The organism is Heyndrickxia coagulans 36D1 (assembly GCF_000169195.2).
Taxonomy (GTDB): domain Bacteria; phylum Bacillota; class Bacilli; order Bacillales; family Bacillaceae_C; genus Weizmannia; species Weizmannia faecalis.
This window is the reverse complement of record NC_016023.1, coordinates 1211102-1441787: the sequence shown is the minus strand read 5'-3', so window position 1 is coordinate 1441787 and position 230686 is coordinate 1211102. Positions and strand designations below refer to the sequence as shown.

Genomic DNA, 230686 nt, shown 5'->3' with positions numbered 1-230686 from the left:
GAAACGCCCGCAAGCCCTCCGGAAAACCCTTCTGCCATATAACTGCCGCCAAGAAAAATAATCCCGATAATCCCGCAAACCTCGGCAGAAAATTTGATCCCGACTTGCGGAAGCCCGTAAAAAAGGAAAAATAACTGGATCAATAAAGGCGTATTGCGGGACAGTTCCACATAAGCCGTTACAAGTTTCCGTAAAACCGGCACCTTAAAATACTGGATAAAACTGCATATCAAGCCAAGAACACCTGCCCCGATAATGCCGAAAAAGGAAAGCCGCAAAGTGAGCCAGAATCCTTTTTCAAACATGGGCAGGCTGTTTTGCACAACGGTCCAGTCCATCTCACCCCTCCTCGTATAATAAGTTTAAATCCAAAGTGGATGTCAATTTCCAGTTCATTCTGCTGCTCATTGACAAGTGAATATAAGATTTTGTATTCCGGGCTCGCCCGGAATACAAGTTCGGACTTGGACGCTTCGCGATGTTCCCGGATAATGGTCTTAGGATCGTTTGGGTCAATGCTTCCCCTCCTTGTAGCCTGACTACTCGAAAAGTCTGCATCCCCAGGTTCTTGCTTGAACGTCTAACCCGTAGGCCGTTCCTCCGGATCTCCGTGCTGGAAATGAGCAGTTCCAGGCAGCCCACGGCCCGGATGAGTTCTCATACGCGAGGCTGACAGATCGGCAAGCCATCTGGGGATATCCCGAAGCGTCCGATTCCATCGATCCCAATACAGAGAGGAGGAAATCATATGCCCTTATTTGTCGGTATTGACGTGAGCTCCAAAAACCTCGATGCCTGCCTGATGGATGGAATGGGGGAAACGTTGGCCACCCAAACGGTGACAAACAATCTTCCCGGTGCCTCTGAGTTAAGAGACGCCATCCTCCAACATGCGGAGGCGGATGACACCATCCAGATCGCCATGGAGGCCACATCTGTGTATAGTTGGCACCCGGCAATGTTTTTCCATGAAGATCCCGAGCTGAAACAGCGTCGTACAAAGGTGTTTACCCTGAATCCGAAGCTGGTGAGAAATTTCAAAAAGGCTTATGCCGAGATGGACAAGACCGATCCCAAAGATGCCTGGGTAATTGCGGACCGCTTGCGTTTCGGGAGATTGCCGAAATCCGTGATTCAGTCAGAACAATACCTTGCCCTTCAACGGTTAACACGGATGCGCTATCACCTGATTCAAAGTTTAACCCGGGAACAACAGGTATTTTTGAATCATCTGTTTTTCAAATTCAGTGCCTTTAACCTTGAAGTGGATACACCGGTCTTCGGCCATGCCATAACGGAATTTTTGCTTGAGGCCTATAGCCTCGATGAAATTGCCCAAATGCCTCTAGAGGACTTAGCGATGTATCTCCAGACCAAAGGCCATGGCCGCTTTAGCGATCCCGAGGATTTGGCCGCATCCATCCAAAAAGCTGCCCGGTCCTCTTACCGGCTTTCTAAATGTGTGGAGGATTCGATTGACTTGGTCCTGGGCAGTTCTATTGAGATCATCCGGCATCTTAAACGCCAAATCAAGGATTTGGATAAGGCGATTGCCCGCGTTCTTGATGGAATCCCGAATACCCTCCAGACCATTCCGGGAATAGGCCCGGTGAGCTGTGCTGGGATTCTCGCTGAAATCGGCGACATTGAGCGCTTTGACGACCAAGCCGCGATCGCAAAATTTGCTGGATTGTTCTGGCCCCGCCACCAATCGGGTGATTTTGAGGCTGATGACAAAATGCTTGCGCGTACAGGCAATCGTTATCTCCGGTATTACCTGGTTGAGGCTGCCAATCTGGTCCGGCGACACGAACCTGAGTACCGCGCCTTTTACCAAAAGAAATATCGTGAGGTGCATAAGCACTCACACAAACGCGCCCTCGTCTTAACGGCAAGAAAACTGGTGCGCCTGATCGATGCGCTGCTCCGCAACGATCAAATTTATGCGCCGAAAAAGAAGGTGACGCGATGAGGTAACCAGGTAACCATCATCGATAGCCTGAACTTGAAAACTTCCAGATTATTCCAATTATCTGGAGGCTTAGTTCAGTATTGCCATTTTTACGACATAGAGCCAACAAAATTTCCAATTCACTTGTTTTTAACCCTTGACATCACACCGTAGGACTTTTTTGAAAAATTCTCTTCAATCCAGGCGGGCTTGCACCAGCCGCCCGATATGTATACGTTGCTGTCCCGATTCAGGACCCAGTGCATTTCAAAGGCCGGACGACAAAAAGCCGTTTCCTAAGAAAACGACTGCCCTTTTTCAGGTATTGCTGCGGTTTTCTTATCTTGATAGACGATCATGAACTGTAGCTATATAAAATGAACTTAAGTTTTTCGCGGCAAAATCCATGACGATCAGAATAGACATGGCATGAAAAAGGAATAGAGTTCAACTTATATATTAGGATGCCGGTTTCCAAAGAGAGCCCTTCTGCCGCCCGGGATAAGAAATATTCAGCATTTTAGCAACATCTTTATTTTACTGAACGCCGGGGCAAAAATCAATATATTCCTATCGACTTGATAGGGTTTTCTTTGGATGGCACCCAAAAAAGAAAACAGCATGCCGAAATTGTCCCTTCGCTTGCACCTGTGCTGTTTTCCGGCTGCCTGCAACAGGAGTGCTGATTGAGCCTGCGTTACAGCCAAAAAAAAGGCCTTCAATCCGCTTTAGGATCAAAGACCTTTCATTTTAGCGCTCAAGCGTGTTACCGGTAGGCCGGTTCTTTTTCCGTCAGGCCGAGCGTCTCTGCCGTTTCAGCGTGAATTTGATGCAGCAGTTCCGGATTTTCCGCGAGCCGCACGCCATAAGATGGGATCATTTCTTTTATTTTTGGTGCCCATGCATTTTTCCGGTCCGGGAAGCATTTTTCAATGACTTCGAGCATAACATGGACAGCAGTAGAAGCACCTGGCGAAGCGCCGAGCAATGCTGCGACTGAACCGTCAGCAGCCGTTACCACCTCCGTGCCGAACTGAAGCGTGCCTTTTCCGCCTGCTTCCGTATCTTTAATCACTTGGACCCGCTGCCCGGCTACGACAACATCCCAGTCTTCCAATCTCGCATCCGGAATGAATTCCTGCAGCGTCTCCAGCCGTTTTTCGTCTGACAAGAGAAGCTGCCCGATCAAGTATTTCACAAGCGGCACATTTTTTGCTCCGGACGCAAGCATGGTCACGACATTATTTGGCTTCACAGAACCAATCAGGTCTAAATTTGACCCTGTTTTTAAAAACTTCGGCGAGAAGCCGGCAAACGGGCCGAACAGCAAACATTTTTTATGGTCAATATATCTTGTGTCCAAATGCGGCACAGACATCGGCGGCGCACCGACTTTCGCTTTCCCGTACACTTTTGCATGGTGGCGGTTGATGACTTCAGGATTGTTGCACACCATAAATAACCCGCTTACCGGAAACCCTCCAATATGTTTGGACTCCGGAATACCGGTTTTTTGAAGCAACGGCAGGCTTCCACCACCGGCCCCGATAAAAATGAATTTCGCCGTATGGTATTCGATTCTGTTGTGCTCAATATCATGCACTTTCACTTCCCAGTTTCCTTCCGGGGTGCGTTGAATATCTTGAACAGCATGCTTGTAGTTTATTTCGACATCTTGGCGTTCCAAATGGTCAAACAGTATGCGGGTCAAGGCGCCGAAGTTCACGTCCGTCCCTGCATCGCTTTTCGTTGCTGCAATCGGTTCGTTAGACGTCCGGCCTTCCATCACAAGCGGAATCCATTCCTTTAATTGTTCAGGGTCGTCGGAAAACGTCATTCCTTCAAAAAGCGGATGGGCTGACAGCGCTTTAAATCGTTTTTTAAGAAAAGCAACGTTCGCCTCCCCTTCTACGAGGCTCATATGCGGGATCGGCCGGATAAAGTCCTGTGGATTGTGGATCAGCCCCTTGCTAACCAGGTAGGACCAGAACTGCCTTGAAAGCTGGAATTGTTCATTTACATTTACAGCTTTTGTAATGTCTATTGAGCCGTCCGGTTTTTCAGGCGTATAATTCAGCTCACATAATGCCGAATGCCCGGTCCCCGCATTGTTCCATTCATTCGAACTTTCTTCCGCTGGTTTTGCCAGCTTCTCATATACGGTGATTTCCCAATCCGGGGTCAGTTCTTTCAGCAAGGTGCCCAGCGTTGCGCTCATAATGCCGGCACCAATTAAGATGACGTCTGTCTTTCCCTGTCTGATGCTCATGATTACCTTCTCCTTATCCCTATATTTGCTAATATTATTCCGGACACACTGCCTCTTTTTCAGAACAAGGCAGTCCCCGGGAAAACGTTTTACAAGTCTTAATATCATAATATCATATTTTATGATAATTCTTTAGAATAATGATACACAATTTGACAATGGAAATATCAGGAAAGCTTTTTATTTGCTGAATGATTCATTCTTCATTTTGCTTAAAAATATAATATAATGAATCTTGTAAATAGAAATTTTACTGGTATATTTCTTGCATTTGCCAAAGGGGGATGCCAGGAGATATTTTTCACGGATTGAAGACGGAATTTTCATTTTACAAAGGGGGAAGACAAATTGGCACAAACAACCGGACGCACATCCAGACATGTGACTGCTAACATCTTTAAAGGATCACTTGGCAATCTGATCGAATGGTATGATTGGTATGTTTATTCTGCGTTTGCGGTTTATTTTTCATCAGAGTTTTTTCCGGAGGGGAACCAAACTGTCCAGTTATTGAATACAGCCGGGATTTTTGCCATTGGTTTTCTGATGCGGCCGCTCGGGAGCCTGATCATGGGCCGGTATGCAGACCGGTACGGCCGCCGGGCTGCACTGACCCTTTCCGTTGCCATTATGGCGCTCGGTTCGCTTGTCATTGCCTGTACACCGGGATACAGCAGGATTGGTGTGCTGTCACCGGTTATTTTGGTCCTGGCCCGGCTTGTGCAGGGGATCTCGCTGGGCGGGGAATACGGCACTTCTGCTACCTATTTGTCCGAAATGGCAAGCAGCGGCCGCCGCGGCTTCTATTCCAGTTTCCAATATGTCACGCTTGTATCGGGGCAGTTGATCGCACTTGGTGTCCAAATTGTGCTCCAACTCGCATTAAATGAAAGCGAAATGACCTCGTGGGGATGGCGGATCCCGTTTGTGATCGGCGCGATTGGCGCATTGGTGGTCTTGTGGCTGCGCCGTACGATGGACGAGTCCGAACAATTCGAGGAGATGGGATCGGAAACGCGGAAAAATGCCGGAACGCTGAAGGTCCTATTGAATTATCCGAAAGCGGTGCTGACCGTTGTCGGCCTTACACTTGGCGGCACTGTCGCATTCTACACATTCACCACCTATCTGCAAAAATTTATGGTGAACACGTCCGGAATTGATAAAGAAACCGTCAGCTGGATCAACTTTATTGCCCTTTTCATCTTTGTTGTTTTCCAGCCGCTTGCCGGAAAGCTGTCCGACCGGATCGGGCGCAGGCCGCTGTTAATCGGCTTCGGCATTCTCGGGACCCTTTTGACCGTACCGATATTTTTATGGTTGAGAGAAACGCAGAACCCGGTTTTTGCTTTTCTTCTCATGATGGCAGGGCTGATCATTGTAACCGGCTATACTTCCATCAATGCCATTGTGAAAGCTGAGCTGTTCCCGACTGAAATCCGCGCGCTTGGTGTCGGGTTTCCCTATTCATTAACTGTCGCAATCTTTGGCGGAACAGCCGAATTTATCGCGCTTTGGCTGAAAAATGCCGGCGTGGAATCCGCCTTTTTCTACTACGTTGCCGGCTGTATTGCCATCAGCCTGCTCACCTACTTATTCATGGCCGAATCCTCGAAGCATTCCCGGATCGAAGCAGAACTTCAATCCCGCCCGGATTCGAAAAACAAAATTATCACCTGAAAATGCCAAACAGCTACAGCGTGGCAGGCTGCAGCTGTTTTTGTGCAAAAAAATCACTGCCAAGTAAAAACCCCGGTTCCTTTCTCCCCGATCCTCACGGTTAAACCGCTCGTCTTGGCCCTCGCTTCTAAATCATGATATGACAATTGTCATGCCAAAATGGTGACATTCCTTACTTAAAATCACTCCATGCTCCTTATACAATAATCGTATATACAAGGAGGCGCGGGTAATGAATGAGGTTTTATGTCTGGAAAATGTCACAAAAATGTTTAAACAGAAACCAGCGGTCAAAGATGTCAGTTTTTCAATTCACAAGGGGGAAGTAACAGCCATTCTTGGCCCGAATGGCGCGGGAAAGACGACCACCCTTTCCATGATTTTAGGGTTACTAAAACCGACAGCCGGCAAGATTAAACTTTTCAACAATGAGCCGGGCACATTGCAGGCCCGCCAAAGAACCGGCGTCATGCTGCAGGAAGTGAGCATAATGCCGGGGCTGACCATAAATGAACTTCTTATGCTGGTCAGAAGTTACTATCCTAGTCCATTGCCGCTAAAGGACCTGGTCCGTTTAACGGGGCTGACGGAAAAAGATTTAAAAACACGGACGGAAAAATTATCCGGCGGCCAGAAAAGACGCTTGAACTTTGCACTGGCACTTGCCGGAAACCCCGAGTTCATGATCTTTGACGAACCAACCGTTGGAATGGATATCACCGCGAGACAACATTTTTGGGAAACGATTAACCTCATGGCAAACCAGGGAAAGACGATCGTGTTCTCCACCCATTATTTACAGGAAGCAGATGACAATGCCCGCCGGATCCTGCTCTTTAAGGACGGCGGAATCATTGCCGGCGGGACGCCCGAACAAATCAAAACAAACATTTCAAAGAAAACCGTTTCTTTTTGCACGAATTCTGAACAATCACTGAAATTGCTTGATCATCATCCTGAAGTCGGGCAAATCTTTCGGAAAAATAACCGGGTGTACATCTGCTCGGATAATACAGACAGCGTACTGGAACTGCTTTTTCGGGAAAAAATCGGAGCGTACAATATTCAAATTGACAATGGAAATCTGGAAGATGCATTCAGCCGGATAACAAAAGAAAATCAGGAGGCCGATTAAAATGAAAGCTTTTCAACTGCAATGCAAAATGGAGATAAAACGCGTGCTGCGGAACCGTTATTTTGTTTTTTGGTCGCTGGCCATGCCCATTGTCTTTTATTACATTTTTACCAAAGTGGTGGACACCCATGCTCCGGATCCCGCCGCATGGAAAGCCCATTACTTAATGTCCATGACCGCCTTTAGTGTGATGGGCTCCTCTATCATGACCCTTGGAATCCGCATCGTCCAGGAGCGTGCACAAGGATGGGCGGCATTTATGCGCCTCACACCCCTTCCTGATTCTATTTATTTATCAGCCCGGATGGCCGGACAGAGCGTAATTCATGTTTTTTCCATATGTATGATTTTCTTTGCAGGGGCCATTCTGAACAGGGTCTCATTGGCTCCGGCAGAATGGGCTATGAGCGGTGGATGGATATTGCTTGGATCGCTTCCATTTCTCTCGATTGGAACCTTAATCGGCTGTATGAAAAAAGTTGAAACAGCAGCCGCAATCAGCAATGTCCTCTATATGTTGCTAGCCGTTTGCGGCGGGATGTGGATGCCGATTGAAGTGATGCCAAAAACGATGCAAAATATCGCCCATTGGCTGCCATCCTATCATTTTGGAAGCGGCGCATGGGAAATTGTTCAAGGCGGGATGCCGGGCTGGAAAAATATTTTGGTTTTGCTCACTTATTTTGTTGTGTTCATGCTACTATCAAAATATATTCAAAGAAAACAAGAAACGGTGTGACCAAAATGAAAATGCCCCGCCTGTTTCCAAGCCGTTTGGGCTTCTTTCCCTATGTCTTTTTGATTTATATGCTGTTCCCTGCTTTTTCGTTATTAAAAGAAACCGGAATGAAGCAGCTTGTGGGCTATGGAATGCTTATGCTATTCTTTATGACGTATCGCCAGCTTTATTTTACAATCGGGAAAAAAGCTTTCACCTGTTGGCTGGCTTTGCAGCTGTCCATCATTTTCATTTATTGTATGTTTTACGGTTTAAGTTACATTTTCTTAGGCTTTTTCCCAGCGAACTTTACCGGTTATTATCGTGAAACAACAAAATTTTACCGGGGACTGACAGGTCTTGCTTTGGTGCTTTTGGTGCCGTTCCTCTATCATATATGGAATGCGCCATCCTTGCCCCGGGCAGGAGAATTGTTATTTTTCATCCCCTTTCTTATCGTCATGCTTATCTCGCCTTTCGGGTTACGCTCCATTGAACAGAGGAGAGAGCTTGAACGGAAGCTTGACCAGGCAAATCAGCGTATCGCTGAGCTTATCAAGCGCGAGGAACGCGTGCGGATTTCCCGCGATCTCCATGACAAACTGGGCCATACCCTCTCTCTGCTCACTTTAAAAAGCCAGTTGGTGCAACGTCTCATTTCCATTGACGCTGACCGTGCGCAGCAGGAGGCAAAAGAAATAGAATTAACTTCAAGAGCAGTCCTCAAGCAGGTCAGGGAACTTGTTTCCGATCTGCGGACGATTACCATTGCAGAGGAACTCATTCAAGTTCAACAGATTTTAAGAGCGGCAAACATTACTTACCAATACCATACCGGCGTTGAATTTTCAAAAATTCCCCCGTTAACGCAAAATATTGTAAGTTTGTGTATTCGTGAAGCTGTGACGAATGTCGTGAAACACAGCAGGGCAACGCATTGTATCATTTCCATTTCACAGTCTGCTGAACATGTCAAAATCGTCATTCAAGATAACGGGAAGGGAATAGATGAAAATAAACCAATGGGGAATGGTTTGCGGGGGATGGAAGAAAGATTGCAGTTAATCAACGGAGAGCTCAACTTTTACAACCAAAACGGCATGATTTTGGAATTGTCCATTCCGATTATTAAGAAAGAAGAACAGAAGGAGGCTGTTTTATGATTCGCATCTTTATTGCCGAAGATCAGAGAATGCTTTTAAGTGCATTAGGCTCCTTGCTCGGCATGGAAGAAGATATGGAGGTGATCGGCCAGGCAGTGAATGGCAGGGAGGCGCTCGAGGCCATTCTCAAGCTGAAGCCTGATGTTTGCTTAATGGACATTGAAATGCCGGTATTAAGTGGATTAGATGTTGCAGGAGAGCTGGCAAAGAAAAATGCCTTAACGAAAGTCATCATTTTGACAACCTTTGCCCGCCCCGGTTATTTTGAAAGGGCGGTAAAAAGCGGGGTACATGGCTACCTGCTGAAAGATGGCGAGATTCGTGAACTGGCAGATGCCATTCGCAAATGTGTGGCCGGCAAGCGGGTATTCAGCCCGGAACTTATGTTTGATGCCATCCGGGAAGAAAATCCGCTCACCGAAAGAGAACAGCAAATTTTGCGCCTGGCAGCTTTAGGAAAAACGACAAAAGCGATTACCGAAGAACTTTATTTATCCTCCGGCACGGTCCGCAACTACATCTCTGACATCATCCACAAACTGGGGGCAAACAACCGGACGGAAGCAGCAAGCATCGCCGAAGAAAAAGGATGGATCTAGCCTTTCATGAGACAAAAAAGGCCGCGTTGCTTTCATTCAGCCATTCAACCCGTTGTCCATCCTTTAAATAGACCGGCTGTGGGATGAAGTGCCAAGTGGCCCTCATGTCCCGCCCTTTCATTTCAAAAACCTTGTTTACTGATGACACGGTTTTCCGTGAGGTATCTAAATGAGGTTTTTTATTTTTTGCACAGGACTTCCATTCAGTCTGCCAAATGGGATCAACACACCCTTAAAGTTTTAAAAAAAGCTCTTTATCGAAAATTTATTGACAAAGGATGGTATTCAGTATTACTATATAGTTGTAGTTAGTAATACTGAATACCAGACATCCGAAAAACATGCACTACAACGTACTTTAAACAAATAAACGGAAAATAGAAAGGGAGGTGCAATATTGGAAAATATCACAGAAATGCTGAAAGGCGTGCTTGAGGGTTGTGTTCTTGAAATCATCAGCCGTGGTGAAACCTACGGCTACGAAATTACGCAACGGCTGCGAAAACTGGGCTTTACCGATGTGGTTGAAGGCACAGTTTATACGATTACCATGCGGCTTGAGAAAAAAAGTCTGGTGAACGTCGAGAAAAAGCCCTCCACAATGGGTCCGCCGCGAAAATTTTACACACTCAACGAAACAGGCCAAGAGCAGCTTGAAATTTTTTGGAGAAAATGGGAATTCATCTCAGGTAAAATGAATGAACTAAAAAAATTTAATCAAAAGGAGAAGCCATCTAATGAGTATTTTGGATAAAACTTTTGGCGATTTTAACGAAAAGAAAGCATGGCGTGAAATGGAAAAACGCGCAAAAGCCTTGCCTGAAGACTACTACAACGCCTATAAAGCAATGCAAAAGTATCTTTGGAATACAGGCAGCGTGATGGATTGGCAAGAAACCAAATTTGTCTTTACCCACATCATTGAACTGCTTGAAGAAGCCGCAGCAAATGGCAAGCGCGTTAAAGAAGTGACTGGCAGCAACGTAGCAGCTTTCTGTGACGAGCTCGCCATTGATGCAAAATCATGGGTTGATAAGCAGCGCCAAAAACTCAACGATGCGATTAAATAATAGCACTTTGCTGAAGGAGGGAGACTTCAATGAACTTTTTCGAAAAAATCACCGGGAGCGATATGACAAAAGCAATAAAAAGTTTTGAAGCAAGGGCAAAAGTCTTGCCAGCAGAATATCAAACAGCGTGGAACGAAATAAAAAACAATCTCTGGGTTTACGGAGATTTCACCGGCCGTAATCTCATGCCGATTCTGGAAAGCGCGCTTGAACTGCTTGAAGTTGCATCAGCAGACGGCCAAAGCATCACTTTCCAGGCTGGGGTTTTCCACACATAAATCAAAAGGAGCAGATGCTTTTCTTCCAAAGGTAAGATGAACAAAGCCAAAAAGGTGCAAGTTCCTATTTGATATTTGCACCTTTTTGGCTTTTTCTTTTCCGGAGAAAACCTCATCTACTTATGATACGGTTCACCGTAACGATTTAAAGGCAATGATTTATAATAAAACAGCATGCAGTCAATCTTTTCTAAATGAATGTATGCTGTTTTATTTTATATTCAGACTGATAATTCTCTTGTAAAAAGAATTAAGTTACACAAATTTATCTAAGAATTTATTCACAATGTCAATAGTCTCAGAAATTTCTTGATTGTCGTTTGGATAATCTAAATCATTGAAGATCTCATTTTCAAAATCTATATCTCTAGCCTTTTGTATTAATTCATCTAATGAATAATTAAATTCTCGTTTCCTAAATTCACGATATAAAAAGTAAGAAACTTTAGTTTTCCATAAACTATTCTTCACTTCGGTAATATCTGACTTCGATTTTAGATTGGATTCGAGTGTAGATACCAATAATATATAATAGTGAAGTGGAATAAAAGAACGAATAAAAGGTATTACTCCGAAAGTGTCTGCCATGTCAAATAGTGCTAACGCTTGCCTGAGATTTCCATATACCGCCATAAAGAAAAGGTCTCCATTAGAAAGCATCTTTTTATCAAGATAATCATTTTCTTCTTTAAACTTTTCTATTCGATTTTCCCAGGACTCCGATGGATTGTCGCCTTCAAATAGGAGAATGAATGCAGAATTATGTTTATCAAAATGCTGCACTAAATCGTCGGTCGTTACTACTTTACTTCTGTATTCTTCAATATTTGAGATATTAGTAAACAAATTACAAAATAAATATTCTGCTATTTCATTGAGTTCTTTAGCATGTCGATTTACTATTACTGATGAGTATCTCAATGGTAAAATAAATAAATGATTTCCCATTTCTTCTAATATTCGAATGTTATCCTTAATTGTGTCAGAAATTATTGATTTCATTTTTTTCAAATATATTTTGTCCGAAATACCATTTACAGTATTTAGATAGCTTGGGATGGGATCATCAAAAACATGATATTCTCCAAGAAGGAAGAAGCTGTCCTGACCCCTATCATCAACATCAAATATAGTTGCAGCACTAAAACAATACGTATCCCTTGCTTTAAAAAGATAATCAAATACTAATCTCACGATATTCCTATTTTCATACCAAAATACATTAACTGAATCTATCATAGACAGAGAAATATCTTCCGTTGGAACCTTTCCTATTTCCTTTAGTAAAGAAAGGTATTTATTTTGAACAATATTTAGCTCTTCAAATAATGTGTTACTCATTTTGATCTCCCTCCTGGAGTATCTCCGGAAGACCAAATTGTTCCTCCAACAACTTTAAATGTCTATTCATTATCATTATACAATCGTGGGCAACGCTAGGGAGCTTTTGGAGATTATCTATGTCAGGTATACCATGATATTGATGGCCAGGGGCATTACATTTAAGAATAGAACTTTCTCTTATCGCCCCCCATAGTCCATGTTCATATATAGAATCATAATCATAGTAAAATTTCCATAGGTCTTCCTCATTAACATCCTTAAACTTTTTTCTAATATTCCCTTTGCCAAAATAGCTAGTATCAATATCAATAAATTCTTCATTTTTAAACTCTGAAACTAATAATTTTATATATTCAAAAGGGACATGGCTTCCTTCAACTTTTGGTCCTTCATCAGCATAGCGTCCATATATCATTTTATATTGACCAATACCGTAATCCTGATACTCACCCCATATATCATCATGATTTGGTTCCTCTAATAACAAATATTTTGTCATCATATAGTTTTCAATGATGGATCTCATTATTGTACGACCAGATATAGTATTTTCTAAATCATGATCAACTAGCTCAATTAGTCTTTTATAAGAATATGTGGCAATTCCTAAGAGAACTAGCATTCTATTATCTAGTGGTCTAGTTTCTGTAAATAATTTAGTATAATAATTCAAAACTTCGTATACATGCTGTTTATACTTTTTAAGATTAATCGGTTTATTTTCTTTACTTTCAGTATCCACGTAAAATGCCTCACAATCAGTTAATAAACTTAACCTCTTCCAAAAATCTCTAACAAATTCAATATTCACGGACTCTTCTTCGCCTACCCCTGTACTTACCATCATTTCAGTTGCACGAATGTTCGGTCTGTATATTGCCATTTCAGGATCATCATGTGAAATATAGGCATAACGAGAAATCATCTCAGGAAAAATACTATCAGTTGAAACATGGAATTTACCCGATAACATAAATTTATAGAGAATTAAAAACCGTACATCAGTAGTTAAATTACTATGTTGGTCGGAGAGATCTTCAAGAATCTCATTCAGTATTCCAATACGGTTTTTAATAGGAATATTATATCCCTTTACTGCCTTTGAAAATTCAGCAGACTGATCAGGGAAAATTAAGGATAGGGGTCTGAGTGGTTCTAAGACTTGTAGCTTATTCATGAACTCATAAATAGCCTTTTGTTTCTCATCAGGAAGTTTAAATATTAGTGATAATTTTGGAAAATCAACTTTTTCACTTTCAGCTAATTCATGAATATAATTTAATATTCTAATGCATTTATCTAACTGTTTATTCCTATCTCCATCATTTACTATTAAACCTAACCATACATACTCTGGCATTCTTCCATAGTACCAGGATTCCTCTTTAAGTAAGTCTTGAAAATGCTGATTAAATGGGGCAATTAACTTCCCTTTTTCAAATTTATGTTGGGATAATTTACTTCGTTCTAGCAAGGGTACCTTCCTCCGTTTCTATTACTTCTTAAAATAGCTCACAATTACTATTCCATCGTTTAGTTCGTGGAAAGACGCTCATTATTTATCACTACTCAATTTTTAGTAAATCTGTTCTATCTCTAAATTTTCGTCTGTCAAACCAAGCTCTTCTTGCTCTTTCTTAGTAAACAGAGACTCCTTGCCTTCCGTAAACTCTCGCAAAACTGCCTCAACTTTTATTACATCATCCCAGATTACGAAAGTAAAATAGTAATTTAAAATAAAAAAGTGCCCCATCCTTTGGTATAATTGATTTTGAAAAAAAACAATAACCAAGAAAGGGGGCACCTTTAAGGTGAATTATATCATTCCTGTCTCAAGAATTAAATATGAATTTAATTTAAAGAATAGTACAAAATTTAGTGGCATCCTCCCATTTCTGCAATTTCTGGAACGGATGAAAACCCAGCAGACTTTCCGGGGGTTTGATTGCTTAAAGAAAGACAATGCCAAATTTCCTCTAAGTAAAATATTTGTATATCTGATTGCGGGCTGGATGGCAGATTGCTCCCGTATGTTTCATTTTCAATCACTCCAGAATGACCCTTTGATTCGTGCTTTCTTAGGAGGAAAATGCCCGCATTATACGCTTTTAAGCAAGGATCTATTAAGGTTGGAGAAAATCGAGGATGCTGCCATAGAATTCAAAGAACGGGTGATGGACATCATCGAACCATGGCTGGATTCCGATCTCATTCTTGACTTTGATTCAAGTGTCGAAACGGTTTATGGAAACCAGGAGGGAGCGAAAATCGGGGTGAACCCCCATAAGCCGGGCAGAAAAAGCTACCACCCCCTTCTCGTTTTTGAAGGAAAATCCCATCTTTGCTTAAACGGTGTGCTAAGACCGGGAAACGTCCATTCAGCTGACAACGGAATTGAATTTGCCGAGGAAACCTATCGATTGCTTTCCGCTCAGTACCTTATCCGGTACGCCCGTTTTGACAAGGGATTTGGCGGAGAAAATTTTTACAGTTATTGGGAGCAGCAGAAGATTAACTACGCCGGCAAACTGAAATGGACATCAAGATTGAAAAAGTATGTTGAAAACGACAATTCTCCGTGGATCCGGTATGTTGATGATGAGCTGATTGTTATAGAGGGAAAAACAGTCTACTACCAAGCAACTTCCTGGGAAAAGCCAAGAAGAGTTGCGGTCATCCGAAAAGCTGACAAGTATGAGGAAGACCAGCTTCAATTGTTTGATTTTCTCTGGGATTATGAAGCCATTGTGACAACGATGGACTGGGAACCTATGGATATTTGGAGATTTTACAATCAGAGAGCCTGTCTGGAAAACTATATCAAAGAGTCTAAATATGGTTTTTCGATGGACAAGATTCCAACAGATTCTTTCGGGGCAAATCATATGGATCTTCTGATTAAATTACTGGCGTACAATTTATTCGAGATCTTTAAAAAGGACCATTGCCCGGCTGCGTTCAAGTCCTATACCATCAGGCGGTTTCGAAGAGAGTTTATTTATTCGGCCGGCGTGCTGACGTCTCACAGCCGGAGGGTCTCATTGAACATTTGTGAGACATATGCCCACAAATGGGCATTCCGGAAAATGATTCAAAGTGTGCGCATGATTGATTGAGAGACAGGAACTGAATACTGGAAATTAAAAAGCCCGCAAAGGTGGGGAGGGGGAAAGTATACCTTCAACCACCTGAAATTATAGATTTGGATTCCATATTTTACATTTACTTCCACGTGTGTGGATTTTAGCTATCAAATCGCTGCACTTTCGTAATTTGGGTTCATTTATTATATGCGCACAAAAATAAAGAGTCAACAATTTTATTGCGCAATGATTTAAAATTATTAATTTTATAATGCGCAATAAAATAGCCCCTCCTAAAAAAGAGAGGACTGTTATTTTGTTATAAATTTGAGAAAACCTCATCTACTTATGATACGGTTCCCCCCGGATAATCCGGAAGGCGCGGTAAATTTGTTCGACTAAAATGAGCCGCATGAGCTGGTGGGGGAAGGTCATTTTCGAAAAAGAGAGGCTTTCATTGCCGCGCTTGAGAACGGCTTGGCTTAAGCCGAGGCTGCCGCCGATTACAAAGGCAATTTTGCTTTTGCCGTATGTCGCCAGACGGTCGAGGGAACCGGCCAGTTCTTCTGACGATTTCATTTTCCCGTCTATCGCCAGGTTGATCACATAGGTGTCCGGGCTGATTTTTGCAAGGATCCGCCCGCCTTCCTTCTGCTTTACCAACTCCATTTCCGCTGGACTCAGCATTTCGGGCGCTTTTTCATCCGCTACTTCGATGATTTCAACTTTTGCGTAAGCGGAAAGCCGTTTTAAATATTCCTGAATGCCCTGCTTCAAATACTTTTCTTTCAATTTTCCCACTGTAACGATAGAGATATTCACAACTTACACCCACCTTACCCACAAGCTATTGACAAGAGTTATCCACATATCCACAGAAACTATCCACATTTTGTGTAGGAATAACCGTTCCATACAAGATATATTTCACCATTTTTCGCTATTCACAGCCTGTTTATAACCTTCTTTTCGAGCAATTTCCACAAATATCCGCCCGTACAAAAATTTTTTTCAACAAAATGTTCATTTCCGCTGCGGTCCGCAGCACGCTTTGCCCTGTTGATAACTGAATGCCGCAAAAAAAGGAAGGAAAAGCTTTCCGCCTTTCCTCCGCAGTTTGTTAATTGCTTCCCGAAGCGGTCCCGAGCGTTAATGTGAATGTTTTCGGCTGGCCGTTCCGGTATACCGACACTTTCACCTTATCACCGGGCTGTTTATGCTCATACAGGAATTTCCTTAATTCCACGGTGTTGTCTATCTTTTGATCGTCCAGTTTGTAAATGACGTCAAATTCTTTCAAACCGGCTTTACTTGCAGGGGACCCGTTTTCAACAGAGCCGATCACAACGCCGGTCGTCACATTGGCGGGCAATTTTAACGTTTCCTTCTGTTGGTAAGCCGAGATATCCGAGACGTTTACAATCCCGACACCCAATGCCGGCCGGGTAATTTTCCCTTTTGTCTCCAACTGATGGATGACCGGTTTTGCAGAATTAATTGGAATCGAAAATCCAATGCCTTCAACCGACTCATTTGAAATCTTCATGGAGTTAATCCCGACAACCTGGCCGGAAATATTGACTAAAGCACCACCGCTGTTGCCGGGGTTGATCGCAGCATCGGTTTGAATGACTTCTTCCTGCCAGTCTTCCGTTCCATCTTCATCGATATCCACCGGAACAGTCCGGTTCAACCCGGAAACAATCCCTTCTGTGACAGATCCGGCAAATTCTTCACCAAGCGGGTTGCCAATCGCAATGACAGTTTCTCCAAGTTTTAATGCATCCGAATCACCGAATTGGGCAACGGTTGTCACATTGCTGCCGTCTATTTGAAGAACGGCCAGATCCGTATATTTATCGCCGCCGACAAGTTTGGCAGAAAGCTTTTTCCCGTTCGATAAGGTCACTTCCAGCGCATTTGCCCCTTCAATCACATGGTAATTGGTGACGACATAAGCTTTATCACCGGCTTTTTTGTAAATAATCCCGGAACCGGATCCGGCTTCCTGAGAAGAAGAGGAAGAAGATTTTGAGTCCTGCCCAAACATATCATCAGACCAAATACTTTGTTTTTGAATGTTTGAGACGCCGACAACCGCTTTCTCCGTCTTTTCCACTGCTTTTGTAATATCGGTTGTCACCTTTAACGAGACGGTTTTCGTTGTTTTTGCCGTTGACGTGCTGGTATTTGCCACAGAATTTGAATCTACCGCAGAAGAGTCTGAGTTCGTTTTTCCAAAAATATTTGGAAAAAGAAGGGCTACCACAAGCGCCCCCACAATCACGCCAATCAGCCCGGAAAGAAAATAACCAAATTTTCCGCCGCTCCGCCTGTTTTCTTTTCCACGCCGTTGGCCGTCCTGATCATCATAATATCCCATTGCGCACCACCCTTTCTGTACTGATGAGGAAAATTGAAGTTTGGTGAAGGAGCTCTTTTTTGCCCGTTCTGATTCCATTATAATGGCTGATAATTAAAAATTACTAAAAATCAAGCGCCAAAATAAAAAGAAATATGGCCCGCCTGCCGATTAAACGCTGCGCCGGTTGTTGGCGGCGGGCCCCACAGCGACAGATTCTGCCACCGGATTGCTCTGGTTAAACAGCTGTTAAGGCCGTTGGAATTTTCGGGTCCGTATCATATAATGAAAAAGTTTCACCGACAGCCAGGCCCTGTTCCTGGAGCGTTTGGGAAACCGCCAGCCGTGCGAGGTCTTTCATATTGTTATCTTTGCTTAAATGGGCAAGGTATATTCGTTTTGTCCGGTCCCCGATCACTTCGCCCATCGCAAGTGCAGCATCTTCATTCGACACATGCCCGACATCGCTCAAAATGCGCTGTTTGACACTCCATGGATACCTTCCCATCCGGAGCATTTCCACATCGTGGTTGCTTTCAAAAACAAAAATATCCGCGTTGGAAATCGTTCCTTTCATCCGGTCGCTGACATAACCCGTATCCGTAATGATGACCAATTTTTTGCCGCCTTCATGAAAAATATAAAACATCGGCTGGGCGGCATCGTGGGAAACGCCGAACGACTCAATCTCAAGGCTTCCGAACGATTGGACAGATTCCATCCCGAATGAAAACTTCAAATCTGTTGGAATCTCTCCAATCATGCCTTCCATCGCCGACCATGTTTTGTCATTTGCATAAACCGGGAGCTGGTATTTCCGCGCCAGCACTCCGATTCCTTTAATATGGTCACTGTGTTCATGCGTAACAAGGATTCCGCTTAAATCGGCAATATTGCGGCCGATCTGCCCAAAAAGTTGTTCCATTTGCCTGCCGCTTAAACCTGCATCCACTAAAAAAGCATGCTGCTCCGTCTCCACATAGATCGCATTTCCCGTGCTTCCGCTCGCAAGTACACTAAATTGCATCCCCATCGTATCCTCTCCAAAATTATTGTGCATTTTCCATTTCGTTGACCTGGCCTTCAAATGCATTGATAAATAATTGCTCTGTTTCATTCCCGTGTTTTACCGTAAAATGCCATGTCGGCACAAGCACCTGGAGTTCGGGCACCCTCGTATAGTAACCGAGTTCCGCCTTCGTCACTTTGCTGTTCGGTTTCAGCGTTCCTTTCTTATATAAGGCCTCCACCGCCTTTACCGCCGACAGCGTCTCTTCTTCTTCCCGGTAGATTTTAATATTGGTCAAATACGTCTGGTCATAGGAAATGATTTCATTCCGGTCATTTAAATACACGGTCAGTTTCGCGTTCTTATTATTAAAAATCATTTTTCCGTTATATGTCTCATAAAAGACGGCCTGATTCAAGTCTTTATCATAGTTCCACAGTTTATAGCGGCTGCCGTAGAGCATATTTTCCTGAATAACCGCCTCCAGCTGGTCCGTTTTGATTTTTGTTCCCAATTTCACCGGCTTATCAAAAGCGGAACTGAGTTGATACCCGTTCACGATTTCCGCCTGCTGGTTTTTCAATTTTTTCAAGTCTTTTGCGGTAAATACTTTTTCTTCCGCGCTGATATACGGCCGTTTTGCCTTTCCTTTCGGCAGGTTCACGAACGTAATGTTTGCAGCCTTTAAACTTTGTTCCGCTGTCGGGCTGCCAATGACTTCATACTGATTTTTGACATGTTTGAAATACAACTGGCAGGAAAGGTAAATATCAAGCACCAAGAAAACAAGAATAAAGATTGTTTTTGTTTTACTCCAGTCCATCTTCATCCCCCCCTGCCATTTTCCAAATTCCGTCTTCGCAATAATACCAGGCCGGCTGCAGCGAAAGGATATCGTCACTGTCTTTTTGTAAACGGTACCCGACTGCAATATCTCTCACCTTGTTCATTTGAACGGAAGAGTTTGTCTGCAAGCCGGCGATTACATCCTGAGCCGGCGGGAGTTTAACAGCAGCCGGTTTTAACGGCAGGTTGAGCGACAGGTTGAAATACGGGCGGACATACTTGTAAATTTCCGATTTGCCTAAGTATTCCCGGATCTCCGCCATGCCGTCATCGTTAAAAACAGGATAGCCGTCTTTAAAAAGCCGGAACGTGACTTCATTTTCCCGCTCATTGATTTCGAAATACTGGTACTGGTCCGTCCAGCCGCTGTGCTGGTTAATAAAATCAATGGCCCGCGTCAGCAGATGGTTCGGATCGGAGCTGTACCCGATGTCTTCCCCTGGATTCACGAAGGTTAAGACTTTATTGGATTCATCTGTCCGCAACAGGCTGATACCATTTGTATATTCCCCCGCCACTTTCTTTACAAAGTTTGGATCGGCAAACAGCGCTTTTTTAAATTTATCAATTTCAATATCGGTTGTCGCATATTTGTACTGGTTCACCACCGGATTTCCGGCAGGCAGGTAGATTCTTCTCGGGCCGGAAAGGGCAAAGGCAGTATACGGCTTGTACAAAGATTTGTTGTCGTTCAGTTTTGAGATGAACACCTGAATGGATTTTTGATCTGTGCTTGCCTCATATACTTTATTGGACGCCGTTGAAATAAAGTAAACATGGTTTAAGTTTTTGGTTCCCTTGTTTAATTCGATAACAATATGGTCAAAATCGGCATCCGGCACTTTTTTATTGGCAAAGTTCAGGACCGATTGATAGACACTGAACGGGACAGGGGCCGGAAAGTCCAATTCAATTCTGTTTTTTCCGTACATTAAATTATACAGGTCTTTTTTTTGCAACAGGCGGGAGCTGCTCATATCAAATGTCCATGTTCGAAGCAGATTCATCACCCGTGAAATTTCCCCGTCATGAACCGTGCCGGTTGTCCCGTCATTCTCATGGTAAAGTATTTTGTCAGGGAGGATGATGCCGGGCACCTTTTTTTCCTTCGCAATCGCGATATTGTCCAGATCTTTTAAGTTGAGCAAGTCATAATTCGGCTGGTTGTTCCAAATCAGCCACGTTAACAACAAGCTCAGAAGCACGAGCAACGTCAATATGATGGTTTTTGCTTTTTCAAGACTCATAGCCACTCATCCTCTTGTGCCGGTTCGTAGGGAAGGGTAAAGTAAATGGTCGTTCCTTTTCCTTCTTTACTGCTTGCCCAAATGCTTCCGCCGTGCATTTCCACCATTTCTTTTGCAATTGCAAGGCCGAGCCCTGTTCCGCCGAGTTTGCGGCTGCGCGCTTTATCAACACGGTAAAAGCGCTCGAAAATTTTCTTTACGTTTTCTTTCGGGATGCCTACACCCTGGTCAGAAATGCTGACTTCAATTTTTTCGTTCAGTTCCCTCAGCTTAAACGTAATCTGGCCACCTTCAGGGGAGTACTTCAACGCATTGGATATAATGTTGTACAACACCTGGGTCATTTTATCTTCATCGATTTCCACAAAAATTTCCGTATTCGGCAGCTTACGTTTGAACGTGACATTTTGCTGCTTTGCCATTTCAAACCGGTCAATGACATGGTGGAAAAACTCCACAAAATTGACCCACTCTTTATTTAAATGTTCGTCTTTGCTGTCCATTTTTGAAAGCTTCAGCAAATCATTCACCAGCCGGATCATTCGTTCCGTTTCATTTTGCGTCACGCCTAAAAACTGCGGTGCAATTTTCTCATCTTTCCATGCCCCGTCTGTTAAAGCTTCCAAATAGCTTCTCATCGTGGTCAGCGGCGTTCTCAATTCATGGGACACATTGGCCACAAATTCGCGGCGTTCCATATCAATTTTCTCCTGCTCGGTGACATCATGCAAAACCGTAATCAGGCCGCTGACAAAACCGGCTTCATTTTGAATCACCGAAAAATTCGCCCGTAAAATATACGGTTCTTCCTCCGTACTGAAGTCAAGGATAACGGAATCCTGCTCTGTCAATAAATCATCAAACTTATGTTCATTCTCAATTTTTAAAACCGATATAAGCGGCTGGGAAAGCACTGTTTCACGTGAAACATCCAGCATCTCGGCAGCCGGCTCGTTAATTAAAATAATCCTTCCTCTCCGGTCGGTCGCAATTACACCGTCTGTCATATGGGTCAGGATGGAGTCGAGTTTTCTTCTCTCGCCTTCCGTGCTGGCCTGCGCCTCCTGCAGCTTTTTTGTCATATGGTTAAACGAATAAGCGAGCTGTCCGATCTCATCATTCCCGATCACTTTGACTTTCCGGGCAAAATTGCCGCGTGCCATCGCCATCGCCTGCTTGCGGATCTCACTGAGCGGCTTTGAAATCGTGCGTGCGGTAATGATGCCAAGCAGGGCTGTAACCAGTACGGCAATAACCGTCCCCGTCATAAAAATCTGGTTAATCGCCTGCACCTGGCGGTAAACCGTTTCAATTTTGGAGACAAGGTAAATGATTCCGATCAGCTCACCATTTGCTTTAATCGGGGAAGCCAGCACCCACATTCGGTCGCCAGTCTGCTTGTCCAAATAAATCTGGTCTTCCGGCTGGCCGGTTACACGGACGCTTTTGACAATATCTTCGGTTGTTTTTTGGCCGACAATGCTCTGGTCATTGGAAGAAGTACCCAAAATAACGCCGCTGTGCGCGTCGATCAGCCGGATTTCAGATACATCCGTGCTTTTAAAATCGCCCAGTACTTTCCTCACTTTTAACGTAATATCCGCCGCCTGGTTCTGCTTTTTCGTCAACAGGTCTTCAATACTGTATTCAAGCACATTGACCTGGTCGTATATCGATTTTTTAAAATTCGTCTCGAGCTGGTTTTCCAGCTTATTGATAAAATACACCCCAATAATCTCCATCGCGACGACGATCAGCAGAATATAAATCAGGACAAACTTAAAGTGAATAGACTGGAAGAATTTCACCTTATTCATTTGGCTACTCCTGTTCAGGGTTGCGCAAATAATAACCGACACCGCGCCTTGTCACAATCCACTCGGGGTGGCTCGGGTTATCTTCCACTTTTTCGCGGAGCCGTCTGACCGTTACGTCCACTGTCCGGACATCGCCGTAATAGTCATAACCCCACACGGTTTCAAGCAAGTGCTCACGCGTCATCACTTGCCCGATATGCTTCGCCAGATAGTGGAGCAGCTCAAATTCGCGGTGCGTCAGTTCAATTGTCTCGCCGCGTTTTGAGACGACATAAGCATCCGGATGAATGACAAGTGAACCGATCGCAATTTCATTGGATTCCTCTTCCTCACCCGGAGCCGCGGGCGTCTGCTGGTGCCGCCGCAAATTCGCTTTGACACGGGCAATCAGTTCACGGGTGCTGAAAGGTTTTGTGACATAATCATCGGCACCGAGCTCAAGGCCGAGCACTTTATCAATTTCCGAATCTTTTGCCGTTACCATAATGATCGGCATATTGTATTTTTTCCGCACTTCGCGGCAAACTTCCATGCCATCCCGCTTCGGCAGCATAATATCAAGGACAATTAAATCCGGCTGCACCTCTTCCACCTTTTCCAATGCTTCCTCACCGTCATAAGCGCAATACACCGTATAGCCCTCTTTTGTTAAATTAAACTGCAAAATATCGGCAATCGGTTTTTCATCATCCACGACCAAAATTTTTTTATCCATCGTCCATACTCCTTCATTTAAAATGCGCCATTTTCATTGATTGACATCTATCTACAATTTTCTATCATCTTTAGTCTTTATGTTCCTAAAAAATCTCATTTTCCCCGAATCATGGCGAACAGCAATGCCCCTGGAAATCCAGAAGCATTGCTGCTCTGTATCAAAGGATTCACAGGCAGCTTCCAGCAGCCATACTATTACAATTTTAACTTACTTGCATAAAAATTGTCCAATTCTACTGAAACCATGCCCCCTGGTAATATCTATCAAGAGTGCCGGGGGATACGGCTTGCATCCTGTTTTCCATTCTGGCGGGTTAGAAGAGCCATATAATAAAAAAGCACTCGATGGGCTACATAGCTTGAACAGGCACGAAATCGGGGGTTAGGTGAACCATATAATAAAAAAGCACTACGAGAGTCTAAGTCATCGCAGTGCTTTTTAGTAAATGGCCCGGGACGGAATCGAACCGCCGACACAAGGATTTTCAGTCCTTTGCTCTACCGACTGAGCTACCGGGCCCGAACCGAAAACAAATATGTATAATTAAAAATGGCGGTCCCGACGGGAATCGAACCCGCGATCTCCTGCGTGACAGGCAGGCGTGATAACCGCTACACCACGGGACCATTGTGCATTTTGTAACAACAGAAGTAATGTTATCATATCTATCATCCATTTTGCAACACATTTCTACAAATTTTTTAAGTGAATGGCAATTGAAATTTCAGCAAATGTTCATTTTCAAGCATGGCCGCCGTAAAAGATGGAAAATCATGACCCACTTTAAAACAATATAAAAACGGCGAGAAACCCCTTTTATGGGATCTCGCCGTTTTTTCCGTTCTAGTGGACATTCTGGGATGAAAATCGCTTTTAGCAACCTCACCCGATGATGCTTTTTCATCGGTTTTCTTTTCGACGTGGTTCCACTACCGTTTTTCCGGCAGCCCAAATCCGATTCGTCCGGGTTTTCCGTCACACCCGCCAGACACTTTGCACCACAATCGTCTGCAGGCGGTCCGGACCGACGGAAAACATGGAAAGGGGAACCCCGGTCAGTTGGGAAATGCGCTCTAGGTAATGGCGGGCATTGTCCGGGAGCTCATCAAGGGAACGGCAGCCGGTAATATCTTCCGTCCAGCCCGGCAGTTCTTCGTAAACCGGTTCGCATTCAGCCAGCACTTTTAAGCTGGCCGGGAACGCTTCAAGCACTTTCCCTTTATAGCGGTAGGCGACACAAATTTTCAACGTTTCAATGCCGGTCAGTACATCGAGCAGGTTTACGGACAAGTCTGTCAGGCCGCTCACCCGGCGCGCATGGCGGACGACAACACTGTCAAACCAGCCGACACGGCGCGCTCTTCCTGTCGTTGTGCCGTATTCATGTCCGGTTTCGCGGATCCGGTCGCCGGTTTCATCCAAAAGCTCTGTCGGGAACGGGCCATCGCCAACACGTGTCGTATAAGCCTTGGCAATGCCGACAACATGGTTGATTTTCGACGGGCCGACACCGGAACCGATTGTGACGCCGCCGGCAATCGGGTTGGATGATGTGACAAACGGATAAGTTCCCTGGTCAATATCGAGCATGACCCCTTGCGCCCCTTCAAAAAGGACGCGTTTGCCCGCATCAAGCGCGTCGTTTAAAACAACCGACGTATCGCAGACATATTGTTTAAAGCGCTGGCCGTATTCGTAATAAGGCTCCAAAATTTCTTCCAGCGTAAAGCCTTCCGTTTCGTATATTTTTTCAAACAGACGGTTTTTTTCCTCAAGATTGCGCGTCAGTTTTTCTTTGAATTCTTCGTAATCAAGCAGATCAGCAATCCGGATACCGGTCCTTGCTGCTTTATCCATATACGCCGGGCCGATCCCTTTTTTCGTCGTGCCGATTTTATTGCTGCCTTTCCGTTCCTCTTCTGCACCGTCCAGTTTAATATGGTAAGGCAGAATGACGTGCGCACGGTTGGAGATGCGCAAGTTTTCCGTTGAAATACCCCGTCCGTTCAGATAATCCAGTTCCTCGACGAGCGCCTTTGGATCGACGACGACACCGTTTCCGATAACACAAATTTTGTCTTTATAAAAAATCCCCGACGGAATCAAATGTAGTTTATACGTTTCCCCATTAAAACGGATGGTATGGCCCGCGTTATTCCCGCCCTGATAGCGGGACACCACTTCCGCATTTTCAGAGAGGAAGTCGGTAATTTTTCCCTTTCCTTCGTCCCCCCATTGTGTACCTACCACGACAACTGACGACATTGAGTGCACCTCCGCATATTTTACAAATCATGATTTCCATCCATCATTTTACCAGCTTAAACCGCCAACAGTCAATGTAAATCCGAACATTTATATATTTTTTCAGCGTTTTTATTCGTAAAACGCACAAAAAAAGCCTTTCCCCGAAAAGGAAAAGCTTCATATCGATACTTGCTATGCCGGAACAGGCGCATCGTCAAACCGCCGTTCCAGGTTCACAAATTTATTGTACTCTTTTATAAAAGCGAGCTGGACGGTGCCGACCGGGCCGTTCCGCTGCTTCGCAATAATGATTTCAATGATGTTTTTATTCTCCGTGTCCTGTTCATAATAGTCTTCCCTGTACAGAAAAGCCACGATATCAGCATCTTGTTCAATGCTTCCCGATTCACGAATATCGCTCATCATCGGGCGCTTATCCTGCCGTTGTTCGACGCCCCGGGAAAGCTGGGAAAGGGCAATGACCGGCACTTCAAGTTCACGCGCCAGCGCCTTCAGCGATCTTGAAATCTCAGAAACTTCCTGCTGCCGGTTTTCCCGGGAACGGGCGCTTCCTTGGATCAGCTGCAAATAGTCGATGACCACCATGCCAAGCCCGTGCTCTTGTTTCAGGCGCCGGCATTTCGAGCGGATTTCCGTTACCCTTACTCCAGGGGTATCATCAATATAAATGCCGGAATTAGAGAGGCTTCCCATTGCCATCGTCAGTTTCCGCCAGTCTTCGTCTGTCAGCGCCCCGGTCCGGAGCCGCTGGGCATCGATATTGCCTTCCGCGCACAGCATCCGCATGACAAGTTGTTCAGCGCCCATTTCAAGGCTAAAGATCGCCACATTTTCCTCTGTCTTCGTGCCGACGTTTTGCGCGATATTGAGGGCAAATGCCGTTTTCCCGACAGACGGGCGCGCCGCCACAATAATCAAATCATTGCGCTGGAAACCGGCTGTCATCCGGTCAAGCTCGTAAAACCCTGTCGGTATCCCGGTGACGTCGCCTTTCCGGTTATGGAGCATTTCGATGTTATCATATGTGCTGACAAGGACATCTTTGATATGTTTAAAATCGCCGGCATTTTTGCGCTGGGCCACTTCCATAATGCTGCGTTCGGCTTCATCAAGCAGTTCATCGACATCGTCTTCCCGCGTATAGCCTTCCTGGGCAATATGGGTGGCAGTCCGAATCAGGCGCCTGAGCAAAGCTTTCTCAGCTACAATTCCGGCATAGTAAGCGATATTGGCCGCTGTCGGAACGCTTGCGGCCAGTTCGCTCAAATAAGAGAGGCCGCCTGCATCTTCAAGCTGCCGGGTGGCTGATAATTCTTCCGCCACTGTTACAAGATCGACTGCCTTGCCGGCATCATTCAGCTTCGCAAACACCTGGAAAATTTTTTGATGGGCATTCCGGTAAAAATCCTCTGCCGTCAAAATTTCCGAAGCTGTTATAAATGCAGAAGGCTCCAAAAAAATGGCACCAAGCACTGCCTGTTCCGCCTCAATATTTTGGGGGGGAATGCGGTCTTGCAATTCATTCATTTTGAATCCTCCATTTTATCCTAAATCATCCAGTTCCGGCACCAAACATAAGCATGCCGGGGAGAATGGCAGTTTAACCGGTAACCCGTTTGCCGTAAGAGAACCGCACACTTATTCCAAATAGAAAAAATGTGATCACGATAAAATGGATCACATTTTTCTGCACGTACTATTATTTTAACACGCGGAAAACAAAAAGAAAGCTGGTAAAATACGTTTCTATTCGGAAACGTGGACATTGAGCACTGCCGTTACGTTATGATGTAATCTGACCGGCACTTTCGTGTAACCCAAAGTGCGGATCGCATCCGGCAGCTCTATTTTTCTTTTATCCACCTGAATCTGGAAGCTTTTTTTCAGTTGTTCAGAGATTTGTTTGCTTGTAACCGAGCCGAACAGTCGCCCGTCCTGGCCCGATTTGGCTTTGATTTCAACCGTTATGTTCTCAAGTTTCTCTTTTAATTTTTTGGCTTCTTCCAGTTCTTCCTGCGCCAGTTTTTCTTCTTTCCGTTTTTGGGCTTCCATGCTTTTCAGATTGGCAGGCGTCGCTTCTATTGCCGCCCCGTTTTTGAACAAATAATTGTGGGCATAACCATCCGCCACATTTTTAATGTCTCCTTTTTTTCCTTTGCCTTTTACGTCTTTCAGGAATATGACCTTCATGATTGCTGACTCCCTTCCATATACTCTTCTATCACTTGAATGAGCTTTTCTTCTGCCTCATCAACCGTTATATTTTTCATCTGGGTGGCTGCATTGGAAAGGTGCCCGCCGCCATCCAGCGTTTCCATAATGATTTGCACATTGACGCTTCCAAGCGACCTTGCGCTGATCCCCACTTCATTCTCGCTGCGCCGTCCGATGACAAAAGAAGCATCGACGCCGTTCATCATTAAAATCGTATCGGCAGCCTGCGCCATTAAAACAGGGGAATAAATGGTATCATTTTTCCCTTTTGCCACCGCGATGCCGTTTAGCGGAAATTTAACGGTTTCCACAAGCTTGGCGCGCTGGATATACGAACGCAAATCTTCTTTTAAAAATTTTTGTACAAGCACCGTATCGGCGCCCTGGGCACGAAGATAGGATGCTGCATCAAACGTCCGTGAGCCTGTCCGCAATGTAAAACTTTTTGTATCCACTATTATACCAGCAAGCAGGGCAGTTGCTTCAAGCATATTGATTTTGCCGTTTTTCGGTTGGTATTCCATCAATTCGGTTACAAGTTCGGATGTCGAAGAGGCGTACGGTTCCATATAGACAAGCAGCGGGTTTTTAATAAAGTCTTCCCCGCGGCGGTGATGGTCAATGACAACGACATTTTCAATCCGCCTGACGATTCGTTCATCGATGACAAGGGAAGGCTTGTGCGTATCAACGACAACAAGCAATGTGTCATCCGTCGCCATTTCAAGCGCCTCATCCGGTGTAATGAAGCGGGCATACAAATCCGGATACTGTTTTATTTCCCCAAGCAGCCGCTTGACACTTGTGTCCGTTTCACTCGGATTTAAAATAATATAGCCGTCTTTTTGGTTGATTTCCGCCACTTTCCGGATGCCGACAGCCGCTCCGATGGCATCCATATCCGGAAATTTGTGGCCCATGATCATCACTTTGTCTCTTTCCATCATGAGTTCCCGCAGCGCATGGGAAATCACGCGGGCCCGGACCCTTGTCCGCTTTTCAACCGGATTTGTTTTGCCACCGTAAAATTTCACTTTTCCGTTCGCCTGCCGGATGGCAACCTGGTCACCACCGCGCCCGAGGGCAATGTCGAGACTCGATTGGGCAAGCTCCCCAAGTTCGGGGAGGGACGGGACACCTGCGCCAACCCCGATGCTCAAAGTCAGCGCCACGTTTTGCTTCGCTGTGGCCTCCCTGACTTCATCAAGAATCGAGAATTTATTGTCTTCCAATTCATGCAAAATCCGTTCATTAAATACCGCAATAAATTTATCAGACGAAATTCGTTTAAAAAACAGGCCGAACTCCATTGTCCATTTGTTTAAAATCGAGGTCACGAGACTGTTCAGGCTGCTGACAGACTGGTCGTCCATGCCTTGTGTCACTTCATCATAGTTGTCCAAATAAATAATGGCGATCACGGTCCGTTCATCTTCATACAACTGCTCGACTTCGGCCTGTTCCGTAATGTCGAAAAAATAAAGCAGCCGCTCTTCCAGTTTCAGGACAACCCTGTACTTCCTTTCATTCAGACTAATCGTCTCGGAATGCATTTCCTGCTTAATCAGCGGTACGAGCACTTCCGCTACATCATAAAGGGAACGCCCGACAAGTGTATCTTCATTAAAGCAGGAGGCCATAAACGGATTTGTCCATTCAATGATGTAATCTTCATTGTACAGCATGATCCCGATCGGCATTTCCATCAGCGCTTCTTCACCGACGCGTTTGACCCGGTAGGAAAGATTGGAGATATAGCGTTCGATTTCTTCGCTCGACCGTTGTTCCACGTAAAATGCGCAGTAGGATAACGCCCCGAGCACAACAATGCCGGCTGCCGTTATCCACCAGTGGTAAAAGAAAATAATACCGAGCAGGATGAGAGACACTGCAATTAAGCCGTATAACGGATAGCGCATGAACCGTTTATTGTAGTAAGAAGGCATACCTTCAGCTCCTATATTGAGAAACTAAGAAAGGGTCACTTTTGAATCATCCGCCTGAAATCAAATCCTAAATCCATTATACCGAATATCATAACAAGATAAAGCAGCGGGCTGAATATGATTGATAAAATGACGGCGAAAGCCAGTAACCCTTTTGGCCATTTTTTCTCGTGGCTGACAAAGCTTATAAAAGCGTACCCCTGCAGCAAAATGAGAATTTGGAAAATCAGCATCAGATTCAGAACCGCTTTTGCAAAGAAGCTGCCCGTGTCCCCGCGCATCAGCAGGTTGGCTGCCATTGCCAGAATGAAATACCATAAGATATTCCCCGGCAGCCGCATTTCACGGAAAGGTGGAAAGGACGGAACCGGGACACCGAAACGTTTGGCGATTGGAAAGTTCACAGAAATGAGCACAAAAACGGCAATAAAGGCAGACAGCAATAACAGGCTCGGCAAATAGACAGAATACATCTGGCTTGCGGCATCGGCCATTTGCGCAAACCGGTCCTCATAGGCCTGTGGTTCCCCAAGGCTGTTGACAAGAGATTTCGACTGTTCGATTGACTGCTGCATGATTTTTAAGTTTTCCGCGATGATATTCAAGTGGAAAAACTTCAGGGTGGCAAACAGCCCGATGATCGTGATGGCTAAAAAGGTCAGGCTGGTTGCTATGTATATAAATAATTTAGATTTTTTTCGCTGAATAGCGTATCCCATAACAAATCCAATACAAACGAAAAAAACGGCCATCGGGATTGCCATGACTGTTCCCATAATGGCAGACACAAGCAAACAAACCAGACAGAAGACAAGAATTGAACGCAAAGAATATTTGGCACAAAACAGGATAAAAGGCAGCGGAAGAAAAACCAAAACAATTATCCGGATCACCGGGACATGCAATGCAACAAGCAGCATGACGCCGAAAACCGCTGCAAGCATCGCCCCTTCTGTCAGCATTCTTGTTTTTTTCACACGCATGCTCCCTTCAAAAAACCATCATTTCCCCTCATTTTACCATAACCATTCCATGAAGCAAAAAGATAATAAAATGAAAAAAGACAACCTGAAAACAGGGTGTCTTTTTTCATTCATATATTGAAAGAAAAATCCAGTTGCTTTTTCCGCTGCTTATTTGTCTTCTGCAACATAAGGAAGCAACGCCATTTGACGTGCGCGTTTGATTGCAGTTGTCAATTTACGTTGGTATTTTGCACTTGTACCCGTTACACGACGAGGAAGAATTTTTCCTCTTTCAGAAATGAACTTTTTCAGCAAGTCCACATCTTTATAGTCGATATGGGTAATATGGTTCGCTGTAAAGTAGCATACTTTCCGGCGTTTCCGTCCGCCTCTGCGTCCACCTGCCATTTTTTCACCCTCCTTTATATCACAACTTTACGGGTTTGCCCGCATTAAAACGGAAGATCATCATCAGAGATGTCAATCGGTTGTCCATCATTAGAGAATGGATCTTCATCAGGCTTTGAATCATTACGCTGATACTGATTTTGATTCTGATTGTACCCCGGGAAAGCACTCCCTTGGTTGTTCCCGTAATTCTGGCTGCTGCCGCGTTCCTGATTCGCACTTCTCGGTTCAAGAAACTGGACGCTGTCTGCCACGACCTCTGTGACATACACGCGCCGGCCGTCCTGAGCTTCGTAGTTGCGTGTCTGAATCCGGCCGTCTACGCCTGCCAGACTTCCTTTTTTTAAGTAGTTGGCCACATTTTCAGCCTGCTTTCTCCAAACAACACAATTGATGAAATCCGCTTCCCTTTCCCCCTGCTGGTTTGTAAACGTACGGTTTACAGCCAGGGTAAAAGTAGCAACCGCTACTCCGCTCGGCGTATAGCGCAAATCGGGATCTTTTGTCAGCCTGCCTACGAGAACAACACGGTTCAACATCAGAATCAACCCCTCTCATGATTCAAAATCCGTTTCACGTGAAACGTTTTATCGTTAAAAATTATTCTTCTTCTCTTACAACAATGTGGCGGATAATATCACCGTTAATCTTCGCCAGACGGTCAAATTCCTGGACTGCAACCGGTTCAGCATTCACGTTGATGATATGGTAGTAACCATCACGGAAGTCCTGAATCTCGTATGCAAGACGGCGTTTTCCCCACTCTTTCGATTCGATGATTTCCGCACCCTGGTTGTTGAGGACATTGTCAAAACGCTCAACAAGCGCTTTTTTTGCCTCATCCTCAATATTTGGGCGGATAATGTACATAATTTCGTACTTTCTCATCTGTTTGTCACCTCCTTATGGACTATGCGGCCCTTTTATTCAAAAGGGCAAGGAGCAATGGTTCATGCATTCATTACTCACAAGTCGTAAGTATACCATATCCCGCAGGCAAAATCAATTGTCTTAAGACTCCATCCCGCTTTTTGCTATCGCTGACATCCCTATTTTATCAAACATACGTTCCTTTCGCAAGGGCTTTTTTATAAAACGGACTTAAGTTTTTACATCAAAAGCAATAACACCCTTTTCAAATTTATGCTTCTATTTTCCGGATGACATTCGCCATTTCGATCGCGCTCACTGCCGCATCCCAGCCTTTATTGCCTGCTTTCGTCCCGGCTCGCTCAATCGCCTGTTCAATCGTGTCGGTTGTCAGAATCCCGAAAATGACAGGTGTTTCTGTAGAAAGGCTTGCATGGGCGACTCCTTTTGCCGCTTCTGCACTTACATATTCAAAATGCGGGGTCGCGCCGCGGATCACCGCGCCAAGTGCCAATACGGCATCATATTTGTCCGTTTCTGCCATTTTTTTTGCCGCCAGCGGGATTTCAAACGCGCCCGGTACCCAGGCAAGATCAATTGCTTCTTCTTTAACGCCATGCCTTAATAATGCATCCTTTGCCCCGCTTACAAGCCTTGTTGTAATGAATTCATTAAAGCGGGCAGCAACCATGCCGATTTTTAAGCCGGTTCCAACCAGATTGCCTTCAAATATTTGTCCCATTTTGATCTCCTCCTATATATGCAGCAAATGCCCCATTTTTTCCGCTTTCGTACGCAAATATCCTTCATTTTCACGGACAGGCGCGATTTCAACCGGCACTCTTTCCGCAATTCGGATACCGTAACGCGTTAATGCCTCCACTTTATCAGGATTGTTTGTTAAAAGCCGGACTTGTGTTGCCCCGAGATCTTTTAAAATTTGCGCAGCGATGCAGTAGTCGCGCATATCTGCCGGAAATCCAAGCCGGCGGTTGGCCTCCACTGTATCCAATCCTTTTTCCTGCAGCCGGTAAGCTTTCAATTTATTCAGAAGCCCGATCCCCCGGCCTTCCTGACGCATATAAACGAGGACACCGCGCCCTTCTTTTTCAATCCGCGCAAGGCTCCGGGCAAGCTGCGGGCCGCAGTCGCAACGGAGGGAACCGAAACAATCACCGGTCAGGCATTCGGAATGGATCCTTGCCAGCACCGGCTCTTCACTGCTTACTTCCCCTTTTATAAGGGCAACATGTTCTCCCCCTGACAGCAAATCTTTGTAACCGGCAGCCCGGAACGTGCCGTAACGCGTCGGCAGCGTGATTTCCGCTTCTTTTTGAATCAGTTTCTCATGTTTTTTTCTGTACTCGATTAACGATTGGATCGTCACCAGTTTTATGCCGGAATTTTTGGCGATTTCCTCCAGCTGGGGAAGGCGGGCCATCGTGCCGTCTTCATTCATGATTTCGCATATTACGCCTGCCGGATTTGCGCCTGCCAGTTTTGCCAGGTCAACGGCTGCTTCCGTATGGCCAGACCGTTCCAGGACGCCGCCTGCTTTGGCCACTAACGGGAAAATATGCCCCGGCCGGTGAAAGTCTTCGGCTTTTACCGCGTCTTCTGCCAGGTGCCGGACCGTTTTGGCACGTTCAAATGCGCTGATGCCGGTCCGGGTGGCAGCATGGTCAATGCTCACGGTGAAGGCCGTTTCATGGCTGTCGGTATTTTGCCGTGCCATCGGGTAAAGATCGAGCTGCTGTGCTTTTTCCGCCGTAATCGGTGCACAGATGAGCCCGCGTCCTGCTTTGGCCATCAAATTGATCATTTCCGGTGTCGCTTTTTCCGCAAGGCCGATAAAATCACCTTCGTTTTCCCTATTTTCATCATCGACGGCAATCACGACTTTTCCGGCCTTTAAGTCTTCTACTGCTTCTTCAATGGTATGAAACAAGTTTTTCACCCCTTTGTTTACATAAAACCTTGGTCTTTTAAGAGCGCCATCATGCCGCTCTCTTTTTCCGCCCGTTCTCCGTTCCTGAACAGCCCTGCCATATACTTGGCCAAAATATCGCATTCAATATTCACGGCATCGCCAATCTTTTTTTCCGGCAATATCGTATGCTGCTGCGTATGCGGCACCAATGAAACGGTTAATTGCCCGTCCGCAGCCCCGAACACGGTCAGGGAGGTGCCGTCGAGTGCAACCGAGCCTTTTGGGATCAGAAAGGCGGACAGGGAGGAGGGAACAGAAATCGTGATATAAACGGCATTTTCCATCCTTTGTTTCAAACAGACCGTGCCCGTGCCATCAACATGCCCTGTGACAAAATGCCCGCCGAACCGCCCGCCTGCAGCCATTGCCCGTTCAAGGTTGACCTTGCTGCCGATGTTCAGCCCGGCCAATGCCGTGCTGAAAAATGTTTCAGGCATGACATCAGCCGTAAATGCATTTGGCGTATAGGATGTGACGGTTAAGCAAACACCGTTCACTGCAATGCTGTCGCCAAGCCGTACATCTTGAAGAACCGTCCTGGCCTGTACGGCAAGCTTAAGGGAGCGGGGGCCTCTTTCCACACGTTTCAATATGCCGATTTCTTCAATAATCCCTGTAAACATGCGCCGGCACCTCCTTTTGGACGGCAGCCGTGATTTTTAAATCAGGCCCGATCTGTTCCACTTTTTCAAACCGGAGCGGCAAAGCATCGGCCACCTTGCCAAACCCGTGTCCACCGAAAGGGGACGGCGCGTTTTTCCCGCCGATCACTTTCGGGGCAATGTAAAAAATATACTGCTGCACTGCGCCTTCTTTTAAAAATGAGCCGTTTACTGCCGCGCCGCCTTCGACGAGTAAAGTCATGATGCCTTTTTCCCCGAGCGCTGCTAACACGTCACGGATCAAGAGGCGGGCATGCGGCATGCGGACCACTTCGACATCAAGCTGCTTCAGACATTGTTCTTTTTCTTTTGGTGCATCGCTTCCGCAAAAAATAATGGTTGGCGCATCGCCGCTTAGCACTTTCGCTTCCGGCGGGATGCGCAAATGGGTGTCTAATACAATGCGAATAGGATTTTTCCTGGAATGGGGCAAACGTGTGGTGAGAAGGGGGTTATCATGGAGAACGGTTTGTATGCCGACAAGTATTGCATCATGCCTGCTTCTTAACCGGCGGGCATCACGCCTTGCTTCTTCACTTGTGATCCATTTGCTGTCACGGGTTTCAGATGCAATTTTTCCGTCTGCCGTCATGGCGGTTTTGACAGTGACAAACGGTGTTTTCGTTTGAATAAAGTGGAAAAAAGGGCGGTACAACTTTTCCGCTTGTTCCTTCAATATCCCGGTTTCCACTTTTACTCCGGCTTGCCTGAGCTTTTCTATTCCTTTGCCTGCGACAAGCGGATTGGGGTCCAATGCAGCGATATATACTGTTTTGATGCCTTTTTCAATTAAAAAATCTGCGCACGGCGGCGTCTTTCCGTAATGGGCACACGGCTCGAGCGTCACAAAAACTTCAGCACCCTCTGCAAGCGGCCCGGCCTGTTCCACCGCAAGCCTTTCCGCATGTTTTTCTCCCGCCTTTAAGTGGGCCGCCATCCCGGCGATCGTGCCGTTTTTCACGACGACACTTCCAACCGGGGGATTCGGGGAAGTCTGCCCGGCCACACTTTCGGCCAAATGGAGTGCAAGCTGCATATAATCTTCTTTTTGCAATCCTTTCATGCCTCCTGTATGCAATTTCCGCCAACATATACCCGTGAAAACAAAAAACCCGCACGAAGATGTGCGGGGCAAAACGGCATCATGAAATACACGTTCCAATGAAACGTTTGATCCTTCTCCCATCCAGACTGTCACTGTCGGCTTTGGAATTTCACCAAATCCACCGCATTCCGGAGAATACGGGTCACGGGCTTTGAGTTTCCTCATCACCGCCGGTCGGGAATTGCACCCTGCCCCGAAGGAAAATATTCGACTGATACCTATTTTAACGGATGATTTGAATTTTTTCAATACAATTTGAATATTCGTCCAAAAGTCCTGTTATACATTAAACCTGAAATGCATGACATCGCCGTCCTGGACAACGTAGTCTTTTCCTTCCAGGCGCACTTTTCCGGCTTCTCTTGCTGCTGCCACGCTGCCATATTTGATTAAATCTTCATACGACACCGTTTCAGCCCGGATAAACCCTTTTTCAAAATCGGAGTGAATAATGCCTGCGCATTGCGGGGCTTTCATGCCTTTTTTGAATGTCCACGCGCGGACTTCCGGTTCCCCAGCCGTAAAATAAGTCGCAAGGCCAAGCAGGCTGTAAGCAGCTTTAATCAGCTGGTCAAGTCCGGATTCCTGGATGCCGAGTTCGGTTAAAAACATCTTTTTCTCATCGTCATCCAGTTCGGCAATTTCTTCTTCAATGCGGGCACAGATGACAATCACTTCCGCGCCTTCCTGTTTGGCATATTCACGCACCTTCCCGACATACGGGTTTGCAGACGGATCCTGAATGTCATCTTCCCCGACATTGGCCACATACAAAACCGGCTTGCTTGTTAAAAGCTGGAACCCTTTGACGATTTTTTGCTGGTCTTCGGTCAGTTCCACCGCCCGTGCCGGTTTTTCCGCTTCAAAAGCCGCCTTTAATTTGGTCAGCACTTCATATTCGGCAACGGCTTCTTTATCCTTCTGTTTTGCGATTTTCTCTACACGCCCGATCCGCTTGTCCACCGTTTCAAGATCGGCCAGGATCAATTCAAGATTGATCGTTTCGATATCATCAATCGGATCGACTTTCCCGGAAACATGTGTAATGTTCTCGTCCTCAAAACAACGAACGACATGGCAGATTGCGTCCACCTGGCGGATATGGGAAAGAAACTTATTCCCGAGCCCTTCCCCTTTGCTTGCGCCTTTGACGATCCCGGCAATATCCGTAAATTCAAAAGTGGTCGGGACCGTTTTTTTCGGATGGTACAGTTCTGTTAATTTTTCCAGCCGTTCGTCCGGCACTTCCACCATGCCGACATTCGGGTCAATTGTACAAAACGGATAGTTCGCAGATTCGGCCCCGGCTTTTGTAATCGCATTAAATAAAGTCGATTTTCCGACATTCGGCAAACCGACAATTCCGGCTGTTAACGCCATTTTATGTCCACTCCTTCAAACATTCTCGTATCTTTCAAGTTTTTCCCGGCTGTATCAAAAACCCCCGGGGTGCCACCGGATGCGCCCGGTTAACATGTTTCGTTTGCCGGCCTTATTTTAACCGCACCCCGGCTCCCAAAAAAAGACACCCATAAAAGGGCTATGCTTCTTCGTGCTTAACGAGGATTTTTTTCAGTTTGCGGGCAAATTCCCTGCGTGGCAGCAGCACGCTATGTCCACATCCTTCACATTTAATGCGGATATCCGCCCCCATCCGGATAATTTTCCAGCGGTTTGTGCCGCACGGATGCTGCTTTTTCATTTCCACAATATCATACAACCCGAAATTTTTATCTTCCATGTTCATCCCCCTTTAGAAATTGGCCGGCCAATGCCTCTTCTTTCTCAGTACGGGAATAAGTCACCATTTTCGGATAAGGTGCATGGATGCGATTTTCGTCCAATGCTTTTTTAATTTCTTTTTTCAGCACTCTCGCAATATACCAGTGTGCCATCGGGAGGGTTTCCGCTACCACCCTGAGTGTAACATCCGTGGTGCCGAGCTGCTGGACGCCCAACAGTTCAGGCTCTGTCACGACCTCTTCGTGCTGTCCGGCAAATGACACCAGTATTTCCTGAATGGCCGCTTCCGCTTTATCGATATCCTCTTCGTACGGAATACGGACATCCACAACGGCAACGCTGTTATGAATGGACAAATTGGTGACTTCGGAAATATTGCCGTTCGGAATGATGTATAATTCGCCGGTCCAGTTTTTGATTTTTGTTGTCCTGAGCCCGATTTCTTCCACAACGCCTTCGTATTTCCCGACCTGCACCGTATCACCGACCGAAAACTGGTCTTCAAAGATAATAAAGAATCCGGAAATAACGTCTTTTACAAGGCTTTGCGCCCCGAACCCGACAGCCAGCCCGACAATTCCGGCACCGGCCAGAAGCCCCTGGACATTGATGCCGAGAATGGACAAAATCGTGACAATGGCAACAAACCAGACGAGATAGGTCAGTGTGTTCACCATCAGCCGCAACAACGTGGCCTCGCGCCGCTCTGAAAACCGGAGAGGGGCTTTGGCACGGACTGCAAAAATTTTGCCAATCGCCTTTTTGCCGAATTTAATGACAAGCGATGCGACAAGCATCACCACAATGATCTTCAGCACTGTCTCCCCGATTTCGATCCATGTATCTTCATTTAACCACTTGGATGTGAGGTGTTTGAGATATGTCTCAAAATGGCCCATATTCCACCAACCTTCATTTCTTTTAACGTTATTGTAACAAAAAAACCGCGCTTGCTCGACAACCGGCTCCGCTTTTCAAAAATTACCTTTTTGATTGGCGGCTGAATCAAGTGTAAAACTGCCGGTTGCGGGTATCAAAAAAGAGATATGTTAAATGTATAGATTTTTTTGATTTTCCGTATACTGGTACTATTACAAAGAGGGAGTGGCTGATATGAATCTGAGAAAAGGACAATTGGAATTCAGCGGCAATCGTATCAAGGTATTTCATGATGATGTTCTGGCAAAAGAAATTATATCCAATCATATTTTATCAGCACTTCCGAAAAGTACAAACAGGGAATTGGTGGTGGTCTGCATCGGCACCGACCGTTCCACCGGGGACTCGCTCGGGCCTTTAACGGGCACTTTTCTGGAAGAAACAGGCCTGGCCTGCTTCAATGTATACGGAACGCTCGATAAGCCGGTTCATGCTTTAAACCTGGAAGAAAATATGGAAAGGATTTATCAAAAGCACCACGACCCCTTCGTCATTGCCGTCGATGCCTGCCTTGGAAAAATGAAGAGCGTCGGCATGATCCAAATCGGCGACGGTCCGGTGAAACCGGGGGCGGGTGTAAAGAAAGATTTGCCTCCTGTCGGCGACATCCACATTACAGGAATTGTGAACATCAGCGGTTTTATGGAGTTTACCGTCCTTCAGAATACCCGTTTAAATCTTGTTCTGAAAATGGCAAAACTGATCGCTGCAGGCATCAGCCGCGCCAATCTGCATCTTCAATATCAAAACGCCATAATTTCCATGAACAGCGGACAGGCGAAGGAGAAAATGATTTAAGTGATCCGGAAACAGCAGCATTTTTGAAACCGTTTATCCGAAATCCCCGGTGAACGCAAACTTCTAAACAAAAATAGCCAAAGAACGGAATCAGATGAATGAATAAGCCGGCAACCTGTATGGCCCGGGATCCGGCAAAAAGGATCCGCAACTTCAGTAAGTTTCTGCCGGTTCACATTCATACTTCAACCGATAAACAGGTGTTACTTCATTCCTGTAAAATTCAGCCGAAAACCGTATGATAAGCATGTAACAGGCCGACCAGTACGGCAACCACCACGATGCCCGGCAATAAATTCGCCACCCTGATTTTGGCAAGCCCCGCAATATTTAAACCGATAGCAAAAATCATAATTCCGCCGGTTGCCGTCATTTCGGTAATAAACGAATGCAGCACCGGTGCTGGGACAAGCCGGTTAATTTGCGTGGCAAATAACGCAATGGCACCTTCATAAAGGATCACCGGAACAACCGAAAAAACCACCCCAAAACCGAGGGTTGAAGACAAGATCAGTGCTGTGAAACCGTCCAGAACAGATTTCGTGTACAGCACCGTATGGTCGCCCCTGATTCCGCTATCCAATGCTCCGAGAATGGCCATCGCGCCAATCACAAAAACGAGCGTTGCCGTGACAAAGGCTTCGGCCGTACTGCCCTGGCTGCTGTTTCCAAACTTTTTTTCCAGCCAGGCACCAAGCCCGTTCAAATGAGCTTCAAGCTGCAGCATTTCGCCGATGACTGCGCCAATCACAAGGCTTAATATTACAATAATATACTGTTCACTTTTCAGTCCCATTCCGAGCCCCAGCACCATCACCGCAAGCCCGATCGCCTGCATTACGGTGCCTTTCATTTGCTCCGGAATATGGTTTAACAGCCTTCCGATAAACGAACCGGCTACAATGCTCAGCCCGTTTACAATTGTCCCCAGCAATACCATCTTTTTCACCCGTTTTTGTCTTTATCTTTGTAATTCTTACGTTTCCTGTTGAAAACCGGCATCCAGCAATTGCAATATCCGTTCTAAATCTTCATTGGACATAAATTCAATTTCAATTTTCCCTTTTTTCTTTGTCCGCTTAATATGAACGGTTGTCCCAAACTTTTCGCGCAGAACCGTTTCGTGTTCCTGGATAAAAATATCTTTTTCCTGTTTGTCTTTCTTCGTTTCACGTGAAACATTCCGGTTCAGCTGCTGGACAAGCTTTTCCAGCTGGCGGACACTTAATCCTTCGGCAATAGCCTTTTCAGCGATTTCTTCCATTTTTTCTTTCTTTTCCAGGCCAAGCAGCGTACGGCCGTGCCCCATCGAAAGTTTGCCTTTAGACATGGCTTCCTGGATGCTGACCGGCAAAGACAAAATACGGAGGTGATTGGCAATATAGGGCCGGCTTTTTCCGAGCCGTTTTGCCAGCTCCTCCTGTGTAACATTTAATTTTTCAAGCAAAAACTGGTACGCATTGGCTTCTTCAATCGGCGTTAAATCTTCCCGCTGCAGGTTCTCGAGCACAGCAAATTCCATCATCTGCCGGTCGTTTAAATCGCGGACGACAACCGGCACCGTCGTAAGTTTTGCTTCTTTTGCGGCTCTGTATCTCCGTTCCCCGACAATGATTTCGTATCCTTTAATGCTCTTGCGCACAATAAGCGGCTGCAAGATGCCATGCTGGAGAATGGATTCTTTTAATTCATTAAGCGCTTCGGGTTCAAAATTCTTCCGCGGCTGATAAGGATTCGGGCGCAATTCTTTAATATTGACTTCCTGCACGGCATCTTCTTTGTCAACGTCCATATTGGCAAACAACGCGTTAATGCCTTTTCCAAGCCCTTTAGCCATTTGCCGCCACTTCCTTTGCTAAGTCTAAATACACTTCCGCACCGCGCGATTTCGGGTCGTAAAGAATAATCGGCTGTCCGTGGCTCGGTGCTTCGCTTAACCGGATATTGCGGGGGATAATGGTACGGTACACTTTGTCCCTGAAATATTTTTTCACTTCTTCAATGACTTGGAGTCCTAAGTTGGTACGGGCATCTAGCATCGTCAGCAGCACGCCGTCAATCATCAGATTGTGATTCAAATGCTTTTGGACAAGCCTGACCGTGCTGAGCAGCTGGCTTAACCCTTCCAAAGCGTAATATTCGCACTGGACGGGGATAATGACGGCATCCGACGCGGTTAGCGCATTTAACGTCAATAGGCCGAGAGAAGGAGGGCAGTCAATGATAATATAATCATAATCGTCTTTAATGGCGCTGATCGCCCGCTTTAACCTGACTTCCCTTGAAATGGTCGGAACCAGTTCAATCTCCGCTCCCGCCAGTTGAATCGTTGCCGGCACGGAATAAAGCCCGTCCACGGCCGTTGCCCTGATCACATCTTTTATATTCGCATCTTCCACTAACACATCATAAATACACTGCTGAACTTCGCCTTTATCAATTCCGGCTCCGCTTGTTGCATTTCCCTGGGGGTCGGTATCGACAAGCAAAACCTTCTTCCCGATGTATGCTAAGCAGGCACCCAAGTTGACAGAAGTGGTTGTTTTTCCTACGCCTCCTTTTTGATTGGCGATAGAAATCACTTTTCCCACGGTTGCCACCTACCTTTTTTGTCACGCTAGTCACGGCCCGTCTGCATTTGCAGAAACGGCAAACACGTAACTTTATTGTATCAAAGTTTGCAAGATTCGTTTACTGTAAACCGAAAAAAGGTTGTTTCAAGTTTTTTCGGCAGTTGGAAATCAGGAGGCGCGGCTTCCATGCCAAAGCTTGCGCCCATGCTAAAAAAGAACGCAGGACCACCGCCGAAACCAGGAAAAAGGGCTTTGTAAAGCTAAGGCAGGCAGCACAAACCTGGCGGGCGTAAGCCGGTTTTATTTTATCGGAATAGGATAGGAAATGACCTGCACCTGAAAAAAAGAAACCTGTCATCCAAGTTTCTTTTATTAGGATTTCGCCTTTTTCGGGATCCGGATCGTAATTTGATAGTAGTCCTCGAAATCTTCTTCTTTTGAATCGAGATTGATCCCGGAATCGGTCACCATCGAAACAGACTGGCGGATCGTATTGACAGCAATGCGCATATCTTTGCTGAACGCCTGTCTGCGCGGCTTTGCTTTTTTTTCCGGCTTATTCATCATACGGGTAACATACTCTTCCGTTTGTTTCACATTTAAATTTTTTGCGAGTATTTCATTGAGGACGCGAACCTGTTTTTCTGCCTCTTTTAAAGGAATCAATGCCCGTGCATGGCGTTCCGTGATCTGTTTTTGCAAAAGGGCTTCCTGCACTTCCGGGGGCAATTTCAAAAGGCGCAGTTTATTTGCAACCGTTGATTGCCCTTTGCCAAGGCGCTGTGCCAGTGCTTCCTGGGTCAAATGGTGAAGCTCCAAAAGTTTTCCGTAAGCCATCGCTTCTTCAATCGGCGTCAGTTCTTCGCGTTGCAGGTTCTCAATTAAAGCAATCGAGGCTGTTTCTGTATCGCTCATATTTTTTATGATGGCAGGCACAGTTTCCCAGCCCAGTTTCCGGACAGCCCGGAATCTTCTTTCCCCCGCAATGATTTCATACTGGCCTGCTTCGTATTCGCGGACAACGATTGGCTGGATGATGCCATGGGTGTGGATCGTTCTTGCAAGTTCATCTATTTTCTCTTCATTAAAAATGGTCCGTGGCTGAAACCGGTTCGGAATAATACAGGAGACGGAGATATTTTTAATCTCTTCATTTTCATTCTCTGCTTCCAGTTCTTCTTCTCCGATTTCTTCCTCCACTCCGAAAAAACGAGAGAAAGGATGCTTCATTCACTGTACACCACCTTATAAATTCTCCCTAACTACTTATTCTCTATTATAAGACAAGTTCCTGCCAAACTCCCGGCGATTTTTCGAACAATCTCTCTCATTTTAGCGCATCATCCCGATTTCCGGCACGGTAAAACGCCCGCCTTATTCAAGCGGGAGTTTTGCCGGGGTTCCCGGCTTGCGGGGGTATTTTTTCGGCGTTTTCTTTACCTTTTTGACGACAATGAGGTTTCTTTCACTTTCTTCAACCGGCAAGGTAAAGTGGTATACGTTCTCCGTTTTTCCGCCGAGGAGACGGATCGCTTTTTCCGCTTTTTCGAGCTCTTCTTTGGCATGCTGGGCTTTCATCGCGATAAATCTACCACCGGGTTTCACAAGCGGCAGGCACAGTTCGGAGAGGACGGACATTCTGGCAACCGCCCTTGCCATGACCACATCATATTGTTCGCGGTGTTCCGGTTTTTTGGCAAAAGTTTCAGCCCTGTCGTGAAAAAGAGAAACTTCTTTTAAGCCGAGCGCTTCTGTTAAATGGCCGAGAAACGTAATCCGTTTTTGCAATGAATCGACAATCGAAAGCCTTAGTTCCGGAAAACAGATTTTTAACGGGATGCCCGGAAAGCCTGCGCCGGCGCCGACATCGCAAACGTGCAGCGGGCCGTTAAAATCGGTAAAAAAGGCGGCTGTCAGCGAATCATAAAAATGTTTGAGATACACTTCCCCTTTTTCCGTAATCGCCGTTAAATTCATTTTGTTGTTCCAGTCAACAAGCCATTTATAATACGTTTCAAACTGCTGTTTTTGTTCCTCGCTTAAGGGAATGCCTTTTTCAGCCAATAATGGAATGAATTGTCCGCTGTCCATTTTTCCATCCTTTCGGTTGATATGTAAAAAAAGGGAGAAGCCGGAAAAACCCGGGCTTCATGCCTTATCCAGGGATTTTTGCAATTTTCCCCTGTTCAATGTAGACAAGTAAAATTGAAATATCAGCCGGATTTACGCCGGAAATGCGTGATGCCTGGGCAATCGAGATCGGGCGCACTTTGTTTAATTTTTGGCGCGCTTCCGTTGCCAGCCCGTGGATCGCATCATAATCAATATCAGACGGGATTTTTTTGTCTTCCAGCTTTTTCATCCGCTCAACTTGCTGCAATGATTTTGCGATATAGCCTTCATATTTGATCTGGATTTCCACCTGTTCTTCCACTTCAGGCGAAAGTTCCATTTCAGGCGGCACAAGCGCTTTGATATGTTCATACCGCATTTCCGGCCGTTTCAGGAGATCAGCGGCGTGGATGCCGTCTTTCAGTTCGCTTCCTCCTGCTTCCCGGATCAGTGTCTGTGTTTTTTCATCCGGTTTCAGAATGACGGATTTCAAACGCTTGATTTCCGCTTCAATCGCCTGTTTTTTCGCCGTAAATTTCCGGTAACGTTCTTCGGAAATCAAGCCAATTTGATAGCCGATTTCAGTCAGCCTTAGATCCGCATTGTCATGGCGCAACAGCAGGCGATATTCAGCACGGGAGGTTAAAAGGCGGTACGGTTCGCGTGTTCCTTTTGTGACCAGGTCATCAATTAAAACACCGATATAAGCATCGGAACGGCCAAGGACAAGTTCTTCTTTCCCCATTGCTCTTTGCGCTGCGTTGATGCCTGCAATAATCCCCTGCCCGGCTGCTTCTTCGTAACCGGACGTCCCGTTGATTTGGCCGGCTGTATAAAGGTTCTTCACTTTTTTCGTTTCGAGTGTCGGCCACAACTGCGTCGGCGTGATCGCATCATATTCAATTGCATAACCGGGGCGCATCATTTTTGCATGCTCCAGCCCTTCAATGGAGGCCAAAATTTCTCTTTGCACTTCTTCCGGCATGCTTGTTGAAAGCCCTTGTACATACACTTCTTCCGTGTGGCGGCCTTCCGGTTCCAGGAAGAGTTGGTGGCGGGGCTTGTCATGGAAGCGGACGACTTTGTCTTCAATCGATGGGCAATAACGCGGCCCCGTGCCTTTAATCATGCCGGAAAACATCGGCGCGCGGCCGAGATTGGCGTCAATAATGGCATGGGTACGCTCATTGGTGTAAGTCAGCCAGCAAGGAAGCTGGTCCGTAATCATCTTCGTCGTTTCATAACTGAAAGCCCGCGGTTCCAGATCGCCCGGCTGGATTTCCGTTTTGCTGTAATCGATCGTTTTGCCGTTTACGCGCGGTGGCGTCCCGGTTTTAAAGCGGACGAGGTCAAAGCCGAGTTCTTCCAGTTTTTCAGCGAGGGCAATGGAAGGCTGCTGGTTATTCGGGCCGCTCGAATATTTCAGTTCCCCGATAATAATTTCGCCGCGCAGGAACGTGCCGGTCGTCAGCACAACCGTTTTGGCTGTATATTTTGCGCCGGTTTTTGTAACAACGCCTTTGCAGACACCGTCTTCAAGGACCAGTTCTTCGACCATCCCTTGCAAAAGCGTCAAATTTTCCTGGTTTTCGATGGTTTTTTTCATTTCACGCTGGTATTCGACTTTATCCGCCTGAGCCCTGAGCGCCTGAACGGCCGGCCCTTTTCCGGTATTGAGCATCCGCATTTGAATATAGGTTTTATCGATATTCCTGCCCATTTCACCACCGAGTGCATCGATTTCGCGGACGACGATCCCTTTTGCCGGACCGCCGATCGACGGGTTGCACGGCATGTAGGCAATCATATCAAGGTTAATCGTGATCATTAACGTTTTGGCACCGATTCTTGCGGCGGCCAGGCCTGCTTCACAACCGGCATGCCCGGCGCCGACTACAATGACATCATAGTCTCCTGCATCGTATTGCCGCATGCTTATCACTCCTTTATTTTATAAAATCAACGGGCAAACGCCCTCCGCTTTTCTTTGTCTAGCTGCGGCTCCTAGCGGCGTACGGATTTTTACGTCTTCTCCTTTCGATAAGCGGGCATCGATTCGCCTACCGGCTCATCGTGTTTCCTTTATCTCGGTCGAAGACTACAAAATCCGTACGCCGCTATACAGTCGCCTCCGCTTTTCTATTTCCCGAGGCAGAATTGGGAGAAGAGTTGGTTCAGTAAGCTTTCCTGGACGGTGTCGCCGATGATTTCGCCGAGCAGGTCCCATGTCCGGGTCAGGTCGATTTGGATGATATCAATCGGGGTGTTGGATTGAATGCCGTTTTGCACATCTTGAATGGCTTCCAATGCCTGGTTCAAAAGCGCAATATGGCGGCTGTTTGATACATATGTCAGGTCGCCTGTTTCCATCTGCCCTTCAAAATACATCGCAGCAATCGCATCTTCCAATTTTTCCATGCCTTCCTCTGTTACAAGCGACGTGGTAAGGATTTTCGCGCCTTGTGCAAGTTCGCGGACGCTTTCCATCTCCACTTGATGCGGCAGGTCCCACTTATTTAAGATGACAATCACATCCATGCCTTCCACCGCTTCAAACAATGCCTCATCTTCCGGGCTGAGCGGCTCGGATGAGTTGATAACAAGCAAAATCAAATCCGCTTCCTTGAGCGCTTTCCGCGAACGTTCCACACCAATTCGTTCCACGATATCTTCTGTTTCGCGGATGCCTGCGGTGTCAATCAGGCGCAGCGGCACACCGCGGACATTGACGTATTCTTCGATCACATCGCGTGTCGTGCCGGGAATATCGGTGACAATTGCCTTATTTTCCTGGACAAGGCTGTTTAACAATGATGATTTTCCAACATTCGGGCGGCCGATAATAGCCGTTGACAACCCTTCCCGCAAAATTTTTCCCTGATGCGCTGTCCGCAACAGTTTTTCAATTTCATTTTTGATGTACTGTGCTTTTTCTTTCAGCATGCGGTGCGTCATCTCTTCAACATCGTCGTATTCCGGATAATCAATATTGACTTCGATATGCGCGACGACTTCCAGTATTTCCTGGCGCAGCTTTTTGACCAGTTTCGACAATCTGCCTTCCATCTGGCCGATCGCCACGTTCATCGCTTTATCCGTTTTGGCGCGGATTAAATCCATGACTGCTTCCGCCTGTGAGAGATCAATGCGTCCGTTCAAAAACGCCCGTTTTGTAAATTCGCCCGGCTCGGCAAGGCGCGCACCATTTTTTAAAACGAGCTGCAATACCCGGTTTACAGCGACAAGCCCGCCATGGCAGTTGATTTCCACGACATCTTCGCGCGTGAACGTTTTCGGCGCTTTCATCACGCTCACCATCGCTTCCTCAACGGTTTCTCCAGTGTCCGGGTCGACAATTTTCCCATAATGGATCGTGTGCGAAGGGACATCCACCAGTTTTTTTCCGCCGACACCTGCAAATAATCGATTCGCAATCGCAATCGCATTTTCGCCGCTTAGCCGGACAATCGAAATCGCTCCCTCTCCCATCGGCGTCGAGATCGCCGCAATTGTATCCATTTCCATTTTTTCACCCCGCTTCCTTTTTTGGTCATTTATATAAAAGATTGGCATTCTGTTTTCTTTTTTTCACCTAACGTAATAGAATACCAAATTTTTTCGCGAATACAAGCGATATGTTCTTTTCCACAATCCACAAAAAGCCGATAATTCCATTTTAACTTATCCACATGTGAATAACAACGGCAGAAAAAGCTGATTGCTCCAGGTTGTGGATATGCTGGTTTTTTTCAACCGGCAAAAAAGCTTTCCGTCCAGAGGGTGCGGCTAAAAAAAAGCCTCCCCCGGTTTCCCGGAAGGAGGCCGTTCAACGCTTTGCCAAATCAATGACAACATAACGTTTTGGTTCATTTCCTTCTGAATAGGTGATGACCTGTTTATGATGAGCGAGCGCACTGTGGATGATTTTTCTTTCATAGGATGGCATTGGCTCGAGCTTTACCGGCCGTCCGGTGCGCAAAACCTGGGCAGAAAGCCTTTCCGCAAGCCGGGTTAGCGCCTCTTCCCGCCTTTTCCGGTAATCGCCGATATTGAGCATCACTCTTTCATAATGCGGATAATACCGGTTCGCTGCCAGCTGCGTGAGAAACTGCAAAGCGTTTAATGTTTGTCCCCTTTTTCCGATCAGCAGTGGAAGATTTTCGCCTGTCACGTTAATATGCAATGTCCGGTCATGTTCTTCGAATTGAAGGCCGGGGGAAACCCCCATTTTTTCGATAATATTGCGCAAATATGAGAGCACTTGCTCAACCGGCGTCTCTTTCAGCCGGACATGGACCACTGCCGGTTTCGCGCCGAGCAGACCGAATATGCCTTTTTTGCCTTCATCAAGAATCTCAATCTCCACATTTTCTTTTTCCGTTTCAAGCTCGCGAAGGGCCTGGTTGACAGCATCTTCTACATTTTTCCCTGTTGAAGTCGTTTCCTTCATTTTTTCGTCCCCCTGGCTTTCGCGTTTTGGACAGGCATACTTGCAGTAGGACTTTTAATGAAATACGACTGGACAATCATGAAGATGTTCCCGACAATCCAGTACAGCGGCAGCGCGGACGGGAGCCCCACGCCGATTACAATAATCATAATGGGCATAAACCAAAGCATCATGTTCATTTGCATTTTCATTTGCGGATTTGCATCATAATTTCCCCCGGACATCATCACTTTTTGCTGGAGAAAGGTGGTGATTCCGGCAATCACAGCAAGCACATAATCCACGGATCCGAGATCAAACCAAAGAAAAGCGGATTCGCGGATAGCCGGCGTCCGGTTGATGGCATGGTAAAATCCGATTAAAATCGGCATTTGAATTAAAATCGGCAGGCATCCTGCGGCAGGATTGATATGGTACTCCTGATACAATTTCATCATTTCCTGCTGGAGTTTTTGCCGTGTTACCGCATCTTTTGAGGCATATTTTTCCTGCAGTTTTTTGATTTCAGGCTGGAGTGCCTGCATGGCTTTCGCACTTTTTAACTGGGTGATATTCAGCGGCAAAATGGCAAGGCGGATGATAATCGTAATCAAAATAATGGATAGCCCATAGCTGCCCCCCAGAAATTGGGCTGCCTTTATAATCAGCCAGGATAAGGGATATACAATATACTGGTTCCAGATTCCTTTGCTTTCCGGTGTGATATCCTGATTAAATTCCGTACAGCCGGCCATCACGGCGGCAAGGGCAAGTACCATTCCTGCCAGAAAAAACTTTTTTCCCAATCGTTTGTCCTCCCCTGTGTGAGATTTCAGCAAAAAACGCTTACTTTTTTAGATGATCCAAAGCAGCCGGATGCTGCCACACGCCCTGGCACTTCTTTCTTTTATTCTAACTTTTTTTAAGGACATGGGCTATTTTCAGGACATGGATTAAGCTCTTCTTGACTTCATGGTAATTCATCTCGGCCGCCGGTTTTCTGGCGATAATAATATAATCATATCCGGGCGGGATGTCTTCTTTCAACTCTAAAAACACTTGCCGGATATATCTTTTGATTTGATTTCTTTTGACGGCATTCCCCAGCTTCTTGCTGACGGAAAGCCCGATTCTGAAATGTTTTCGGTTTTCCTTTTCCAGCACGTATACAACAAACTGGCGGTTTGCGAACGACTTCCCGTGCTTGAAAACCTCCTGAAATTCTGTATTTTTTTTTATCCGATAAGATTTTCTCATATATACTCCTTCTGACCTGCCAACAGTGATGCAGTGAAAAAGCGGTGACCCCGAAACCGCCTTTTTTGTTAAAAAAAACCACTGAGACTTTTCAGTGGTTATGCGGATAATACTTTTCTTCCTTTGCGGCGCCGTCTTGCCAATACTTTGCGGCCGTTTTTTGTACTCATGCGCGCACGGAAGCCGTGGACTTTGCTTCTTTTTCTTTTATTAGGCTGATAAGTTCTTTTCATGTATGACACCTCCTCGAGGGAATTCGTTCGAATGATAAACGACAGTCTATATCATTATAATGACGAACTTTCCTGCTTGTCAAGGCTCTTCAAAACTTCTCACGTACCAGACTTTCATTTTCCCGCAGAAATAACGAGCCGTTTTTCCGGTTCCGCTTCCTTGCTTTTCCGGTCAAAACGGCTCGGGTTTCCGAAAAGAACGGGACATGATGATCACCCTTTGTCATCAGCCGCCATTTTTCCACATATCCGGTATGTGGATAATTTTTCGGTGAATTTTTAACTGTCCACAACAATTATTGACAAGTTTCACACAAATTCAGAGTGTGTGGATAATGTTTTTTCACACCTTTTGCGAATTGTGGATAATTTACAAAGATCATTGCAACACCTAAGATTATCTGTTATGATTATTGTGTTTTAACCCTGAATAACCGGTTGTGCATAACTTGTTCATCCACAGTTTGTGGATAACTTGTGGACAGTTTATCCAGACCAATGGAGTAAAGTTGTCCACAATTGGTGGATGCTGTCGAAAAACCGTATTTATTCCTTATTATATATTTTTCCACTATACAAACATATGCATGTTTATAAATGGCCGTAACCTTCGCCGAAACATTGTTACACAGACAGAGAGAATGGTTATTTTTCGTTTGATAAAAAGGAGGGATTGGCGTTGGAAAATATCGCTGATCTTTGGGAAAAAGCATTGTCCGTGATTGAAAAAAAGATCAGTAAACCCAGCTTTGACACCTGGCTGAAATCGACGAAGGCATACTCGCTCAAAAACGATACGTTTGTCATTTCCGTGCCGAATGAATTTGCCAGGGATTGGCTGGAGGGCCATTATATTCCGCTCATCACAACGGTCTTGTACGACATAACCGGAGAAGAGCTTGAAATTAAATTCGTTATTCCGCAACAGCAGGACAGTGATGAACCGGAACTGTTCCCGTCCCCGAAAAAATCAGCGGAAAAATTGAATGATACCCGCGACTATCAGAGTATGTTGATTCCAAAGTATACATTCGATACCTTTGTCATTGGTTCCGGTAACCGTTTTGCACACGCTGCTTCCCTTGCCGTTGCCGAAGCGCCGGCAAAAGCCTATAACCCGTTGTTCATATACGGCGGGGTGGGCCTTGGAAAAACGCATTTAATGCATGCGATCGGCCACTATGTACTAGAGCATAATCCAAAAGCCAAAGTGGTGTATTTGTCTTCTGAAAAATTCACGAATGAATTCATCAATTCCATCCGGGACAATAAAGGAGGCGAATTCCGGAACAAATACCGGAATGTGGATATCCTTCTGATAGATGATATTCAGTTTCTCGCCGGAAAAGAATCCACGCAGGAAGAATTTTTCCATACATTTAATGCGCTGCATGAGGAGAGCAAGCAAATCGTCATTTCAAGCGACCGGCCCCCGAAAGAAATCCCGACGCTTGAAGAAAGGCTGCGTTCGCGGTTTGAGTGGGGATTAATCACAGACATCACACCGCCTGACCTTGAGACGCGCATCGCCATTTTGCGAAAAAAGGCGAAAGCGGACGGTTTGGATATTCCGAACGAAGTGATGCTTTACATCGCGAATCAAATTGACACGAACATCCGTGAACTGGAAGGCGCATTGATCCGTGTTGTCGCCTATTCTTCGCTGATCAATAAGGATATCAATGCCGACCTTGCCGCAGAAGCACTGAAAGATATCATCCCAAGCGCCAAGCCAAAAACGATTACGATCGAGGACATTCAAAAAGTTGTCGGGGAAGAATACCATGTGAAAATGGAAGATTTTAAAGCGAAAAAGCGCACGAAATCCGTTGCATTTCCGCGCCAGATTGCCATGTATTTATCAAGGGAACTGACGGATTTTTCGCTGCCGAAAATCGGGGAGGAGTTCGGCGGGAGAGATCATACAACCGTGATCCATGCCCATGAGAAAATTGCCAATTTGATTCAAACGGATGCGCAATTTCAAAAGAAAATTGAAGAACTGCAAAATTTGCTGAAAAATGGGTAGCCCACGGTTCAAAAAGCGGGCTAGAGCATATTGTGCATAACAACGGATAATGTATGAACAGTCTGTCCACATGTGGATAGACTGTATTTCATTGCACCGGCAACGTTATCCACATGTTCACAACCCCTATTACTAGTACTACTGTTTTTTAAAAAAAGATTAAGTATAAGTATATGCGTCACACGATGGAGGAATAACCATGAAATTTTCTATTTTGCGGAACCGCCTAATCGAAAGTGTCCAAGATGTGTCAAAAGCCATTACGTCCAGAACCACGATTCCGATTTTAACCGGCATTAAAATTACCGCTTCAGAAGAAGGGATCACGTTTACAGGCAGTGATTCCGATATTTCAATTGAGTCATTTGTGCCAAAAGAAGAAGACGGGGATGAAATTGCTGTCATTCAGCAAACAGGCGGCATTGTGCTGCAAGCAAAAATTTTTGGGGAACTGGTCAAAAAGCTGCCAATGGATATTGTGGAGATAGAAGTGGCCAATCAATTCCAGACCATCATCCGTTCAGGCAAATCCAACTTTAATTTAAACGGGCTTGATGCGGAAGAGTACCCGCATTTGCCGCAAATTACGGAAGACAAAGTGATCCGAATTCCGGCAGATATTTTAAAAAATCTGATCCGGCAAACGGTATTTGCCGTTTCCACCGCGGAAACCCGCCCGATCTTGACAGGTGTAAACTGGAGCATTAAAGGCAGCAGGTTGAACTGTATTGCAACAGACAGCCACCGCCTGGCGCAAAGGACAGCGGAAATCGAAATGGCCGCAGATGCCGAGTATAATATTGTAATTCCGGGGAAAAGTTTAAATGAGTTGAATAAAATTTTGCCGGATTCGAATGAACCGGTGGGAATTGTCATAACGGATAATCAGGTTTTATTTAAAGCAAAGCATTTATTGTTTTTCTCTCGTCTGCTGGAAGGAAATTACCCGGATACATCACGGCTGATCCCGACAGATGGAAAAACGGAAATCGTTGTGAATACAAAAGAGTTTCTGCAAGCCATTGACAGGGCATCGTTACTCGCAAAAGAGGGGCAAAACGCAAATGTCGTGAAACTTTCATCCGTTACGGATATCCCGGGCACGATTGAAATCACATCCAATTCGCCGGAAATCGGGAAAGTGACGGACAGGGTAAACTGTAAATCCATTGAAGGGGAAGAATTAAAAATCTCGTTTAGTTCCAAATATATGATGGACGCGTTAAGAGCGCTCGAGGGAACGGAAATCACCATCCGTTTTACCGGTGCGATGAGGCCATTTATCATCCGGCCGGTAAATGATGATACGACATTGCAGCTGATTTTGCCGGTAAGGACGTATTGATGAAAAATGCCTGTTGAAAAACAGGCTTTTTTCATCTCCGTTGCATGCGGAAAACAGCGGGCGGCAACGGGAATGCCTTGTTATGCTTTGTGTTTCTGCCTGATTTTTAGTAAAATAATATGTTAGTGAGTACATGAAAAGAGTGAAGAAATGGCAAAAAATGTAAAAATCTCAACAGATACCATTACGCTTGGCCAATTTTTAAAATTTGCGGATATCATTCAAAGCGGCGGAATGGCAAAATGGTTTTTAACCGAACATGAAGTGCTCGTCAATGGAGAACCGGAGCAAAGAAGAGGGCGGAAACTGAAAGAGGCGGACCGGGTTGAAATTGGCGGAATCGGTATGTTTCAAATTATCCGCGGTTGACCGGCGCTTTTTCCGCATAAAGGATGTTGGCATATGTACCTGCAGGAACTGGAACTTCACAATTACCGCAACTATGAAACATTAACCATTCCGTTTGAAAACAAAGTCAATGTGATCCTCGGGGAAAACGCCCAGGGAAAAACCAACCTGATGGAAGCCATTTATGTTTTGGCACTGGCGAAATCCCACCGGACGTCAAATGATAAAGAACTCATCCGCTGGGACGCAGAATATGCTAAAATAAAAGGGAGACTTCACAAAACGCATGGTTCTGTTCCCCTTGAACTGACCATCTCCAAAAAAGGCAAAAAAGCAAAGTACAATCATATTGAGCAAAAAAAATTAAGCCGGTATATCGGCAATATGAATGTGGTCATGTTTGCGCCCGAAGACTTGAATCTCGTAAAGGGGAGCCCGCAGGTCAGGCGCCGCTTTATCGATATGGAGATCGGGCAAATTTCGCCGGTTTATCTGTATGATATGAGCCGGTTCCAAAAAATATTGCAGCAGCGGAACCACTATTTGAAGCAGCTGCAGATGAAAAAACAGACAGACCGGACGATGCTCGATATTTTAACCGAACAGCTGATTGAACAAGCCGCTAAAATTGTCATGCGGCGGTTTGAATTTGTGCGGATGCTCGAAGAATGGGCCCGCCCGATCCACCATTCGATTTCCCGCGGTCTTGAACAACTTGAGATCCAATATAAACCCTCTGTGAATGTATCAGAAGAGCTCGATTGGTCAAAAATGATAAAATCATACGAAAATAAATTTGCCGAAATAAGGGAGCGGGAAATTGACAGGGGCGTGACGATGGCCGGCCCGCATCGCGATGATTTGGCTTTTGTCGTGAACGGCAGAGATGTCCATACATTCGGATCGCAGGGGCAGCAGCGGACAGCCGCATTATCTGTTAAGTTGGCTGAAATTGAACTGATTTATTCGGAAATCCGGGAATATCCGATCCTGCTACTGGATGACGTACTGTCGGAGCTGGATGACTACCGCCAGTCCCATCTGCTGAATGCGATTCAGGGAAGGGTGCAGACATTTGTGACAACGACAAGCGTGGATGGGGTTGATCATCAAACGTTACGGGAGGCATCCATGTATACAGTGAAGGCAGGACAAATTGTCAGGTGAGGTGTGCCTATGTATCTCCATCTCGCAGAAGATGTCATGATTCGAAGTGATGACATTATCGCTATTATGGACGAGAGATCGCTCAATAGCTCCGGGATCAACAAAGCTTATTTGCAGGCTTTCAAAAAAGCCACAGTCAATTTGGCAAAGGGCAGCTTTAAATCGGCCGTGATTACCCAAAATGCGGTCTATTTATCGCCTTTTTCCCCCGGCATTCTGTTCAAACGGGCAATCGGCCTTTCTCCGGCCGGGTTTATAACCGAACATTTTACCGGAAAACCGGTTTAACATACGAAAAAAAGCTGTTTTGTGATTCAACCGGTGGTGGCTTGTAACTTTAGTTATGAGTTGAACCGGCTTCATGCAAGGCGTGTTTTTTGGTACGTCTGTTTCCGGCTAACCGCAAAAAGTGGCGGGTGCAATCTGCCGGGATAACCGGAGTGTGCTCCAGTATCCGCAGGAATCCCGCAGGTTCAATTTAAGAGAGTGCAGGTGGTATAATTGGAACAAGAACAATTACAGAAGCAGTCTTATGGTGCCGAGCAAATCCAGGTTCTTGAAGGGCTGGAAGCGGTGCGCAAACGTCCGGGGATGTATATTGGCTCGACAAGTGCGAGAGGCCTTCACCATCTTGTCTGGGAAATTGTGGACAACAGCATTGACGAGGCACTGGCCGGTTTTTGCGATGAAATCAATGTTTTTATTGAAAAAGACAACAGCATTACCGTGAAGGACAACGGACGCGGCATCCCGGTCGGCATCCAGGAAAAAGTGGGCAGGCCTGCCGTTGAAGTCATCATGACCATTTTGCACGCCGGCGGGAAATTTGGCGGTGGCGGATATAAGGTGTCCGGCGGTCTGCACGGGGTTGGTGCGTCTGTTGTGAATGCCCTGTCTACAGAGCTCGATGTCTATGTCCACCGCGACGGGCATATTTACTACCAAAAATACCGCCGCGGCAAACCTGCCTTTGACTTAAAAATCATTGGCGAAACGGATCGTACCGGCACAACGACTCACTTCAAGCCGGATCCGGAAATTTTTACGGAAACGACCGAGTTCGACTTTGATATTCTTACAACCCGGCTCCGTGAACTTGCCTTTTTAAATAAAGGGATCAAAATCACCATTGAGGACAAACGCGAAAAAAATCCGCGCAAACAAGAATACCATTACGAAGGCGGGATCAAATCGTACGTGGAGCATTTGAACCGCTCGAAAGAAGTGCTCCATAAGGAACCGATTTATGTAGAAGGCGAAAAAGACGGCATAACCGTTGAAGTATCCCTTCAATACAATGACGGGTTTGCCAGCAATATCTATTCTTTTGCCAATAATATTCACACCTACGAAGGCGGCACACATGAGTCCGGTTTTAAAACGGCTTTAACGCGCGTCATCAATGATTATGCCCGGAAAAACAATCTGATCAAAGAAAATGAAGCCAATTTAACGGGCGAAGATGTCCGGGAAGGCCTCACTGCGATTGTTTCCATCAAACACCCGGATCCGCAGTTTGAAGGACAAACGAAAACGAAGCTTGGAAATACAGAAGCAAGAACGATTACAGATGCGGTATTTTCCGAGACGTTTGAGAAGTTTATGATGGAAAATCCTCAAGTGGCGCGGAAAATTGTCGAAAAAGGGCTGATGGCTGCCCGGGCAAGGATGGCTGCGAAAAAAGCGCGCGAACTGACACGGAGAAAAAGCGCGCTCGAATCGACAAGCCTACCGGGCAAACTTGCAGACTGCACATCACGCGACCCGGCTGAGAGCGAGCTCTACATTGTCGAAGGAGACTCGGCCGGCGGTTCTGCCAAGCAGGGAAGGGACCGGATGTTTCAGGCGATCCTGCCTTTAAGAGGGAAAATTTTAAACGTAGAGAAAGCGCGTTTGGATAAAATTTTGTCAAATGCGGAAATCCGGACCATTATTACCGCGCTTGGCACAGGTGTCGGAGAAGATTTTGACATCTCGAAGGCGCGTTATCATAAAGTCGTGATTATGACGGATGCGGATGTCGACGGTGCCCATATCCGCACGTTATTATTAACGTTTTTCTACCGCTATATGCGTCCATTAATCGATGCAGGCTATATCTATATCGCCCAGCCGCCGCTTTATAAAGTGCAGCAGGGAAAAAGGGTCGAATATGTATACAGCGACCGCGGTCTTGAGGAATTGCTTAATACGCTACCCGCCCAGCCGAAGCCCGCTATCCAGCGTTATAAAGGTCTCGGCGAAATGAACCCGGAACAGCTTTGGGAGACGACGATGGAACCTGCCAACCGGACGATGCTGCAAGTGAGCCTTGACGATGCGATTGAAGCGGACGGCACATTTGAAATGCTGATGGGCGATAAAGTGGAACCGCGGCGGAATTTTATCGAAGAAAATGCCATTTACGTGAAAAACCTGGACATTTAAAGAAAAGGAGGTTGCATAAATGGCTGACACACCGGAATCAAATATTGTGGAAGTAAACTTAACCCAGGAGATGCGCACATCCTTTCTTGACTATGCGATGAGCGTCATCGTTTCCCGGGCCATTCCGGATGTACGGGACGGATTAAAGCCTGTGCATAGGAGAATTTTATATGCGATGCACGATCTCGGGATGACTCCTGATAAAGCGTATAAAAAATCGGCGCGTATCGTCGGGGAAGTCATCGGGAAATATCACCCGCACGGCGATTCGGCCGTGTATGAAACAATGGTGCGGATGGCGCAGGATTTCAGCTACCGCTATATGCTGGTTGACGGGCACGGCAACTTCGGGTCTGTTGACGGCGACCCGGCTGCTGCCATGCGTTACACGGAAGCGCGCATGTCAAAAATTTCCCTTGAACTGCTGCGCGATATTAACAAAGATACGATTGATTTTCAGGACAACTACGATGGTTCGGAAAAAGAGCCGGCTGTCCTGCCTTCCCGTTTTCCGAATCTGTTGGTGAACGGTTCTTCCGGGATTGCGGTCGGCATGGCAACGAACATTCCACCGCATCAACTCGGTGAAGTCATCGACGGAATTCTTGCTTTAAGCAAAGACCCGGATATCACGATCCAGGAATTGATGGAATATATCCCAGGGCCGGATTTCCCTACGGCCGGTTTAATTGTCGGAAGAAGCGGCATCCGCCGTGCTTATGAAACGGGAAGAGGCTCTATCACACTTCGCGCAAGGGTGGAAATTGAACAAAGATCAAACGGCAAAGAATCCATCATTGTGACCGAACTGCCTTACCAGGTCAACAAAGCCAAATTGATCGAACGGATTGCAGAACTTGTGCATGAAAAGCGGATCGACGGCATTACCGATCTGCGTGACGAGTCCGACCGCAACGGCATGCGGATGGTGATTGAAGTCCGCCGTGATGCAAATGCGAATGTGATTTTGAACAATTTGTACAAGCATACCGCCATGCAGACGACATTCGGTATCAACCTGCTGGCGCTTGTTGCAGGCCAGCCAAAAGTGCTGAATTTAAAACAGGCGCTTAAGTTTTACCTTGACCATCAGGAAGAAGTGATCCGCCGCAGAACGGCTTTTGAACTGAAAAAAGCGGAAGCGCGTGCCCATATTTTGGAGGGCCTGCGCATTGCACTTGACCATATTGATGCGATTATCCAGCTGATCCGTTCCTCGCAAACAACGGATATTGCCCGTACCGGTTTAATGGAGCAATTTTCCCTGTCCGAAAAGCAGGCACAGGCAATTCTCGATATGCGGCTGCAACGTTTGACCGGGCTGGAACGCGAAAAAATTGAAGAAGAATACCGGGGCTTGATCCAACTGATTGCAGAACTGAAAGCCGTTTTGGCAGATGAAGAAAAAGTGCTTGAAATCATCCGTGAAGAGCTGCTCGAAATTAAAGAACGGTTTAATGATGAACGGCGCACGGAAATAATTGCAGCAAGCGTTGACCAGATTGAGGATGAGGATTTGATCCCGCAGGAAAGCATCGCCATCACTTTGACCCATAACGGCTATATCAAACGCCTGCCGATTTCGACATACCGGAGCCAAAAACGCGGCGGCCGCGGTGTACAGGGCATGGGCACGAATGAGGACGATTTCGTTGAACATCTTTTAACGACATCAACCCATGATACGATCCTTTTCTTCACGAATAAAGGAAAGGTCTATAAGAAGAAAGGATACGAAATTCCGGAATACGGCAGAACGGCAAAGGGCATTCCGATTGTCAACCTGCTTGAAATTGACAAGGATGAATGGATCAATACGATGATCCGTGTGGAAGATTTCGTAGAAGACTGGTTTTTATTTTTTACCACAAAAAAAGGCATTTCAAAACGCACCCCTGTAACTGAATTTGCCAACATCCGGACGAACGGCCTGATTGCTATTCATCTGAAAGAAGAAGATGAGCTGATTTCCGTGAAACTGACGGACGGCCATAAAGACATTATTATCGGTACGAAAAACGGCATGCTGATCAGATTTCCGGAAACGGATGTGCGTTCAATGGGGCGGTCGGCAACAGGGGTAAAAGGCATTACTTTAAGCGGTGATGATGAAGTAGTCGGCATGGAAATTCTGGAAGAAAACGATGATGTGCTTATTGTGACCAAAAACGGCTATGGAAAACGGACAAAAGGAAGCGAGTACCGTATCCAGAGCCGGGGCGGAAAAGGTTTGAAAACCTGCAATATCACGAGCAAAAACGGGCCACTTGTTGCTGTGAAGACGGTAACGGGAGAAGAAGACATCATGCTCATTACAGCAGGCGGCGTGCTGATCCGGATGGCTGTCGGGGATATTTCGGTGCTCGGCAGAAATACAATGGGTGTCAAACTGATCCGTCTTGGTGACGAAGAATATGTTGCGACAGTCGCAAAAGTGGAAAAAGATGAAGAAGAAAATCATGTGGATCCGGTGGAAGAAACCGGGGAGGAATAAGAAATCTCAGGAAGCATTGCACACAATGCTTCTTTTTTTTGATAAAATATGGGCAGCACAGTTGCTTGTTGACGGAGGGAGAAAAACTTGAAGATAAAAGTAGTCGATCTCGTCCCCGGCTATTGTTTGGCTGAGGATGTTATGGGGAAAACGGCTCACCCCATTATGCCAAAAGGAACCCTTTTAACGCAGAAAATGATTCATATTTTGAAAGCATTCGGGATAGAAGAAGTGGATGTGGGCCGTTCCAATAGCCGTAAAGAGACGAAAGAGAGCACGAGGGAAGAAAGTCAGGAAACGGCAACAGTGCCAGAAGCATTCCGGGAGCAGTACACGGCTGCGGTTGGCAGTTACAAGAAAATGTTTCAAAGCTGGCAGTCCGGTTCCAAAGTCAGTGTAGGGGAAGTGAGGGATTTTTTTATTCCGCTTTTTGAATTGATCGAACAGGATCCCGGGAAAATCCGCATTATTCATCAATATGCAACAAAAGAGGAATACATCTATCATCATGCCGTCTCGGTCGGACTGTTAAGCGGCGCAATCGCCCAAAAACTGCAACTCGGGAAGGGAACTTGCTATCAGGCTGCATTGGCGGGCTGCCTCGCAGATGCCGGCATGGCAAAAATCCCTGCGCCTTTGCTGAGAAAATCAGCCTCCTTAACAGAAGAAGAATACGAAGAAATCAGGAACCATCCTGTATACGGGCTAAAAATGGTCCAGCACTCGCCCCTTTTGAAATCCGAAACGAAACTCGCAATTTTACAGCATCATGAACGTCTTGACAAAAGCGGCTATCCATTTGGTGAAAAACCGGACAGAATTCCGATCCTGTCAAGAATTGTGGCCGTTGCGGATGTATACCATGCCATCGTATGCGACCATATTTATAAAAAGAAGAAAATCCCGTTTCAGGCCATTGAAGAGCTGCTGGAGGATCACTTCGGAGAGTTCGATATTGCTGTGATCCATGCATTAATTAGCCTTGTTGCCCATTTAACGATTGGATCAAAGGTCTTTTTATCCAACAATGAAGAAGCAGAAGTGCTTTACATGAAACCGTCCGCTCCCATTAAACCGCTTGTGAAAATTTTTAGCAGCAATGAAATGGTGGATTTGGAAAGCCGGCCTGATTTGTTTATTACAGAATTAATCCGGTGAGGTTTGAAAAGCAGAAACCGGCCAAAATAGAAGCTTTATTATATTTTGTTTGGATAACCCTTAGACACCGATGCCGTATTTATTGTCGTACCAGCGGAAGCCTTCAGGAGAGATAAATTTATTACTTTATGTATTGCCAGAAACAATATCTATCCGGAGCATAATTGATTTTACGTAAAAACCTTAAGTTCAATTTATTTAGATTTTGTGCATTGTATAGGATTTTGTTGCGCGAACCGAAAAAAGTACTTGCAATTTACTGCATAACGAGTATAATAGAAATTGTGCTTTTTATGGTTGCTTGTTGATTTGCTTTTTTTGTTGACACAAGCTGCCGGATATGTTATGATATAAAAGTCGTCACAAGATGTGATTGTTCCTTGAAAACTGGACAAAACGAAACGTCAAATTCTTTTTGAGCTTTTATCAAACATCTTTACTGAGAGTTTGATCCTGGCTCAGGACGAACGCTGGCGGCGTGCCTAATACATGCAAGTCGTGCGGACCTTTTAAAAGCTTGCTTTTAAAAGGTTAGCGGCGGACGGGTGAGTAACACGTGGGCAACCTGCCTGTAAGATCGGGATAACGCCGGGAAACCGGGGCTAATACCGGATAGTTTTTTCCTCCGCATGGAGGAAAAAGGAAAGACGGCTTTTGCTGTCACTTACAGATGGGCCCGCGGCGCATTAGCTAGTTGGTGGGGTAACGGCTCACCAAGGCAACGATGCGTAGCCGACCTGAGAGGGTGATCGGCCACATTGGGACTGAGACACGGCCCAAACTCCTACGGGAGGCAGCAGTAGGGAATCTTCCGCAATGGACGAAAGTCTGACGGAGCAACGCCGCGTGAGTGAAGAAGGCCTTCGGGTCGTAAAACTCTGTTGCCGGGGAAGAACAAGTGCCGTTCGAACAGGGCGGTGCCTTGACGGTACCCGGCCAGAAAGCCACGGCTAACTACGTGCCAGCAGCCGCGGTAATACGTAGGTGGCAAGCGTTGTCCGGAATTATTGGGCGTAAAGCGCGCGCAGGCGGTTTCTTAAGTCTGATGTGAAATCTTGCGGCTCAACCGCAAGCGGTCATTGGAAACTGGGAGGCTTGAGTGCAGAAGAGGAGAGTGGAATTCCACGTGTAGCGGTGAAATGCGTAGAGATGTGGAGGAACACCAGTGGCGAAGGCGGCTCTCTGGTCTGTAACTGACGCTGAGGCGCGAAAGCGTGGGGAGCAAACAGGATTAGATACCCTGGTAGTCCACGCCGTAAACGATGAGTGCTAAGTGTTAGAGGGTTTCCGCCCTTTAGTGCTGCAGCTAACGCATTAAGCACTCCGCCTGGGGAGTACGGCCGCAAGGCTGAAACTCAAAGGAATTGACGGGGGCCCGCACAAGCGGTGGAGCATGTGGTTTAATTCGAAGCAACGCGAAGAACCTTACCAGGTCTTGACATCCTCTGACCTCCCTGGAGACAGGGCCTTCCCCTTCGGGGGACAGAGTGACAGGTGGTGCATGGTTGTCGTCAGCTCGTGTCGTGAGATGTTGGGTTAAGTCCCGCAACGAGCGCAACCCTTGACCTTAGTTGCCAGCATTGAGTTGGGCACTCTAAGGTGACTGCCGGTGACAAACCGGAGGAAGGTGGGGATGACGTCAAATCATCATGCCCCTTATGACCTGGGCTACACACGTGCTACAATGGATGGTACAAAGGGCTGCGAGACCGCGAGGTTAAGCCAATCCCAGAAAACCATTCCCAGTTCGGATTGCAGGCTGCAACCCGCCTGCATGAAGCCGGAATCGCTAGTAATCGCGGATCAGCATGCCGCGGTGAATACGTTCCCGGGCCTTGTACACACCGCCCGTCACACCACGAGAGTTTGTAACACCCGAAGTCGGTGAGGTAACCTTTACGGAGCCAGCCGCCGAAGGTGGGACAGATGATTGGGGTGAAGTCGTAACAAGGTAGCCGTATCGGAAGGTGCGGCTGGATCACCTCCTTTCTAAGGAAATTAAGGAAAACTTCGTTTTCCAAAATTAAGTTTGATGTTTCCGTTTTGTTCAGTTTTGAAGGTTCAATCCTTCCTTATATTTCCTTTCATTAAGGGCCTGTAGCTCAGCTGGTTAGAGCGCACGCCTGATAAGCGTGAGGTCGATGGTTCAAGTCCATTCAGGCCCACCATTCCTTAATGATCGGGGCCTTAGCTCAGCTGGGAGAGCGCCTGCTTTGCACGCAGGAGGTCAGCGGTTCGATCCCGCTAGGCTCCACCTTTATAAATGTGTTCTTTGAAAACCGGATAGGAGAAACAAACCAAGTAAACCGAGAATCGCTTATTTTTGGATTTAAACCTTTTTATGGTTAAGTTAGAAAGGGCGCACGGTGAATGCCTTGGCACTAGGAGCCGATGAAGGACGGTACAAACACCGATATGCTCCGGGGAGCTGTACGTAAGCTTTGATCCGGAGATTTCCGAATGGGGAAACCCCCTGTCTTTAATCGGACAGGATTCCTGCCTGAATCCATAGGGCAGGAAGGGCACACCCGGGGAACTGAAACATCTCAGTACCCGGAGGAAGAGAAAGCAATTGCGATTTCCCAAGTAGCGGCGAGCGAACAGGAAACAGCCCAAACCGGAAGGCTTGCCTTCCGGGGTTGTAGGACACTCATATGGGAGTTACAAAAGAACAGGTTAAGTGAAGCGGCCTGGAAAGGCCTGCCGGAGAAGGTAAAAGCCCTGTAACTGACACTTCGTTCTCTCCCGAGTGGATCCTGAGTACGGCGGGACACGAGGAATCCCGCCGGAATCCGGGAGGACCATCTCCCAAGGCTAAATACTCCCTAGTGACCGATAGTGAACCAGTACCGTGAGGGAAAGGTGAAAAGCACCCCGGGAGGGGAGTGAAAGAGATCCTGAAACCGTGTGCCTACAAGTAGTCAGAGCCCGTTAACGGGTGATGGCGTGCCTTTTGTAGAATGAACCGGCGAGTTACGGTCTCATGCAAGGTTAAGCTGAAGAAGCGGAGCCGCAGCGAAAGCGAGTCTGAACAGGGCGAAAGAGTATGAGGCCGCAGACCCGAAACCAGGTGATCTACCCATGTCCAGGGTGAAGGCAAGGTAACACTTGCTGGAGGCCCGAACCCACGCACGTTGAAAAGTGCGGGGATGAGGTGTGGGTAGCGGAGAAATTCCAATCGAACTTGGAGATAGCTGGTTCTCTCCGAAATAGCTTTAGGGCTAGCCTCAAGCGAAGAGTTTTGGAGGTAGAGCACTGTTTGGACGAGGGGCCCTCATCGGGTTACCGAATTCAGACAAACTCCGAATGCCAAAAACTTATGCTTGGGAGTCAGACTGTGAGTGATAAGATCCATGGTCGAAAGGGAAACAGCCCGGACCGCCAGCTAAGGTCCCAAAGTATACGTTAAGTGGAAAAGGATGTGGCGTTGCTTAGACAACCAGGATGTTGGCTTAGAAGCAGCCATCATTTAAAGAGTGCGTAATAGCTCACTGGTCGAGTGACGCTGCGCCGAAAATGTACCGGGGCTAAACGTATCACCGAAGCTGCGGATGGACACCGTTTGGTGTCCGTGGTAGGAGAGCGTTCTAAGGGCGTTGAAGCCGGACCGGAAGGACCGGTGGAGCGCTTAGAAGTGAGAATGCCGGTATGAGTAGCGAAAGAAGGGTGAGAATCCCTTCCACCGAATGCCTGAGGTTTCCTGAGGAAGGCTCGTCCGCTCAGGGTTAGTCGGGGCCTAAGCCGAGGCCGAAAGGCGTAGGCGATGGACAACAGGTTGATATTCCTGTACCGCCTCTTCACCGTTTGAACGATGGGGGGACGCAGGAGGATAGGGCAAGCGCGACACTGGTTGATCGCGTCCAAGCAGTTAGGCCGGTGCGGAGGCAAATCCTTCGCGCCAAGGCGGAGCTGTGATGGCGAGGGAAATTTTAGTACCGAAGTTCCTGATTCCACACTGCCAAGAAAAGCCTCTAGTGAGGTGAAAGGCGCCCGTACCGCAAACCGACACAGGTAGGCGAGGAGAGAATCCTAAGGTGAGCGAGAGAACTCTCGTTAAGGAACTCGGCAAAATGACCCCGTAACTTCGGGAGAAGGGGTGCTTTTTGGGGTGTATGCCCCGGGAAGCCGCAGTGAATAGGCCCAGGCGACTGTTTAGCAAAAACACAGGTCTCTGCGAAGCCGCAAGGCGAAGTATAGGGGCTGACACCTGCCCGGTGCTGGAAGGTTAAGGAGAGGGGTTAGCCGTAAGGCGAAGCTCTGAACTGAAGCCCCAGTAAACGGCGGCCGTAACTATAACGGTCCTAAGGTAGCGAAATTCCTTGTCAGGTAAGTTCTGACCCGCACGAAAGGTGTAACGATCTGGGCACTGTCTCAACGAGAGACTCGGTGAAATTATAGTACCTGTGAAGATGCAGGTTACCCGCGACAGGACGGAAAGACCCCATGGAGCTTTACTGCAGCCTGATATTGAATTTTGGTACAGCTTGTACAGGATAGGTAGGAGCCTTGGAAACCGGAGCGCCAGCTTCGGCGGAGGCATCGGTGGGATACTACCCTGGCTGTATTGAAATTCTAACCCGCACCCCTTACCGGGGTGGGAGACAGTGTCAGGCAGGCAGTTTGACTGGGGCGGTCGCCTCCTAAAAGGTAACGGAGGCGCCCAAAGGTTCCCTCAGAATGGTTGGAAATCATTCGCAGAGTGTAAAGGCATAAGGGAGCTTGACTGCGAGACTTACAAGTCGAGCAGGGACGAAAGTCGGGCTTAGTGATCCGGTGGTTCCGCATGGAAGGGCCATCGCTCAACGGATAAAAGCTACCCTGGGGATAACAGGCTGATCTCCCCCAAGAGTCCACATCGACGGGGAGGTTTGGCACCTCGATGTCGGCTCATCGCATCCTGGGGCTGTAGTCGGTCCCAAGGGTTGGGCTGTTCGCCCATTAAAGCGGTACGCGAGCTGGGTTCAGAACGTCGTGAGACAGTTCGGTCCCTATCCGTCGCGGGCGCAGGAAATTTGAGAGGAGCTGTCCTTAGTACGAGAGGACCGGGATGGACGCACCGCTGGTGTACCAGTTGTCTTGCCAAAGGCATCGCTGGGTAGCTATGTGCGGAAGGGATAAGTGCTGAAAGCATCTAAGCATGAAGCCCCCCTCAAGATGAGATTTCCCACAGTTTATACTGGTAAGATCCCTGAAAGATGATCAGGTTGATAGGTCCGGGGTGGAAGCGCGGCGACGCGTGGAGCTGACGGATACTAATCGATCGAGGACTTAACCAAATAGAAAAGCGAAGGGCGCCTTGAAAAAGGTGCACTGGAGCTAGACAATTCTCAAAGTTAGAAACGCGTTCTCCGTTTACAGTTTTTTCTCCCATCCGGTTTTCAGGGAACACATCCCAAAAATTATACAGGTCCGGTGATGATGGCGGAAAGGTCACACCCGTTCCCATCCCGAACACGGAAGTTAAGCTTTCCAGCGCCGATGGTAGTTGGGGGTTTCCCCCTGCGAGAGTAGGACGTTGCCGGGCCAAAAGAGAACCGCAGACAAATGGTCTGTGGTTTTTTTATTTCTTTTACCATCCTCGCTTCAATCGTATGAAGGACGTAGCCCAACGATAAGGGAAGATAAATGCCGAGTATATGTAAAATTTTACTCGGAGGGGCAGATAAGTGAAAAAATGGGAAGACACTCTATTATCTAAATGTACACCTTGAAATGAACATCTAGAGAGAGGTTTCCCATGGATATGATATTACGTACAGGAACGGGAATTTTTAGAGTAACGAAAGGAATTAAGAAAACATCTCAAAAAGTGCAAAAAGTAAATTGAACATAGAGCCCGTCTACGTTAAGGAAGCGTCGAAAAACGAAGGCCTTTCTTTACATAGAGCCCCTCTATGTTAAGGAAGCAAACAAAAACGAAGGTCTTCCTTCACATAGAGTGTGTCTACGTTAAGAAAGCGCGGAAAAACGAAGGTCTTTCTTTACCTAGAGCGCGTCTACGTTAAGGAAGCAAACAAAAACGAAGATCTTCCTTCACTTAGAGCGCATCTACGTTAAGGAAGCGCGGAAAAAAGGCGGTCTTTCTTTACCTAGAGCGCGTCTACGTTAAGGAAGCAAGCAAAAACAAAGGTCTTCCTTAACATAGGGCGCATCTACATTAAGGAAGCGCGGAAAAAAGGCGGTCTTTCTTTACCTAGAGCGCGTCTACGTTAAGGAAGCAAGCAAAAACAAAGGTCTTCCTTAACATAGGGCGCGTCTACGTTAAGGAAGCAAACAAAAACGAAGGTCTTCCTTCACTTAGAGCCCGTCTATGTTAAGGAAGCAAGCAAAAACAAAGGTCTTCCTTAACATAGGGCGCGTCTACGTTAAGGAAGCGCGGAAAATTGAGGGCCCTCCTTCACATAGAGCGCGTCTATGTTAAGAAAGCAAGCAAAAAAGACGGCCTTCCTTCACATAAAGCCCGTCTACGTCAAGGAAGCAAACAAAAACGAGTCTCTTCCTTCACATAAAGCCCGTCTTCGTTAAGGTTTGCTGAACGAATCCGATTCTGAGTTTGTACCCAATTTGTCAGCAAGCTCTTTCTTATCGCGTTCTTTTGAGACATACACACACCTGAAAAACCGGCATACGATACCATACATCATTTCGCTTTCTCGTTGCAACATTTGAAAAAATCTCTTTGATTGTGAATAGTCCGCGGAAATGATGGCAATTATAATGAGCAGGGGGTGGAGCAGATGGATCGGAGTGCCCTGAGACATGAACCGGAAATGTGCATTGTTTGTGAGAAATTGAAACATAACGGCATCCATCTTTATACATCATTTATCTGCAGTGACTGCGAAAAGGAAATGGTCCGTACCGATACGGGAGATCCGCGTTATTCCTATTTTGTCCGACAGTTGAAAGCAGTTCAAAGCCCAAAATGTATACATGACCAAGCATATTAAAACAGGCTTGGTTATTTTTTTGTTCTGCCCGTGTAAATGCTACTCTATGAAAAGATACTCAGACAATCGGAAAAACTTCAATCACCCATTTCCTGCCCGCTTTTACCCGTTTATAGTAAAATAGAATAAGTAAACTCGGGGCCGGTTTTTACAGGCGGCTCCGTATGATAAGGGGTACGGAGATGGATCAAAATCGAATGCCATTATTTGAAGCGCTATGCCGCTATCAACATAAAAATCCCGTTTCGTTCCACGTGCCGGGGCATAAAAACGGCTTGTTGATTGAGCCGTTGTTAAAAGAAAGCGCGTCTTTTTTACAATATGATGCAACAGAATTGTCCGGGCTGGATGATTTGCACCATGCTGAAGGAGCCATTCAAGAAGCACAGGATTTGCTGGCTGCTTATTACGGCAGTGAAAAGAGCTATTTTCTCGTAAACGGAAGCACCGTTGGCAACCTCGCCATGATCCTTTCTGTATGCCGGCCGGGGGATCGTGTGCTTGTGGACCGGAACTGCCATCAATCGGTTTTGCATGCCCTCAGGCTTGCCAGGGCAAATCCGGTTTTTGTTTTTCCTGAAATCGATAAGGAACGCCAAATGCCGGCAGGATTTTCAGAAAGATTATTTGTACAGGCGTTCAGGAAATACCGGGACGTGAAAGCGTGTATTTTGACTTATCCGACTTATTATGGCATCACCTACGATTTGCGGGCTGTGGCTGACATCGCACATCAAAACGGCGCTTATGTGTTGGTGGATGAAGCCCATGGTGCGCATTTTCAGATTGGCTCCCCGTTTCCGGAGACGGCGCTTCACCAGGGGGCAGATGCCGCTGTCCAGTCTGCCCATAAGATGCTGCCGGCTATGACAATGGGGTCTTTTTTACATATCCGTGCGCCGCATTTTCCGTTTGAAAGACTTGGATTCTATTTATCGGCACTGCAATCGAGCAGCCCGTCGTATCCCATTATGATGTCGCTCGATTACGCAAGGTGGTATGCCGCCAATTTCAGCCGTGAAGATATCTGCTATACCCTGACACAAAGGGAGCAATTTTCCGCGCGGCTCAGCAAGATGTTAAAATGGGAGAAAAAGGAGGGGCAGGATCCGCTGAAATTGCTGGCGACATTTCCCGGCCTCTCTGGGTTCAAACTTCAGTCCGTGCTTGAAGGTGCCGGTGTGTACACAGAAATGGCGGATTTACAACGGGTTGTCTTTGTGCTGCCGCTTTTAAAAAACGGTATGCCTTTTCCGTATGAGGATGCTGCCGGGCGGATCGAAGCAGCACTGTCCGGAGTATCTCCACAAGCCGAGAATGAATCCCTGCTGAAACGGGTGGAGCAAAAACAGGCGTCCGGATATAGCCGGATGGAAACAGCAGGCTTGGACGTCCTGCATGGGTTAACGGAACTCCACCTTGCTTATGATGAAATGGAAGAAAAAGAGGTAGAATGGGTATCATTTGCAGAAGCGAAGGGGCGGATTGCGGCAAAAATGGTTACGCCGTATCCGCCCGGTGTGCCGCTTCTTGTGCCGGGTGAACAGGTTAGAGACGCCCATATTTACCAAATCCAACAACTGCGCGCTTGCGGGGCAAGGTTTCACGCGGATGCTCCGTTTTTTGAAAACAGGCTGGCAGTTTATAAATAGAGAGGGAGAGAACATGAAAGGAATTTTTATTACAGCAGAAGGACCGGAGGGTGCGGGGAAAACGACCATTACCGGGATGATTGCCGCACACTTAAAGGAAAACGGCTATCCCGTTGTGTTGACGCGGGAACCCGGGGGCATTAAAATTGCCGAGCAGATTCGGCACATCATTTTGAACCCGGAAAATACGGAAATGGATGCGCGGACGGAAGCTTTGCTGTATGCGGCAAGCCGTCGCCAGCATCTTGCAGAGAAGGTCTTGCCGGCACTAGAACAGGGGCGCATTGTCCTGTGTGACCGGTTTATTGACAGTTCGCTCGCGTACCAGGGCTATGCGCGAGGAATCGGGATAGAGGAAGTATACCGGATCAATCAGTTTGCAACGGGCGGGCTGCTGCCGGATTTGACGCTCTATTTTGATGTAGAAGCAGAGACAGGCCTCAGCCGGATTGCCAAAAATCACAACCGTGAAGTAAACCGCCTTGATCTGGAAGCCATCGACTTCCATAGAAAGGTAAGAGAAGGGTTCCAAATATTGTTAAAACGGTTTCCGGAGAGAATACATGCCATTGATGCCAATAAAGAGGTAGAATATATATATCATACCGCTTTGCAAAAAGTGCTGGACGCCATTTTCCGACATTACGGGAAAAATTTCCCCGGATAAAAGGAAATTCACATACAGGAGCAGAATTTCATATATAACGGTAAATGGAAGATGATATAATGAGGGATAAATATACGGTTGAAAATTCAGGAGGGGAAAAAATGAAACTGATCGTCGCAGTCGTACAGGACCAGGACAGCAACCGGTTGATGAAAGCCATGGTTGATCATAATTTTCGTGTGACAAAACTTGCATCAACAGGCGGGTTTTTAAAATCAGGCAATACGACTTTTCTGATTGGGACGGAAGAAATTCGTGTCAATAAAGCGCTGCAGGTCATTAAGGAAAATTGCAAATCGAGGGAACAGTTTATTACCCCGGTTTCACCGATGGGCGGAAATGCCGACAGCTACATCCCGTATCCGGTCGAAATCGAAGTGGGGGGCGCGACAGTATTTGTCCTGCCAGTAGATGAATTTCACCAGTTTTAACGGGGGAATAAGGGATTGAAAATACAACAGGATTTGCGTATTGGTTTGGACAAAACGGCCCGCGAAGCAAAAAGCATGGTAACGGGCACAACAAATTTTGCCGAAATGATGGACACAAGCAGGGAAAAGCTGCAAATGAATGAATTTCACCAGCTATTGTCGCAAATTGACGAAGCCGGCAGCCGACTTGCCCGTTCGCGCAATCTTAAAGATTTGTCCAAATTCAAGTCGCTTGTAAAACAATTTGTGAAGCAAACTGTCGAATACGGGATGAAAAATAAACAGTCACAAAGCTTCGACCGGTTCGGGGAAAGCCGCAAATTGAATATAGTGGAAACCATAGACAAAAAACTGGCGGATCTTACCGACGCCTGTCTCAGAAAAGAGCAGCCCGCTCTCGATATACTGGGGAAAATCGGCGAGGTAAAAGGTTTGCTGATTAATTTATATACTTAAGAGAGTGGAAGAAGCCATGACATGGGAAGCATTTGAAAGTATTCAGCCTGTTGCAGCAACTTTGCTGAAACACAGCATCAGGCGCAGCCGGATGGCGCATGCTTATTTATTTGAAGGCGGACGCGGCACAGGGAAAAAAGAAGCTGCACAGCTACTGGCGAAAACATTATTTTGCCTGCAGCCTGTGGATGATTTTTTCCCATGCGAAAGCTGTTCGAATTGCTTAAGAATCAGCCACGGCACCCATCCTGACGTTCATCTGGTTGAACCGGACGGCCTTTCGATCAAGAAGGAGCAGATTAAAGCGTTGCAGCAGGAGTTTTCCAAACGGGCAGTGGAGTCGAAACGGAAACTGTATATGATTGTAGACGCTGAAAAAATGTCAACAGGCGCCGCCAACAGCCTGCTGAAGTTTCTGGAAGAGCCGAATCCTGGTACGACGGCTGTGCTGATGACAACCCAGCTGCACCGGATCCTGCCGACCATTTTATCCCGCTGCCAGGTTGTTTCATTCAAGCCGGTCCCACCCGCCATACTGAAAAAACAGCTGATTGAAAACGGGGTCAGCCCCGATTTGGCCCCGCTTCTTTCCCATATGACAAGCCACTTGGAAGAAGCGCTTGATTTAAGCAAAGATGAGTGGTTTGCACAAGCCCGAAAAATCGTGTTAAAATTGTATACAACCCTTTCAAAATCACCTTCCCACGCAATGGTTTTTTTGCAGGAAGCGTGGTTTGGGCATTTTAAAGAAAAAAATCAACTGGATCTCGGGTTGGATCTGTTGATATGGATTTATAAAGATCTTCTTTCCATCCATCTGGGAAAACAGGAAGATGTCGTTTATCCCGATCAGCTAAACCGTCTTTCTGCAGATATTCTTTCCTGCTCCCCGCGTTCTCTGGCTGAAAAACTGGCAGCCATTCTTGATGCAAAAAAGAAATTGGGTGCCAATGTCAATCAACAGCTGCTCATGGAACAGCTTGTTTTAAATTTGCAGGGGGGAACGGCCTTTGTTTAACGTAGTAGGAATCCGGTTTAAAAAAGCCGGCAAAGTATATTATTTCGACCCAGGCGATTTTCCCGTTAAAAAAAATGATGCCGTCATCGTCGAAACTGCGCGCGGCATTGAGTATGGCTTTGTTGTGACAAATCCCAAAGTTGTCGGGGAACATGATGTCGTGTTGCCGCTGAAAAAAATCATCCGGATTGCCGACCAGAAAGATCATATGACAGTGGATGAAAATAAAGCGGCAGCAAAAGAAGCATATGGGATTTGCATGAAAAAAATTGCGGAACACCAGCTTGAGATGAAGCTGGTGGATGTGGAGTATACATTTGACCGGAATAAGATTATTTTTTATTTTACCGCTGACGGGCGTGTCGATTTCCGGGAGCTCGTAAAAGATTTGGCGTCCATTTTCCGGACAAGGATCGAACTCCGCCAAATCGGGGTGCGGGATGAAGCCAAAATGCTTGGCGGCATCGGTCCTTGCGGCAGGATGCTGTGCTGTTCCACGTTTTTGGGTGATTTTGAGCCGGTATCGATCAAAATGGCAAAAGACCAGAATTTGTCATTAAATCCGGCGAAAATTTCTGGGCTTTGCGGACGTCTCATGTGCTGCCTGAAATATGAGAATGATGAATATGAAGCGGTAAAAGAAGCGTTTCCGGATGTCGGGGAAATGGTGAAAACGCCTTACGGAACCGGAAAAGTGACCGGCCTGAACATTTTGGAACGCGTTTTGCAAATTGAATTACAAAGCCAGGGGCGTACGATTGAGTATACGATGGAAGAATTTTTAAGTGCGGATGTTGTGTCAATTCAATCCACGGATTAATGAGGTGGAGAACTGATGGATAGGAAAGAATTATTTGAGGCGATACAGCAAATGGAAGTGCAGATCGGGGCGCTCCAGGAAAAGTTGGGGGAACTGAAACGGGATTTAACGGAAGTCATTGAAGAAAACAGCATTTTGAAAATCCAGAATGACTATTTCAGGCGCCAGTTGCAGCCCGAATCCGGCGGGGAAGGCACAGATTCGCATGAGGAACCGGCCGAGATTGTCCGGAAAATCAAGGAAAAGGGCGTGCCGCAGACGCTTCTTGATATCGGCGAAGGGTACGACAATCTGGCCCGCCTTTATCAGGAAGGCTTCCATATTTGCAATGTCCATTTCGGCAGCCCACGCAACGGGGAAGATTGCCTGTTCTGCCTTTCCTTTTTGAACAAGAAGTAACGAACGGTCCAAGATGAAAAGCCTTCCTTTTACCGGGAAGGCTGTTTTATGCAGCCGTTGTTTTTGGAGGCTACAGGGTATGGTGACATTATCAGGAGACGAACGATTGGATTATTTGCTTGCGGAAAATTTAAGGATTGTGCAAAGCCCGTCCGTGTTTGCTTTTTCATTGGATGCGGTGCTTCTGGCAAAGTTTGCATGGCTGCCGATCCAAAAAGGGAAAGTGCTTGATTTGTGCACGGGGAACGGGGTAATCCCGCTTTTATTAAGCAACCGTACGAAAGCGGAGATTACCGGGGTCGAAATTCAGGAACGCCTCTCGGATATGGCAAAAAGAAGCGTCGCTTATAACGGGCTTGAGGACAGGATCCGGATCATTCACGGCGATTTGAAGGAGATGCCGGATGTGCTCGGCTGCAGCAAATTTGACGTGGTAACGTGCAATCCGCCTTATTTTCCTTCGCAGACGAAGAATATTCAAAATGAAAATGAGCATTTTGCGATTGCCCGCCATGAAATTTTTTGTACATTGGAAGATGTCGTAAAAGTCAGCAGCAGGATGCTCAAGCAGGGCGGCAAAGCGGCGTTTGTGCACCGCCCGGGACGTCTGGTCGACTTGATTACGTTGATGAAAAAACACCGTCTCGAACCAAAACGGCTCCGGTTTGTTTATCCGAAAGCAGGCAAAGAAGCGAATACGATTCTGGTGGAAGGCATAAAAGACGGAAAACCGGATTTAAAGATTTTCCCACCGTTGTTCGTGTACGGGCAGGATGGCGAATATACGGAAGAAGTGAAAGAATTGCTGTATGGAAACAAAAACTAAATCATATTTTTACGTGCTTCTATGCTGTGACGGCAGTTTTTACGGCGGGTATACCGTTGATTTAAAACGGCGCTTCCGCGAACACAGCGAGGGCCGGGGCGCCAAGTATACGCGAACGCGGACACCGGTCAAGCTTTTGTATTTTCAGGAATATGCGACAAAAAGCGAGGCCATGAAAGCGGAATATGCTTTTAAAAAGCTTTCACGCCGGGAAAAAGAGCGATTTTTGGAGAAGGCAGGTGTCGACCTTGCACAGGCAGCAAAGTTTCCAGGATGAAAAAAATAAAGGGATTCTCTATTTGGTCCCGACCCCGATTGGCAATCTGGAAGATATGACATTCCGGGCGGTGCGCATTTTAAAAGAAGCCGATTTGATTGCTGCTGAAGATACGCGAAACAGCAAAAAGTTGTGCAGCTACTTCGATATTCACACGCCGCTTGTAAGTCATCACGAACATAATAAAGAAGCGAGCACACGCGATTTAATCATGAGGCTCACGCGCGGCGAAAAGATTGCCCTTGTAAGCGACGCAGGCATGCCGTGCATTTCGGATCCGGGTTATGAGCTTGCCACTGCCTGCATTCGCGAAGGGATCCCTGTTGTGCCGCTTCCAGGCGCAAACGCGGCGCTTACGGCGTTAATTGCTTCTGGGATTGCACCGCAGCCGTTTACGTTTTACGGTTTTCTGCCACGGGAAAAGCAGGAAAAGCGGGCGGCACTGGAACGGCTCGCAAAAATTCCGTCCACTTTCATTTTGTATGAAGCACCGCACCGGCTGAAACATACGCTGCAAATGATGGCGGAAGTGCTGGGTGAGCGACAAATTTCCATCAGCCGTGAGCTGACGAAAAAATTTGAGGAATTTTTGCGGGGGACGATTCAAGAAGCGGTGGAATGGGTCGAAAACAATGAAGTGCGCGGCGAGTTCTGCCTGGTTGTGGAAGGTAGCCCTGAAACAGGGGAAGAAGACGACGATTTCTGGTGGACGGCGCTATCCGTTAAGGAGCATGTGGAAGCCTATATGCAGCAAAAACAGCTGCCGGCAAAAGAAGCGATCAAGCTTGCGGCAAAAGACCGGAAACTGCCAAAAAGGGAAGTCTACCAAATCTATCACGAACTGTGAGTCAAAAACCTAAGGAGGATATTTGGCAACAAAGATCTGTCCAAGGCTTAAAAAAAAACCCCGCGTTTCAGCGGGGTTCCGGTTCCGGCTCAGGTTTGGATGCGAATGGATCTGCTTCGTCTTTTGCCTGTTCATTTTCAGCCGGTTGATCTTCCAAATGAAAATTTTCTTTAATTTCTTTCATCAGCAATTCTGCGCCTTCACGGCTTAAAACAATTTTTCCGCCTGCCAGCCGGAGATTGTCATCCGAGACTTCCCCGGTAACGAGACAGGTCATATTGGGCTTGTACTTTTTCAAAATGATCTTGTCATCATCGACATAAATCTCCAATGCATCTTTTTCAGCAATGCCAAGATTTCTCCGCAATTCAATTGGAATGACAACACGGCCGAGCTCGTCGACTTTCCGTACAATGCCTGTTGATTTCATTAACGCTTTCCTCCCTTAAAGTAAATGTGAACCTGTACAAAACCCTGATACCAAACCCGGTTGCGCAAATGCTGACCTTCTATATCTATCGAAAACTGGCGAATACCCCTGAATCTTCAAAAACTATACAACCTATCTAATTGTATTATAGAAGATAAATTGGAATAAAAAAACAAATTTGTTTAAAATATTTTTCGACAAGGATAAAAGTCACGGCCCTTGCACCGGTTAAACCGGCGGTATGCCGTCTATAATGAATAATGCGCTGTACCGGGCGCCATGAAGATGCAAGGCATCCTGTTGATGCGGTATACTGAACATATAGACCTTTTTTTCAAAAATCCACGTTTTTGCTTATTTTCACGAAAAGTTTTATACTTATTGTTTAGAAGTTCTAAGCAGCGCGCGAAATGTGCAAAAGAAATGTCTAATGTTATCGAAAGGTGGAGGCTGGTTTGGAAGAGAAACGGAAAACTTTTTATATCACAACGCCGATCTATTATCCGAGCGGAAATTTACATATCGGCCATGCCTATACAACCGTTGCAGGCGATGCGATGGCCCGTTATAAAAGGCTGCGCGGGTTTGACGTCATGTTCCTGACCGGCACGGATGAGCACGGCCAGAAAATCCAGCGCAAAGCAAAGGAAAAAGGCGTGACACCGCAGCAATATGTCGATGAAATTGTCGCCGGCATCCAGGATCTATGGAAAAAACTCGAAATATCCAATGATGATTTTATCCGCACGACCCAGGACCGCCACAAAAAGGCAGTGGAAAAGATTTTCAAGAAGCTGCTTGACCAGGGCGATATTTATTTGGGAGAGTATGAGGGCTGGTACTGTACGCCTTGTGAATCCTTCTTCACGGAACGCCAGCTTGTGGACGGCAAATGCCCGGACTGCGGCAGGCCAGTAGAAAAAGTAAAAGAGGAATCGTACTTTTTCAAAATGGGGAAATATGTCGACCGGCTTTTGCAATACTATGAGGAAAATCCGGATTTCATTCAGCCGGAAAGCAGGAAAAATGAAATGATCAATAACTTCATCAAACCGGGGCTTGAGGATCTTGCTGTATCGCGGACAACGTTTGACTGGGGGATAAAAGTGCCCGGGGATCCGAAACATGTCATCTATGTCTGGATTGATGCCCTGACTAACTATATTACAGCACTCGGTTACGGTAGCGATGACGATTCGAACTACCGGAAATACTGGCCGGCTGACGTCCATCTTGTTGGCAAGGAAATCGTTCGTTTCCATACGATTTACTGGCCGATTATGCTGATGGCGCTTGGCCTTCCGCTGCCGAAAAAAGTATTTGCACACGGCTGGCTCCTTATGAAAGACGGAAAAATGTCGAAATCAAAAGGGAATGTCATTGACCCGGTTACTTTGATTGATCGCTACGGGCTCGACGCACTCCGCTATTACTTGCTGCGTGAAGTGCCGTTTGGGGCGGATGGCATTTTTACGCCGGAAGGGTTTGTGGAACGGATCAATTTTGACCTCGCCAATGATCTGGGCAATCTGCTGAACCGTACGATTGCGATGATGAACCAGTATTTTGACGGTGTCATTCCAACGTTTGCCGGTTCGCACAATCCGTATTCCATCCAGCTTGTGACCGCATATAAAGAGGCTGTGAAAAAATACGAAGATGCGATGGAAAACATGCAGTTCTCGGTTGCACTCGCTTCTTTATGGGAATTTGTCAGCCGTACAAACAAATATATTGATGAAACAACTCCGTGGACATTGGCAAAAGATGAAACCAAACGGGCGGATCTTGCCGAAGTGATGGTCCATTTGGCGGAGTCGCTGCGCCATATCGCCATCCTTTTACAGCCGTTTTTGACATCAACGCCAAAGAAAATTTTTGACCAGCTGAACATTACGGATGAGAGCTTGCATACATGGGAAAGCCTGTCCTTATTCGGCAGCATTCCAGAAGGCACAAAAGTTGTGAAAAAAGGAAAGCCGATTTTCCCGCGTCTCGATATCGAAAAAGAAATTCAGTTTATCAAATCGCAAATGCAAGGTGCGGCTCCGAAAAAAGAAGAAACGAAAGAAGAAAAAGCGAAAGCGGAAGACACAAAAGCCGGGATCACGATCGATGATTTCGCAAAAGTGGAATTACGTGTCGCAAAAGTAACCGCTTGTGAGCCGGTAAAAAAAGCCGACAAACTGTTGAAACTGCAGCTTGACCTTGGAGATGAACAGCGCCAGGTTGTTTCCGGCATTGCGGAATATTACAAACCGGAAGAACTGGTCGGGCGCAGAGTCATTGTCGTGGCCAATCTGAAACCTGTCAAATTGCGCGGTGAATGGTCACAAGGCATGATTCTCGCAGGCGAAAAAGACGGCATATTGTCATTGGCAACCATTGATGAAAGCCTGCCGCTCGGCGCGATTGTCAAATAAAGGGACCAGATGAGATGAAAAACATAGAGATGTTTCACGTGGAACAAATTTCGACGGATCTCTCTATGTTTTTCTTTTACTTTTCAGGAAAAATAGATGTTTTTCCCGATCATATGTGAAAACAAACGTGAAGAATTTGAGGTGAAAAAGATGTTATTTGATACCCATGTGCATATCAATGATGAAGCGTTCAAAGACGATTTAGAAGCCACCATCGCGCGAGCACGGGAAGCCGGTGTGGAAAAGATGACGGTCGTCGGGTTTGACAGGCCGACCATCCAAAAAGCGATGGCGCTGATTGACCAATACCCGTTTCTGTATGCAGCGATCGGCTGGCACCCGGTTGATGCGATTGACATGAAAGATGAAGACCTGGACTGGATTGAATCTCTTGCCCATCATCCGAAAGTGGTGGCGATCGGCGAAATCGGGCTGGATTACCATTGGGATAAATCGCCGAAAGCGGTGCAGCAGGAAGTGTTCAGGCGGCAAATCCGGCTCGCCAAAAAGCTTGATTTGCCCATTATTATCCATAACCGGGAAGCGACAGAAGACTGTGTGCAAATTTTAAAAGAGGAAAATGCACAGGAAGCAGGCGGCATTATGCACTGTTTCAGCGGCAGCCCGGAAACGGCGAAAGAATGCATCAAAATGAATTTCTACATTTCACTTGGCGGCCCGGTGACGTTTAAAAATGCAAAAAAACCGAAAGAAGTAGTTGCCGAGGTCCCGCTTGAAAAGCTTTTGGTTGAGACGGACTGCCCTTATCTTGCCCCGCATCCGTACCGCGGGAAACGCAATGAGCCGGCATATGTGAAACTGGTCGCTGAGCAGATTGCGGAAATTAAAGGCATTCCTTTTGAAAAAGTTGCCGAACAGACGATGTTAAATGCAGAAAAATTGTTTAGAATAAAAGATCATGCATAGAAAGCGAGTTTTATCCGCATGGCAAAATTAAAAGAGGTTATTGTCGTGGAAGGCAAAGACGACACAGCGGCCATTAAGCGGGCGCTCGATGCCGACACGATTGAAACAAACGGGTCGGCCATTTCGGAAAGTACGATTGAAAAAATCCGCCTTGCCCAGGAAAAAAGGGGCGCCATCATTTTCACCGATCCTGATTTTCCCGGCGAAAAAATCCGCAAAACGATCGCGGAAAAAGTGCCCGGCTGCAAACACGCATTTTTGGCCAAACAGGAGGCACGGGCGCCCGAGGACCGGGGAATCGGGGTTGAACATGCCCACCCTGCGGCGATCCGGCAAGCGCTACGGGAGGCGCATCAAATGGAGGAAGCCGTGCCGGAAGTCATCACAAGGGATGATTTAATGGCTGCCGGTCTGATTGCCGGCCCGCTGGCGAAACAAAGAAGGGCAAGAATCGGGGAACTTTTAAAAATCGGATACACGAACGGCAAGCAGCTCCATAAGCGGCTGATGGTGTTCCAAATCGATAAAGAAACGTTCCGGGATGCTCTGATGAAAGTGTTACAGGAGGAATCAACTTGCAAAAAGACATTGCCACCCCCATCCGGACAAAAGCGATTTTAAACCGGTACGGATTTTCGTTTAAAAAAAGCCTGGGCCAAAATTTTTTAATTGACCCGAACATTCTGCGGAATATTACGGATACGGCGGATTTAACGGAAGAGTCCGGCGTTGTTGAAATCGGTCCCGGCATTGGTGCGCTCACGGAACATCTCGCCCGCCGCAGCAAAAAAGTCGTGGCCTTTGAAATCGACAAAAGGCTTGCCCCGATCCTGAAAGATACGCTGGCGCCGTACCCGAATGTAAACGTGATCTATGAAGACGTGTTAAAGGCCGATGTTGGAAAAGTGCTGGAAACGGAATTTGCCGGCATAAACGATATCATGGTTGTCGCCAATCTGCCGTATTACGTGACGACCCCGATCATATTAAAATTTGTCACCGGCCTGTATCCGATCCGCGGCATGGTCGTGATGCTGCAAAAAGAAGTGGCCGACCGGATTTCGGCGGTTCCCGGCACGAAAAACTACGGCACGCTTTCCATTGCCATCCAGTATTATATGACGGCGGAAGTGGCGATGATTGTGCCGAAAACGGTTTTTATGCCGCAGCCGAATGTGGATTCCGCCGTGGTAAAGCTTGTGAAAAGGGACAAACCGAAAGTCGAGGTTAAAGATGAAGCGTTCTTTTTTCAGGTGGCAAAAGCTTCCTTTGCCCAGCGGCGGAAAACCTTGATCAATAATTTGACTGCTGGCCTTCCCGGCGGAAAAGACAAGAAAGAGACACTCCTTTCCGTACTCGAGCAGCTTAAAATTGAACCGTCAAGAAGGGGGGAAACGCTCAGCCTCGAGGAATTTGCCGCATTAAGCAATGCCTTGTTTCCCATTTTTCACACATCATCCTAAATGTCGCATCAGCCGGGGGAGCGCTTCCCCCGGCTTTTTCACCATTTCCGAAGGCAGTGCATATATAGTGTTATGCAGGCGAGAGATGGATACAAATGGAGTTGACGGCAATGGAAGCAAGGCTCAACGCAATTGTTGGAAGGAAGTCTTACAATTGTGATATTTTATTCCGGGTCATTGATATACAGGAGCAGAACGGGCGGAAAGTGGCTGTTTTGTACGGGGAGGACGTCCGGCTGATCGCGGATGCCCCGTTTGAAGACCTAGTCACCCTTGGCCCTGCGGAAAGATCGAAAATTACGCAGGCGTTTCGTTCTTTGGAAGAACAGTCATTTGAACTGTTTAAACAGGACATCGAACTGATGAAGGAAAAACGCGAGTACGAGGCCACCCACGGCTATAAAGAGGAACTGAGTTATTTCCAGCTACCGGGAAGAGTTTTGCATTTGGACGGCGATCCTCATTATTTAAAAAAATGCATGAACTTGTATGAAAAAATCGGCGTGACAGTTTACGGCGTCCATTGTTACGAAAAAGAAATGCCGGTTCGCATCCATGCGCTGCTTGACCAATACCGGCCGAATATTCTGGTGATTACCGGCCATGATGCCTATTCCAAATCAAAGGGGAAAAAAGCAGATTTAAATGCATACCGCCATTCAAAATCTTTTGTCAGAACCGTGATGGAAGCAAGGAAAAAGGTGCCGAATTTGGATCAGCTCGTCATTTTTGCAGGCGCATGCCAGTCCCATTTTGAATCGCTCATCCAGGCCGGCGCCAATTTTGCCAGTTCTCCGCTCCGGGTGAATATTCATGCGCTTGATCCGGTCTATATTGTGGCCAAGATCTGTTATACCTCGTTTATGGAACAAGTGAATGTTTGGGATGTGCTCCGCAATACACTGACAGGGCAAAAAGGACTGGGAGGCGTGGAAACAAAGGGCGTGCTGCGGACCGGGATGCCGTATAAGCCAATGGATGAGGACTGACGGGGTCCCATCCCGGTTCCTTAAAAATGGGCCGGGCTGCAGAATTTTACATAATTCGATTGCATTTGGCATATCCTATTGATAAGAATATGGGCCTGGATCAGTGGTACATTTCCCCAAGGCAGCCCCATACACTGAACATGCAAACCTTCACCTTGGAAAAACGGCAGGGAAGCAATGAAAAATGGTTGACAGACCGGCTTGATCACTGATAAAATATATGTTTTATTTGACCGGAAGCGCAAGCTGTGTTATAATTGAGACTAGTGAGGTGGAGCGAAATGCCAAAAACGTTAACAGACATTAAAAGATCCTTGGATTCAAACTTGGGAAAAAGATTAATGTTAAGAGCCAATGGTGGCAGGAGAAAGACGATTGAACGTTCCGGTGTTTTGGCAGAAACTTACCCAGCGGTTTTTGTCATCGAATTAGACCAGGAGGAAAATGCTTTTGAACGTGTTTCCTACAGCTATGCAGATGTCCTGACAGAAACAGTACAGCTTGTTTTTATGGATAAACAACAAGAGGTTTGATGAGCGGCAGCAGACATATGTTTGCTGTTTTCTATTTTATAGGCGGTAGCGGGAATGATCCTGCTGCTGCTTTTTTCATATTCTAACCTTGTTTCGTACATACTACAAAGAGGCGCATGCAGGGATATAACAACCAAATGAAAGGGAAGGCGGGGATTTTTTTGCCTTTCCCGTCAAAGGGGGAAATTTATCTAATGGGCCGAAGAAGAGGGATTATGTCTGAACGTTTTAAAGAAGAACTGGCGAAAGACCTCGGCTTTTATGATGTCGTCCAAGAAGAAGGTTGGGGCGGCATCAAAGCCCGGGATGCCGGGAATATGGTAAAGCGTGCCATTGAACTGGCTGAAGAGCACCTTGCTTCGGAAAAACAATCGGGCAACTCCTGACAATCTTTGCGACTACTGCATGGCGCCGGGCCGGGGAATTTCCCCGGCTTTTTGCATATTCGAATGTTCGTCCTTTGAACAAGTTGGCGGCTTTACCACAATTTCCACAGCTTTTGCATATTTTGGATGATGCATGAGGCAATATTTCGATTTTTATTGTTCTACGAAATTTGCGTTTTGATGTAAATATTTGCTGGGCGTTATGTTAGAATAAGAAAAATGAAGCAGGAAATACGGCTGGATTGGATGTTGGAAGTAGGTGAAGGATTTGAAGTTGTTGGTCAAGGCACCGGCAAAAATTAATTTATCGCTCGATGTGCTTGGCAAACGGGAGGATGGCTATCATGAGGTGGAAATGGTCATGACAACCATTGACCTTGCAGATCATATCGAGCTCTCGGAGCGGCACGATCAGGAGATTAAAATTGTGTCGCAAAACCGGTTTGTGCCGGATGATGAGAGAAATTTGGCGTACCAGGCTGCAAGGCTTCTGAAAACGCGGTGCGGCGTCAGGCAGGGGGTCGAGATTGCGATTGACAAAGTCATTCCAGTGGCTGCCGGGCTGGCGGGGGGCAGCAGTGATGCGGCAGCTACTCTCCGCGGCCTGAATACGCTCTGGAATCTCGGCCTTTCCTTAGATGAACTTGCAACACTCGGCGCCGAAATCGGGTCGGATGTCTCGTTTTGCGTATACGGCGGCACTGCGCTCGCAAAAGGAAGGGGAGAAAATATTACAAAGCTGCCAGCACCGCCAAACTGCTGGGTCATTTTGGCGAAACCGTCCATCGGCGTGTCGACAGCAGAAATTTACCGCCAACTGGACTTAAATGAAGTGGTGCATCCAGATATTCCCGGCATGATCGCTGCCCTCTATACCCGTGATTATGCCGGCATATGCAAGCATGCGGGAAATGTGCTGGAAAGTGTCACATTAAAGGCGTACCCGCAAGTGGCGCAAATCAAAAAACAGATGCAGCGTTTCGGAGCGGATCTCGTTTTAATGAGCGGAAGCGGCCCGACAGTATTCGGGCTTGTGCGGCACGATTCGCGGCTGCAGCGGATTTATAACGGCCTCCGGGGATTTTGCGGCCAGGTATTTGCTGTCAGAATGATTGGAGAACGCGAACAATTTTAAATATAAAATAGTGATTGTACGGATTTTTGTTTTCAAAAAGAAAAAAATGCGGTATATTAATGTTATTGAATCCGTGTTTCCGGAGCCGCCGTGCGATTTGGTACGAAGAAGAGCGGGACCGGCATTTTTGACAGACCGGATTGTGACGGGGGTTTTTGACGTGAAATTTCGGCGAAGTGAACGTCTTGTAGATATGACACATTATTTGTTGGAAAAACCAAGGATTCTCGTTTCCCTCAGTTTTTTTGCCGATCGTTATCAGTCTGCAAAATCTTCCATCAGTGAAGATTTGACGATTATCAAAGAAACATTCGAGAAAAGGGGCATTGGGACTTTGCAGACGGTTCCCGGCGCGGCGGGTGGCGTTAAATTTATTTCGCGCACAGACAGGGCGGAAGCAAAAGAGGCCATCAGCGAACTTTGCACGCTGATGGAGAATCCGGACCGGCTTTTGCCGGGCGGTTATTTGTATATGACAGACCTGATCGGCAGCCCGCAGGTCGTCAGCAAAGTCGGGAAGCTTTTGGCAACCGCATTTGCGGACAGGGAGATTGACACGATTATGACGGTCGCGACAAAAGGAATCCCGATTGCAATGGCAACAGCGGCTTATTTAAATGTTCCGGTTGTGATTGTCCGCAATGACAGCAAGGTGACGGAAGGACCGACTGTCAGCATTAACTATGTTTCCGGATCGCAGAAACGGATCCAGACGATGGTCCTCTCGAAAAGGAGCCTGCGGGAAGGCGCAAACGTTTTAATTGTCGATGATTTTATGAAAGCAGGCGGAACGATTAACGGCATGATCAACTTGCTGAAAGAATTCGATGCTTCCGTTTCGGGCATCGGCGTTTTGGTTGAATCGGAAGACACGAAAGAACGGCTTGTCGATGATTATGTGTCGCTTGTGAAATTAAGGGATGTCGATGTCCGCAGTCAGCAGATCAAAGTAGTGGAAGGGAATTATTTTTCAAAAGTCAGCTTGTTCGGAGGGGATTAAAGGAATGAAAACCATCTCAACAAATCAGGCGCCTGCGGCAATCGGGCCGTATGCACAGGGCGTTGTAGCAGGAAATTTATTTTTCAGTTCGGGGCAGATTCCGCTAAGACCGGACGGCACGCTTGTGGAAGGCAGCATTGAAGCGCAGGCCCGCCAGGTAATGGAAAATTTAAAAGCGGTGCTTGAGGCAGCCGGGGCCTCTTTTGATACGGTTGTCAAAACGACAGTTTTTATTCAAAACATGGACGATTTTGCCAAAATAAACGATGTCTATGGCTCCTATTTTACGGACCATAAACCGGCGCGTTCCTGCGTTGAAGTGGCAAGGCTTCCGAAAAATGCCGGCGTCGAAATTGAAGTGATTGCGCTTATTCCGTGATCTTTATGCGCTTCCATTTTTTCACCTTATGAAAAATTTTAGAATTTTTTCCTGAAAAAGAAGGAAATTTTAAAAGGGTGTTGAATAATAAAGATGATCCTAAATCTTTTGAGGTGGTGAAAGAATGGAAGTGACGGATGTAAGGCTGCGCCGTGTCCATACGGAGGGCAGGATGAGGGCGATTGCGTCAATTACCATGGACAACGAATTTGTCATTCACGATATCCGGGTGATTGATGGCAACAATGGCTTGTTTGTTGCAATGCCGAGCAAAAGGACGCCGGATGGCGAATTCAGAGACATTGCCCATCCCATTAATTCGGGTACGCGCAGTAAGATTCATGATGCAGTCTTGTCGGAATATCACCGTTTAGGGGAATTGGACCAAGTGGAATTTGAAGAAGCTGGCGCGTCCTGATAGATTTTTGCAACAAGAGCCTACTTCAACAGTAAGGCTCTTCTTTTTTGCCCTCGTTGACCTATTTGGCAGCCTTGCACGGATAGGATTTTCACATAACCGATTAAATATTTTCATATGTATGTTAATATGGTAGAAGGAGAGGCAGCCAAATGATAAATGAGCCTGTACGGGTTATTGTTCTGGTTGTGATGGACGGGTGCTTGATAACATTACAATCAGACTCTAAGCGTACACTGGACGGAGCCAGTCTGCAACAAGCCCCTCCCCGCAGCCTAAAGATCAAGCGCAACAAAAGGATAGATGAATCAGCTCGTACAACTTCGGGTTTAACAATGAATGGTTGGTATTTATTGCTACGGAGGGGTAGTTTTGAAAACGGTTAAATTTACGATCAGCTTCTTTCTGCTGTTTACAGGCATGATGATTATTAGTGAAAGTCACGTCTTTTATCTGAATGATTTTTACACCCCATTTGATCATACGACCCTGTATTTGCAGCCGAACACAACAGAGAAAGAAATGATACACGATATCATCGATTCCGCCAACCGTAATCATGTTGAAGTGTTTACTTACGCCAGTTCCCCTCGTACTACTTTTCTTACTGAATTTGATATTTACGGAACAACCGGCGTCCAGCCATACATAAAACGTCATCTCAACATATCTGAAAAAAAATACAAAAGCCTATTTCTTGAAGATATGGTGTTCCATTTTCACCATCTGAAAAATATCAACGGAATTGATCGTTTCAATCCATTTTATCTCATTGGAAGCAAAAAAAATATTAAGCAGTTTAAAATCGATTTAATTGATAAATATGCCGGCAACTTTCCCCAAGAGGGTTTTAAAAGCAACGAATTAAGGAATGAAGCCCTGCTTATATGGTTGCTCGTGATCAGTGTAATATTATTGCTAACTTTTTATGACTGCATGTTACAGAAAAAAGAAAATATCATCCGGTTTACTTTGGGAGAAAAAATAAGCAGTATGGTTTGGAAAAATATCGTGATAGATACATGTTTCTATATATTATTATTTCTGTTAGTTTACTTTGTTCTCTCCAAACTTACATGTGTTTTCTTTATGTTTCGCCTTTCCCTGCTCATGTTTATGATTTTACTTATATTGAATGCCCTAATTTATTTAAATTTATATTTTTTCAATTTAAAGGAAGCTTTTTCTAACGCCAGGGGGTCCGTAAAATTATTATCCATGAATTATGTCTTAAAATTAGCAACTACGGTCATGACAATCATTATCATTTCCAGCAATATTGCTGTGGTGTATGACGCTTATCAATATTACAAACAAAAACCATTTTTTGAGCGTCATCGTGACTATTATTACACCCAACTGGATTATAAAATTACTGATAACAATAGTTCTTCCGATAATACGCTGGAAAAAAGTGCGAGTGTACAATATAAGTTCTACAAACAATTTTATGATAAATTCAACGCAATTTTATTGGCAGATATTTCAAACTTTTTACATTACCCGGGAATTTTAGCCAACAGCAATGCTTTTCACTATTTATCAAGTCAAATTACAGAATTAAGAGACAAACCATTGAAAAAAGAAATTTATTTTATTGTCCCTGCAAAACGAACCTATCAATGGAAGAAGCTTTGGCGTTAGTCGGATTAAAAAATAAAATAAATCAAAAAGTCTTTACTTTATCTGGAGGAGAACAACAAAGGGTAGCTCTGGCACGATTAATGTTAAAAAAATGCGATATCATCCTTGCCGATGAGCCGACTGGTTCTCTTGATAAGAAAAATGCAGAAGCTGTATTAAACATTTTAAAGCAACTGAATAGACAGGGTAAAACCATTATACTTGTGACGCACGATGAAACATTAAAAAAACAAGGCAACAGGGTGGTGAATTTATGAAAAGGAAATTTCGATTAAAATATATTTTTATCATCGTCATTACATTGTTTGTATTATGGAATTTATGCTGGTTCACGATCACGACCATCCAATATCATAAATATGTTAAAGCCGTACCGAAAAATAAATGGGGGACGCACGCGATGCGGAAAGGCAACTATACGTACAGCGTGAAAAAGCCAAATTATTTAAGCTTCACTGGGAACCTGGCTGTTTCCCGTGAGGACCAAAAAGATAAAATGGAAGATTTGATCATTTGGCCAACCATGACAGGCGGTTATAAATACGGGGTTCGGTTGCAAGAAAATGGAGAAGCCTATGAAATTTATGTGAATGAAAAACTGGAACCTGTAGATAAAAGTGACGCGATAGCCAAGAAAGTCATTATGGAAAATAAGGAAGACTTGAAAACGTTATTTTCGAATGCAAACAAAGTATGGGATTTAAATGAATAGAAAGGGCTAACAATTCCCCCCGTCCTTGCTCCAACATTCCCAATAATTGTAATTTGCTGCCTTTCCTTGAAATATGCCCTTATTTACGATATATTTTTTTATGGATAATAAGGTTTATTGGGGGATCATAAATGACAAACAGATTCGCTGTAATCTTGGCTGCCGGCCAGGGTACTCGCATGAAGTCGAAATTGTACAAAGTGCTGCATCCTGTTTGCGGGAAACCCATGGTTGAACATGTTGCAGACCAAGTTTTACAGCTTGAAACGGATAAGATTGTGACGGTTATCGGGCATGGTGCAGAACAGGTCCGCTCCTGCCTGGAAGGAAAAACCGCTTTTGTCCTGCAAGAAGAACAGCTGGGCACAGGGCATGCCGTCCTGCAGGCAGAACCGGTTCTCGGCAACAAGGACGGGACTACCTTGGTGGTTTGCGGGGATACGCCGCTCCTTCAGGCGGAAACCTTAAAGGCTCTGTTTGAGGAACACGAACGGAAACAGGCAAAAGTGACCATTTTAACAGCAACGGCCCCCGACCCTGCCGGATACGGACGGATCATCCGCAATGCGGCAGGCTTCGTGGAAAAAATTGTCGAACATAAAGACGCGAGCCCCGAAGAACAGCAGGTAAAGGAAATCAATACAGGCGTTTACTGCTTTGACAATCGGGCGCTTTTTGAAGCATTGAAACATGTTTCAAACGACAATGCTCAAGGCGAATATTATCTTCCTGATGTCGTAGGCATTTTAAAATCGCAAGGGGAAACAGTTGTGGCTTACAAGACAGAAAGTATCGAAGAAACGTTAGGTGTCAATGATCGGGTGCAACTTTCGGAAGCGGAAAGGATCATGAGAAAGCGCATCAACGAACGCCATATGCGAAACGGCGTGACCATCCTCGACCCTCGGCAAACTTACATTGAAGCGGATGTTGAAATCGGGCAGGATACGGTGATCTACCCGGGGACAAAGCTGTCCGGCAAAACGGTCATCGGGGAAGACTGCAAAATCGGCCCGAATTCCGACATTACAGATTGCGTGATCGGAAACGGAACAGAAGTCAGGCAGTCTGTTGCGGAAAATAGTGAAATTGGCGCTTCTGTCCATGTCGGCCCGTACGCCCATATCCGGCCGGACTCCTCGATTTCCGATGAAGCGAAGATCGGCAATTTTGTGGAAGTGAAGAAATCAACCGTCGGCAAGGGCAGCAAAGCATCCCATTTGACGTACATCGGCGATGCGGAAGTCGGGGCAGGTGTCAATATCGGCTGCGGCACGATCACAGTGAATTATGACGGGAAACATAAATTTAAAACGGTTATTGAAGACGGCGCGTTTGTCGGGTGCAACTCCAATCTGATTGCGCCGGTTACGGTCGGGGAAAATGCTTATATTGCAGCAGGCTCGACCATTACAGACGATGTACCGGGCGAAGCATTGTCGATTGCGCGCGCACGCCAGGTGAACAAGGAAAATTATGTCCAGAAGTTAAAACATAAACAACAATAATTGGAGGTCCATCATGTCTAACCAGTATTTAGATCCGAATTTAAAGATTTTCACCCTGAACTCCAACCCGAAACTTGCCAGGGAAATTGCCAACGTTGTCGGAGTTGAACTTGGAAAATGTTCCGTTTCACAATTCAGCGATGGGGAAATCCAGATCAATATTGAAGAAAGCATCCGCGGTTGCGATGTTTATGTGATACAGTCGACAAGCGATCCTGTCAATGAACATATGATGGAACTTCTAATTATGGTTGATGCTTTAAAACGGGCGTCGGCGCGGACCATTAATCTTGTGATCCCTTACTACGGATATGCACGGCAGGACAGAAAAGCGCGTGCACGTGAACCGATTACCGCAAAACTGGTGGCGAACCTTCTCGAAACAGCGGGTGCAACAAGGGTCATTACCCTCGATCTGCACGCCCCGCAAATCCAAGGGTTTTTTGACATTCCGATTGACCACCTGATGGGCGTTCCAATTATTGCAAAGTATTTTGAAGATAAAGGATTTCAGGCGGAAGATATCGTGGTCGTCTCCCCTGACCATGGCGGTGTCACCCGTGCGCGCAAACTGGCTGAACGTTTAAAAACGCCGATCGCCATTATCGACAAACGCCGCCCGCGCCCGAATGTGGCCGAAGTGATGAATATTGTTGGAAATGTGGACGGGAAAATTTGCATCATTATTGATGATATTATTGACACGGCAGGCACGATTACGCTTGCGGCAAAAGCGTTGATTGAAAGCGGCGCAAAAGAAGTGTACGCCAGCTGCACACATCCGGTTTTATCCGGGCCGGCAATTGAACGGATTAACAATTCCCCGATTAAAGAACTGGTGGCGACCAATTCCATTAACATTCCGGAAGAAAGAAAAAGTGAAAAACTGGTTGAATTGTCTGTAGCTCCGCTTTTGGGTGAAGCGATTATCCGTGTGCATGAAGACCAGTCCGTAAGCCCGCTGTTCGATATTTGACAGCATTCCAGCGAAAATTATTTCAGAAAGCAGTCCAAGTATTCACAAGAAGAGCACGCAATCTGCAAATCGGGAAAAGCCTGCGTTATATCGGTAATTTTAAGCTATTTTTTCAAAACAGGTTTATAATGGATAATGACAGGGTAAAGATATATTTGATGTTTGCTTAAACATTAGGAGGTCAACATTTATGGCAGAGGTACTTGAAGCAAAAAAAAGAGAGGATAAACACCATTCTTCCAGCCGCCGGTTAAGAAGAAACGGCTACATACCGGGCGTTGTTTACGGCTACCAGACGGAAAATACACCGGTTTATGTCAATGACACTGAGTTTGAAAAATTATTGCGTGAAAACGGAAGAAATGCGGTGCTTTCCTTGAATGTGAACGGGACACAGCGGAATGTGATGGTCCATGAAGTACAAACCGATCCTTTGAAAAATAAAATCATTCATGTCGATTTTCTTGCCGTAAATATGTCGGAAGATGTCGATGCTACTGTGCGCGTCGTCCTTACGGAAGAAAGTGCCGGCGTAAAAGACGGTGGCGTGCTGCAGCAGGCACTGCATGAATTGTCGATTACGGCAAAACCGGATGAAATTCCTGATGCCATTACGGTGGATGTTTCCAATTTGCAAGTGAATGAAAACATTACGGTTGCGGACATCCGCGGAAAGTATGGATTTACCATCAATCATGAAGATACGGAAACGATTTGCTCCGTTCTGCCGCCTCGTCAGGAAGAAGAAATCAGCACTGGCGAACAGCAGGAGTCAGGGACGCCTGAAAATCTTGAAGGACGGGAAACAAGCGAAGCATAACATCCGGGTTTATGAAAAAAGGCGTATGAGGATACGCCTTTTTTTGCCGTTATGCCAAATCCTTTGCTAAGAAAGCAATGCACCCGACCTATTATGCATGAATTTTTAAAAAAAGTTTGCCATTCCTTTAGCACAGCGCAAGCTTGCCGGGGGAAATGATTGGGGCACAAAAATGCGCCACTTGTTCCGTTCCTTTATTTTCAAGGGCATGGAAGATCATGTCTTGCATTGTTCCCGTCATTCCGGGAAAAACTTGTCATATGCCCGTAGTCCGGCCTGCTTGCACTTTTATCTGTCTTCGTGGATAATTAAAATAGGGTTTTTACGTATAGAGAAACCGGCACGAAGAAAACGGGCGCGCTTGTTTTTTGCCCGAAACGGATTGCCTGTTTGCTAAAAAGGCATCACGGTATACATGATGCCTGGTCTTGCTGTCCCTTAAAAACGCTACAGGTGGTTTTCCTCAGCAGCTTATTTCATTTCAGCAAGGAATGAATCAATCGGGGTGTGAATATGAAATGTATTGTCGGGCTTGGAAATCCGGGAGCCCAATATGAACATACAAGGCATAATATCGGTTTTGAAGTGGTCAATCTGCTTGCAGAACGGCTGCAGGCCCCTTTTAAACAGTCGAAATTCAAGGGGCTGTGTGCAGAAACAACTGTAAACAGCGGGAAAGTGCTGCTTTTAAAACCGATGACATATATGAATTTATCCGGTGAGTCGGTCAAAGCAGTCATGGATTATTACCGCCTTGGCACCGGAGATTTACTCGTCGTCTACGATGACCTTGATCTTCCGCCCGGCAAAATCCGCCTGCGGCAAAAAGGAAGCGCCGGCGGCCATAACGGAATCAAATCCATCATCCACCATCTTGGAACACAGGAATTTAACCGGATTCGCATCGGTATCGGGCGGCCGGACAGAGATGCCTATATGCCGGATTATGTGCTCGGCCGTTTTTCAAAAGAGGACCGGGAGAAAATGCAGCTGGCGGTTGAAAAAGGCGCCGATGCTTGCGAAGCCTGGTTGGAAAAGCCGTTCCCGGTCGTGATGAACCTTTATAATTGAGTCGTATCGATGCGGAATATGGGGAATCTGCGCGAAATTCCGCGGCCATTTCTTCCGTTTTTATAAAAAAACGAATAACCCCTTCCCGTTGCGCCCATACTATATAAGGACGATATGAAAAAGGGGGCCGGAAGATGGCCGTTCATTACTATTGCCGGCACTGCGGCACAAAAATTGGCACCATCACGGACATCGAAGCAGACCGGATGGGACTTTTCTTTTTGACGGATGAGGAGCGGCAGGAAATGGTACTTCCTCAAGAAGACGGGAGCGTCCGCATCCAGTCAATTTGCGAAGAATGCCAGGATTCATTTGAACGCGAACCCGCATTTCATCAATACGGCTATTTAATCCAATAATCCGCTTTGGAAGGAGTCCAAAGCATTTTTCTGTTTTGCTGCAGGAACATTTATGCTTTCTGCAGCCCCTTCCTGTTTAAATTTTACAAAACAGTGTGAATAGTAGAGAAAGGGAAATCGGATCAAGAGAGGAGTTGGCCCTTTTTGGACGGAATACAAAAAATGATCCTTGAACACAAGGAAGCAGAATCGGTCATAAGCGGTACAACGGCCGGCCTGAAAGAGCAGCTTGTTTCCGGGTTGTCCGGTTCCGCCCGTAGCGCTTTTATTGCTTCGGTCTATCAAAAAACGGAACAGCCGGCCATTGTGTTAACTTATAATCTATTACAGGCGCAAAAGTTGTATGATGATCTCCTGCAATTTGTGGATGAAAGCGCCTTATTTCTGTATCCCGCAAATGAACTGATTGCGGCCGAACTGGGTGTGGCAAGCCCCGAGCTGATGGCCCAGCGGATAGAGGTGCTGAATGCGTTGCTATCGGGGAAAAATTGCCTGATCGTTGTCCCGATGGCCGGATTGCGGAAAATTTTGCCGCCGAAAACGGTTTGGGAAAAGTACCAGCTGCACGTCGAAACAGGAAAAGAAATTGAGCTTGATCACGTATTGGAAATGCTTGTGGAAATGGGTTACACCCGGTCGGATATGGTCGATTCACCGGGAGATTTTAGTGTGCGCGGCGGGATTCTTGATATATACCCGCTGACAGAAGAAGACCCCGTCCGGATCGAATTATTTGATACGGAAGTAGACTCCATCCGGACGTTTTCCGCTGACGACCAGCGTTCCCGGGATAAACTTTCTGCTGTCTCCATCGGACCGGCGACGGAATATCCGGCAGACCGTCTTTCGCTTATGAAAGCGGCTGAAACGGTAAAAGAAGGGCTCAGCAAAACACTTGCAAAAATTAAAGATGATCAGGTAAAACAACTGCTTGCCCAAAATATTAGTTTTGACATTGAAAAGCTGAAAAACGGGGAAAAACCCGATCAAATCTTTAAATACTTATCGATTCTATATGACCAGCCTGCCAGTCTCTTAGACTATGTGGAAACAGCCGGCATTTTATTTTTGGATGAGTTCGGCCGGATTCAGGAAATGCAGGAGCGCCTCGATAAAGAAGAAGCTGAGTGGTATACGGCGATGGTGGAAGAAGGCAAAATGATTTATGATTTGGCCGTTTCCCACGCCTTAGATACACTGCTGTCGGGAAAAAAATGGAAGAAAATCTATTTGTCACTGTTTTTGCGTCATATCCAAAATACAAATCCGCAAAACATTGTGAATATCGCTTGCAAGCCGATGCAGTCGTTCCACGGGCAGATGCATGTGCTGAAAGCGGAAATCGAACGTTGGAAGAAAGGCCGTTTTACGGTAGTTTTCCTTGGTGCGGACAAAAACCGGGCTGAAAAAATCCAAAGTGTGCTGGAAGATTATGAGATTGAAGCTGCTTACGTGGCGGAAGATCTTATCCCGGGGCATATCCAGGTGGCGGAAGGGAACCTGAACACCGGTTTTGAGCTGCCAATGTGCAAGCTTGCCGTTATTACGGAAGAAGAACTTTTTAATAAAAAGGCGAAGAAAAAAACGCGCCGGCAAAAGTTGTCCAATGCTGAGCGGATTAAAAACTATTCCGAGCTGAATGTTGGGGACTATGTGGTTCATGTCAACCACGGGATCGGGAAATATTTAGGGATTGTGACGCTTGAAATCAACGGCGTCCATAAAGACTATCTCCATATTAAGTACCAGGGTTCGGATAAGCTGTATGTGCCGGTTGACCAGATCGACCTTGTCCAAAAATACGTCGGTTCGGAAGGAAAAGAGCCGAAACTTTATAAGCTGGGCGGCAGCGAATGGAAACGGGTCAAACGGAAAGTCCAGTCATCCATCCAGGATATCGCGGACGACCTTGTCAAATTGTATGCGGAGAGGGAAGCATCAAAAGGGTTTGCCTTTTCTCCGGATGGGGATATGCAGCGTGAATTCGAGGCGGCTTTTCCATATAAAGAAACGGAAGACCAGCTCCGGTCGATCCAGGAAATCAAGCGGGACATGGAAAAAGAGAAGCCGATGGACCGTCTGTTGTGCGGGGATGTCGGCTACGGCAAGACAGAAGTGGCGATCCGCGCCGCTTTTAAAGCAATGATGGACGGCAAGCAAGTGGCCATGCTTGTACCGACCACCATCCTTGCCCAGCAGCATTTTGAAACGGTCACGGAAAGGTTCCATGGCTATCCGATAAAAGTCGGGCTGTTGAGCCGTTTCCGGACGCGTAAAGAGCAGAATGAAACAATAAAAGGCTTGCGCAACGGGACAATTGATATGGTGATCGGGACGCACCGGCTGCTTTCAAAAGATATCCAGTTCCATGATCTGGGCCTTTTGATCATTGACGAGGAGCAGCGGTTCGGTGTCAGCCATAAGGAAAAAATCAAGAAATTAAAGACGAATGTCGATGTGCTGACCTTGACCGCAACACCAATCCCAAGGACGCTGCATATGTCCATGGTCGGCGTACGCGATTTATCTGTAATTGAAACGCCGCCTGAGAACCGTTTCCCGGTACAAACTTACGTGCTGGAGTATAATGACCAGATGGTGCGGGAAGCGATCGAACGTGAACTGGCACGGGACGGGCAGGTTTACTTTTTGTATAACCGGATTGAAGATATTGAGCGGAAGGCGGAAGAAATTGCACGGCTTGTTCCCGATGCGCGCGTGGCGTATGCCCACGGCCGGATGACAGAATCTCAGCTCGAATCGGTCATTTTTGGTTTTCTTGAAGGCGAATACGATGTGCTTGTGACGACGACAATTATTGAGACGGGCGTGGACATCCCGAATGTCAACACCTTGATCGTCAATGATGCGGACCGGATGGGACTGTCGCAGTTATACCAGCTGCGCGGGCGTGTCGGGCGGTCCAACCGGGTGGCATATGCTTATTTTACGTACAGAAAAGACAAAGTGCTGGCGGAAGCGTCGGAAAAAAGGCTGCAGGCGATTAAAGAATTCACGGAACTCGGATCCGGCTTTAAAATTGCGATGCGCGATTTGTCCATCCGCGGCGCCGGCAACTTGCTGGGCGCACAACAGCACGGGTTCATCGATTCAGTCGGTTTCGATTTGTATTCGCAAATGTTGAAGGAAGCGATCGAAGCGCGGAAAGGGGCAGACGGCGAAGAGGAAAAACTGCCGCCATTTGAAGTCGAACTCGAAATTGATGCGTATATTCCGGATGCCTATATAAAAGACGGATACCAGAAAATTGAAATGTATAAACGTTTCAGGGGCATCGAGACGCTTGAAGATATCGAAGAATTAAAAGTAGAGATGATTGACCGTTTCGGCGATTATCCGCAGCAGGTAAGCGACCTGTTTACGATTGCGGAAATGAAAGTATACGCCAAAGAAGCAATGCTTTCATCGATTAAACAAAACAAACAACTGATCACGATTTTAATGTCCGAAAAAGGCTCGAAACAGGTAAACGGCCCGAAAGTCGTGGACATTGTGAGACAATACGGGCGTTCAGCCGGATTCGGCATGGAAGGCAATCAGCTGAAAATTACGCTGGATATTAAAAAAAGCAAGGGCCATGAGTGGCTTTACACCTGCACGGAAATGATCCGGGAACTGCGGGGCGCCTTTCTAAGGGCCGAAACGACGAGCGCTTCCCGGTAAGATGCAAGCAAAAAACTAAAGGGCTGGCGGTTTTTTGGTAAAGGCCCGTTTGTAAAAGCACGGAACAATGGTTTCTTTTGTTCCGTGCTTTTTACGGTTCTTTAGGTTTGCCAGGGAAAATTTTTGGGAAAAAGATAGAGAAGAATTGGAAATCAATCCAATCGATAGCAATTGTACAAAAAACGTTCATGATGTATAGAACTTGCCAGATGAAAGATACTAATGTCAACGCAGGTAAAGGATTCAAGAGCCATCTGAGGATGGAAAAAAATCATCTGATGAAAGTGAGGGCAACTTTAAATGAAAGCAACTGGTATTGTTCGTCGTATTGATGATTTAGGCAGAGTTGTCATCCCGAAAGAGATACGAAGGACGCTTCGTATCCGTGAAGGGGACCCGCTTGAAATTTTTGTGGACCGCGACGGGGAAGTCATTTTGAAAAAATATTCGCCGATCAGTGAATTAAGTGATTTTGCCAAGGAGTATGCCGAAGCGCTGTATGACAGTTTAACGAGCCCTGTCCTGATCTGTGACCGGGATGCCGTGATTGCAGTCAGCGGCGGTTCAAAAAAAGAATATTTAAATAAAAGAAACGGTGAAGTGATCGAAAAAGTCATGGAGGACAGAATGCCGGTTTTATCAAAAGAAAAAGGAAAAACGGCGCTGGTGGACGGTGTGGAGGAGGAACTGGCTTCTTATACGATTGCTCCAATTGTCGCAAGCGGCGATCCGATCGGTGCTGTCGCCATTTTTTCTAAAGACCGCACGCTCGGGGAAGTGGAACAGAAATCGGCGGAAACGGCTGCCGGATTCCTGGCCCGCCAGATGGAACAATAAGGCTTTTCTCCCGTTTTTTCCACGACTCTTTTGTCATCATTTATTTTCACGTACGCCAAAAAAACGCAGGCAAAGGGTCTGCGTTTTTTGATCTGTTTTTTTGCAGGTTGTCTGTAAGGCGCGTCTTGTATCCCTTTTTATGGTATAATACATTCGATTTTATTCTACGTACGGTGTGGCGGCCGTGTGAAAGGCAGAAAAGACGTGCAGCAGGATCATGAGTCAAAAAAGCTTTTTCAAGGCATTCTGATTTTAACCTTGTCATCCGTCATTACAAAAATCCTCAGTGCAGTTTACCGCGTGCCGTTCCAAAATATTGTCGGCGATGTCGGTTTTTATATTTATCAGCAAGTATATCCGATTTACGGGATTGTGATGGCACTCTCCTCTTCCGGTTTTCCGGTTGCCGTTTCCAAAATGGTGGCGGAACGGGAAGCAGCGGGCGAAAACAGCCACCGCACATTTTTAAACGCGGTGTTCCTCATCCTCGGTTTATTCGGTGCCGGATTGTTTCTTGCCGTTTTTTTCACTGCAGGGAAGCTGGCGGCATGGATGGGGGATCCCCGTCTTTCTCCGCTTATCCGGACGGTTTCCTGTTCCTTTTTGCTGATGCCGTTGATTTCCGCGATCAGGGGTGTTTATCAGGGACAGGGAAGGATGGTGCCGACTGCGCTCAGCCAGGTACTCGAACAGACGGTCCGGGTTGCGGCCATTCTTCTTCTTTCCTTTTGGCTGGTCCGCGGCGGTTTTTCGCTTTATGCAGCCGGACAAGGGGCCGTGTTCGGTTCCGTGCTGGGAGGTGCGGTGTCTGCGGCAGTGCTTGTATTTTATCTGGTAAAGGGCGGCAGACAGGAAAAGGCAGCCCAGCTCCTTGAATGGAACGACGTAAAGCAGGCGGCCCGCTCCCTGTTTTGCAGCGGGATTGCGGTCTGTATCAGCGGCCTTGTCCTCGTTTTGTTCCAATTTGTCGATTCCCTCCATCTTTACGCGTTGTTAAAAGACGCCGGCTGGGGGGCGGAAGCGGCAAAAAAACTGAAAGGCATCTACGACCGCGGACAGCCGTTTTTGCAGCTTGGAACAGTGGCAGCGTCCTCCTTTGCCCTGAACCTTGTCCCGGTAATTGCACTTGAATATAAGAAGGGCAGGCGAAAAAGCCTTGAAAAACAGGTACAGGCTGCTTTAAAAATCAGCACGGCGATCGGCGCGGGCGCTGCAGTTGGACTGATTGGGATCATGCCGTTTGCCAATACGATGTTGTTTGAAAGCAGCGCGGGAACAGCTGTGCTGTCTGTTTTTTCGGTTTCCATCTTATTCAGCACCTGGATTTTAACCTTTTCAGGCATCCTGCAGGGAATGGGCAAGGTGTACACCCCTGCAGTTGCCATTACAGCAGGCGTCTTGTTGAAATATGGGTTAAACGAGGTGTGGGTTCCCCGTTTCGGGACCATGGGCGCTTCCGCTGCCACCGTCGCCGCTTTAGGGTTTATTTCGCTTATATTGATGATAAAATTGGGTAAAGCATATGTTAAAATGCTGCCGGCTCTATTTTTCGGCAAGCTCGCTCTCTCCCTTTTTGCCATGTCCGCTTGTTTGCAGCTTTGGCTCCGCCTGTTTGCCTACGGGCTTTCGGGCAGGGCAGCAAGCGTCCCGGCTGCTTTGGGGGGGACGGCGATCGGTGCGGCTGTTTTTCTATTTTGTGCCGCCCGGCTGCGTTTGCTGACGGATGAAGAATGGGGGCTTGTGCCTTTTGGAACAAAATTAGCCGGCCTGAAAGGAAAGAATTGGATTGGAAAACAAAAAACATAGCATCACTGTTGCCGGTCTCGGGGCCGGGGATATGGGCCAGCTTCCGCTCGGTGTATACAGACAGCTGAAAGCAAACCGGAAAATTTTTCTGCGGACAAAAGAACATCCGACCGTGTCGGAACTTGAACGGGAAGGGATGAAGTATACGGCTTTTGATGACGTATACGAGCGCCACGATCAATTTGAAGCGGTATACGAAGAAATTGTGGAGATCCTTTTCCGGGAAGCGGAACAGGAGGATATTCTTTATGCCGTACCTGGCCATCCGTTTGTGGCGGAACGGACAGTCCAGCTTCTGCTCGAACAAAGCGCGGCTAAACAGATGGAAATCAAAATCGCAGGCGGGCATAGTTTTATCGATGCGTTGTTCGCTTCTGTCAGGGTGGATCCGATTGAGGGCTTCCAGCTCATGAACGGCACTGCTTTAAAATCGCACGACATCCGGACGAACCAGCATTTGGTAGTCGGGCAGGTGTATGATACGTTGACGGCTTCTGAAGTCAAGCTGGCCCTCATGGAAAAATATCCGGATGAACACCAGGTGGCCATCGTCCGCGCTGCCGGCAGTACGGATGAAGCTGTTAAATGGCTGAAGCTGTATGAACTGGACCGCGGATTTGAGCTCGATAATTTAACGAGCGTCTACGTTCCGCCGCTTAAAGAGCAGGATTTGCGGGATTTCGCCGAGCTGCGGCAAATCATTGCGGCTTTGCGTGCGCCGGATGGTTGTCCATGGAATCGGGCACAAACCCATCTTTCGCTGAAAAAATATTTGGTTGAAGAGTGCGGGGAAGTACTTTCAGCGATTGATAATGAAGATGAGGACAACCTCGTTGAAGAGCTTGGCGATGTGCTGCTCCAGGTTTTGCTGCATGCGCAAATTGGTGAAGAGGAAGGCATGTTTACGATAGAAGATGTGATAGAAGGGCTTGCTTCAAAAATGATCCGGCGCCATCCGCATGTGTTCGGCAATGTGAAAGCTGAAAGCGCTGAAGAAGTCGCGCAAAACTGGGAGCGGATAAAAGCTGCCGAAAAACAGGAAAAACGGGAGTGAGGGATGGATATGGAAAACACGACAATGCGTCTCGATAAATTTTTAAAAGTCTCACGGCTGATCAAACGGCGTACGCTTGCAAAAGAAGTTGCCGACCAGGGCAGAATCGAAATCAACGGCGTCCAGGCAAAAGCCAGTTCAAACGTGAAGACAGGGGATGAACTGACCATCCGTTTCGGCCAGAAAGTGGTCAAGGTGAAAGTGGAGAATTTAAGGGAGTCGACAAAAAAAGAAGACGCCGCTGGCATGTACACGATGATCAGTGAAACGCGGGTCAATGAATAAAAATGTTTCAGGGTGTCCGAAGCCATGAACCGGCTATGGACGCCTTTTTTATTTTTTTGGCAGAATGCGCGCCCTGGGGATGTGCGGGAGAGGATCACACCCGAAAAGTTCTAGAATGGAAGCTTTACGGGAAGGCGTTTCCGGAGGTCCGTGCGAATTCGTATGGCCGTGCTTTAGTTTCGTGTGCTGTTCCCTTTTGGTCTTTTTTTGTCCGGACGGGCATAGTATAGTACAAAGTTTGGACAAGGAAAGTGGGGATCAGGATGAGTGACTTTTATAATACACCGCAAGCAAGCAAACCGGTTCTCCAGGAACACGATGTGATAATGCGCGGCCGCAAGCTGCTGGATATTACCGGCGTGAAGCAGGTGGAAAGCTTTGACAATGAGGAGTTTTTGCTGGAAACGGTGATGGGCTTTCTCGCCATTCGCGGGCAGAATTTGCAAATGAAAAACTTGGATGTTGACAAAGGGGTCGTCTCGATAAAAGGAAAAGTGTTTGATCTTGTTTATTTGGATGACCATCACGGGGAGAAAGCTAAGGGACTCTTTAGCAAGCTGTTTAGATGAGCCTGAGCGTGCAATTTTATACGATGCTTGCCATGATCGCGATGGGAAGCTTTTTCGGCGGCACCCTTGATACGTATAACCGTTTCTTGCAAAGACGGAAAAGAAAGCGCTGGGTTGTCTTTGTCCATGATGTTCTTTTTTGGCTGTGCCAGAGCCTGCTGCTGTTTTATGTCCTGTTCCTGGTAAACGCTGGGGAAGTCCGGTTTTATATTTTTATCGCCCTCCTGTGCGGGTTTGCCGCTTACCAGGCATTATTCAAAAACGGGTACTTGAAGCTGTTGGAATGGTGCATCCAGGCAGCACGCCGCATCGGCCGGTTTACAGCCGGCATGTTCCGGCTTCTTGTTTTCCGCCCGGCCAAAGGATTTGTCCTTCTTTTGTTTGCCCTTTTTCTCGGCGCAGGGCGATTGCTTTATACGATTGTAAAAATGATGGCAAAAATGGTAATATGGATATTAAAGACCGGGCTTAAACCGTTTTCCGTACTGGGTGTTTTTTTATGGCGCATCAATCCGCTGCGCGCCTCTTTTGAACGTTTTTTTAAGAAAACGGCAGGATTATGGAAAACAATCCAGAATAAGTTTATCAAACTGAAAAACCGGATTGGCAGGTTTTTTAAAAGATAAGCCCGGTGGCTATACTTTCCGCTCTGCCTAGGGCTTTTTAGGAGGGAGTATGTTGGGACGCAATATTGCTTCAATGGACAATGCTTATATAAAACAGCAATCGGTCAAAGAAAAAGTACTGGTGAGAAGGCGTAAGCTGCTTTTCCGGCGATTGGCGCTTTTCGGTGTTATGGCAGTGCTTGTTTCCGCACTGCTCGTCTCCACCCTGGTCTCACGGAACGCACAGCTCGCGGCAAAAAAAGAACAAAAAGCAAAGCTAGTGCATCAAGTAAGGGACATTGACAAGCAGCAGGCGATGCTCAGAAGCGAGATTAAGAAACTGAAAGATGATGACTATATTGCAAAACTCGCCCGTAGCGAATATTTCCTTTCCAAAAAAGGGGAGATCATTTTTAATTTGCCTGATTCCAAAAAGAATACTCAAGAAGAAGACGTGTCTTATTGACACTCTTTTTTCATGTTCGTTATAATATGTTAAAGGTTGATTTTTTATCTTTTAAGGAGGAAAAATTTTTTTATGTCAATTGAAGCAGGCAGCAAGTTACAAGGTAAAGTAACAGGCATCACGCATTTCGGGGCTTTCGTCGAATTGCCGGACGGCTCAACCGGGCTGGTTCATATCAGTGAAGTTGCTGATAACTATGTAAAAGACATTCATGACCATTTAAAAGTCGGCGATATCGTTGAAGTAAAGGTGCTGAATGTCGAAAAAGACGGGAAAATCGGTTTGTCGATCCGCAAGGCGAAAGACCAGGCGCAGCAATCCCAATCCCAGTCCCATTCCCATCGGCCGCAAAGGCATGGCCGGGGAAATAACCGCGGAAAAGAAGATTTTGAATCCAAAATGGCGCGCTTTTTGAAAGACAGTGAAGATCGCCTGTCTTCGCTCAAACGAAATACAGAATCAAAACGCGGCGGCCGCGGCGCGAGAAGAGGCTAACTTGCTGTCTAGTTGACTCATATATCCGTATCATTTGCTTTAAATTGGAGGGCGGAACCGGTTCAAACAGAAATGTTTGTCGGATCCGCTTTTTCTTTTTGCTGTTTCGGACAAAAATCGCCGAATCACACGAAAAAAACCGGCCTTGAACGGGCCGGTTTTTTTTCAAAACAGATATAGCGGCGGAGGGGATCGAACCCCCGACCTCACGGGTATGAACCGTACGCTCTAGCCAGCTGAGCTACGCCGCCATGGCTTAAATGAAAAAGCACATTTTCTATAATAACGGCACCGCACCCATTTGTCAACTGCTCTTTTTGAAAAAAATTGTAAAATGCATCGCATATTTGTGGAAAAAGTCGAACTTTTCTTTTGGACTGCATTGGAATTTTGACAAACTTTTAAAACTTGTCCTTTTATAATTGCTTGTATCAAAGTGATGAGGGGGAGTTTATGATGAATTTGGGGAAAGTTGAGCGCGGGATGATGGAACAGGGGGGCCATGTGGATCTTGAGGAAACAAAAAAAGAGTTTGCAAAAGGATGGAAGCAGCTCCGGGGAAAATTTGAATCCCTGTTTATCCAAAAAGGGATCAGTCTTTTGATCATTGGCTTTTTATTGGGAAGGGCCCTTATCTTGTCGCACTTTACGCCGTTTGCATTGCCGTTTTTTGCAGCTGTCTATGTGATGAAGCGGGATAAGGCGCCCATCACGCTGCTCGGGCTCACTGCGGGCGGATTAACATTATCTGTTGCGAACGGGATGTACACGCTCGCATCGACCATCCTCTTTATTCTTGTATTCAGGTTGTTCGGCAAATACCATAAAGAGGAAACCCGGGTGCTGCCCTTTTACATCTTTGCTGTCTCGCTTGTTTCAAAATGCGCTTACCTTTATCTTCAGCAGCAGTTCCAGCTCTCTTTTTATGACGGCCTGATGGCGGGTGTGGAATCGTGCTTAACCTTTATCCTTACCATGATATTTATGCAAAGCATTCCAATCTTATCACAAACAAGACGAAAAAAAACATTAAAAACGGAGGAAGTCGTCAGTCTCATCATTGTGCTCGCGTCCGTTTTGACCGGGACAATCGGCTGGACGGTGAACGGGTTGTCCGTTGAGCATATTTTTTCGCGCTATCTTGTCCTCCTGTTTGCGTTTGTCGGCGGCGCGACGGTCGGTTCCACTGTCGGGGTTGTGACCGGTCTCATTTTCAGCCTTGCCAACGTGTCCAGCTTTTATCAAATGAGCCTGCTTGCGTTCGCAGGGCTCCTGTGCGGATTGTTAAAGGAAGGGAAGCGCGGGGGGGCGGCTGCCGGGATGCTTGTTGCGACCCTGCTGATTACGATGTACGGCGAGTCCGGGGCGTCTTTAAGCGCCGCGCTGTATGAAACATGCGTGAGCATTGCCCTTTTCTTTTTAACGCCGTCCCCGTTTACGGCAAAAATGGCGCGGCATATCCCGGGGACAGCCGAATATATGAAGGAGCAGCAGCAGTATTTAAGGAAAGTGCGCGATGTGACGGTTCACCGCGTGGAGCAGTTCTCGTCCGTTTTCCAGGCGCTTTCCAAAAGCTTTTCGCAGTATGACCATACGAAAGAAGAGGAGGACCGTGAGCGGGATCTGGATTATTTTTTCAGCAATGTCACGGAACGGACATGCCAGACCTGCTTCAAAAAAGAGCAGTGCTGGGCGAAAAACTTTGATAAGACGTATGATTTGATGAAAATGACGATGGAGGACCTGAGTGAAAGGGACGGCGCGGTTTCGAGGCGTGCTCATCGCGAATTGGAGAAACATTGTGTCAGGGCCCAAAAAGTGGAAGATGCGATCAACCAGGAATTGACATTTTACCAGGCCAATCAAAAATTCAAAAAAATGATCAAAGAAAGCCGGAAAATTGTCGCAGAACAGCTGCAGGGCGTTTCGGAAGTCATGGGAGATTTTGCAAAGGAAATTCAGCGGGAGCGCGAGAACCACCAGCGGCAGGAAGAAATGATCCTCGAGTCATTACAGGATTTCGGGCTCGATATTGACCAGGTCGAAATTTACAGCCTAGAGTCGGGCAATATTGACATTGATATCACCTTGCCGCAGTACAGTGGCTACGGCGAATGCGAAAAGATCATCGCGCCGATGCTTTCCGATATATTAGGAGAAACGATTGTTGTCCAGAAAGAAGAGTTCAGTTCGCAGTCGGGCGGGCTTGGCTATGTGACATTCCGTTCGGCCAGGGCATTTGTCGTCGACACCGGTGTGGCGCATGCCGCAAAAGGAGGCGGTTTTATATCCGGTGACAGTTATTCGATGATCGAGCTTGGCTCAAGAAAGTACGCCATTGCTATCAGCGACGGCATGGGAAACGGCGAGCGTGCCCATCATGAAAGCAATGAGACGCTCAGGCTCTTGCGGCAGATTTTAGAATCGGGCATAGAAGAAAAGATTGCCATCAAATCGGTGAACTCCATTCTGGCGCTAAGGACGCAGGAAGAAGTGTTTTCCACGCTTGATCTGGCGATGATCGACCTGCAGGATGCAAGCAGCAAATTTTTAAAAATTGGATCAACGCCGAGCTTTATTAAACGCGGCGATAAAGTGATCAAAATTGAATCTGGGAACTTGCCGATGGGCATGATCCAGGAATTTGATGTGGATGTCGTTTCCCGGCAGCTGAAAGCCGGTGATATTTTAATCATGATGAGTGACGGGATTTTGGAAGGCCCGCGTTACATTGAAAACCCGGAATTATGGATCAAGCGGAAAATCCGGGAGCTGGAAACGGAAAATCCCCAGGAAATTGCCGACCTGCTCATAGAAGAAGTGATCCGCTCGCGATCCGGTTTAATTGAAGATGATATGACGGTCGTCGTTGCAAAAATCAAACACAACACGCCGAAATGGGCGGCCATCCCCGTTAGCAAAGGGAAAAAAATGATCTCTTAAATGTCCGTGCCATATAGAAGAAGCGGAAGGCAACGGTATATATTTTCTCCCGATTGTCGATGATGGTAAAAACGAAGAAATGCCGTCAATGACAAGGAGGAGAAAAAATGAATGCAGGCACTTTAAAACAGATTTTGCTGATTACGGACGGATGTTCAAACCAGGGGGGTGATCCGGCTGCAGCTGCGGCATTGGCAAGAGAAGCAGGCATCACCATTAATGTAATTGGCGTCATGGAACGGGATATCATTGATGAAAAAGGGGCAGCGGAAATTCAAAATATCGCCATGTCGGGGGGTGGCGTCAGCCAGATCGTCTATACGAAACAATTATCGCAAACCGTGCAAATGGTCACTCGGAAAGCGATGACCCAGACGATTCAGGGAATCGTGAACAAGGAATTAAAACATATTTTGGGAAGTAACGGATCCATTGAAGCACTGCCGCCTGAAAAACGCGGCGATGTGTTGGAGGTGGTAGATGAACTGGGGGAAACAGTGGATTTGGACATTCTCGTGCTCGTCGATACAAGCGCAAGTATGAAACCGAAGCTCGAGACTGTAAAAGAAGCTTTGCTTGATTTGTCTTTAAGCCTGAATGCGCGAATGGGGAATAACCAATTTTCAGTTTTTATATTTCCTGGGAAAAGGAAAGAAACGGAGAAACTGCTTGACTGGACACCGAAACTGGAATCGCTCGTGGCCATATTTCCGAAACTGCAGACAGGCGGGATTACGCCGACAGGGCCGGCCATTCATGAGGCGATCCGCCATTTTGACCGGAAAAGGAAGCTGAGGGGATATCATACGCATGATGACGGACAATACTTTGAAGAATCCATTTAATGATCCGCCGGGTACGGTTGTGACGGGGAAATGGCATAAAAACCGGTACAGATTGCTAAAGCGCCTCGGGGCCGGTGCAAATGGCGCTGTTTATCTGGCGGAATCGGCGGCCGGTCCGGTTGCATTAAAAGTCGGTGTGAGCACTGCCCAGGTGGCATCCGAGTCCAGCGTACTAAAAACCATATCCAAGGCCCGGGGGCAGTCCCTCGGGCCTTCCTTTTTGGAAGCGGATGACTGGGAGCGCGGGCGGGAGATCATTCCTTTTTATGTCATGGAATATATAGACGGCCCGGATCTGCTTTCCTTTGTCACCGGGAAAGGTTTTTCCTGGGCGGCAGTGCTTGTGATCCAGCTTCTTTCCGATTTACAACATTTGCATGAACAGGGCTGGATTTTCGGAGATTTGAAGCCCGAAAACTTGCTGGTTGGAACCCCTGGAAACAGGATCCGCTGCATTGATCCGGGCGGGATGACAAAGATCGGACGTTCAGTAAAAGAATTTACGGAGTTTTTCGACAGAGGTTACTGGGGGTTGGGATCGCGGAAAGCCGAGCCTTCCTATGATTTGTTTTCCGTTGCAATGGTAATGATCAATCTTGCCTATCCGAACCGGTTTTTAAAAAAACAGGCAAATGGTTTCCCACAACTGATGGCGGCGGTCAGGCAACATGCCGGGCTGTGCAAATTTGAGGCGGTGCTGCGGAAAGCGCTGGGGGGAGGATATCGGACAGCTTTTGAGATGAGGCAGGACATGCTTATGCTGCTGACTTCGCATAGAGAAAAGAAGAAAGCCAAAACAACGCACAGGCCGGAAAAATCAAAACTCGGACAGTCGCGGGCAAAAAGACGGAGGTTTAGAAAATTTAAAAAGTTCATGGCTGCCATGATGATCATCTTGATGATCTCTGTGTTATACTGGTATTATACTTACGGACAAATCAGCATCCCTTTTTAAATATCCACAAATTTATGCCGGAAAAATGCGGCGGCCTCCTAATCCGGGATTACAGCATGGCCGAAAATAAGTGCGCAGCGACAACGAGCGCAGCACTGGCAAGGATGGCAAGTCTATGCTTTTTTCAGGACGGGCGCCTTTTTATAAAGAAAGCATAAATTTCCGGCCGTTTGCCTTATGATGAAAATGCTATATAAAATGAACAAAATATTGCCGCTCTGTTGCCTGCCGCAAAAAGTAGTTCTCGTAGAAATCGATGGTCGGGCTTGATGGAAAAACTGAAGTTCCTTTTTATAGCGCAAATTTTACGCAAACGTCCATGCAAGCAAAAGGATGGAAATGAATATTCAGGATAAATACACCGGCACAAATTCTTTAAAGCAGAATATGTTTAGAAATTTGGAAATGCCCATGTTACAATGGAAATAACAAAACGGTACCGAAAAGGACAGGTTTTATGCTCGCATTTGAGGACAATGTATTCCATTTTATCAGGAAACACAGGCTGATTGAGGCGGGAGACCATTTGCTCGTAGCGGTTTCCGGCGGGCCGGATTCACTTGCGCTCCTCCACTTTCTCACTTCGCGAAGGGAGCGCTTCCGTGTAAAGATAACAGCCGCTCATGTTAACCATATGCTAAGGGGGGAAGCGTCCTGTAAAGACCTTTTGTTTGTCAAAAGCTTTTGCGAATCTCACCGTATCGGTTGTGAAGCGGCAGAAATCCCGGTGCTGGAAAAAGCGAAGGAAGAAGGCCTTGGCATTGAAGAAGCAGCGAGAAAATACCGGTATGCTTTTCTCGCTGAAGCAATGGAGAAAACCGGCGCCAATAAAGTTGTATTAGGCCACCACGGCGATGACCAGATGGAAACGGTACTGATGCGGCTTACAAGGGGCGCAGGCGGAAAGGGAAGGGCAGGCATTCCGTTTCGCCGGCCGTTTGCAAAGGGAGAAATCATCCGTCCGCTATTGGGCACGGCCAAAAAAGAAATCATAGATTACTGCGCCCATTATCATCTCGAACCACGCACCGATGAAAGCAACGCATCCCCCGACTTTGCAAGAAACCGGTTTCGTGCGTCCGTCCTGCCTTTTCTAAAGAAAGAAAACCCGCGGGCCCATTTGCATTTTCAAAGATTCAGCGAAGAGCTTTTGGAAGATGAAATCTATCTTTACGGGCTGGCGCAGGAAAAATTAAAGCAGATGGCGGAAACAGGGTCCGGAACTTGCACGCTCGATCTCCGGAAGTTCAAAGGGATGCCTATGCCTTTACAAAGGCGGGCGATTCATCTAATATTAAAATATCTTTACAATGAAGACATAAAAGACGTCACAGCGATACATACAGATGCCGTTTTAAAACTGGCTTCAGGCTCCAATCCGTCCGGGAGCGCCGATCTCCCCGGCGGCTTAAAGGCTGTAAGGGACTACGGGCGCATGGCCTTTTCTTTTGGGCGCCGCCCCGCCCGTTCTGCATATCAATATGTCTTGGATGAAGGGATGAAGATTGATCTGCCGAACGGGTATACGATAAAGCTTGTAAAAAGCAAAATTTCATATTCATCCCTGCCAAAGAATATGCTATTATTACACATAAACGACACTTCTCTCCCCCTTATTGTCCGTACAAGGAAACCGGGGGACAGAATTGAAGCAAAAGGACTAAATGGTTCAAAAAAGGTAAAAGATATATTTATTGATGAGAAAATTTCAAAGCCGGAGCGGGATTTGTGGCCGGTTGTAACCGATTCAAAAGGGAACATCCTGTGGCTTCCGAATCTGAAAAAAGCAAAGTTTGAATCCGGGCTTATTTTACCTGATGAAACCTACTATGTCGTGCACTATTGTAAGCAAACAACTTCTAGGGGGCAATCGCAAGATGAATCAGGATATTGAAAAAATCCTCATTACAGAAGAGGAAGTCCAGCGAAAAGTAAAGGAATTGGGGGAGCAGCTGACGAAAGAGTATGATGGCAGATTTCCGCTTGCGATCGGGGTATTAAAAGGCGCCATGATGTTTATGGCCGATCTTGTCAAGCATATGGATACATATTTGGAAATGGATTTTATGGACGTATCGAGCTACGGGAATTCTACTGTTTCATCCGGAGAAGTCAAAATCTTAAAAGACTTGGATACCTCGGTGGAAGGGCGCGATGTCCTGATTATCGAAGACATTATTGACAGCGGGATGACGCTCAGTTACCTGGTTGAATTGTTCCGCTACCGGAAAGCAAAATCCATTAAAATCGTCACATTGCTCGACAAACCATCGGGTCGGAAAGCGGACATCCAGGCTGACTATGTCGGATTCATTGTCCCGGATGAATTCGTTGTCGGATACGGCCTTGACTATGCGGAAAAATACCGCAACCTTCCGTATATCGGCATCCTGAAGCCAGCTGTTTATACCCATGAGGGGGAGTAAGAATTCCGAAAAAAGAGGACTATCATTGTGAAATTCAGGCTATATGTATGGAAAAGCAAACGGTCTGTGAAAAAAAGATGAAAAACGGGTGCAAAATATTGTTAAATTAAAAACCACTATAGTACTATTGAATATAGTTTTTTAAGACCGTGGGAGGAGGTAAGGAATGAATCGGATCTTCAGAAATACAATTTTCTACGTATTATTATTTGTCGTCCTGATCGGGATCGTAAGTTTTTTTAACCGCAGCAGCGAAACGACGGAAACGATATCCTATGATCAATTTGTTTCTTATTTGGATAATGGCAGTGTAAAGAGTATAACAACGCAGCCTTCAAGGGGCGTTTATGAGATCCGGGGCCTGCTGAAAGACGGCAATAAACAGTTTATTACGTATGTTATGGATGACCAGGCCATGCTGAACCGGATCGATAAAGCGGCGCACGATCAAAAAGTGAAAGTCGATGTCCTCCAGGCAAAAGAAACGAATGGATGGGTTTCTTTCCTGACATCCATTATTCCGTTTGTGATTATTTTCATTCTGTTCTTCTTCCTGATGAACCAGGCACAGGGCGGGGGCGGCCGTGTCATGAATTTCGGGAAGAGCAAAGCAAGGCTTTACAATGACGACAAAAAGAAAGTCCGTTTCCGTGACGTTGCCGGCGCGGATGAAGAGAAACAGGAACTTGTCGAAGTCGTCGAATTCTTAAAAGATCCACGCAAGTTTTCCGAACTGGGTGCCCGTATCCCGAAAGGCGTACTGCTTGTCGGGCCTCCGGGAACCGGTAAAACATTGCTGGCAAGGGCAGTTGCAGGTGAAGCAGGCGTTCCTTTCTTCTCCATCAGCGGTTCTGATTTTGTCGAAATGTTTGTCGGTGTCGGTGCAAGCCGGGTTCGTGATTTATTTGAAAACGCGAAAAAGAACGCGCCTTGTATTATCTTTATTGATGAAATTGACGCAGTCGGGCGCCAGCGTGGTGCAGGGCTCGGCGGCGGCCATGATGAACGTGAACAGACGTTGAACCAGCTGCTCGTTGAAATGGACGGATTTAGCGCCAATGAAGGAATCATTATTATTGCGGCAACAAACCGCCCGGATATTCTTGATCCTGCGCTTCTGCGGCCGGGACGCTTTGACCGTCAGATTACGGTTGACCGACCGGATGTCCACGGGCGTGAAGCTGTGCTGCGTGTCCATGCGCGCAATAAGCCGCTTGACCCGTCCGTCGATTTAAAAGCGATTGCCCAACGGACACCAGGTTTTTCCGGAGCCGATCTGGAAAACCTGCTTAATGAAGCAGCGTTGATTGCGGCAAGGGCTTCCAAGAAAAAAATTGACATGCAGGATATTGATGAAGCGACAGACCGCGTCATTGCCGGACCGGCGAAAAAGAGCCGGGTCATTTCGGAAAAAGAACGCAATATTGTGGCCTTCCATGAATCCGGGCATACCGTTATCGGGCTTGTGCTCGATGAAGCGGAAATTGTCCAGAAAGTGACCATTGTGCCGCGCGGACAGGCCGGCGGGTACGCGATGATGGTACCGAAAGAAGACCGTTATTTCATGACAAAACCAGAATTGCTCGATAAGATTACGGGGCTTCTCGGCGGCCGTGTATCCGAAGAAATTACGTTCGGTGAAGTGTCAACGGGCGCATCCAACGACTTTGAACGCGCAACCGGCATTGCGAGAAGGATGGTAACTGAATTTGGGATGAGCGATAAGCTTGGCCCTCTCCAGTTCGGGTCTTCGCAAGGCCAGGTATTTTTGGGCAGAGATATTAACAATGACCAAAATTATTCCGATAAAATTGCCTACGAAATTGATACAGAGATTCAAAATATCATTAAAACCTGTTATGAACGGGCACGGCAGATCTTGCTTGAACACCGCGATAAGCTGGAACTGATCGCAAAAACGCTGCTTGAAGTGGAAACATTGGATGCAAAACAAATCAAGCATCTGTTTGAACATGGCACGTTGCCTGAACAGCCTGCGAAATCCCAGGATCCGGCTGAAATCGGTGGAACCGAGCCGCGCGTGAACCTGCAGTCGAAGCAGGGCGGCATCAAAGAAGTGGATCCGGGTGCCGGAAATAATTCGGATACCGGGATGCCAGATGAAAAACGGCCGGGGAAACTGGGACCATCAAGACCGGCAGATGATGATCAACTTTGATAGGTTGCAAATCATTTAAAAAAGCACCGTCTGAAAAAAAGGCGGTGCTTTTTTATGGCTAGGGAACCAAATGAAAGCATTCTCTAAATCACGGAGATTATGGTATGATGGTTGCATAAAAACTAACAGAAAAACAAAGTGGTGAGCATAATGTTATTGGTGATCGATGTGGGGAATACAAACATTGTATTAGGTGTATACGATAAAGATGAACTAAAATATCATTGGCGCATTCAAACCGTCCGGGATAAAACGGAAGATGAATACGGCATGTCTATGAAAGCCTTGTTCCGCCATGTCGGCATTCACTTTAACGATATTACTGGCATTATTATTTCTTCTGTGGTGCCTCCAATTATGTACGCACTGGAGCGGATGTGCAGCAAATATTTCCACGTTTCGCCGCTTATCGTCGGCCCAGGGGTGAAAACAGGGCTCGACATCAAATACGATAATCCGCGTGAGGTGGGGGCGGACCGGATTGTCAATGCGGTCGCCGGCATCCACGAATACGGCAGTCCGTTAATTATTGTCGACTTCGGGACAGCGACTACTTATTGTTATATTAACGAGGAAAAGCAGTATATGGGGGGGGCGATTGCGCCGGGCATCAGCATCTCAGCGGAAGCCCTGTACTCGAGAGCAGCCAAACTGCCCCGGATAGAAATCGCGAGCCCGGATGATATTATTGGCCGGAACACCGTTAGTGCCATGCAGGCAGGCATTGTTTTCGGCTATGTCGGACAGGTTGAAGGTATCGTGTCCCGGATGAAAGCAAAAAGTAAAAAAGACCCGGTCGTCATTGCAACAGGCGGGCATGCACCCCTCATTGCAAAAGAATCAAAAAGCATTGATATCGTCGACCAATTTTTGACTTTAAAAGGGTTGCACTTGATTTATAACCGAAACTTACAGCATTAAAGGAGGATTTTTCTTTTGGCGGATTATTTAATTAAAGCATTAGCGTATGACGGGCAGGTCCGGGCATACGCTGCGGAAACAACGGAAACCGTTTGAGAAGCCCAACGGAGGCACTACACTTGGCCGACAGCTTCCGCCGCGCTGGGCAGAACGTTGACAGCGGGGGCGATGATGGGGGCCATGCTGAAGGGGGATGAAAAAATTACGATCAAAGTGGAAGGCGGCGGACCGATCGGTGTCATTCTGGTAGACGCGAATGCACACGGGGAAGTCCGGGGCTATGTTACCAATCCGCAAACCCATTTTGATTTAAACAAAAAAGGAAAGCTGGATGTCCGGCGTGCAGTCGGGACAGATGGGACGCTTACCGTTGTAAAAGATCTCGGGCTTCGTGAGAATTTTTCAGGCCAGGTTCCGCTTGTATCCGGCGAGCTCGGCGAAGATTTTACGTATTATTTTGCCGCTTCCGAACAAGTGCCATCTGCAGTCGGTGTCGGTGTGCTGGTTAATCCCGACAACACGATTCTGGCTTCCGGCGGGTTTATCATCCAGTTGATGCCGGGAACAGACGAGAAAGTCATCTCGGAAATTGAAAATAAAATTTCTGATACCGCCCCGATTTCCGACCTTATCCGCCAGGGGCTTTCGCCGGAAGAAATATTGGCAAATCTGCTCGGCGAAGAAAATGTGCAGATATTGGAGAAAATGGCAGTACGGTTTGAATGCACCTGCTCCAAAGAAAAATTTGCTTCTGCTATGATCGGCCTCGGCAAACAGGAGCTCCGGGACATGATCGAGGAAGACGGGCAAGCTGAAGCCGTCTGCCATTTCTGTCGTGAAAAATACCATTTTAGCCGTGAAGATCTGGAACAAATGCTGGAAGAAGCAAAGGGGTAAGGCGAAAGCCGTGAGGGCAGGATGATTTTCGGCAAAACGGCCTTCCTTTTCAGATGAATGCGGGCCCCTTGAGCGCGAATGGGCAACTTTTAACCAAGTTGTCTAATCGGGGCTGGCCTGTTTGATTGACGGAAGCTTGCCCCCGTCCCGTTGCAATAGCCGTCGCTTGATCAAGAAGCCCAGCGTCAGTGGCTAAAAAAGCGATATTGCCGGCATTGTTTCTTAGGCACTTTGTCATAGAATAGCAAGGCATTTTGGTTGACAATTGCGTAAAAAGATGTTAATTTTTAGATATTAAACCAATAAAAATACTCGGAATATGGGGTGGATGATTTTGGCAAAGTATGTGAACTCTGTTGCTGAATTGGTCGGCAACACACCGGTTGTAAAAGTAAACCGTCTGACAAATGAAAATGATGCAGAAGTGTATTTGAAGCTGGAATATTTCAATCCGGCCAGCAGTGTAAAAGACCGGATTGCCCTCGCGATGATTGAAGACGCTGAACAAAAAGGACGCTTAAAACCGGGCGACACCATTGTTGAACCGACAAGCGGCAACACGGGAATCGGGCTTGCCATGATTGCGGCTGCAAAAGGATACAAAGCTGTCATTGTCATGCCGGAAACAATGAGTATGGAACGTCGCAGCCTACTGCGTGCATACGGGGCAAAGCTTGTTTTAACCCCGGGCTCTGAAGGCATTAAAGGCGCAGTAAATAAAGCGGAACAACTCGTGAAAGAAAACGGCTATTTTATGCCACAGCAATTCAAAAACCCGGCCAACCCGGAAATCCACCGTTTGACAACCGGTAAAGAAATCATTGAACAAATGGGAGATCAGCTCGATGCTTTTGTTGCCGGCGTCGGCACCGGCGGAACGATTACAGGGGCTGGCCAGGCGCTGCGCGAAGCTTATCCAGGTATCAAAATTTATGCTGTTGAACCGGATGACTCCCCGCTGTTGTCTGAAGGCAAACCGGGCCCGCACAAAATTCAAGGTATCGGCACCAACTTTGTCCCTGAAACACTTGATAAAGAAATTTACGATGAAATTATCCGTGTCACAACGGATCAGGCTTTCAAAGCGGCAAAAGATACAGCGGCAAAAGAAGGCATTCTCGGCGGGATTTCTTCCGGTGCTGCCGTTTACGCTGCCCTTGAAGTGGCGAAAAAACTCGGCAAAGGCAAAAAAGTGCTTGCCATCATTCCGGATACCGGCGAACGCTATTTGAGCACCCCGCTTTACCAGTTTGAAGATTAAAAACGATAAAACCCGCGGAGAAACGCCCCGCGGGTTTTTCTTTTCACAGCCTATCTATGCTGGTTTGAAACGCCAGCCTCTAGTTGGCATCCGGCAGCTTTTTTAGTAGGGCGCCCGGGGTGATCCCGGATCTGCTCCAGCGACCCACATCTTTGTATTCCGTATTAATCGATGGCCGCGGATGTGATAGACTATAATTATTGAACTGAAAAAGGGGAGAACAGCAGTTGAAGTGTGGTTCGTTTACGTTCGATTTTACCCGTAAAACCTATGTAATGGGCATATTAAATGTAACGCCCGATTCTTTTTCGGACGGAGGGAATTTTTTTCAGCCTGAGAAAGCGGTGGAACATGCGTATCAGATGGTAGAGGACGGTGCCGATCTGCTCGATATTGGCGGAGAGTCGACAAGGCCGGGGCATCAGCCGGTGTCAGCAGAGGAAGAACTGGAGAGAATCTTGCCGGTCATTCACGCGGTGGCAGGAAAAATCCAGGCGCCGCTTTCTGTCGATACGTATAAAGCGAGAACTGCGGAAGAAGCAATAAAAGCAGGCGCACATATCATCAATGATGTATGGGGGGCAAAACGGGATCCGGAAATCGCCGATGTTGCCGCACAGTACAACGTTCCGATTATTTTAATGCATAACCGCGAAAAGCCGCAGTATGAACATTTTATGCGGGACTGTCTGAACGACCTGTATGAAAGCATCACGATTGCAAAAAAAGCAGGCGTCGAGGACCGGCAAATCATCCTCGATCCGGGTATCGGGTTTGCGAAAGGTTTTCAGGAAGACATGGAAATGATGCGAAACCTCGACAAACTTGTTGGACTCGGCTATCCCGTTCTGCTTGCTGCCTCAAGGAAGCGCATGATCGGAAGCGTGCTCGGGCTGCCGACGGGCGAAAGAATGGAAGGCACTGGGGCGGTATGCTGCTTTGGCATCATGAAAGGCTGCCATATGGTCCGTGTCCACGATGTAAAACCTGTAAGCAGAATGGTGAAAATGATGGACGCCCTCGTCGGAAAAGGGGAACAGGATGGACAAAATTTATATTCATGATATGGAATTTTACGGTTACCACGGCGTATTGCCCGAGGAAAATAAACTGGGCCAGCGCTTCCGTGTATCCATCGTGCTTGGTTTGGACTTAAAGCAGGCGGGCGAAACCGACCGGCTGGAAGAAACCGTCAGTTATGCGGATGTCTATGCATGCGTGAAAAAAATTGTTGAAGGGCAGCCTTTCAAGCTCCTTGAAGCTGTCGCAGAAAAACTGGCTGCTTCCATTCTCGCTTTATACGAAAAAGTTGCGGAAGTCACAGTCAAAGTAACCAAACCGGACCCGCCCATTCCCGGCCATTACAAGTCCGTTGCGGTCGAAATTACAAGGAGAAGAAAGAATGGATAATCTCGCTTATTTGGCACTCGGATCCAATATTGAACCGCGATTTGATTATCTTCAGCACGCCATCCGGTTACTTAGAAACAACCCGGACATAAAGGTTTGCAAAGTTTCATCCATTTATGAAACCAATCCTGTCGGTTACACCGAGCAGGGACAGTTTTTAAATATGGCTGTTCAAATTGAAACGCGGTTATCCCCTTTTGACCTGCTCGCTGCCTGCCTTGAGATTGAAAAAAAGTTACGGAGAAAAAGGGAAATTCATTGGGGACCGCGGACAATAGACCTTGACATTTTGTTGTATAATCAGGAAAATATGAAAACAGAGAATCTTACCATTCCGCACCCGCGCATGCATGAACGGGCATTTGTTTTGGTTCCCCTCGCGGAATTGGACAATGCACTTTGCGACCCTGTAACCAAAACCCCGTATGCGGAACTGCTGAAAAAGTGCACAGACAAAGATGGTGTCCGGCTGTGGAAACAGATCACAGGGGATACTGCTTTCTTGCCATAAAGGGTACCCCCGGGCATTTTAAACAACCCGGCGGCGGCTTTATACTGAAATACGGATTGGTGTATAACCGGTACGGAAACAACGACAGGCCATGTAACGGAGTACTGCCGGAGGAATCCCGGCAGTACTTGCTTGTATACATACAAAGAAAAAACCTGGTGAAAGGATGTCTGAACGCGAAAGATTGTGTACAATAATAGAGGTATACGTCTATAATGGCTAATGTTGGGCGGCAGAACCTTTCATACTTGAAGAGGGCGGAAAATAAGGAAAGGCGTCTTTCCTTTTCTATCATATTGGCCGGCATTTTTAACGATTGGAGGAAAAAAGATGAGTGGCGAAAATATAAATGAACAGTATCTGGTCCGGAAAGAAAAAATGGAGGCGCTCCGCGAAAAAGGGGTGGACCCGTTCGGCAAGCGTTTTGAACGGACAACCGACACGGAAGAATTAAAACAAAAATACGGCGAATGCACGGAAGAACAACTGGAAGAAAAAGAGATTCCAGTTGCCATTGCCGGGCGGATCATGACAAAACGGCGGAAAGGAAGGGCCGGGTTTGCCCATATCCAGGACTTGAAAGGGCAAATCCAGTTTTATATTCGCCAGGACGCAGTCGGCGAAGAACAGTACGAGTTATTCAAAAGCACGGACCTTGGCGACATTGTCGGGCTTAAAGGCACGGTTTTCCGGACAAAAGTGGGCGAATTGTCCGTCAAAGTCAAAGAATTTATTCTGTTAACAAAAGCGCTGCGCCCGTTGCCGGATAAATTCCACGGCCTGCGGGACATCGAGCAGCGGTACCGTCAGCGTTATCTCGACCTGATTATGAGTGAAGAAAGTAAAAACACGTTCATTACAAGAAGCCGCATTATCCAGTCCATCCGCAATTATTTGGACAAGAACGGCTATTTGGAAGTCGAAACGCCGATGATGCATGCCATTGCAGGTGGGGCGGCTGCACGGCCGTTTATCACCCATCACAATGCGCTCGATATCGACCTTTATATGCGGATTGCGATTGAACTTCATCTGAAACGGCTGATTGTCGGCGGGTTGGAAAAAGTCTATGAAATCGGCCGCGTCTTCCGCAATGAAGGAATCGATACCCGCCATAACCCGGAATTCACGATGCTTGAGCTGTACGAAGCATATGCGGATTTTAACGATATTATGCAGCTGACTGAAAACATGATTGTCCACACAGCAAAAGAAGTACTTGGCACAACCACCATCCGGTACGGCGAACACGAAGTAAATCTTGAACCGGAGTGGCGCCGCCTGCATATGGTCGATGCGATTAAAGAATATACGGGCGTCGACTTCTGGAATGTGACAAGCACGGAAGAAGCAAGGGCACTTGCAAAAGAACACCATATTGAAATCACGGAACATATGGAATACGGGCATATCGTCAATGAATTTTTCGAGCAAAGGGTAGAAGAAAAACTGATCCAGCCGACTTTCGTTTACGGGCACCCGGTCGAAATCTCGCCGCTTGCTAGAAAAAATGAAAAAGACCCGCGGTTTACAGACCGGTTCGAACTGTTCATTGTCGGCCGTGAACATGCCAATGCCTTCACCGAACTGAATGACCCGATCGACCAGCGCGAACGTTTCGTGAACCAGCTGAAAGAGCGCGAGCAGGGGAATGACGAAGCGCACCAAATGGATGAAGACTTTATTGAAGCATTGGAATACGGCATGCCGCCAACAGGAGGACTCGGCATCGGCGTTGACCGGCTTGTCATGTTGCTGACCAATGCCCCGTCTATCCGGGACGTGCTGCTCTTCCCATTAATGAAAAGCAGGGATTAAGCAAAGCAAAACTTACAAAAAGCAGCGGGGCAGGAACCGCTGCTTTTTGAAAACATTATTTTAATATAATATTAACGTTCAAGTGGCCAGTTTCTTGGGAATGGATGTTTGTTATGGCCAACCGTAAGCTTTTTTCCTGCTTTGGTGAAAGGAAGCAGGCTTCAGCTTGTTTGAAAAATAAATGGCGAAAAACTATTGCATTCGTGCCAAATGCATGGTATAGTAATATTCGTTGGCTAATTAAATGCCTACTGAAATACAGATTTGAAAAAGTTGTTGACAATAGTATTCGTTTGTAGTAGAATATTAAAGTCGCTTAGAAAGCAACACAGATTGTTCCTTGAAAACTGGACAAAACGAAACGTCAAATTCTTTTTGAGCTTTTATCAAACATCTTTACTGAGAGTTTGATCCTGGCTCAGGACGAACGCTGGCGGCGTGCCTAATACATGCAAGTCGTGCGGACCTTTTAAAAGCTTGCTTTTAAAAGGTTAGCGGCGGACGGGTGAGTAACACGTGGGCAACCTGCCTGTAAGATCGGGATAACGCCGGGAAACCGGGGCTAATACCGGATAGTTTTTTCCTCCGCATGGAGGAAAAAGGAAAGACGGCTTCGGCTGTCACTTACAGATGGGCCCGCGGCGCATTAGCTTGTTGGTGGGGTAACGGCTCACCAAGGCAACGATGCGTAGCCGACCTGAGAGGGTGATCGGCCACATTGGGACTGAGACACGGCCCAAACTCCTACGGGAGGCAGCAGTAGGGAATCTTCCGCAATGGACGAAAGTCTGACGGAGCAACGCCGCGTGAGTGAAGAAGGCCTTCGGGTCGTAAAACTCTGTTGCCGGGGAAGAACAAGTGCCGTTCGAACAGGGCGGCGCCTTGACGGTACCCGGCCAGAAAGCCACGGCTAACTACGTGCCAGCAGCCGCGGTAATACGTAGGTGGCAAGCGTTGTCCGGAATTATTGGGCGTAAAGCGCGCGCAGGCGGCTTCTTAAGTCTGATGTGAAATCTTGCGGCTCAACCGCAAGCGGTCATTGGAAACTGGGAGGCTTGAGTGCAGAAGAGGAGAGTGGAATTCCACGTGTAGCGGTGAAATGCGTAGAGATGTGGAGGAACACCAGTGGCGAAGGCGGCTCTCTGGTCTGTAACTGACGCTGAGGCGCGAAAGCGTGGGGAGCAAACAGGATTAGATACCCTGGTAGTCCACGCCGTAAACGATGAGTGCTAAGTGTTAGAGGGTTTCCGCCCTTTAGTGCTGCAGCTAACGCATTAAGCACTCCGCCTGGGGAGTACGGCCGCAAGGCTGAAACTCAAAGGAATTGACGGGGGCCCGCACAAGCGGTGGAGCATGTGGTTTAATTCGAAGCAACGCGAAGAACCTTACCAGGTCTTGACATCCTCTGACCTCCCTGGAGACAGGGCCTTCCCCTTCGGGGGACAGAGTGACAGGTGGTGCATGGTTGTCGTCAGCTCGTGTCGTGAGATGTTGGGTTAAGTCCCGCAACGAGCGCAACCCTTGACCTTAGTTGCCAGCATTCAGTTGGGCACTCTAAGGTGACTGCCGGTGACAAACCGGAGGAAGGTGGGGATGACGTCAAATCATCATGCCCCTTATGACCTGGGCTACACACGTGCTACAATGGATGGTACAAAGGGCTGCGAGACCGCGAGGTTAAGCCAATCCCAGAAAACCATTCCCAGTTCGGATTGCAGGCTGCAACCCGCCTGCATGAAGCCGGAATCGCTAGTAATCGCGGATCAGCATGCCGCGGTGAATACGTTCCCGGGCCTTGTACACACCGCCCGTCACACCACGAGAGTTTGTAACACCCGAAGTCGGTGAGGTAACCTTTACGGAGCCAGCCGCCGAAGGTGGGACAGATGATTGGGGTGAAGTCGTAACAAGGTAGCCGTATCGGAAGGTGCGGCTGGATCACCTCCTTTCTAAGGGGAAAAGCGTAGGGCGCTCGTTCATCGGCGTACGGATTTCGTAGTCTTCGACTGAGATAAAGGAAACACGATGAGCCTTAAAGGCGAATCGATGTTGACTTATCGTAGGGAGAAGACGTAGAAATACGCTAGCCGATAGCGCCCGGAGCTAGACAGAAAAGGAAAACTTCGTTTTCCAAAATCAAGTTTGACGTTTCCGTTTTGTTCAGTTTTGAAGGTTCAATCCTTCAACATGTGTTCTTTGAAAACCGGATAGGAGAAACAAACCAAGTAAACCGAGAATCGCTTATTTTTGGATTTAAACCTTTTTATGGTTAAGTTAGAAAGGGCGCACGGCGGATGCCTTGGCACTAGGAGCCGATGAAGGACGGTACAAACACCGATATGCTCCGGGGAGCTGTACGTAAGCTTTGATCCGGAGATTTCCGAATGGGGAAACCCCCTGTCTTTAATCGGACAGGATTCCTGCCTGAATCCATAGGGCAGGAAGGGCACACCCGGGGAACTGAAACATCTCAGTACCCGGAGGAAGAGAAAGCAATTGCGATTTCCCAAGTAGCGGCGAGCGAACAGGAAACAGCCCAAACCGGAAGGCTTGCCTTCCGGGGTTGTAGGACACTCATATGGGAGTTACAAAAGAACGGGGTAAGTGAAGCGGCCTGGAAAGGCCTGCCGGAGAAGGTAAAAGCCCTGTAACTGAAACTTCGTTCTCTCCCGAGTGGATCCTGAGTACGGCGGGACACGAGGAATCCCGCCGGAATCCGGGAGGACCATCTCCCAAGGCTAAATACTCCCTAGTGACCGATAGTGAACCAGTACCGTGAGGGAAAGGTGAAAAGCACCCCGGGAGGGGAGTGAAAGAGATCCTGAAACCGTGTGCCTACAAGTAGTCAGAGCCCGTTAACGGGTGATGGCGTGCCTTTTGTAGAATGAACCGGCGAGTTACGGTCTCATGCAAGGTTAAGCTGAAGAAGCGGAGCCGCAGCGAAAGCGAGTCTGAACAGGGCGAAAGAGTATGAGGCCGCAGACCCGAAACCAGGTGATCTACCCATGTCCAGGGTGAAGGCAAGGTAACACTTGCTGGAGGCCCGAACCCACGCACGTTGAAAAGTGCGGGGATGAGGTGTGGGTAGCGGAGAAATTCCAATCGAACTTGGAGATAGCTGGTTCTCTCCGAAATAGCTTTAGGGCTAGCCTCAAGCGAAGAGTTTTGGAGGTAGAGCACTGTTTGGACGAGGGGCCCTCATCGGGTTACCGAATTCAGACAAACTCCGAATGCCAAAAACTTATGCTTGGGAGTCAGACTGTGAGTGATAAGATCCATGGTCGAAAGGGAAACAGCCCAGACCGCCAGCTAAGGTCCCAAAGTATACGTTAAGTGGAAAAGGATGTGGCGTTGCTTAGACAACCAGGATGTTGGCTTAGAAGCAGCCATCATTCAAAGAGTGCGTAATAGCTCACTGGTCGAGTGACGCTGCGCCGAAAATGTACCGGGGCTAAACGTATCACCGAAGCTGCGGATGGACACCGTATGGTGTCCGTGGTAGGAGAGCGTTCTAAGGGCGTTGAAGCCGGACCGGAAGGACCGGTGGAGCGCTTAGAAGTGAGAATGCCGGTATGAGTAGCGAAAGAAGGGTGAGAATCCCTTCCACCGAATGCCTAAGGTTTCCTGAGGAAGGCTCGTCCGCTCAGGGTTAGTCGGGGCCTAAGCCGAGGCCGAAAGGCGTAGGCGATGGACAACAGGTTGATATTCCTGTACCGCCTCTTCACCGTTTGAACGATGGGGGGACGCAGGAGGATAGGGCGAGCGCGACACTGGTTGATCGCGTCCAAGCAGTTAGGCCGGTGCGGAGGCAAATCCTTCGCGCCAAGGCGGAGCTGTGATGGCGAGGGAAATTTGAGTACCGAAGTTCCTGATTCCACACTGCCAAGAAAAGCCTCTAGTGAGGTGAAAGGCGCCCGTACCGCAAACCGACACAGGTAGGCGAGGAGAGAATCCTAAGGTGAGCGAGAGAACTCTCGTTAAGGAACTCGGCAAAATGACCCCGTAACTTCGGGAGAAGGGGTGCTTTTTGGGGTGTATGCCCCGGGAAGCCGCAGTGAATAGGCCCAGGCGACTGTTTAGCAAAAACACAGGTCTCTGCGAAGCCGCAAGGCGAAGTATAGGGGCTGACACCTGCCCGGTGCTGGAAGGTTAAGGAGAGGGGTTAGCCGTCAGGCGAAGCTCTGAACTGAAGCCCCAGTAAACGGCGGCCGTAACTATAACGGTCCTAAGGTAGCGAAATTCCTTGTCAGGTAAGTTCTGACCCGCACGAAAGGTGTAACGATCTGGGCACTGTCTCAACGAGAGACTCGGTGAAATTATAGTACCTGTGAAGATGCAGGTTACCCGCGACAGGACGGAAAGACCCCATGGAGCTTTACTGCAGCCTGATATTGAATTTTGGTACAGCTTGTACAGGATAGGTAGGAGCCTTGGAAACCGGAGCGCCAGCTTCGGCGGAGGCATCGGTGGGATACTACCCTGACTGTATTGAAATTCTAACCCGCACCCCTTACCGGGGTGGGAGACAGTGTCAGGCAGGCAGTTTGACTGGGGCGGTCGCCTCCTAAAAGGTAACGGAGGCGCCCAAAGGTTCCCTCAGAATGGTTGGAAATCATTCGCAGAGTGTAAAGGCATAAGGGAGCTTGACTGCGAGACTTACAAGTCGGGCAGGGACGAAAGTCGGGCTTAGTGATCCGGTGGTTCCGCATGGAAGGGCCATCGCTCAACGGATAAAAGCTACCCTGGGGATAACAGGCTGATCTCCCCCAAGAGTCCACATCGACGGGGAGGTTTGGCACCTCGATGTCGGCTCATCGCATCCTGGGGCTGTAGTCGGTCCCAAGGGTTGGGCTGTTCGCCCATTAAAGCGGTACGCGAGCTGGGTTCAGAACGTCGTGAGACAGTTCGGTCCCTATCCGTCGCGGGCGCAGGAAATTTGAGAGGAGCTGTCCTTAGTACGAGAGGACCGGGATGGACGCACCGCTGGTGTACCAGTTGTCTTGCCAAAGGCATCGCTGGGTAGCTATGTGCGGAAGGGATAAGTGCTGAAAGCATCTAAGCATGAAGCCCCCCCTCAAGATGAGATTTCCCACAGTTTATACTGGTAAGATCCCTGAAAGATGATCAGGTTGATAGGTCCGGGGTGGAAGCGCGGCGACGCGTGGAGCTGACGGATACTAATCGATCGAGGACTTAACCAATAGAAAAGCGGAAGCGCCTTGGTCATCGGCGTACGGATTTCGGAGCTTTCGACTGAGATAAAGGAAACACGGCGAGCCCCTAAAGGCGAGCCGATGTTGACTTATCGTAGGGAGAAAGCGCAGAAATACGCTAGCCGATAGGCGCTGGAGCTAGACAATTCTCAAAGTTAGAAACGCGTTCTCCGTTTACAGTTTTTTCTCCCATCCGGTTTTCAGGGAACACATCCCAAAATTATACAGGTCCGGTGATAATGGCGGAAAGGTCACACCCGTTCCCATCCCGAACACGGAAGTTAAGCTTTCCAGCGCCGATGGTAGTTGGGGGTTTCCCCCTGCGAGAGTAGGACGTTGCCGGGCCATAATACGGAGGATTAGCTCAGCTGGGAGAGCGTCTGCCTTACAAGCAGAGGGTCGGCGGTTCGATCCCGTCATCCTCCACCATAAATATGAGCCATTAGCTCAGTTGGTAGAGCATCTGACTTTTAATCAGAGGGTCGCAGGTTCGAATCCTGCATGGCTCATCATATTTAGCAGGAAATAAGAATTTCAGCCTGTTCAAAGACGGCCTGAAATTCTTTGACCTGAATTTTTGCGGAAGTAGTTCAGTGGTAGAACATCACCTTGCCAAGGTGGGGGTCGCGGGTTCGAATCCCGTCTTCCGCTCCATTTTTTTCTCTTGCCGGGGTGGCGGAATTGGCAGACGCACAGGACTTAAAATCCTGCGGTAGGTGACTACCGTACCGGTTCGACTCCGGTCCTCGGCACCATTCGATATATGCGCCCATAGCTCAATTGGATAGAGCGTTTGACTACGGATCAAAAGGTTAGGGGTTCGACTCCTCTTGGGCGCGCTATATACGGGAAGTAGCTCAGCTTGGTAGAGCACATGGTTTGGGACCATGGGGTCGCAGGTTCGAATCCTGTCTTCCCGACCATTCAAATTCGGGGCCTTAGCTCAGCTGGGAGAGCGCCTGCTTTGCACGCAGGAGGTCAGCGGTTCGATCCCGCTAGGCTCCACCAAAAAAAGTATTGACTTCTAAATAAATAAGTGTTATACTTTAAAAGTTGCTGTTTGTGATTGTTCCTTGAAAACTGGACAAAACGAAACGTCAAATTCTTTTTGAGCTTTTATCAAACATCTTTACTGAGAGTTTGATCCTGGCTCAGGACGAACGCTGGCGGCGTGCCTAATACATGCAAGTCGTGCGGACCTTTTAAAAGCTTGCTTTTAAAAGGTTAGCGGCGGACGGGTGAGTAACACGTGGGCAACCTGCCTGTAAGATCGGGATAACGCCGGGAAACCGGGGCTAATACCGGATAGTTTTTTCCTCCGCATGGAGGAAAAAGGAAAGACGGCTTCGGCTGTCACTTACAGATGGGCCCGCGGCGCATTAGCTTGTTGGTGGGGTAACGGCTCACCAAGGCAACGATGCGTAGCCGACCTGAGAGGGTGATCGGCCACATTGGGACTGAGACACGGCCCAAACTCCTACGGGAGGCAGCAGTAGGGAATCTTCCGCAATGGACGAAAGTCTGACGGAGCAACGCCGCGTGAGTGAAGAAGGCCTTCGGGTCGTAAAACTCTGTTGCCGGGGAAGAACAAGTGCCGTTCGAACAGGGCGGCGCCTTGACGGTACCCGGCCAGAAAGCCACGGCTAACTACGTGCCAGCAGCCGCGGTAATACGTAGGTGGCAAGCGTTGTCCGGAATTATTGGGCGTAAAGCGCGCGCAGGCGGCTTCTTAAGTCTGATGTGAAATCTTGCGGCTCAACCGCAAGCGGTCATTGGAAACTGGGAGGCTTGAGTGCAGAAGAGGAGAGTGGAATTCCACGTGTAGCGGTGAAATGCGTAGAGATGTGGAGGAACACCAGTGGCGAAGGCGGCTCTCTGGTCTGTAACTGACGCTGAGGCGCGAAAGCGTGGGGAGCAAACAGGATTAGATACCCTGGTAGTCCACGCCGTAAACGATGAGTGCTAAGTGTTAGAGGGTTTCCGCCCTTTAGTGCTGCAGCTAACGCATTAAGCACTCCGCCTGGGGAGTACGGCCGCAAGGCTGAAACTCAAAGGAATTGACGGGGGCCCGCACAAGCGGTGGAGCATGTGGTTTAATTCGAAGCAACGCGAAGAACCTTACCAGGTCTTGACATCCTCTGATCTCCCTGGAGACAGGGCCTTCCCCTTCGGGGGACAGAGTGACAGGTGGTGCATGGTTGTCGTCAGCTCGTGTCGTGAGATGTTGGGTTAAGTCCCGCAACGAGCGCAACCCTTGACCTTAGTTGCCAGCATTCAGTTGGGCACTCTAAGGTGACTGCCGGTGACAAACCGGAGGAAGGTGGGGATGACGTCAAATCATCATGCCCCTTATGACCTGGGCTACACACGTGCTACAATGGATGGTACAAAGGGCTGCGAGACCGCGAGGTTAAGCCAATCCCAGAAAACCATTCCCAGTTCGGATTGCAGGCTGCAACCCGCCTGCATGAAGCCGGAATCGCTAGTAATCGCGGATCAGCATGCCGCGGTGAATACGTTCCCGGGCCTTGTACACACCGCCCGTCACACCACGAGAGTTTGTAACACCCGAAGTCGGTGAGGTAACCTTTACGGAGCCAGCCGCCGAAGGTGGGACAGATGATTGGGGTGAAGTCGTAACAAGGTAGCCGTATCGGAAGGTGCGGCTGGATCACCTCCTTTCTAAGGGGAAAAGCGTAGGGCGCTCGTTCATCGGCGTACGGATTTCGTAGTCTTCGACTGAGATAAAGGAAACACGATGAGCCTTAAAGGCGAATCGATGTTGACTTATCGTAGGGAGAAGACGTAGAAATACGCTAGCCGATAGCGCCCGGAGCTAGACAGAAAAGGAAAACTTCGTTTTCCAAAATCAAGTTTGACGTTTCCGTTTTGTTCAGTTTTGAAGGTTCAATCCTTCAACATGTGTTCTTTGAAAACCGGATAGGAGAAACAAACCAAGTAAACCGAGAATCGCTTATTTTTGGATTTAAACCTTTTTATGGTTAAGTTAGAAAGGGCGCACGGCGGATGCCTTGGCACTAGGAGCCGATGAAGGACGGTACAAACACCGATATGCTCCGGGGAGCTGTACGTAAGCTTTGATCCGGAGATTTCCGAATGGGGAAACCCCCTGTCTTTAATCGGACAGGATTCCTGCCTGAATCCATAGGGCAGGAAGGGCACACCCGGGGAACTGAAACATCTCAGTACCCGGAGGAAGAGAAAACAATTGCGATTTCCCAAGTAGCGGCGAGCGAACAGGAAACAGCCCAAACCGGAAGGCTTGCCTTCCGGGGTTGTAGGACACTCATATGGGAGTTACAAAAGAACGGGGTAAGTGAAGCGGCCTGGAAAGGCCTGCCGGAGAAGGTAAAAGCCCTGTAACTGAAACTTCGTTCTCTCCCGAGTGGATCCTGAGTACGGCGGGACACGAGGAATCCCGCCGGAATCCGGGAGGACCATCTCCCAAGGCTAAATACTCCCTAGTGACCGATAGTGAACCAGTACCGTGAGGGAAAGGTGAAAAGCACCCCGGGAGGGGAGTGAAAGAGATCCTGAAACCGTGTGCCTACAAGTAGTCAGAGCCCGTTAACGGGTGATGGCGTGCCTTTTGTAGAATGAACCGGCGAGTTACGGTCTCATGCAAGGTTAAGCTGAAGAAGCGGAGCCGCAGCGAAAGCGAGTCTGAACAGGGCGAAAGAGTATGGGGCCGCAGACCCGAAACCAGGTGATCTACCCATGTCCAGGGTGAAGGCAAGGTAACACTTGCTGGAGGCCCGAACCCACGCACGTTGAAAAGTGCGGGGATGAGGTGTGGGTAGCGGAGAAATTCCAATCGAACTTGGAGATAGCTGGTTCTCTCCGAAATAGCTTTAGGGCTAGCCTCAAGCGAAGAGTTTTGGAGGTAGAGCACTGTTTGGACGAGGGGCCCTCATCGGGTTACCGAATTCAGACAAACTCCGAATGCCAAAAACTTATGCTTGGGAGTCAGACTGTGAGTGATAAGATCCATGGTCGAAAGGGAAACAGCCCAGACCGCCAGCTAAGGTCCCAAAGTATACGTTAAGTGGAAAAGGATGTGGCGTTGCTTAGACAACCAGGATGTTGGCTTAGAAGCAGCCATCATTTAAAGAGTGCGTAATAGCTCACTGGTCGAGTGACGCTGCGCCGAAAATGTACCGGGGCTAAACGTATCACCGAAGCTGCGGATGGACACCGTATAGTGTCCGTGGTAGGAGAGCGTTCTAAGGGCGTTGAAGCCGGACCGGAAGGACCGGTGGAGCGCTTAGAAGTGAGAATGCCGGTATGAGTAGCGAAAGAAGGGTGAGAATCCCTTCCACCGAATGCCTAAGGTTTCCTGAGGAAGGCTCGTCCGCTCAGGGTTAGTCGGGGCCTAAGCCGAGGCCGAAAGGCGTAGGCGATGGACAACAGGTTGATATTCCTGTACCGCCTCTTCACCGTTTGAACGATGGGGGGACGCAGGAGGATAGGGCAAGCGCGACACTGGTTGATCGCGTCCAAGCAGTTAGGCCGGTGCGGAGGCAAATCCTTCGCGCCAAGGCGGAGCTGTGATGGCGAGGGAAATTTTAGTACCGAAGTTCCTGATTCCACACTGCCAAGAAAAGCCTCTAGTGAGGTGAAAGGCGCCCGTACCGCAAACCGACACAGGTAGGCGAGGAGAGAATCCTAAGGTGAGCGAGAGAACTCTCGTTAAGGAACTCGGCAAAATGACCCCGTAACTTCGGGAGAAGGGGTGCTTTTTGGGGTGTATGCCCCGGGAAGCCGCAGTGAATAGGCCCAGGCGACTGTTTAGCAAAAACACAGGTCTCTGCGAAGCCGCAAGGCGAAGTATAGGGGCTGACACCTGCCCGGTGCTGGAAGGTTAAGGAGAGGGGTTAGCCGTCAGGCGAAGCTCTGAACTGAAGCCCCAGTAAACGGCGGCCGTAACTATAACGGTCCTAAGGTAGCGAAATTCCTTGTCAGGTAAGTTCTGACCCGCACGAAAGGTGTAACGATCTGGGCACTGTCTCAACGAGAGACTCGGTGAAATTATAGTACCTGTGAAGATGCAGGTTACCCGCGACAGGACGGAAAGACCCCATGGAGCTTTACTGCAGCCTGATATTGAATTTTGGTACAGCTTGTACAGGATAGGTAGGAGCCTTGGAAACCGGAGCGCCAGCTTCGGCGGAGGCATCGGTGGGATACTACCCTGGCTGTATTGAAATTCTAACCCGCACCCCTTATCGGGGTGGGAGACAGTGTCAGGCAGGCAGTTTGACTGGGGCGGTCGCCTCCTAAAAGGTAACGGAGGCGCCCAAAGGTTCCCTCAGAATGGTTGGAAATCATTCGCAGAGTGTAAAGGCATAAGGGAGCTTGACTGCGAGACTTACAAGTCGAGCAGGGACGAAAGTCGGGCTTAGTGATCCGGTGGTTCCGCATGGAAGGGCCATCGCTCAACGGATAAAAGCTACCCTGGGGATAACAGGCTGATCTCCCCCAAGAGTCCACATCGACGGGGAGGTTTGGCACCTCGATGTCGGCTCATCGCATCCTGGGGCTGTAGTCGGTCCCAAGGGTTGGGCTGTTCGCCCATTAAAGCGGTACGCGAGCTGGGTTCAGAACGTCGTGAGACAGTTCGGTCCCTATCCGTCGCGGGCGCAGGAAATTTGAGAGGAGCTGTCCTTAGTACGAGAGGACCGGGATGGACGCACCGCTGGTGTACCAGTTGTCTTGCCAAAGGCATCGCTGGGTAGCTATGTGCGGAAGGGATAAGTGCTGAAAGCATCTAAGCATGAAGCCCCCCTCAAGATGAGATTTCCCACAGTTTATACTGGTAAGATCCCTGAAAGATGATCAGGTTGATAGGTCCGGGGTGGAAGCGCGGCGACGCGTGGAGCTGACGGATACTAATCGATCGAGGACTTAACCACGAAAAGCGGAAGCGCCTTGGTCATCGGCGTACGGATTTCGGAGCTTTCGACTGAGATAAAGGAAACACGGCGAGGTATCGAGCCGATGTTGACTTATCGTAGGGAGAAAGCGTAGAAATACGCTAGCCGATAGGCGCTGGAGCTGGACAACAGAAAAGCGGAGGTGCCTTGTTTAGCCCCGACAAGCGAATGTTCTGACCGGCATGGAGCCGTCTTTTGGCTCCGTGACGGGCAGGTTATTCGACCTCGAGGGGCTAGGCACCGGAGCTGGACAATAGAAAAGCGGAGGTGCCTTGCCAAAGGCGCTGGAGCTAGACAATTCTCAAAGTTAGAAACCAAAGCTATTCTCCGTTTACAGTTTTTTCTCCCATTCGGTTTTCAGGGAACACATCCCAAAAATTATACAGGTCCGGTGATGATGGCGGAAAGGTCACACCCGTTCCCATCCCGAACACGGAAGTTAAGCTTTCCAGCGCCGATGGTAGTTGGGGGTTTCCCCCTGCGAGAGTAGGACGTTGCCGGGCCAAATCAAAACCGCAGACGATTTGTCTGCGGTTTTTGCGTGTTAATGTACTCGGCTCATTGCTTTTTTTCGGAATGCAGGGCCGTTTTGCTTAAAGTTATTATATGAAGCGACAGAAAGGGATTTTTTAACTTTCGTGGTCTTCTTGATGACAGAAATCAGCCGAAAAGCACAGATAGCCGGTGAATCGTTCCATTTTGCTCTTGTCCATAAGCATCGGTTTCACCCTGACATTTGCATAGCTTGTTTTACTGCCTGCCGTTAAGAAACTGTAGGCAGAGGAACGGGCCTTTTTCGATTGCTGTCTGGAGAAAAAGGCGGATGGCCGGAAAGTCAATTGTTTCCCGGTTTTTAAGCAGCTCTGCCCACCATTCTGTTTCGTAGCGGGAAATCATGCTCAAATTATACAAAAGCAGGTAATGGACCAATATATCGGGAAGGTCGTTTTCCGGTTGTAATTTATACGGAAAGTAAATTTGATTTGTAAAGAAATGATAACGGAATGGCGGAGGGAGACAGCCGCGGGCGGAAAACGAGAAGGCGTCTTCTTCCGCTTCCATTTCCAAAAGTCTGTCCTGAAGTTTTTCGGACAAATATTGTGAAAACCTGCCCGCTGTCATATGATAGCCATCAAGGACCGCAAAAGGAAGCCGGTACTTCCCGTTCTTTTCTTCTACCGGCAAAAAATATTTCCGGCGGGGGAAGGCCGTTTCAAGTTCTGGGATTTGCCGAAGCAGGCTCTGCATGGTGTATTTATTGCCTTCGAGCGGGCCGAGTCCGAACATTTTATGGGCGAAATGGCCGCATAAACCGGTTTTTTGAATTTTAACCTCGTCTTCGCCAAACCGGTAGTTTTGTTTTTTCTTTTTTCGCGATGTCACCCCATGGGCAAGGACGGAAGTGGTTTCAGGATATAGCGGGTCGCATGACAGCAGGCAGGCTTTTAATAAATGAATGAAGCCGTAAAAAATCAAAACAGGCTGAATCGAAACGGGCGCCTGCACAGCCTGGCGGTAATAAGCTTCACCGTGTTCGAGATAATACATAAAAGCATAACAGTTCTCATAGCTTTTGGCGGCGCTTTGGCTAAAATCCGAAGCCTCATAGCGGGCTTTCAAATAGCGCTGCGTATATTCTGCGGATTGAAATAAAATCAAGTGATCCCATTGGTCCATAAAAGACAATATTTCGCCCTCCGAATTAACTGAATAGTATTATATGTTTTGGAGACCTTGACAGTATTATGTCCAATTGATAACCTACAAATAATATTTTTATCAATCCAGGAGGGGTTTGCATGTGGGAAACGAAGTTCGTAAAAGAAGGTCTTACGTTTGATGATGTATTACTGATTCCGGCAGAGTCGGAAGTGCTGCCGAAAGATGTCGATACAAGTGTCGCCCTAACGGAAACCTTGAAGTTGAACATTCCGATCATCAGCGCCGGCATGGATACGGTAACCGAAGCGGAAATGGCGATCGCCATGGCAAGGCAGGGCGGCCTCGGGATTATCCACAAAAACATGAGCATTGAACAACAGGCGGAGCAGGTGGATCGTGTCAAACGGTCGGAAAACGGCGTTATCACCAATCCGTTTTTCTTAACACCTGATGAGCAGGTGTTTGCAGCGGAACATTTAATGGGCAAATACCGGATTTCCGGCGTGCCGATCGTGAATAACCGTGACGAGCAGAAACTGGTCGGGATTTTGACCAACCGCGACATGCGTTTTATTGAAGATTACTCCACCCGGATTTCAGATGTGATGACGAAAGAGAATCTTGTGACGGCGCCTGTCGGTACGACGTTGAAAGAGGCGGAACAGCTTTTGCACCGGCATAAAATTGAAAAGCTGCCGCTTGTCGATGAGAACGGCGTATTAAAAGGGCTTATTACGATTAAAGATATCGAAAAGGTTATTGAGTTCCCAAATGCAGCCAAAGATGACCAGGGCCGCCTTCTTGTTGGTGCGGCAGTCGGCGTGACAAGCGACGTAATGAAACGGGTGGAATTGCTCGTTGAAGCGGGAGTGGATGCGGTTGTTATCGATACGGCGCACGGCCACTCAAAAGGGGTGCTGGAAACCGTCGCAAACATCCGCAAATCTTACCCTTCCTTAAATATTATCGCCGGAAATGTTGCGACGGCAGAAGGTACGAAAGCGCTGATAGACGCGGGCGCGGATATTGTAAAAGTCGGTATCGGGCCGGGCTCCATCTGTACGACAAGAGTGGTTGCCGGGGTTGGTGTACCGCAAATTACAGCGGTTTATGATTGTGCGACAGAAGCAAGGAAGTACGGAAAAGCGATTATTGCAGACGGTGGCATTAAATTCTCAGGCGATATTGTAAAGGCGCTGGCTGCCGGTGGACATGCTGTAATGCTCGGCAGCCTGCTTGCAGGGACCTCGGAAAGCCCAGGCGAAATGGAAATCTATCAAGGGCGGCAATATAAAGTTTACCGCGGCATGGGGTCCATCAGCGCAATGGAAAGCGGATCGAGGGATCGTTACTTCCAGGAAGGCGCGAAAAAACTGGTGCCAGAAGGAATCGAAGGACGCGTGCCGTTTAAAGGGAGCCTTCAGGATGTCATCTACCAATTAATCGGCGGGCTCCGGTCCGGCATGGGTTATTGCGGCGCGAAAGATATGATTTCATTGCGTGAAGAAGCGCAGTTTATCCGCATGACAGGGGCAGGCCTGCGGGAGAGCCATCCGCATGATATCCAGATTACAAAAGAAGCTCCGAATTATTCTTTGTCTTAACATCGATTTTGAATGGGAAAAAATGGCAGGCATAGGTTTCCTGCCATTTTTTTCTGCCATTTAATAGATTTGCAACTCTATATCTGGCTTGTCGGACTCGGAAAAATCGCCGCCATTCAGTACCCCCGGCTGCCCTGCATTTTCGGAAAAAGTTGACAAATGCGGCAAACACTATGCATCTACTTTTTCAACCGGAACTATGTTAAAATAGGCAAAGTGTATACATATCTTGATGGAGGGTTGAAAGTGAAAAAAAGCTTGCAAAAAATGGCGTTTGCGTTTCTGGCGCTGCTGCTAACGGCAGGGGTTGTGCAGCAGGTGCCGAAAACAGTCCATGCGCAGGATCAGTTGGATATTCATGCAAAAGCAGCCATCATTGTCGATGCGGATAACGGACAGATTTTGTATGAAAAAAATGCCAATCAGGCACTGGGCATTGCTTCCATGAGCAAAATGATGACGGAGTACTTGTTGCTTAAAGCCATTCATGAGAAAAAGGTTTCGTGGAACCAGAAAGTGACAATCAGCGATTATGCGTATCGCATTTCCCAAAACAGGGCACTTTCAAACGTGCCGTTAAGAAAAGGCGAAAAGTACACGGTTAAAGAGCTCTTCCAAGCGATGGCGATCTATTCGGCAAATGGCGCAACGATTGCGATTGCAGAAACGCTCGGCGGAACGGAAAAAAACTATCTGAACATGATGAACAAACAGGCGAAAGCATTCGGCCTCACCGATTATAAATTTGTGAACGCAACCGGGCTGAACAATGAGGATTTGCAAGGCATGCAGCCGGAAGGAACAGGCAGGACGGAAGAAAACCTTGTCTCAGCAAAATCCGTTGCAAAAATCGCCTACCATTTGATCCACGACTATCCGGAGATTTTACAAACAACAAGCACGGCCAAAATGAAATTCCGGGCCGGGACAGATGATGAAATTGCGATGCAGAACTGGAACTGGATGCTTCCGTCCCTTGTTTACGGGCGGCAGGGCGTTGACGGCTTGAAAACCGGGAACACCGACAATGCGGGATACTGCTTTACAGGCACGGCCAAGCAAAACGGCATGCGCATCATTACCGTTGTTCTTCATGCAGAGGATGCGAACGGGAACAGCACCATCAAGTCCCGGTTTGATGTCACAAACAAATTAATGGACTATGCTTTTAGTAATTTCACGGAAAAAACCCTTTACCCGAAAGGCTATCAGGTGAAAAAGACGGTAACGGTGAAGTCCGGCAAAGAAAAACAGGCTTCCGTTGTCACGAAGGCGCCGCTTAAAGTGGCTGTGAAAAACGGTGAAGGCAAAATGTATACCCCTGTTGTGAAATTTGATTCGAAGCAAATCAAGGCTCCGGTGAAAAAAGGGACAAAGGTTGGCACATTGTATGCCCGGCATAAAGACGGGCAGGAACTTGGCTATTTGTACGGCCCGAATACAGCGCATACCGCCTTGGTCACCAAAACTGATATTGAAAAAGCCAACTGGTTTGTGCGCATGATGCGCGGAATTGGCGGATTTTTCGGGGGCATTTGGGATCATACAGTCGGCAAATTATTTTAAGTAAAACAGGACAAGGGCGCTTGTCCTGTTTTTCACTTTAACGTGGAAAAATTAGTGTCTTGACAAGCATTCGTTTTTGGTGTTAATTTAAATTATTATACATATAATAAGAATTTTTAATTTTATAAAGGGGCGTACAAAAAATGAAAACAGGAACAGATCTAGTGAAACGCGGGATGGCGGAAATGCAAAAGGGCGGCGTCATCATGGACGTGGTCAATGCCGAGCAGGCAAAACTCGCTGAAGAAGCAGGCGCTGTTGCCGTCATGGCATTGGAACGTGTTCCGTCTGATATCCGGAAAGCCGGAGGGGTTGCCCGTATGGCGGATCCTTCCATTGTGGAAGAAGTTATGAACGCCGTCAGCATTCCGGTAATGGCAAAAGCAAGGATCGGCCATATTGTTGAAGCGCGGGTGCTCGAAGCGATGGGCGTCGATTATATTGACGAAAGCGAAGTTTTAACGCCGGCCGACGATGAGTTCCATATCAATAAAAAAGAATTCACAGTGCCGTTTGTGTGCGGCTGCCGTGATTTGGGGGAAGCGGCTCGAAGAATCGGAGAAGGCGCCTCGATGCTCAGGACAAAAGGCGAGCCGGGAACCGGGAATATCGTTGAAGCGGTAAGGCATATGCGGAAAGTGAATGCGCAGGTCCGCAAAGTGGTCAACATGAACGAAGATGAACTGATGACGGAAGCTAAACAGCTCGGTGCCCCGTATGAAGTGCTGTTGCAAATTAAAAAAGAAGGCCGGCTGCCGGTTGTGAACTTTGCTGCAGGCGGTGTTGCAACGCCGGCGGATGCGGCGTTGATGATGCAGCTCGGTGCGGACGGCGTTTTTGTCGGATCGGGGATTTTCAAATCAGAAAACCCGGCGAAATTTGCGAAAGCGATTGTTGAAGCAACGACCCATTACCAAGATTACAAACTGATTGCCGAATTGTCGAAAGACCTTGGAACAGCAATGAAAGGCTTGGAAATTTCAACATTGCCGGCTGAAGCAAGAATGCAGGAGCGCGGCTGGTAAGGAGAATCAGCATGAAAAAAATTGGCGTACTTGGCCTCCAGGGGGCTGTGGAGGAACATATCCGCGCAGTGGAAGCCTGCGGGGCGGAAGGTGTTGTCATTAAGAAAAAAGAGCAGTTGGACGAAATCGGCGGGCTCATCCTGCCGGGCGGAGAAAGCACGGCAATGCGGCGGCTCATTGACCGCTACGGTTTTATGGCGGAACTGAGACAGTTTGCCGAAAGCAAGCCAGTCTTTGGCACATGCGCAGGGCTGATCCTGCTTGCAAAGCATATTGAAGGCCAGGAAGATGCACATATCGGGGCAATGGATATTACGGTGGCGCGCAATTCTTTCGGCCGCCAGCGGGAAAGTTTTGAAGAAACCATCCGTGTGAACGGCATCGCGGAAGATTTTCCAGCTGTTTTTATTCGCGCGCCCCATATCGTCTCCGTTTCAGATCATGTTGAAGTGCTGGCCGAGTGCCGCGGGCGGATTGTTGCGGTTCGCCAAGGAAATTTGCTCGGCTGCTCCTTCCATCCGGAGTTAACGGATGACCTGCGTATGACCGAATATTTTTTAAGTATGGCACGGATTCCGGTATAGTCTGTTGCAAAACGGATAAAATTGTAGTACATTAAGGTGTACGTGAAGACTGAAAAAGCAATGACAGGAACCAGTAGCAGAACGCTTTTCCTAAAGAGAGCCGGTGGGTGGTGGAAACCGGCGGAAAGCTTCTGTGAATCCATCCTTGAGCGGGTTGCTGAAAGCCGGGCGAGTAGGCATCCACGGGATAAAAACCCGTTATCCTTACAAAGCGGAAAACTCTTGTTTTCAATTTGGGTGGCAACGCGGGTTCACTCTCGTCCCTGTTTTCGGGGCGGGAGTTTTTTTATTTGAATTTCGATAAAAGGAGAAGGATAGCATGTTGGACATCAAATTTTTGCGTGCGCATTTTGATGAAGTCAAAGAACGAATGCAGCACCGCGGAGAAGATTTGACCGATTTTGAGAAGTTCAGCGGGCTGGACCAAAGACGGCGCGAACTGATCATGGAAAGCGAAGCGTTGAAAAACAAACGGAATGAAGTCACGCAGCAAGTTGCGGCACTGAAACGCGAAAAGAAAGATGCAACAAAGCTGATCGAGGAAATGCGCGGCGTCGGTGAAAAAATTAAAGCACTGGATGCCGAGTTGAAACAAGTCGAATCAGAACTTGAAATGCTGATGCTTTCTATCCCGAACATTCCGCATGAAAGTGTGCCGGTGGGAGATAGCGAAGAGGACAATGTCGAAATCCGGAAATGGGGTGAAGTGCCGGCATTTGGATTTGAACCGAAACCGCATTGGGATATTGCCACTGACCTCGGCATCCTTGATTTTGAAAGGGCAGCCAAAGTGACCGGCAGCCGGTTCGTCTTTTACAAAGGGCTCGGCGCCCGCCTTGAACGTGCGCTTTATAATTTTATGCTTGATCTGCACGTCGAAGAACACGGCTATGAAGAGGTATTGCCGCCGTATATGGTGAACCGCGCCAGCATGACAGGAACGGGGCAGCTGCCGAAATTTGAAGAAGACGCTTTTCTTGTCAATGAAAAAGACTATTTTCTGATTCCGACTGCCGAAGTGCCGGTGACAAATTATCACCGTGATGAAATTTTAAACGGCGACGACCTGCCGATCAATTATGTGGCGTTCAGTGCCTGTTTTCGTTCGGAAGCGGGTTCTGCCGGGCGTGATACACGCGGGCTGATCCGCCAGCACCAGTTTAACAAAGTGGAACTTGTGAAATTTGTCAAACCGGAAGATTCCTATAATGAACTCGAAAAACTGACCGGCCATGCGGAAAAAGTGCTGCAGCTTCTGGGCCTGCCTTATCATGTGATGAGCATGTGCACGGCGGACCTCGGGTTTACGGCAGCGAAAAAATATGATATTGAAGTATGGATGCCAAGCCAGCACGTATACCGCGAGATTTCTTCGTGCAGCAACTTCGAAGCCTTCCAGGCAAGGCGTGCGAACATCCGCTTCCGCAGGGAACCCAATGCGAAACCGGAACATGTCCATACACTGAACGGATCCGGGCTTGCCATCGGGCGTACCGTCGCAGCCATCCTTGAAAATTACCAGCAGGCTGACGGCAGTGTGGTGGTGCCTGAAGTGCTCCGCCCGTACATGCGTACCGATATCATCAAACCGTAAAAAAAATCCCCGGCTTTGTACATGAAAAGTCGGGGATTTTTTGAAACATGTTTCCCGGAAGCTTCCGCATTTTTTAGGTGCGCAGGATTTCACTCGAAAACACGGCTATATCTAGAGGTTGCTAAATCGGTAAAAATTCTAGATTTGGCAAGCTGCTGACAGCTTTGACAACCATTAAAATGCAAGGATTTTACAACAGATCCAGGGAGATGCTTGCACTCGAAACTCGATTCAACGTATGGAGAAGATAAAATCTTCCATTTCCGCAAAAGGATCTTCTATATTTTGAGACAGAACTTGCAGACAAACTCAGAATCGGATTCGTTCAGCAAATCCTATCTAGCTGAATAAGCGAGATTCTCAGAATTGGCATGGATTCTAAAGAATTTGCCGATCTTTGCGCTCGAAAGCCGTTTCAACGGTGAGAAGAGGACAAAATCACCCCCTTTTTGCAGGTGGTGGCAACCATTAAAGCCGGGCTTGCTGGGAGAATCGGATAAATTGCCAAAATCCGATTCGTTCAGCTTCAGCTAGACCTATCTAAATATGCGCTTAGGCCTTCCCTTGGCTAAAGTTCAGATGCTTTTCTGCAGTACAAACTTGGTGTGCTTGACTTGTTTCAATCGTGTGGGTTATAATCTTTTTTGTCAAAATGGAGGAATACCCAAGTCTGGCTGAAGGGATCGGTCTTGAAAACCGACAGGCGGGTTACACCGCGCGGGGGTTCGAATCCCTCTTCCTCCGCTTGAAAAATGAAAGCCCGCGGGCCCCTGAGGCGTAAGCTGCGGGCTTTTTTCGTAGAGTAAAAAAGATACAATACTTTTGCATACCCGTGATCTCTCCGTAAATCATGAAAAAGCCCGTTACGCGATTGTAACGGGCTTTTTAGCCGCCATTATTTTTTTACGGCTGCTGCCTGTGCGAGCATGTAGCCGATCCGCTCGACAATCGGTTCGACGGCATCTTCATGTTCAAACAGGTCGTATTCGTCAATGTTCAGCCTGAGAACCGGGCAGGCATGGAAAGAGTCGATCCACTGCTCGTACCGTCTCTGCATTTCAATCCAGTATTCAACAGGGGTATCTTGTTCCATCGACCGGCCGCGTTTTTTGATCCGTTCCAAAATGTTTTCCAGTTTACCTTCCAAATAAATCATCAGGTCGGGATGCGGAAAATACGGCGTCATCACCATGGCATCGAACAAGTTTGTATAGGTTTCAAAATCAACGGCAGACATATTGCCTTTTTCGTAATGCATCTGGGCAAAAATGCCGGTATCCTCGTAAATGGAACGGTCCTGGATAAACCCGCCGCCGTATTCAAACATTTTTTTTTGCTCCTTGAACCTTTCCGCCAGAAAATAAATTTGAAGATGGAAACTCCACCGTTTAAAATCGCTATAAAATTTTTCCAAATACGGATTGGTGTCGACTTTTTCAAAGGACGCCCGAAAATGGAGCGCCTTCGCGAGCGCACGGGTTAAAGTCGATTTTCCGACGCCGACGGTACCTGCAATGGTGATCACAGCGTGGTTCGGAATTTGATATTTCTCACGAAGTTCCATGGGTATGTACTCCTTTTTGTAAGGTTAGCGCGATTTCTTGAAGCATGGATTTCAGGTCATGTTCATGCCGGATAAAATCAAGTGTATCACAGTCGAACTTTAATACCGGGATATTCGGATGTTCGGCTTCGAAGCGGCTCATAAACCGTCCGTAGTCTGCGGATAGTTTTTGCAAATACGTTTCCTGCATATTTTTTTCAAATGCCCGTCCTCTTATTTCAATTCTCTTAAGGAGCGTTTCCAGGCTTGCATGCAGGTAAATGATGACATTTGGCTGCGGCATATCCGCTGTTAAAATGTCGTAAATTTTTGAAAATTTTTCAAACTCATCTGTTTTTAGCGTCCGCCGGGCAAAAATCAGGCTTTTAAAAATATGGTAATCTGCAACAGCAGGCTGTCTATGCTGCTTCAGGTCTTCCAGTTGTTTGTAGCGGTTGCAGAGGAAAAACATCTCGGTTTGGAAGCTCCATTCTTCTTTATTGGTATAAAATTTTCCAAGAAAAGGATTTTCATCCACAATTTCTTTCAAAAGCTCAAATGAAAAGTATGCTGAAATGGCTTTTGCCAATGACGTCTTGCCAACGCCGATCGGTCCCTCGATTGCAATAAACGGTACCCTTTCCATAACGGCCCTCCCGCTGAAGCGATAGTTCATTGATGCACACTGTTGCTATTTTAGCACATGTCGCCGCCAGTTGGCATGCGGGAAATAAAAGCGGTATGTGTCCTGGCGTTTTGTTTCCGGATATTTCCTACGCGCACAAGGTTGCTGAAGCCGCAACGTTGGCTTTGACTTGCATTTTTTTGGAAAAATGGCGCCCTGGGTCTTTGTATCGGATCAGGTTCCCATCCGGCCGTTCAGTTGCGCTAGCATAAATGCGGGGGAAAGGACCTCGCAATCATGTCCGCGTGCGCATCGGTTCCGGGGCAAAAGAAAAAAGCAACGGAACCCGCTGCTTCAGGAAGGGCGTTTGACGACATCAAAGCGATCGGTGATTAACAGCCAGTTTTGCGGAAAAGAGAGGCCGAGTTTCCAGTAGCTCATGCCCCTTAACCCGAGTTCAGTGAGCAAATTAAATTTTGCCTCGATGGAACGGGCATCTTCGAACCAGACGGTGTGCCGCCGGTTGTTTTCATCTGTATAGTCAAAATGCGGGGCCTGGGACGTTGTGTTGTACAGGATCGGCACATTGTGCGCACCCGCGAGCCGGATGGCCTGCTGCGGGCTGACGGCTCTTGCTGTTGTGCCGGTTTGATACGGCAATGTCCAGTCATAGCCATACAGATTTTGCCCCATCAAAATCTTATTGGGCGGCATTTCTGTGATGGCATAGCGAAGCACATCCCGGACCGGCCCGATCGGGGATACCGGCATGGGCGGGCCGCCGCTATAGCCCCATTCGTAAGTCATAATGACAACAAAATCGGCAATTTCGCCGTGCGCCCTGTAATCGTGTGCCTCGTACCAGCGTCCGGCCTGGGTGGCACTCGTTTTCGGGGCGAGCGCGGTGGACATGAGCCAACCTTCCCGGCTGAAGCGCGTTTTTGCTTTTCTTAAAAACCGGTTGTAAGCTTCCCTGTCCTGCGGGCGCAAATACTCAAAGTCAAAATGAATATCACGGAAACCGAGCCGGCTTGCAGTTTGAACAATTTCATTTAAAAACCGGTTCTGGACGGTTTCGTCGTTCAAAAGGATCCGCCCAAGTTCATCGCTGAACTGGCCGTTTTCCTGATTGCAGATCACCATCATCAAAATGGCGTTTTGGACATCGGCAATCGCCCGCAAATTTCCAAGCGGCGGAGCAACAAGTGTGCCATCGCGGTTTACCCGGAATGCAAACGGGGCAAGATACGTCAAATACGGGGCTGCTTTTCGCGCACTTGTTTCAAGAGACGCTGAGACCGTGTTCCCGAATGGTTCTACATATGCATTAAATTTTGCTCTTTTTTTCGGAAAAGGCGGCAGATAAAGGCGCAACCCGGGCCGGAGCTGCTGATGGATAGAAATGCCGTTGATGCGGGCAAGCTCCTGGTAAGATATCCCTGCTTGCTGTGCAATGGAATATAAGCTGTCCCCCGGCCGGACCCAATAAAACCTCCCGGTGATCGGGATGACAATCGCCTGTCCGATGACAAGCCGATCCGGATTTGGAAGTTCATTTGCCGAAATGATTTCTGAAGCCGGAACACTGTATCTTTGCGCAAGATTTGAGACCGTGTCATTTCTTTCGACAACATGAATTTGCAAACGAGTCCCCCCTTGTGTCAGCCATCGCTATTGTTATCTTTATGCCCCGTTTTTTTAAAACATGCCCGCTTTTTATGTGCGCATTTTTTTTGCGGAATCATTCATCAAACCATTTTTGCGGCATTTCTTAACGTAGCAGCCTGCTAAATGAAGGAAGGGCATGATTTTTGTAGTATTGCTTAACGTAGAAGGGTTCTAAGTAAAGGAAGGGCATGATTTTTGTGGCGCTTCTTAACATAGAGGAGCTCTAGATTAAGGAAGCGGAAATTTTTTGTGGTGTTGCTTAACAAAAAGACCATTTTGGACCCAGTCGCGACTCCTTTTGGCAGGTTCAAAGGGACATTTCGAGCCCGGATACAGCTTGTTTTGTCCTTTTGGCAGGTTCAAAAAGACATTTCGGACCCGGATGCAGCTTGTTTTGTCTTTTTGACAGGTTCAAAAAGACATTTTGGGGCCAGGTGCGGCATGTTTTGTCTTTTTGACGGCTTCAAAAGGACATTTCGAACCCGGATGCAACGTGTTTTGTCCTTTTGACGGCTTCAAAAGGACATTTCGGGCCAGGATGCAACGTGTTTTGTCCTTTTGGCAGGTTCAAAAGGACATTTCGAGCCCGGATACAGCATGTTTTGTCTTTTTGACGGCTTCAAAAAGACATTTCGGACCCGGATGCAACGTATTTTGTCCTTTTGGCGGTTTCAAAAGGACATTTTGGGCCCGAATGCAACGTGTTTTGTCCTTTTGACAGGTTCAAAAAGACATTTCGGACCCGGATGCAACATATTTTGTCTTTTTGGCGGTTTCAAAAGACCATTTCGAGCCCAGGTGCGTCTTGTTTTTTCCTTTTGACGGCTTCAAAAAGACATCTCGAGCCCGGATGCAACGTGTTTTGTCTTTTTGACGGCTTCAAAAAGACATTTCGAACCCACTCGCGACTCCTTAAAGGCGCTCTAGATTAAGGAAGCGGAAATTTTTTGCAGTGTTTCTTAACGTAGAAGGGTTCTAAGTAAAGGAAGGGCACCCATTTGTGCATCTTTCTTAACGTAGCCGTCCGCTAAATGAAGGAAGCAAGCATGTTTTTCAGTGTTTCTTAACATAGAGCCCCTCTAAGTGAAGGAAGCGAACGTTTTTTGTGATGTTCCTTAACATATAAGTGCTCTCAGTAACGAAAGAGCATCCAACTTTTCCGTTTCCTAACACAGGAGCCTTCTACCTGAAGAAAGCCAGCGCAAAACGGCAGGAAAATCCATACTGATGACCGAACCCAGTGTGATTTTTTTCAAGGCTGTGTTACGATAAGGCTACGATACCTTTCGGAGGAGTTAGGATGGAAAATCGCGATGAATATTATATGCGCCTTGCCATTCAGGAAGCTGTAAAAGCACAGCGTCTCCGTGAAGTGCCAATCGGGGCGGTGATTGTGCTCGATGAAAAAGTGATTGCTGCAGCCCATAATCTGCGTGAAACCACCCAGCGTGCTGCCGCCCATGCGGAACTTCTGGCCATCGAAAAAGCATGTGAAGTGACCGGATCATGGCGCCTTGAAAATGCCGAGCTGTATGTCACACTGGAACCGTGCCCGATGTGTAGCGGTGCCGTTTTACAATCGCGGATCAAGCGGGTCGTTTACGGGGCAAAAGATCCGAAGGCGGGCTGTGCGGGAAGTTTGATGAACCTGCTTGAGGACGGCCGTTTTAACCACCGGAGTGAAGTCGTAAGCGGCGTGCTTGAAACGGAATGCGGAGAATTATTGCGGTCCTTCTTCCGGTCTTTAAGGGAGAAAAAAAAGAAGGAAAAACTTGCGGCAGAGGAAGATGGAAAAAGCTCCACCAATTAACAGGCGGGAGAGATTGCTTTTTTTTAAAAAGGCATGTATACTTAGTTATGCGTTAGTTTTTAACGCTTAAAACTGGTATCAATTTTGCCGCGCTAGGTGGGGAGGCAGCGGTGCCCTGTACCCGCAATCCGCTCTAGCGGGACTGAATCCCTTTCCGAGGCCGGCTGCTTGTAGGGCCAGCCTTAAGTAAGTGGTGTTGACACCCGGGTCCTGCGCAATGGAACCCCGCGAACCATGTCAGGTCCGGAAGGAAGCAGCATTAAGCGGGTCATTCCATGTGCCGCAGGGCAGCCTGGGTCGAGCTAACTGCTTAAGTAACGCTTATGAGGGTCGGTCGAAGAAAGGTGCGCGGCAGTTTCATTACATAAAAAACAAAACTCATCCTGATCCGGGATGGGTTTTTTCCATATTTAAATGCTTTTTAATTCAGGATGTAAAATCGCTTTTCCTAAGGTATAATAAAAGAAATGTATGAATCGGAAGCAAATCTGGCCGGGAGGATTGAACATGGCTTATCAGGCGTTATACCGCACATGGCGGCCGCAGCGGTTTGCGGATGTCGTCGGGCAGGAGCATGTGACAAAAACATTGCAGCACGCCCTCCTGCAACAGAAAACAACGCATGCTTATCTTTTCTCGGGCCCACGGGGTACAGGAAAAACAAGTGCCGCTAAAATTTTGGCAAAGGCGGTGAACTGCGAACATGCTCCGACTGGGGAACCGTGTAACGAGTGCGCTGTTTGCCGGGGGATTACAGACGGCACGATTCCAGATGTCATCGAAATTGACGCGGCGTCGAATACAGGCGTGGATGACATCCGCGATATCCGCGACAAAGTCAAATACGCGCCAAGTGTTGTAAAATATAAAGTATATATTATCGACGAAGTCCATATGCTGTCGATTGGCGCATTTAACGCGCTTTTGAAAACCCTAGAGGAGCCCCCGAAACACGTCATTTTTATTCTGGCAACAACCGAGCCCCATAAAATTCCGCTTACGATCGTTTCCAGATGCCAGCGGTTTGATTTTAAACGCATCACATCCCGTGATATTTTTAAACGCCTGGCTTATATTGCAGGCGAAACCGGTATTGCATATGATGAACAGGCGCTCAATATTATCGCCCATGCTGCGGAAGGTGGGATGCGGGACGCGCTCAGCCTGCTTGACCAGGCCGTCTCGTTTAGCGAGGGGAAAGTCAGAGTGGAAGATGCGCTCACGGTAACGGGTTCCATTTCTCAGAATGATTTTACCCGCCTTGCCCAGGCCATTCAAAAGAAGGATGCCGCAGAGTGCCTTGACCTTGTCGGTTCTCTTCTCCAGCAGGGAAAAGATCCCTCAAGGCTTGTGGAAGACTTCATTCTTTATTTCCGCGATCTGCTTTTGTATAAAACTGCCCCGCAGATGGAGGAAGCGGTTCAAAGGGTATATTTAGATGAGGCATTTAAAGAAATGAGCCGCTCGCTTCAAACGCAGGAAATTTACCGTTTTATTGACATCCTGAACCAAACGCAGCAGGATATGCGTTTTTCCAATATGGCCCGCGTTTATTTGGAAGTGGCTTTTATCAAACTGTGTGAAGAAAAAGCGCCGGATCCCGGGGAAAATGATCTCGTCCGGAAGCTTGCCGAAAAAATCGAACGGCTCGAATCAGAACTCGAGTCTCTCAAGCAAAACGGGGTTCCGGAGGCCGATGAAACGGAACCTGCGCCAAAACGGCAGGCTCAGAGAAAAATTCCGCGCACTTCGAAAGGTTTTAAGGTACAAGTCGGAAGGATTCATGATATATTAAAAGAAGCGACAAAAGAGGACCTCAAACGGATTAAAAACAGCTGGAACGATATGATTGAGACGCTCAACAGCAGGCAGATGCGGTCGCAGGCAGCACTTTTAAATGAAGCAGAACCGGTGGCGGCATCGCCGAACGCTTTTGTCATCAAATTCAAGTATGAGATCCATTGCCAAATGGCGATGGAAAACGAGAAATTTTTACAAGCGATTTCGAGCGTACTTGGTGAATTAACCGGAACCGGGTATCAGGCGGCAGGTGTTCCGGAAAATGAATGGAATACGATCAGGGAAAATTATATCCATCACCATAAAGAAGAAGCAGAGGAAGAAAAACCGCAGGAAGATCCGGTTGTAACCGAAGCAATCAAATTGTTTGGGCCTGAATTAATTGAAATAAAAGACTAAAACTGGAGGGTTTCATATGCGAGGAATGGGCAATATGGGCAATATGCAAAAAATGATGAAACAAATGCAAAAGATGCAAAAAGAAATGATGGAGGCACAGGAACAGCTTGGCGAACAGAAAGTGGAGGGTACGGCAGGCGGCGGCATGGTAACCGTTGTCGTCTCCGGCCATAAAAAAGTGCTTGAAGTGCGCATCAACGAAGAAGCCGTTGATCCGGACGATGTTGAAATGCTGCAGGACATGATCCTTGTCGCCACCAATGACGCCCTGGATAAAGCCGAACAGCTGACAGAGCAGACAATGGGCAAGTACACGAAAGGCTTCAATATTCCGGGATTTTAAAGGTGTGATCAACAATGCAATACCCTGAACCAATCACAAAATTAATGGAAAGCTTCATGAAACTGCCAGGCATTGGGCCGAAAACCGCGGCCCGGCTGGCATTTTTTGTTCTTGATATGAAGGAAGACAGCGTCCTTGCATTTGCCAAGGCGCTTGTCGATGCGAAACGGGACCTGACGTACTGTTCTGTTTGCGGGCATATCACCGATACAGATCCGTGCTATATTTGTGCCGATCCGCGCCGCGACAGAAGCGTGATCTGCGTTGTCGAGGAGCCGAAAGACGTCATTGCCATGGAAAAAATGAAAGAATACAACGGCCTTTACCATGTTCTGCATGGTGCCATTTCTCCAATGGACGGAATCGGCCCTGAAGACATCAGTGTGCCGGATCTGCTCAAACGCCTGCGCGATGAAACCGTCCAAGAAGTGATTCTTGCAACCAATCCAAATATCGAAGGCGAAGCAACAGCCATGTATATTTCGCGGCTTTTAAAACCGTCCGGCATTAAAGTGACACGGATTGCACACGGGTTGCCAGTGGGCGGAGATCTCGAGTACGCCGACGAAGTCACCTTATCAAAAGCACTGGAAGGCCGAAGAGAAATTTAACCTGACACGGGGTGGATACAATGTTCAGCAAGAAGCAAAAACTCAGGAAAGAATACGATGCGCTTCTTCTCGATTTGGTCACAAACGTAAAAAATGAATGGGTACAGCAAAACGCCCTCCAGCATCTAAGTTTTGAATTTAACGAAGAACTTTACTACCGCACCAAAGTGGCCGAAGCGAAGTATGTGTTTCTTTTTCGGGAAGTGAAAAGAAGAAACATCCGCCTCCAGTAAGGGTAGCACGGCTCAAGTTCTTTTTTGGACAACTCCTTCATAAAAATAAAGCAGCTGGAAAAAAGGGGTGATTCACTTGAGCTCAACCATCATCATTATTGCGATTGTCGGCCTGATCCTTTTGCTGCTGTTTTCCGCAGCTTTAACCAAACCGCTGCGATGGGCGGGAAAGTTATGCATCAAAGCCATCATCGGGGCTATACTCCTTTTCTTTTTAAACCAAGTGGGCGGCCGGTACGGACTGCATGTCCCAATCAATGCAGCCACCGTATCCGTTTCCGGGCTGCTCGGCATACCCGGGGTGATCGGCCTGACTGTCATCCAGACATGGATTCTGTCTTGACAAAAGCAGCGCTCGAACCGCCATCAGCAGACAACCAGCGCCAAAGAAATGATCCATCATTTCTTTGGCGTATTTTTTATGTTCATTCGAAGAAACTAGAAGCTTAGGCTGAAAGAAGCATGGGCGCCCACGAAAAAGCAGGCATATAAAAAAAAGGATTGACTACACTTCGTTATACTAGTATAATAGTTTTCGTCGCCGCATCCGGCATCAAACTTCTTAAAAAAGTAGTTGACATGTTGGTTGCGTCGTGGTATGATATAAAAGTCGCTGAAAAACAAAGCGATTGTTCCTTGAAAACTGGACAAAACGAAACGTCAAATTCTTTTTGAGCTTTTATCAAACATCTTTACTGAGAGTTTGATCCTGGCTCAGGACGAACGCTGGCGGCGTGCCTAATACATGCAAGTCGTGCGGACCTTTTAAAAGCTTGCTTTTAAAAGGTTAGCGGCGGACGGGTGAGTAACACGTGGGCAACCTGCCTGTAAGATCGGGATAACGCCGGGAAACCGGGGCTAATACCGGATAGTTTTTTCCTCCGCATGGAGGAAAAAGGAAAGACGGCTTTTGCTGTCACTTACAGATGGGCCCGCGGCGCATTAGCTAGTTGGTGGGGTAACGGCTCACCAAGGCAACGATGCGTAGCCGACCTGAGAGGGTGATCGGCCACATTGGGACTGAGACACGGCCCAAACTCCTACGGGAGGCAGCAGTAGGGAATCTTCCGCAATGGACGAAAGTCTGACGGAGCAACGCCGCGTGAGTGAAGAAGGCCTTCGGGTCGTAAAACTCTGTTGCCGGGGAAGAACAAGTGCCGTTCGAACAGGGCGGTGCCTTGACGGTACCCGGCCAGAAAGCCACGGCTAACTACGTGCCAGCAGCCGCGGTAATACGTAGGTGGCAAGCGTTGTCCGGAATTATTGGGCGTAAAGCGCGCGCAGGCGGCTTCTTAAGTCTGATGTGAAATCTTGCGGCTCAACCGCAAGCGGTCATTGGAAACTGGGAGGCTTGAGTGCAGAAGAGGAGAGTGGAATTCCACGTGTAGCGGTGAAATGCGTAGAGATGTGGAGGAACACCAGTGGCGAAGGCGGCTCTCTGGTCTGTAACTGACGCTGAGGCGCGAAAGCGTGGGGAGCAAACAGGATTAGATACCCTGGTAGTCCACGCCGTAAACGATGAGTGCTAAGTGTTAGAGGGTTTCCGCCCTTTAGTGCTGCAGCTAACGCATTAAGCACTCCGCCTGGGGAGTACGGCCGCAAGGCTGAAACTCAAAGGAATTGACGGGGGCCCGCACAAGCGGTGGAGCATGTGGTTTAATTCGAAGCAACGCGAAGAACCTTACCAGGTCTTGACATCCTCTGACCTCCCTGGAGACAGGGCCTTCCCCTTCGGGGGACAGAGTGACAGGTGGTGCATGGTTGTCGTCAGCTCGTGTCGTGAGTTGTTGGGTTAAGTCCCGCAACGAGCGCAACCCTTGACCTTAGTTGCCAGCATTCAGTTGGGCACTCTAAGGTGACTGCCGGTGACAAACCGGAGGAAGGTGGGGATGACGTCAAATCATCATGCCCCTTATGACCTGGGCTACACACGTGCTACAATGGATGGTACAAAGGGCTGCAAGACCGCGAGGTTAAGCCAATCCCAAAAAACCATTCCCAGTTCGGATTGCAGGCTGCAACCCGCCTGCATGAAGCCGGAATCGCTAGTAATCGCGGATCAGCATGCCGCGGTGAATACGTTCCCGGGCCTTGTACACACCGCCCGTCACACCACGAGAGTTTGTAACACCCGAAGTCGGTGAGGTAACCTTTACGGAGCCAGCCGCCGAAGGTGGGACAGATGATTGGGGTGAAGTCGTAACAAGGTAGCCGTATCGGAAGGTGCGGCTGGATCACCTCCTTTCTAAGGAATAAAAGGAAAACTTCGTTTTCCAAAATCAAGTTTGACGTTTCCGTTTTGTTCAGTTTTGAAGGTTCAATCCTTCCTTATATTTCCTTTCATTAAGGGCCTGTAGCTCAGCTGGTTAGAGCGCACGCCTGATAAGCGTGAGGTCGATGGTTCAAGTCCATTCAGGCCCACCATTCCTTAATGATTGGGGCCTTAGCTCAGCTGGGAGAGCGCCTGCTTTGCACGCAGGAGGTCAGCGGTTCGATCCCGCTAGGCTCCACCTTTATAAATGTGTTCTTTGAAAACCGGATAGGAGAAACAAACCAAGTAAACCGAGAATCGCTTATTTTTGGATTTAATCTTTTTATGGTTAAGTTAGAAAGGGCGCACGGTGAATGCCTTGGCACTAGGAGCCGATGAAGGACGGTACAAACACCGATATGCTCCGGGGAGCTGTACGTAAGCTTTGATCCGGAGATTTCCGAATGGGGAAACCCCCTGTCTTTAATCGGACAGGATTCCTGCCTGAATCCATAGGGCAGGAAGGGCACACCCGGGGAACTGAAACATCTCAGTACCCGGAGGAAGAGAAAACAATTGCGATTTCCCAAGTAGCGGCGAGCGAACAGGAAACAGCCCAAACCGGAAGGCTTGCCTTCCGGGGTTGTAGGACACTCATATGGGAGTTACAAAAGAACGGGGTAAGTGAAGCGGCCTGGAAAGGCCTGCCGGAGAAGGTAAAAGCCCTGTAACTGAAACTTCGTTCTCTCCCGAGTGGATCCTGAGTACGGCGGGACACGAGGAATCCCGCCGGAATCCGGGAGGACCATCTCCCAAGGCTAAATACTCCCTAGTGACCGATAGTGAACCAGTACCGTGAGGGAAAGGTGAAAAGCACCCCGGGAGGGGAGTGAAAGAGATCCTGAAACCGTGTGCCTACAAGTAGTCAGAGCCCGTTAACGGGTGATGGCGTGCCTTTTGTAGAATGAACCGGCGAGTTACGGTCTCATGCAAGGTTAAGCTGAAGAAGCGGAGCCGCAGCGAAAGCGAGTCTGAACAGGGCGAAAGAGTATGAGGCCGCAGACCCGAAACCAGGTGATCTACCCATGTCCAGGGTGAAGGCAAGGTAACACTTGCTGGAGGCCCGAACCCACGCACGTTGAAAAGTGCGGGGATGAGGTGTGGGTAGCGGAGAAATTCCAATCGAACTTGGAGATAGCTGGTTCTCTCCGAAATAGCTTTAGGGCTAGCCTCAAGCGAAGAGTTTTGGAGGTAGAGCACTGTTTGGACGAGGGGCCCTCATCGGGTTACCGAATTCAGACAAACTCCGAATGCCAAAAACTTATGCTTGGGAGTCAGACTGTGAGTGATAAGATCCATGGTCGAAAGGGAAACAGCCCGGACCGCCAGCTAAGGTCCCAAAGTATACGTTAAGTGGAAAAGGATGTGGCGTTGCTTAGACAACCAGGATGTTGGCTTAGAAGCAGCCATCATTTAAAGAGTGCGTAATAGCTCACTGGTCGAGTGACGCTGCGCCGAAAATGTACCGGGGCTAAACGTATCACCGAAGCTGCGGATGGACACCGTATGGTGTCCGTGGTAGGAGAGCGTTCTAAGGGCGTTGAAGCCGGACCGGAAGGACCGGTGGAGCGCTTAGAAGTGAGAATGCCGGTATGAGTAGCGAAAGAAGGGTGAGAATCCCTTCCACCGAATGCCTAAGGTTTCCTGAGGAAGGCTCGTCCGCTCAGGGTTAGTCGGGGCCTAAGCCGAGGCCGAAAGGCGTAGGCGATGGACAACAGGTTGATATTCCTGTACCGCCTCTTCACCGTTTGAACGATGGGGGGACGCAGGAGGATAGGGCAAGCGCGACACTGGTTGATCGCGTCCAAGCAGTTAGGCCGGTGCGGAGGCAAATCCTTCGCGCCAAGGCGGAGCTGTGATGGCGAGGGAAATTTTAGTACCGAAGTTCCTGATTCCACACTGCCAAGAAAAGCCTCTAGTGAGGTGAAAGGCGCCCGTACCGCAAACCGACACAGGTAGGCGAGGAGAGAATCCTAAGGTGAGCGAGAGAACTCTCGTTAAGGAACTCGGCAAAATGACCCCGTAACTTCGGGAGAAGGGGTGCTTTTTGGGGTGTATGCCCCGGGAAGCCGCAGTGAATAGGCCCAGGCGACTGTTTAGCAAAAACACAGGTCTCTGCGAAGCCGCAAGGCGAAGTATAGGGGCTGACACCTGCCCGGTGCTGGAAGGTTAAGGAGAGGGGTTAGCCGTAAGGCGAAGCTCTGAACTGAAGCCCCAGTAAACGGCGGCCGTAACTATAACGGTCCTAAGGTAGCGAAATTCCTTGTCAGGTAAGTTCTGACCCGCACGAAAGGTGTAACGATCTGGGCACTGTCTCAACGAGAGACTCGGTGAAATTATAGTACCTGTGAAGATGCAGGTTACCCGCGACAGGACGGAAAGACCCCATGGAGCTTTACTGCAGCCTGATATTGAATTTTGGTACAGCTTGTACAGGATAGGTAGGAGCCTTGGAAACCGGAGCGCCAGCTTCGGCGGAGGCATCGGTGGGATACTACCCTGGCTGTATTGAAATTCTAACCCGCACCCCTTACCGGGGTGGGAGACAGTGTCAGGCAGGCAGTTTGACTGGGGCGGTCGCCTCCTAAAAGGTAACGGAGGCGCCCAAAGGTTCCCTCAGAATGGTTGGAAATCATTCGCAGAGTGTAAAGGCATAAGGGAGCTTGACTGCGAGACTTACAAGTCGGGCAGGGACGAAAGTCGGGCTTAGTGATCCGGTGGTTCCGCATGGAAGGGCCATCGCTCAACGGATAAAAGCTACCCTGGGGATAACAGGCTGATCTCCCCCAAGAGTCCACATCGACGGGGAGGTTTGGCACCTCGATGTCGGCTCATCGCATCCTGGGGCTGTAGTCGGTCCCAAGGGTTGGGCTGTTCGCCCATTAAAGCGGTACGCGAGCTGGGTTCAGAACGTCGTGAGACAGTTCGGTCCCTATCCGTCGCGGGCGCAGGAAATTTGAGAGGAGCTGTCCTTAGTACGAGAGGACCGGGATGGACGCACCGCTGGTGTACCAGTTGTCTTGCCAAAGGCATCGCTGGGTAGCTATGTGCGGAAGGGATAAGTGCTGAAAGCATCTAAGCATGAAGCCCCCCTCAAGATGAGATTTCCCACAGTTTATACTGGTAAGATCCCTGAAAGATGATCAGGTTGATAGGTCCGGGGTGGAAGCGCGGCGACGCGTGGAGCTGACGGATACTAATCGATCGAGGACTTAACCAAACAGAAAAGCGGAGGTGCCTTGTTTAGCCCCGACAAGCGAATGTTCTGACCGGCATGGAGCCGTCTTTTGGCTCCGTGACGGGCGGGTTATTCGACCTCGAGGGGCTAGGCACCGGAGCTGGACAATAGAAAAGCGGAAGCGCCTTGGTCATCGGCGTATGGATTTCGGAGCTTTCGACTGAGATAAAGGAAACACGGCGAGCCCCTAAAGGCGAGCCGATGCCCGCTTATCGTAGGGAGAAAGCGCAGAAATACGCTAGCCGATAGGCGCTGGAGCTAGACAATTTTTAAAGTTAGAAACCAAAGCTATTCTCCGTTTACAGTTTTTTCTCCCATCCGGTTTTCAGGGAACACATCCCAAAAATTATACAGGTCCGGTGATGATGGCGGAAAGGTCACACCCGTTCCCATCCCGAACACGGAAGTTAAGCTTTCCAGCGCCGATGGTAGTTGGGGGTTTCCCCCTGCGAGAGTAGGACGTTGCCGGGCAAACAGAAGGCCAGCTGAATCAGCTGGCCTTTTTGAATGTGTAAATAAGGGAGATATAAAAATTTCCATAAGAAAAACGACAAAGATTTACCTTTTGAATCTGATTATATTACTAACCTGATAATAATTTTTTAAAAATTTTAAAAATATATTGACGGCGGTAATAAAATTGTGCATAATTAGGGCTTGCTGAATAAGCAAAATTCCTAGATTTGGCAAGGATGCTAACAGGTTCGGAAAAAATTAAATGCAAGGATTTTATAAAATGTTAAAACTAAGAAAGGCTGGAGTGTTAAAAAATGATTAATAAAAATACCGAAGAAAAAGATATATTGTTGAATGTTTTAGGTATAATCGAGGCTGTATATAATAAGAAAATTTCGATAGAAGAAGCTGAGAAAAGATATTTTAATTACCGTATCATTGATTCTTTGAAGGAAAAAAATTACTCAAATGAATTAATAGAAATTTTGGAACTGGGTACAGAAATTGATGGTATTAATGATTTACTACCTGACAAGTTAGATGAAAACATAATTGATTTAAAAAATAGAGTTCTTCTTTTGTTAGATAGAGAAATAAAAGCATAAAAATAGTCCCCGCAGACGCGAGGGCTTTTTGATTTGTCCTGCCGTAGCAGTAAAAGCTTTTCAAAGGGCTCGACCTCCTATGAACCCGCACCCCCAATCTGTCTGGGTTAATCTTTACCGCTCGCTGCGCACGCAGTCCCATCGGGTGGTCCGTGAACATCCGGTTGTCTCCCCAAACAGAAATGCTGAAAAAGGGGCAGTTTTCCTAGTTGCATTTTCTGTAGGGAATCATGTATAATTAAAGTCAAATATAGTCAAAGTCAAAAGACGGTGTCAGGAGGTGGCTTTGATGAAAAATATATCGGATATCATAGAGGAATATTTAAAACGGATTCTGGAACTGAATGAAAAAGAAATTCTTGAAATAAAACGCAATGAGATTGCCGATAAGTTCCAATGTGTCCCTTCGCAAATCAATTATGTCATCAATACGCGGTTTACGATTGAAAGAGGGTATATTGTTGAAAGTAAAAGGGGCGGCGGCGGCTATATCCGGATCATGAAAGTGCGGCCTGAAAGCGATGCGGAACTGATTGACCAGCTGCTTGTGCATATCGGCAATGTCATCTCCCAGTCGAATGCGGAAGCCATCATTCTCCGCCTCGTTGAAGAAGAGGTGATTTCAAGGCGGGAGGCAAAAATCATGCTCAGCGTGATGGACCGCTCCGTGCTCTACATCCAGTTGCCGGAACGGGATGAACTGCGTGCCAGAATGTTGAAATCGATGTTAACGACCTTAAAATACAAGTAACAATAGAGGTGAGTATGCCGTGATTTGCCAGGAATGCAATGAAAGGCCGGCAACGATGCATTTTACTAAAATTATAAACGGTGTGAAAACGGAATTCCATCTTTGCGAGAAGTGCGCGCAGGAGAAGGGGGAAAAGTTTTCATCGGATTGGGGGAAAACCTTTTCCTTCGATAATCTGCTCGCGGGCCTTTTTAATTTTGATCCGGCCATCCAACTTTTCAAACAGGAAACAGCACCTGACCCGGATGTGCTTCGCTGCAACCATTGCGGGATGACATTGAACCAGTTTTTAAACACAAGCCGGTTAGGCTGCCCGCATTGCTATGAGACGTTTCAGCACCAGCTTGTTCCGATTTTGCAGCGCCTTCATGGCGGCAACGTTGCGCATGAAGGAAAAATACCTGCACGGATTGGCGGTGCCATTTATACAAAGAAAAAATTGCAGGAATTAAAGGCGGCGTTGCAGGAAGCCATCAGCCAGGAAGAATTTGAAAAAGCAGCAGAACTCCGCGATCAAATTCGCGCACTTGAAGGTTCTTCTCAAGCAAAAGGAGGGGAACAATAATGTCTTTAGAACATTTTTTGCACAAAGCGTCCAGCTCCTGGATGAACGAGCAAGGGCCTGAATCGGAAATTGTGCTGACGACACGGGTTCGTCTGGCAAGAAATTTAAAAAATTACCGGTTCCCGTCCTTGTTTACCAGCGAGGAAGCAAGGGAAATTATGAAAACAATCCAGGATATCGCCCGAAATCATTTTCCGGCTGAAATGCAGGCTGAATTTTTAAAAATGGACGAATTAAAACCGCTCGAAAAAAGGGTGCTTGTGGAGAAACACCTGATTAGCCCGCAACTTGCCGAAGAAGCGGGTGACGGGGCAGTTATTTTGTCAAGCGGCGAAGATATTAGTATTATGATAAATGAGGAAGATCATTTACGCATACAATGTCTTTCTCCAGGGCTTCAATTGCATGAAACGCTTCAGAAAGCCAATCAGCTTGATGACCTGCTTGAAAATTGGGTCGATTATGCTTTTGATGAAACGCTCGGTTACTTAACCAGCTGCCCGACAAATGTCGGAACGGGCATCCGCGCATCGGCCATGATGCATTTGCCGGGACTTGTGCTGACACAGCAAATTAAACAAATCATTCCGGCGATTCATCAGCTTGGTTTGGTGGTAAGAGGAATATATGGCGAAGGAAGCGAAGCCATCGGAAATATTTTTCAAATTTCCAACCAGGTGACACTCGGAACATCGGAAGACAATATTGTCTCGGATTTAACCAGTGTCATCCGGCAGATCATTACACAGGAAAGATCGGCAAGGGAAGCATTGGTGCAGACTTCAAACATACAATTAGAAGACAGGGTTTACCGTTCGCTCGGTGTCCTGCAAAACAGCAGGATCATTGAAACAAAAGAAGCGGCCCGTTGTTTGTCCGATGTCCGGCTGGGAATTGATCTGGGCTATATTCAAAACATTTCGAAACAAATTTTAAATGAATTGATGATTTTAATGCAGCCGGGATTTTTACAGCTTTATGCCGGAAGAGCGCTCAGCCCGTATGAAAGGGATATCCGGAGGGCTACACTGATAAGAGAACGTTTGAGGCTTGAGGAGACCAAATGAACAGGAGGAATGACAGATGATGTTTGGAAGATTTACAGAGAGAGCCCAGAAAGTGCTGGCCCTTTCCCAGGAAGAAGCAATCCGCCTGAAACATAACAATATCGGAACGGAACATATTTTGCTCGGACTTGTCCGCGAAGGGGAAGGCATCGCGGCAAAAGCGCTGTACGGCCTGGGTTTAAGCGCCGAAAAAATCCAGGAAGAAGTGGAAACCCTGATCGGGAACGGCCAGGAAATTTCCCAAACGATCCACTACACGCCAAGGGCCAAAAAAGTGATTGAACTGTCAATGGATGAAGCGAGAAAACTCGGGCACTCCTATGTTGGAACGGAACATATCCTCCTCGGGCTGATCCGTGAAGGTGAAGGCGTGGCGGCACGCGTGCTGACAAATCTCGGCGTTAGCTTAAATAAAGCAAGGCAACAGGTGCTCCAATTATTGGGCAACAGTGAAGCGTCCGTACAGGGCGGTTCGGCGGCCAGCGTCAGCACACCGACACTGGACAGTCTGGCCCGCGATTTAACAGCGATCGCACGGGAAGATTCCCTTGATCCTGTAATCGGGCGCAGCAAAGAAATTCAACGCGTCATTGAAGTACTGAGCCGGAGGACAAAAAACAACCCTGTCCTTATCGGGGAACCGGGCGTTGGGAAAACGGCCATTGCAGAAGGCCTTGCCCAGCAAATTGTGCATAATGAAGTGCCGGAAACGCTGCGTGACAAACGGGTTATGACGCTTGATATGGGTACGGTTGTGGCCGGTACAAAATACCGTGGCGAATTTGAAGACCGCCTGAAAAAAGTCATGGATGAAATCCGCCAGGCCGGTAATATCATTCTTTTCATCGATGAATTGCATACCTTAATTGGGGCCGGCGGTGCGGAAGGAGCCATTGATGCTTCCAATATTTTAAAACCGTCGCTTGCCCGCGGCGAACTGCAGTGCATCGGGGCAACAACACTGGATGAATACCGGAAATATATTGAAAAAGATGCTGCACTGGAAAGAAGGTTCCAGCCGATCCAGGTCGATGAGCCGACGATTGATGAGTCGATCCAGATTTTAAAAGGGCTGCGCGATCGCTATGAAGCACACCATCGCGTCTCGATTACCGATGAGGCGATCGAAGCCGCTGTAAAACTTTCGGACCGCTATATCGCAGACCGGTTCCTGCCGGATAAAGCGATTGACTTAATCGATGAAGCCGGATCGAAAGTGCGTCTTCGTTCCTTTACAACGCCGCCGAATTTGAAAGAACTGGAATTGAAACTGGAAGAGGTACGCAAGGAAAAAGATGCGGCCGTCCAGAGCCAGGAATTTGAAAAAGCGGCTGCGTTAAGGGATACCGAACAGAAACTGCGCGAACAGCTGGAGGAAACGAAGAAAAACTGGAAGGCAAAACAAGGACAGGAAAACAGTGAAGTCACAGTCGATGATATTGCGCTTGTTGTTTCGAGCTGGACGGGAGTTCCGGTGACGAAACTGGCACAAACCGAAACGGAAAGGCTTCTGCACCTTGAAGAGATCCTTCACTCCCGAGTGATCGGGCAGGAAGAAGCGGTACTTGCAGTGGCGAAAGCAGTCCGCCGTGCACGGGCAGGGTTAAAAGATCCGAAACGCCCGATCGGTTCCTTCATTTTCCTCGGGCCGACAGGGGTCGGAAAAACAGAACTGGCGCGGGCGCTTGCGGAAGCGATGTTCGGCGATGAGGATGCCATGATCCGGATCGACATGTCCGAATACATGGAGAAACATTCGACTTCCCGCCTCGTAGGTTCGCCGCCTGGATATGTCGGTTTTGAAGAAGGCGGGCAGCTGACGGAAAAGGTACGGAGAAAACCGTATTCGGTTGTGCTGCTTGATGAAATTGAAAAAGCGCACCCGGATGTGTTCAACATTTTGCTCCAGGTACTGGATGACGGCCGGCTGACCGATTCCAAGGGCCGCACGGTTGATTTTAGCAATACGATTGTCATCATGACATCGAATGTCGGCGCAGATGCTTTAAAACGCAACAAGAGCGTCGGCTTCACCATTCAGGATACCGTCGAGGCCGATTATAAAGACATGAAGGACAAAGTGCTCGAGGAACTGAAAAAAGCGTTCCGGCCTGAGTTTTTGAACCGTGTTGATGAAACCATTGTGTTCCATTCGCTCGAGAAGAAACAGTTGAACGAAATTGTCACGTTGATGGCGAAAGAATTGTCGGACCGGTTAAAAGAGCATCATATCGAACTTGTGCTGACGGATGCCGCAAAAGAAAAAGTGGCGGAAAAAGGCTACGATCCGGAATACGGCGCGCGGCCGCTGCGCAGATCGATTCAGAAAAACATCGAAGACCGCCTTTCGGAAGAAATGCTGAAAGGCAATATAAAAGAAGGGCAAAAGGTATTGGTCGATGTAAAAGACGGCGAATTTACTTTTGCCAGTGTGGCAGAGTCGGAAGCTGTATCGTCCAATTCTTAATGCCGAAAGCAGGAAAGGGTACAATGGTTTTGGCGATTGTACCCTTTTTTTCACATATATAAAATTTCGCGCCAAAATCAATGGCGATTAGGATAACATTGCTTCTGGCAACACATAAAGAAGGAGTACTGTTTCGTTCAACCTATGTGGCGGTTTCTTATACGATTTTAATTCAATTTCAAGATACTTTGTATACACTTATACACATAGATATGAGGGAAAGGGGTTTAAGATGGCAAAAAAAACCGTAAAGTTTGTTTGCCAGAACTGCGGCTACGAGTCGCCAAAATGGATGGGAAAGTGCCCGCAATGCAGCCAGTGGAACCAGATGGTGGAGGAAGCGGAGACGCCAAAACGGAGGGGCTTTTTTTTACATCCGGAGCCTGGAAATGAAACCAAAGCGGCACCTATTACGTCTATAGAGTCTAAAGAAGAAAAAAGGACAAAGGTGGATTTTGGAGAGCTGAACCGTGTCCTCGGCGGCGGCATTGTTGCCGGATCACTTGTTTTGATCGGCGGGGATCCCGGGATCGGCAAATCAACGCTGCTTTTGCAAGTGTCATCACAACTGGCAAAGCACGGGTTAAATGTACTGTATATTTCCGGGGAGGAATCGGCGAAACAGACGAAGTTAAGGGCGGACCGGTTAAACATCCATACCGACCATCTTTATGTGCTGCCGGAAACGGACCTTTCCGTGATCCAGCAGGCGATAGATGAACTGAATCCCGGCTTTGTGGTCATTGATTCCATCCAGACGATTTACCATCCGGAAATCCAGTCTGCGCCGGGCAGTGTGTCGCAAGTGAGGGAAACGACTGCACAGCTGATGCGGACGGCAAAAACAAAAAACGTGGCCATCTTTATTGTCGGCCACGTGACAAAAGAAGGCTCCATTGCCGGCCCACGTGTGCTTGAACATATGGTGGATACGGTCCTGTATTTTGAAGGTGAACGCCATAACGCCTACCGGATATTAAGGGCGGTCAAAAACCGCTTTGGTTCGACGAATGAAATTGCGATTTTGGAAATGAAAGAATCCGGTTTGGAAGAAGTCCAGAACCCTTCCGAAATTTTTCTGGAAGAACGGACAAAAGGTGCAGCCGGTTCTACCGTGGTGGCTTCCATTGAGGGGACGCGCCCGGTCCTTGTCGAGATCCAGGCGCTGTTGGCCCCGACGTTTTTCAATATGCCGCGGCGGATGGCATCCGGGATTGACTATAACCGTGTCACGCTGATTATGGCGGTGCTTGAAAAACGGGCCGGTCTTTTGATTCAGAACCAGGATGCTTATTTAAAAGTCGCCGGCGGCCTGAAAGTGGATGAACCGGCAGTGGATTTGGCAGTTGCTGTCAGCGTGGCATCCAGTTTTCGCGACAAGCCGACAAATGCGGATGACTGCATTATCGGAGAGGTCGGGCTGACGGGGGAAGTCAGGCGGGTGTCCAGGATTGAGCAGCGCGTCCAGGAAGCGGCAAAACTTGGTTTCCGGCGGGCGATCATCCCGAAAAATAATATGGGCGGGTGGACGCCGCCAAAAGAGATTCAAGTGATCGGCGTCTCCACAATCCAGGAAGCTTTGGAAGCGGCACTCGGCGGATGAGAAAGGGAACAAATTTCCGTGCCTTCTATGTGTTCTTTGGATCAGTGCGTGAGGGTACCGGAGGAAGCGGAAGGCACTGGGAAGTGAAGGAAAGCGTGGAAAAAAACGGAACCCACTTGATAAGCAAATAACTGCCGCAAATCTGCGTTTACAGGATCCGTTATGATGTAAAGACAGAAAAGACAGCGGCTGGCAGGATACAAATTTTAAAAGAAAGCAGGGGATGTGCATGAAGCCTGAAAATGCCCGGAGAAAACCGCGGCGATTAACTGGCTCGGTAGGGAAAAATACGAAGGCAAACGTTTTAAACCCTATTTTTTGTTTATAATGTATAAAGGAGGTGAACATGTTGTTAAGACGGCTTATACAAATTTGTTTGGTACTGATTGGCGGCACGCTCGGTGTTTTCCTGCTGCCTGATTTTTACAAGCTTGTGAAAGTGGATTATGTGTTAATCAACAACCCGTATGTTTCAGCGCTGTTGGGGGCTATTATCTTTTATCTTATTACTTTCTGGTCCATTCATTATATCGTTGATTTTGTCGATTGGTTTGAGGATTCACTGGTAAAAGTCCCGATGACGGAAATTTTTTCCGGCACCTTTGGCCTTGTGCTCGGCCTGATTATTGCTTATCTGGCAAGCATTCCGGTGCGGGGAATTCCGATTGTCAATACAATTGTGTCGATTACACTTACAGTATTGCTCGGTTATATCGGATTTCAGGTCGGTTTTAAGAAAAGAGAGGAAATTTTCAATTTGTTTTTCAACCGGCAGCATAGACGGAAAGGCGGGACAGAGCAAGAAGGGCATCCGCAGCCTGGAAAACAGGTGAAGATTCTTGATACAAGCGTTGTCATCGACGGACGGATTGCGGATATTTGCCAGACCGGTTTTCTTGACGGGCCGATTGTGATTCCGCTCTTTGTGCTTGAAGAATTGCAGCATATTGCCGATTCTTCGGATGCTTTGAAAAGAAACCGGGGCCGGCGTGGGCTTGATATCTTGAACCGGATACAGAATGAACTGCCGATCGAAGTGCAAATGTATGAAGGCGATTTTGAAGATATCCAGGAAGTTGACAGCAAGCTCATTAAACTGGCAAAATTGATGAACGGGATTGTCGTGACGAATGATTATAATTTAAATAAAGTATGTGAATTCCAGAAAGTCAAGGTGCTCAATATCAATGACCTTGCCAACGCCGTAAAACCGGTTGTGCTCCCCGGCGAAGAGCTCAATGTGCAACTCATTAAAGACGGGAAAGAGCATCACCAGGGGATTGCCTATTTGGATGACGGCACGATGATTGTTGTCGAAGAAGGCAAAAATTACATTGGCAAACGCATTGATGTGCTCGTGACAAGCGTCCTGCAGACTTCGGCGGGCCGGATGATTTTTGCCAAGCCGAAACTGCTTGAAAAAGCGTTATAATGCAGCCTGGAACACCCGCGGCGCCGGACGCGGGAAGTTCATACAGGATGCCGGGGGAGATTGGATTTGACAGATTATGAGGTGATTATACCGGCAGCCGGATCGGGGAAGCGGATGGGCGCAGGGTTCAACAAATTATTTCTTGAACTGAACAAGCGCCCGGTCATTGCGGTTACAGCAGAAGTTTTTTTGGCCGATCCGTCCTGCAAAAAGTTGATACTTCCCGTGCAGCCGCATGATAGGGAAGAGATGAAGCGTATTTTGCCCCGCTCGGAAAAAATAGTATTTGCCCGCGGCGGTTCTGAACGGCAATATAGCGTACGGAACGGGCTGGAACTTGCCGGAAGCTGCAGTGTCATTCTTGTGCATGACGGTGCAAGGCCGTTTATCAGCGCCGGATCCATTGCAGCGCTGGCGGCAATGGCCGGGGAAAAAGGGGCGGCGATAGCGGCTGTTCCGGTAAAAGACACGATCAAAAGAGCAAAAGACCAGATTGTAACCGAGACGATTGAGCGGAGCAGCTTGTGGCAGATCCAAACGCCACAAGCTTTTCGCACGTCTGTCTTGAAAAAAGCGCATGAAGCGGCGGAACGGGACGGCTTTCTCGGAACGGATGAAGCCTCACTGGTCGAACGGATCGGCCATCCTGTACATATTGTGCCGGGAAGTTATGATAATATTAAAATTACGACACCGGAAGATCTTTATTTCGCAGAAGCGATTTTAAAAAAGCAGGGGGGAGGATGAAGATGTTCAGGATCGGACAAGGCTTTGACGTGCACCGGTTCGGGGAGGGACGTCCCTTGATGATCGGGGGAGTTGAAATTCCATATGAAAAAGGTTTGCTCGGCCACTCCGACGCGGATGTGTTGCTTCATGCCGTAGCGGATGCCTGTCTCGGGGCCATTGGGGAAGGGGATATCGGCCGGCATTTTCCGGATACAGATGCGGCATTTAAAGATGCGGATTCTGCGGCGCTTTTGGCGCATGTTTTTCAGCTTGTGAAACAAAAAGGATACAAGCTCGGCAATCTTGATTGCACGATTATTGCCCAAAAGCCGAAAATGGCGCCCTATATCGGGAAAATGCGGGAAACGATCGCGCGCATTTTGGAAGCGGAGATCGGGCAGGTCAATGTCAAGGCGACCACGACGGAAAAACTCGGCTTTGCCGGGCGCGAAGAGGGCATTGCGGCGCAGGCGGCGGTACTGCTGGAGCAGGCTTAACCGGCGTGGCTGCAAGGGTGCTGAAACAACGGGCAGTTTAAGGCACGTACTGCCTGCTGGACATTTTAACGGTGTATGGCAACAGAAGTTTCGTCAAAAATGGTGCAACGGAGCCGGGCAGCTGTTAACGGAAACCTTTCTTTTGCTGGAACAAACATAACCGGTGTATCGCTGCAAAATCGGGACAAGCCGTGCGGTTTAGGACCCGCACTGCTGCTGGAACCATTTTAACCGGTGTATGGCCTGGAGATGTTTTGCCGAAAATGGTGTAATGGAGCAGTGCGCCCGGTTATCGGAAACCCGTCTTTTGCTGGAACAAGCATAGCCTGGCGGGGGCACTCGTGGTACAGTGGCAATTCCATTATCCCGTCTTTTGCTGGAACAAGCATAATAGCAGATATTTTACCTGCAAGATGTGCGATGGCATCCATCCGCCGGTTCACGTCAATCCATCTTTCGTCCGCCGAACCGGACACACCACCGGTTTACGGCTTTTTCAGACGGTGATACAATAAAACAAGACAAAAAGCGACAGTTTAAAGGAGAATCGACATGGCAAACGAAATCAGAGTACGGTACGCTCCGAGCCCGACCGGTTTTTTGCATATCGGGAATGCCCGTACCGCATTATTCAATTATTTATTTGCACGCAGCAAGGGTGGAAAGTTCATTATCCGGATTGAAGATACTGACCAGAAGCGGAATGTGGAAGGCGGTGTGGAAAGCCAGCTGAAATATTTGAAATGGCTCGGCATCGACTGGGACGAAAGCATTGATGTCGGCGGCGAATACGGCCCTTACCGCCAGTCGGAACGCCTTGATATCTATAAAAAATATTATGAAGACCTGCTTGACCGTGGGCTGGCTTATAAATGCTATTGTACGGAAGAAGAACTGGAAGCAGAACGCGAAGCCCAGCTTGCACGCGGGGTAATGCCGCGTTATTCCGGGAAATGCCGCCATCTGACAGAAGAAGACAGGAAACGGCTTGAAGCGGAAGGGCGGAAACCGAGCCTCCGTTTCCATGTTCCGGAAGGCAAAGTGTATACGTTCAACGATATCGTAAAAGGCGAAGTGTCTTTTGAATCGGACGGGATCGGCGACTTTGTCATCGTTAAAAAAGACGGCATGCCGACTTACAATTTTGCGGTTACGATCGATGATCATTTAATGAAAATTTCCCACGTGCTCCGGGGGGACGACCATATTTCCAACACGCCGAAACAGCTGATGATTTATGAAGCATTCGGGTTTGAACCGCCGGTATTCGGCCATATGACGCTGATTGTCAATGAACACCGGAAAAAATTGAGCAAACGCGACGGTAGCATTATCCAGTTTATTGAGCAGTATGCGGAACTCGGTTATTTGCCGGAAGCACTATTTAATTTTATTGCCATGCTCGGCTGGTCACCGAAGGGCGAGGAAGAAATTTTTTCGCGGGAAGAATTTATCCAAATTTTTGACCCGGAACGGCTGTCGAAATCGCCCGCTTTGTTTGACCGCCAAAAACTGGCATGGATGAACAACCAGTATATGAAAAAGCTCGATTTGGATAAAGTTGTGGAGCTTGCGTTGCCGCATCTTGTAAAAGCAGGGCTCGTTCCGGAAAACCGGACACCTGAAGAAGAACAATGGGTGCGCAAACTCATCTCTCTCTATCAGGAACAAATGAGCTACGGCGCGGAAATTGTCGAATTGTCGAAACCGCTCTTCTTTACGGATGAAATCACGTATGACGAAGAAGCAAAGGAGATTTTGTCGGGAGAGCACGTTCCGGAAGTGCTCCGTGCATTCCTTGAAGAACTGGACAGAATCGAACCATTTGAAGCAGGCGAAATCAAAAAAGCGATCAAAGCAGTGCAAAAAGCAACCGGACAAAAGGGGAAAAAGCTGTTTATGCCGATCCGTGTTGCCGTTAGCGGCCAGACACACGGCCCGGAACTGCAAAGCCTGATCGAACTGCTCGGCAGGGAAAAAGTAAAGAAACGCCTTGAAAGAATCACGGGTTAACATTTTTTCGAAAATAGGATATGATATGGTTAAAATAGATGTATGAAAAAGCGTTGAGAAGGAGAAGTAGGAAGAGGACGCTTCAAAGAGAGAACCATCGCCGGCTGAAAGTGGTTTAAGCCCCTCCTTTTCTGAAATGCACCTTCGAGCCTGTATCTGAACGCGTTTGCCAGTAGGATGCAGCGGGGCCGCCCGTTAACAGGGAAAGTTGGGCAGCGGGCAAGGCCTGCCGCCAAACAGAGTGGAACCGCGCGATCAAGAAGCGTCTCTGTCCGTTGCAGAGGCGCTTCTTTTTTAAATTGCAGGTCCGATGACAAATCCGGCTGATGGAAATGCAAAGCGGAAGAAATTTTATAAACGGACGGGGAATGGGAAAAAAACAAGCGAAAGGGGAGTAGCACATGTTTAAGCGGTTGAAGGAAGACATTGAAGTGGTTTTTGATCAGGATCCGGCAGCACGGACGTATTTTGAAGTGATCTTGACTTACTCCGGTCTTCATGCCATCTGGGCACACCGGATTGCGCACTTTTTTTATAAAAAGAAAATGTTTTTTATCGCCCGGGTGATTTCGCAGCTCAGCCGCTTCTTTACCGGAATTGAAATCCACCCCGGTGCACAAATCGGCAGGCGGTTTTTCATCGACCACGGCATGGGGGTTGTGATCGGGGAAACGTGCGAAATCGGCGATAACGTGACGGTTTACCAAGGCGTTACGCTCGGCGGCACCGGGAAGGAAAAGGGCAAGCGCCATCCGACAATTAAAGACAATGCGTTAATCGCAAGCGGAGCGAAAGTTTTAGGTTCGATTACGATTGGGGAAAATGCAAAAATAGGGGCAGGTTCTGTCGTATTAAAGGATGTCCCCCCCAATTCGACAGTGGTCGGCATTCCTGGCAGGGTCGTCGTCCAGGACGGCGTCAAAATCAAAAAAGATTTAAAACATAATGAGCTGCCTGACCCTGTTGCGGACCGCCTGAACAGCATGCAGCAGGAAATCGAGGCTTTGCGGTCGGAATTGGAACAACTGAGAAAGGAAGGGGCAAGAATGTATGAGCATTCAGATATATAATACGTTAACAAGAAAGAAGGAGCCGTTTATCCCGCTTGAAGAGGGGAAAGTGAAAATGTATGTATGCGGCCCGACTGTCTATAATTATATCCATATTGGAAATGCGCGGCCGGCGATCGTATTTGACACGGTCAGACGATATTTGGCATTTCGGGGTTATGATGTAAACTATGTGTCGAATTTCACCGATGTGGACGATAAACTCATTAAAGCCGCAAAAGAACGCGGAGAAGAAGTGCCGGCTTTAAGCGAACGGTTTATCAAGTCTTATTTTGAAGATATTGATGCGCTCGGTTGCTGCCATGCAGACGCCCATCCGCGCGTGACGGAAAATATGGATGCGATTATCGCGTTTATTGAAAAATTAATTGAAAAAGGCCATGCCTATGAATCAGGCGGTGATGTTTACTACCATACGAGAAGTTTTCCGGACTACGGTAAATTGTCTCATCAATCGATTGACGAATTGAAATCAGGTGCGAGAATTGAAGTAGGGGAAAAGAAAGAAGACGCCCTTGATTTTGCCCTTTGGAAAGCGGCAAAAGAGGGGGAAATTTCGTGGGACAGTCCGTGGGGGAAAGGCCGGCCGGGATGGCATATTGAATGCTCGGCCATGGCGAAGAAATATCTTGGCGATACGATCGACATCCACGCGGGCGGGCAGGACCTGACTTTTCCACATCACGAAAACGAAATTGCCCAGTCGGAAGCGTTGACAGATAAACCGTTTGCCCGTTACTGGATGCATAACGGCTATATCAATATTGATAACGAGAAAATGTCGAAGTCGCTCGGAAACATTGTGCTTGTCCATGACATCATCGAGCGGCACGATCCACAAGTTTTGCGCTTTTTCATGCTGTCGGTGCATTACCGCCATCCGATCAACTACAGCGAGGAACTGCTTGCCAATGCGAAGGCAGGGCTTGAACGGATCAAAACGTCGTACCAAAATGTAAAGCACCGGCTTGAATCCAGTGCAAATCTGGCAGAAGATGATGAAAAATGGCTGGAACAGGTCCGTTCGCTCCATCGCCAGTTTATCGAGGCAATGGATGATGATTTCAATACGGCAAACGGTATTTCTGTTTTGTTCGAACTGTCGAAGCAGGCCAATTATTACTTGCGGGGAAAAAATACGACAGAAACTGTTCTCCGGGCATTTATGAAAGAGTTTGAAACGATTTCCGGCGTTCTCGGCCTGAAGCTCGAGGAAGAAGTGCTTTTGGACGAAGAAATTGAAGCGCTGATTGAAAAACGGAATGAAGCAAGAAAGGCACGCAATTTCCAACTGGCTGACGAAATCCGTGACAAGTTGAAAAGCATGAATATCATTCTTGAAGATACACCCCAAGGGGTGAGATGGAGACGCTTATGACGGTCACCCTTGATCCGAAACAACTGAACAGCCTCGCGCTTGCTTATATGGGGGATGCGGTATATGAAGAATATATCCGGCACCATGTTCTCTTGCAGGGAAAAACGAAGCCGAACCGCCTCCACCGGGAAGCGATCCGCTTTGTTTCAGCGAAGGCGCAGGCTCAAATTTTAAAACAGATGATGAACGAGAATCTTTTAACGGAAGAGGAAACCGCTGTTGTCCGCCGTGGCAGAAATGCGAAATCGGGCACGGTTCCGAAAAATACAGATGTCCAGACATACCGGCACAGCACTGCATTTGAAGCGCTGATCGGCTACCACTATTTATCCGGCAGCCGGGAGCGGATGGAGGCGCTGATTAAAAAAGCAATCGACATTGTCGAAGACCAGAAAGGAGGGGCGCACTGATGGACCAGGAGTATATTGCTGGCAAAAACCCGGTGCTGGAAGCGTTAAGGGCGGGCCGGGAAATCAACAAAATCTGGATTGCAGAAGGTTCACAAAAAGGCGCCATGAAGCAGGTGATAGAGCTTGCAAGGGAAAGAAAAGTGACCGTCCAATTTGTCCCGAAAAAAAAGATTGACCAGGTGGCTGACGGGGCGCATCAGGGTGTACTGGCGCTCGTTGCCGCTTACCGGTATGCAGAAACAGGCGATATGTTCAAACTTGCCAAAGAGCGGAATGAACACCCGTTTATCCTGATCCTCGATGAATTGGAGGATCCGCATAATCTCGGCTCGATTTTACGGACGGCTGATGCGGTCGGCGCACACGGCGTCATTATCCCGAAAAGGCGCTCGGTCGCATTAACAGCAACGGTGGCGAAAGCTTCAACCGGCGCGATTGAACATATCCCGGTGGCGCGGGTAACAAACCTTTCGCAAACGATTGCCGGCTTAAAGCAGCAAGGGCTGTGGATTGCGGGAACCGATGCTTCCGGGACGACCGATTACCGGCAAATGGATGCCGATCTGCCGCTATGTCTTGTCATCGGCAGTGAAGGGAAGGGGATGAGCAGGATCGTAAAAGAAGCATGCGACTTTCTGATCCGCCTTCCGATGGCAGGGCATGTGACTTCGCTCAACGCGTCCGTTGCTGCCGGCCTGCTCATGTATGAGGTTTACAGGAAGCGCCATCCGCTTGGTGAATAAAATGAATATTTTGCTGGTGGACGGCTATAACATCATTGGCGCCTGGCCGGAACTGCAAAAATTGAAACAAAAAGACCTTGGCGCCGCCAGAGACCGGCTTGTTGAGATCATGGCGGAATACCAGGGCTATACGGATGACAAAGTCATCGTCGTTTTTGATGCTTACGGGGTGAAAGGCCTGGAAAAAAAGTACCGCTATCACAAAGTGGAAGTCATTTTTACAAAAGAAAATGAAACGGCAGATGAACGCATTGAAAAAATGGCCATTAAACTGAACAACATCCGCACGCAGATTTATGTGGCCACATCTGATTTCACTGAGCAGTGGCAAATATTCGGCCAAGGCGCTTTAAGAATTTCAGCACGCGAACTGTTGACCAAAGTGGAAATGATTGAACAAAAGATTAAAAAGAATGTAAAATCAATTCAAGAGGAAAAGCCGGCAACAAGAATACCGTTAAGCCAAGAGGTCATGGAAATTTTCGAAAAATTACGCAGGGGAAAACGATGAGCGGTTGACGATTGAAAATTCTGTACTGTATAATAGCTTTTATCGAATGCTCATGGGGGGATACAGGTGAACCTGAACATTGAGGCAGCATATGAAGAAAGATATGGCACGATGCAGGATGAAGAGTTGGTTGGACGGATACACAACGGCGAAAGTGAAGCGTTGGATTACTTGATCCAAAAATACAGAAATTTTGTCAGGGCAAAAGCGCGTTCTTACTTTATCATCGGGGCCGACCGTGAGGATATTATCCAGGAAGGCATGATCGGGCTGTATAAGGCCATCCGCGACTACAGAGAGGACAAGCTCACGTCTTTCAAGGCTTTTGCTGAATTATGCATCAACCGGCAAATGATTACCGCAATTAAGACTGCCACCCGCCAAAAGCACATACCGCTTAATTCTTATATTTCCCTGGACAAGCCAATTTATGATGAAGAATCTGACCGTACGTTGATGGATGTCATCACCGGCGCGAAAATTTCCAATCCTGAAGAATTGATTTTAATCCGCGAAAAATATGTCCATATAGAAGTGAAAATATCCGAACTGTTGAGCGATCTGGAAAGAAAAGTGCTCGCCCTTTACCTGGACGGGCAGTCCTACCAGGAAATTTCAGAAGAATTAAACCGTCATGTAAAATCAATTGATAACGCTTTACAGCGCGTCAAAAAGAAGCTGGAGCGCCTGTTGGAAATGAGGGAGATGACTTACTGAGAAGGTGTTGTAAGCCGTTTTTCCGCCAGGCTGTTTTTCCCGAATGCAAGTGCAACATTAAGGCGTACAAAAGCACGTCTTTAAATGCCCGGTATTCAATGCTTTCGGGAAAAACCCGGCACATCCCTTCTTCTGCTACTAATTGACACAAGCTTTCTGCCGTGTTATGTTGATTTGTAGGATTTTATGTTTTGATACGATACCGGCGCGGAACCGGCAGCATCCAACAGATTCTCCCGGCTTTTCGGGAATCTTTACAGCGACAGGTTCCGTTAACGCCGTAAGATCATAAGACAGCTGGTGATGAGATGCAGAAAAAAATGGTACTTGCCTGTTCGGTTTGCGGTTCGCGCAATTACACGACTACAACGGGCAACGGAAAGGCTGAAAGAATGGAATTAAAGAAGTTTTGCAAGCACTGCAACGAACACACCATCCACCGCGGGACAAAATAACAACGAACATGAGCTTACTTGGAGGTCTTAAATACATGTCCATCACAAATTTTTTTCGTAATGTTGCTTCCGAAATGCGAAAAGTCAGCTGGCCTGGGCGCAAAGAGCTGGTCAAATACACGATTACAGTCCTTGTAACAGTTGCCTTCCTGACATTGTTCTTTATTGTCATCGATCTCGGTATTTCCGCAGTGATCCGGTGGGCTGAAAACTCATTGTAAAAGGATCATTTTTCACTTGAATATCCAATGATAAAACATGGTATAATGGGAGTATCATAAGCAACGACTCAAACCCGGTTAGCGGGTTTTTTCATTTGCCCAAAAAATCAAAAGACCAACAGGGAGGGACGGACATCAAGTCCTATTAAATGGAAAAAAACTGGTATGTTGTCCATACGTATTCAGGCTATGAAAATAAAGTCAAAACCAATTTGGAAAAACGTGTAGAATCAATGGGGATGCAGGATAAAATTTTCCGGGTAGTGGTGCCGGAAGAAGAAGAACTTGAAGTGAAGAATGAGAAGAAAAAAGTGGTGAAACGAAAAGTTTTCCCGGGCTATGTCCTGGTGGAAATGGTGATGACGGATGATTCCTGGTATGTCGTCCGGAACACGCCGGGTGTCACCGGTTTTGTCGGGTCGTCGGGAGGCGGTTCCAAGCCGACGCCGCTTTTGCCTGAAGAAATTAATACCATCTTGAAACGGATGGGCATGGAAGAAAAACGGGCCGATGTGGACTTTGAAATCGGCGAGACGGTTACGGTAAAAGAAGGGCCGTTTGCAAACTTTGCCGGCAAGATTGTGGAAATGGACCGTGACAAAGGCAGGGCAAAAGTCATGGTCAATATGTTCGGTCGGGATACACCGGTAGAGCTCGTTTTTGAACAAATTGATAAAATATAACGGGATAAAACTTGAAATCGATATGCTGAGATGTTAATATGTTATAAGTCAGTATGTTCTTTGCGGATGGCCCGCTGACCGGGATCCCACAAAGAACAGACACAATGCAATCACTTGATCTTATGATACACTCGTGACGCGGGTCATGAGATGAAATGGCTTCGGATATGGCTTGTCTTTTTAGCTTGTCCATTGTCCGGCTAACCGCAAGAACTTGCGGGGATAGCCTGCGAAGATACGGAGCATGTTTCGTTATCTGCAGGAAGCTCGCGGCTTTAGCCGTGAGGGGTTCAATCAAACAGATGAGTGGGAGGGCTTAGTCCCTGTTACCACATCACGGACTTAAGGAGGTGTGTCTCGTGGCTAAAAAAGTAGTAAAAATTGTTAAATTGCAGATTCCTGCCGGTAAAGCAAACCCTGCACCGCCTGTTGGTCCTGCATTGGGTCAGGCCGGCGTCAATATTATGGGATTTTGTAAAGAATTTAACGCTCGTACTGCAGATCAGGCAGGCTTGATTATACCTGTTGAAATCACGGTGTTTGAAGACCGTTCATTTACATTCATCACAAAAACCCCGCCAGCTGCAGTTTTGCTGAAAAAAGCAGCCGGCATTGAATCCGGTTCTGGTGAGCCAAACCGTACAAAAGTGGCAACTGTGAAGCGTGACAAAGTGCGTGAAATCGCAGAAACAAAAATGCCTGACTTAAATGCTGCAAGTGTTGAAGCGGCAATGCGCATGGTGGAAGGCACGGCGCGCAGCATGGGGATTACGATCGAAGACTGATTCATGCAGTACTAGTTCTGTCCAACGGGGTTGCGATGCGATACTGGCTCGCAACCTTTTTCGTGGGAGGTTATTCCGTTAAAACCACATTCGAGGAGGAAATACAAATGGCGAAAAAAGGAAAAAAATATGTTGACGCTTTGAAACTCGTTGACCGTTCCAAAGCTTATTCGGCTCAGGAAGCCATTGAACTGGTGAAAAAAACAAGTTTTACAAAATTTGATGCAACAGTTGAAGTTGCATTCCGCCTCGGCGTTGATCCGAAAAAAGCGGACCAGCAAATCCGCGGTGCCGTCGTGCTTCCAAACGGAACAGGGAAAACCCAGCGCGTGCTTGTTTTTGCAAAAGGCGAAAAAGCAAAAGAAGCGGAAGCAGCTGGTGCAGATTATGTCGGCGATACAGACTACATCAACAAAATCCAGCAGGGCTGGTTTGATTTTGATGTCATCGTGGCAACGCCGGATATGATGGGCGAAGTTGGGAAACTCGGACGCATCCTTGGGCCGAGAGGGTTAATGCCGAACCCGAAAACCGGCACGGTAACATTTGATGTGACAAAAGCGGTTCAGGACATTAAAGCCGGTAAAGTCGAATATCGTGTCGATAAAGCGGGCAATGTCCATGCTCCGATCGGGAAAGCCTCTTTTGAAACAGAAAAGCTGGTTGAAAACCTGGCAACATTGTTTGACACATTGATGAAAGCAAAACCGTCAGCTGCAAAAGGCACTTACATGAAGAATGTTTCTGTCACATCAACCATGGGGCCTGGCATCAAAGTAGACCCGTCTTCTTTTGTGGCAGCAAAATAATCATTTGACATGTTGCATATCAGCTGATATAATAAAGAACGGCTTTGAAAAGTAAACATTTGTACCGTAGACAGCAGGTGCCGAAGGGCTTAATTTCCTGCCGAGGTAATGCGTATAAATCCGGGGGTGCCTTAGGCCCTCCGCATGCATGAAACCTCCATGTCTCGGGATATGGAGGTTTTGTTTTGGTATAAATGTTCATCAAGAATATCTGTAGGAGGTGTCAAGATGGGCAGTGTAATTGAACAAAAGAAACAACTGGTGGAAGAAATCACCGATAAATTCAAATCAAGTACAGCTGTTGTGGTTGTCGATTACCGCGGCTTAAACGTGGCTGAAGTAACTGAACTGCGTAAACAGCTGCGCGAAGCAGGCGTTGAATTCAAAGTGTACAAAAACACGATGACGCGCCGTGCTGTAGAAGCAGCCGGGTTGGATGGATTAAACAGCGTGATGACCGGCCCGAATGCGATCGCATTCAGTACGGAAGACGTGGTTGCACCTGCGAGAATCCTGAATGATTTCGCAAAAGACCACGAAGCTTTGGAAATCAAAGCGGGTGTCATTGAAGGCAATGTTGCAACCGTTGATGAAATCAAAGCACTCGCAACGCTTCCTTCACGCGAAGGCCTGCTTTCCATGCTTCTCAGCGTACTGCAGGCGCCGATCCGCAACTTTGCTCTTGCTGCAAAAGCAGTCGCAGATCAAAAAGAAGAACAAAGCGCATAAGTTTTACGGAATATACTTTGAAAAATATCTTGTAGGAGGATATGAAAATGACGAAAGAAGAAATCATCTCTGCTGTCAAAGAAATGACAGTGCTTGAATTGAACGATCTTGTGAAAGCCATTGAAGAAGAATTTGGCGTAACCGCTGCTGCACCGGTTGCTGTTGCTGGCGGCGCTGCAGGCGGAGAAGCTGCTGCAGAAAAAACGGAATTTGATGTTGTGCTGACTGAAGTAGGCGCACAAAAAATCAAAGTCATCAAAGTTGTCCGCGAAATCACAGGCCTTGGCCTTAAAGAAGCAAAAGAACTCGTTGATAATGCTCCAAAACCGCTTAAAGAAGGCGTATCGAAAGAAGAAGCCGAAGAACTTAAAGCGAAACTTGAAGAAGTTGGAGCCGGCGTAGAAGTGAAGTAAGACTCTTTTTAAAGCAAAAGCCCGCATTTGGCGGGCTTTTTTCAACATCTCTTCTTCCTGAATCCTCCAAGAAAGAGTGGGACTTTTCATGGCTGAACATTACTACTCGCAAAACCCTGAAGCAAAGCATCAACCGATAGATTTCACCTTTACATTGAGAGGCCATACCTTTCATTTTCAAACAGACCAAGGGGTTTTTTCAAAAAAAGAAGTCGACTTCGGCTCCCGCGTTTTGCTTGATCTGGTGACCATGCCTGAAACGGAAGGGCCGGTCCTTGATATGGGTTGCGGTTACGGACCGATCGGCCTTGCACTTGCAACATCTTTTCCCGGCCGCCATGTGCATATGGTGGATATTAATACAAGAGCGGTCGAGCTGGCGGAGAAAAATGCTGCCCGGAACCATATTTCAAATGTTTCCATATACGAAAGCAATCTTTTTGAAAATGTGAAAAGCGGCCCGTTTGCCCTGATTGCTACGAATCCCCCGATCCGCGCCGGAAAGCAGATCGTGCACCGGATTTTTGAAGAAAGCTACCAATATCTCGCAAAAAACGGGGAACTTTGGGTGGTCATCCGGAAAAAGCAGGGCGCCCCTTCTGCCAGGAAAAAATTAGAAAGCATATTTGATGAAGTGGATTGTGTTGGAAAAGAAAAAGGATATTTTGTTTTTAAAGCCAAAAAAATTTGACTCCCGATTTCATATATGTTAAAATCATAAAATGCCAATAGATTAAGGTTCTTTATGCAATTTAAGCTATATTTGTCAAGTATATATTTTGGATGAATTGGAAAATACTTATAAAATCATAAGCTCGTCATGCGATATGTGGTTTTTTCATAAAAAACCCTTTTTCTTTTTGCCTTAGCTTTATTGTTGTTTGACGAAAGATGCAAACAAAACGCTTGATTTGAGGGGTGAATCAGTTGTCACATCAACTAGTTCAGTATGGACGGCACCGCCAGCGCAGAAGTTACGCGCGCATCAAAGAAATTTTAGAGCTGCCAAACCTTATCGAAATTCAAACCGCATCTTACCAATGGTTCCTTGACGAAGGTTTGCGTGAAATGTTCCAGGACATCTCTCCAATCGAGGATTTTGCCGGAAACCTGTCGCTGGAGTTTATTGACTACAGCCTCGGCGAACCGAAATATTCCATCGACGAATGCAAAGAGCGCGATGTAACATACGCTGCTCCGCTTCGTGTAAAGGTGCGCCTTGTCAATAAGGAAACAGGTGAAGTAAAAGACCAGGACGTGTTCATGGGCGATTTCCCGTTAATGACCGAAACGGGGACTTTCATCATTAATGGCGCAGAACGTGTTATTGTATCCCAGCTTGTCCGTTCCCCTAGTGTTTATTTTAACAGCAAAATGGACAAAAACGGGAAATACGGCTACACCGCAACGGTCATTCCGAACCGCGGCGCCTGGCTTGAATATGAAACAGATGCGAAAGATGTGGCCTACGTCCGCATCGACCGCACAAGAAAGCTGCCGATCACGGTTCTCCTCAGGGCGCTCGGTTTCGGCTCTGACCAGGAAATTATTGATCTGATCGGTGATAATGAGTACTTAAGAAATACGCTTGAAAAAGATAATACTGAAAGCACGGAAAAAGCGCTTCTTGAAATATATGAACGCCTCCGTCCGGGCGAACCCCCGACCGTTGAAAATGCAAAAAGCCTGCTGATTTCGCGTTTCTTTGATCCAAAACGCTATGATCTGGCCAATGTCGGTCGTTACAAAATGAATAAAAAGCTTCACCTGAAATTCCGGCTGTTCGGGCAACGGCTGGCTGAATCAATCGCAGACCCTGAAACCGGCGAAATCATTGCGGAGGAAGGAACCGTTTTAGACCGGCGTACGCTTGATAAAATTGTGCCTTTTCTCGAAAAAGGCCTGAAGTTTGAAACGTACAGCCAGACTGGCGGCGTTGTTGATGATGATGTTACTTTGCAGTCCATCAAAATTTATGCCCCGATTGACGATAACGAAAAAGTCATCAATGTAATCGGAAATGCTTATGTTGATGAAAGCATTAAACATATTACACCTGCGGATATTGTGGCTTCCATTAGCTACTTCTTTAATTTGCTGCATGGCGTCGGCAATACGGATGATATCGACCACCTCGGTAACCGCCGTTTACGGTCTGTCGGCGAATTGCTGCAAAACCAGTTCCGTATCGGTCTTTCCCGGATGGAACGCGTTGTTCGTGAAAGAATGTCGATCCAGGACATTAACACCATTACGCCGCAGCAGCTGATCAATATCCGTCCGGTCATTGCGGCCATTAAAGAATTTTTCGGCAGTTCGCAGCTGTCCCAGTTCATGGACCAGACAAACCCGCTTGCGGAACTGACCCATAAACGCCGGCTGTCGGCACTCGGCCCGGGCGGTTTGACCCGTGAGCGCGCCGGGATGGAAGTGCGTGACGTGCACTATTCCCACTACGGCCGCATGTGCCCGATTGAAACGCCTGAAGGCCCGAACATCGGCTTGATTAACTCTTTATCAACCTATGCAAAAGTGAACCGTTTTGGCTTTATTGAAACGCCTTACCGCAGGGTTGATCCGGATACAGGGCGTGTTACGGAGCATATTGATTATTTAACGGCTGATGAAGAAGACAATTATGTCGTCGCACAGGCGAACGCACAGCTGGATGAAAACGGCTTTTTCGTTGACGATGAAGTATATGCGCGTTTCCGCGGTGAAAACATTGTTGTCAAAACAGACCGCGTTGATTATATGGACGTTTCGCCGAAGCAGGTTGTATCGGCTGCAACGGCATGTATTCCGTTCCTTGAAAACGACGACTCGAACCGTGCCCTGATGGGTGCAAACATGCAGCGCCAGGCTGTTCCGCTTATGAACCCGCAAGCGCCGATTGTCGGCACCGGGATGGAATATGTCAATGCGAAGGACTCCGGCGCAGCACTTATCTGCAAACATGACGGTATTGTCGAACATGTGGAAGCCAGGGAAATCTGGGTGCGCCGCGTCATCGATGTCGATGGCCAGGAAGTAAAAGGCGACCTTGACAAATACCGCCTGCAAAAATTCAAACGTTCCAACAATGGCATGTGCATTAACCAGCGCCCGATTGTGAAAAAAGGCGACCGTGTGGTAAAAGGCGAAATTTTAGCGGATGGCCAGTCAATGGACCACGGCGAACTTGCCCTTGGCCAGAACGTGCTCGTTGCTTTTATGACATGGGAAGGCTATAACTATGAAGATGCCATTATTATGAGCGAAAAACTTGTAAAAGAAGATGTGTATACTTCTATCCATATTGAAGAATACGAATCTGAAGCGCGCGATACAAAACTCGGGCCGGAAGAAATGACCCGTGACATCCCGAACGTCGGGGAAGATGCTTTGAAAAACCTTGACGAACGTGGGATTGTCCGGATCGGTGCCGAAGTAAAAGACGGCGATTTGCTTGTCGGAAAAGTCACCCCGAAAGGCGTTACGGAACTGACAGCGGAAGAACGGCTGCTCCACGCGATTTTCGGTGAAAAAGCGCGCGAAGTCAGGGATACATCGCTTCGCGTTCCGCACGGCGGCGGCGGCATCGTGCTCGACGTCAAAGTGTTTACACGTGAAGCCGGGGATGAACTCCCGCCTGGCGTGAACCAGCTTGTCCGCGTCTATATTGTACAGAAACGGAAAATCCACCAGGGCGACAAAATGGCCGGGCGCCACGGGAACAAAGGGGTTATCTCCCGGATTCTTCCGGAAGAAGATATGCCTTTCCTCCCGGATGGTACACCTGTCCAGATCATGTTGAACCCGCTCGGCGTGCCTTCCCGGATGAATATCGGCCAGGTGCTTGAACTTCACCTTGGCATGGCGGCCAAAAAACTTGGCCTCCACGTGGCGACGCCTGTATTCGACGGCGCGCGCGAAGAAGATGTATGGGAAACGATTGAAGAAGCCGGCATGGCACGCGATGCAAAAACGGTTCTTTATGACGGCCGCACCGGTGAGCCTTTCGACAACCGTGTGTCTGTCGGGATTATGTATATGATCAAGCTCGCCCACATGGTTGATGATAAACTGCATGCCCGCTCAACAGGCCCTTACTCGCTTGTCACCCAGCAGCCGCTCGGCGGTAAAGCGCAGTTCGGCGGCCAACGGTTTGGCGAAATGGAAGTATGGGCGCTTGAAGCCTATGGCGCAGCCTATACGCTCCAGGAAATCCTGACCGTTAAATCGGACGATGTTGTCGGACGTGTGAAAACTTATGAAGCGATCGTCAAAGGGGAAAACGTCCCTGAACCGGGTGTCCCGGAATCGTTCAAAGTGCTGATTAAAGAACTTCAAAGTTTGGGACTTGACGTGAAGATTCTTTCCGGCGACGACGAGGAAATTGAAATGCGTGATCTCGAAGACGACGATGACCTGAATCAGGCCGATACGCTGAATATTGCGCCTGAGACAAAAGAAGAACCGGAAGGAATCGGGGCATCCAAAGACTAATCGTTTATGTTGCTGGGAACAAACAGAGGCTTTTGCCCGGATTGTATGCCTTCGTACAATCCGGCTTCTGTTTCTGTTTCTTCTGCGTGTGTTTTAAGGTATGAACCTAAAGACGAAAGGGAGGCTGGCCCCTTGCTGGATGTAAATAATTTTGAGTACATGAAAATCGGTCTTGCTTCACCGGATAAAATCCGATCCTGGTCGTACGGTGAAGTCAAAAAACCGGAAACAATCAACTATCGGACGTTAAAACCTGAAAAAGACGGGCTTTTTTGTGAACGGATTTTCGGACCGACGAAAGACTGGGAATGCCATTGCGGAAAATATAAACGCGTCCGTTACAAAGGCGTGGTTTGTGACCGCTGCGGCGTGGAAGTAACAAGATCAAAAGTGCGCCGGGAAAGAATGGGACATATTGAACTTGCCGCCCCTGTTTCGCATATTTGGTACTTCAAAGGGATTCCAAGCCGCATGGGCCTTGTCCTTGACATGTCCCCGCGTGCCCTGGAAGAAGTCATTTACTTCGCATCTTACGTTGTCACGGAAGCAGGCGACACTTCTTTGGAAAAGAAACAGCTTCTTTCCGAAAAAGAATACCGTGCTTACCGTGAAAAATACGGCAATAAATTCCAGGCAGGCATGGGTGCGGAAGCCATTAAAAAGTTGCTCCAGGATGTAGATGTCAACAAAGAATGCGAAATGCTGAAAGAAGAGCTGAAAGTTGCCCAGGGGCAGCGCCGTACACGCGCCATCAAACGCCTTGAAGTACTGGAAGCTTTCCGTAATTCCGGCAATAAACCGGAATGGATGGTGCTGGACGTTCTCCCGGTCATTCCGCCTGAACTGCGGCCAATGGTACAACTGGAAGGCGGCCGCTTTGCGACATCCGACTTAAATGATCTGTACCGCCGTGTGATCAACCGGAATAACCGCCTGAAACGCCTGCTTGATCTTGGCGCGCCAAGCATCATTGTCCAAAATGAAAAACGGATGCTGCAGGAAGCCGTTGATGCTCTGATTGACAACGGCCGCCGTGGACGTCCGGTAACCGGCCCGGGGAACCGCCCGTTAAAATCGCTTTCCCATATGCTGAAAGGGAAACAGGGTCGTTTCCGTCAAAACCTGCTCGGGAAACGGGTTGACTATTCCGGCCGTTCCGTTATTGTTGTCGGCCCGAACCTGAAAATGTATCAATGCGGCCTGCCGCGCGAAATGGCGATCGAACTGTTCAAGCCGTTCGTAATGAAAGAACTGGTTGAAAAAGGCCTCGCCCATAATATTAAAAGTGCAAAACGGAAAATTGAACGTTTGCAGCCTGAAATTTGGGATGTCCTTGAAGATGTCATTAAAGAACACCCTGTCCTGTTGAACCGTGCGCCTACTTTGCACAGGCTCGGGATCCAGGCGTTTGAACCGACGCTTGTGGAAGGCCGTGCGATCCGTCTTCATCCGCTCGTATGTACGGCTTACAACGCGGACTTTGACGGCGACCAAATGGCGGTTCACGTTCCGTTATCCGCCGAAGCACAGGCGGAAGCACGCATGCTGATGCTTGCCGCACAAAATATTTTGAACCCGAAAGACGGGAAACCGGTTGTTACCCCGTCCCAGGACATGGTACTTGGCAACTACTACTTAACGCTTGAACGTGAAGATGCAGTCGGTGAAGGATCTGTCTTCAAAGATGTAAACGAAGTGTACACGGCTTATTACAACGGCTACGTGCATTTCCATACGAGAATTGCCATTTATGCCGGATCGCTGAACAATCCGACGTTTACGGAAGAGCAAAACAAGAAGCTGCTGATTACCACCGTCGGGAAAGTGATCTTCAATGAAATTTTGCCGGAGAGCTTCCCGTATATTAATGAACCGACGACAACAAATCTTGAAGAAAAAACGCCGGATAAATACTTTGTTGATCCTTCGATTGACGTAAAAGCGCATATTAAAGAACAGCCGTTAATCCGCCCGTTTGTAAAGGGCTTCCTTGGCAGCATCATTGCCGAGGTGTTCAAACGGTTCAAGATTACGGAAACATCCAAGATGCTCGACCGCTTAAAAGATCTTGGCTTCCATTATTCGACCAAAGCCGGTATTACCGTTGGCGTTGCGGATATCGTCGTTTTAGGCGAGAAAGAAAAAATTCTTTCGGATGCCCAGAAAAAAGTCGATACAGTCATGAAACAGTTCCGCCGCGGTTTAATTACAGAAGACGAACGCTATGATCGTGTTATTTCGATCTGGAGCGGGGCTAAAGATACGATCCAGGGCAAACTGATGGAATCGCTCGATAAACGGAACCCGATTTTTATGATGAGTGACTCGGGGGCCCGGGGTAACGCGTCGAACTTTACACAGCTTGCCGGTATGCGCGGTTTGATGGCCAACCCGGCCGGCCGGATTATTGAATTGCCGATTAAATCGAGCTTCCGTGAAGGCTTAACTGTGCAAGAGTACTTTATTTCGACACACGGTGCCCGTAAAGGCCTTGCTGATACAGCCCTTAAGACGGCAGACTCGGGTTATCTGACACGCCGGCTTGTTGATGTGGCGCAGGATGTTATCATTCGTGAAGACGACTGTGGCACAGACCGCGGGCTTTTGATCAGTGCGTTGAAAGAAGGAAATGAAATCATTGAATCGCTTGAAGAACGGTTAACCGGCCGTTATTCAAGAAAAACGATCAAGCATCCCGAAACAGGCAAAGTCATCATTGAGGAAAACGGCTTTATTACTGAAGATATCGCGAAAGAAATTGTCGATGCCGGCTATGAAAAAGTCTGGATCCGTTCGGCCTTCACTTGCAACACCCGCCATGGTGTATGTAAAAAATGCTACGGCCGCAACCTTGCCACCGGCCAAGAAGTGGAAGTCGGCGAAGCAGTCGGGATTATTGCCGCCCAATCGATCGGCGAACCTGGTACACAGCTGACGATGCGTACATTCCATACAGGCGGTGTTGCCGGGGATGACATTACACAAGGTCTTCCGCGTATTCAGGAATTGTTTGAAGCTCGGAACCCGAAAGGCCAGGCTGTTATTTCCGAAGTGGAAGGTGTTGTCACTTCCATCAGCGAAGGGCGCGACCGTCAATATGAAATTGTCATTCAGGGCGCTGTCGAAACGCGCACTTATACAGCCCCTTATACTTCCCGCTTGAAAGTGGCGGTAGATGACCACGTCGTGCGCGGGCAGGAACTGACGGAAGGTTCCATTGACCCGAAAGACCTGTTGCGTGTCACGGACGTCACAACCGTGCAGGAATACTTGCTCCGTGAAGTACAGAAAGTTTACCGGATGCAAGGGGTGGAAATTGGCGACAAACATATTGAAGTGATGGTCCGCCAAATGCTGAGAAAAGTAAGGGTGCTCGATGCCGGCGATACGGATGTCCTGCCGGGAACATTGCTTGATATCCATCAGTTCGGTGAAGCGAATGAAAAGGCGCTCAAGGAAGGCAACCGCCCTGCAACAGGCCGTCCTGTTCTGCTCGGGATTACAAAAGCTTCCCTGGAAACCGATTCGTTCTTATCGGCAGCCTCCTTCCAGGAAACGACCCGCGTGTTAACCGATGCGGCGATCAAAGGGAAACGCGATGAACTGCTCGGCTTGAAAGAAAACGTCATTATCGGGAAACTTGTTCCTGCAGGGACGGGCATGACCCGCTACCGCAAAACGGTTCCTGAACTGGTGAAAAAGGAAGAAGAAGTGCCGGCTGAATAATCGGCGGCAGCACCGGCAAAAACCGGTGCTGCACCTTTTTCTGTTTTTTAGCAAAAAACCATGGCCTTTTTTACACAGGATGTTGACTTTGGATTTTCAAAGTGATAATATATTCAAGGTGCTCCTATGAATACCTGTATACTTTGGAGGATATTGCGATGTCTTATGAAAAAGTAAATCAGGCGAAAAGAATTGTTGTAGGGACAAAACAAACAGCGAAAGCGATAAAGTCCGGAAATGTGGATGAACTGCTCGTTGCCAGAGATGCTGATCCGAATATTACGGGCAAAGTCATTTCCGTTGCCGAACAATTCAATGTGCCGGTTACGTATGCCGAGTCGAAAAAACAACTTGGAAAAGTGTGCGGCATTGAAGTCGGAGCTGCAGCTGTTGCACTTATTTATTAAACACTTTTTGCGGGAGAAACCGCAAAAATTTGTTTTTGCCATTAAATGAACCACCTGGATGTGTGGACTTAAATTGTTCGAAGGGAGGAAAAACAGATGCCTACTATTAACCAATTGGTGCGCAAACCTCGTAAATCAAAAATCGAGAAATCTAAGTCACCTGCGCTGAATAAAGGCTATAACAGTTTCAAAAAAATCAATACCGATCTTTCTTCACCCCAAAAACGCGGTGTATGTACGCGTGTTGGGACGATGACGCCGAAGAAACCGAACTCGGCGCTTCGTAAATATGCCCGTGTCCGTTTAACAAACGGGATTGAAGTAACGGCTTATATCCCTGGTATCGGCCATAACCTGCAGGAACACAGCGTTGTTTTAATCCGCGGTGGACGTGTAAAAGACCTGCCTGGTGTACGTTACCACATCGTGCGCGGCGCACTTGACACTGCCGGTGTTGACAACCGGAAACAAGGCCGTTCCAAATACGGGACGAAAAAACCGAAAGAAAAGAAATAATAAGAACGATAACCATACTTGAAAGGAGGATCATTTATGCCACGTAAAGGACCTGTCGCAAAACGCGACGTATTACCGGATCCGATTTACAATTCGAAACTGGTCACACGTTTAATCAACAAAATGATGATCGACGGCAAGAGAGGGAAAGCCCAGACGATCCTGTATTCTTCCTTTGATATTATTCGTGAACGCACTGGCAAAGATCCAATGGAAGTTTTTGACCAGGCATTAAAAAACATTATGCCTGTACTTGAAGTAAGAGCTCGCCGTGTCGGCGGTGCAAACTATCAGGTGCCGGTTGAGGTGCGCCCGGAACGCCGGACAACTTTAGGGCTTCGCTGGCTGGTCAATTATGCCCGCCTCCGCGGAGAAAAAACAATGGAAGAACGACTGGCGAACGAAATCATGGATGCGGCCAACAATACAGGCGCTGCCGTGAAAAAACGCGAAGATACGCATAAAATGGCGGAAGCAAACAGAGCGTTCGCGCATTATCGCTGGTAATATTCCGATACTCCTACATTACACCTATTAAGGAAGGAGAAAGTACGAGATGCCAAGAGAGTTCTCCTTAGAAAAGACTCGTAACATCGGTATCATGGCGCATATCGATGCCGGTAAAACTACAACAACCGAGCGCATCCTTTATTATACCGGCCGTATTCATAAAATCGGCGAAACGCATGAAGGTGCGTCTCAAATGGACTGGATGGAGCAGGAACAGGAGCGCGGGATTACGATTACTTCCGCTGCTACTACAGCACAATGGAATGACCACCGCATCAACATCATTGACACCCCGGGACACGTGGACTTTACCGTTGAAGTTGAACGCTCCCTTCGTGTCCTTGATGGTGCGGTTGCTGTCCTCGATGCCCAGTCCGGCGTTGAGCCTCAGACCGAAACCGTTTGGCGTCAGGCTACGACTTACGGTGTACCACGGATTGTATTCGTCAATAAGATGGATAAAATCGGGGCTGATTTCTTATATTCTGTCAGCACCCTGCATGATCGTCTGCAGGCAAATGCGCATCCGGTCCAATTGCCGATCGGTGCCGAAGACAACTTTGTAGGGATCATTGACCTTATTGAAATGAACGCTACTTTCTACGGTGATGATCTCGGCACGAAAATTGAAGTACGCGAAATCCCGGATGAGTACCGTGACCAGGCGGAAGAATATCATGAAAAACTGCTTGAAGCAGTTGCTGAAGTTGATGAAGATATTATGGAAAAATATCTTGGCGGAGAAGAGATTTCAAAAGAAGAACTGAAAGCTGCGATCCGCAAAGCAACCTGTAATGTTGAATTCTTCCCGGTACTGTGCGGCTCGGCATTTAAAAACAAAGGTGTCCAATTAATGTTGGATGCGGTTGTTGACTATTTGCCTGCGCCGACGGATGTTCCTTCCATCAAGGGGACGCTTCCGGATACAGGGGAAGAAGTATTCAGGCATTCCAGCGATGATGAGCCATTTGCGGCTTTGGCCTTCAAAGTCATGACAGACCCGTTCGTTGGTAAACTGACATTCTTCCGTGTTTATTCAGGTACATTAAGCGCCGGTTCTTATGTCAAAAACTCGACAAAGGATAAACGCGAACGCATCGGGCGTATTTTGCAGATGCACGCAAACCACCGGAAAGAAATTGACAAGGTTTATGCCGGAGATATTGCTGCTGCTGTCGGTTTAAAAGACACGACAACAGGCGACACGCTTTGCGACGAAAACAATCCGGTAATCCTTGAATCGATGGAATTTCCAGAACCGGTTATCCAGCTGTCGGTTGAACCAAAGTCGAAGGCCGACCAGGATAAAATGACGACTGCGCTGCAAAAACTGCAGGAAGAAGACCCGACTTTCCGTGCCCATACGGATCCGGAAACAGGACAAACGATCATCGAAGGAATGGGTGAGCTTCACCTCGATATCATCGTCGACCGGATGAAACGCGAATTTAAAGTCGAAGCCAATATCGGTGCGCCACAAGTTGCATATCGTGAAACATTCCGCAAATCGGCACAAGTCCAAGGTAAGTTCGTACGCCAGTCTGGTGGCCGCGGGCAATACGGGGATGTGTGGATTGAATTTTCACCAAACGAAGAAGGAAAAGGCTTTGAGTTTGAAAATGCGATTGTCGGCGGTGTCGTTCCGCGTGAATACATTCCGGCGATTCAAGCCGGGCTCGAAGATGCCATGCAGCGCGGTGTAATTGCCGGTTATCCGCTCGTTGACATCAAGGCAAAACTATATGACGGTTCTTACCACGATGTTGACTCGAGTGAAATGGCGTTTAAAGTGGCTGCTTCCCTTGCATTAAGGAATGCAGCATCCAAATGTGATCCGGTCCTGCTTGAACCTGTGATGAAAGTGGAAATCGTCATTCCGGAAGAATATCTCGGCGATATCATGGGACAAGTTACAGCCCGCCGCGGTCGTGTAGAAGGAATGGAAGCACGCGGAAATGCCCAGGTTGTCCGTGCCATGGTTCCGTTGTCCGAAATGTTCGGTTACGCAACAGCACTTCGTTCCAGCACGCAAGGACGCGGTGTCTTCACTATGACATTTGATCATTATGAAGAAGTGCCGAAGTCCATTGCGGAAGAGATCATCAAAAAAAATAAAGGCGAATAATTGATTTCTTGCCTTCAATGAAGTATAACTTTACTAGATTGGTTCAAAGCGCTTTAAAGCTGTCCTTTCAGCTTTAAAGCATCCATATACTTACTCAATCCAAAATATTAAGGAGGATTTCCTGATGGCTAAACAAAAATTTGACCGTTCTAAAGAACACTGTAACATTGGAACAATCGGTCACGTTGACCATGGTAAAACGACTTTGACTGCTGCAATTACTGCTGTTCTTGCAAAACAAGGTAAAGCAGAAGCAAGGGCATATGACCAAATTGACGGTGCTCCGGAAGAACGCGAACGTGGTATTACCATCAACACTGCACACGTTGAATATGAAACAGAAAAACGCCACTACGCACACGTTGACTGCCCTGGACACGCTGACTATGTGAAAAACATGATTACGGGTGCTGCACAAATGGACGGTGCGATTCTGGTTGTATCCGCTGCTGACGGCCCAATGCCGCAAACGCGTGAACACATCCTGTTGTCCCGCCAAGTTGGTGTGCCTTACATTGTTGTATTCCTGAACAAATGCGACATGGTGGACGACGAAGAATTGCTTGAACTTGTTGAAATGGAAGTTCGTGACCTTCTTTCCGAATACGACTTCCCTGGCGATGAAGTGCCGGTTATCAAAGGTTCTGCTTTGAAAGCTCTTGAAGGCGACCCTGAATACGAAGCAAAAATCCTTGAATTGATGGATGCTGTTGACGAATACATCCCGACTCCGCAACGTGACACAGACAAACCGTTCATGATGCCGGTGGAAGACGTATTCTCCATCACCGGTCGTGGTACCGTTGCAACCGGCCGTGTAGAACGCGGTCAATTGAAAGTCGGCGATGTTGTTGAAATCATCGGTTTGAACGACGAACCAAAACAAACAACGGTTACCGGCGTTGAAATGTTCCGCAAACTGCTCGACTATGCTGAAGCAGGCGACAACATCGGTGCACTTCTCCGCGGGATTGCACGTGAAGAAGTCCAACGTGGTCAAGTTTTGGCGAAACCGGGTTCTATTACACCGCATACAAAATTTAAAGCACAAGTTTACGTATTAACGAAAGAAGAAGGCGGACGTCACACTCCTTTCTTCTCTAACTACCGTCCGCAATTCTACTTCCGTACAACGGATGTTACCGGCATTATTACGCTGCCTGAAGGCGTTGAAATGGTTATGCCTGGTGATAACGTTGAAATGAGCGTTGAATTGATTGCCCCTATCGCGATCGAAGAAGGAACAAAATTCTCGATCCGTGAAGGCGGCCGTACAGTTGGCGCCGGTTCTGTTTCCGCTATCGAAGCTTAATCGGTTATTAAAAAAAGCCCGGCCAGGTTATCCCGGCCGGGCTTTTTCCATGCTTACGAGTCCGGGTTGCAGCAATATTTTGTATGTGTAAAATTTTACTCGAAGGGGCAAATGAGTGGAAAAAAATGGGAAGACGCTCTATCATCTAATTGTACACTTCAAGATGAACATCTAGAGAGAGAGGTCTTCCCATGGATATTATATCAATAATTGCTGGATTATTAAAGGATACAAAGAGTCTTATCGAATTTGAAGAACAGCTTAAACTTCTGATGCAGAAGGCTTTTACACAATGGGTTGGGGATGTATTTGAGGAGTTAGATAAAACAATTAAACAAAAGAAGTTGGAGGAAGGCTGGGAGTACTGCCGTAGTGATAACAGAAGCGTTCAGTTTCTATTTGGAAGTGTGACTTTTAAACGTTCATTAATGCGTGATAAGAGAGGGAACTCACATTATCCCTTGGATGAATGCTTGGGGCTGGTACCCCACCGGAGATATAGCCCGTTAGTGGAATTAAAGGTGGCAGAGTTGGCAAGTGAGAACACCTATCGGGAGGTGGCGAATATTTTAAAAGAATGGACAGCCGTGAGTCTTAGTCATACAACTGTAGGGGAAATGGTGAAACGCGTAGGAAAAACGCAGGTGGAAGCCGACAAGGCCCTTGTAGAAGAGATGGAAATAGCTGCTTCACTGCCTGATGGGAAGAAGGTAGACTACCTGTTTTCCGAAGCAGATGGCGTATTCATCCGGGGACTGGAAAAGAAACAGGGTATGGAAGTCCGCCATGCCATTCTCTATGAAGGTTGGGAAACCAATGGAAAAAGGGTCTCCCTGCGTCAGCCCACAGTCATCATGACGACGGAAGACATTCAGACATTTTGGGATGAAGTCCAAGCCACAGCTGCCAACACCTATTCCCTCGAAAAAGCGCAAGTCATTACAAACAGTGATGGAGGTGCTGGGTACACAGCTGAACGGTTTCAAACAGCATTCTCACAGTCGGAAATTCCGGTGCTCAACCAGCTGGATACCTACCACGTTGCACAAGCCATCATAAGGACATTTGGGGGCGGAAAGAGCGAGATCAAGGAGCAAATTAGAAAAGCGATTAGAACGCATGACCTGGACCAATTCACGTTATATTTGGATACGCACGAAAGCACCTTGACGGATAAAAAGGCTCTCAAGAAAATCAAGGAATTCCGTTCGTATATCTTGAAAAACTGGGACCGCATTTTTGACTGGAGAGACGGGGTGAAAAACGTGCCGGAAGGTGCGAGAGGCCTAGGAGCGATGGAATCGAATCAAAGGCATATCTCCTTCAGGATGAAAAAAAGGGGCATGCATTGGAGTGAACTTGGCGCAGAAGCCATGGTGAAAATCAAACAAGGCATACTCAATGGGACATTGAGAGAAGCCTATCTGAAACACCGTTCAAGAAGCGAGAGAAAGCAACGGAACTTGAAACAATCCATCAGGATGTCTCAACATCCCCGTTATCCATCTTTATACGGAAATATTACATCTTTTCCGAAAATTACACCGAGCAAGTAAAGCACGGTAGCCGAAAGTGTACAAAAAGAGTGTCTTGGAATACCCGATATTTAAACCTTGTCGAGAAAAACTTGACACATACAATATTTTCCAAAACTTGATGTTGCGCCACAAGGCCTGTATAATAAAAAAAGTCGCTGGAATCAGCAGTATATCAAAGTTTATGTTGCATTACACCATGCTTTTGTGTATAATGTTTGATGTTGGTCTTTGACTGCGATGAAGTGGGAGGTTGCTGGCACACCCGGCCGCTTTGCCATGGCGCGTGGGCCAGGAAAATTTCCATGGAGAATGTCTATTAGCAAATAGGCGAAAAAGGAGGGAAAATAATGGCAAAACAAAAAATTCGCATTCGATTAAAAGCATACGATCACAGAATTCTGGATCAGTCTGCAGAGAAAATTGTAGAAACAGCAAAACGATCAGGTGCAAACGTCTCCGGACCGATTCCGCTTCCGACTGAGAAATCTGTTTACACCATTCTGCGTGCTGTCCACAAGTACAAAGATTCTCGTGAACAATTTGAAATGCGTACACACAAACGTTTGATCGATATTGTAAATCCGACCCCGCAAACGGTTGATTCATTGATGCGGTTGGATCTGCCATCCGGCGTTGACATTGAAATTAAACTTTAATGATAAAACATGACATATTTAACAGGAGGTGTGACTGATGACCAAAGGAATCTTAGGGAGAAAAATCGGTATGACCCAAGTTTTTGCCGAGAACGGCGATCTTATTCCTGTCACTGTAATTGAAGCAACACCAAACGTTGTGCTGCAAAAGAAAACAGTTGAAACGGACGGTTATGAAGCGATCCAGCTCGGATTTGCAGACAAACCGGAACGCCTGGCAAACAAACCGGAAAAAGGGCATGTTTCGAAAGCCAATGCGGCACCTAAGCGCTTCATCCGCGAATTCAGCGGCGTAAACACAAGTGATTTTGAAGTTGGTCAAGAAGTCAAAGTAGATATTTTTGCAGAAGGTGACATTGTAGATGTTACCGGTGTTACAAAAGGGAAAGGATTCCAAGGTGTTATTAAACGCCACGGACAACACCGCGGCCCTATGGCTCACGGTTCGCGTTACCACCGCCGTCCAGGTTCAATGGGTCCGATTGCGCCAAACCGCGTATTCAAACAAAAAGCACTCCCTGGGCGTATGGGGGGAGAACGGGTTACCGTTCAAAATCTGCAAATTGTCAAAGTGGATGCAGAACGCAATCTGCTTTTGATCAAAGGAAACGTTCCTGGTCCGAGAAAAGCTTTGGTTACAGTTAAAGCAGCTGTAAAAGCAAAATAATTGTAAAGAAAGGAGGAAACAGGAATGCCAAAAGTAGCTCTATACAACCAAAACGGTTCCCAAGTCGGTGAAGTTGAATTAAACGACGCTGTATTCGGCATCGAACCGAATGAACATGTTTTATTTGAAGCGATCATCATGCAGAGGGCATCGCTCCGCCAAGGTACCCACAAAGTAAAAGGCCGTTCTGAAGTACGCGGCGGCGGACGTAAACCATGGCGGCAAAAAGGCACAGGTCGCGCACGACAAGGATCGATTCGTGCACCGCAATGGCGCGGAGGCGGTACGGTTTTCGGGCCTGTTCCACGCAGCTACAGCTACAAACTGCCGAAAAAAGTACGCCGTCTTGCGATTAAATCCGCTCTATCGTCAAAAGTACGGGAAAACAATATTTTGGTTCTGGACGCATTAAATTTTGATGCGCCAAAAACAAAAGATTTTATTGCTGTCCTGAAAAATTTGTCCGTGGATAAAAAAGCACTTGTTGTCACAGACGGATTGAACGAAAATGTGGTATTGTCTGCACGCAACATTCCGGGTATTACGGTTGTTGAAGCAACAGGCGTAAATGTTTTGGATGTTGTAAACCATGATCAATTGATCATGACAAAATCCGCTGTTGAAAAAGTAGGGGAGGTGCTTGGTTAATGGATGCACGTGATGTTTTGAAGCGCCCCGTGATTACTGAACGTTCAATGGAATTGACGGCAGATAAGAAATATACATTTGAAGTTGATGTCAAAGCGAATAAAACAGAAATCAAAGATGCTGTAGAAGAAATTTTCGGCGTCAAAGTTGCGAAAGTGAATGTTGCGAACTATAAAGGCAAGCTCAAACGCATGGGCCGTTATACCGGCTATACAAACAAGCGCCGCAAAGCAGTTGTTACGCTAACACCTGACAGCAAAGAAATTGAAATCTTTGAGGTCTAAATACGATCCATCAAACTTGAAGAGGAGGGAAAAAAATGGCGATCAAAAAATACAAACCAACCTCTAACGGGCGTCGCGGCATGACGGCTTTGGATTTTGCGGAGATTACGACGGATAAGCCTGAAAAATCACTGCTTGCTCCGCTTTCGAAAAAAGCAGGCCGCAACAACCAGGGGAAATTAACTGTTCGTCATCAGGGCGGTGGCCATAAGCGCCAGTACCGGATTATCGACTTCAAACGCGATAAAGATGGTATACCAGGGCGCGTTGCCACAATCGAGTATGACCCGAACCGCTCATCTAATATTGCTTTGATTCACTATGCAGACGGTGAAAAACGGTACATTCTTGCACCAAAAAATCTAACTGTCGGCATGGAAATTATGTCCGGACCGGATGCAGACATTAAAGTCGGGAATGCACTTCCGCTTTCTGACATTCCTGTTGGTACGGTCATTCATAACATCGAATTGAAACCAGGCAAAGGCGGCCAATTGATCCGTTCTGCCGGTACTTCCGCACAAGTGCTTGGTAAAGAAGGAAAATATGTGCTTGTCCGCCTGAATTCCGGCGAAGTGCGCATGATTCTTGCAACTTGCCGCGCAACGGTCGGTCAGGTTGGCAACGAACAGCATGAACTGGTCAACATCGGTAAAGCAGGCCGCAAGCGCTGGATGGGTGTACGCCCGACTGTCCGCGGATCTGTTATGAACCCGAATGATCACCCGCACGGTGGTGGTGAAGGTAAAGCACCAATCGGACGCAAATCACCAATGTCACCATGGGGCAAACCGACACTTGGTTACAAAACGCGCAAGAAGAAAAACACTTCAGATAAATTTATTGTACGGCGCCGTAAAAAATAATGCTGTTGAACTACGGTTCGCAGCCTGAACCGTAGCTCTAATCAGGAAGGAGGACTATTCATGGGTCGCAGTCTGAAAAAAGGGCCTTTCGTTGACGATCACTTAATGGTGAAAGTGGAAAAATTGAACGAGTCCAACAAGAAGCAAGTGATCAAAACGTGGTCACGCCGTTCGACGATTTTCCCTGCATTTGTCGGCCACACAATCGCTGTGTATGACGGCCGTAAACATGTTCCGGTATACATCACGGAAGATATGGTCGGCCATAAGCTCGGTGAGTTTGCTCCGACACGCACATTCAAAGGTCACGCCGGTGACGATAAGAAGACAAGACGCTAACGGGAGGAGGTATTCCAATGCAAGCAAAAGCTGTCGCGAAAACAGTCCGTATTGCTCCTCGTAAGGCACGCCTGGTAATTGATTTAATTCGAGGAAAGCAAGTAGGAGAAGCGCTTTCGATTTTGAAATTTACGCCTAAAGCTGCTTCGCCGGTTATTGAAAAAGTACTCAACTCTGCGATTGCGAACGCAGAACACAACTACGATATGGACGCAAATGACCTTGTTGTGGAAAAGGCTTATGTCGATGAAGGGCCTACATTGAAACGTTTCCGGCCGCGTGCAATGGGACGCGCAAGCCAGATCAACAAACGCACGAGCCATATTACGATTGTAGTATCAGATCAAAAGGAGGGATAATTGGTGGGTCAAAAAGTAAATCCTATCGGTTTGCGAATCGGAGTGATTCGTGACTGGGAATCGAAATGGTACGCAGAAAAAGATTACGCCGATCTATTGCACGAAGACATTAAAATTCGTGAATATATCGCAAAGCGCCTTGCGGATGCTTCTGTTTCTGGCGTGGAAATTGAACGTGCTGCAAACCGTGTCAACATTACAATCCGTACGGCAAAACCGGGCATGGTGATCGGTAAAGGCGGTTCGGAAGTAGAAGCATTGCGTAAAGCGCTGAATGCTTTAACAGGAAAAAGAGTCCACATTAACATTGTCGAAGTTAAAAAAGCAGATATTGATGCAAAACTTGTTGCGGAAAACATTGCCCGCCAGCTGGAAAACCGCGTTTCTTTCCGCCGTGCGCAAAAGCAGGCGATTCAACGCGCCATGCGTGCCGGTGCAAAAGGAATCCGGACGCAGGTTTCAGGACGTTTGGGCGGTGCGGATATTGCCCGTGCAGAACATTACAGCGAAGGTACAGTTCCGCTTCATACGCTTCGTGCGGATATTGACTATGCACATGCTGAAGCAGATACAACTTACGGAAAACTGGGCGTAAAAGTTTGGATTTACCGTGGGGAAATCCTTCCTGCTAAGAAAAAAACCGAGGAAGGGGGAAACTGATCATGTTGATGCCTAAACGTGTAAAATACCGCCGTGAACACCGCGGAAAAATGCGCGGCCGTGCAAAAGGCGGCACTGAAGTTGCATTTGGCGAATATGGTTTGCAGGCTTTGGAAGCTTCCTGGATTACAAACCGCCAAATCGAAGCTGCCCGTATTGCGATGACACGTTATATGAAACGTGGCGGTAAAGTATGGATAAAAATTTTCCCTCATAAACCATATACAGCAAAACCGCTTGAAGTCCGGATGGGTTCCGGTAAAGGTGCGCCTGAGGGCTGGGTGGCTGTTGTGAAACCGGGCAAGATTTTGTTTGAAATTGCCGGTGTTCCTGAAGAAGTTGCACGCGAAGCTTTACGCCTTGCGTCCCACAAGCTGCCGATTAAATGCAAGTTCGTAAAACGTGAAGAAATTGGTGGTGAATCTAATGAAAGCTAAAGAAATTCGTGACTTAACCACTGCCGAAATTGAACAAAAAGTAAAGTCGCTGAAGGAAGAGCTGTTCAACCTTCGCTTCCAGCTTGCGACTGGACAATTAGAGAACACTGCCCGCATTCGTGAAGTTCGTAAATCGATTGCCCGCATGAAAACCGTCATTCGTGAAAGAGAAATTGGAATTAACAACCGATAATGGGAGGAGGTTCGCGATACATGAGTGAACGCAACCAACGCAAAGTATACACCGGCCGTGTCGTATCCGACAAAATGGATAAAACCGTTACTGTTCTTGTAGAAACTTACAAAAAACATTCTCTGTACGGCAAACGCGTAAAATACTCGAAAAAATTCAAGGCACATGATGAAAATAACGAAGCCAAAGTCGGCGATATCGTAAGAATCATGGAAACACGCCCGTTATCTGCTACAAAACGTTTCCGCCTGGTGGAAATCGTTGAAAAAGCAGTCATTATCTAATTTGTATCAGTTCGGATACGGTTGATTCCGAAGGGAGGTAAACGAGGATGATCCAACAAGAAACCCGTTTAAAAGTAGCTGACAACTCAGGTGCACGTGAAGTTTTAACGATTAAAGTATTAGGCGGATCCGGCCGAAAAACTGCGAATATCGGAGATGTCATCGTTGCTACGGTAAAACAAGCAACACCTGGAGGCGTTGTTAAAAAAGGCGATGTGGTGAAAGCTGTTGTGGTCCGTACAAAGAGCGGAGTGCGCCGCAGCGATGGTTCTTATATCCGTTTCGATGAAAATGCATGCGTCATTATCCGTGACGACAAGAGCCCTCGCGGCACGCGTATTTTCGGGCCGGTTGCACGCGAACTGCGCAACAACAATTTCATGAAAATCGTATCACTGGCTCCGGAAGTACTTTAATCGATATAGTTTGTGACAATCAAGGAGGTGCGATTGTAATGCATGTCAAAAAAGGTGACAAGGTAATGGTGATCTCCGGCAAAGATAAAGGCAAGACCGGGACGATCCTTGCGGTATATCCGAAAAAAAACCGTGTGATTGTGGAAGGCGTGAACGTTGTCAAAAAACACGCAAAACCTTCCCAGGCAAACCCTCAGGGCGGTATTCTCGACATGGAAGCGCCCATTCACGTGTCAAATGTGATGCCGATTGACCCGAAAACAAATGAGCCGACACGTGTCGGATATGAAATAAGGAACGACAAAAAAGTGCGTGTAGCAAAAAAATCCGGTGAAGTTTTAAGCGTGCTTAAGGAAATTAAGAAAAAGCCTGAAGAAGAAGGGAGGTAAGCGACATGAACCGCCTAAAAGAAAAATACGAAAAAGAAGTTATTCCTGCTTTAACAAGCAAGTTTCAATATACATCCGTTATGCAAGTGCCTAAAGTTGAAAAGATCGTGATCAACATGGGTGTTGGTGATGCTGTTCAAAACGCAAAAATGCTCGACAATGCAGTAGAAGAATTAACATTGATTTCCGGCCAAAGACCGGTTGTGACAAGAGCGAAAAAATCGATCGCAGGTTTCCGCCTTCGTGAAGGGATGCCAATTGGCGCAAAAGTAACGCTTCGCGGCGAGCGCATGTACGAATTTCTCGATAAACTGATTTCAGTTTCGCTTCCGCGTGTGCGCGATTTCCACGGCGTATCGAAAAAATCGTTTGACGGCCGCGGAAACTACACACTCGGCATTAAAGAGCAACTGATCTTCCCTGAAATTGATTACGACAAAGTCAGCAAAGTGCGCGGGATGGACATCGTCATTGTCACCACTGCGAACACGGACGAAGAATCACGTGAACTGTTAGGCCTGCTCGGCATGCCATTCCAAAAATAAAGCGGACGCTAAAAAGGGAGGCGAAAACGTGGCTAAAAAATCAATGATTGCGAAACAAAAACGTGAACCGAAGTATAAAGTTCAGGCTTATACGCGGTGCGAACGATGCGGCCGGCCGCATTCCGTCATTCGCAAATTTAAACTTTGCCGTATTTGTTTCCGCGAACTTGCATATAAAGGTCAAATTCCTGGCGTGAAAAAAGCCAGCTGGTAAAACCCGAATTTGGGAAGGAGGTAAAAGAAATGGTCATGACTGATCCGATTGCAGATTTGCTTACGCGTATCCGTAATGCAAATACAGTGCGTCATGAAAAATTGGAAGTCCCGGCTTCCAAGATTAAGAGAGAGATCGCCGAGATTTTAAAACGTGAAGGTTTCGTGCGTGATGTTGAATATATCGAGGATAACAAACAAGGGATTATCCGGATCTTCCTGAAATACGGCGCAAACAACGAACGCGTCATTACAGGGATCAAGCGTATCAGCAAACCGGGCCTGCGCGTATACGCAAAAGCAGGTGAAGTGCCGAAAGTGCTGAACGGGCTTGGCATCGCAATTGTTTCTACTTCTCAAGGCGTTTTAACCGACAAAGAAGCACGGAAAAACAATGTCGGCGGAGAAATTTTAGCATACGTTTGGTAATCATTTGACGTTGAACGGAGGTGTAAATTATGTCACGTATAGGAAAAAAACCGGTTGAAATTCCATCCGGCGTTACGGTAACCATTAACGGAGATACAGTTACGGTTAAAGGGCCTAAAGGCGAGCTGATCCGCAGCTTCAACCCTGATATTAACATTACCGTAGAAGACAATATCATTCACGTAACACGCCCTTCAGACAGCAAAAACCACCGCGCTTTGCACGGAACGACCCGCGCACTGCTCGCAAACATGGTGGAAGGGGTGTCGAAAGGCTTTGAAAAATCTTTGGAACTGGTCGGGGTTGGATACCGCGCCCAAAAACAAGGCAAAAAACTCGTATTGAACGTCGGCTACTCCCATCCTGTTGAATTTGAACCGGAAGAAGGCCTGGAAGTCGAAGTGCCTTCCAATACAAAAATTGTTGTAAAAGGCGTAAGCAAAGAACGTGTCGGCGCATTTGCCGCCAACATTCGCGACGTCCGCCCGCCTGAACCTTATAAAGGCAAAGGGATTCGTTATGAAGGCGAATATGTACGCAGAAAAGAAGGTAAAACCGGTAAATAATGCCGCCTAGGATGAGAAAGGAGTGAATTCGATGATCACGAAGCCGGATAAAAATCAAGTACGCAAAAAAAGGCATGCACGCGTCCGCGCAAAATTAAGCGGAACGGCTGAACGTCCGCGCCTGAATATCTATCGTTCCAACAAAAATATTTATGCCCAATTGATTGATGATGCAAATGGCGTCACACTGGCCAGCGCTTCCACGCTCGATAAAGAGTTGAGCCTTGAGTCAACCGGCAATGCGGAAGCTGCACAAAAGGTGGGCGAATTGATTGCAAAGCGCGCAATGGAAAAAGGCATCAAAGAAGTTGTTTTCGACCGCGGCGGATACCTCTATCATGGCCGTGTCAAAGCGCTTGCCGATGCAGCCCGTGAGAACGGATTACAATTTTAATCAAAAAGGAGGGGAAATTTTACATGCTACGTATTGACCCAAACAAACTTGAGTTAGAAGAACGTGTTGTTACGATTAACCGCGTTGCCAAAGTGGTAAAAGGGGGACGCCGTTTCCGCTTTTCCGCACTTGTCGTTGTTGGCGACCGGAACGGACATGTCGGATTTGGAACCGGAAAAGCGCAGGAAGTGCCGGATGCGATCCGCAAAGCTGTTGAAGATGCGAAGAAAAATCTTGTTGAGGTACCGATTTCGGGCACAACGATTCCGCACGAAGTTGTCGGCCACTTCGGTGCAGGCAAAATCTTGCTGAAACCGGGTTCCCCTGGTACCGGTGTTATCGCCGGCGGCCCTGTCCGTGCGATCCTTGAACTTGCGGGTATTGCGGATATTACGTCCAAGTCGCTTGGTTCAAACACACCGATTAACATGATCCGTGCTACAATGGACGGCATTAAACAATTGAAGCGTGCGGATGAAGTTGCGAAACTGCGCAATAAATCTGTCGAAGAATTATTAGGTTAAGGAGGGAACGCTCATGGCAAAATTGAAAATCACCCTCACCCGCAGTGTCATCGGCCGCCCGCAGGATCAGCGCGAAACGGTAAAAGCGCTCGGCCTGCGCAAAGTCAACCAGACTGTTGAGAAAGAAGACAATGCTGCAATTCGCGGCATGATCAATAAAGTGTCCCATCTTGTTTCCGTATCGGAACAATAATTTTCGATTTTAAGATAAGGAGGTGCAACCATGAAACTTCATGAATTAAAACCTGCAGAAGGATCCCGTAAAAAACGCAACCGTGTCGGTCGTGGTATTGGTTCCGGCAACGGAAAAACAGCCGGCAAAGGGCACAAAGGTCAAAACGCTCGTTCCGGCGGCGGTGTACGCCTCGGTTTTGAAGGCGGTCAAACCCCGTTGTTCCGCCGTTTGCCAAAACGTGGTTTTACGAACATTAACCGTAAAGAGTATGCCATTGTGAACCTTGACGTTTTAAACCGTTTTGAAGACGGCACGGAAGTAACGCCTGCCCTTTTATTGGAAACAGGTGTCATCAGCAAGGAAAAATCGGGTGTAAAAGTGCTTGCAAACGGCAAACTTGAGAAAAAATTGACCGTAAAAGCACATAAATTCTCCTCTGCTGCCAAAGAAGCCATAGAAGCTGCCGGCGGTACAGCCGAGGTGATTTAATGTTCAAGACAATCGCCAATTTTATGCGTGTGGGTGAGATAAGAAATAAAATTATTTTCACCCTCCTCATGCTGGTCGTATTCCGCATAGGAGCCTTTATTCCTGTTCCTTATGTGGATGCTTCCGTTTTGGATGCCTCCACCCAAAACGGTTTAGTTGGTTTTCTAAACACTTTTGGGGGCGGTGCGCTGAAGAACTTTTCCATTTTTGCAATGGGCATTATGCCATATATCACATCTTCCATTATCGTGCAGCTTTTGCAAATGGATGTTGTGCCGAAGTTTGCCGAGTGGGCAAAACAGGGTGAAGTGGGGCGTCGTAAGCTGAATGAGTTTACACGCTATTTTACGGTTATCCTGGCTTTGATTGAAGGCTTCGGCATGTCATATGGCTTTAATAATTTGGCGCAAGGGGCACTGATTACGAAGTCCGGTTTCTGGACGTATTTGATCATCGCACTTACGCTGACAGCCGGCACCACATTTTTAATGTGGCTTGGCGAACAAATTACGGCCAAAGGTGTAGGAAACGGGATTTCCATTTTGATTATGGCCGGCATTATTGCCGGGATTCCGACAGCCATCAACCAGATTTACGCGCAGCAAATTGAAAATGCCGGTTCCCAGCTGTTTTTGAAGATTGTTTTGCTGGCTTTTCTTGCATTGATTATTCTGGCCATTGTGGTCGGAGTCATCTATTTCCAGCAGGCATCGAGAAAGATACCGGTCCAGTATGCCCAGCACATTTCCGGCAGGGCAACAACCGGCAGGCAGTCAACGCATTTGCCTTTAAAGGTCAATGCTGCCGGGGTCATTCCGGTTATCTTTGCGATTTCGTTCATTATTGCGCCGCAGACGATCGCTTCGTTTTTCGGTTCCAGCAGTGTGGCAAGCACCATCCAGTATATTTTTGATTATACAAAACCGGTCGGAGCTTTGATTTATGTGGCGTTGATTATCGCTTTCTCGTACTTTTACGCATTCGTACAAGTCAATCCGGAGCAGCTTGCCGACAATTTAAAGAAACAAGGCGGCTATATTCCGGGGATCCGCCCGGGCAAAAACACACAGCAATATGTCACTTCGGTTTTATACCGGCTGACATTTGTCGGTTCGATCTTTCTTGCTGTGATTGCCATTCTGCCTGTCATTTTCACGAATGTCATCGGGCTCCCGGCTTCCGCCAGAATCGGCGGCACAAGCCTGCTCGTTGTGATCGGGGTTGCGCTTGAAACGATGCTGCAACTGGAAGCACAGCTTGTTAAACGCCATTACAGAGGCTTTATCAAATAAAAATGGTTTCGTTTTTTTGAGACCATGTCAGGAATAAGGGGGCTGTACGATGAATCTAGTGTTAATGGGCCTTCCCGGAGCCGGTAAAGGGACTCAAGCCGAAAAAATCATTGATAAGTATGCCATTCCTCACATTTCCACCGGAGACATGTTCCGGGCGGCAATAAAGGAAGAAACGGAGCTGGGGCTTAAAGCCAAGTCCTTTATGGACAAAGGCGAACTGGTCCCTGACGAAGTAACGATCGGGATCGTGCGCGAACGGTTAAGCAAGGATGACTGCAAAAATGGCTTCCTGCTTGACGGTTTCCCGCGGACGGTTGCCCAGGCAGAAGCTTTGGAAAATATTTTAAGCAGCCTTGGCAAACAGCTTGACTATGTCATCAATATTGAGGTGGACCGGGAGATTCTGACAGAGCGGCTGACCGGCCGGAGAATCTGTGAACATTGCGGTGCGACTTACCATCTCGTGTTTAATCCGCCAAAAACGGAGGGCGTTTGCGACAAATGCGGCGGCCCGCTGTACCAACGGGCGGACGACAACGCAGAAACTGTCGGGAACCGGCTCGATGTCAATATGAAACAAACCCGGCCGCTACTGGACTTTTATGAGGAAAAAGGCTATTTGCGGAATGTAAACGGCCAGCAGGATATTCATCAAGTTTTTGCGGATATCGATCAATTGCTGAGCCAACTGGGTTAAACGTGAACGACTTGGTGAATTCATGAGAGCCGCAATCACGTTGGATGGAAACCACCTTTGGAAGTTTTAACCGGCCGGCTTTTCGGCCATGTCCTGACGGTAAAAAACTTTTCAAGTTTGATGCAATTTCCGCTTAAAAAGGTTATAATGGTTTTCGTGGCATTTTCACCGCTGGATATTTCACGGGTGAAATGACGGCTCTGTTTTATTGGCGATTTGCTTCATCCGTTAACTTGTAATCAATAGATGAGGAAGGCGGCTTCCGTTGTCAGGATTGCCAGTAAGCGTCATTCGAACGTCTCTCATGCAATTCAATTCTGTGCAAATGGCTTTCGTTCGTTCACATGTATGCCGGACATGGGATTGGTCAAGACTGACATGAAAGAACCATGTAACCTTGGGAACGTTTATCAGCTCTTGCCGGCCCCTCGGATCAGCCGGTTTACGTGAATATGCAGCAGGCCGACCGCTTCCTGAAGAGGGAGTTTTGGCGAGCCTGATCGTTTTAAGGTTTTGGAAAAGTATCATTGCCAGGTCCTAAATGTTAGGAGGAGGGAGAAAAGTTCGATGGCGAAAGATGACGTTATTGAAGTTGAGGGCATTGTGAGCGAAACTTTGCCGAATGCCATGTTTAAGGTAGAATTAGAAAATGGTCACACTGTTCTTGCACATGTGTCGGGAAAAATCCGGATGAACTTTATCCGCATTTTGCCGGGTGATAAAGTAACAGTTGAACTGTCTCCGTATGATTTGACCCGCGGTAGAATTACGTACCGCTTTAAATAATGTAGATACACGGCTTTTTCGGTGAAACGGAAAGTCTGCCTGGGGAATCTGTTTGGAAAAAAGGTACCGGGCTTGTACTCCGTATATTAAGGAGGGTAAACCATGAAAGTTAGACCATCTGTGAAGCCGATCTGCGAAAAATGCAAGGTTATCCGCAGAAAAGGCAAAGTAATGGTAATCTGTGAAAATCCGAAACACAAACAAAAACAAGGATAAATTTGAAGGAGGTGCACCTGTATGGCTCGTATTGCCGGTGTTGACATTCCACGTGATAAACGTGTTGTTATTTCTTTAACATACATTTACGGAATTGGTAAATCAACTGCACAAAAAATTCTTGCTGAGGCCGGAATTTCTGAAGATACACGCGTCCGCGACTTAACAGAGGATGAAGTAAACAAAATTCGTGACATCGTGGACAGGCTGAAAGTAGAAGGAGACCTTCGCCGTGAAGTTTCTCTGAACATTAAACGCCTGATGGAAATCGGATCTTACAGAGGTCTCCGCCACCGCCGCGGTCTTCCTGTTCGCGGGCAAAACACAAAAAACAATGCCCGTACACGCAAAGGCCCGCGTAAAACGGTTGCCGGTAAGAAGAAATAATAAGCAAAGGAGGTTGTTCATATGGCACGCAGAACAAATACGCGTAAACGCCGCGTAAGAAAGAATATTGAATCAGGAGTCGCTCATATTCGTTCCACTTTTAACAATACAATCGTTACGATCACGGATGTGCATGGGAATGCTGTTGCATGGTCCAGTGCCGGTGCGCTCGGTTTCAAAGGTTCCCGTAAATCAACGCCGTTTGCTGCACAAATGGCTGCTGAAACAGCCGCGAAAGCATCGATGGAACATGGGATGAAGTCTTTGGAAGTAACTGTAAAAGGACCTGGTGCAGGCCGTGAAGCCGCCATCCGTGCCCTGCAGGCTGCCGGGCTTGAAGTTACAGCCATTAAAGACGTAACACCTGTGCCGCATAATGGTTGCCGCCCGCCAAAACGTCGCCGTGTCTGATTTTTTTTGTATAGATTTTGTATCCTTGTCAATAATGGGATATGATGCATAATCTGCAAAAAAAATGATTTGAATGATCCAGTTGTTATGCATAATAGGGAATTTTGCATGGGGAATTTCGAATAGGGCTCTTTCTGGGGTGCTATACGGGGTTTCGACGTTTTGAAGGAGGGTTAATTTGAATGATCGAAATTGAAAAGCCAAAAATTGAAACGGTTGAGGTCAGCGATGACGCTACTTATGGCAAGTTCGTCATAGAACCGCTTGAGCGTGGATATGGTACTACTTTGGGTAACTCCTTACGTCGTATCCTATTATCCTCACTCCCGGGTGCCGCTGTCACTTCCATCCAAATCGATGGCGTGATGCACGAATTCTCGACAGTTGAAGGCGTTGTTGAAGATGTGACCAGCATTATTTTGAACCTCAAAAAGCTGGCATTAAAAATCTATTCCGATGAGGAAAAAACGCTTGAGATTGATGTTCAGGGAGAAGGCGCTGTGACAGCAGCCGATATTACGCATGACAGCGATGTGGAGATTTTAAATCCGGATCTCTATATTGCGACGGTTGCCGAAAACGGGCATTTGCGTATGCGCATGACCGCCAACCAAGGCCGCGGCTATGTTCCTGCTGATCAAAATAAGCGGGAAGACCATCCAATTGGTGTCATTCCAATAGATTCTATTTATACCCCGGTTCAACGCGTGAACTACCAGGTCGAAAATACCCGGGTAGGGCAAATCAGCAATTATGATAAGCTCTCACTGGATGTCACGACTGACGGGAGCATCGGCCCGAAAGAAGCAATTGCTTTGGGCGCCAAAATTTTAACCGAGCATTTGAACATCTTCGTCGGACTGACAGATGAAGCACAAAATGCGGAAATTATGGTGGAAAAAGAAGAAGACCAGAAAGAAAAAGTGCTTGAAATGACAATTGAGGAACTTGATCTTTCAGTCCGTTCTTATAACTGCCTGAAACGTGCCGGCATCAATACCGTTCAGGAACTGGCCAATAAAACGGAAGAAGATATGATGAAAGTCCGGAATCTTGGCCGCAAGTCCCTTGAAGAAGTCAAAGCAAAGCTCGAAGATTTGGGCTTAGGTTTGCGTAAAGACGACTGAGCCGGTTAGAAGGCAAAGCGATTAATCCAACATAAGGGAGGGAACTTCATGCCTTACAGAAAGTTAGGACGCACAAGCGCCCAACGTAAAGCATTACTGCGCGATTTGGCAACAGACCTTATCATTAATGAACGTATCGAAACAACTGAAGCACGCGCAAAAGAATTACGCTCAGTTGTTGAAAAATTAGTTACGCTTGGAAAACGCGGTGATCTTCATGCCCGTCGCCAGGCTGCTGCATTTGTACGCCATGAAACAGCTGACGAAGAAACAAAACAGGATGCTGTTCAAAAATTATTCTCGGTCATTGCAGAACGTTACGCGGATCGCCGGGGCGGCTACACCCGCATCTTGAAAGTAGGCCCGCGCCGCGGAGATGGTGCACCGGTTGCCATTATTGAATTCGTTGAAAAAGAAAAGCAAGATCAGAATCAAGAGCAAGATCAAGAGCAAGTAAACGAATGATTTTCTTGAGGGCTGGACAGTTGAAAGGTTCTTAACTGCTTCTTTGCCCTTTTTCTATCTTTTTTCGGTTTGTAATCGCAGACTTTGCAGCGCTGGGATGGTCTGTACTTGCGAAACCCTTTCGTTTATGTGTGATGCAATAAACTGTGAGTGTTACGATGGGCGCATTTTGTGCCCGTCTAGCTCTTGCACCCCTTTTTATTTCTGTGCGCCGGATTGTTAACGTCTACACTGAAGAGGGGTGCAGGCTTTTTTATTATGGGGATATTTTACCCGCCAAACTGCACGACAATACGGTAAAATATAAATACAAGCAAACGGGCGAAACATTGGTTATCATCGTTCGGAAGAGAAGCCGTTTGTAAACGGGCTGTTGCTGACGCGTGGCGAGGCGCATAAAGGCTGGGTAAACACCCAAGCAACTTTGCGGTGCCGCCATCAGGATGGAAATGAAGTTGAAGAGAATAGCGAAGGATTGCTTAGCATGTTTTAACCGTGCTAAAAAGCAGGTTACAGAGGAGGAATCCGGCATTGGCAGACAGCACGAACGTGATCATTGACATCGACCAGGTTTCCTTCCGTTACCCGGAACAGGAAACGTATGCACTAACAAATATTTCTTTTCAAGTTTATAAAGGCGAGTGGCTGGCCATTGTCGGGCATAACGGATCCGGAAAGTCTACGCTGGCGAGGCTCTTAAACGGCTTGCAGTTTCCCGGAAAGGGCACGATAACGGTTTCCGGCCTCAAGTTGTCGGATGAAAATGTCTGGGAGATCAGAAGGCGCGTCGGCATGGTGTTTCAAAATCCCGACAACCAGTTTGTCGGTACAACCGTTCAGGATGATGTCGCATTCGGGCTGGAAAATCACGGTGTGCCGCGTGAGGAAATGGTGAAACGCGTCCATGATGCCTTAAAGCGGGTGCGGATGTCGGACTTTCTGGACCGCGAACCGCACCATTTATCAGGCGGGCAAAAACAACGGGTGGCGATCGCCGGGATCATCGCGCTAAAGCCGGAAGTGATCATTTTGGATGAAGCCACGTCCATGCTCGATCCGGTCGGCCGCAAAGAAGTGCTGGAGACGATTCGACAGCTGAAACAAGAAGCAGGGCTGACCGTCATTTCGATTACCCATGATCTTGAAGAAGCTGCCCAGGCGGAACGGATGATCGTGATGAACCGCGGCGAGGTCTACCGGGAAGGCACACCGCGTGACATTTTTCAAATGGATGAGACATTGACTGCGCTTGGCCTTGATATTCCGTTCCCGGTCAAAATGGCAAAAGCGCTAAAAGCAAGGGGCTTGGACTTACCGGAAATTTATTTAACAGATGAAGAATTGGTGGATGCACTATGGACATTGCATTTGAACAAGTAGAATACCGGTATCAGCCGAATACGCCGTTTGAAAGGCTTGCACTCTATGACATTTCCCTCGCCATCCCGTCCGGCCGCTATATCGCCGTGATCGGGCATACCGGCTCAGGTAAATCGACGCTGCTGCAGCATTTGAATGCCCTGCTTCAGCCGACAAAAGGAAAAGTAACAATCGGCAGCCGGGTGATTGAAGCCGGAAAAAAGGAAAAAAACTTGAAGGCGATCCGGCAAAAAGTCGGGATTGTGTTCCAGTTTCCTGAACACCAGCTGTTTGAAGAAACGGTGGAAAAAGACATCTGTTTCGGCCCGAAGAATTTCGGCGTTCCGGAAAAAGAAGCGAAACAGCGGGCGAGGGAGCTCATCCGGCTTGTCGGGCTTTCAGAAGAGATTCTTGCAAAATCGCCGTTTGACCTGTCAGGCGGGCAAATGCGGCGAGTTGCCATCGCTGGTGTGCTTGCGATGGAACCGGACGTGCTTGTGCTGGACGAGCCGACTGCCGGGCTTGATCCGCGCGGGCGCCACGAGATGATGGGCATGTTTTACGAATTGCACCAGAAGAAGCATTTAACGACTGTGCTTGTTACCCACAGCATGGAAGATGCCGCCCTATATGCCGATGAACTCGTCATTTTGCATCAGGGGAAATTGATGAAAAAAGGCGCACCCCGTGACATCTTTTCCGATCCTGGATTGCTTGAAAAATGGGGATTAAGCGTGCCGGAGATTGTCCGCTTCCAGACGATGCTCGAGGAAAAAACCGGTATGAAGTTCAATAAGACATGCCTGACAGTGGAAGAACTTGCGGAAGCATTGCAATCGGTTTTGAAACGGGGTGGGCGCGTATGATGGAAAAAATGATTTTCGGGCGCTATATTCCGGGCGATTCCGTCATTCACCGGATGGATCCACGTTCAAAATTGATTTTTGTATTTGTCTTTATTTGTATTGTATTTTTGGCCAATAATGCGGTCACCTACGGGATTCTGGTAATCTTTACCTTGCTTGTGATGCTGGTTTCAAGAGTTCCTGTCCGCTTTTTTATTAAAGGGTTATTGCCGATTTTATGGCTGGTCATTTTTACTTTTTTTCTGCAGCTATTTTTCAATCGCGAGGGCAGCCTTGTTTTCCATTATGCATTTATTCATATTTATAGTGAAGGGATCCGGCAGGGTGTGTTTATTTCGCTCAGGTTTATGCTGCTGATCTTTTTAACATCGCTTTTGACGCTGACGACAACGCCGATTTCGCTGACAGACGGGATTGAAATGCTGCTTGCGCCGCTCCGGAAAGTAAAATTTCCGGTCCATGAACTGGCATTAATGATGTCCATTTCCCTGCGGTTTATTCCGACATTAATGGACGAGACGGAAAAAATCATGAAGGCGCAGATGGCCCGGGGTGTCGATTTTTCCGGCGGGAGTATAAAAGACCGGGTGAAAGCCATTATTCCTCTATTAATTCCGCTGTTTGTCAGTTCGTTCAAACGTGCGGAAGAGCTGGCAACGGCAATGGAGGCCCGGGGTTACCAGGGCGGGGAGGGGCGGACGAAATACCGCCTGCTCGTCTGGCGTACGGCTGATACGCTGTCCATTTGTGCGCTGGCCGTCGTTATTGTCCTGCTCGTGCTGTTCCGTGACGGGGGGATTTTATGAAGCGCGTAAAATGTACGGTCAGTTACGATGGTTCCCGATTCGCGGGGTACCAGGTCCAGCCGGGGCAGCGGACGGTCCAGCAGGAAATTGAAAAGGCGCTGGCCACTCTTCATAAAGGCCGCCACGTGAAAACGGCGGCTTCCGGAAGGACGGATGCCGGCGTGCACGCGATGGGGCAGGTGATCCATTTCGATACGGATCTTTCTATTCCGGAAACAAGCTGGCCGGCCGCTTTAAACAGCCTGCTTCCAGGCGATATTTCGGTCTCGAAAGCGGCATATGCGGACCCTGCTTTTCACGCCCGCTACTCGGTAAAAGAGAAGGAATACCGCTACCGGATCTATTTTTCTCATGTCCGCAGTCCGTTTAAGCACCGTTACGCGTTAAGGGTCTGGTATTCGCTTGATATCGAGGCGATGGAAGCAGCAGCTGAGACCGTGCTCGGCACCCATGATTTTACGAGTTTTTGTTCAGCGAAAACAGAGGTGGAAGACAAGATTCGTACGTTAAAAGAGATTCGGTTTTTGCAGCAGGACGATGAATTGGTGATCTGTTTTAAAGGAAACGGTTTTTTATACAATATGGTACGGATCTTAACCGGCACTTTGCTTGAAATCGGCAGCGGCAAACGCGACCCCGGTGAAATGCGCGAAATCCTTGAAAAACGGAACCGGATTTATGCGGGCAAAACTGCGCCGCCGGAAGGGTTGTATTTATGGAAAGTATCTTATTGACGGAGCATGAATCCGCATGATCAAAAGAAGATAAAAACAACCGGGCCAGGCGTAACATTCGCTTGACATTCTTGCCCCAAAACGATAATATAACCTATGGTATTGTTTTTTTAACTCCACGATAAGCCCCGGAAACTTATTGTGATAATGACAATAGATCATGACTGTGTTTTTGTGAATATTTTTTAGGAGGGTAACTCATGCGTACGACTTATATGGCAAAAGCAAACGACGTTGAACGTAAATGGTACGTAGTGGATGCTGAAGGCAAGACCCTTGGGCGCCTCGCTTCTGAAGTGGCATCCATTTTACGCGGCAAACATAAACCAACTTTCACACCGCACGTGGATACGGGCGATCATGTGATCATCCTGAATGCTTCTAAAGTAGAATTGACAGGCAAAAAACTGGAAGACAAAATTTACTACCGCCACAGCCAGTTTGCAGGCGGTTTGAAACAACGTACAGCAGGCGAAATGCGAACGAAATATCCGGAAAAAATGCTGGAACTGGCTATTAAAGGCATGCTTCCGAAAGGTTCTCTTGGACGCCAAATGTTTAAAAAATTACATGTGTATGCTGGTACAGAGCATCCGCATGAAGCACAAAAACCGGAAGTTTACGAACTTCGCGGATAATTTTAAAAGGAGGGCATTATTTTGGCACAAGTACAATACGCCGGAACTGGACGCCGCAAAAGTTCTGTTGCACGTGTCCGCTTAGTTCCTGGAAATGGCAATATTACGGTGAACGGGCGTGATGTAAAAGATTACATTCCGTTCGAAGCTTTAGTTGAAGTGATTAAACAACCATTGAATATAACAGAAACAAACGGCAGCTACGATGTTCTCGTAAACGTAAGAGGCGGCGGTTTCACAGGCCAAGCTGGCGCAATCCGCCACGGTATTGCCCGCGCATTGCTGCAGGCTGATCCTGAATACCGTGCAGTGTTAAAACGCGCAGGCCTTCTGACACGTGACGCCCGTATGAAAGAACGGAAGAAATACGGTCTCAAAGGCGCTCGTCGTGCACCTCAGTTCTCGAAACGTTAAATTATTGGCATTTCAAAAGCTCTCTTCACTTATGTGGGGAGGGTCTTTTTTATGTCCAAAAAAACCCGTGACCACATGTGACGCAGCAAATGCAAGAAGACTGTTATAACAATAAACTTCCGTACCGAAAAGATTCGAGAGGAGATAGTTCATATCTTAGATATTCAAGCAATACTGGGACAAGTTGCTCCTTGTAGATTGAAAAGGGTGATCCGGCATAATTTACCGGATTGCAACGTATGAATATATTAGTTTGAAGTTTATTTGTGAAGGGTGATCACATGGATGAAGCAACAAACGACAGGAAGAAAGTGAGCGTGAATAGAAAGGATGAGCAACTAGAACAGTTCCGTGTTAACAATGTAGGTAAGAAACTTACAACCAATGAGTCGGTAAAGATTTCAAATGATGAACAGACTTTAAAAGCTGGAGTCCGCGGCCCTACATTAATGGAGGACTTTTATTTTTTTGAAAAACAGATGCATTTTGACCATGAACGGATACCGGAAAGAGTTGTTCAAGCAAGAGGTTTCGGGGCACATGGGGAATTTGAATTGTATAAGTCAATGAAACAATATACAAAAGCTTGCTTTCTACAGAAACCCGGGGAAAAGACACCCGTATTTGTTAGATTTTCCAACATGCAAGGAAATAAAGGGTCAAGTGATACGACATTGGGTCCACGCGGCTTTTCAACTAAGTTTTATAAAACAGAAGGGAATTACGATTTATTAGCGCTCTCATTCCCTGTATTCATTCTTAACGATGCCTTTAAGTTAGCGGATGCGATACATGCGCTTAATCCGGAGCCACATAATGATATCCCACAAGCCTCACCCGCTCATGATAATTTTTGGGATTTTGTTGCCAATAATCAAGCTTCTGCTCATTTCATTATGTGGGCAATGTCTGATCGAACCGCTCCCAGAAGTTGGCGAATGATGCAAGGGTTCAGTATTAATACCTTTCGATTTGTAAACGATGATGAAAAAGCTACTTTTGTAAGATTTCATTGGAAGCCTGTCCTTGGCGTTCATTCATTACTGGTCGATGAAGCGCAAATTATTGGTGGGGTGGATCCCGACTTCCATCGAAGAGACCTGTGGGAGTCCATTGAGCTTGGAGCTTACCCTGTATTTGAATTAGGTGTACAAATGATTGATGAGGATGATGAATTTAAGTATGGTTTCGATATTTTAGACCCTACCAAATTATGGCCGGAAGAAATGGTTCCCGTAGAAATTATCGGGAAAATGACATTAAATAAAAATGTTGATAATTTCTTTGCGGAGGTAGAACAGGTAGCGTTTAATCCAGCAAATGTGATCCCGGGAATAGATTTTTCCAATGATCCGGTTTTACAAGGCAGATTATTTGCTTATCGGGATACACAAATGCACCGACTTGGCGGGCCAAACTTCAATGAAATACCGATCAATCGTCCCATCTGCCCGGTTCACAATAACCAGCAAGGCGGGTATATGCAACAAAAAATCAATGTTGGAAAAATAAACTATCATAAAAATTCCTTAGCGCATAATACCCCTGCCACTTCCAGTCCGGCAGAAGGCGGGTATGTGCATTACAAGGAGAAGGTAGAAGGGCACAAGATTAAAGCGGAAAGCAAATCGTTTAAAGATTACTTTTCGCAGGCCAGACTGGTTTGGAATAGTATGTCGTCTGTTGAGAAGCAGCATATTACGCAAGCATTTTGCTTTCAGCTCGGAAACGTGAAAAGCCAATCAGTTCGCCAGCAAGTCGTTGATATGTTTGCCAATGTTGATGAAGGTTTGGCAACCACTATTGCTGAATATGTTGGTGTGAATCGTCCGAGCGGGGTGCAAGTTCCAGTTACAGCAAGTTCCCCGGCTCTTAGCATAATGAATACGCCAAAATATCCATATTCGCTTAAAGTGGGCGTTCTGATCGGCAATCATTTTAATGGGAAAGAGGTAAAAACTGTCATTGGTCTCTTGCGGAAATATGGTGTTTTTATCGACTTTGTTGGCGAAAAGTTTGGAACGGTGACAGGGACAGATGGCACGAGATTCAAAGTGAATAAAACATTTCTAACAACAAATCCCAACCTGTTTGATTCACTCTATATCGTTGGCGGAAGTTCCGGAAATGAAACAAGGTTCAGTCAGCATATCATGCGTTTTGTAAGTGAAGCATACAAACATTATAAACCGATTGGTGTTGCAACAACTGCACATACTTATATGAAAGCAACAGAGAAGAATAACTTACTCGGGGTCGTTTTTGCCGCAAATAATCCTTACTTCGGTGAGGAGTTTGTCGCTGCTATCGCTCAGCAACGTTTTTGGAATAGAAAATAATATAGTTATTTATATGGGGGCACGCTCGTTCTAGCCTCTCCTGAATAATAATTGAGCATATAAATATTTTGTAAAGATGATAAAATTGATAATCCTTCGACTACATTTTAAACATCAACCATAAAAAAACAGCAAAGCCGCCGCAAGCAGCGGCTTTGCCCTCTCTCCCGCCATTATGGCACCAGTTCTTTTATTTCTTTCCCGTCCACAAAGAAAGGCGCAGGCACGTTCATCATCCGGTAAAGCGTCGGGGCAATGTCGATTAAAGAAAGCCGGCGCGATACCTTTTTATGCGGAATGTCCTTTCCGTATGCAAGCAGAACCGGGCGCAGATCACTCCTTTCCGGGTTGCCACCGTGGTTTCTAAGTTCGGACGGGGCATGGAAAGAGGAAGAGATGTCCGAATCCATCATGTAACCTCTCGCTGCGACAAGCGTCACATCACCGGCATGCGGGTGGTGAAACCACTCACTTTTTTTGCTTTGCGCTTTGATCACGGACTCGTACGGCCGGGCCGGGTCATTTTTTACCGTATCATACAGGGACGATATGGTTTCTTTTGTAGTGGACCAGCTGCTATGCCCGTTTGTTATGCCTTGCCACCAGTCCGAAAGATAGAAACCCGCCAGTTTGGATTTTGAAGCAAGGATGCGTGGATCGCGGACAGACGAAAAGATTTTTGCCACCTCCTGCTGCACATTCCCGTAATCTTGTTTAGAAACAATTCCGCCTTTCTCACTTCCTTTCAAATTGATGTAGACATGGGCCATCGTGCCGGAAGCAACTGCATACGCTTTTGTCCGGTTCAAATCAATTTCTCCGTTTTTCTTTAAAACAAGCAGACCGTGTTTTTTAAGCTCGTAATTCGGAGAGAGCCCAGTGTGCATCGGTTCCATGCCGTGGTCTGACACAACAAACAATTTGTCATTTTCCCCGAGTGACTGCAATGTTTTTCCAACTGTATGGTCGGCCAATTGATACGCCCAACGGACCCGGGCCGCATATGTTTTTGCTTTTTTATCGGAATAGCCGGGCTGGCGCGGGTCTGTTGACAAATAGGCATGTTCTTCATGGTCGATTTGCGGCTCATAAAACATGAGCAGATCCGGTTTATAGCGATCCTTAATGAATAAGGAGACATTTTGCACCCATTGGGCAAAGCGGGTGGAGATGTCTTCATATTCTGTCCGGGTAATCCAGCCTTTTTTGAAGGCAGCCAAGTCTTCATCCACAGGGAAAAATCCGAACAGGCTGTTTATCGTTTTGGCAAAATCCCCCGGTCCCTTGATTGCGGCAGATGTGACCGCTGTCCGGTACATTTCCGCTTTCGACAGGGTGCGGTCGGTTTTTTTCATCTTGAACCAGAAGCCGGCCGGTTGATGATTTTCATTTAACGTGAAACTGCCCCATTGATTGACACCCACTCGCGCATCTTTATCTTCAATCGTTTTGTTGTCCGAAAAATAGAAAAGGTCATACGCATCATGGTGAAGAGCGGCAGCCAGCACATGAATGGTCCGGTTCTTTGCTCCCTTAAGTTTTAACCGGTAAACGGCTTCTTTTAGCGGTTTCCGGCTTTTCGGGGCATTGTTCCATCCTTTGGCGGGACGGAATGTAAGATGGACAAGGTCACTTTTTGCAAAAGTATCCTTGTAATAGATGGCGTAATCGGCATGCGCCTTTGAAACTTCCGGGTTGGAGCCGGGAAAGCAGATCGTCGCCGTCACTTTTCCGTGTTTCCGTCCTTCAGACCAGATGGCCGGAACGTCCAACGCAGACCAGAAGGCATCCTCTGTGTCCGTCAGTTTAAAATTTTTATTGTGAAATGCATTGCTGACCAGGCCGGTTTTTTCCGGTTTGGCCCCTGTTGCAATGGAAGCATGGGAGGCGGCGGTGAGGGACGGATAAACCGCTGTAATGTCTTTGGCATCAAATCCATGCTTCATAATTTTGTTTAAATGCGGCAGTTCCTTTTTATGTTCGTGGACATAATCGTTTTTCATGCCGTCAAAAGACACGACAACAATGGTCCCTTTTTCAGATGCAGCCAGGGGTCGGCCCGGAACAAGCGCACAAAGGAGGGCGGCCGGCAGGATGTACTGAAGCAAACGGCTGAATCGTTTCATGGACCTTCCTTCCTTCCTTTCTTATATGTACTGTCAGCATTCTATTTTCCCTTGATGGCTGCAGGTAAACAAAGCGCGGAAACAGGGAAGCTAAGGCACTGGCTAACTTGTTCATCATTTTTTAAGCATCTTCATAATGGAATTGCGATCTCCGCCAGCGGCAACTTAGGACCCATTCTCCATCCGAACTTACGGATTAAAGCGGATCATTTTTTCACACGAAGAACGGTTTGATCATACACTTGATTGTCACTTTAAATTGCCGGCACCTTTCATTTGCCATAGCTGGAAGACGAAACGAAGCTGAGGCAGAAAATCAATCTTTTCTTCCCCCGGCACTGCAAACAAGCCTTGACGATTTGATGCAGCGTGTAGACATCACGGAGATACTTGCTTGCCCTTGAAGGAAGTCTTTCAGTCCAGGGCATATCATGAGCGGTCGAGAAGCTATACCAGGATTATTTAAATGATTACGGCGAGCTGTACCGTGATCCGCCAAGATCTGCAAAAAAATAAATGCAAAAATAATCTGTTTAATGCTAAAATAAATATTACGGAAGTATTCCAATTGTTTTTATAGGAAAAATGCAAACGAGTGGAGGAAATTGGAACATGGCTTTTTCAACGAGCATCCCGCACGGCGGTATATTGGTAAACCGGGAAAACCACAGTGCGGAAGCTTTAAAACAGGCAGAACAATTACCGGCATTAACCGTTTCCGACTGGAGCATCTCCGACCTGGAACTGATCGGTATCGGCGGCTTCAGCCCGCTGACCGGGTTTATGGGGAAGCAGGATTATGAAACGGTTGTGGAAAATATGCGGCTTTCAAACGGCCTTATCTGGAGTATTCCGATCACGCTTCCCGTAACAGAAGAGGAAGCGGAAAGGTTTGAAACCGGCGAAACGCTCGCATTAAAAGGTGCAGACGGCGTGATCTACGGCACGCTCACACTGGAAGAAAAGTATACAGTGGACAAAGAACGGGAAGCAAGGCTCGTGTACGGGACAACCGACCCGGCGCACCCCGGCGTTAAACGCTTATATGAAAACGGGGATGTGTATCTTGCAGGGCCGGTTACGCTTTTAAACCGCCCGAATCATGACGAGTTTGCCGCTTATTATAAAGATCCGAAAGAAACAAGGGCATTGTTCGCATCCCTCGGCTGGAAAACGATTGTCGGCTTCCAGACGCGCAACCCGGTCCACCGCGCCCATGAATACATTCAGAAAAGCGCGCTTGAAATCGTTGACGGGCTGCTTTTAAACCCGCTTGTCGGCGAGACAAAAAGCGATGATATTCCGGCGGATATCCGGATGGAAAGTTACGAAGTGATTTTGAAACATTATTATCCAAAAGATCGTGTGCGCCTTGTTATTTACCCTGCCGCCATGCGCTATGCAGGCCCGCGGGAAGCAATCCTGCATGCGCTCGTCCGTAAAAATTACGGCTGCACCCATTTCATTGTCGGCCGGGACCATGCCGGTGTCGGCGATTATTATGGGACGTATGAAGCACAGGAACTGATCAGCACTGTGGAGCAGGAACTGGGCATCACCATTTTAAAATTTGAGCATGCGTTTTACTGCACGAAATGCGGCAATATGGCCACAACGAAAACCTGTCCGCACGGAAAAGAAGACCATATTCATTTGAGCGGGACAAAAGTGCGCGAAATGCTGCGCGTCGGCCAAAAACCGCCGAAAGAATTTTCCCGGCCGGAAGTGGCAGAAGTGCTGATCAAAGGGATGAAAGTGCACAATTAAACGTCCACAAATCACAAGGAGGGAACCGGCCGCATGGCGAAAGCAACCAATATCACATGGCATGAAACCAAAATTAAAAAGGAAGACCGCCGGAGGTTAAACGGGCACTCCAGCGCAGTCCTCTGGTTTACCGGGTTATCCGGTGCGGGGAAATCCACGCTGTCCGTCGCCGTTGAACAGGAACTCCACAGGCGGGGGATCCGCACGTATATCCTTGATGGCGATAATATCCGCCACGGGTTGAATAAAAATCTCGGGTTTTCCCCGGAAGACCGGAAAGAAAATATCCGCCGCATCGGAGAGGTGTCAAAACTGTTCGTGGATGCCGGCGTAATGGTGCTGACGGCGTTCATTTCACCGTACCGTGCTGACAGGGACATGGTGCGCGAACTGGTCGAAGACAATGAATTCGTAGAGATTTACGTGAATTGCCCGCTGGAAGCATGTGAACAGCGGGACCCGAAAGGCTTATACAAAAAAGCCCGCAATGGGGAAATACAAAATTTTACCGGTATAGATGCCCCTTATGAAGCCCCGGAACATCCGGAACTTGTCGTGGAAACCGACAAACAGCCGCTGGAACAGTCTGTCGGGCAGGTGATCCGCTTTTTGGAAGAAAAAGGGTACATCGAAAAGTAGCCGGTTTTATAAACGGCAAACGTGCAGCAGGTGCAAGACCTTGCTGCACGTTTTTCTACATAGGGATGTAAGATTATGCAACAAAATGCTGGAAATATGCAAAATCCTGTTTTCATCCGGAATTTTTTGTGCTATGGTATGGACGTTGTGATTTATTTTAACCAGATGCGTATGATAGATAAATGGAGATGAACATACGATGGCAACACAAAAATCCGGCCTGAAACGGCGTTTAAAGGCGCGGCATCTGACCATGATATCACTCGGCGGCTCGATCGGGACCGGGCTTTTTCTCGGAAGCGGCGCCGCAATTTACCAGGCTGGCCCGGGGGGAGCACTGCTTGCCTATTTGGTTATCGGTGTGATGGTCTATTTTATTATGACAAGCCTCGGGGAACTGGCTTCATTTATGCCGACAAGCGGGGCATTCAGTACGTATGCAACCCGCTTTATTGATCCGGCGCTCGGTTTTGCGCTCGGCTGGAATTATTGGTACAGCTGGGCCATTTGTCTTGCAGCGGAACTGTCGGCATCGACGCTGGTCATGAAATTTTGGTTTCCGCACAGCCCCAGCTGGTTGTGGAGCGGCCTGTTTTTGCTCGTGATTTTTCTTTTGAACATTTTGTCCGTGAGAGGCTATGGCGAAGGAGAGTACTGGTTTTCCTTTGTCAAAGTGGCGACCATTATCCTTTTTATTGTTACCGGCTTTTTGATGATATTTGGCATATTGGGCGGGGCACCGGCCGGCTTTAAAAACTTTACAATCGGGGATGCGCCTTTCCACGGTGGTGCGCTTGCCGTGCTTGGCGTGTTCATTACAGCCGGATTTTCATTCCAGGGGACGGAAATTGTCGGCGTTGCAGCCGGGGAAAGCGAGAATCCGCGCAAAAACGTGCCGAAAGCAATCAAAAGCATTTTCTGGCGCATTTTGTTGTTTTATGTCCTTGCAATTCTTGTCATCGGGCTGATTATCCCTTATACGACAAAAAGTTTGCAAAGTACGGATGTAATGGTGAGCCCGTTTACGCTTGTCTTTAAAAAAGCGGGGCTTGCATTTGCTGCATCCCTGATGAATGCGGTCATTTTAACGGCTGTGCTGTCGGCGGGAAACTCGAGCCTGTATGCTTCCACAAGGATTTTGTATGCAATGGCCCATGAAGGCCAGGCGCCGAAGTTTTTCGGCAAACTGAACAAACGCGGTGTGCCGGTCGCAGCCCTTGTTGCCACGGCCATTGTCGGCGCGCTTGCATTTCTCGCATCCGCATTCGGGGACGGCGCCATTTATATCTGGCTGTTGAATGCAGCGGGCGTCACGGGCTTTATTTTCTGGCTCGGGATTGCCGCCAGCCATTACCGTTTCCGGAAAGCGTATCTCGCCCAGGGACGTTCACTTGACGATCTCCCTTACCATGCGAAATGGTACCCGTTCGGCCCGATTTTTGCGCTGATTGTCGGCGTGATCGTTATTCTTGCGCAGGATTATCAGGCATTCCTCGGCGGCCGTATCGACTGGATGAGCGCCATTGCCGCGTATCTCGGCATCCCGCTTTTTGCCATCATGTGGCTCGGCTACAAGCTCGTAAAGCGGACAAAAGTCATCCCGCTTGAGGCATGCCGGATTGATGACCGGGGATTTGACCAGGAGCCGGAGCATACTGAAAAAAAGGATGCGCGCTCCTGAGCGGTGTGTTGGCTTAAAGCGCGCGCCCATGTTGCGATATCGATTCCTTGTTTGGAAATCATTATAAAGTATCGACGCCTCTACGCCCGCGTACAATACCGGTAAGGAGTGGGTAGAGATGAATGAAGTCATTACCACCCTGTCTGCGAAAAGACGGGAGAGGCAAATGAAGGCGGAACGCAATTTGCTCCGCGAACTGCCGGTTGAAGTGCTGAAGAAAAGCTTCCAGTCCCATTTCGGTTCGTTCCGGATCAACGGGGGAGCGTGGATGGAGCAGGGGATCGAAGAAGGGTGTTACGATGTCGCCATTGAAGCCTATTTATTGGGCGGCCATTACAGCCGGTTCGGGTATTACGGCGAGCCGGCCGAGCAGGCAAAGAAACGGTGCGAAACCGAATTAAAGCATATTACAGATACTCTGTACAATTTTTGGCTTTATTGGACATTCGGCAATGATACGATGCAGGAGTCCATTTACTATACATGCGAGCAGTTTGCCGACTACTTTTGGTCTTACGGCTTTAAAAAAGGCGAACAAAGGCGGAAACTGCGGCTTCATTAGGGGATGCCCGTTTTGCGGCTCCCTTTTTTGCAGTTCTATTTTCCTCCCTTGTCCCATAACTTTTCAATAAGGACAGGGAGAGGGAGATTGTGATGAAACGGAAAATCAAAATTGCGGGGTTTCTGCTTGGTGTCACCCTTTTATTTTTACTTGTGCAGTTTGAGTTTTTCCAAAAAGATACGTGGCGCCCGTGGAATCTGCCGCTTTCCGGGAAAATCATCTATCTGGATCCGGGGCACGGGGGGCCGGACGGCGGGGCAACGGGAGATGAAGTGCTGGAAAAAGATGTTGCCTTAAGTGTGGCGGCCAAAATCAAAGACTATCTTCAGCAGCAGGGCGCGCTTGTTATTATGACGCGCGAAACGGATACAGACCTTGCTGATAACGAGACAAAGGGCTACAGCCGCCGCAAAGTGGAGGATTTAAGAAAAAGGCTTTCCCTGATCAACGAGTCGGAAGCGGACCTTTTTATCAGCATCCATCTGAACGCTATTCCGCAATCGCAGTGGCACGGCGCCCAGACTTTTTACGCCCCGACTATGATTGAAAATAAAAGGATCGCCACGTTTATCCAGGCGGAGCTGGTCCGGAATCTCGAAAATACAAACCGGGCTTCCAAAACATTGTCCAATGTGTATTTGCTGAAGCATGCGAAAAAACCGGGCTGCCTTGTGGAAATCGGGTTTTTGTCCAATCCCGGGGAGCGGGAGCAATTAAAATCCGATGCGTACCAGACAAAGGTGGCGGCATCCATTTATGAAGGGATTATGCGCTACTTTACAAAAGAAAAGGACTTAAAGAACTGACAAGCATCCGGAGCCGTTCCAGCGCAAAACACTGCCATTGTATGGTATACTGGAATCAAGCTGGAAACGACTTCATTTTAAGGATGGTGTAGAAAATGTTGACGGAACAACAGGTTTACGACGTGTTAAAAGGGTTTGAAGATCCTTTTTTACATAAAACGCTGGAAGAAACAAAAGGGATCCTCGAAATCAAAATCAAAGAAGAGATCCAGCATGTCAGTGTCAAAGTAGCGATTGCCAAAACTGGTACAAGCGAACAGCTGCAGCTGCAGATGGCCATTGTGAAAGCATTGAAGGGGATTGGCGCGAATACAGTCGGCATCCGTTTCGGCGAACTGCCGAAAGAAACGCTCGACCGGTTCCGCGATTTGTTGCAGGAAGACAACAAAAACCCGCTCGGCTCCGCCAAAACGGAATTTATCGCCATTGCAAGCGGCAAGGGCGGCGTTGGGAAATCGACCGTTTCCGTCAATTTGGCGGTTGCACTCGCCCGCCTTGGGAAAAAGGTCGGCCTGATTGATGCCGATATTTACGGATTCAGCGTGCCGGACATGATGGGCATTATGCAGCGTCCGGTTGTCCGCGGAGAAAGAATTATCCCGGTGGAACGGTTCGGGGTCAAGGTCATTTCGATGGGCTTTTTTGTAGAAGACAATGCGCCGGTGATCTGGCGCGGGCCGATGCTTGGCAAAATGCTGAACAATTTCTTCCATGAAGTGGAATGGGGCAACCTCGATTATTTGCTGCTTGACTTGCCGCCGGGCACCGGGGATGTGGCGCTCGATATCCATTCGATGCTGCCGCGCTGCAATGAGATTATCGTGACAACCCCGCATCCGACTGCGGCTTTCGTTGCGGCACGGGCCGGCGCGATGGCACTCCGGACGGAACACAATTTGCTCGGTGTCATTGAAAATATGGCTTATTTTGAAAGCAAGGTGACCGGCGAACGCGAGTATGTATTTGGTCGCGGCGGCGGGGAAAAACTTGCCGAAGAATTGCGGACCGAAGTGCTCGGTCAGCTCCCGCTTCAGCAGCCGGACTGGAATGAACATGATTTCGCGCCGTCCATCTATGCCGAAGACCACCGGCTCGGAAAAATTTATACGGAAATCGCACAAAAAATTGTGGACAAGCTGAAAAAATAAATGTGGAAAGCGGCGGAGCCAAATCCCGCCGCTACTTTTTGTCTTTCATCGTTTTCGCCGCTTTCAGCAGACTGTCTTCCATTTTCGCTTTAAAAGCCGGGTCATTAAACGTATCGATGACAACCTCCTGCATGGTTTTCCGCATTTCTTTGCTCTTTAGCATCGTTTGCACTTCTTTTTCGTAAGCCGGGTCTTTTAAAATATCCATCATCATTGCCTGGTAATCCGGATCCTTCATCAAACTTTTCAACAGCGCTTTGTTTTCAGTTTTCATGCTGTCTGCAACCGCGGCGGCAAATTTCGGATCCTGCATGGCTTCTCTCCAAAAAGCCTTGCCTTTATCGGAAGTTAATGTTTGTTCGATCGCTTCTTTCATGTACGCCTTGTCAATGACCAGATTCTTTTTCATTCCGTCGCTTGTAATCACGTCCTGCAGCGCTTTTTTTCCTTCATCGGTTTTCAATATGTCAATGACCATTTTTTTCGTCTGGTTATAATCCGCTTGCCCGCCTGTTGAAGCCTCGCCCGAGCAGGCTGTAAGGGCAGCGCAAAGGCTGATCAGGAGCAAAACGGTTCTTGGTTTCATGCTTTTGGCTCCCTTCTTCATTCTATCTTTAATATGTGAAGTTCTTTTCGGATTATGCGCTCGGCGGGGAGGCTTAAAAGCACTGGAATTTTTTCCCGGGACCGGAGCCTGATCGTGCTACAGCTCTGCAAAAACCGGCTTCATCGTGCGGATTGGTAAAACAGTACAGTTGGGAAAGCCGGCATGATGTGCTGGATTTTTCTCATGATTCTCTGTTACAATAAAGGTACTTTAAAGGCAAAGGGGGATGGGGATTGACAAGCCGGAACTGGGTTCGTTTCTTTTTTGCCGCTCTTGCCATCGGAGGGGTGTCAGCCGGGATTCTCGGGTTTTTCGTCCGCTGGCCGGAAATGGCGCCTTATTTTGCACATGCGGATCTTTTGTCCATCGCTGGCGCGTTTTTCTGGTTTGCGGGGTTGGGCTTGATTTTCAGTCTTGTCAGTCAGGTAGGTTTCTTCGCCTGGTTAACCGTGCACCAGCTCGGGCTTGACATTTTCCGTTCGCGGCTTGTTTGGCAGGCCATTCAGCTTGTTGCAGCCTGTTATGTACTGTTCGATTTTGTGTACTTCCGCGCGGATACCCGCCAGTCCCTGCTGTTTGCAGCACTGATCCTTGTGTCCGCGTTTGTGGCGGCAGCTGCTAAGACGAAGCAGGCAAAAAGTGCAGGGGCTTTTATTCCTGCCTTGTTTTTCATGGTGGCAGTGACCATTCTCGAGTGGGTGCCAGCTTTGCGTGTCAATAGCATATCCTCGCTTTATCTTATGCTTTTCCCGCTTCTCATCTGCAATGCTTACCAGCTGCTTGTGCTTCCACATTTTTTAAAGCGCTCCCAAAAGGAAAAAGAGGAAAAAGCAGCATTGCGCAAGATCGCAGAAGAAAAGACGGCAAACTAAAACCGGAGCCTGATGGGGTATCCGGTTTTTGCTGTTTGGGCAGTAAATGCATAAAAATTTTCTCAGCTGGCAATAGACACGATAACAGTGGGAACGCTTGAAACGCCCGCGGCCCATGAAAAAAAGCAATAGAAGAGTCCATGGCTTCTGCTCCATATGACACAGAGCACCGGATGATTCCATTTTTGCAACCGCAGCATTTTTCCGGTAAAGGATGCCGCGGCCGGAATCCATGGTTCATGACCGCGGTTTCGATCATTTTTGAAACCAGTCGGCCCCTTTGTCCATATGGAGGAAGGGGATATCCGTATCCACTTCGCCGGTGATCTTTTCAATGGGCAAGTCTTCTCCTGACAGCCATTTGGCAAAGTCAATTTTCACCGGCTCGCAGTCACCGCCTAAAGCGAACCAGGCTTCCATTTGCTTTGGCAGGTAAGCGGAAGTATGGATTGTGCCCGCCCAGCTAGCGTATAGTTCTGAAAAAACGCCTTTATCCCGGCTATTTAATAATTGAAACGCGTCCCGGGCGCTGGATAGATGCCCTTTTTCCTGTTCCAAAATGGCGGTTCTGCGCATCGAATCGCTGAGATGATGCCGGTTTTCTTTGCTGAGGGTTTCAAAATGATTGGTGCAAATATCTCCGTTCCGCACGGCGACCGCGCGCGGAGAGGCTTCGACAATCCGGGTTTCCCCGCTTTTATCATAAACGACATAGCTGAATGAATGGCGGTGCGGAATTTCTTTTAACATGGCAACGGCTTCGTCAATATTTACGCATGATTCCAGTAGCAGCCTGCCAATCATGCAGCAAATAAACCCGTCGCCGGGACTTTTTCGATGGATAAACGTATAGCCGATGGCGAGCCCTTTTTCATTCATGCCGTCCATCCGCCCGGTGACGCGCTGGCTCGGCCCGGCAATCGCGTACCCCTGGTCGGTTGGCTGGTACAGGACATAGCGTCCTTCATAGGTTTTAGGATGGTAATCATAGTTGCGGATGAGATAGCCATCGCCTGTTAAAATCGAGCAGCCTGATTTTGTGTAATCCACCCGGTAGCCGCCAAATTCCTGCAAAACTTTTTCCATCGGCCATTTCAGTGCTTCCTGCAATCCGCACAACTCGTCCCAGATTCCGGGTGCAAAGCGGGTGATTGCGTCTTTCGTTTCGTTAAGGTCGATTACAAACCGCGGTTTTCTGACTTTCCATTGATTGTCGCGGTTTTGGATGGAAAGGGATTCTTTTAATGCAAGCCCCTGCATATAACCGAATTTTTCATGTGACCCGCGAAATTGGACCACTGTGCTGAAAATTTGCTTCATTATTCCATTCACCTGCAAGCCCATTTGGATATCCTTTCATATCATTCATTTTAACACATTGTATTTCTCTTCTCCTAACAACGATATACCAAGTGGGCCTGTGGCTTTAAGGAATCACTTTCGTTTCTGCTTTGCCGTTTGCAATCATTTCGGAAACGGTCACAAATTTTCCTTTATCCGACAAGTGGCGGATGATTTGCGGCAGGGCTTTGTTCGTCTGCTTTGCGGCATCAGAAGCGTGCAGCAGGATGATATCCCCGTTTTCGGCTGTGCTTGCTTTTTCAATAATTTTTGCGGTGCCCGGGTTTTTCCAGTCATCGGTGTTGACGCTCCAGTGAACCATTGTAAGCCCCAGTTGGTCCGCAATTTTTAATGCCGTTTTGTCAAAATGGCCGGTCGGGGAACGCAAAAGTTTTACATCCTTTATTTCAAGTTTTTTAAACACTTCTTGTGCCTTCTGCATATCATGCCGCACTTTAGCCGGTTCTTCATCCGTGTAATCCACATAGGCATAACCGAGGCTTCCGATCTCATATCCGGCTTTTTCAATCCTATTCACAATATCCGGGTGCTGTTCCGCCCACGCGCCTGACAGGAAAAAGGTTGCGGACTTTACGCCGTTTTTCTGCAGCGTTTTCAAGATAGGGACGGCTTTTTCATCGCCCCAGCCAATATTAAAAGTTAACGCAATGCCGTTTTCTCCTTTAAAAACGGCTTTCGGGGTGCCTTTTGCTGAAAAAGCTGCCGTCTGCGCCAGCGTTTGGGTATAGATCAATAAGGCAGTAAAAAACGAGACAATGACAATGAAAAGATACGGTTTCCAGTTTCGCGATTTCGTATGGTGCATGATTCAACCTCCCGTTAAAAACTGCACTTGTCTTATTGTATGCGCCATTTTTTCAGGATTATGCAAGGAAAAGTGCTGTGATATTTTCCTTAAATTTGGTAAAAATAGACGTACCATGAACAGAAAGGGTGCATGTGGGTGTTAGGTCTTGTCGTCCATGAAAAAGAGCTGCTGGAACTGCAGTATTTGTTGAAAAGAGAAATGGAAGAAATTTTACTTGACCTGAATGATGAGCGGATTGAGCGGGTCATCAAAAGGGCCATGAAAGAACGGTACCGGATTCTTTTTAAGCTCCTGACAAAAGTCGCGCCCCAAAGCGAATATGCCCAATTCGCCGTGTCCTATAGGCGGGAAATGAAACAGTAAAGAGCGGAGGCAGCCGCTCTTTTTTTTACGGTCTTTTGGAAAAGAAGAAGCGAAGAGCGTTCTGGAAAAAGGGAAATCACGGACCTTGACCGGAAAGAAGGACGCGAGTTGTCCCGGCCGCCCGGGTGAGCCGCACCCTTTTGATCACTCTTTCACAAAAAGTCAATAGGCCTGGAAGAATAATTTTCCAGAAAAATAATTTGTCAAATAATATTCGACAGTTTTTAACCGAATTGTCACATGGCTCCTATCTGTACCATAAAAAGATTAAATATAATATAAGTGTAATGATAAAGTAACGGAAATATGGAAGAGGAGGGGATTTTGGGAAATGAGTGAAGTCATATTGGCACGGACCCAGTTTGCAACGACAACCTTGTTCCACTTCATTTTCGTGCCGCTTTCAATCGGATTGGCATTTATTGTCGCTGTCATGCAAACGCTTTACATGGTGAAAAAGAAAGAAATTTACAAGAAAATGACGAAGTTTTGGGGAACCTTTTTCCTCATCAACTTCGCAGTCGGAGTGGTGACCGGGATTATCCAGGAATTCCAATTCGGGATGAACTGGTCGACCTACTCGCGGTTCGTCGGGGACGTATTCGGCGCACCGCTTGCGATTGAAGCGCTGCTTGCGTTCTTTATGGAGTCGACTTTCATCGGCCTATGGATTTTCGGTTGGGACAGACTCCCGAAAAAACTGCATCTGGCCTGCATCTGGCTCGTCTCGATCGGAACGATGCTGTCGGCGCTCTGGATTATGGCCGCAAACTCGTTCATGCAAAATCCGGTCGGCTATACGATTCACAATGGCCGTGCCGAAATGAACAATTTTGCCGCCGTGCTGTTGAACCAAAAATTGCAGGTGGCTTACCCGCACATTATTTTCGGCAGCCTTGCCACCGGTGCGTTTTTCATCGCCGGCGTTTCGGCCTGGAATTTGATCAGGAAAAAAGAAGTGGCCTTTTTCAAACGGTCTGTTGCCATCGCACTTATCGTTGGTCTTCTCAGCGGGCTCGGCCTTGCCTTTTCCGGGCACAGCCAGGCACGTTATCTCATTAATGTCCAGCCGATGAAAATGGCTGCTGCGGAAGGCATCTGGCAAAACACCGGGGACCCTGCGCCGTGGACATTGTTTAGTGTCATTGATACGAAAAATAAAAAGTCGGAATACAGGGTGCAAATTCCGTACTTGCTGAGCTACTTATCCTATGGCAAATTTTCCGGATCTGTCAAAGGGATGAACGAGCTGCAAAAAGAATACACACAAAAATACGGGGCAGGCAATTATATTCCGCCTGTAAAAACAACGTTTTGGAGCTTCCGGATCATGGTTGCCACCGGCGGCATTATGATCCTGATGAGTTTGATCGGCCTGTACCTTGTCTGGAAGAAAAAAATTGAAAACAGCATGCGTTACTTGAAATGGCTGTTCCCTTGCATGTTTATCCCGACGATCGGCAACTCGTTCGGCTGGATTATGTCTGAAATGGGCCGGCAGCCATGGGTGGTAAACGGCTTGATGAAAACAAGTGCGGGCGTTTCGCCGAATGTTTCGGCCGGCGAGCTGCTGTTTTCACTGGTTGCGTTCTCGATTGTCTATACGCTGCTTGCCGTGGCAATGGCTTACCTGTTTATCCGCGTTATTAAACAGGGCCCGCAGGCAAAACCGATGGAAGACATTACTGCATCGGATCCTTTCAATACAAGGAGGGTTGTATAATGCAGTTAAATGAATTGTGGTTTTTGCTCGTTTGTGTGTTATTTGTCGGATTTGTATTTCTGGAAGGTTTTGATTTCGGAGTCGGGATGAGCACAAAATTCCTTGCCAAAAATGAGACGGAAAAACGGGTGCTCATTAATACGATCGGGCCGTTCTGGGATGCCAATGAAGTATGGCTCCTGACAGCGGGCGGCGCCATGTTTGCTGCTTTCCCGAACTGGTATGCCACGCTTTTTAGCGGCTATTACCTTGCCTTTGTCGTCCTGCTGCTTGCGCTTATTGCCAGAGGGGTTGCCTTTGAATTCCGCGGCAAACTCCAGGCAAGCAAATGGAAAGGTATTTGGGACTGGGCCATTTTGCTTGGAAGCCTCCTGCCGCCGTTTTTGCTTGGTGCTCTGTTTTCCGGGATGATCAAGGGGCTTCCGATTGACCGCTCGATGACGATGCATGCCGGATTTTTCGACATCGTCAACCTCTACACGATCGTCGGCGGGCTTGCTTTTGTCGCTCTTGTCTATCTGCATGGCCTGATGTTTATCCGTTTAAAAACGGATGGCGAAATCCGTGAACGTGCCGGAAAAGCCGCGATCAAAATGTATATCGCTACAGGCGCCGTCGTTGTCCTGTTTACCGTATTAACCGCTGTTTTTACAGACGCGTTTGTGAAACGGGGTGCCATTTTAATTCCGGTCTATGCCGTTGCCATCGTGCTTTATCTGGCACTGTATCCGCTTTTGCGGAATAAAAAAGAAGGATTGAGTTTTGCCGTAACCGGGTTGATTTTAATTCTTGTAACCGTCTCGTTTTTCATCGCACTTTTCCCGAACGTGCTGATCAGTTCAATGGGGGCGGCGAACAACTTGACGCTTTATAAAGCATCGTCAAGCCCGTATTCGTTAAAAATCATGACGATCGTCGCATGCACGATGGTACCGGTCGTGCTCGCTTACACGATTTGGAGTTACTACGTCTTCCGGAAACGGGTTACACCGCATGAATTGCATTATTAAAAAAGTTCAGGGGGCGGGGGTTAAAGATCGCCGTCCACTGCTCACCCGGGGAGCGGATTTCGGGCAAACCGGGTGTTTTCTTTTTCATTCGGCACCGTTTGGACGGGTGCGGAGAGAAGCAGATCAATACGGGAATAGGGAATGGATACTACTCCTGGAATGGAACCTTTTGGATGGGTACGGAGAGAAGCAGTCCGCATATTGCGGATTGAAGCAGGAACCTGGCACGATCTTAGGGACTCCGTACAGGTGAAAATATGCCAATGAACGAATCAAAAAAGCCCTGCGTATGGCGGAATGGCCCCATACCGGAGAGGAGCTGGTGCGGATGGATAAACATCTGATGCAGTATAAAGGCAGCTTAAAAACTTTTATCATTGCCGGATGCCTGACGATGATCCAATCGGTTGCTATTATCGTGCAGGCAGTATACCTGGCAAAAGCGATTGTCCATTTATACAAAGGGGTGCCGTGGCAGGAAGCAGCGGCTGAATTTGGCATCTTTTTCGCCGCCCATCTCATCCGCCACTTTTTGCAGTGGGCAAAGTCGCGGGTTGCGTTCCGGTTTGCCGGCCGCACGTCCCTCCATTACCAAAACTTGCTCGTTGAAAAGCTGTTTCGCATCGGACCGCGCGCCATCAGCAGGCATGGCACGGGCAATCTGGTGACGCTTTGCCTTGAGGGCATTCCGGAGTTCCGTACTTATTTAGAGCTTTTTATTCCACGGTTTATCGCGTGCCTGACGATCCCGGCTGTTCTCCTTGTGTATATTTTTTCACAGGATGTTGAAACCGGGATCACGCTGCTGGTTGTCATGCCGATTTTAATCGGGTTTTTGATTCTGCTCGGGCTCGCCGCGCAAAAGCAGAAAGAAGCGAGATGGGAAACGTACCAGCTGCTTTCCCGCCATTTTGTGGACTCGTTAAGGGGGCTCGTGACGCTGAAATTTTTAGGGCGGAGCAAAAGCCATAAAGAAGCCATTTGGGAAGTCAGCAACAAGTACCGGATTGCCACAAACCGCACGCTCAGAATTGCTTTTTTATCGTCGTTTTCCCTGGACTTTTTTGCGACTTTGTCCGTGGCGGTCGTGGCCGTGGAACTCGGGCTCCGGCTGATTAACGGGCAAATCGGATTTGAACCGGCTCTTGCGCTTTTAATTCTCGCGCCGGAGTATTTTATGCCGGTCCGCGATCTCGGCAGCGATTACCATGCCACGATGAACGGCAAAGAGGCGGGCGAGAAGATCCACCGCCTGCTTGCCGAAAAAGAAGATTTTGGAAATGGGCTTTCTTTTCCCGTCCCGGTTTGGAACGAACACAGTACATTAACGGTGGAAGGGCTCGAAAAACAGTCGCCGGAAGAAAACCGGGCGATTTTGCAGGATGTCACGTTTACCGCCCGTGGGTTTCAAAAAATCGGCGTGATCGGCATCTCCGGTTCGGGCAAATCGACGCTGATTGACCTGTTATCCGGGTTCTCCATGCCGAATGGCGGACGGATCAGGATTGACGGCCTGGAAGTTCCGCATTTGTCCTTTACCGAATGGCAAAAGCAGGTGAACTACATTCCGCAGCATCCGTATATTTTTGCAAAGACCGTACGGGAAAATATTGCCTGGTATGCGCCGGATGCGCCGCTTGAAAAGATTGAGGAAGCGGCCCGGACAGCAGGGCTTTCCGACCTCATCGCCAGCTTTCCGAACGGGCTTGATGAAAAAATCGGCCAGGGCGGACGGGTGCTAAGCGGCGGTGAAGAACAGCGGATTGCGCTTGCGCGGGCATTGCTGGATGCACGTCCGGTTATGCTTTTGGATGAGCCGACTGCGCATCTCGATATCGAAACGGAACAGGAAATTAAACAGCTGATGCTCCCGCTTTTTGAACATAAACTTGTCTTTTTTGCCACCCACCGCCTGCACTGGGTAAAAGAAATGGATTTGATTTTGGTGATGGATGGCGGCAGGCTTAGAGAAGCGGGCACATACGATGAGCTGTACCGGAAAAAGGGCGCCTTTTACGAACTTGTCGAGGCGCAGCGGGGAGGGGTAGAACATGGCATACTTCAACCGGTATATTAAACCGTATATCCGTCAGTACCGGTGGCTGATGGTAGCTACTGTCCTGCTTGGCATTGTTGCTTTTCTTGCTTCATCGATGCTCACCTTTACGTCCGGGTATTTGATCACAAGGGCTTCCGAAATGCCGGTGACGATTCTTTTGATTTATGTCCCGATCGTCGGCGTGCGCGCTTTCGGGATCGCGCGGCCGGTCGCCCGTTATTTTGAGCGGCTTAGCGGGCATAATACGGTGTTGAAGATTCTTGCTGATATGCGCGTCAAACTGTATGAAATGCTCGAACCGCAGGCGCTGTTTATCCGCTCGCGTTTTCAGGCGGGGGATCTGCTCGGCACGCTTGCCGATGACATCGAGCACTTGCAGGACGCTTATATCCGCACCATTTTTCCTGTCGTGACGGCGCTGTTTTTGTTTTTATATTCTGTTTGCACGCTGGCTGCATTTGACTGGCAGTTTGCGTTATGGATTGCCTTATTAATGGGGATCGTCCTGTTTGTTTACCCGCTTTTATCCTTATATTTCATGAAAAAACGACAAATCGCGCTGAAAGAAACACAGAGCCGGCTGTACCGCAACGTCACGGATACTTTATTCGGCATCCGCGACTGGATCATCAGCGGAAAGAAAGAACGGTTTTTCAAGCAGTTTCATGAAGACAGCCAGGAAAGCCACGAAATGGAAAGGAAGATGTCCTTTTGGAATCATAACCGGAACTTTCAGCTACAGGTCATCTCGGGCATGATTTTAATATTTACCGGCATCTGGGCAGGGCATGCCGCAATGCATGGAGACATCGCCCCGACCTATATTGCGTCTTTTACACTTGTAACCCTTCCGATTCTGGAAGGCATCATCCCGGCATCCGCGGCGGTGGAAAAGATTCCGGCATACAAGGAATCCCTGCAACGGATTGACGCGATCCGGCAGTACGTCCCGGATAAAAGCAGGAATAGCGTAGTTCCTGGAGAGAAAGCGGATATCCGTTTGGAACATGTCTTTTACTATTATGAAAACGAACCGGCCGCAGCTTTGAACGATGTGTCACTCACCATTCCCCATGGGCAAAAAATCGCGGTGCTTGGCAAAAGCGGAGCGGGCAAATCGACGCTTCTCCATCTGCTGATTGGGGCGCTGCAGCCTGCTTCAGGGACCGTTTCCATCGGCGGGCATGCCCCGGCAGCATATGGCGAAGGGATTCACCAGCTGGTCAGTGTCTTGAACCAGAAACCTTATCTGTTCGCGACAACGGTCGAAAATAACGCTGCCCTCGGACGCCCCGGCGCCACATCAGAAGAAATAGAGGAGGCCATCCGGCAAGTCAAACTTGACCGGTATCTCCACTCCCTTCCAAATGGGATCCATACCCAAATGGAGGAAACCGGCCAGCGTTTTTCGGGAGGCGAGCGGCAAAGAATCGCCCTCGCACGGATCCTGCTGCAAAATACGCCTGTGGTCATTTTGGATGAACCGACTGTCGGGCTTGATCCCCTGACAGAAAAAGACCTGCTCGATACGATGTTTGAAGTTTTAAAGGACAAAACGGTGATTTTCATTACTCACCATCTGGCCGGGATGGAAAAAATGGATCAGATCGTCTTTCTGGATGAAGGAAAAATCGCCATGCAGGGCACACACGCGGCATTGATGGAAAACCATGCGCGTTACCGCAAACTTTATCAACTGGACCGCGGGGACGCTTGACCAGCCCCCGCTTTTTCCAGTGCCACTGTTGCAGCATGGGCGCCTGCAAGTGAATTTGCCGTTTTTTATTTCTGCCCGTGCCGCGAAAGAAGCAGATGGGTTATCTATCGCCGGTTGCAAAAAATAGACACAATTTTTGAAAGCGTTACCATTGCTTTCTTCTTTACAAACCATTACACTGAAGATGAACCGAATTTGGAAAGGGTGGCGCCAGTGCAAACATTTGATTTCACAGGAAAAGTTGCAATCGTAACCGGCGGTGGGGGAGGAATCGGCCGCGAAGCATGCTTGAAACTGGCTGCGGGCGGAGCAAATGTCGTGGTCGCTGATTTATCTGATGAATTGGGAGAAGAAACGGCTGGAAAAATCCGTGAAAATGGTGGGGAAGCGATTTTTGTCCGGACCGATGTTTCCAAATCCAAAGATGTCCAACATTACGTCCGAACTGCGCTAGATACTTATGGAAAAATTGATATTCTTTTAAACAATGCTGGTTGGGAAGGAAAGATGAAACCGCTCATAGATTATCCCGAAGAAGTATTTGATAAACTGATGGGCATTAATGTACGCGGCGTCTTTCTTGGTATGAAGTATGTGTTGCCGCATATGATCAGCCAAAAAAGCGGCACCATTGTCAATACGGCTTCTGTTGCCGGCCTCGTCGGCACACCGGAAATGGTGGCATACGGCGCCAGTAAGCATGCGGTGATCGGCATGACGAAAACGGCAGGAATTGAGGCAGCTCCGTCCGGCGTCCGTGTCAATGCGGTATGTCCAGGGGTTGTGGACACAGAAATGATGAGAAAAATTGAAAACGGTTTTGCCGGAGGTGATTCAGCAGCTGCTGAACAAACGAGGCAGCAAATGGCTGCATCCGCCCCGACTGGCCGCTATACACAACCGGAAGAAGTGGCGAATGTTCTGCTCTATCTTGCATCAGACCTGTCTTCCCATATCATTGGGCAAACGGTTGTCATTGATGGCGGGGCAGTCCTTTCCTAAAGTCCGGCTGTAATATCTATTATAAGAAATAACAATTTCGATAAATGGAGGGAAGCTCCCGGGTATACCGTCTGCAGTATAACGCCTGGCTGTACAGCGTAAACAAGTTGATTTGGCTTCCCTCCGTAAAGCTGAAAAAATATATAAAATAAATAAAATCTCTCAGCTCTGTTGCCTGCTGCAAAAAGTATCGTCATGCAAATCGGTGCCCAGGCTTGATGTAAAAACTCAAGTTCATTTTATATAGAATAAAAATATACAAAGGCTGTTGACATCGATTTGCTATCTTGGTATATTAATAAATGTCGCTGCTTCACATGAGGCAGGACAGATAAAAAAGTGTTGACAAAGCACTTTATACTTGATATAATATAAAAGTCGCTGTTATGAATAAACGGCGAAGATTGTTCCTTGAAAACTGGACAAAACGAAACGTCAAATTCTTTTTGAGCTTTTATCAAACATCTTTACTGAGAGTTTGATCCTGGCTCAGGACGAACGCTGGCGGCGTGCCTAATACATGCAAGTCGTGCGGACCTTTTAAAAGCTTGCTTTTAAAAGGTTAGCGGCGGACGGGTGAGTAACACGTGGGCAA

At 47.5% G+C, this 230686-nt stretch carries 208 protein-coding genes, 15 tRNA genes, 13 rRNA genes, 1 other RNA gene, 2 pseudogenes, 1 riboswitch and 3 other annotated features (2 of these 243 cut by a window edge); of the genes and pseudogenes, 189 read left to right on the top strand and 50 right to left on the bottom strand.

The window, feature by feature from the left end; translation table 11 throughout:
• Positions 1–338: the 5' portion of an amino acid ABC transporter permease gene (locus BCOA_RS24050; RefSeq protein WP_014096647.1), read on the bottom strand. Its footprint begins 322 nt before the window's first position; only the first 338 of its 660 coding nucleotides appear in the window; its start codon is at positions 336–338; the stop codon falls past the left edge of the window.
• A 410-nt stretch (positions 339–748) separates the two neighbouring features.
• On the opposite strand from BCOA_RS24050, the gene BCOA_RS24045 reads away from it, so the two are divergent.
• The gene (locus tag BCOA_RS24045) at positions 749–1972 is read left to right on the top strand and encodes an IS110 family transposase (protein ID WP_013858393.1); all 1224 of its coding nucleotides are present in this window, start codon (positions 749–751) and stop codon (positions 1970–1972) included.
• 745 nt (positions 1973–2717) lie between these two features.
• On the opposite strand, the gene BCOA_RS24035 is transcribed toward BCOA_RS24045, so the two are convergent.
• Entirely contained in the window at positions 2718–4220 is a 1503-nt protein-coding gene (locus tag BCOA_RS24035) for a malate:quinone oxidoreductase (RefSeq protein ID WP_014096646.1), read from the bottom strand.
• 348 nt (positions 4221–4568) lie between these two features.
• Between BCOA_RS24035 and BCOA_RS24030 the strand changes: the two genes are divergently transcribed.
• From BCOA_RS24030 to BCOA_RS23995, 8 genes and pseudogenes are all read left to right on the top strand, one after another.
• The gene (locus tag BCOA_RS24030; RefSeq protein WP_014096645.1) at positions 4569–5900 is read left to right on the top strand and encodes an MFS transporter; all 1332 of its coding nucleotides are present in this window, start codon (positions 4569–4571) and stop codon (positions 5898–5900) included.
• Between the two features lie 232 nt (positions 5901–6132).
• Complete coding sequence (locus BCOA_RS24025) at positions 6133–7035, top strand: ABC transporter ATP-binding protein (protein WP_014096644.1); 903 nt, start codon at positions 6133–6135, stop codon at positions 7033–7035.
• 1 nt (position 7036) lies between these two features.
• Entirely contained in the window at positions 7037–7774 is a 738-nt protein-coding gene (locus tag BCOA_RS24020; protein ID WP_014096643.1) for an ABC transporter permease, read from the top strand.
• A gap of 5 nt (positions 7775–7779) precedes the next feature.
• Entirely contained in the window at positions 7780–8916 is a 1137-nt protein-coding gene (locus tag BCOA_RS24015; protein WP_041817988.1) for a sensor histidine kinase, read from the top strand.
• Positions 8913–9515: a response regulator transcription factor gene (locus BCOA_RS24010; RefSeq protein WP_014096641.1), complete on the top strand. Its 603-nt coding sequence runs from the start codon at positions 8913–8915 to the stop codon at positions 9513–9515. The genes BCOA_RS24015 and BCOA_RS24010 overlap by 4 nt, the downstream gene beginning before the upstream one ends.
• Before the next feature lie 397 nt (positions 9516–9912).
• Entirely contained in the window at positions 9913–10269 is a 357-nt protein-coding gene (locus BCOA_RS24005; protein ID WP_014096640.1) for a PadR family transcriptional regulator, read from the top strand.
• Positions 10253–10585 carry a DUF1048 domain-containing protein gene (locus tag BCOA_RS24000; protein ID WP_014096639.1) on the top strand — a complete coding sequence of 111 codons (333 nt, stop codon included), beginning with the start codon at positions 10253–10255 and terminating at the stop codon, positions 10583–10585. The genes BCOA_RS24005 and BCOA_RS24000 overlap by 17 nt, the downstream gene beginning before the upstream one ends.
• 29 nt (positions 10586–10614) lie before the next feature.
• Positions 10615–10833 (top strand): annotated as a pseudogene (locus BCOA_RS23995) (DUF1048 domain-containing protein); the annotation flags it as partial.
• Between the two features lie 285 nt (positions 10834–11118).
• Here BCOA_RS23995 and BCOA_RS23990 read toward each other — a convergent pair.
• The 3 genes from BCOA_RS23990 to BCOA_RS23980 form a co-directional block, all read right to left on the bottom strand.
• On the bottom strand, positions 11119–12204 hold the full coding sequence (locus BCOA_RS23990; RefSeq protein WP_014096637.1) for a hypothetical protein: 1086 nt from the start codon (positions 12202–12204) through the stop codon (positions 11119–11121).
• Positions 12197–13681 carry a DUF5677 domain-containing protein gene (locus BCOA_RS23985; protein WP_014096636.1) on the bottom strand — a complete coding sequence of 495 codons (1485 nt, stop codon included), beginning with the start codon at positions 13679–13681 and terminating at the stop codon, positions 12197–12199. The genes BCOA_RS23990 and BCOA_RS23985 overlap by 8 nt, the downstream gene beginning before the upstream one ends.
• A gap of 102 nt (positions 13682–13783) precedes the next feature.
• A complete protein-coding gene (locus BCOA_RS23980) occupies positions 13784–13999 on the bottom strand; it encodes a hypothetical protein (protein WP_014096635.1) in 216 nt (71 codons plus the stop codon).
• Positions 14000–14018: 19 nt separating this feature from the next.
• On the opposite strand from BCOA_RS23980, the gene BCOA_RS23975 reads away from it, so the two are divergent.
• Positions 14019–15323 (top strand): IS1380-like element ISBco2 family transposase, encoded by a 1305-nt coding sequence (locus tag BCOA_RS23975; protein WP_014096634.1) that lies wholly within the window; start codon positions 14019–14021, stop codon positions 15321–15323.
• A 309-nt stretch (positions 15324–15632) separates the two neighbouring features.
• Here BCOA_RS23975 and rlmH read toward each other — a convergent pair whose 3' ends face one another.
• From rlmH to BCOA_RS23855, 24 genes are all read right to left on the bottom strand, one after another.
• The gene (gene rlmH, locus BCOA_RS23970) at positions 15633–16112 is read right to left on the bottom strand and encodes a 23S rRNA (pseudouridine(1915)-N(3))-methyltransferase RlmH (RefSeq protein WP_014096633.1); all 480 of its coding nucleotides are present in this window, start codon (positions 16110–16112) and stop codon (positions 15633–15635) included.
• Between the two features lie 298 nt (positions 16113–16410).
• Positions 16411–17673: a S1C family serine protease gene (locus BCOA_RS23965; protein ID WP_014096632.1), complete on the bottom strand. Its 1263-nt coding sequence runs from the start codon at positions 17671–17673 to the stop codon at positions 16411–16413.
• A gap of 217 nt (positions 17674–17890) precedes the next feature.
• On the bottom strand, positions 17891–18685 hold the full coding sequence (locus tag BCOA_RS23960) for an MBL fold metallo-hydrolase (RefSeq protein ID WP_013860872.1): 795 nt from the start codon (positions 18683–18685) through the stop codon (positions 17891–17893).
• Positions 18686–18701: 16 nt separating this feature from the next.
• Positions 18702–19484: a two-component system regulatory protein YycI gene (locus tag BCOA_RS23955; protein ID WP_014096631.1), complete on the bottom strand. Its 783-nt coding sequence runs from the start codon at positions 19482–19484 to the stop codon at positions 18702–18704.
• Positions 19471–20754: a YycH family regulatory protein gene (locus tag BCOA_RS23950; RefSeq protein ID WP_014096630.1), complete on the bottom strand. Its 1284-nt coding sequence runs from the start codon at positions 20752–20754 to the stop codon at positions 19471–19473. Before BCOA_RS23950 ends, BCOA_RS23955 begins: the two co-directional genes overlap by 14 nt.
• Positions 20751–22571 (bottom strand): cell wall metabolism sensor histidine kinase WalK, encoded by a 1821-nt coding sequence (gene walK / locus BCOA_RS23945; protein ID WP_014096629.1) that lies wholly within the window; start codon positions 22569–22571, stop codon positions 20751–20753. The genes BCOA_RS23950 and walK overlap by 4 nt, the downstream gene beginning before the upstream one ends.
• 4 nt (positions 22572–22575) lie before the next feature.
• On the bottom strand, positions 22576–23286 hold the full coding sequence (yycF, locus tag BCOA_RS23940) for a response regulator YycF (RefSeq protein WP_014096628.1): 711 nt from the start codon (positions 23284–23286) through the stop codon (positions 22576–22578).
• 449 nt (positions 23287–23735) lie between these two features.
• A tRNA-Phe gene (locus BCOA_RS23935) sits at positions 23736–23808 on the bottom strand.
• Positions 23809–23839: 31 nt separating this feature from the next.
• A tRNA-Asp gene (locus tag BCOA_RS23930) sits at positions 23840–23915 on the bottom strand.
• 349 nt (positions 23916–24264) lie between these two features.
• Entirely contained in the window at positions 24265–25554 is a 1290-nt protein-coding gene (locus BCOA_RS23925; RefSeq protein WP_014096627.1) for an adenylosuccinate synthase, read from the bottom strand.
• 174 nt (positions 25555–25728) lie between these two features.
• The gene (gene dnaB, locus BCOA_RS23920) at positions 25729–27084 is read right to left on the bottom strand and encodes a replicative DNA helicase (protein ID WP_014096626.1); all 1356 of its coding nucleotides are present in this window, start codon (positions 27082–27084) and stop codon (positions 25729–25731) included.
• Between the two features lie 219 nt (positions 27085–27303).
• Positions 27304–27747: a 50S ribosomal protein L9 gene (rplI, locus tag BCOA_RS23915; RefSeq protein WP_014096625.1), complete on the bottom strand. Its 444-nt coding sequence runs from the start codon at positions 27745–27747 to the stop codon at positions 27304–27306.
• Complete coding sequence (locus tag BCOA_RS23910) at positions 27744–29717, bottom strand: DHH family phosphoesterase (protein WP_014096624.1); 1974 nt, start codon at positions 29715–29717, stop codon at positions 27744–27746. Before BCOA_RS23910 ends, rplI begins: the two co-directional genes overlap by 4 nt.
• A gap of 35 nt (positions 29718–29752) precedes the next feature.
• The gene (locus BCOA_RS23905) at positions 29753–30700 is read right to left on the bottom strand and encodes a YybS family protein (RefSeq protein WP_041817985.1); all 948 of its coding nucleotides are present in this window, start codon (positions 30698–30700) and stop codon (positions 29753–29755) included.
• Positions 30701–30850: 150 nt separating this feature from the next.
• On the bottom strand, positions 30851–31090 hold the full coding sequence (gene rpsR, locus BCOA_RS23900; protein WP_013860883.1) for a 30S ribosomal protein S18: 240 nt from the start codon (positions 31088–31090) through the stop codon (positions 30851–30853).
• A gap of 44 nt (positions 31091–31134) precedes the next feature.
• Positions 31135–31629, bottom strand: coding sequence for a single-stranded DNA-binding protein (gene ssb, locus BCOA_RS23895; RefSeq protein ID WP_014096622.1), 495 nt, complete (start codon positions 31627–31629; stop codon positions 31135–31137).
• Positions 31630–31690: 61 nt separating this feature from the next.
• Positions 31691–31978, bottom strand: coding sequence for a 30S ribosomal protein S6 (gene rpsF / locus BCOA_RS23890; RefSeq protein WP_014096621.1), 288 nt, complete (start codon positions 31976–31978; stop codon positions 31691–31693).
• Between the two features lie 253 nt (positions 31979–32231).
• Complete coding sequence (gene ribH, locus BCOA_RS23885; protein ID WP_014096620.1) at positions 32232–32702, bottom strand: 6,7-dimethyl-8-ribityllumazine synthase; 471 nt, start codon at positions 32700–32702, stop codon at positions 32232–32234.
• Between the two features lie 12 nt (positions 32703–32714).
• A complete protein-coding gene (locus BCOA_RS23880) occupies positions 32715–33908 on the bottom strand; it encodes a bifunctional 3,4-dihydroxy-2-butanone-4-phosphate synthase/GTP cyclohydrolase II (RefSeq protein ID WP_014096619.1) in 1194 nt (397 codons plus the stop codon).
• A gap of 17 nt (positions 33909–33925) precedes the next feature.
• On the bottom strand, positions 33926–34573 hold the full coding sequence (locus BCOA_RS23875; RefSeq protein WP_014096618.1) for a riboflavin synthase: 648 nt from the start codon (positions 34571–34573) through the stop codon (positions 33926–33928).
• On the bottom strand, positions 34554–35666 hold the full coding sequence (ribD, locus tag BCOA_RS23870; RefSeq protein WP_014096617.1) for a bifunctional diaminohydroxyphosphoribosylaminopyrimidine deaminase/5-amino-6-(5-phosphoribosylamino)uracil reductase RibD: 1113 nt from the start codon (positions 35664–35666) through the stop codon (positions 34554–34556). Before ribD ends, BCOA_RS23875 begins: the two co-directional genes overlap by 20 nt.
• Positions 35667–35782: 116 nt before the next feature.
• A riboswitch (FMN riboswitch) is annotated at positions 35783–35922 on the bottom strand.
• Positions 35923–35996: 74 nt separating this feature from the next.
• Positions 35997–37097, bottom strand: a complete 1101-nt coding sequence (gene ychF / locus BCOA_RS23865; RefSeq protein ID WP_014096616.1) for a redox-regulated ATPase YchF — start codon at positions 37095–37097, stop codon at positions 35997–35999.
• A gap of 160 nt (positions 37098–37257) precedes the next feature.
• Entirely contained in the window at positions 37258–37458 is a 201-nt protein-coding gene (locus BCOA_RS23860; RefSeq protein ID WP_013860891.1) for a DUF951 domain-containing protein, read from the bottom strand.
• Positions 37448–38359: a mechanosensitive ion channel family protein gene (locus BCOA_RS23855; RefSeq protein WP_014096615.1), complete on the bottom strand. Its 912-nt coding sequence runs from the start codon at positions 38357–38359 to the stop codon at positions 37448–37450. The genes BCOA_RS23860 and BCOA_RS23855 overlap by 11 nt, the downstream gene beginning before the upstream one ends.
• A gap of 214 nt (positions 38360–38573) precedes the next feature.
• On the opposite strand from BCOA_RS23855, the gene yyaC reads away from it, so the two are divergent.
• The gene (yyaC, locus tag BCOA_RS23850; protein ID WP_014096614.1) at positions 38574–39197 is read left to right on the top strand and encodes a spore protease YyaC; all 624 of its coding nucleotides are present in this window, start codon (positions 38574–38576) and stop codon (positions 39195–39197) included.
• Between the two features lie 223 nt (positions 39198–39420).
• Here yyaC and BCOA_RS23840 read toward each other — a convergent pair whose 3' ends face one another.
• From BCOA_RS23840 to rpmH, 11 genes are all read right to left on the bottom strand, one after another.
• Positions 39421–40137 carry a DUF554 domain-containing protein gene (locus tag BCOA_RS23840; protein WP_014096613.1) on the bottom strand — a complete coding sequence of 239 codons (717 nt, stop codon included), beginning with the start codon at positions 40135–40137 and terminating at the stop codon, positions 39421–39423.
• A gap of 36 nt (positions 40138–40173) precedes the next feature.
• Positions 40174–41034: a ParB/RepB/Spo0J family partition protein gene (locus BCOA_RS23835; RefSeq protein ID WP_014096612.1), complete on the bottom strand. Its 861-nt coding sequence runs from the start codon at positions 41032–41034 to the stop codon at positions 40174–40176.
• On the bottom strand, positions 41027–41788 hold the full coding sequence (locus BCOA_RS23830) for a ParA family protein (RefSeq protein ID WP_014096611.1): 762 nt from the start codon (positions 41786–41788) through the stop codon (positions 41027–41029). The genes BCOA_RS23835 and BCOA_RS23830 overlap by 8 nt, the downstream gene beginning before the upstream one ends.
• Before the next feature lie 354 nt (positions 41789–42142).
• Entirely contained in the window at positions 42143–43000 is an 858-nt protein-coding gene (gene noc, locus BCOA_RS23820) for a nucleoid occlusion protein (RefSeq protein WP_014096610.1), read from the bottom strand.
• Positions 43001–43144: 144 nt separating this feature from the next.
• Positions 43145–43861 carry a 16S rRNA (guanine(527)-N(7))-methyltransferase RsmG gene (gene rsmG, locus BCOA_RS23815; protein ID WP_014096609.1) on the bottom strand — a complete coding sequence of 239 codons (717 nt, stop codon included), beginning with the start codon at positions 43859–43861 and terminating at the stop codon, positions 43145–43147.
• Between the two features lie 64 nt (positions 43862–43925).
• On the bottom strand, positions 43926–45815 hold the full coding sequence (mnmG, locus tag BCOA_RS23810) for a tRNA uridine-5-carboxymethylaminomethyl(34) synthesis enzyme MnmG (protein WP_014096608.1): 1890 nt from the start codon (positions 45813–45815) through the stop codon (positions 43926–43928).
• Between the two features lie 206 nt (positions 45816–46021).
• The gene (gene mnmE / locus BCOA_RS23805) at positions 46022–47407 is read right to left on the bottom strand and encodes a tRNA uridine-5-carboxymethylaminomethyl(34) synthesis GTPase MnmE (protein WP_014096607.1); all 1386 of its coding nucleotides are present in this window, start codon (positions 47405–47407) and stop codon (positions 46022–46024) included.
• A 301-nt stretch (positions 47408–47708) separates the two neighbouring features.
• A complete protein-coding gene (gene jag / locus BCOA_RS23800) occupies positions 47709–48332 on the bottom strand; it encodes an RNA-binding cell elongation regulator Jag/EloR (protein WP_014096606.1) in 624 nt (207 codons plus the stop codon).
• Positions 48329–49117 carry a membrane protein insertase YidC gene (yidC, locus tag BCOA_RS23795; protein ID WP_014096605.1) on the bottom strand — a complete coding sequence of 263 codons (789 nt, stop codon included), beginning with the start codon at positions 49115–49117 and terminating at the stop codon, positions 48329–48331. The genes jag and yidC overlap by 4 nt, the downstream gene beginning before the upstream one ends.
• A 106-nt stretch (positions 49118–49223) precedes the next feature.
• A complete protein-coding gene (gene rnpA / locus BCOA_RS23790) occupies positions 49224–49568 on the bottom strand; it encodes a ribonuclease P protein component (protein ID WP_014096604.1) in 345 nt (114 codons plus the stop codon).
• A gap of 98 nt (positions 49569–49666) precedes the next feature.
• Complete coding sequence (gene rpmH, locus BCOA_RS23785; RefSeq protein WP_003397591.1) at positions 49667–49801, bottom strand: 50S ribosomal protein L34; 135 nt, start codon at positions 49799–49801, stop codon at positions 49667–49669.
• A 679-nt stretch (positions 49802–50480) separates the two neighbouring features.
• On the opposite strand from rpmH, the gene dnaA reads away from it, so the two are divergent.
• From dnaA to rsmI, 24 genes are all read left to right on the top strand, one after another.
• Complete coding sequence (gene dnaA / locus BCOA_RS23775; protein ID WP_014096603.1) at positions 50481–51830, top strand: chromosomal replication initiator protein DnaA; 1350 nt, start codon at positions 50481–50483, stop codon at positions 51828–51830.
• Between the two features lie 199 nt (positions 51831–52029).
• Complete coding sequence (gene dnaN, locus BCOA_RS23770; RefSeq protein WP_014096602.1) at positions 52030–53175, top strand: DNA polymerase III subunit beta; 1146 nt, start codon at positions 52030–52032, stop codon at positions 53173–53175.
• 150 nt (positions 53176–53325) lie between these two features.
• A complete protein-coding gene (gene yaaA / locus BCOA_RS23765; RefSeq protein ID WP_014096601.1) occupies positions 53326–53544 on the top strand; it encodes a S4 domain-containing protein YaaA in 219 nt (72 codons plus the stop codon).
• A 33-nt stretch (positions 53545–53577) separates the two neighbouring features.
• Entirely contained in the window at positions 53578–54690 is a 1113-nt protein-coding gene (gene recF / locus BCOA_RS23760; RefSeq protein ID WP_014096600.1) for a DNA replication/repair protein RecF, read from the top strand.
• 9 nt (positions 54691–54699) lie between these two features.
• Positions 54700–54978, top strand: coding sequence for an extracellular matrix regulator RemB (gene remB / locus BCOA_RS23755; RefSeq protein ID WP_014096599.1), 279 nt, complete (start codon positions 54700–54702; stop codon positions 54976–54978).
• A 213-nt stretch (positions 54979–55191) separates the two neighbouring features.
• A complete protein-coding gene (gyrB, locus tag BCOA_RS23750; protein WP_014096598.1) occupies positions 55192–57117 on the top strand; it encodes a DNA topoisomerase (ATP-hydrolyzing) subunit B in 1926 nt (641 codons plus the stop codon).
• A gap of 19 nt (positions 57118–57136) precedes the next feature.
• Positions 57137–59611, top strand: coding sequence for a DNA gyrase subunit A (gyrA, locus tag BCOA_RS23745; protein ID WP_014096597.1), 2475 nt, complete (start codon positions 57137–57139; stop codon positions 59609–59611).
• A gap of 87 nt (positions 59612–59698) precedes the next feature.
• On the top strand, positions 59699–60769 hold the full coding sequence (locus tag BCOA_RS23740) for an HD-GYP domain-containing protein (RefSeq protein ID WP_014096596.1): 1071 nt from the start codon (positions 59699–59701) through the stop codon (positions 60767–60769).
• 435 nt (positions 60770–61204) lie between these two features.
• A 16S ribosomal RNA gene (locus BCOA_RS23735) occupies positions 61205–62758 on the top strand.
• Between the two features lie 102 nt (positions 62759–62860).
• Positions 62861–62937, top strand: a tRNA-Ile gene (locus BCOA_RS23730).
• A 13-nt stretch (positions 62938–62950) separates the two neighbouring features.
• A tRNA-Ala gene (locus BCOA_RS23725) sits at positions 62951–63023 on the top strand.
• Between the two features lie 89 nt (positions 63024–63112).
• A 23S ribosomal RNA gene (locus BCOA_RS23720) occupies positions 63113–66045 on the top strand.
• A 132-nt stretch (positions 66046–66177) separates the two neighbouring features.
• Positions 66178–66293, top strand: a 5S ribosomal RNA gene (rrf, locus tag BCOA_RS23715).
• Together the 16S, 23S and 5S rRNA genes with 2 tRNA genes alongside form the textbook arrangement of a ribosomal RNA operon.
• Before the next feature lie 1213 nt (positions 66294–67506).
• The gene (locus tag BCOA_RS23710) at positions 67507–67719 is read left to right on the top strand and encodes a sigma factor G inhibitor Gin (protein WP_014096595.1); all 213 of its coding nucleotides are present in this window, start codon (positions 67507–67509) and stop codon (positions 67717–67719) included.
• A 182-nt stretch (positions 67720–67901) separates the two neighbouring features.
• Positions 67902–69371, top strand: coding sequence for an aminotransferase class I/II-fold pyridoxal phosphate-dependent enzyme (locus BCOA_RS23705; RefSeq protein ID WP_017550884.1), 1470 nt, complete (start codon positions 67902–67904; stop codon positions 69369–69371).
• 13 nt (positions 69372–69384) lie between these two features.
• Positions 69385–70038 (top strand): dTMP kinase, encoded by a 654-nt coding sequence (gene tmk / locus BCOA_RS23700; RefSeq protein ID WP_014096593.1) that lies wholly within the window; start codon positions 69385–69387, stop codon positions 70036–70038.
• Between the two features lie 101 nt (positions 70039–70139).
• Positions 70140–70469 (top strand): cyclic-di-AMP receptor, encoded by a 330-nt coding sequence (locus BCOA_RS23695; RefSeq protein WP_013857978.1) that lies wholly within the window; start codon positions 70140–70142, stop codon positions 70467–70469.
• 15 nt (positions 70470–70484) lie between these two features.
• Complete coding sequence (locus BCOA_RS23690) at positions 70485–70925, top strand: YaaR family protein (protein ID WP_014096592.1); 441 nt, start codon at positions 70485–70487, stop codon at positions 70923–70925.
• A gap of 16 nt (positions 70926–70941) precedes the next feature.
• Positions 70942–71943 (top strand): DNA polymerase III subunit delta', encoded by a 1002-nt coding sequence (holB, locus tag BCOA_RS23685; protein WP_014096591.1) that lies wholly within the window; start codon positions 70942–70944, stop codon positions 71941–71943.
• Positions 71936–72763: a PSP1 domain-containing protein gene (locus tag BCOA_RS23680; protein WP_013857981.1), complete on the top strand. Its 828-nt coding sequence runs from the start codon at positions 71936–71938 to the stop codon at positions 72761–72763. Before holB ends, BCOA_RS23680 begins: the two co-directional genes overlap by 8 nt.
• Positions 72764–72778: 15 nt before the next feature.
• Positions 72779–73162: a DNA replication initiation control protein YabA gene (gene yabA / locus BCOA_RS23675; RefSeq protein ID WP_014096590.1), complete on the top strand. Its 384-nt coding sequence runs from the start codon at positions 72779–72781 to the stop codon at positions 73160–73162.
• A gap of 79 nt (positions 73163–73241) precedes the next feature.
• On the top strand, positions 73242–73988 hold the full coding sequence (locus BCOA_RS23670) for a tRNA1(Val) (adenine(37)-N6)-methyltransferase (RefSeq protein ID WP_014096589.1): 747 nt from the start codon (positions 73242–73244) through the stop codon (positions 73986–73988).
• Positions 73972–74265, top strand: coding sequence for a GIY-YIG nuclease family protein (locus tag BCOA_RS23665; RefSeq protein ID WP_014096588.1), 294 nt, complete (start codon positions 73972–73974; stop codon positions 74263–74265). Before BCOA_RS23670 ends, BCOA_RS23665 begins: the two co-directional genes overlap by 17 nt.
• Entirely contained in the window at positions 74228–75112 is an 885-nt protein-coding gene (gene rsmI, locus BCOA_RS23660; protein ID WP_014096587.1) for a 16S rRNA (cytidine(1402)-2'-O)-methyltransferase, read from the top strand. The genes BCOA_RS23665 and rsmI overlap by 38 nt, the downstream gene beginning before the upstream one ends.
• Positions 75113–75179: 67 nt before the next feature.
• On the opposite strand, the gene BCOA_RS23655 is transcribed toward rsmI, so the two are convergent.
• Positions 75180–75542, bottom strand: a complete 363-nt coding sequence (locus BCOA_RS23655) for an AbrB/MazE/SpoVT family DNA-binding domain-containing protein (RefSeq protein WP_014096586.1) — start codon at positions 75540–75542, stop codon at positions 75180–75182.
• A 455-nt stretch (positions 75543–75997) separates the two neighbouring features.
• Between BCOA_RS23655 and metG the strand changes: the two genes are divergently transcribed.
• The 28 genes from metG to BCOA_RS23505 all read left to right on the top strand — a co-directional run bounded on the left by metG (position 75998) and on the right by BCOA_RS23505 (position 102086).
• On the top strand, positions 75998–77965 hold the full coding sequence (metG, locus tag BCOA_RS23650; RefSeq protein ID WP_014096585.1) for a methionine--tRNA ligase: 1968 nt from the start codon (positions 75998–76000) through the stop codon (positions 77963–77965).
• A gap of 150 nt (positions 77966–78115) precedes the next feature.
• Positions 78116–78892, top strand: coding sequence for a TatD family hydrolase (locus BCOA_RS23645; protein ID WP_014096584.1), 777 nt, complete (start codon positions 78116–78118; stop codon positions 78890–78892).
• An 18-nt stretch (positions 78893–78910) separates the two neighbouring features.
• Entirely contained in the window at positions 78911–79513 is a 603-nt protein-coding gene (rnmV, locus tag BCOA_RS23640; RefSeq protein WP_014096583.1) for a ribonuclease M5, read from the top strand.
• The gene (rsmA, locus tag BCOA_RS23635; protein WP_014096582.1) at positions 79468–80355 is read left to right on the top strand and encodes a 16S rRNA (adenine(1518)-N(6)/adenine(1519)-N(6))-dimethyltransferase RsmA; all 888 of its coding nucleotides are present in this window, start codon (positions 79468–79470) and stop codon (positions 80353–80355) included. The genes rnmV and rsmA overlap by 46 nt, the downstream gene beginning before the upstream one ends.
• 110 nt (positions 80356–80465) lie before the next feature.
• Positions 80466–81344 (top strand): sporulation peptidase YabG, encoded by an 879-nt coding sequence (gene yabG / locus BCOA_RS23630; RefSeq protein WP_014096581.1) that lies wholly within the window; start codon positions 80466–80468, stop codon positions 81342–81344.
• Positions 81345–81625: 281 nt separating this feature from the next.
• A complete protein-coding gene (gene veg, locus BCOA_RS23620; protein WP_013857992.1) occupies positions 81626–81877 on the top strand; it encodes a biofilm formation stimulator Veg in 252 nt (83 codons plus the stop codon).
• Between the two features lie 194 nt (positions 81878–82071).
• Positions 82072–82263 carry a small, acid-soluble spore protein, alpha/beta type gene (locus BCOA_RS23615; protein ID WP_026104557.1) on the top strand — a complete coding sequence of 64 codons (192 nt, stop codon included), beginning with the start codon at positions 82072–82074 and terminating at the stop codon, positions 82261–82263.
• A gap of 268 nt (positions 82264–82531) precedes the next feature.
• Complete coding sequence (gene ispE / locus BCOA_RS23610) at positions 82532–83398, top strand: 4-(cytidine 5'-diphospho)-2-C-methyl-D-erythritol kinase (RefSeq protein ID WP_014096579.1); 867 nt, start codon at positions 82532–82534, stop codon at positions 83396–83398.
• A gap of 160 nt (positions 83399–83558) precedes the next feature.
• On the top strand, positions 83559–84398 hold the full coding sequence (purR, locus tag BCOA_RS23605; protein ID WP_041818259.1) for a pur operon repressor: 840 nt from the start codon (positions 83559–83561) through the stop codon (positions 84396–84398).
• A gap of 4 nt (positions 84399–84402) precedes the next feature.
• Positions 84403–84777: a RidA family protein gene (locus BCOA_RS23600; protein WP_014096577.1), complete on the top strand. Its 375-nt coding sequence runs from the start codon at positions 84403–84405 to the stop codon at positions 84775–84777.
• Positions 84778–84901: 124 nt separating this feature from the next.
• A complete protein-coding gene (gene spoVG, locus BCOA_RS23595) occupies positions 84902–85195 on the top strand; it encodes a septation regulator SpoVG (RefSeq protein WP_014096576.1) in 294 nt (97 codons plus the stop codon).
• A 372-nt stretch (positions 85196–85567) separates the two neighbouring features.
• Complete coding sequence (locus BCOA_RS35545; protein ID WP_014096574.1) at positions 85568–86839, top strand: hypothetical protein; 1272 nt, start codon at positions 85568–85570, stop codon at positions 86837–86839.
• A complete protein-coding gene (locus BCOA_RS35540; RefSeq protein ID WP_272864722.1) occupies positions 86818–87096 on the top strand; it encodes an ATP-binding cassette domain-containing protein in 279 nt (92 codons plus the stop codon). The genes BCOA_RS35545 and BCOA_RS35540 overlap by 22 nt, the downstream gene beginning before the upstream one ends.
• The gene (locus BCOA_RS23575; protein ID WP_014096572.1) at positions 87093–87551 is read left to right on the top strand and encodes a hypothetical protein; all 459 of its coding nucleotides are present in this window, start codon (positions 87093–87095) and stop codon (positions 87549–87551) included. The genes BCOA_RS35540 and BCOA_RS23575 overlap by 4 nt, the downstream gene beginning before the upstream one ends.
• 131 nt (positions 87552–87682) lie before the next feature.
• A complete protein-coding gene (gene glmU, locus BCOA_RS23570) occupies positions 87683–89059 on the top strand; it encodes a bifunctional UDP-N-acetylglucosamine diphosphorylase/glucosamine-1-phosphate N-acetyltransferase GlmU (protein ID WP_014096571.1) in 1377 nt (458 codons plus the stop codon).
• A gap of 13 nt (positions 89060–89072) precedes the next feature.
• Positions 89073–90035, top strand: a complete 963-nt coding sequence (locus BCOA_RS23565; protein ID WP_014096570.1) for a ribose-phosphate diphosphokinase — start codon at positions 89073–89075, stop codon at positions 90033–90035.
• Positions 90036–90225: 190 nt separating this feature from the next.
• The gene (locus BCOA_RS23560) at positions 90226–90855 is read left to right on the top strand and encodes a 50S ribosomal protein L25/general stress protein Ctc (RefSeq protein WP_014096569.1); all 630 of its coding nucleotides are present in this window, start codon (positions 90226–90228) and stop codon (positions 90853–90855) included.
• A 513-nt stretch (positions 90856–91368) separates the two neighbouring features.
• The gene (gene pth, locus BCOA_RS23555) at positions 91369–91926 is read left to right on the top strand and encodes an aminoacyl-tRNA hydrolase (protein WP_014096568.1); all 558 of its coding nucleotides are present in this window, start codon (positions 91369–91371) and stop codon (positions 91924–91926) included.
• 134 nt (positions 91927–92060) lie between these two features.
• Complete coding sequence (locus BCOA_RS23550) at positions 92061–92285, top strand: anti-sigma-F factor Fin family protein (RefSeq protein ID WP_014096567.1); 225 nt, start codon at positions 92061–92063, stop codon at positions 92283–92285.
• Positions 92286–92429: 144 nt separating this feature from the next.
• The gene (mfd, locus tag BCOA_RS23545; protein ID WP_014096566.1) at positions 92430–95969 is read left to right on the top strand and encodes a transcription-repair coupling factor; all 3540 of its coding nucleotides are present in this window, start codon (positions 92430–92432) and stop codon (positions 95967–95969) included.
• A gap of 300 nt (positions 95970–96269) precedes the next feature.
• The gene (gene spoVT / locus BCOA_RS23540) at positions 96270–96806 is read left to right on the top strand and encodes a stage V sporulation protein T (RefSeq protein ID WP_014096565.1); all 537 of its coding nucleotides are present in this window, start codon (positions 96270–96272) and stop codon (positions 96804–96806) included.
• A gap of 186 nt (positions 96807–96992) precedes the next feature.
• Complete coding sequence (locus BCOA_RS23535; protein ID WP_014096564.1) at positions 96993–98612, top strand: putative polysaccharide biosynthesis protein; 1620 nt, start codon at positions 96993–96995, stop codon at positions 98610–98612.
• Entirely contained in the window at positions 98593–99666 is a 1074-nt protein-coding gene (locus BCOA_RS23530; protein WP_014096563.1) for a MazG family protein, read from the top strand. Before BCOA_RS23535 ends, BCOA_RS23530 begins: the two co-directional genes overlap by 20 nt.
• A gap of 24 nt (positions 99667–99690) precedes the next feature.
• Positions 99691–99951: an RNA-binding S4 domain-containing protein gene (locus BCOA_RS23525; RefSeq protein ID WP_282098237.1), complete on the top strand. Its 261-nt coding sequence runs from the start codon at positions 99691–99693 to the stop codon at positions 99949–99951.
• Between the two features lie 263 nt (positions 99952–100214).
• Positions 100215–100520, top strand: a complete 306-nt coding sequence (gene yabP, locus BCOA_RS23520) for a sporulation protein YabP (RefSeq protein ID WP_014096561.1) — start codon at positions 100215–100217, stop codon at positions 100518–100520.
• Positions 100517–101146, top strand: a complete 630-nt coding sequence (gene yabQ / locus BCOA_RS23515; RefSeq protein ID WP_014096560.1) for a spore cortex biosynthesis protein YabQ — start codon at positions 100517–100519, stop codon at positions 101144–101146. Before yabP ends, yabQ begins: the two co-directional genes overlap by 4 nt.
• Before the next feature lie 49 nt (positions 101147–101195).
• Positions 101196–101591 (top strand): FtsB family cell division protein, encoded by a 396-nt coding sequence (locus BCOA_RS23510; protein ID WP_014096559.1) that lies wholly within the window; start codon positions 101196–101198, stop codon positions 101589–101591.
• Positions 101592–101663: 72 nt separating this feature from the next.
• The gene (locus BCOA_RS23505) at positions 101664–102086 is read left to right on the top strand and encodes a S1 domain-containing RNA-binding protein (protein WP_014096558.1); all 423 of its coding nucleotides are present in this window, start codon (positions 101664–101666) and stop codon (positions 102084–102086) included.
• 177 nt (positions 102087–102263) lie between these two features.
• Here BCOA_RS23505 and BCOA_RS23500 read toward each other — a convergent pair.
• A tRNA-Met gene (locus tag BCOA_RS23500) sits at positions 102264–102337 on the bottom strand.
• Positions 102338–102542: 205 nt separating this feature from the next.
• Between BCOA_RS23500 and spoIIE the strand changes: the two genes are divergently transcribed.
• From spoIIE to rrf (BCOA_RS23370), 26 genes and pseudogenes are all read left to right on the top strand, one after another.
• On the top strand, positions 102543–105029 hold the full coding sequence (gene spoIIE, locus BCOA_RS23495) for a stage II sporulation protein E (protein ID WP_014096557.1): 2487 nt from the start codon (positions 102543–102545) through the stop codon (positions 105027–105029).
• Between the two features lie 107 nt (positions 105030–105136).
• Positions 105137–105874 (top strand): VWA domain-containing protein, encoded by a 738-nt coding sequence (locus tag BCOA_RS23490; protein WP_014096556.1) that lies wholly within the window; start codon positions 105137–105139, stop codon positions 105872–105874.
• Positions 105840–106829, top strand: coding sequence for a serine/threonine protein kinase (locus BCOA_RS23485; protein ID WP_014096555.1), 990 nt, complete (start codon positions 105840–105842; stop codon positions 106827–106829). The genes BCOA_RS23490 and BCOA_RS23485 overlap by 35 nt, the downstream gene beginning before the upstream one ends.
• A gap of 457 nt (positions 106830–107286) precedes the next feature.
• Positions 107287–108723: a tRNA lysidine(34) synthetase TilS gene (gene tilS, locus BCOA_RS23480; RefSeq protein WP_014096554.1), complete on the top strand. Its 1437-nt coding sequence runs from the start codon at positions 107287–107289 to the stop codon at positions 108721–108723.
• Entirely contained in the window at positions 108707–109255 is a 549-nt protein-coding gene (gene hpt, locus BCOA_RS23475) for a hypoxanthine phosphoribosyltransferase (RefSeq protein WP_014096553.1), read from the top strand. Before tilS ends, hpt begins: the two co-directional genes overlap by 17 nt.
• Positions 109256–109421: 166 nt before the next feature.
• The gene (gene ftsH / locus BCOA_RS23470) at positions 109422–111434 is read left to right on the top strand and encodes an ATP-dependent zinc metalloprotease FtsH (protein ID WP_014096552.1); all 2013 of its coding nucleotides are present in this window, start codon (positions 109422–109424) and stop codon (positions 111432–111434) included.
• 150 nt (positions 111435–111584) lie between these two features.
• Positions 111585–112355 carry a type III pantothenate kinase gene (locus tag BCOA_RS23465; RefSeq protein WP_017550860.1) on the top strand — a complete coding sequence of 257 codons (771 nt, stop codon included), beginning with the start codon at positions 111585–111587 and terminating at the stop codon, positions 112353–112355.
• Between the two features lie 15 nt (positions 112356–112370).
• Positions 112371–113252 (top strand): annotated as a pseudogene (hslO, locus tag BCOA_RS23460) (Hsp33 family molecular chaperone HslO).
• A gap of 334 nt (positions 113253–113586) precedes the next feature.
• A complete protein-coding gene (gene cysK, locus BCOA_RS23455) occupies positions 113587–114513 on the top strand; it encodes a cysteine synthase A (RefSeq protein WP_014096549.1) in 927 nt (308 codons plus the stop codon).
• A gap of 227 nt (positions 114514–114740) precedes the next feature.
• A complete protein-coding gene (folP, locus tag BCOA_RS23450) occupies positions 114741–115577 on the top strand; it encodes a dihydropteroate synthase (RefSeq protein ID WP_014096548.1) in 837 nt (278 codons plus the stop codon).
• Positions 115555–115923 (top strand): dihydroneopterin aldolase, encoded by a 369-nt coding sequence (folB, locus tag BCOA_RS23445; RefSeq protein WP_014096547.1) that lies wholly within the window; start codon positions 115555–115557, stop codon positions 115921–115923. Before folP ends, folB begins: the two co-directional genes overlap by 23 nt.
• Complete coding sequence (folK, locus tag BCOA_RS23440) at positions 115916–116434, top strand: 2-amino-4-hydroxy-6-hydroxymethyldihydropteridine diphosphokinase (protein ID WP_014096546.1); 519 nt, start codon at positions 115916–115918, stop codon at positions 116432–116434. Before folB ends, folK begins: the two co-directional genes overlap by 8 nt.
• Positions 116435–116764: 330 nt before the next feature.
• Entirely contained in the window at positions 116765–118252 is a 1488-nt protein-coding gene (gene lysS / locus BCOA_RS23435; protein ID WP_014096545.1) for a lysine--tRNA ligase, read from the top strand.
• A 395-nt stretch (positions 118253–118647) separates the two neighbouring features.
• Positions 118648–120201: ribosomal RNA gene (locus BCOA_RS23430) — 16S ribosomal RNA — on the top strand.
• A 318-nt stretch (positions 120202–120519) separates the two neighbouring features.
• A 23S ribosomal RNA gene (locus BCOA_RS23425) occupies positions 120520–123453 on the top strand.
• A 241-nt stretch (positions 123454–123694) separates the two neighbouring features.
• Positions 123695–123810, top strand: a 5S ribosomal RNA gene (gene rrf, locus BCOA_RS23420).
• A gap of 8 nt (positions 123811–123818) precedes the next feature.
• Positions 123819–123894: transfer RNA gene (locus BCOA_RS23415), tRNA-Val, on the top strand.
• A gap of 7 nt (positions 123895–123901) precedes the next feature.
• Positions 123902–123974, top strand: a tRNA-Lys gene (locus BCOA_RS23410).
• 70 nt (positions 123975–124044) lie between these two features.
• Positions 124045–124119 (top strand) — tRNA-Gly (locus tag BCOA_RS23405).
• A 12-nt stretch (positions 124120–124131) separates the two neighbouring features.
• A tRNA-Leu gene (locus BCOA_RS23400) sits at positions 124132–124220 on the top strand.
• Positions 124221–124230: 10 nt separating this feature from the next.
• Positions 124231–124304: transfer RNA gene (locus tag BCOA_RS23395), tRNA-Arg, on the top strand.
• Positions 124305–124311: 7 nt separating this feature from the next.
• Positions 124312–124388: transfer RNA gene (locus BCOA_RS23390), tRNA-Pro, on the top strand.
• Positions 124389–124397: 9 nt separating this feature from the next.
• A tRNA-Ala gene (locus BCOA_RS23385) sits at positions 124398–124473 on the top strand.
• A gap of 120 nt (positions 124474–124593) precedes the next feature.
• Positions 124594–126147, top strand: a 16S ribosomal RNA gene (locus tag BCOA_RS23380).
• Between the two features lie 318 nt (positions 126148–126465).
• Positions 126466–129398: ribosomal RNA gene (locus BCOA_RS23375) — 23S ribosomal RNA — on the top strand.
• 408 nt (positions 129399–129806) lie between these two features.
• Positions 129807–129922, top strand: a 5S ribosomal RNA gene (gene rrf, locus BCOA_RS23370).
• Positions 129923–130169: 247 nt separating this feature from the next.
• Here rrf (BCOA_RS23370) and BCOA_RS23365 read toward each other — a convergent pair.
• A complete protein-coding gene (locus BCOA_RS23365; RefSeq protein ID WP_035183007.1) occupies positions 130170–131096 on the bottom strand; it encodes a YaaC family protein in 927 nt (308 codons plus the stop codon).
• Between the two features lie 122 nt (positions 131097–131218).
• On the opposite strand from BCOA_RS23365, the gene guaB reads away from it, so the two are divergent.
• From guaB to BCOA_RS23335, 6 genes are all read left to right on the top strand, one after another.
• On the top strand, positions 131219–132685 hold the full coding sequence (gene guaB / locus BCOA_RS23360; protein WP_013858032.1) for an IMP dehydrogenase: 1467 nt from the start codon (positions 131219–131221) through the stop codon (positions 132683–132685).
• Positions 132686–132931: 246 nt separating this feature from the next.
• Positions 132932–134251, top strand: coding sequence for a serine hydrolase (locus tag BCOA_RS23355; RefSeq protein WP_014096543.1), 1320 nt, complete (start codon positions 132932–132934; stop codon positions 134249–134251).
• 143 nt (positions 134252–134394) lie between these two features.
• On the top strand, positions 134395–135276 hold the full coding sequence (gene pdxS / locus BCOA_RS23350; protein WP_013858035.1) for a pyridoxal 5'-phosphate synthase lyase subunit PdxS: 882 nt from the start codon (positions 134395–134397) through the stop codon (positions 135274–135276).
• A gap of 11 nt (positions 135277–135287) precedes the next feature.
• A complete protein-coding gene (pdxT, locus tag BCOA_RS23345) occupies positions 135288–135860 on the top strand; it encodes a pyridoxal 5'-phosphate synthase glutaminase subunit PdxT (protein ID WP_014096542.1) in 573 nt (190 codons plus the stop codon).
• A 51-nt stretch (positions 135861–135911) separates the two neighbouring features.
• Positions 135912–136128, top strand: a binding site (T-box leader).
• A gap of 51 nt (positions 136129–136179) precedes the next feature.
• Entirely contained in the window at positions 136180–137454 is a 1275-nt protein-coding gene (serS, locus tag BCOA_RS23340; protein ID WP_014096541.1) for a serine--tRNA ligase, read from the top strand.
• Between the two features lie 654 nt (positions 137455–138108).
• Positions 138109–138198: transfer RNA gene (locus BCOA_RS23335), tRNA-Ser, on the top strand.
• Between the two features lie 151 nt (positions 138199–138349).
• Here BCOA_RS23335 and BCOA_RS23330 read toward each other — a convergent pair.
• The 3 genes from BCOA_RS23330 to BCOA_RS23320 form a co-directional block, all read right to left on the bottom strand.
• Positions 138350–139018 (bottom strand): deoxynucleoside kinase, encoded by a 669-nt coding sequence (locus tag BCOA_RS23330; protein ID WP_014096540.1) that lies wholly within the window; start codon positions 139016–139018, stop codon positions 138350–138352.
• Positions 139005–139643: a deoxynucleoside kinase gene (locus BCOA_RS23325; RefSeq protein ID WP_014096539.1), complete on the bottom strand. Its 639-nt coding sequence runs from the start codon at positions 139641–139643 to the stop codon at positions 139005–139007. The genes BCOA_RS23330 and BCOA_RS23325 overlap by 14 nt, the downstream gene beginning before the upstream one ends.
• Positions 139644–139976: 333 nt before the next feature.
• Positions 139977–141266, bottom strand: coding sequence for a glycoside hydrolase family 18 protein (locus tag BCOA_RS23320; RefSeq protein ID WP_014096538.1), 1290 nt, complete (start codon positions 141264–141266; stop codon positions 139977–139979).
• Between the two features lie 1324 nt (positions 141267–142590).
• Between BCOA_RS23320 and tadA the strand changes: the two genes are divergently transcribed.
• From tadA to BCOA_RS22915, 80 genes are all read left to right on the top strand, one after another.
• A complete protein-coding gene (tadA, locus tag BCOA_RS23310; protein ID WP_014096537.1) occupies positions 142591–143100 on the top strand; it encodes a tRNA adenosine(34) deaminase TadA in 510 nt (169 codons plus the stop codon).
• A gap of 87 nt (positions 143101–143187) precedes the next feature.
• Positions 143188–143452: signal recognition particle sRNA large type (gene ffs, locus BCOA_RS34620), an RNA gene on the top strand.
• A 155-nt stretch (positions 143453–143607) separates the two neighbouring features.
• Positions 143608–145299, top strand: a complete 1692-nt coding sequence (gene dnaX / locus BCOA_RS23305; RefSeq protein WP_014096536.1) for a DNA polymerase III subunit gamma/tau — start codon at positions 143608–143610, stop codon at positions 145297–145299.
• A 16-nt stretch (positions 145300–145315) separates the two neighbouring features.
• Positions 145316–145642, top strand: coding sequence for a YbaB/EbfC family nucleoid-associated protein (locus BCOA_RS23300; protein ID WP_014096535.1), 327 nt, complete (start codon positions 145316–145318; stop codon positions 145640–145642).
• A 14-nt stretch (positions 145643–145656) separates the two neighbouring features.
• Positions 145657–146253 carry a recombination mediator RecR gene (gene recR / locus BCOA_RS23295; RefSeq protein ID WP_013858045.1) on the top strand — a complete coding sequence of 199 codons (597 nt, stop codon included), beginning with the start codon at positions 145657–145659 and terminating at the stop codon, positions 146251–146253.
• Positions 146254–146273: 20 nt separating this feature from the next.
• On the top strand, positions 146274–146486 hold the full coding sequence (locus tag BCOA_RS23290) for a YaaL family protein (RefSeq protein ID WP_014096534.1): 213 nt from the start codon (positions 146274–146276) through the stop codon (positions 146484–146486).
• 76 nt (positions 146487–146562) lie between these two features.
• Positions 146563–146829: a pro-sigmaK processing inhibitor BofA family protein gene (locus tag BCOA_RS23285; protein WP_014096533.1), complete on the top strand. Its 267-nt coding sequence runs from the start codon at positions 146563–146565 to the stop codon at positions 146827–146829.
• 348 nt (positions 146830–147177) lie between these two features.
• Positions 147178–148731: ribosomal RNA gene (locus BCOA_RS23280) — 16S ribosomal RNA — on the top strand.
• A gap of 102 nt (positions 148732–148833) precedes the next feature.
• Positions 148834–148910: transfer RNA gene (locus tag BCOA_RS23275), tRNA-Ile, on the top strand.
• A 13-nt stretch (positions 148911–148923) separates the two neighbouring features.
• Positions 148924–148996, top strand: a tRNA-Ala gene (locus BCOA_RS23270).
• A gap of 88 nt (positions 148997–149084) precedes the next feature.
• Positions 149085–152017 (top strand): 23S ribosomal RNA (locus tag BCOA_RS23265).
• A gap of 373 nt (positions 152018–152390) precedes the next feature.
• Positions 152391–152506 (top strand): 5S ribosomal RNA (gene rrf, locus BCOA_RS23260).
• A 299-nt stretch (positions 152507–152805) separates the two neighbouring features.
• The gene (locus BCOA_RS23255; RefSeq protein ID WP_014096532.1) at positions 152806–153096 is read left to right on the top strand and encodes a DUF3969 family protein; all 291 of its coding nucleotides are present in this window, start codon (positions 152806–152808) and stop codon (positions 153094–153096) included.
• Between the two features lie 286 nt (positions 153097–153382).
• Positions 153383–153847 (top strand): CtsR family transcriptional regulator, encoded by a 465-nt coding sequence (locus tag BCOA_RS23250; RefSeq protein ID WP_371836356.1) that lies wholly within the window; start codon positions 153383–153385, stop codon positions 153845–153847.
• A 19-nt stretch (positions 153848–153866) separates the two neighbouring features.
• Complete coding sequence (locus BCOA_RS23245; protein ID WP_014096530.1) at positions 153867–154412, top strand: UvrB/UvrC motif-containing protein; 546 nt, start codon at positions 153867–153869, stop codon at positions 154410–154412.
• Entirely contained in the window at positions 154412–155479 is a 1068-nt protein-coding gene (locus BCOA_RS23240; protein WP_014096529.1) for a protein arginine kinase, read from the top strand. Before BCOA_RS23245 ends, BCOA_RS23240 begins: the two co-directional genes overlap by 1 nt.
• Before the next feature lie 16 nt (positions 155480–155495).
• Positions 155496–157946 (top strand): ATP-dependent protease ATP-binding subunit ClpC, encoded by a 2451-nt coding sequence (gene clpC / locus BCOA_RS23235; protein ID WP_014096528.1) that lies wholly within the window; start codon positions 155496–155498, stop codon positions 157944–157946.
• A 232-nt stretch (positions 157947–158178) separates the two neighbouring features.
• Positions 158179–159549 carry a DNA repair protein RadA gene (gene radA, locus BCOA_RS23230; protein ID WP_014096526.1) on the top strand — a complete coding sequence of 457 codons (1371 nt, stop codon included), beginning with the start codon at positions 158179–158181 and terminating at the stop codon, positions 159547–159549.
• A 346-nt stretch (positions 159550–159895) separates the two neighbouring features.
• Positions 159896–160981, top strand: a complete 1086-nt coding sequence (locus tag BCOA_RS23225) for a PIN/TRAM domain-containing protein (RefSeq protein WP_014096525.1) — start codon at positions 159896–159898, stop codon at positions 160979–160981.
• A 66-nt stretch (positions 160982–161047) separates the two neighbouring features.
• On the top strand, positions 161048–161728 hold the full coding sequence (ispD, locus tag BCOA_RS23220; RefSeq protein WP_014096524.1) for a 2-C-methyl-D-erythritol 4-phosphate cytidylyltransferase: 681 nt from the start codon (positions 161048–161050) through the stop codon (positions 161726–161728).
• Positions 161729–161730: 2 nt separating this feature from the next.
• Positions 161731–162207, top strand: a complete 477-nt coding sequence (ispF, locus tag BCOA_RS23215) for a 2-C-methyl-D-erythritol 2,4-cyclodiphosphate synthase (protein WP_014096523.1) — start codon at positions 161731–161733, stop codon at positions 162205–162207.
• Positions 162208–162759: 552 nt separating this feature from the next.
• Positions 162760–164220: a glutamate--tRNA ligase gene (gltX, locus tag BCOA_RS23205; protein WP_014096522.1), complete on the top strand. Its 1461-nt coding sequence runs from the start codon at positions 162760–162762 to the stop codon at positions 164218–164220.
• A 44-nt stretch (positions 164221–164264) separates the two neighbouring features.
• Positions 164265–164493, top strand: a binding site (T-box leader).
• Between the two features lie 128 nt (positions 164494–164621).
• Complete coding sequence (gene cysE / locus BCOA_RS23200; RefSeq protein WP_014096521.1) at positions 164622–165290, top strand: serine O-acetyltransferase; 669 nt, start codon at positions 164622–164624, stop codon at positions 165288–165290.
• The gene (cysS, locus tag BCOA_RS23195) at positions 165271–166668 is read left to right on the top strand and encodes a cysteine--tRNA ligase (protein ID WP_014096520.1); all 1398 of its coding nucleotides are present in this window, start codon (positions 165271–165273) and stop codon (positions 166666–166668) included. The genes cysE and cysS overlap by 20 nt, the downstream gene beginning before the upstream one ends.
• Positions 166665–167078, top strand: coding sequence for a Mini-ribonuclease 3 (locus BCOA_RS23190; protein ID WP_014096519.1), 414 nt, complete (start codon positions 166665–166667; stop codon positions 167076–167078). The genes cysS and BCOA_RS23190 overlap by 4 nt, the downstream gene beginning before the upstream one ends.
• Positions 167078–167821 carry a 23S rRNA (guanosine(2251)-2'-O)-methyltransferase RlmB gene (gene rlmB, locus BCOA_RS23185; RefSeq protein WP_014096518.1) on the top strand — a complete coding sequence of 248 codons (744 nt, stop codon included), beginning with the start codon at positions 167078–167080 and terminating at the stop codon, positions 167819–167821. The genes BCOA_RS23190 and rlmB overlap by 1 nt, the downstream gene beginning before the upstream one ends.
• 1 nt (position 167822) lies before the next feature.
• Positions 167823–168332 (top strand): NYN domain-containing protein, encoded by a 510-nt coding sequence (locus BCOA_RS23180; RefSeq protein WP_026684122.1) that lies wholly within the window; start codon positions 167823–167825, stop codon positions 168330–168332.
• A 111-nt stretch (positions 168333–168443) separates the two neighbouring features.
• Positions 168444–169049 carry an RNA polymerase sporulation sigma factor SigH gene (gene sigH, locus BCOA_RS23175; protein WP_043052606.1) on the top strand — a complete coding sequence of 202 codons (606 nt, stop codon included), beginning with the start codon at positions 168444–168446 and terminating at the stop codon, positions 169047–169049.
• Positions 169050–169357: 308 nt separating this feature from the next.
• Entirely contained in the window at positions 169358–169504 is a 147-nt protein-coding gene (gene rpmG, locus BCOA_RS23170) for a 50S ribosomal protein L33 (RefSeq protein ID WP_017551231.1), read from the top strand.
• Between the two features lie 35 nt (positions 169505–169539).
• A complete protein-coding gene (gene secE, locus BCOA_RS23165; RefSeq protein WP_014096515.1) occupies positions 169540–169725 on the top strand; it encodes a preprotein translocase subunit SecE in 186 nt (61 codons plus the stop codon).
• A 149-nt stretch (positions 169726–169874) separates the two neighbouring features.
• Positions 169875–170408: a transcription termination/antitermination protein NusG gene (gene nusG / locus BCOA_RS23160; protein ID WP_014096514.1), complete on the top strand. Its 534-nt coding sequence runs from the start codon at positions 169875–169877 to the stop codon at positions 170406–170408.
• 359 nt (positions 170409–170767) lie between these two features.
• Positions 170768–171193, top strand: coding sequence for a 50S ribosomal protein L11 (gene rplK / locus BCOA_RS23155; protein WP_014096513.1), 426 nt, complete (start codon positions 170768–170770; stop codon positions 171191–171193).
• A 107-nt stretch (positions 171194–171300) separates the two neighbouring features.
• Entirely contained in the window at positions 171301–172002 is a 702-nt protein-coding gene (gene rplA, locus BCOA_RS23150; protein ID WP_014096512.1) for a 50S ribosomal protein L1, read from the top strand.
• Between the two features lie 46 nt (positions 172003–172048).
• Positions 172049–172195 (top strand) — a sequence feature (ribosomal protein L10 leader region).
• 35 nt (positions 172196–172230) lie between these two features.
• Positions 172231–172731, top strand: a complete 501-nt coding sequence (rplJ, locus tag BCOA_RS23145) for a 50S ribosomal protein L10 (protein WP_014096510.1) — start codon at positions 172231–172233, stop codon at positions 172729–172731.
• Positions 172732–172778: 47 nt separating this feature from the next.
• Positions 172779–173144 (top strand): 50S ribosomal protein L7/L12, encoded by a 366-nt coding sequence (gene rplL, locus BCOA_RS23140; RefSeq protein WP_014096509.1) that lies wholly within the window; start codon positions 172779–172781, stop codon positions 173142–173144.
• Positions 173145–173232: 88 nt separating this feature from the next.
• A complete protein-coding gene (locus BCOA_RS23135) occupies positions 173233–173835 on the top strand; it encodes a class I SAM-dependent methyltransferase (RefSeq protein WP_014096508.1) in 603 nt (200 codons plus the stop codon).
• A gap of 236 nt (positions 173836–174071) precedes the next feature.
• Entirely contained in the window at positions 174072–177632 is a 3561-nt protein-coding gene (gene rpoB, locus BCOA_RS23130) for a DNA-directed RNA polymerase subunit beta (protein ID WP_014096507.1), read from the top strand.
• Positions 177633–177764: 132 nt separating this feature from the next.
• Positions 177765–181358, top strand: coding sequence for a DNA-directed RNA polymerase subunit beta' (gene rpoC, locus BCOA_RS23125; protein ID WP_014096506.1), 3594 nt, complete (start codon positions 177765–177767; stop codon positions 181356–181358).
• A gap of 158 nt (positions 181359–181516) precedes the next feature.
• Positions 181517–181765 carry a 50S ribosomal protein L7ae-like protein gene (locus BCOA_RS23120; protein ID WP_014096505.1) on the top strand — a complete coding sequence of 83 codons (249 nt, stop codon included), beginning with the start codon at positions 181517–181519 and terminating at the stop codon, positions 181763–181765.
• A gap of 96 nt (positions 181766–181861) precedes the next feature.
• Positions 181862–182281, top strand: coding sequence for a 30S ribosomal protein S12 (rpsL, locus tag BCOA_RS23115; protein ID WP_014096504.1), 420 nt, complete (start codon positions 181862–181864; stop codon positions 182279–182281).
• 36 nt (positions 182282–182317) lie between these two features.
• Positions 182318–182788: a 30S ribosomal protein S7 gene (gene rpsG, locus BCOA_RS23110; protein ID WP_013858074.1), complete on the top strand. Its 471-nt coding sequence runs from the start codon at positions 182318–182320 to the stop codon at positions 182786–182788.
• A gap of 49 nt (positions 182789–182837) precedes the next feature.
• The gene (fusA, locus tag BCOA_RS23105; protein ID WP_014096503.1) at positions 182838–184916 is read left to right on the top strand and encodes an elongation factor G; all 2079 of its coding nucleotides are present in this window, start codon (positions 182838–182840) and stop codon (positions 184914–184916) included.
• A gap of 124 nt (positions 184917–185040) precedes the next feature.
• Positions 185041–186228, top strand: a complete 1188-nt coding sequence (gene tuf / locus BCOA_RS23100; protein WP_014096502.1) for an elongation factor Tu — start codon at positions 185041–185043, stop codon at positions 186226–186228.
• 191 nt (positions 186229–186419) lie between these two features.
• Positions 186420–187784 carry an ISLre2-like element ISBco5 family transposase gene (locus BCOA_RS23095; protein WP_014096501.1) on the top strand — a complete coding sequence of 455 codons (1365 nt, stop codon included), beginning with the start codon at positions 186420–186422 and terminating at the stop codon, positions 187782–187784.
• A gap of 329 nt (positions 187785–188113) precedes the next feature.
• The gene (rpsJ, locus tag BCOA_RS23090; protein ID WP_013858078.1) at positions 188114–188422 is read left to right on the top strand and encodes a 30S ribosomal protein S10; all 309 of its coding nucleotides are present in this window, start codon (positions 188114–188116) and stop codon (positions 188420–188422) included.
• Between the two features lie 37 nt (positions 188423–188459).
• Positions 188460–189089: a 50S ribosomal protein L3 gene (gene rplC, locus BCOA_RS23085; protein ID WP_014096500.1), complete on the top strand. Its 630-nt coding sequence runs from the start codon at positions 188460–188462 to the stop codon at positions 189087–189089.
• Positions 189090–189113: 24 nt separating this feature from the next.
• Positions 189114–189737 (top strand): 50S ribosomal protein L4, encoded by a 624-nt coding sequence (gene rplD / locus BCOA_RS23080; protein ID WP_014096499.1) that lies wholly within the window; start codon positions 189114–189116, stop codon positions 189735–189737.
• A complete protein-coding gene (rplW, locus tag BCOA_RS23075) occupies positions 189737–190021 on the top strand; it encodes a 50S ribosomal protein L23 (protein ID WP_014096498.1) in 285 nt (94 codons plus the stop codon). The genes rplD and rplW overlap by 1 nt, the downstream gene beginning before the upstream one ends.
• A 35-nt stretch (positions 190022–190056) precedes the next feature.
• Complete coding sequence (rplB, locus tag BCOA_RS23070) at positions 190057–190887, top strand: 50S ribosomal protein L2 (protein WP_014096497.1); 831 nt, start codon at positions 190057–190059, stop codon at positions 190885–190887.
• A gap of 60 nt (positions 190888–190947) precedes the next feature.
• Complete coding sequence (rpsS, locus tag BCOA_RS23065) at positions 190948–191226, top strand: 30S ribosomal protein S19 (protein WP_013858083.1); 279 nt, start codon at positions 190948–190950, stop codon at positions 191224–191226.
• Between the two features lie 17 nt (positions 191227–191243).
• Positions 191244–191585 (top strand): 50S ribosomal protein L22, encoded by a 342-nt coding sequence (gene rplV, locus BCOA_RS23060; protein WP_013858084.1) that lies wholly within the window; start codon positions 191244–191246, stop codon positions 191583–191585.
• A gap of 3 nt (positions 191586–191588) precedes the next feature.
• Entirely contained in the window at positions 191589–192245 is a 657-nt protein-coding gene (gene rpsC, locus BCOA_RS23055; protein WP_026104594.1) for a 30S ribosomal protein S3, read from the top strand.
• A gap of 2 nt (positions 192246–192247) precedes the next feature.
• A complete protein-coding gene (rplP, locus tag BCOA_RS23050; RefSeq protein ID WP_013858086.1) occupies positions 192248–192682 on the top strand; it encodes a 50S ribosomal protein L16 in 435 nt (144 codons plus the stop codon).
• On the top strand, positions 192672–192875 hold the full coding sequence (gene rpmC / locus BCOA_RS23045) for a 50S ribosomal protein L29 (protein WP_013858087.1): 204 nt from the start codon (positions 192672–192674) through the stop codon (positions 192873–192875). Before rplP ends, rpmC begins: the two co-directional genes overlap by 11 nt.
• 20 nt (positions 192876–192895) lie before the next feature.
• A complete protein-coding gene (rpsQ, locus tag BCOA_RS23040) occupies positions 192896–193159 on the top strand; it encodes a 30S ribosomal protein S17 (protein WP_013858088.1) in 264 nt (87 codons plus the stop codon).
• Between the two features lie 47 nt (positions 193160–193206).
• Positions 193207–193575, top strand: a complete 369-nt coding sequence (gene rplN, locus BCOA_RS23035) for a 50S ribosomal protein L14 (protein WP_013858089.1) — start codon at positions 193207–193209, stop codon at positions 193573–193575.
• Between the two features lie 38 nt (positions 193576–193613).
• Entirely contained in the window at positions 193614–193964 is a 351-nt protein-coding gene (rplX, locus tag BCOA_RS23030) for a 50S ribosomal protein L24 (protein WP_014096496.1), read from the top strand.
• A 5-nt stretch (positions 193965–193969) separates the two neighbouring features.
• Positions 193970–194509, top strand: coding sequence for a 50S ribosomal protein L5 (gene rplE / locus BCOA_RS23025; protein ID WP_014096495.1), 540 nt, complete (start codon positions 193970–193972; stop codon positions 194507–194509).
• A 28-nt stretch (positions 194510–194537) separates the two neighbouring features.
• Positions 194538–194723 carry a type Z 30S ribosomal protein S14 gene (locus BCOA_RS23020; RefSeq protein ID WP_014096494.1) on the top strand — a complete coding sequence of 62 codons (186 nt, stop codon included), beginning with the start codon at positions 194538–194540 and terminating at the stop codon, positions 194721–194723.
• Between the two features lie 29 nt (positions 194724–194752).
• Positions 194753–195151, top strand: a complete 399-nt coding sequence (gene rpsH, locus BCOA_RS23015; protein WP_013858092.1) for a 30S ribosomal protein S8 — start codon at positions 194753–194755, stop codon at positions 195149–195151.
• Positions 195152–195180: 29 nt separating this feature from the next.
• Positions 195181–195717 carry a 50S ribosomal protein L6 gene (gene rplF, locus BCOA_RS23010; protein WP_014096493.1) on the top strand — a complete coding sequence of 179 codons (537 nt, stop codon included), beginning with the start codon at positions 195181–195183 and terminating at the stop codon, positions 195715–195717.
• Between the two features lie 31 nt (positions 195718–195748).
• Positions 195749–196111 carry a 50S ribosomal protein L18 gene (gene rplR / locus BCOA_RS23005; RefSeq protein ID WP_014096492.1) on the top strand — a complete coding sequence of 121 codons (363 nt, stop codon included), beginning with the start codon at positions 195749–195751 and terminating at the stop codon, positions 196109–196111.
• 23 nt (positions 196112–196134) lie between these two features.
• Positions 196135–196635, top strand: a complete 501-nt coding sequence (gene rpsE, locus BCOA_RS23000; RefSeq protein ID WP_014096491.1) for a 30S ribosomal protein S5 — start codon at positions 196135–196137, stop codon at positions 196633–196635.
• 13 nt (positions 196636–196648) lie between these two features.
• A complete protein-coding gene (gene rpmD, locus BCOA_RS22995) occupies positions 196649–196828 on the top strand; it encodes a 50S ribosomal protein L30 (RefSeq protein ID WP_014096490.1) in 180 nt (59 codons plus the stop codon).
• A 30-nt stretch (positions 196829–196858) separates the two neighbouring features.
• Complete coding sequence (rplO, locus tag BCOA_RS22990) at positions 196859–197299, top strand: 50S ribosomal protein L15 (protein WP_013858097.1); 441 nt, start codon at positions 196859–196861, stop codon at positions 197297–197299.
• Positions 197299–198591 carry a preprotein translocase subunit SecY gene (gene secY, locus BCOA_RS22985; RefSeq protein WP_014096489.1) on the top strand — a complete coding sequence of 431 codons (1293 nt, stop codon included), beginning with the start codon at positions 197299–197301 and terminating at the stop codon, positions 198589–198591. The genes rplO and secY overlap by 1 nt, the downstream gene beginning before the upstream one ends.
• A 49-nt stretch (positions 198592–198640) precedes the next feature.
• Positions 198641–199291 carry an adenylate kinase gene (locus BCOA_RS22980; RefSeq protein ID WP_014096488.1) on the top strand — a complete coding sequence of 217 codons (651 nt, stop codon included), beginning with the start codon at positions 198641–198643 and terminating at the stop codon, positions 199289–199291.
• Positions 199292–199858: 567 nt separating this feature from the next.
• On the top strand, positions 199859–200077 hold the full coding sequence (infA, locus tag BCOA_RS22975; RefSeq protein WP_013858101.1) for a translation initiation factor IF-1: 219 nt from the start codon (positions 199859–199861) through the stop codon (positions 200075–200077).
• Between the two features lie 102 nt (positions 200078–200179).
• Positions 200180–200293, top strand: a complete 114-nt coding sequence (gene rpmJ, locus BCOA_RS22970) for a 50S ribosomal protein L36 (RefSeq protein ID WP_003156543.1) — start codon at positions 200180–200182, stop codon at positions 200291–200293.
• 21 nt (positions 200294–200314) lie between these two features.
• The gene (gene rpsM / locus BCOA_RS22965) at positions 200315–200680 is read left to right on the top strand and encodes a 30S ribosomal protein S13 (RefSeq protein WP_013858102.1); all 366 of its coding nucleotides are present in this window, start codon (positions 200315–200317) and stop codon (positions 200678–200680) included.
• A 21-nt stretch (positions 200681–200701) separates the two neighbouring features.
• Positions 200702–201091: a 30S ribosomal protein S11 gene (gene rpsK, locus BCOA_RS22960; RefSeq protein ID WP_013858103.1), complete on the top strand. Its 390-nt coding sequence runs from the start codon at positions 200702–200704 to the stop codon at positions 201089–201091.
• A 182-nt stretch (positions 201092–201273) separates the two neighbouring features.
• The gene (locus BCOA_RS22955) at positions 201274–202218 is read left to right on the top strand and encodes a DNA-directed RNA polymerase subunit alpha (protein WP_014096487.1); all 945 of its coding nucleotides are present in this window, start codon (positions 201274–201276) and stop codon (positions 202216–202218) included.
• 48 nt (positions 202219–202266) lie between these two features.
• Entirely contained in the window at positions 202267–202683 is a 417-nt protein-coding gene (gene rplQ, locus BCOA_RS22950) for a 50S ribosomal protein L17 (protein WP_014096486.1), read from the top strand.
• Between the two features lie 531 nt (positions 202684–203214).
• Positions 203215–204063, top strand: coding sequence for an energy-coupling factor ABC transporter ATP-binding protein (locus tag BCOA_RS22945; protein ID WP_014096484.1), 849 nt, complete (start codon positions 203215–203217; stop codon positions 204061–204063).
• The gene (locus BCOA_RS22940) at positions 204039–204908 is read left to right on the top strand and encodes an energy-coupling factor ABC transporter ATP-binding protein (RefSeq protein WP_014096483.1); all 870 of its coding nucleotides are present in this window, start codon (positions 204039–204041) and stop codon (positions 204906–204908) included. Before BCOA_RS22945 ends, BCOA_RS22940 begins: the two co-directional genes overlap by 25 nt.
• Positions 204905–205714: an energy-coupling factor transporter transmembrane component T family protein gene (locus BCOA_RS22935; RefSeq protein ID WP_014096482.1), complete on the top strand. Its 810-nt coding sequence runs from the start codon at positions 204905–204907 to the stop codon at positions 205712–205714. The genes BCOA_RS22940 and BCOA_RS22935 overlap by 4 nt, the downstream gene beginning before the upstream one ends.
• On the top strand, positions 205711–206448 hold the full coding sequence (gene truA / locus BCOA_RS22930) for a tRNA pseudouridine(38-40) synthase TruA (RefSeq protein ID WP_014096481.1): 738 nt from the start codon (positions 205711–205713) through the stop codon (positions 206446–206448). Before BCOA_RS22935 ends, truA begins: the two co-directional genes overlap by 4 nt.
• A 200-nt stretch (positions 206449–206648) precedes the next feature.
• Positions 206649–207086: a 50S ribosomal protein L13 gene (rplM, locus tag BCOA_RS22925; RefSeq protein ID WP_014096480.1), complete on the top strand. Its 438-nt coding sequence runs from the start codon at positions 206649–206651 to the stop codon at positions 207084–207086.
• Between the two features lie 21 nt (positions 207087–207107).
• Positions 207108–207500, top strand: a complete 393-nt coding sequence (gene rpsI, locus BCOA_RS22920) for a 30S ribosomal protein S9 (RefSeq protein WP_013858111.1) — start codon at positions 207108–207110, stop codon at positions 207498–207500.
• A 281-nt stretch (positions 207501–207781) separates the two neighbouring features.
• A complete protein-coding gene (locus tag BCOA_RS22915) occupies positions 207782–209839 on the top strand; it encodes a catalase (RefSeq protein ID WP_014096479.1) in 2058 nt (685 codons plus the stop codon).
• A 173-nt stretch (positions 209840–210012) separates the two neighbouring features.
• Here the strand turns inward: BCOA_RS22915 and BCOA_RS22910 are convergent, their stop codons facing one another.
• Positions 210013–211965, bottom strand: coding sequence for an alkaline phosphatase family protein (locus tag BCOA_RS22910; protein WP_014096478.1), 1953 nt, complete (start codon positions 211963–211965; stop codon positions 210013–210015).
• A gap of 612 nt (positions 211966–212577) precedes the next feature.
• Here BCOA_RS22910 and sat point away from each other — a divergent pair.
• From sat to BCOA_RS22880, 6 genes are all read left to right on the top strand, one after another.
• Complete coding sequence (gene sat / locus BCOA_RS22905) at positions 212578–213732, top strand: sulfate adenylyltransferase (RefSeq protein WP_014096476.1); 1155 nt, start codon at positions 212578–212580, stop codon at positions 213730–213732.
• 33 nt (positions 213733–213765) lie between these two features.
• Positions 213766–214371, top strand: coding sequence for an adenylyl-sulfate kinase (gene cysC / locus BCOA_RS22900; RefSeq protein WP_014096475.1), 606 nt, complete (start codon positions 213766–213768; stop codon positions 214369–214371).
• Positions 214372–214570: 199 nt separating this feature from the next.
• On the top strand, positions 214571–216052 hold the full coding sequence (locus BCOA_RS22895) for an amino acid permease (protein WP_014096474.1): 1482 nt from the start codon (positions 214571–214573) through the stop codon (positions 216050–216052).
• 118 nt (positions 216053–216170) lie between these two features.
• Complete coding sequence (locus BCOA_RS22890) at positions 216171–216614, top strand: YbaK family protein (protein WP_014096473.1); 444 nt, start codon at positions 216171–216173, stop codon at positions 216612–216614.
• A 92-nt stretch (positions 216615–216706) separates the two neighbouring features.
• Positions 216707–217420: an N-acetylmuramoyl-L-alanine amidase CwlD gene (cwlD, locus tag BCOA_RS22885; protein ID WP_014096472.1), complete on the top strand. Its 714-nt coding sequence runs from the start codon at positions 216707–216709 to the stop codon at positions 217418–217420.
• A gap of 95 nt (positions 217421–217515) precedes the next feature.
• On the top strand, positions 217516–218568 hold the full coding sequence (locus BCOA_RS22880) for an Mrp/NBP35 family ATP-binding protein (RefSeq protein ID WP_014096471.1): 1053 nt from the start codon (positions 217516–217518) through the stop codon (positions 218566–218568).
• A 31-nt stretch (positions 218569–218599) separates the two neighbouring features.
• On the opposite strand, the gene gerD is transcribed toward BCOA_RS22880, so the two are convergent.
• A complete protein-coding gene (gene gerD / locus BCOA_RS22875; protein ID WP_014096470.1) occupies positions 218600–219154 on the bottom strand; it encodes a spore germination lipoprotein GerD in 555 nt (184 codons plus the stop codon).
• 254 nt (positions 219155–219408) lie between these two features.
• Between gerD and BCOA_RS22870 the strand changes: the two genes are divergently transcribed.
• The gene (locus BCOA_RS22870; RefSeq protein ID WP_014096469.1) at positions 219409–220047 is read left to right on the top strand and encodes a KinB-signaling pathway activation protein; all 639 of its coding nucleotides are present in this window, start codon (positions 219409–219411) and stop codon (positions 220045–220047) included.
• Between the two features lie 255 nt (positions 220048–220302).
• On the opposite strand, the gene BCOA_RS22865 is transcribed toward BCOA_RS22870, so the two are convergent.
• Both BCOA_RS22865 and BCOA_RS22860 read right to left on the bottom strand, forming a co-directional pair.
• On the bottom strand, positions 220303–221367 hold the full coding sequence (locus BCOA_RS22865; protein ID WP_035189302.1) for a C45 family autoproteolytic acyltransferase/hydolase: 1065 nt from the start codon (positions 221365–221367) through the stop codon (positions 220303–220305).
• 106 nt (positions 221368–221473) lie between these two features.
• Positions 221474–222214: a polysaccharide deacetylase family protein gene (locus BCOA_RS22860; RefSeq protein ID WP_014096467.1), complete on the bottom strand. Its 741-nt coding sequence runs from the start codon at positions 222212–222214 to the stop codon at positions 221474–221476.
• A gap of 138 nt (positions 222215–222352) precedes the next feature.
• Here BCOA_RS22860 and BCOA_RS22855 point away from each other — a divergent pair, with 138 nt between their 5' ends.
• The 7 genes from BCOA_RS22855 to BCOA_RS22820 form a co-directional block, all read left to right on the top strand.
• On the top strand, positions 222353–222580 hold the full coding sequence (locus BCOA_RS22855) for a hypothetical protein (RefSeq protein WP_014096466.1): 228 nt from the start codon (positions 222353–222355) through the stop codon (positions 222578–222580).
• Between the two features lie 331 nt (positions 222581–222911).
• Positions 222912–224303: a cytochrome ubiquinol oxidase subunit I gene (locus BCOA_RS22850; protein WP_014096465.1), complete on the top strand. Its 1392-nt coding sequence runs from the start codon at positions 222912–222914 to the stop codon at positions 224301–224303.
• Entirely contained in the window at positions 224303–225313 is a 1011-nt protein-coding gene (cydB, locus tag BCOA_RS22845; protein ID WP_014096464.1) for a cytochrome d ubiquinol oxidase subunit II, read from the top strand. Before BCOA_RS22850 ends, cydB begins: the two co-directional genes overlap by 1 nt.
• 328 nt (positions 225314–225641) lie before the next feature.
• Positions 225642–227390 carry a thiol reductant ABC exporter subunit CydD gene (gene cydD, locus BCOA_RS22835; protein ID WP_014096463.1) on the top strand — a complete coding sequence of 583 codons (1749 nt, stop codon included), beginning with the start codon at positions 225642–225644 and terminating at the stop codon, positions 227388–227390.
• On the top strand, positions 227365–229089 hold the full coding sequence (cydC, locus tag BCOA_RS22830; RefSeq protein WP_014096462.1) for a thiol reductant ABC exporter subunit CydC: 1725 nt from the start codon (positions 227365–227367) through the stop codon (positions 229087–229089). Before cydD ends, cydC begins: the two co-directional genes overlap by 26 nt.
• Positions 229090–229302: 213 nt before the next feature.
• Positions 229303–230091, top strand: coding sequence for an SDR family NAD(P)-dependent oxidoreductase (locus tag BCOA_RS22825; protein WP_014096461.1), 789 nt, complete (start codon positions 229303–229305; stop codon positions 230089–230091).
• Between the two features lie 466 nt (positions 230092–230557).
• A 16S ribosomal RNA gene (locus BCOA_RS22820) occupies positions 230558–230686 on the top strand (it continues 1425 nt past the right edge of the window).

Excerpts from the sequence above, each read along its gene's own strand:
- BCOA_RS23910 (WP_014096624.1), bottom strand. The coding sequence starts at position 29,717 with ATGCCTTCTTACTACAATAAACGGTTCATGCGCTATCCGTTATACGGC.
- BCOA_RS23255 (WP_014096532.1), top strand. The coding sequence starts at position 152,806 with ATGATTAATAAAAATACCGAAGAAAAAGATATATTGTTGAATGTTTTA.
- BCOA_RS23665 (WP_014096588.1), top strand. The coding sequence starts at position 73,972 with ATGGAAACAAAAACTAAATCATATTTTTACGTGCTTCTATGCTGTGAC.
- BCOA_RS22850 (WP_014096465.1), top strand. The coding sequence starts at position 222,912 with ATGAGTGAAGTCATATTGGCACGGACCCAGTTTGCAACGACAACCTTG.
- cysS (WP_014096520.1), top strand. The coding sequence starts at position 165,271 with ATGAGCATTCAGATATATAATACGTTAACAAGAAAGAAGGAGCCGTTT.
- pth (WP_014096568.1), top strand. The coding sequence starts at position 91,369 with ATGAAATGTATTGTCGGGCTTGGAAATCCGGGAGCCCAATATGAACAT.
- folK (WP_014096546.1), top strand. The coding sequence starts at position 115,916 with ATGGATAATCTCGCTTATTTGGCACTCGGATCCAATATTGAACCGCGA.
- rpsL (WP_014096504.1), top strand. The coding sequence starts at position 181,862 with ATGCCTACTATTAACCAATTGGTGCGCAAACCTCGTAAATCAAAAATC.
- yaaA (WP_014096601.1), top strand. The coding sequence starts at position 53,326 with ATGGCAAAAAATGTAAAAATCTCAACAGATACCATTACGCTTGGCCAA.
- rpsG (WP_013858074.1), top strand. The coding sequence starts at position 182,318 with ATGCCACGTAAAGGACCTGTCGCAAAACGCGACGTATTACCGGATCCG.
- BCOA_RS23615 (WP_026104557.1), top strand. The coding sequence starts at position 82,072 with ATGGGCCGAAGAAGAGGGATTATGTCTGAACGTTTTAAAGAAGAACTG.
- ftsH (WP_014096552.1), top strand. The coding sequence starts at position 109,422 with ATGAATCGGATCTTCAGAAATACAATTTTCTACGTATTATTATTTGTC.
- rpsE (WP_014096491.1), top strand. The coding sequence starts at position 196,135 with ATGCTACGTATTGACCCAAACAAACTTGAGTTAGAAGAACGTGTTGTT.
- rnmV (WP_014096583.1), top strand. The coding sequence starts at position 78,911 with ATGGCAAAATTAAAAGAGGTTATTGTCGTGGAAGGCAAAGACGACACA.
- glmU (WP_014096571.1), top strand. The coding sequence starts at position 87,683 with ATGACAAACAGATTCGCTGTAATCTTGGCTGCCGGCCAGGGTACTCGC.
- jag (WP_014096606.1), bottom strand. The coding sequence starts at position 48,332 with ATGAAGGAAACGACTTCAACAGGGAAAAATGTAGAAGATGCTGTCAAC.
- recF (WP_014096600.1), top strand. The coding sequence starts at position 53,578 with ATGTACCTGCAGGAACTGGAACTTCACAATTACCGCAACTATGAAACA.
- gyrA (WP_014096597.1), top strand. The coding sequence starts at position 57,137 with ATGGCTGACACACCGGAATCAAATATTGTGGAAGTAAACTTAACCCAG.
- BCOA_RS23485 (WP_014096555.1), top strand. The coding sequence starts at position 105,840 with ATGATGACGGACAATACTTTGAAGAATCCATTTAATGATCCGCCGGGT.
- BCOA_RS24045 (WP_013858393.1), top strand. The coding sequence starts at position 749 with ATGCCCTTATTTGTCGGTATTGACGTGAGCTCCAAAAACCTCGATGCC.
- rpsM (WP_013858102.1), top strand. The coding sequence starts at position 200,315 with ATGGCTCGTATTGCCGGTGTTGACATTCCACGTGATAAACGTGTTGTT.
- BCOA_RS22915 (WP_014096479.1), top strand. The coding sequence starts at position 207,782 with ATGGATGAAGCAACAAACGACAGGAAGAAAGTGAGCGTGAATAGAAAG.
- BCOA_RS23190 (WP_014096519.1), top strand. The coding sequence starts at position 166,665 with ATGACGGTCACCCTTGATCCGAAACAACTGAACAGCCTCGCGCTTGCT.
- cydD (WP_014096463.1), top strand. The coding sequence starts at position 225,642 with ATGGATAAACATCTGATGCAGTATAAAGGCAGCTTAAAAACTTTTATC.
- yabG (WP_014096581.1), top strand. The coding sequence starts at position 80,466 with ATGGAAGCAAGGCTCAACGCAATTGTTGGAAGGAAGTCTTACAATTGT.
- rpsF (WP_014096621.1), bottom strand. The coding sequence starts at position 31,978 with ATGAGAAAGTACGAAATTATGTACATTATCCGCCCAAATATTGAGGAT.
- BCOA_RS23710 (WP_014096595.1), top strand. The coding sequence starts at position 67,507 with ATGGATCGGAGTGCCCTGAGACATGAACCGGAAATGTGCATTGTTTGT.
- folB (WP_014096547.1), top strand. The coding sequence starts at position 115,555 with ATGGACAAAATTTATATTCATGATATGGAATTTTACGGTTACCACGGC.
- rplP (WP_013858086.1), top strand. The coding sequence starts at position 192,248 with ATGTTGATGCCTAAACGTGTAAAATACCGCCGTGAACACCGCGGAAAA.
- remB (WP_014096599.1), top strand. The coding sequence starts at position 54,700 with ATGTATCTCCATCTCGCAGAAGATGTCATGATTCGAAGTGATGACATT.
- nusG (WP_014096514.1), top strand. The coding sequence starts at position 169,875 with ATGGAAAAAAACTGGTATGTTGTCCATACGTATTCAGGCTATGAAAAT.
- guaB (WP_013858032.1), top strand. The coding sequence starts at position 131,219 with ATGTGGGAAACGAAGTTCGTAAAAGAAGGTCTTACGTTTGATGATGTA.
- veg (WP_013857992.1), top strand. The coding sequence starts at position 81,626 with ATGCCAAAAACGTTAACAGACATTAAAAGATCCTTGGATTCAAACTTG.
- ychF (WP_014096616.1), bottom strand. The coding sequence starts at position 37,097 with ATGGCGTTAACAGCCGGAATTGTCGGTTTGCCGAATGTCGGAAAATCG.
- rplJ (WP_014096510.1), top strand. The coding sequence starts at position 172,231 with ATGGGCAGTGTAATTGAACAAAAGAAACAACTGGTGGAAGAAATCACC.
- BCOA_RS22940 (WP_014096483.1), top strand. The coding sequence starts at position 204,039 with ATGGACATTGCATTTGAACAAGTAGAATACCGGTATCAGCCGAATACG.
- fusA (WP_014096503.1), top strand. The coding sequence starts at position 182,838 with ATGCCAAGAGAGTTCTCCTTAGAAAAGACTCGTAACATCGGTATCATG.
- BCOA_RS23840 (WP_014096613.1), bottom strand. The coding sequence starts at position 40,137 with ATGGTATTGCTGGGGACAATTGTAAACGGGCTGAGCATTGTAGCCGGT.
- ssb (WP_014096622.1), bottom strand. The coding sequence starts at position 31,629 with ATGTTGAACCGTGTTGTTCTCGTAGGCAGGCTGACAAAAGATCCCGAT.
- BCOA_RS23645 (WP_014096584.1), top strand. The coding sequence starts at position 78,116 with ATGTTATTTGATACCCATGTGCATATCAATGATGAAGCGTTCAAAGAC.
- BCOA_RS23600 (WP_014096577.1), top strand. The coding sequence starts at position 84,403 with ATGAAAACCATCTCAACAAATCAGGCGCCTGCGGCAATCGGGCCGTAT.
- BCOA_RS23560 (WP_014096569.1), top strand. The coding sequence starts at position 90,226 with ATGGCAGAGGTACTTGAAGCAAAAAAAAGAGAGGATAAACACCATTCT.
- rpsS (WP_013858083.1), top strand. The coding sequence starts at position 190,948 with ATGGGTCGCAGTCTGAAAAAAGGGCCTTTCGTTGACGATCACTTAATG.
- BCOA_RS23875 (WP_014096618.1), bottom strand. The coding sequence starts at position 34,573 with ATGTTTACAGGGATTATTGAAGAAATCGGCATATTGAAACGTGTGGAA.
- rplM (WP_014096480.1), top strand. The coding sequence starts at position 206,649 with ATGCGTACGACTTATATGGCAAAAGCAAACGACGTTGAACGTAAATGG.
- rnpA (WP_014096604.1), bottom strand. The coding sequence starts at position 49,568 with ATGAGAAAATCTTATCGGATAAAAAAAAATACAGAATTTCAGGAGGTT.
- BCOA_RS23490 (WP_014096556.1), top strand. The coding sequence starts at position 105,137 with ATGAATGCAGGCACTTTAAAACAGATTTTGCTGATTACGGACGGATGT.
- BCOA_RS23240 (WP_014096529.1), top strand. The coding sequence starts at position 154,412 with ATGTCTTTAGAACATTTTTTGCACAAAGCGTCCAGCTCCTGGATGAAC.
- yabA (WP_014096590.1), top strand. The coding sequence starts at position 72,779 with ATGGATAGGAAAGAATTATTTGAGGCGATACAGCAAATGGAAGTGCAG.
- BCOA_RS23290 (WP_014096534.1), top strand. The coding sequence starts at position 146,274 with ATGTTCAGCAAGAAGCAAAAACTCAGGAAAGAATACGATGCGCTTCTT.
- BCOA_RS23135 (WP_014096508.1), top strand. The coding sequence starts at position 173,233 with ATGGCTGAACATTACTACTCGCAAAACCCTGAAGCAAAGCATCAACCG.
- BCOA_RS23550 (WP_014096567.1), top strand. The coding sequence starts at position 92,061 with ATGGCCGTTCATTACTATTGCCGGCACTGCGGCACAAAAATTGGCACC.
- BCOA_RS23905 (WP_041817985.1), bottom strand. The coding sequence starts at position 30,700 with ATGCGTGTGAAAAAAACAAGAATGCTGACAGAAGGGGCGATGCTTGCA.
- BCOA_RS23670 (WP_014096589.1), top strand. The coding sequence starts at position 73,242 with ATGGTGACATTATCAGGAGACGAACGATTGGATTATTTGCTTGCGGAA.
- BCOA_RS23095 (WP_014096501.1), top strand. The coding sequence starts at position 186,420 with ATGGATATTATATCAATAATTGCTGGATTATTAAAGGATACAAAGAGT.
- BCOA_RS23925 (WP_014096627.1), bottom strand. The coding sequence starts at position 25,554 with ATGTCGTCAGTTGTCGTGGTAGGTACACAATGGGGGGACGAAGGAAAG.
- BCOA_RS24035 (WP_014096646.1), bottom strand. The coding sequence starts at position 4,220 with ATGAGCATCAGACAGGGAAAGACAGACGTCATCTTAATTGGTGCCGGC.
- pdxS (WP_013858035.1), top strand. The coding sequence starts at position 134,395 with ATGAAAACAGGAACAGATCTAGTGAAACGCGGGATGGCGGAAATGCAA.
- rplC (WP_014096500.1), top strand. The coding sequence starts at position 188,460 with ATGACCAAAGGAATCTTAGGGAGAAAAATCGGTATGACCCAAGTTTTT.
- BCOA_RS23225 (WP_014096525.1), top strand. The coding sequence starts at position 159,896 with ATGTTGTTAAGACGGCTTATACAAATTTGTTTGGTACTGATTGGCGGC.
- BCOA_RS22935 (WP_014096482.1), top strand. The coding sequence starts at position 204,905 with ATGATGGAAAAAATGATTTTCGGGCGCTATATTCCGGGCGATTCCGTC.
- rpsJ (WP_013858078.1), top strand. The coding sequence starts at position 188,114 with ATGGCAAAACAAAAAATTCGCATTCGATTAAAAGCATACGATCACAGA.
- BCOA_RS23465 (WP_017550860.1), top strand. The coding sequence starts at position 111,585 with ATGTTATTGGTGATCGATGTGGGGAATACAAACATTGTATTAGGTGTA.
- BCOA_RS23525 (WP_282098237.1), top strand. The coding sequence starts at position 99,691 with ATGCGTCTCGATAAATTTTTAAAAGTCTCACGGCTGATCAAACGGCGT.
- BCOA_RS23565 (WP_014096570.1), top strand. The coding sequence starts at position 89,073 with ATGTCTAACCAGTATTTAGATCCGAATTTAAAGATTTTCACCCTGAAC.
- rpsK (WP_013858103.1), top strand. The coding sequence starts at position 200,702 with ATGGCACGCAGAACAAATACGCGTAAACGCCGCGTAAGAAAGAATATT.
- BCOA_RS24025 (WP_014096644.1), top strand. The coding sequence starts at position 6,133 with ATGAATGAGGTTTTATGTCTGGAAAATGTCACAAAAATGTTTAAACAG.
- dnaX (WP_014096536.1), top strand. The coding sequence starts at position 143,608 with ATGGCTTATCAGGCGTTATACCGCACATGGCGGCCGCAGCGGTTTGCG.
- rpmD (WP_014096490.1), top strand. The coding sequence starts at position 196,649 with ATGGCAAAATTGAAAATCACCCTCACCCGCAGTGTCATCGGCCGCCCG.
- BCOA_RS22890 (WP_014096473.1), top strand. The coding sequence starts at position 216,171 with ATGAATGAAGTCATTACCACCCTGTCTGCGAAAAGACGGGAGAGGCAA.
- BCOA_RS23300 (WP_014096535.1), top strand. The coding sequence starts at position 145,316 with ATGCGAGGAATGGGCAATATGGGCAATATGCAAAAAATGATGAAACAA.
- BCOA_RS22895 (WP_014096474.1), top strand. The coding sequence starts at position 214,571 with ATGGCAACACAAAAATCCGGCCTGAAACGGCGTTTAAAGGCGCGGCAT.
- BCOA_RS23365 (WP_035183007.1), bottom strand. The coding sequence starts at position 131,096 with ATGGACCAATGGGATCACTTGATTTTATTTCAATCCGCAGAATATACG.
- BCOA_RS24010 (WP_014096641.1), top strand. The coding sequence starts at position 8,913 with ATGATTCGCATCTTTATTGCCGAAGATCAGAGAATGCTTTTAAGTGCA.
- rpmJ (WP_003156543.1), top strand. The coding sequence starts at position 200,180 with ATGAAAGTTAGACCATCTGTGAAGCCGATCTGCGAAAAATGCAAGGTT.
- rpmG (WP_017551231.1), top strand. The coding sequence starts at position 169,358 with ATGCAGAAAAAAATGGTACTTGCCTGTTCGGTTTGCGGTTCGCGCAAT.
- secY (WP_014096489.1), top strand. The coding sequence starts at position 197,299 with ATGTTCAAGACAATCGCCAATTTTATGCGTGTGGGTGAGATAAGAAAT.
- BCOA_RS22865 (WP_035189302.1), bottom strand. The coding sequence starts at position 221,367 with ATGAAGCAAATTTTCAGCACAGTGGTCCAATTTCGCGGGTCACATGAA.
- cydC (WP_014096462.1), top strand. The coding sequence starts at position 227,365 with ATGGCATACTTCAACCGGTATATTAAACCGTATATCCGTCAGTACCGG.
- BCOA_RS23990 (WP_014096637.1), bottom strand. The coding sequence starts at position 12,204 with ATGAGTAACACATTATTTGAAGAGCTAAATATTGTTCAAAATAAATAC.
- rplA (WP_014096512.1), top strand. The coding sequence starts at position 171,301 with ATGGCGAAAAAAGGAAAAAAATATGTTGACGCTTTGAAACTCGTTGAC.
- rplW (WP_014096498.1), top strand. The coding sequence starts at position 189,737 with ATGGATGCACGTGATGTTTTGAAGCGCCCCGTGATTACTGAACGTTCA.
- BCOA_RS23325 (WP_014096539.1), bottom strand. The coding sequence starts at position 139,643 with ATGGAAAGGGTACCGTTTATTGCAATCGAGGGACCGATCGGCGTTGGC.
- BCOA_RS23960 (WP_013860872.1), bottom strand. The coding sequence starts at position 18,685 with ATGGGGATGCAATTTAGTGTACTTGCGAGCGGAAGCACGGGAAATGCG.
- gerD (WP_014096470.1), bottom strand. The coding sequence starts at position 219,154 with ATGAAACCAAGAACCGTTTTGCTCCTGATCAGCCTTTGCGCTGCCCTT.
- noc (WP_014096610.1), bottom strand. The coding sequence starts at position 43,000 with ATGAAGCATCCTTTCTCTCGTTTTTTCGGAGTGGAGGAAGAAATCGGA.
- rplD (WP_014096499.1), top strand. The coding sequence starts at position 189,114 with ATGCCAAAAGTAGCTCTATACAACCAAAACGGTTCCCAAGTCGGTGAA.
- BCOA_RS35540 (WP_272864722.1), top strand. The coding sequence starts at position 86,818 with ATGGAAGAAGCTTTGGCGTTAGTCGGATTAAAAAATAAAATAAATCAA.
- lysS (WP_014096545.1), top strand. The coding sequence starts at position 116,765 with ATGAGTGGCGAAAATATAAATGAACAGTATCTGGTCCGGAAAGAAAAA.
- BCOA_RS24020 (WP_014096643.1), top strand. The coding sequence starts at position 7,037 with ATGAAAGCTTTTCAACTGCAATGCAAAATGGAGATAAAACGCGTGCTG.
- rplN (WP_013858089.1), top strand. The coding sequence starts at position 193,207 with ATGATCCAACAAGAAACCCGTTTAAAAGTAGCTGACAACTCAGGTGCA.
- BCOA_RS23655 (WP_014096586.1), bottom strand. The coding sequence starts at position 75,542 with ATGAAATCAACAGGCATTGTACGGAAAGTCGACGAGCTCGGCCGTGTT.
- clpC (WP_014096528.1), top strand. The coding sequence starts at position 155,496 with ATGATGTTTGGAAGATTTACAGAGAGAGCCCAGAAAGTGCTGGCCCTT.
- rplI (WP_014096625.1), bottom strand. The coding sequence starts at position 27,747 with ATGAAGGTCATATTCCTGAAAGACGTAAAAGGCAAAGGAAAAAAAGGA.
- BCOA_RS23855 (WP_014096615.1), bottom strand. The coding sequence starts at position 38,359 with ATGGGCCATTTTGAGACATATCTCAAACACCTCACATCCAAGTGGTTA.
- rpmH (WP_003397591.1), bottom strand. The coding sequence starts at position 49,801 with ATGAAAAGAACTTATCAGCCTAATAAAAGAAAAAGAAGCAAAGTCCAC.
- BCOA_RS23505 (WP_014096558.1), top strand. The coding sequence starts at position 101,664 with ATGTCAATTGAAGCAGGCAGCAAGTTACAAGGTAAAGTAACAGGCATC.
- BCOA_RS23705 (WP_017550884.1), top strand. The coding sequence starts at position 67,902 with ATGGATCAAAATCGAATGCCATTATTTGAAGCGCTATGCCGCTATCAA.
- rplX (WP_014096496.1), top strand. The coding sequence starts at position 193,614 with ATGCATGTCAAAAAAGGTGACAAGGTAATGGTGATCTCCGGCAAAGAT.
- BCOA_RS22910 (WP_014096478.1), bottom strand. The coding sequence starts at position 211,965 with ATGAAACGATTCAGCCGTTTGCTTCAGTACATCCTGCCGGCCGCCCTC.
- BCOA_RS23695 (WP_013857978.1), top strand. The coding sequence starts at position 70,140 with ATGAAACTGATCGTCGCAGTCGTACAGGACCAGGACAGCAACCGGTTG.
- BCOA_RS22955 (WP_014096487.1), top strand. The coding sequence starts at position 201,274 with ATGATCGAAATTGAAAAGCCAAAAATTGAAACGGTTGAGGTCAGCGAT.
- yabQ (WP_014096560.1), top strand. The coding sequence starts at position 100,517 with ATGAGCCTGAGCGTGCAATTTTATACGATGCTTGCCATGATCGCGATG.
- ribH (WP_014096620.1), bottom strand. The coding sequence starts at position 32,702 with ATGGGACAAATATTTGAAGGCAATCTGGTTGGAACCGGCTTAAAAATC.
- sigH (WP_043052606.1), top strand. The coding sequence starts at position 168,444 with ATGCAGGATGAAGAGTTGGTTGGACGGATACACAACGGCGAAAGTGAA.
- rplL (WP_014096509.1), top strand. The coding sequence starts at position 172,779 with ATGACGAAAGAAGAAATCATCTCTGCTGTCAAAGAAATGACAGTGCTT.
- BCOA_RS23330 (WP_014096540.1), bottom strand. The coding sequence starts at position 139,018 with ATGGAACTTCGTGAGAAATATCAAATTCCGAACCACGCTGTGATCACC.
- radA (WP_014096526.1), top strand. The coding sequence starts at position 158,179 with ATGGCAAAAAAAACCGTAAAGTTTGTTTGCCAGAACTGCGGCTACGAG.
- holB (WP_014096591.1), top strand. The coding sequence starts at position 70,942 with ATGACATGGGAAGCATTTGAAAGTATTCAGCCTGTTGCAGCAACTTTG.
- BCOA_RS22980 (WP_014096488.1), top strand. The coding sequence starts at position 198,641 with ATGAATCTAGTGTTAATGGGCCTTCCCGGAGCCGGTAAAGGGACTCAA.
- BCOA_RS23510 (WP_014096559.1), top strand. The coding sequence starts at position 101,196 with ATGTTGGGACGCAATATTGCTTCAATGGACAATGCTTATATAAAACAG.
- recR (WP_013858045.1), top strand. The coding sequence starts at position 145,657 with ATGCAATACCCTGAACCAATCACAAAATTAATGGAAAGCTTCATGAAA.
- BCOA_RS23955 (WP_014096631.1), bottom strand. The coding sequence starts at position 19,484 with ATGGACTGGAGTAAAACAAAAACAATCTTTATTCTTGTTTTCTTGGTG.
- yabP (WP_014096561.1), top strand. The coding sequence starts at position 100,215 with ATGAGTGACTTTTATAATACACCGCAAGCAAGCAAACCGGTTCTCCAG.
- yyaC (WP_014096614.1), top strand. The coding sequence starts at position 38,574 with ATGAATCTGAGAAAAGGACAATTGGAATTCAGCGGCAATCGTATCAAG.
- secE (WP_014096515.1), top strand. The coding sequence starts at position 169,540 with ATGTCCATCACAAATTTTTTTCGTAATGTTGCTTCCGAAATGCGAAAA.
- rpmC (WP_013858087.1), top strand. The coding sequence starts at position 192,672 with ATGAAAGCTAAAGAAATTCGTGACTTAACCACTGCCGAAATTGAACAA.
- BCOA_RS23860 (WP_013860891.1), bottom strand. The coding sequence starts at position 37,458 with ATGGAAGATAAAAATTTCGGGTTGTATGATATTGTGGAAATGAAAAAG.
- tadA (WP_014096537.1), top strand. The coding sequence starts at position 142,591 with ATGGAAAATCGCGATGAATATTATATGCGCCTTGCCATTCAGGAAGCT.
- rplF (WP_014096493.1), top strand. The coding sequence starts at position 195,181 with ATGTCACGTATAGGAAAAAAACCGGTTGAAATTCCATCCGGCGTTACG.
- truA (WP_014096481.1), top strand. The coding sequence starts at position 205,711 with ATGAAGCGCGTAAAATGTACGGTCAGTTACGATGGTTCCCGATTCGCG.
- BCOA_RS23575 (WP_014096572.1), top strand. The coding sequence starts at position 87,093 with ATGAAAAGGAAATTTCGATTAAAATATATTTTTATCATCGTCATTACA.
- BCOA_RS23950 (WP_014096630.1), bottom strand. The coding sequence starts at position 20,754 with ATGAGTCTTGAAAAAGCAAAAACCATCATATTGACGTTGCTCGTGCTT.
- mnmG (WP_014096608.1), bottom strand. The coding sequence starts at position 45,815 with ATGCGGCAATACGATGCAGGAGACTATGATGTCATTGTAGTCGGCGCC.
- BCOA_RS23965 (WP_014096632.1), bottom strand. The coding sequence starts at position 17,673 with ATGGGATATTATGATGATCAGGACGGCCAACGGCGTGGAAAAGAAAAC.
- rplV (WP_013858084.1), top strand. The coding sequence starts at position 191,244 with ATGCAAGCAAAAGCTGTCGCGAAAACAGTCCGTATTGCTCCTCGTAAG.
- hpt (WP_014096553.1), top strand. The coding sequence starts at position 108,707 with ATGAATCAGGATATTGAAAAAATCCTCATTACAGAAGAGGAAGTCCAG.
- dnaB (WP_014096626.1), bottom strand. The coding sequence starts at position 27,084 with ATGAATGAATTGCAAGACCGCATTCCCCCCCAAAATATTGAGGCGGAA.
- BCOA_RS24015 (WP_041817988.1), top strand. The coding sequence starts at position 7,780 with ATGAAAATGCCCCGCCTGTTTCCAAGCCGTTTGGGCTTCTTTCCCTAT.
- BCOA_RS22880 (WP_014096471.1), top strand. The coding sequence starts at position 217,516 with ATGTTGACGGAACAACAGGTTTACGACGTGTTAAAAGGGTTTGAAGAT.
- BCOA_RS23120 (WP_014096505.1), top strand. The coding sequence starts at position 181,517 with ATGTCTTATGAAAAAGTAAATCAGGCGAAAAGAATTGTTGTAGGGACA.
- rplB (WP_014096497.1), top strand. The coding sequence starts at position 190,057 with ATGGCGATCAAAAAATACAAACCAACCTCTAACGGGCGTCGCGGCATG.
- BCOA_RS23835 (WP_014096612.1), bottom strand. The coding sequence starts at position 41,034 with ATGGCTAAAGGGCTTGGAAAAGGCATTAACGCGTTGTTTGCCAATATG.
- BCOA_RS24000 (WP_014096639.1), top strand. The coding sequence starts at position 10,253 with ATGAGTATTTTGGATAAAACTTTTGGCGATTTTAACGAAAAGAAAGCA.
- cwlD (WP_014096472.1), top strand. The coding sequence starts at position 216,707 with ATGAAACGGAAAATCAAAATTGCGGGGTTTCTGCTTGGTGTCACCCTT.
- walK (WP_014096629.1), bottom strand. The coding sequence starts at position 22,571 with ATGAATAAGGTGAAATTCTTCCAGTCTATTCACTTTAAGTTTGTCCTG.
- cydB (WP_014096464.1), top strand. The coding sequence starts at position 224,303 with ATGCAGTTAAATGAATTGTGGTTTTTGCTCGTTTGTGTGTTATTTGTC.
- rpsQ (WP_013858088.1), top strand. The coding sequence starts at position 192,896 with ATGAGTGAACGCAACCAACGCAAAGTATACACCGGCCGTGTCGTATCC.
- tuf (WP_014096502.1), top strand. The coding sequence starts at position 185,041 with ATGGCTAAACAAAAATTTGACCGTTCTAAAGAACACTGTAACATTGGA.
- sat (WP_014096476.1), top strand. The coding sequence starts at position 212,578 with ATGGCTTTTTCAACGAGCATCCCGCACGGCGGTATATTGGTAAACCGG.
- rplQ (WP_014096486.1), top strand. The coding sequence starts at position 202,267 with ATGCCTTACAGAAAGTTAGGACGCACAAGCGCCCAACGTAAAGCATTA.
- mnmE (WP_014096607.1), bottom strand. The coding sequence starts at position 47,407 with ATGGAAATGGATACAATTGCGGCGATCTCGACGCCGATGGGAGAGGGA.
- rplR (WP_014096492.1), top strand. The coding sequence starts at position 195,749 with ATGATCACGAAGCCGGATAAAAATCAAGTACGCAAAAAAAGGCATGCA.
- serS (WP_014096541.1), top strand. The coding sequence starts at position 136,180 with ATGTTGGACATCAAATTTTTGCGTGCGCATTTTGATGAAGTCAAAGAA.
- cysC (WP_014096475.1), top strand. The coding sequence starts at position 213,766 with ATGGCGAAAGCAACCAATATCACATGGCATGAAACCAAAATTAAAAAG.
- rpsR (WP_013860883.1), bottom strand. The coding sequence starts at position 31,090 with ATGGCAGGTGGACGCAGAGGCGGACGGAAACGCCGGAAAGTATGCTAC.
- rsmG (WP_014096609.1), bottom strand. The coding sequence starts at position 43,861 with ATGGACAGCGGACAATTCATTCCATTATTGGCTGAAAAAGGCATTCCC.
- ispF (WP_014096523.1), top strand. The coding sequence starts at position 161,731 with ATGTTCAGGATCGGACAAGGCTTTGACGTGCACCGGTTCGGGGAGGGA.
- yycF (WP_014096628.1), bottom strand. The coding sequence starts at position 23,286 with ATGGATAAAAAAATTTTGGTCGTGGATGATGAAAAACCGATTGCCGAT.
- rplE (WP_014096495.1), top strand. The coding sequence starts at position 193,970 with ATGAACCGCCTAAAAGAAAAATACGAAAAAGAAGTTATTCCTGCTTTA.
- rlmB (WP_014096518.1), top strand. The coding sequence starts at position 167,078 with ATGGACCAGGAGTATATTGCTGGCAAAAACCCGGTGCTGGAAGCGTTA.
- tmk (WP_014096593.1), top strand. The coding sequence starts at position 69,385 with ATGAAAGGAATTTTTATTACAGCAGAAGGACCGGAGGGTGCGGGGAAA.
- tilS (WP_014096554.1), top strand. The coding sequence starts at position 107,287 with ATGCTCGCATTTGAGGACAATGTATTCCATTTTATCAGGAAACACAGG.
- BCOA_RS22860 (WP_014096467.1), bottom strand. The coding sequence starts at position 222,214 with ATGCACCATACGAAATCGCGAAACTGGAAACCGTATCTTTTCATTGTC.
- pdxT (WP_014096542.1), top strand. The coding sequence starts at position 135,288 with ATGAAAAAAATTGGCGTACTTGGCCTCCAGGGGGCTGTGGAGGAACAT.
- cysE (WP_014096521.1), top strand. The coding sequence starts at position 164,622 with ATGTTTAAGCGGTTGAAGGAAGACATTGAAGTGGTTTTTGATCAGGAT.
- spoIIE (WP_014096557.1), top strand. The coding sequence starts at position 102,543 with ATGAATTTGGGGAAAGTTGAGCGCGGGATGATGGAACAGGGGGGCCAT.
- rpsH (WP_013858092.1), top strand. The coding sequence starts at position 194,753 with ATGGTCATGACTGATCCGATTGCAGATTTGCTTACGCGTATCCGTAAT.
- spoVT (WP_014096565.1), top strand. The coding sequence starts at position 96,270 with ATGAAAGCAACTGGTATTGTTCGTCGTATTGATGATTTAGGCAGAGTT.
- infA (WP_013858101.1), top strand. The coding sequence starts at position 199,859 with ATGGCGAAAGATGACGTTATTGAAGTTGAGGGCATTGTGAGCGAAACT.
- BCOA_RS23180 (WP_026684122.1), top strand. The coding sequence starts at position 167,823 with ATGAATATTTTGCTGGTGGACGGCTATAACATCATTGGCGCCTGGCCG.
- spoVG (WP_014096576.1), top strand. The coding sequence starts at position 84,902 with ATGGAAGTGACGGATGTAAGGCTGCGCCGTGTCCATACGGAGGGCAGG.
- rplO (WP_013858097.1), top strand. The coding sequence starts at position 196,859 with ATGAAACTTCATGAATTAAAACCTGCAGAAGGATCCCGTAAAAAACGC.
- gltX (WP_014096522.1), top strand. The coding sequence starts at position 162,760 with ATGGCAAACGAAATCAGAGTACGGTACGCTCCGAGCCCGACCGGTTTT.
- dnaN (WP_014096602.1), top strand. The coding sequence starts at position 52,030 with ATGAAATTTTCTATTTTGCGGAACCGCCTAATCGAAAGTGTCCAAGAT.